The organism is Corallococcus sp. bb12-1 (assembly GCF_026626765.1).
Taxonomy (GTDB): domain Bacteria; phylum Myxococcota; class Myxococcia; order Myxococcales; family Myxococcaceae; genus Corallococcus; species Corallococcus terminator.
Map to the genome: position 1 here is coordinate 921,584 of NZ_JAPNJZ010000018.1, position 213,128 is coordinate 1,134,711.

Here is a 213,128-nt window from a genome sequence, read left to right on the forward strand (position 1 = left end):
GACGAACGAGGTCTACCCCGTGGGCGGCCAGACGCCCGTGCGCGTCGACGTGCGGCTCGTCACCGCCACCGACGCGGACCTGGAGGCGCGCATCCACGACGGCCGCTTCAAGGCCCCGCTGCTGCACCGGCTGGCGGGCTTTGAAATCGTCGTGCCGCCGCTGCGCGAGCGCCGCGAGGACATCACCCCCCTGTTCCTCCACTTCGCCCGCCAGGAGCTGGAGTCCACCGGCGAGGCCGGGCGCCTGACGTCCGCGGACGCCCGGGCCGAACCGTGGCTCCCCGCGTCCCTCGCGGTGCGGCTGGCGCGCTCCGCGTGGCCCGGCAACGTGCGGCAGCTTCGCAACGTCGCGCGGCAGCTTGTCATCGGCAGCCGGGGCCTGCCCGGGCTGCGCGTGGACGCGCGGATGGAGCAGACGCTGGACGCCGACGCGCTCCCCATCCCTGGCCAGCCCCTGAACGTGGAGCCGCCGTCCTCCGCCACCGAGAACACCCCCGCGGGGCACCGCACGCCCGCGCGCCGCAAGCCGGCGGACGTGAGCGAGCAGGAGGTGCTGGAGGCCCTGCGCGCGTGCGCGTGGGACCTGAAGGCCACCGCGGACTGGCTGGGCATTCCGCGCTCCTCCGTGTACGTGCTCATCGACAAGAGTTCCTTGCTGCGCACCGCGCGGGATTTGAGCCCGGAGGAGCTCACCCGCTGCTTCCACGAATGCGAGGGGGACCTGGACCGCATGGTGCAGAAGCTGGAGGTCTCCCGCCGCGCGCTCCAGCGCCGGGTGCGCGAGCTGGGCCTGGAGGGGACCTGAGCTGACACGTCAGCCGTGTTTCAATGTGTCATTGACGCGTCCGGGGCCCCGGGTCCTTCGCCCCGTCGATGATACCTCCGAGGGTGTACACACGAGCCCGCACGCTGGTACGGGCGCTGCATTGCCGTGAGGATCTATGGCCAACATCACAATTGATATCTCCACGACCCCCGTCACCTACCTGCCTGGACCGGAGGTGAAACATGGCGACACGGTGACCTTCACGATCGGCACCGCCTCCATCGTCAGCGCCAAGGTGACGTTCCCCCTCATCGACCCCCTCACCACGCCCAGCCCCTACAGACTGGGGGGCGCCACCATGGCGACGTCCGCGCTGACCGTCTCCGCCACGGCGCCGAAGGGAACGTACGGCTTCGAGGTCAACATCCCCGACCCCGACGAAGCGAAGGACCGGATGGTCGTGCCGCTGGAGGATGACCGGAAGAACGGCGGCATCGACGTGACGAGCGATCCCCCGGAAGTCTTCCGGAAGTAGTCCGCGGGCCCCGTCAGGGCCCACGTGCCGCGTCCGCGCGCTCCCGAAACAGAGCGCGCGGTCCGGCGCGAAGCTGTAGCGGTTCCGCTCCAACTCGGCCCCGTCGGCAGGTCACCAGAAAATCGTGACCCCATTCCGCGACCCGAAGGGCTCCGCGAGGCTGCTCCCCTTGCGGAGCGCAGCCATGAGCCGCGACGTCGCGCTGGAACGGACGCCAGGGCGGGTCCATGGGTCGAGGCGTCCGCCGGGACACTTCGCGCCAAACCTGTCCGACTGTCGGACAGGTTGGGACGCTTCGTCCGCGGAGGGGGGCTTCCAGCCCGAGCCTCTCCCTACCGGCTCTCGTGGACGAAACCGCGAGGCCGTGCGCGATTCACTCGGTCGCGCGCGCCTGCACCGGGGCGCTCGGCCCGCCGCGAAGCCGCAGCAGCTCCGCTCGCACCGCGCGTGCCCGGGCCCACCGGGGACGGGCCGCGACCACCGCGTCGGCCAGCTCCAGCCCGCGCGTCAGTCCGGCCGTTGCGTCCTGGCCTTCGCTCAGTCGCCACGCAGCCCACGCGCCGTGGAAGTCCGCCGCCGCCAGCCGGTACTCCAGCCTCGGATCCCGCTTCAGGGCTTCTTCGAACGACTGCGCCGCGCGCTGGAAGTCACCGTCCGCCGCGCCATGGCCACGCGCCGTCCAGCGGGCCCGGCCCCCCTGCCCCTCCGCCAGGTAGCGCCACGCATTGCCCAGGGACGGGTTGAGTTCACGCGCCCGGTTCAACGCCGCTTCGGCCCGCGCGAGGTCCGGCGCCGGATCTCTCCCCTGGGACAGCGCCCACGTCCCCTGGTGCACCCACGCCTTGCCCAGGTTCGCCAGGAAGTCCGCGTCGTCCGGCAGCCGTTCGAGCGCGGCCGTGTAGTGCGCCACCGAGGCGCGCAGCGCGGCCGTGGGGTCCTGGCCCTTCGCGAGCTGGCCCTCGGCGCGGAAGACCTCCCATTCGCCCAGGTTGTTGAACGCGAAGCCCTGCGTGGGCGCCAGCGTCCGCGCCTGTTCGAAGGACGCGCGCGCCTGCGCGAGCAGCGCCGCCGGGTCGCCCCCTTCCTCCGCCAGCAGCTCCCCCTGCCAGAACAGCGCGGAGCCCAGGGCGTTGTGGAGCGCGGGCTGCTTCGCGTTGAGGCCCAGGCCCTGTCGGTACAGCGCGAGGGCCCGCTCCAGGTCCACGCTCACGTCCTCGCCCTTGAGGTAGTGGAAGCGCGCGAGCTGCTCGGCCACCTCCGCGCCGTTGAAGCACGCGCTGAAGTTGTCCGGGTTGAGGGACAGGGCCCGGGTGAGCGCGTTGTTCGCCTTGCGCAGATCACCCGCCGCGTCGGGCGCGTTCGCCGCGTTGGCGCGCTTGCGCCAGGCGACCCCCAGGTTGATCCACGTGTAGGGCTCCTGCTCGCTCAGCTTCAGCGCCGCCAGGTACGCGTCGATGGCCTTCCCCTGGAAGGGCAGCGGATCCCCACCGCGCGCGGCCTCCGCGTCCGCCTGTCCCTGCCACGTCAGCCCCAGGTTGGCGTGGAAGGCGTAGTCCCGGTCCTCGGGGCGCAGGCGCTCGAAGGAGGCGGTCGCGAGCCGCAGCTGTTCGCGCGGATCCACGCCGTGCAGTTGCTGGTAACGCGCCCACAGCCGGTGCGTCAGGGCCTGCTCCAGCGGGACGCGGGCGCTCGGTGACGCCACGGCCTCCGCGGTGCGCAGCGCCGCCAGCGACTTCTCCAGCAGCGCCTCCACGCCCTCTCCGCCCTGGTTCGTGCGCTGCTCCGCGAGCCGGCGGTGGAAGCGCGCCACCAGCACCAGCGCCCGCGCATGGTCCGGCGCGGCGACGAGCGCATGCGACAGCGCATTCAGCCCGCGCTCGTAATGCGGCAGCACGTTCCCCTCGGCGTACAGCTCCATCACCATCGCGGCCAGCTCCAGCCGCCCCAGCACCGCGTGCACCCCGGGCTGGCTCTCCGCGGTGGCGACGGCGGCGGCATACGCCTCGCGGCTCAGCGCCAGGTCCGCCTGCGAGCCCGCGCGGTCGCCCCCGTTCCAGCGCTGCATGGCGCGCGCGAGCAGGATGTCACCGCGCAGGAGGGGCGCTTCGTAGAACCACGGCACCTGCATGCCGGGCGTGGCCAGCAGCGACAGGGCCTCGTCCGGACGGTCCTCATAGAAGGCGAACAGGGCCTTCACGAACTCGGGCGGCGCGGGGACATCCGGCCCTTCCGCCTGTCGCAGGTACGCGAGCGCGGGGTCGCGGTAGCGCCGGGTCAGCTCCTTGCGGCGCGCCTCCCGCTGTTCGGGCGCGCGGCGCTCCACGTCCAGCAGCAACTGGTCGCGGTAGAGGTGGCCCAGCACCTGCGCCAGCGCCCACGCCACACGGGGCTCGCGGTAGCCGTTCGCCCACGCGGCCTCCAGCTTCTCGCGGGCCCCGTCCAGGTCGTCCAGCGCGAACAGCGCGCGGCCCAGGGCGTACTCCCCGGTTCCATCCGCCCGAGCCCCCGCGCGCCGCACGTCGGCCTCCAGCGCGGCCATGCTCGCGCGCAGCGCCTGCCGGTCCTCGCGCGTGTCGTGCAGGCGCGACAGGGCGGAGTAGCGCACCGCGGACTCGATGCGCTCCACGCGTTCGGTGAAGGCGCGGGCCAGCCGCTCGCGTTCGGCCACTTCTCCGCGCACGAGCGCCGCCTGCCCCAGCGCCCCCGCGACCACCACCACCACGCCGGTGCCCAGCATCAGCGCCGCGCGGTGCTTGCGGGCCTTCTTGCGCAGCCAGTAGCGCGCACCCTGCCGGGCCCGCACCGGCTCCCCGGACAGGAAGCGCTGCAAATCGTCGATGAGCGAGCGCACGGAGTCGTAGCGGAGGGGCCGCTCCTTCTCCAGGCACTTGAGGACGATGGCCTCCAGGTCCTCCGGGATGTTCACGTCCAGGGAGCGCGGCGCGAGCGGCGCCTCCGTCTGGAGCCGCGTGAGCACCTCCGTCTCCGTCTCCCCGGTGAAGGGCGGCTGCCCGGTGAGCAGCGCGTACAGCGTGCCACCCAGGGCGTAGACGTCCGCGCGGCGGTCCAGGCGGTGACCCTCGCCCCGCGCCTGCTCGGGCGGCATGTAGTGGGGCGTGCCCAGCACCGCGTTGGCCTGATGGCCCTCCTCGCGCCAGTCGCGCGCCAGGCCGAAGTCCATCACGAAGGGGTTGAAGCCCCCGTCCTCCGTGCGCTCCACCAGGATGTTGCCGGGCTTCAGGTCGCGGTGGACCAGCCCCGCGCGGTGCGCCGCGTGCACGCCCTCCGCGGCGTGGGCCAGCACGAGCACCCGCTGCTCCAGCGTCAGCGTGTTGGAGAGGTGTCCCAGCGTCGGGCCCTCCACGTAGCGCATGGCGATGAAGGCCTGCCCCCGCACCTCGCCCACCTCGTAGACCTCGCACACGCGCTCGTGGCGCACGCGGGCCTGGGCCCGGGCCTCGGAGAGGAAGCGGCGGGCCAGCTCCGGGTCCCCGTCGCGCACGAACTTGAGGGCCACGTTGCGGCGCAGGAGCGGGTCGTAGGCCAGGAACACCTGCCCCATGCCGCCCTGCCCCAGGAAGCGCACCGGCTCATACCGGTCCCATCCGGGCACCGGGAACGCGGGCGACCCGTCCGCATCCGTCGCCGCCGGAGGCGCGGTCGACAGCGTGGGGGCCTCCTGGATGGGGGCGCCACCCCGGTCCGTGCGCTCGCGGGCCAGGTCCTTGCGCAAGAGGTCCAGGGTGTTCTCCGTCAGCCGACCCCGTTCCTTCAACAGCTCCAGGGGCCCGCGGTGCAGGCGGAGGGCGTCCTCGCGCAGGGCCGCCGCCTCCTCGGAGGACAGCAGCCCTTCGTCCAGCGCGAGGAGGACCTCTTCCTCGTACAACTCCTGATGGCGGCCTGCCCTGTGCACGGACGGAGCATACGGGGAAGGCCAGACGATGCGGGAGCGCCGCCGGAAGGGCGCGGATGGAAGGGGGGCGAGGGGGCACCCCCCGAAGGGGACATCCGGCCCCTTCCGGCGGCCTCCATGAACGCCTTGGAGGCTCCAGGGAGGCTCCAGGGAGCCTCCCCGGAAACCACGGGGACCTCAGGCGGCCGGGCGGCGCTGCCTGCGGCGCAGGCCGGGCAGTCCCATCAGGCCCAGGAGGGCGAGCCAGGAGGCGTCGGGCGCGGTGCTGCACCCGCCGCCCGCGAAGGCGCGCGTGTTCGTCACGGTCCAGGTGTGCTCCGCGGGCGAGGTGTCCGCGTTGCCCGCGTCGTCCACCGCGCGCACCCGCAGGGTGTGGTCCCCGGGCGAGACGGTGTAGCGGTCCTTGCACGGGACGAAGGCGCCACCGTCGAGGCTGCACTCGAACGTGATGCCTTCCTCGTCGGGGCCGTACTCGAAGTCCGCCGTCCGGTCGGAGGTGCTCGCGGGCGGGCCCTTCACGATGACGGTTTCGGGGGCCTGGGTGTCCACCTGGGTGTCCACGACGAAGGACACGGTGTTGGACACGGGGCTGGTGCCCCCCTTGGGCGTCTCGGCCGTGGCCGTCACCGCGTGCGGGCCGTCCGTCAGCGGGGCGGTGGGCACGCAGCTCCAGTTCCCGGTGGCATCGACGGTGGCGGTGCAGAGCACCGTTCCGCCTTCGCGCACGGTCACCTGGCTGCCGGGCTGGCCGGTGCCGGTGATGGCGGGGGTGGAGGTGCTCACGGTGGTGCCGGACGCGGGGCCGGTGATGACGGGTGCCGCGGGCACGGGCTCCTGGACCTCCTCCACGGTGCACGTGGCCGAGCAGCCGTCACCCGACGTGAGGTTGCCGTCGTCGCACGCCTCCGTCCCTTCCTTGATGCCGTTGCCGCACACATTGGCGGCCGCGCACGTCTGGGACGAGGGGTTGCAGACCGCTTCACAGACATTGGAGGCGGTGCACGTCTGGCCAATCTCCAGCAGGCAGCGCGGCGAACAGGTGTCGCCGCCCGTCAGGTTGCCGTCGTCGCACACCTCGGCACCGGCCCGGACGCCGTCACCGCACGTGGTGCCGCAGAGGCTGGGCGCACCGTTGCACGAGTAGCCAGACTCCACGGCGCACGTGGCGGAGCAGCCGTCGCCCGACGTGGCATCGCCGTCGTCGCACTGCTCGCCGGCATTGATGACGCCATTGCCGCAGGTGTTGAAGCACACGTTGCCGGGCGCGGGGCAGCTCCAGCCCGCCTCCACCTGGCAGGACGCGTTGCAGCCGTCGTTCGCGGAGAAGTTGCCGTCGTCGCACACCTCATTGCCCGCGGTGATGCCGTCACCGCACTGGGTGTTGCAGACGCTCGGCACACCCGAGCAGCTCCAGCCCGGCTCGACGCGGCAGCCGTTCGAGCAGCCGTCGCCGGACTGCGTCTCGGCGTCGTCGCACACCTCGCCCGTCTCCAGCGCACCGTTGCCGCAGGTGAAGGCGCACACGGAGGGGCCCGCCGCCGGAGCGGTGCAGGCATAACCCCGCTCCACGCTGCACTCGGTGGAGCAGCCGTCGGACGACGTCAGGTTGCCGTCATCGCACTGCTCGCCGGGGTTCACGTTGCCATTGCCGCACGTCTGGGCGCAGGGCTGGCCCGGCGTGGCGCAGGCGTAGCCCAGCTCCAGGGTGCAGGCGTTGGAGCAGCCATCGCCCAGGGCCGTGTTGCCGTCGTCGCACAGCTCGCCGGCGTTCAGGACGCCGTTGCCGCACAGCGGGGCGCAGGCGGACGGCGCACCGGAGCAGGCGTAGCCCGTCTCGATGCGGCACGACGCGGAGCAGCCATCCGAGCTGAACACGTTGCCGTCATCGCACTGCTCACCGGCGTTGATGGCGCCATCACCGCAGGACGCCACGCAGGCGCTGCCCGGGGTGGGGCAGGCGTAGCCCGCTTCGACGCGGCAGCTCGCGTTGCAGCCGTCGTTCGCGGTGGTGTTGCCGTCGTCGCACTGCTCGCCGGCATTGAGAGCGCCATTGCCGCACGTCTTGGCGCAGGAGCTGGGCGCCCCCGAGCAGCCGTAACCGGGCTCGATGCCGCAGCTCGCGTTGCAGCCGTCGTTCGCGGTGGTGTTGCCGTCGTCGCACTCCTCGCGCAGGGAGATGGCGCCGTCGCCGCAGCGGTCGTCGTACGCATCCACGAACAGGTAGCGGAAGGCGTTCGGGGGCGAGGCCGCGTTCTCGTTGCACAGCTCGATGCGGTTGACGCCCGCGTGCCAGGGCGCGCTGGTGCCGAACTCGCGGAAGATGTTCTTCTGCCACGGCTGGCCGGAGGGCTCGCTGACGGTGATGGGGGAGACCGCCACGCCGTTCACCTTCGCGCTGGCGAACTGGTTGTCATTGAAGGTGGCCAGGCGCAGCCGGAACTGGGAGATGTTCGTCGTCGAGGGGACCAGGAAGTCCTGGTAGACGCACGTCTCTCCGCCCAGGGGCGCCATGAAGCGCGCGGACTGCATCTCCAGGGGCCAGTCAGGGGCGTTGCGCACGCCGGTGGTCGCGCCCGTGGTGGTGCCCGCGTAGAACCAGTGCGGATCCGCCACGGCGCCTTCCAGGCGGCGGTTCTGGTTGTCCACGCCAGTGTTGAAGATGGCCACGCCCGCCTTCACGCAGCGGCTGGGGCTGCCCGCGCAGGCGAAGCCGGGCTCCACCTCGCACTGCCGGCTGCACCCGTCGCCCTCGAAGCGGTTGCCGTCGTCGCAGACCTCCTGCGCGAAGGACGGGAACGGCTGGTTGTTGAAGACACCGTTGCCACACAGGGACAAATCACACGTGGACGAACAGCCGTTGCCGCCGCCCACCGTGTCGCCGTCGTCGCACAGCTCACCCGTGTTGGTGACGTTGTTGCCGCACAGGCTGGCGAGCGAACAGGCATTGCCGGGCACGTTGCACAGGTAGCCGGCCTCCACGGTGCCGGTGGCGGAACAGCCATCCCCGCTCACGGTGTTGCCGTCGTCACACTGTTCGCCGGGCTGGAGCCGGCCGTCGCCCACGAGCGCCGAGGACTGCTGGCTCGTGAGGACGGACTCGGGCGTGGAGGGCCGCGAGTCACCCGACTCACAGCCGATGAGGAGGAACAGGGCACTGAGGGCCGCGGCGGTGAAGCCCGCGCGCGCGACCGTGTGTGACGCCTGTCCCCGGAAGAGGGACTCCATGACGTTCTTGAACATGAGAGGTCTGCCTTACTTCTGAAGGGGTTCCGGAGTGGAGGAGGAGGCCGGCGTCGTCTGCACGCCCTCGGCCTCTCCGACAATTTTGAACTCGACGCGGCGGTTCTTCGCGCGGCCGTCCGCCTTGGCGTTGTCCGCGATGGGCTGGTTGGGACCGAAGCCCTGCGCTTCCAACCGCCCGCGCTCCACGCCCTTGCCCACGAGGTAGTCCACCACCGCTTCGGCGCGCCGCTGGGACAGGTCCAGGTTGTACTCGGCCTTGCCCGTGTTGTCGGTGTGGCCTTCCACGCGAATCTTCGCGATCTCCGGGTGGGAGACGAGGATGGCGGCGACCTTGTCGAGCACCGCGTGGCTGCGCTTCTGGATGACGGCCTGGTTGTTCTCGAAGAAGACCGACTCCAGGATGGAGATGCGGCCCGAGTCGATGCGGGCGAGCGGCGCTTCCTTGCAGCCACCGTTGGCCTCGGTGCCGGGCTCGTCCGGGCAGTTGTCCAGCCGGTCGACGACGCCGTCACCGTCGCGGTCGGGATCCACGTCCGGGCAGCCGTCCCGGTCCTTGTAGCCGTTGACGGTCTCCGGCTCGCGCGGGCAGGCGTCCTTCGAATCGACGATGCCGTCACCGTCGGTGTCGGGGTCGTCCGGGCAGCCGTCCTCGTCCTGGAAGCCGTTCTTGTTCTCCGCCTGGGCCGGGCACTTGTCCGCCAGGTTCAGGATGCCGTCCTTGTCGTCGTCACCGTCCGGGCAGCCCTGGAGTTCAACGAGGCCGGGGGTGGTGGGGCAGCGGTCCTCGCGGTTCTTCACGCCGTCGCCATCCGCGTCCAGGTCGGGACACTCGGAGGCCACATGGGGTTGGCCCGCGATACAGACGGGACCGGCGGGCGCGGGAGGCGTGCCGAAGGAGACGCCCGCGAGCAGGCGGAAGCGCGGCGTGCCCGGCGTCTGGCCAAAGCCCGGGCCGCCCATGAAGTACACCTCGGTGCCGTCCGCGGTGGGGACGCGCAGGCCCAGGAGGACTTCCAGCGAGCTGGGCGAATCCTGCACGGGCAGCGTGCCGCGCACGAGCACTTCCTCGCGCAGGCCGAAGAGGCCCGCGGACACGTTCACGCCGCCGTTCAGCTCCACGCCCATCTCGTCGCGGACGGGGGTCGCCTGCGGGGACAGGGCATACGTCTTGGTGCGCACGAGCGCGCCCACGTCGGCGCCCACGCGGAAGGTGTTCGCCAGCCGCTTGCCCAATCCCAGACGCGGGGAGAAGGTGAAGCCCTCGTCGCGCGTCAGGGCTGCCTCGCTGCCCAGGGGCAGCGCCACGCCCAGGTGCAGGCCGAGGTCGAGGGGGCCGCCCCGGTCCTCGGAGAGGAAGCCGGCGCGGGCCTGGAGCCAGGGGGTGCCGAGCGCGAAGGTGGTCGGGCGGCTCACGCCCACCGCGCCCGTCTCCGGGCCCCACTGGGACACGATGGGCACCTGCGCGCCCACTTCGAGCCAGTTCGTGAAGGCGTAGGCGCCGCTCACGTGCGCCGTCACGCGGTTGGAGATGATGACGCTCTGCTCCTCGTCATTCTCCAGCAGAACGAGGGGCTTGTTCTCGTAGTGCGCGGTGAGCCCTACGCGGAACTGCCCGGCGGGGAGCAGGTCACCGGTGGACAGCACGAGGCTGTCGCGTGCGCCGGGGTTGAGCTGCAGGCGCTCCAGTTCGATGCCCGGAATGGTGCTGTTCTGGGCCTGGGCGCTGAAGGCGCAGAGGACGGCCAGTCCTCCGAGCCCAAGGTGATGCCTTCGTGCGAACAAAGCGTTCCTCCACATCGACTCACGGACGTAGGGACGTCCGCGACCCTTCGCGGGGCGAGGGGTGACGTGGCGGATGCACGCCCGGGGCCAGCGGTGTCAACAAGACGACGTGAGGAATCGCGCGGGGATGGAGGAGCGCGGGCGCGGGGGGGCCGGGCGCTGACGCGTCAATCGCAGGCGGCTGACGCACGGAACACGGCGGCTGACGCGTCAGGAGCGCGCCGTGTTCCGGCGGGATGCGTCACAGGTCGAAGTGACCGGCGGCTTCGGGCTGGTAGGGGACGGCGACGATGCGCAGGCGGCGGGTGCGGCCGTTGGGGAGGGGCCATTCCACGGTCTGGCCCACGGACAGACCGATGAGCGCACTGCCCACGGGGGCGAGGACGGAGATGCGGCCCGCGTCGCTGTTGGCGTCCTTGGGATAGACGAGGGTGACCTCGCGCTTGCCGCCGCCCTCTTCGTCCTCGAAGACGACGGTGCTGTTCATGGTGACGACGTTGGGGGGGATGGTGGAGGAGGAGGTGACGACGGCGCGGGCGAGCTCGGACTCCAGTTGCTCCACGAGCTCCGCGTTGCGCGCGGTGCCGTACTGTTCGACGACGCGCTCCAGGCGCTGGAGGTCGGTGTCGGTGACGATGAGGGGATGGTTGTGGACCATGGTGGTGCCTCCTGGCGGTGAGAAGGAATGACGGCCCCACGCATTCCCGGGAAAAGGGAGCGCATGGAGGAGCCGTCGGGTGAAAGGGTGGAGAGGACGCCGACCGTCGCGAGCTACACGGGACGGGGGGCGTGGGAGACAAGCCAGGCGGTGGCTCGGCCATGCGCGGGCAGCGTCCGGCGCACGGAGATCCGGCGCGGAGCGAGCTGCTGGCAGGCTGTGAGCGAAACCGTCATCTGGACAGGGACCCGGGGGCTGCGAACGCGAAGTGGAACCCTGAATGTAGCCGCGCCGGCCCTGATTGCAACCGACACCCCGCGAAGGGGGCGACCGGGCGGACAGGCGCCGTGGTGCCCGGGGGTGTGGATCAGCGCAGCGGCGACACGTCCTTGAACCTCACGCCCGTGGCGCCCAGGTGCTCCAGGGCGAGCTTGATGTCCTCGGAGATGATGAGGGACACCTCCCAATGCAGGGGCCGGAACACCTTGGGACTTCCGATCCGGAGGGCGTCCAAGCGCATGCCCCACACGGAGAAGTAGGTACCGACTTTTTCTGGGAGCCCGTTCTTGGGCTTCCAGTAGAGCACCTCTTCCGAAGCGTCGTCGTCGATGCAGTTCACTCGGCGGACGGCATTCATGATGAGGAACTCATCAGCCTGGCCTTCGATGTCGACGGGGAAGAACTGCACATCCGCCGGGGCCAGCCGCTCGAAGATGGAGGCCACCCGGGTGTGGACGACGGGAACGCTGAAGGGCGCGTGCGAGTAGTCCAGCACGGTGCCTGGGATTTTGACGGGAATGCGAACACGCTCGGGCCAGAAAGCCGGCTTGCCCATCCGGAACTGCCAGGGGTTCATGAGTTCAGTTCCCTGAGCATCCTGCGGGTGCCCCAACTCCCAGCGTCCTTCCAGGTACACGTCGTCAGAAAGGTCGAAGTACTGCTGCGACATGGATTGAACTCCGGGACTCACTCCGTACGAGTTACCAGCTTGTTGAGAAAGCTTCCCTTCTGGACGAGTTCATCCGCCAGGGTGCGAAGTGCCCGCGTCAACGATTGGTGGTGGATCAGCGCAGCGGCGACACGTCCTTGAACCTCACGCCCGTGGCGCCCAGGTGCTCCAGGGCGAGCTTGATGTCCTTGGAGATGATGAGGGCGAGGGGCCAGCCCCAGGTGCGGAAGATGTCGGCGCCTTCCGTCTTCATCGGGTCGATGCGCAGGTCGTGGACGGCCCGATAAGTGCCAACCCGGTCCGGCCTTCCATCCTCCGGAGTCCAATAGCGCACCTCGCCCGAGGCCGCGTCATCGATGCACTTCACCAGTCGGACGACGTTGACGAGGAAGTAGGGCTCTGGATAACCCTCCACCGCCACGGGAAACAACTCCACGTCGCGCGGAGTGAGTCGGTTCAGAAGTTCCGCCACCCGTTGGGAGACGATGGGAACAGCGCCCGCATCCGCGAGCGAGAAGTCGAGCGCCCTTCCCTGCGCGGACAACGGCACGCGCAATGCCCCCTCCACTCGGGCGGACACGCCCTGCATGAACAGCCACGAGCCCTGGTCCTGGCCCTGGGCGTCCACGGGCGCCCCCAGACCCCAACGTCCAGCGAGCATCACATCGTCCGTGAGCCTGAAGTACCCAGTCACAGCGCAGCCCGCTGCGTCAGGCGTACCGTGACAACGGATCCGCAAGGGCGGAGAGGTTTACCCGGCACGCGGGGATGTGGCATGGGTGAAGGGCTCCTCCACGAGGCACGGCCTTCCGAATCCTAGCGACCTCTCGACCCCTCACGACGCCGCCATGCAACGACGCCCTGAATTCGACAGCCTGCGCGGAGTGCTCCTCGTCCTGATGACGCTGACGCACCTGCCCACCCGGTTGAACGTCCTGAGCAACCAGCCGTTCGGCTTCGTCTCCGCCGCCGAGGGCTTCGTCTTCCTCTCCGCGTTCCTCGTCGGCGTGGTGCACGCGAAGAAGCTGGGCACATCCAGCCCCATCGCCATGGTGAAGAGCCTCTGGAGCCGCGCCCTCAAGGTGTACGGCTACCACGTCGCCCTGCTCTGCTTCGCGTTCACCATCATCGCCGCGCTCGGCGTCGCAGCTCGCAGGCCCGCCATCCACAACCTGCTCGGGTTCTTCCACCAGGATCCGTTCACCGCCCTGTGGAGCAGCCTCTTCCTCCTCTACTGTCCCCCGCTGCTCGACATCCTTCCGCTCTACGTCGTGCTCCTCCTGCTCACGCCCGCGGTGATGCTCGGCGCGCGCAAGGAGGGCTGGTCCCGAGTGCTGGGCTTGAGCGCCCTCATCTGGGTCTGGGCCCAGGTGGGCCTCAAGCGCGCCCTCTACGATTTGCTCGTCGCCATCCCCGTGCTGCCGTGGCCGCCCTTGAGCATCGACCTGTCGGGTGCGTTCGACCTGTTCGCATGGCAGTTCCTCTGGGTGCTCGGCGTGTGGCTGGGCGTCAGCCGCGCCACCGCGCCGGAACACCGCGAACCCGTCTCCCGGAGGCTCCTCACCGGGGCGCTCGTCATCAGCGTCGGGTTCCTGCTCGTGCGCCATCTCGACGTGGACCTGGGCGCGGCAGCGGTGCTGTTCGACAAGTGGACGCTCGCGCCGCTGCGCCTCGTGAACTTCCTCGCCGTGGCCCTGCTCGCGAGTTGGCTCGCGCCCCGCGTGTTCCGCTGGCTGCGCCCCCGCGTGCTCGAAGCGCTGGGACAGGCATCGCTGCCCGTGTTCGCCGTCCACGTCGTGCTGTGCCTGCTCAGCCTGTCGCTGCTCGACGAGAACGAAGACCCGCTGGACTACTGGGACGAGTTCGCCGTGCTCGTGGCGACCTTCTGCTCCATGTACTTCGTGGCGCTGCGCCAACGCCTCGCGGGCCGGGACATGGGCCCGCCTTCCACGTCATAGCAGCCTGGCCGGCTCAGTCGCGCACCGCCGCCAGCGCGGCCTCGGTCTCCGCCATCAGGGCCCGAACCAGCTCCGCCGCCGGCCCCTCCCGCGACAGCCCCACGCCCTGCCCCGCCCACAGCGTCATGAAGCGCGTGTCCCCGCGCTGCGCGGCCGCGGCCCTCAGGGCTCGTGTGGCCCCGTGAAGCTGGGGATAGGGCAGGTACGCCCCGGCCTCCTCCAACGCGGTGATGAGCTCATTCGGAATCGCCCGCGCTGGCCTCCCAGTGAGCGCGCGGGTGATGCGCGACGATTCATCCTTGGCCTCGCGCAACACCTCGCGGTGCGCCTGCACCGTGCCGCTCTCCTGGCAGCGCAGGAACGCCGTGCCCAGTTGCACACCCGCCGCCCCCAGCATCCGCGCCGCCGCGATGCCGCGCCCATCCATGATGCCACCGCTGGCGATGACCGGCAGCCGCACCGCGTCCACCACCTGCGGCACCAGCGCCAGCGTCCCCACCAGCCCCGCCTCGAAGGACCCTCCGAACGAGCCCCGGTGTCCACCGGCCTCGGAGCCCTGCGCGACAATCGCATCCACGCCCGCGGCCTCCAGCGCCAGCGCTTCGCGCACGTTCGTCGCCGTGCCCACGATGAGGATGCCGCGCGCCCGCATCGCCTCCAGCACCGGCGCATCCGGAACGCCGAACGTGAAGCTGAACACGGTGGGCGCCACGTCGAGCACCACCTCCACCTGCTTCAGGAAGTCCGGCAGCGGGGCCTCCGCCACCTCGGGCGCGGGCAGTCCCAACTCCGCGTGGAAGCGTGCCAGCAACCCCAGCACGGGTCCGGGGTCGCCATCCGCCACCGGAGCGCGGGGCGCGAACAGGTTGATGCCATACGGGCGAGACGTCCGGGCACGCACCGCCTTCGCCTGCTGACGAATGGCTTCTGGCGGCGCGTCCGCCGTTCCCAGGGACCCCAGCCCACCCGCCTCGGCCACCGCGACGGCCAGGTCCGGGGGCGACAGCCCTCCCGCCATGGGCGCCTGGATGAAGGGGTACCGCGTACCGAGCCGCTCCGCGAACCTGCGCCAGGCCAAGGGGTCCATCATGCGGTCACCTCGCGCGCGGACAGGATGCGCGCAGGACAGCATTAACGGTCATGGCCTCCCGGTCGCCATCCTCCCCCCGAGGACGTCGAGTAGCGCACGCCCGGGTCATCCATTATCAGCAGTCGTAGTCCGGCGCGGGTGCCCCCGCGTCCAGCACGACCGGCGCCGGGCCCCCTGTCCTGGCCAACGCCTCACCACAATCCAGCCCCGCGTCCTTCGCCAGATGCCGGTACAGCACACACGAGGCTCGCTCCACGACGAAGGCCTGCTTCGGCCAGTCCGGTCCGCGCGAGGCGAGAATCGCCACCGCGTACCGTCCACCGCCCGGCAGCGTCACCAACCCGATTTCATTGAGCACGTTGTAGCGCGCGTCATCTGAACAGCATCCCGGCGGCAGCCACCCACCCTTGTGCTGGAGCGACGCGCGAACACGCTCGGGCAGCCGCGTGCCCAGCCAGCCGCCGCAACCCTCCCGAGGCGTCAATTCCATCCACTTGAGCAGCCGCGCGGTGGGGCCCGGCTTCAACAACGCCTTCGTGTCCAACCGCGCGAGGAAGGACACCGCGTCGTCCGCGCAGAAGTAGTTGTCGTTCTGCATCACCTTCGGCGAGTTCGTCGCCCAGCGCTGTCCGCCGTAGTTCCACTTCGTCAGCGCGGTGTTCTTCATCCCCAGGCCCTGGAGATAGACATTGATGGCGTCCGGCCCGCCGACGAGGTCGATGACCTCCCCGGACGCCTCGTTGTCGGAGGTGCGGAACACCTTCTCCGCGAGCGGTGCCACCTGCTTCAGGTCCCGCTGCTTCAGCGCCGCCGCCACCCAGAACACCTTCGCGGAGCTGGCGGAGATGTGCGGCGTCGTTCCGGAGAAGCTCGCGGATTCGCCCGTGCGCAGGTCCGTCACCGCGAGCGCCAGGTCCGTCCCGGGCGACAGCCGCGCTGACTCGCGCGCCAGTGAATCCACCACGGACTGCAACGATTCCCGGGGTACGCCCGCGTCGGGCGTCGCCGCCGAAGCGGTCATCGCAAGCAAGCACATGCCCAGCAGCACCGTCCGCATCCACGACTCCTTTTTCAGTGAATCAACCGGTGCACCTGCTCCAGCAGCAGCGCCGTCACCAGTCCACAGTACGTCCCCAGCACATACCCCAGCACCGCGAGCAGCACGCCCACCGGGGCCAGCGCGGGATGGAAGGCCGCCGCCACCACGGACGCGGAGGCCGTGCCTCCCACGTTCGCCTGCGAACCCACCGCCGCGAAGAACACCGGCGCCTTGAGCCACCGCCGCGCGCCCATCGTCACCGCCGCGTGGATGGCCATCCACACCGCGCCCACCGCCACCAGCGCGGGCGCGTCCCACAGCCGGCGGAACTCCGCCTGCGCGCCAATCGTCGCCACCAGCAGATACAGGAACAGCGACCCCATGCGGCTCGCCCCCGCGCCCTCCAGCCTTCGCACCGGAGTGAACGACAGCACCACGCCCACCGTCGTCACCAGCAACACCACCCACGTGAAGCCCGTCACCACGTTGCCCAGGTCCGGCAGCACCTTCGCCAGCGCCGTGCACACCACCGTCACCCCGAACGCCACCGCCAGCATCGACAGCAAGTCCGACAGGGTCGCGGGACGCGCGGACGCGGCTTGCAGCCGGGCCGACTCCTCCCGCACCCGGTCCAACGCCGCCCGGTCCGCGCCGATGCGCGCATCCATCGCCTTCTCGCGCCCGGCGAAGGACAACAGCACCGCCGTCCACACGTTGGACACGCCCACGTCCACCACCACCAGCATGCTCAACGTGCTGTCCAGCGCGCCCACGCTCTGGCCAATGGCCACGAAGTTCGCGCTGCCTCCAATCCAGGAGCCGCTCAGCGCCGCGAGCCCCTTCCACGCCTGGTCCCCCAGCTCCGCCGGCACCAGCCACCCCAGCGCCAGGTACGCGATGGGCCCTCCCACCATGATGCCCAACGTGCCCGCCAGGAATACGCCCACCGCGTTCTTCCCCAGCCGCGCGATGGCCGGCAGGTCCACCGACAGCACCAGCAACACCAGACTTGCTGGCAGCAGGTACACACGCGTGAAGCGGTACAGCTCCGACTGCGTGGGGATGACGCCCGTGTTCGATAGCAGCGTGGGCACGAAGTACGCGAACACCAGCAGCGGCACGACGTTGAAGAACCGCTCCACCGTGGGGTGGCGCTGCAACACATACAACCCCGCCAGCACCGCGAGCAGCACCGCGAGCACCGCCATCGGGTCCTGGATGAGCGGTGGCGTCACGGGGCCGCCCGAGGCTCCACGCCCAGGCCCGGTCCATCCCCCAACTGGATGCGCCCACCCACCACCGGATGCGCCCGGTACGGGTCCTCCGCGAGCAGCAGGTTGCCGTCCAGGTCCACCCAGTCCACCAGCGGCGCCAGGTGCGCGCCCGCCGCGATGCCCAGCCCCGTCTCCACCATGCAGCCCAGCATCACCTTGAGGCCACACGCGCGCGCCGTCTCGATGATGCGCATCGCCTCACGGATGCCACCACTCTTCTGCAGCTTCACGTTGATGCCGTGGAAGCCCGCCGCCAGCGACGGCACGTCCGACGCCTTCGTCAGCGACTCATCCGCCACCAGCGGCAGCGGCGAGCGCGCCTTCAACCACTTCGCGCCCTCCACGTCCGCCGCGGGAAGCGGCTGCTCCACCAACTCCACGCCCTGCGTGGCCAGCCACTGGATGTGCTCCAGCGCCTCGTCCGGCTTCCACGCCTCGTTCGCGTCCACGCGCAGCGTCTGGTTCGTCAACGCGCGCACCGTGCCGAACACCTCCCGCATTCGCTCGGCGCTCAGCTTCACCTTGAGCACCGGGAAGTCCGCCGCCTCGCGCACCTTCACCGCCAGCACCTCCGGCACGTCGATGCCAATGGACATGGACGTCACCGGCTGACGCTTCGGATCCACGCCCAGCATCCGGTACAGCGGCACGCCCATCATCTTGCCCGCCAGATCATGCAGCGCCAGGTCCACCGCCGCCTTCGCCGCGGGGTTGTCCGGCAGCGCCGCGTCCAGCGCCTCCGACACGTCGCGGAAGCAGCGCAGATCCCTCCCCTCCAGCACCGGGGCCAGCGTCCGGAGCGCCGCCTCCACCGACTCCCAGGACTCGCCGTAGCGCACGTTGGGCGCGGCCTCGCCGTACCCCACGTGTCCTTGCGAGCGCACCTCCACGAACACGTTGCGCTTCACCGTGCTCGTCCCCCGGGAGATGGTCCAGGCGTGGCGCAGCGGCAGTTCCACGGTGTGAAAGCTCAGGGGCGACGACATGGGCAGGGCTTCCTCCAGGGCCCCTCCCTTAACATGGCACTCCCGGCAAACGCCGCATCCGTTGCCTTCCGGGAGTGAAGGCGCGAGCCTCCCGCACCATGCGTTTCCTGCTCCTGTCCTTCCTCCTTGCTGCCAGCGCGACCCATGCCGCACCGCCCCGTCCCGCGCCGAAGGATGAGCTGCGGACCCTGCTCGCGGAGCTCATCGCCGCGGACACCTCCAACCCGCCCGGCAACGAGACGGCCGCGGCCCGGGTGGCGGCGCGCTGGTTGAGCGAGGCGGGCATCGACTCGGAGCTCATCGAGCCCTCGCCCGGACGCGGAAATCTCCTGGTGCGCCTGAAGGGCACCGGGAAGGGCAAGCCCATCCTCGTGCTCGCGCACCTGGACACCGTGCCCGCCGTGCGCTCCGAGTGGGCCACCGACCCGTGGAGGCTCACCGAGAAGGACGGCCTGCTCTACGGCCGGGGCGTGCAGGACAACAAGGGCATGGCGGCGGCGAGCATCCTCGCGCTGCGCCGGTTGAAGCAGGACGGCGGCCCGCGCTCGCGCGACATCCTCCTGTACCTGGGCGCGGATGAAGAGGTGGGCTCGGGCCAGGGCCTGGACTGGATGATGGAGCACCGCCCGGAGTTCAAGGAGGCGGAGTTCGCGCTCAACGAGGGCGGCCTCACGGAGCTGTCCCCGGACCGCAAGCAGGTGCGCTTCGTCGCGCTCCAGGCCGCCGAGCGCGTCTCGCGCAACGTGACGCTCAAGGCCACCGGCCCCGGAGGCCACTCCTCCGCGCCCCCCGTGGACGCGGGGCCGCTGGTGCGCGTGGCCGCGGCGGTGGCCCGCGTGGGCGCCCTCACCTTCCCCGCCCACCTGACGCCCGCCGCGAGGCTCCACATCCAGGGCCGCGCGCCCCTTACGCCGGGGGAGCTGGGGGACGCGCTGCGCCGCATCGCCGACGCGCCGGACGCGCCGCCCGAGGACGCGGTGTCCACCGTGGCCAGGCTGGAGCCCGCGCTGGGCGCCGTGCTGCGCACCACCTGCGTGCCCACCGTCTTCCACGCGGGCACGCGCTCCAACGTCATCCCCGCCACCGCCGAGGCCACCATCAACTGCCGCCTGTTGCCAGACGCGGACGCGAAAGCCGTGCGCGAGCGCATCGTCGCCGCCGTGAATGACAAGGACCTCCAAGTCGAGATGGACGTGTCAGCGCCGGACTCGCCCATGTCACCCGTGGGTGACAACGCGATGTTCCGCGCGGTGAAGGCCGCCGCCGCGAAGGTATGGCCCCATGCCCCCGTCATCCCGCGCCAGTCCACCGGCACCACCGAGTCCGCCACGCTGCGCAAAGCCGGCATCGACGCCTACGGCATCGACCTCTTCGCCCTCACCCCGGATGACGCGCGCACCGCGCACGCCCCCAACGAGCGCGTGCCCGTGGCCTCGCTCCAGCCCGGCGCGGAGTTCGTCTACCTCACCCTCCAGCACCTGACGCGCTGAGCCGGGCCCCACGGGGTCCGCGCTGGCGGCGCCCCTTGTCAGGGTGCTCGACGCTGGGTAACTTCTCGGTTACCCGATGCTGCATGCACTCGACGCCCTTGGGAATCCGGTCCGCCGGGAGATCCTCCTTGGCTTGCGCTCACGACCCGCGACGGTCGCGGAGATCGCAAGCCGCTTCCCCGTGAGCCGCCCCGCCATCTCGCGACACCTCGCCGTGTTGCATGAATCCGGACTGGTCTCCGCATCCAGGTCCGGCACCCACACCTATTACTCCGTGCGAATCGAGGGCTTCGTGTCCGTCCGCGCGTTCCTTGACGGGTTCTGGGACACAGCCCTGGGGCGTCTCCAGCAGCTCGCGCTCACCGACGGCGAGGACGAATCGTGATCGAAAAGTCGATCCTCCTGTCCTGCACGGACGCACGCGCGTTCACGCTCTTCACCAGCAGGATTTCAGCATGGTGGCCCCCAGAGCGGCGTCACACGAACGACCCGGCCAGTGAGCTCTTCCTGCTGGCCACGGGGCGCTTCTACGAGCGCGCACGCGACGGTCGCGAGGTGGAGCTGGGACGGGTCCTCGAATGGGCCCCTCCAACGCACCTCCTCCTCGACTTCTACCCCGGGACCGACGCGGAGCACCCCACCCGCGTGGAGGTGCGCTTCATCGCCTCCTCCAGTCTGCCCCCAACCACCCTCGTGAAAGTCATTCACCGCGCGGGCCCCGACAGCGAGCACCTCTTCGGCGCTCGCGCCCCCCGCTACGCCGCCTCCTGGGACCTGGTGCTCCCCGCACTGGAACGGCATGCCCGTGAACTTGAGGATTGGTAACCCTCATGTTACCAATCCATCCATGACTGAGTTCCGCACCTCCATTGCGATTCGCAGCACCCCGGCGAGGATCTGGTCGCTGCTCACCGACGCGGGCGCGTACCCTGGCTGGAACACCACGGTCGAGAAGGTCGTGGGCACCATCGCGCTCGGGCAGAAGGTGACGGTGCATACCCGGCTCGCCCCCCAGCAGGCGTTCCCGGTGCGCGTGGCGGAGTTCATTCCCGACAAGCGCATGGTCTGGCGGGGGGGCATGCCCCTCGGTTTCCTCTTCAAGGGGGAGCGCACCTTCGACGTCTCGCCTCAGGACGACGGCACGGTGGAGTTCACCATGCGCGAGGCCTTCACCGGCCTGCTGGCGCCTCTCATCACGAAGTCCATCCCGGACCTCCAGCCCGCCTTCGACGAGTTCGCCGCGTGCCTGAAGAAGCGCGCGGAGTCCTGAGCCCCGCGAGAAACGCCCACATGCCCACCGCCAGAAAGTCGACCCCGAAGACTCCCCCCACGCCCATGGACGGGACGGCGCGGGGCGCCCTTTCGTCGGGCGCGGGCACTCGCGAGCAGCCCTGGACCCTGACGACTCCGCCGGGCACCAGCGAGTTCATCGCCTTCCGTGACGAAACGCTCCAGCCTCCCGCCCTGGTGATCCAGGTGGGCAAGACCGAACTGCGCTACCACCTGCGCTGCATCACCGACCTGCACGCGATGCTCAAGGCGCAGGGCGACTGGCTGCCGCTGGGAAGCGCGGACGAGCAGAAACCCGCCGCCGTGGGAACCGTCGAGGCCTGGGGGCGCGCGGACACCAACCCCGTCGGTGGTTGGTATGGCCTCAAGAAGGGCCTCCGCGGCCGGTTTGGAATGTACGTCCCGCCCGTCCTCGAAGCCCTGGGGCTGGCCGAGGTTGAACACCTGCCGCGAAACAACCGCATGCGCGCGAGATAAGGAGAGGCCATGTCCGACGCATCGCCCCAGGAAATCACCGCGCAGGTGCGCCAGAAGATCGTCGAACTGGCCCTGCAGGGCGGCTACTTCGACACCGTCCAGCGCGCGGGCCCGGAGCTGGACCGCCTGAAGGAATACTTCCGGATGCTGGCCGGCCAGGTGCCCCTGCCGCCCGCGATACCCGGACAGTCCCCCACCATCTTCCCCCCGCTCCCCGGCCTGGACGAGCGCCCCTGGCGCGACCCGCCCCCGCCCGTGGCCAAGGCGCTGGAAGGCTGCCTCGCGGCGGTGCAGCGCGACCTTGCCCGGCTGGAGAACGCGGATCTGCTGCACTACGACTCCGGCATCGTCGGCACCGGCCGCTGGTCGGTGCACCCCGTGTACTTCGCGGGCGAGCGCCTGGACCGCCTCCTCTGGCCGAAGCTCGCCATGGAGGAGACAGCGGCGGCGGTGCACTCCCTGGACGGCGAGTGCACCGCGTTCCCCCTGGCGGACGTGCTCTTCTCCTCGCACGCTCCCGGCACCACGTTGACGCCGCATTGCAGTTGGGACGGCTTCCGGATGCGGCTGCACCTGGGACTCAAGATTCCGGAGGGCTGCGGCATCCGCGTGGGCACCGAATCACGGCACTGGGAGCAGGGCCGCGTGCTCGCCTTCCACGACTCGTTCGAACACGAGACGTGGAACCGGGGCCAGGAGCGCCGCGTGGTGCTCATCGTGGACTGCTGGCACCCGAGCCTCACCCTGCCCGAGCGCGAGGCCCTGCTGGGACTGACGCGCAAGTTCGAGGTCCGCGCACTGCTGGCCCAGCTGCGCGTCCCCGAAGCCATGGCGGAGCCCCTGATGCTCCGCTTCGCGCAGGAAAAGCGGACGGACGCCCAGGTGCGCCGCTACTGGCGCACCTGACGCCCCCCGCCGTGCGTCACATGTCCTTGACGAGGTCGAACAGGCTGCCAGCCGTGTCGTAGCTGAAGTACGGGCCCTGCCACTTGTAGACGTGGCTGGGGTCCGGGTTCCAGAACTGCCAGCTGTTCACCGAGTACAGGTACGCCCAGAACTGCTGGCCATAGCTCTCCAGCCAGGGACCGCCACTGGCGCCACCCGTCATGGAGCAGCTGATGGTGGGGAAGCCGCCCTCGTTCCACGTCGCGCCCGAGCAGTAGTACAGCTGCGACCCGTTGTAGGGCGCGTAGGCGGGATAGCCGAACTGGTAGATGGTCTGGCCATAGCCGATGCCCCACTTGATGCCCTGGCCACCCACCGCGTCCACGATGCGCACGCCGTTGAGCGGGTTCATCACCGCCGCCGCCACGTCATAGGCGCGGTCCGCGCTGTTGATCCATCCGTTCTTCGCCCACAACTGGTACGCCGTCCACGTGCCGTACGGAGACCCCGCGTGGTACGCGGGCACGAACACCCAGTTGGTGTGCCAGCCGCGCCCCGCACCACCGCCGTGCACGCAGTGGCCCGCGGTGAAGACCACCCGCTTGCCATTGCTGTTCACCGTGCTGGCCGAACAGGAATAGTTCCCGCCCTGGTCGCCCGTGTAGAACACCCGGCCGCTCATCGAATGGATGTCGGCCGCCATCATGGGCACGCCCCCGCGCGGCTCCGCGCCATCCACGCGCCCCACCTGCTTGTCCTCCGGCACCTGCCGCAGGCTGATGGGCGCCTTGCCGGACGTCGTCGGCACATCCGCGGGCACCGCCGCCGCCATGCGCTCCGGCGTCCAGTACGCCAGCACCCTCGCGATGTCCGCCTGGGCCGCGAACGTCAGCGACCCACCGTTGTCCGTGGGGTCCGCCGAGCCGCCCGCGCCGGGCGACTCCGCCTGGGCCGTCACGCCTCCCATCAACACGGCGAACACGGCGGAGGCGAGGAGACCCCGACACTTCAACAGACGCTGCATCATGGTGTCAGCCTTTCGGATGTGACTCCGGGTGAAGGCAGGCACCCTAGAAACACCGTCTGACATCACTCCTCTTTTCCGCTTGGGATTGAAATTTCCGGGCGGTACTCCTGGATCCAGACCTTCTCAGGCCCCCAGGTGAAGAGCATCCAGCGGTAGGTGTGTCCGATGAAACCATCCGCCTGGATGGGACGCGTCACGGTGATGATGCGCGTCCCGGGCTGGCACGTGCGCAGATGCGCCACCAACCGCGCCTTCGTCTCCGGAGTGAAGGCCACCCAGTTGGTGAAGATGTGGGTGGCGTCCGTCAGCGGCTCGCGGGTCATGTCCCCCACGGTGAGGGTGATGCCCGCGGGCTCGAGCCAGGGCGCGACGCGCTTCACGTGGTCCGCGATGAGCTCCACGCCATGCGATTGGGCCTTCAGCCACCGCGCGGCGATGAGCACCCGGCCACGCCCCGCGCCCAGGTCCACCACCCGGCTGTGGGAGCCCACGCCCGCGCGCCGCAGGAAGAGCAGCGCCGTCAGGAGCGGCGTCTCTCCGTAGATGAGCTCGCGGAAGGACTGGCCGGTGGACTGGAGCGCCCGGACCATCTCGAAGGTGCGCCGCGCGCTGTAGGGGGTGAGCAGCAGGCGCTGCCACCAGAGCCCCAGGTACGGCCGCAACAGGCTGGGACGCCATAGAAGGAGCAGCAGGTCGGTGGAGCGCACGATGACCGCGATGACCAGCCCCTGGAGCTGGATCGCGATCCACTGGAAGAACGGCAGCTCGAAGTCCTCCAGCGAGTCGTCGCGTCGAGGGCCGGGCGCTGGGGGCGTGGGGTCCGTCATCCTCGTCGCTACGTGTCCAGTCCGCTCACGCGAACATTGGGCGGAAGGGCGAAGCGGGCGACCTCGGCGTCCTTCTCCTTTTCGATGGGGATGCTCTCGTCCTTGTAGCGCTGGAGGATGACCACCGCCTGGCCCTTGCGCACCATCTTCACGTCCGAACCGCCGCCGCCGTACCAGACACTGAATGCCTGCGGCGCGTCCTGGGGCACATCGCTGTTGGCGAACCGATCCTTGAGGAGGCGGACCTCCTCGCTCCCGTCCGCGTGCTTCAGCACGGCGGTCGCATTGAAGGTCGGGGCCGTCCCATCGTCCTCGTGGGGGTTGGCGGTGAAGCGGAAGAAGGCCTGCCAGACCTCCGCGCACTTCTTCTGTCGGGCGGCGTCCCCGCTGGCATACGCCCCCGACTGCCGCACGGAGGAGGTGACGCCCAGGGCCTGGAGCTTGCGGCCGTAGTCCTCCGCCTCCGCCTTCGACACGAAGCTGTTGGCGACGAAAATCTGGAGACAGGGCTTGAGGCCCGCGAAGTCCGTGGAGGACAGGCGGGCGAAGTCCGTCTCCAGGTCCGCCTGCTTGGAGATCTTCGCCTGGAGCTCATCCTGGGGGCCCAGCTTCGGCTCCGCGGCGAGGATGACGAGGTAGCGCTTCGCGAAGCGTTTCTCCGACGGAGGAGGCGGCGGCCCGGCCCACGCGGTCGCCGTGAAGATGCTCCCCGCCACCAACACCGCCGCACAGGTGCGCCTCCAACCCGTGGATGACCTCGACGCCTTCATGAACACCCCACTTCGCCCCCTGGGCGAGGCACGCACTCGATGGGACCGCACCCCCCGAATTCACCCGAGCCGGCCTGAGCCCGCAAGCCTCTCGTCAGAAAGCAGACGGGCGAGCGAGCCGAAAGGCCCCACGCGCCGCTTCCGCGTCGGAGCAGGACGCGGCGGCCTTCCACGGGGACGCAGCCGGGAACGCCGCGCGGGGCGCCTTTCGCCAATGCCCTGGAATTCATCGGGAATCGGTGCTCCCAGGGTGATGGTGCGCGGCATGCAGAAGGGTCCGGACACCGTGGAATACTCCCAGCCTCCAGGGAGCAACGGCCCTCCACGGATTGAGGAACGCCCATGTGCACTGACTTCCTGATCACCGGCACCGACTCGCGCATCTCCACGAACTTCGCGGTCAACGGCCGCAGCATGGAGTTCGGCGTCGACCTCAAATCCCAACTCATGGTCCACGCCAAGGGCGAGTCCTTCCAGTCGAAGGGCCCGGGCCTCAAGCCCGGCCTGAAGTGGACGTCGACGTATGGGTTTGTCGGCCTCACCGCCCTCACCGACGCCATCATCGTGGATGGCATGAACACGGCGGGCCTCTCCGTGGGCGCCCTCTGGCTGCCGGGCTCCCTCTATCCGTCCGTCACCCAGCCGTCGCAGGCCCTGGCGCTGGTGGACTTCGTGAACTGGGCGCTCGGCACCTGCGCGACCGTCGCGGACGTGAAGACCGCCCTGACCAGCGGGAACGTCCAGGTCTGGGAAGGCGACCTGCTCGCGAAGTTGCTGCCCCTGCACTTCCCCGTTCACGACGCCGCGGGCAACAGCGTCGTCGTGGAGTTCACCAACGGGCAGCTCAACGTCTACGAGAACCCCGTCGGCGTCTGCACCAACAACCCTCCCTTCCCCCAGCAGTTGGAGAACCTGGGCAACTACGCGAACCTGTCCCCCTGGGACGCGAAGCCCACGGAGTTGGGCCTCCAGTCGTTCTCCCCCGCTGGCCACGGCAGCGGCATGCGCGGCCTGCCGGGTGACTCGACGCCTCCCGCGCGGTTCGTGCGCGCGACCTACCTCAAGCAGTACGCGCAGCCCATCTCGACCTCCGCGGATGCCAACACCCTGGCCTTCCACCTCCTCAACACCGTGGACATCCCGCTGGGCACCAGCCGCTCCACGGACAAGCAGGGCAAGGAAGCCGTCGACTACACGCAGTGGGTCGTCGTGAAGGACCTCACCGCCTTGAGCTTCTCCGCGCGCTTCTACGGCAACCCCTGCGTGTACTCGGTCAACCTGAACACGCTCGACTTCAGCACGGCCGCCGGCAAGCCGTTCCCCGTCCCGACGACGCCCACCAGCATCGACCTCACCGCCAGCATGTCGAGCTGATCCGCGCACCGACAGGACACCCGAAGGCCCACCGCCGCGAGCAAGGCGGCGGCGGGCCCCGGCTTCATCCCAGGACCTTCTTCGCCAGCCGGGCCAGGGCCTTGTCCCCGGACACAGCGGGAAGCTCCAGGAGTCGAGCGGCGACCTGCTTTCCTGCCGCCGCGTTCTGCGCCGCCAGCTTCAGGTACACGGCCGCCCGGTCAACGAGGTCCGGGTGTTCGAGCGACGCCTCCACGCGCGCGAGCAGCTCCTTCACCAGGGCGACCGTGGGGAAGGTCTCGAAGAGGCCGCGCAGGGCCTGCCGCTCCAGCACCTCCGGGCGCGCTTCCGCCAGGTTCAGCGCGGGCTGAAGGAGCGCCAGTCCCAACGTGCGCATGGACTCCGCGACGACGCCGGGCTTCCACCCGTCCGCGAACGCCGCGAGCAGGGCCTCCGCGCCCCGCACATCCCCCAGCATGCCCAGGGCGTATACAGCGGTCTTCGCCTCGTCGTCGTTCCCGCTGCGCGCCTGCACCATGTTGACGAACCGGTCGATGACCTCCGAGTCGCCCATCCGCGCCAGCGCCTGCGCCGCGTCCCGCCGCACCTCGCGCGAGGGGTCCCCGTACAGCACCTGGCGCAGCACGGGCATCGCCACCGCGCCGTGGTCCGCCAGCGTGTTCACCGCCGCCGCGCGCGCCTCCTTCGTCGACTCGGACAGCGCCGCCTGCGCGAACGGCTGCACCTTCTCGCGGCGGACGCGCATCAACTCCGCCACCGCCGCCTCACCCGACTCCCGGGAGCGGACATCCTCCAGGGTCTCCTTCGCGAAGAGGCGCAGGCCCGCGTCGTGGCCGCCACGGGTCATCGCATCCAGCTCGCGCCTCGCCTGCGGTCCCCCCATCGCGCCCAGGGTGCGCAGGGCCGTGCGGCGCACCATGCGGCTGTGGTGTTCGGCCAGCGCGCCCTTCACGGACTCCAGCGCCGCCTCGCCTCGCGTCGCCACCACGCGCGCCACGAAGGCGCTCGCCGCCCCGTCGCTCCACGTCGGGTAGTAGTCCCGCATCAGCGCGTCCACGCCCAGGCTGGCGTAGTAGCGCGCCGCGTGCGCCGCCGCTTCGTAGCGCGTCAGCTCCCCGCGCGCGCGGCGCACCATGGCCTCACCCGGCGACAGCGCGACCTCCGGCCGCTGCACGTGGATGCTCGGGTGCGTGGGCACGGACTCCAGCGCGGAGACCTCCACCTGCACCGCGCCGGACAGCCGCACCAGCGCGATGCCCAACACCTGGTAGACCTTGATGAAGTCGTCCAGCCGCTCGCCCGGGTCCGGCCGCTGCGCCAGGGCCTCCAGCAGCGCCCCCGGCTTCTCCAGGCCCAGCTCCCGCAGCCGCGCCACCAGCGGCTCCACCGTCCGCGTCCCCACCGCCGCGAGCCCGCTGGCGAAGGCGTCCGCCAGCTCATCCCGCACCTCCGCCAGCGCGATCGCCGCGCGGGAAGCCCCCGCCGCCCGGGCCGCCTCCGCCCAACCACTGCGAGGCAGGGCGCTCGGCGTCACGGGGGGCCGCACCCGGCCCCGCCGCCGGGACAGCACGGGTGCATCCTCCGCCCGTCCCAGCGCGCGCAGCCCCAGGCCTTCCGGCGTCTCCACCAGCACCGCCGACGGGAACAGCGTGGGCAGCGCCGCTTCCAGGCCCACGTCGCCCAAGACCGCCAGCAGCTTCGAGCCCTCCAACGCCGCGGACAGCGGCTCCTCCAGCGAAGCATCCGCGGGCAGGAAGAGCGCCCGGCCTGCGGCGTCCACGAACTGCGAGCGGGACCCGCTGGCCAGCAGCGTCTCCACCCGCACCGCCACCGGCAGCAGGTCCGGCGCGAACACGTCCTTGCGGTGCTCCTGGAAGGCGGCCATCGCCGCGCTCACGTCCGGCAGCGCCACCTCCAGCAACCTCTCCAAGGGCTTGCGGTCCACCGGCGAACCGCCCGTCCATTCCTCCAGGTCCAGCCGGTGCGGCGCGAAGCCCGGGTACTGCCCGCCCGTCGCGCCCTGGAGCACGTAGCCCGCGTGGCTCTTCTTGGGCACCACCGTCTTGAGCATCGCGGGGAGGATCTGCTTCTCGCTGTAGTGCCCGCCCGACACCAGGTCCACGAAGCGACTCTCGCGGATGAGGAACCGGTCCGGCGTGACGCGCGAGGAGAACGCGTACTCCACCAGCGTCAGCCCCGTCACGGGCGCGCGGTCCTTCTTCGTCCACGTCTTGCCAATCAGCTCCTCGACGTGGCGGGACTCCAACGCGTCGCCACCCAGGTGCTTCTCCACCTTGCGCGCCGTGAGCAGCATGTCCGCCACCAGGTCCGTGAACGCCGGTGCCTCGAACGTCCCCGTGCGCGCCACCGCCGCGTCCAGCAGGCCCGCCAGCTCCACCGCGCGCGCCGACAGCCGCCGCAGGCCGTTGGCCCGGAGCGCCTCGCCCAGCGCGCGCACCTGCTCGGGCCGCTCGGCCCCCAGCGACGCCACGCCCGACAGGCCCAGCTCCCGCACCAGCGTGGACACCTGCGCCACGCCCGCCTTCATCAGCTCGCCGGTCTCCGCCTTGCCCTTCTTCACGCTCTTCTTCGTGCCGGTGCCGCCCGACGCCACCGGTGCCGACTCCGCCGTCACGAAGGCGTCCGGCGCGCGGGCCCACGCCACCAGCAGGGCCGCCGCGTGCTTGCAGAACGGACGCGAGCGCGCCGCCATGCACGAGCAGCGCCCCTTCACGTCCGAGCGCGCCTCGCCGAACACCAGCGAGACCTTGTAGGGCGTCGCCCCGGAGCCCGCCGCGTCCGCGAACAGCCGGTTCTGGTAGCGCGACAGGTTGGCCAACTGCTTGCCGTCGAACAGCGACGCACCCTTGGCCAGCTCCGCCTTGTCGCTGATGATCTCCAGCAGCGCTCCCATTCCAATCACGGGCCGCACGTCAGCCATGACGGTTCTCCTTGTTCGTGGACGCGATGAGCGGCGTCAGGTCCTGGTTGCGCATCACCCGCTCCACCACGTCCACCAGCTTCTTGGGCGTGCACCCGAAGCACGGAATCCCCAGCGCGGTGAGCTGCTCCGCCATCGCGTGGTCATACGAAGGCCGGCCGCTGTCCGACAGCGCCAGCAGGCACAGCACCCGGGCGCGCGAGTCCACCAACTGCCGCAGCCGTGCCACCAGCTCCTCGGCGTTGCCGCCCTCGTACAGGTCGGTGATGAGGATGAAGAGCGTCTTCTCCGGCCGGCGCACGTAGTGCTCCTGCGCGTAGGCCACCGCCCGGTTGATGTCCGTGCCGCCGCCCAGTTGCGCGGAGAAGAGCACCTCCACGGGGTCCGCCAGCACCGGCGTCATGTCCGCGATCTCCGTGTCGAACAGGACGAGGCTGGTCCGCAGCACGTCCAGCGACGCGAAGATGGCCGCCATCACGGAGCTGTACACCACGCTCTCCGCCATGGAGCCGGACTGGTCCACCACCAGCGTCACGTCCCACTCGTGGTGCCGGCGCTGGTTGGGCCAGAAGTAGAAGCGCTCCGGGATGAGCCGCTTCTTCTCAGCGTCCCAGCCCTTCAGGTTGGAGCGGATGGTCCGCCGCCAGTCGATGTTGCGCGCGATGGGGATGGGGCTCGTCCGGTCCCGCCGCAGCGCACCCAGCACCGCCGTGCGCAGGGGGGACTCCAGCTTCTTCTTCAGGTCCTCCACCACCTCGCGGATGATGCCGCGCGCCAGGTCCTTCGCCTGGTCGGGGATGAGGCCGCGCGCGCTGACGAGCGTCGTCACCAGTTCCACGTTCTTGTCGAGGAACGGCAGCGTCTCCGGCTCGAAGAGCAGTTGCGTGAGGCCCTTGCGCTCGATGGCGTCCTTCTGCACCAGCGCGATGACGTCGTCCTTGAAGAAGTCGCGCAGCGAGCCCAGCCACTTGGGCAGGTAGGGCTTGGAGCCGCCCCGGCCCGCGGACCGTTCGCCGTAGACGAAGGAGAGCGTGTCATCCAGCTCCTCCAGGTCCCCGTCCGCCAGGCCCAGCGCGGTCGCGCCGCCGCCCAGCCCGCCCAGCGACGGACACGACCCCGTCTTCTCCGCCTCCGGGCCCAGCGCCAGCCGCCAGCGCAAGAGCGCGTCGCGGTCCTTCGGTTCCAGGTCCTTGGGGTCCACGCTCATAGCAGGTCGTCCAGATCATCGAGCGCCTTGCCCAGCTCCGCGCTCATGTCCTTCAACGTCTCCTTGTCCTTCTCTTCCAGCACGGCCTTCACCGCGCGGCCCTTGTCCTTCAACTGCCGCGCGCCCATCACGTTCTCCATCAGGTAGCGCCGCTCCGTGGCCCCCAGCGTGCCCAGCGCACGCCGCAGCACCGGCAGCGTCTGCACGAAGCGCTCCGGCTCCACGCCGCAGAGGAAGTCGTCCAGCGCCTTCACCACCTCGCGGCTCTTCACCAGCACCAGCGCGTTCACCTGGAGGAAGCCCTCCAGGTATGCCGCCGCGTCCGCCGGCTCCACCGCCAGCGACAACCGGCGCCCCACCTCCAGCGCCACGTCGGACTCGGGCAGCTCCCGCGCCAGGTACAGGAGGCCCGTCGCGAGCCCTGACGTCGCCGGATGCACCGCGTGGCTCGCCATCAGCCCCCGCGCCTCCACGTACCAGCCCGCCTTGTCCGCGCGCGGCTGGGACAGCGCCACCTCGTGCAGCGTGCGCAGCGCCTCCAGCACCCTGGGCACCGCTTCGGCGTCGCACACGCTGGCCTCGCGCACGCGCAGCAGCGCCCGGCCGAAGGTCTTCTCACCCAGCGACGCCACGGCCTCGTCGCCCACCTCCGAGTGCGCCCGCGAGGTGCCGTAGGCCATCAGCCCCGACAGCGCCCGCGCCGCCGACGCCAGCGAGGGCAGGTCCGCGTCCGTGGCCGCGTGCGCGTCACAGGCCCGGAGCGCGGAGGCCACCGTCTGGGGACAGCCGGTGATGACGGACTCCAGCAGCACGTCCGCCGCCTCGGCCGTCGTCTTCGCCAGGTTCAACCGCTCCTGGAGCACGCGCGTCGTCACGCCCTCCAGCGAGTCGCCCAGGACGATCTTCTCCACAAGCGCCACGTCCGTGGACGGCGTCCACTGCGCCTGCCAGGACTCGCGCACCCGCGTCAGCGCCGCGTAGCCCCCGGCCTCGGTCGCCGCCTGCGAACGCGAGCCCGTGCCCGACAGCGTCGCGTAGGGAATCCCCGCCACGCGCAGCCGGTGGAGGAACACGGAGGAGCCCACCTCCACCTCGTTGTTGAGGCGCAGCGCGAAGCTCTCCGGGCTGTCCGTGCGCGGCAGCCGACGCTCGCCCACCTCATGCCAGAACTCCGCCTGCAACGAGTTCTGTCCGATGCGGCTCGCCACCTGCCCCACCTGATGGCCGATGACGCTCTTCCACAGGAAGCCGTCCACGTGCGTCGCGTCGCCCCGGCACAGCGTGGCCACCGTCGCCTCGCGCAGCTCATCCAGACCGGGCGCGCTCTTCTCCCGCAGGTCCGACAGCATCACCGCCAGCCGGTACGCCTCCAGCACGTCCGAAAGCGACGCGGTGAAGCCGCGCATCCGCAGGTGGCTGGCGAAGTCCAGCAGCACCTCCAGCGTGGCGCGCCGGAAGTCACAGTGGGCGTCGTGGGCCTTCTGGTAGAAGTGCGGCGCCCGGTTGCCAGCGCCGTAGCCCAACTGCTCCGCGAGCCGGGGGAAGCTGAACGGAATCACCGTCACCGCGCAGGGCACACCCGCCGGCAGCTTCGCCTCCAGCGCGGGATCCACGTCGTTGGCCACGAAGGCCGCGATGTGCGCCGCGCCCGCCACCACCGCCACCTTCTCCGGGGCCACGCCGCCCGCCACCACCTCCAGCACCTTGCGCGCCATGAAGGCGTCGCGCTGGCGGTGGTAGCCCTGCCGGGGACCCGCGTTGATGACGTCCGCCCAGGCCAGCAGCACCGGCCGGAACTGCTCCGGGCTCCAGTCCGGCGCCTCGAAGGCCGCCTCCCAGAACTCCTCGAACGAGCGGTAGCCCTGGGAGCGCGCGAAGGCGTCCGTCAGGGGCACCGTGTCGTCGGGAGCCGCCGCGCCCCTCTCCGTCACCTCCGCTTCCAATCCCAGCCCGGGCGCGTCGCGGTCCACCGCGAGGCTGACGCCCACCGGGATGTCGATGAACTCCACGCGCGCGCCATTCGCCCGGGCCCACTTGAGCGCCTGGTACTCCGGCGAATAGGCGGCGAAGGGCCACAGCGAGGACGAAGGCGTCCCGTCCGTGCGGTAGCCCAGGATGGCCACGGGCGGCCGGGTCTGCGCGTCGCACAGCACGTCCACCATGCCCGTGGCGTCGCAGGGCCCTTCCACGAGGACGACCTCGGGCTTCACCCGCTCCAGCCAACGCTGGAGCACGGCGGTGGTGCGCGGCGAGTGGTGACGCACCGGGAAGTGCTGCACCCGGGAGAGCAGGGCGAAGTCCATCAGCCCCTCAGGAGCTTCTTGCTCGCGGTGTACAGGTCCTTCCACGGACCCGGCCGGCCCTTGGCCACCGTCTCCATGTATTCGCGCAGCGCCTTCACGTCGTCTTCCTGCTCCTTCACCACCGCGCCCACCAGCGAGGCCGCCAGCTCCTGGGCCGTCACCGTGCCGGAGCCGAACTGCTGCGCGAGGATGGCGCTGTTGAACAGCACGCTGATGGCCTCCGCCGTGGACAGCACCGCCCCCGGGGTGCGCACCTTCGTCTTGCCGTCCTTCGTCACGCCCTTGCGCAGCTCCTGGAAGAGCGTCAGCAGCACCCGCGACAGCTCCTCCGGCGGGGGCACGCCCACCTGATAGTCCGTGCGCAGCTCCGCTTCGCGCTTGGTGACGATTTGAATCTCCTGCTCCAGGTCCTCCACCACCGGCACCGTGACGAAGTTGAAGCGGCGCTTGAGCGCGGCGCTCATCTCGTTGACACCACGGTCGCGCGTGTTCGCCGTGGCGATGAGGTTGAAGCCCCGCTGCGCGCTGGTGATCTCCCCCAGCTCCGGCACCGACACCTGCTTCTCCGACAGGATGGAGATGAGCGAGTCCTGAATCTCCGGCGACGTGCGCGTCACCTCCTCGAAGCGGGCGAACTTGCCCGTGCGCATCGCCCGCAGGATGGGCGACGGCACCAGCGCTTCCGGTGACGGCCCCTGCGCGAGCAGCAGCGCGTAGTTCCACGAATACTTGATGTGGTCCTCGCTGGTCCCCGCCGTGCCCTGCACGACGAGTCCGGACGTGCCGCTGACGGCCGCGGAGAGGTGTTCGGACAGCCAGCTCTTCGCGGTGCCCGGCTCACCCACCAGCATCAGCGCCCGGTCCGACGCCAGCGTCGCGATGCACACCTGCACGATGCCCCGGTCACCCACGTACTTGGGCGTGATGGTCACGCCTCCCACGGGCTTGGGACTTCCCAGGATGTACATCTCCACCGCGCGGGGCGACAGCGCCCAACCCGGTGGGCGGGGCTTGTCGTCATGCGCCGCGAGGGCGTCCAACTCGTTCTTGTACTTCGCTTCGGCAGGCAGGCGGATGTCCGGCATGGACTGCACGCTATCCACTCAGTCTGACATCCGGCAAACGTCCTGGCTGCCTTTATGCGTCCTCTCAAGCGCTGGGGAAACCCCTACCGGGCGGCTCGGGCGCCCGGCAGGAGTTGGCCACGGTCCTGACGACTCAGGCGGCGCCGGGTGCGTGCATCCACTGCACCAACTGGATGATGACGCCATTCGCATCCGCGACCTGGAAGTAGCGCTCGCCCCAGGGCTCCGTCTCGATGGGCGTCACCACCTTCACGCCCTCTGCCTGGATGCGCGCGTATTCCGCGTCGATGTCGTCCACCACGAAGGCGACGATGAGCCCCTCCGCCCGGCGCGTCTTCAGCGCCTCGGGCTTGAGCGACTTCAGGCCGGTGCGCAGGTAGCAGACGTTGAAGCCAACGTCCGGCCGCGCGAGCGACACGAAGCCGTCCGCGGACATCGCCTCCGTGAAGCCGAAGTGTTGCTTCAGGAAGGTGGCGGAAGCCTCCACGTCATCGACGTTCAGGGACACGGCGGAAGCAGTGACTCGCATGGTCATCCTCCAGCAGGGTTTGACGGACCTCCAAATCTACGTACGACGTACGCAGTTGCACGTCAAGGGCGCGGCGTTGGAAGAATCCGCCGCATGGCATCGCATCGCAGCAGCGCGGGAGACCCCACACGGACGCTGGAGCTGTTGTGGCGGGAGGCCGCGCCTTTGAAGGGACAGCGTGGGCCGAAGCCAGGCCTCACCGTGGACACCGTCGTCGCCACGGCGGTGGAGCTGGCGGACGCCGAAGGGCTGGACGCGGTGACGATGCGGGCGTTGGCTGGGAAGCTCGGCATCGCGCCCATGGGGCTCTACACGTATGTCCCCGGCCGGGCGGAGCTCATCGACCTGATGCTCGACGGCCTCCATGCGGGCATGGCCCGGCGCAAGCCGAAGACGCGGAACTGGCGCTCGCGCCTGGAGGCGGTGGCCCATGACAACCGCGCCCTGTTCACCGCGCACGCGTGGCTCGCGGACGTGTCCACCACGCGCCCGCCGTTGGGCCCGGGGCAGTTGGCCAAATACGAGTACGAACTCCAGGCCCTCGAAGGCACGGGCCTGGGCGACGTGGAGCAGGATGCCGCGCTGACGTTCGTGCTGGGCTTCGTCGAGTCCTGCGCCCGGGCCGCGTCGGACATGCGCGCCGCGCGCCTCGAATCCCAGATGAGCGACGCGACGTGGTGGCAGGTGAACGCGCCCCTGCTCGCGCGCATGTCGGACCCCGAGCGCTACCCCACCGCCTCCCGCGTGGGCACCGCCGCGGGCCAGGCTCATGGCGCCGCCTACAACCCCGACCACGCCTTCCGGTTCGGGCTCGAACGCGTGCTGGATGGACTGTCCGCGCTCATTGGACGGGCCCCGCCCCCGAAGCGCTCCCGGACCGTCGCCAGGAAGACGGCCCGGTAGCGTCTGGGCAAAAGACTCGGAGCGCCCGGCCCCCTCAGGATTCTGTCGCCCTGCTTGGGTTTTCCGCGCACGTGGCGTCGCACCAGCCGGGCCCTCCTCCTCGTGACGGAGTGCTGGCATCGCTGTTGCTGTAGCGCCCGGCACCTCTTTTCAGGAAGGCCGCCCATGAACACCCTCCGACTGCGCCACCTCTTCTCACGGGCCCTGCGCACTTCGCTCGCCACCCCGCTGGTGCTCGCAGGCTGCGGCTCCTCCGCGGACCTGGAGGGCTACTCGCAAATCACCTGCGACAACGGTGTCCCCGCGCTCAGCGACCTGAAGATTTCGCCCCCACCGGACTACGTCGAGCTTCGCACCCTCGGCGACGCCTCCGAACCCACGAACGCCCATACCCGCACCAGCTCCGGCCAGCCCTGCGCGACGGCCACCGACGTCCCTGCCTGCCAGACCGCCCTGGCGAACGCGACGACCACCGAGGGCTTCGCCGATACCTGCCAGGGCTTCTGCCCCGGTGTCATTACCCACACCTTCCTGGTCACCACACGCGGCGATGAGGTGAAGACGCACCCGACCCCGGAGGCCCTCAGGTCCCTGCTGGGCACTGTCGACACCGAAGAGGAGGCCGTGCTCCTCGCCTATGCCTCGGGCCACCCCCTGAACTGCTCGACGCTCGAACAGGGCGCGGTGAAGAAGAACGCGAACGGCACCTTCAATGTCATTGCCTACGAGGGCTACGCCTGCGGGAAGGACACGCAGTTGGATCAGCTCGTGCTGGAGGTGTCCGCCTCCGGGGAGCTCCGCGAGGTCGAGCGCCATGTCCTGGAGAAGGGCAGCGACAACTGCTCCATCGGCCGGCGGCCCGTGGGCCTCCAGGACGCGGCCCCCTGTGAGAGCACGGACGCGCTGGGGCACTACTTCGCGGAAGCCGCCCACCTGGAGGCCGCCTCCGTCCACGCCTTCCTGCGCCTGCGCGAGGAGCTGGCCCTGCACGGCGCCGACGCGAACCTCCAGGACGCGGCCCGTCGCAGCGCCGTGGATGAAGTGATGCACACCGACGTGACGGGCCGCATCGCCCGCCGCTTCGGCGCCACGCCCCAGCGGCCCGTCGTCACAGCACTGCCCCTGCGTCCGCTCCTCGATGTGGCCATGGACAATGCCGTGGAGGGTTGCGTGCGCGAAACCTACGGTGCGCTGGTGGCCCACTACCAGGCCCTGCACGCGCAGGACACCGAGGTGCGCGAGGCCATGGCGCGCATCGCCGAGGACGAGACGCGCCACGCGGGCCTGTCCTGGGACATCGACCAGTGGGCCCGGCCGCGCCTCTGCGACTCAGAGCGGGACGCACTGCGCGAAGCCCAGCGACAGGCGGTGGCGACGTTGCGCGCGGAAGTCGCGGTAGCGCTGGACCCGGGCCTCGTCACCGCCGCGGGCCTGCCCACGCCAGAGGTCGCCCTCGGCCTCCTCGACACGCTGGAGCAGGAACTCTGGGCCTGAGGACACATCGCGCTGCCCCATGATCCAAGGGGAAGACCTCGGGTGTTGAAGGACGGGCCTTCCCATCGCTGTCGTCCCCAAGACCTCCTTGACCGTGAGTCCGTTCATGAATGCCATTCGACTGCGCCACCTCTTCTCGCGGGCCCTGCGCGCCTCGCTCGCCACACCGCTGGTGCTCGCGGGCTGCGGATCCTCCGCGAATCTGTGGGGCTACTCGCCCGTGGAATGCGACAACAATTCGCCCGCCATCAGCGACCTGTCACTGTCCTTCGCGCCGGACTTCTTCCAGGTCCGCTCCGTCTACAGGGGCTCGCCAGCGAGTGAGTCCCAACCCGTCTCCTCTTACGGTCAGGCCTGCGCGACCGCCACCGACGCCACCGCCTGTCAGAGCGCCCTGGCGGAGCTGCGGGTCGAGCAGGGCCTTCGCTCGTACTGCGTGGACTTCTGCCCGGACTACTTCCTGGTCACGACGCTCGGCGACGAGGTGAAAACGTATTCAACGCTGGAGTCCCTCAAGGCGCTGCTGGGCCCCATCGACACCGAACAGGAGGCCGCCCTCCTGACCGCCGCCTCTGGCTATGCACTGAAGTGCTCCGACATCGTTCAGGGCGCGGTGAAGTCGAACGCGGACGGGAGTTTCAATGTCATCGGTACCCAGGGATACGCCTGTGGGGAGGACTCAGCCCTGAAGCAAATCGTGCTGAGGGTGTCCGCCTCTGGCGACATCTCAGAGGAGCAGCAACACACCCTGGAGAAGGGCAGCGGCAGTTGCGCCATCGGCCGGCGTCCCGCGGGCCTCCAGGACGCGGACGCCTGTGAAAGCACGGACGCACTGGGGCACTACTTCGCGGAGGCCGCGCACCTGGAGGCGGCTTCCGTCCACGCCTTCCTACGCCTGCGCGAGGAACTGGCCCTGCACGGCGCGGACGCGGGCCTCCAGGACGCGGCCCGTCGCAGCGCCGTGGAGGAAGTGATGCACACCGACGTGACGGGCCGCATCGCGCGCCGCTTCGGCGCCACGCCCCAACGCCCCGTCGTCACCGCCCTGCCCCTGCGCCCGCTCCTCGACGTGGCCCTGGACAATGCCGTGGAGGGTTGCGTGCGCGAAACCTACGGTGCGCTGGTCGCCCACCACCAGGCCCTGCACGCGCAGGACGCCGAAGTGCGCGAAGCCATGGTGCGCATCGCGGAGGACGAGACGCGCCACGCGGGCCTGTCCTGGGACATCGACCAGTGGGCCCGTCCGCGCCTCTCCGACTCGGAGCGGGACACGCTGCGCGAGGCCCAGCGTCAGGCGGTGGCCGTGCTGCGCGCGGAGGTCGCCGTGCCGCTCGACGCGGGGCTCGTCACCGCCGCGGGCCTGCCCACGCCCGAGGTCGCCCTCTGCCTGCTCGACACGCTGGAGCAGGAACTCTGGGCCTGACAGGCCCCGGTCAACGAAGGGGAACGGGTGGACCGTTCCGGACGATCGTGCCCTGGACCTCTCCAATCCGTAGGGCTCGCGCTTGCTTCCGGGAAGGGAAGCCCGGAAGCATGTGCGGCGCCCCCACGCCCCTCCAGGCCCCAGGCTCCATGACCGCGAAGACGCAGAAGCCCTTGAAGCCTCCGACGTCACGCAAGGCCGCCCCGCGTAAGAAGCCTCCGGCGAAATCCCTCTCGGTTCGCGGTGACGAACAGAGCCTGTCGGCGGCGGCGGACAGCGGGGACTGCGTGAAGCTGCGAGCCCTGCTGGCACGCGGCGTGGACGCGGACGCGAGGGACCCCGTCACCGGGTACTCCGCGCTGCACTACGCCGCGATGAACGGACGGCTTGAAGCCGCGAAGCTGCTGCTCGCCGCGGGCGCGGACGTGGGCGCGAGGATCCGCAACGCGAGGTCGACCCCGCTCGACATGGCGGCGGGGGAAGGCCGCGTCGCGGTGGTCAAGGTGCTCCTGGCCGCGGGCGCGCCCCTGGGCCAGCCCCACGGTCGGTTCGGTTGGACGGCGCTCCACTCCGCCGTGGCCCATGGACACGCGAAGGTCGTCGAGAAGCTGCTCGGCGCGGGCATGGCGGTGGATACGCCTGGCAAGTACGGAATCACCCCGCTCGGCACCGCCCTGCTGCACGAGGAGGCCTGGGAGGACGTCGTCCCGGTGCTCCTGGCAGCGGGCGCCCGCCTCAAGCGCATCTCCCGGACGCTGCTGCGCGAAATCGCCAACGATGCGAAGTACGCCCTGCTGCGTCCCCTCCTCCAGCCCCACGGGCTGCCCGCCCCGAAGAAGCCAAGGCCGCCACCAGCCCTCCCCCCGTTGCACGAAGCCGCCGCGACCGGGAACGTCGCGCGCGTGAAGCGGTTGCTCAAGGCCGGAGCCAGGGTGAAGGCGACGCTCCGCCGCACCGGGACGACCGCGCTCCATCTGGCGGCCCGGGGCAACCACGTGAAGGTGATGGACGTGCTCATCGCAGCGGGTGCCTCGCTGGACGGGCTCCACAAGCCCTCCGAATGGGCGCCCCTGCACGAAGCGGTGTTCCACGGACACCGGGAGGCGACGGAGCGGTTGATCCGCACCGGGATGGACGTGAACCTCCAGCATCCCAAAAGCGTCATGCCGCTCTTCCTCGCCCTCGATGAACCCGGAGTGCGCGTGCTGCCGCTCCTGCTCGAAGCTGGCGCCGACGCGGAAAAGCCCTTCCCCGCCGTCCAGCACGATTCCCAGTACGCGAAGCTGCGTCCGCTCTTCCGCAAGTACCTGCGGCCTGCGCGCAAGCGATGACGCAAGCCGACGCCGCACGTCGGGTGCACACCCGTACGCGACCGGACTTTCCTGGTTTCCACCTTGTGAGCCCCCACGCGCGTTTGCGAGAATCGCGGGTGTGAACGCCCGCGCTCGCGTCTTCTCCGCCGTCCTGTTGGCCTCGTTCGTCTGGGCCTGTGCCTCTTCGCCCTCGTCCCCGTCCCCGGACGCCCCACCGACGTCGGAAGCGGGCTCTCCCGCCCGCCTGTGGCAGCGCGGCGCGGCGACGGGCGACCTGGCGCGCTTCACCCGCGACGGCACTCGCGTCGCCGCGGACGGCGCGCTGGAGCTGGACACCACCGCGAAGCAAGGCAGCGACCCGTTCCCCGCAGGCGGCTGGCTGGATGGCGGCAGCTTCTACAACGGCGGCACCTTCCGCTTCGGCACCGCCACCTCCGAAGTCCAAACCGTCCCCGGCGGCTTCGACAGCATGGTGCCGTCCTTCGACGCGCAGACGCCTCCGGGCACGTGGGTGAAGCTCACCGTCGCCGCGCGCATCGAGGGCACCTGGACGAAGGACTACGAGCTGGGCGTCTGGGCCTTCGACGCGGACACCGTCGCGCGCCACAGCGTGGACGGACAGGGTGACGCGGACGGCAACGTGCTCACCGACACGCTCAACCTGAAGCGCCGCGCGGACGCCCTGCGCATCACCGTGTTCCTCTTCTCCGAACGTCCGGACGCAAGCCCGCGCCTGCGCTCACTGGCCGCCGCCGTCACCGACACGCGCCGCAAGCCCGAGGACGCAACGGCGGACCGCACCGCGTGGGGCACCGTGCTGGAGGTGCCCGGCTACTCGCAGATGATCTACCCCGACGGCGGCGAGGTCTGGTGCTCCCCCACGTCCACCACCATGCTGCTCGGCTACTGGAGCCGGAAGCTGGCCCGCGCGGACCTGGAGCACCCCGTGCCCACCGCCGCCGCCCACACCTACGACTGGGTCTACAAGGGCACCGGCAACTGGAGCTTCAACACCGCCTACGCCGCCGGCATGTCCCAGGGCGCGCTGCACGGACTCGTCGCCCGCTTCGACTCCTTCGCCCCCGTGGAGCGCCTCATCGCCGCCGGCATCCCCGTGAGCATCAGCATCGCGTACGAACCCGGAGAGCTCACCGGAGGCGCCTCCCGCCGCACCGACGGCCACCTCATCGTCGTGAAGGGCTTCACCGCCGACGGCGATGTCGTCGTCAATGATCCTGCTTTCTCCTCCAACGAAACCACCGGCACCACGTACCGGCGCGCCGAACTGTGGCGTGCCTGGCAGCACTCCCGGGGGGCCGCGTACGTGCTCTGGCCCGCTGGCACCGTCCTGCCTCCGCAAGGGATGGAACCGCTGCCCTAGCCCCCGTCCAGAGGCGGACAGGACGACGACGCATCGCGGCGCGCACTGTCCACTGGCCAGGGCGTCAGGCCCCCCGTCCCTTGACGTAGGGACGTTCGTGGCAGTCCCGACACGGCCTTTAACCTTCAGTCCGAAGAATTTAGGCTTGATTTCAAGGCGCGGAATGTAAATACCTGCGCGCGAGATTTTGATGTCCCTTCGCCGGGAACCCGGTGGGGGGACGCAGCCTGGAGGCACGGACATGGAGCAGAAGCCGCTGCGGGACTTCCTTGAGATTCCCTACGACGAGCTGGAGGAGCTCAACCTCCGGGTGAAGGAACAGCGCATCCAGCGCGTGTCGCCGGAGAAGATGCGCGACGAGCGCATCAAGTACCTGACCGACGAGAAGCGCATCAAGGCCATCACCGTGTGCTTCACCGACCTGGAAGGTCGGCTGCACATGCTGGACTACGACAAGAAGTTCCTGCTCAAGAGCGCGGACAACCTCACCTTCGACGGCTCCTCCATCCGCGGCTTCTCCGCGCAGGCGGAGAGCGACCTGCGCCTGAACATCGACTGGGGCGCGTTCTACTGGCTGCCCTCGGACATCTTCGGGCCCGGCAAGGTGCTGGCGTTCAGCGAAGTGCTGGAGCGCGACGGCACGCCGTACCACTCGGACATGCGCGGGCAGCTCAAGCGCGCCACCGACGCGCTGTTCCAGAAGGACGGCACCGTGTTCCACGCGGCGCCGGAAATCGAAGGCTTCCTCTTCAAGAGCCGTGACGCCGAGCGCCACTACCACGAGGAAGGCAAGTTCGAGTTCATCTCCATCGGCGGCTACTACCACGCGCTGCCGGGCGACGCGCTCCGCACCTTCATCGACAAGGCCGCCGAAGCACAGCGCGCCATGGGCTTCCAGAACGAGAAGGACCACCCGGAGGTCGCGCCCAGCCAGTTCGAGATGAACTTCTCGTACAGCGAGGCGATCATCGCCGCCGATCAGATCCAGCTCTACAAGCTGCTCTGCCGTCAGGTGGCCGCGCAGCTGGGCCTCACCGCCAGCTTCCTGCCCAAGCCCGTCACCGGCGTGAACGGCAACGGCATGCACATCAACATGTCGCTGTCGAAGAACAACAAGAACCTGTTCCATGACAAGGCGGGCCAGGACGGGCTGTCGCAGATGGGGTGGGAGTTCATCGATCGCATCCTCACCAACGCGAACGACATCTGCCTCGTCCTCAACTCCAGCGTGAACTCCTACCGCCGGTTGGATCCGCACTACGAAGCGCCCAACCAGATCAAGGCCTCCGCGAACAACCGCGGCGCCATGGTGCGCATCCCGTTTGGCAATGAGCGCAGCGCGCGCGTCGAGTGCCGTTCGGTGGCGCCGGACGCCAACCCGTACATGGTGCTCTACACGCTGATGAAGACCGGCCTGGAGGGTCCGCAGCCGCAGGAGGACGCGGAGACCAAGCGCAGCCGCACGCGCTTCCTGCCGGACAACATCTACGACGCGATCCGCTTCTTCAAGGGCAGCCAGTTCATCGCCCAGACGCTGGGTGAGGCGGTGCAGGGCAAGTACGCGGAGCTGAAGATCGGCTCCGCGGATCGCTGCCCCAAGCAGCTGGGCACCCGCGTGAAGGAAGCGGAGATCCAGTTCCATCACGAGGTGACGAACCAGTACCTCTGGAACCTCTTCTAGAGGCTCACTAGAGCTGCCGGTAGCGCGCCTGGAGGAACAGGTAGGCGGCGTAGGCCACCAGGCCCGCCGCCACCACCCCCAGGAGCACGTCGCCCGCGGGTTGGCGGGCGACGACGGCCAGGGCCTCTCCCAGGCCCTTGGCCTCTCCCGGGTTCGCATCCACGGCGGAGCGGACCAGGAAGATGCCGATGACGGAGAACACCACGCCGCGCGCGGCGATGCCGAAGCGCGACACCCGCTCCACCCAATGACGCTGCTGGGCCGCGAGGCCGGTGAGCGTGAGCTTCTCCAGGAACTTCCCCTGCCACGCCTTGTGGAACTGCTTCACCGCGAAGCCGATGATGCCCAGGCCCACGAGCGCCACCAGGACGCGGCCGAAGGGCTGCTCCATCAGCGTCGCCGTCCAGCCCTGAGTCCCCTTGCTCCGGCCCTGTGAAGCGCCCACCACGGTCTTCAGCGCGAACAGGGCCAGCGACGCGTAGATGGCGCCGCTGACGAAGTACATGGCGCGCGTGGCGATGCCCTTGGCGTCGGAGCCCTTGTCCTCGGTGTCCGCGAACGCCTGGGCGAAGCGCCAGACGACGAAGCCCAGCAGGCCCGCCACCAGCACGGACAGCAGCACGATGCCGAAGGGCCCGTGCGCCACGGTGCTCACCGCGCCATGGCTGTCCGTGGCGCGGCCGCCCTCGCCCGCCGCCAGCTTCAGCGCGAGCACCCCGATGATGGCGTAGACGGCGCCCTTCGCCGCGTAGCCCATCCGCCCCAGCTTCTTCGCCCAGGGGTGGTTCGCGGCCTCCTTCGCCCCGCGCGACAGCCGCTCCATCCCCGGCCCGCGCATCACGTCCATCGTCGCCATGCGAACGCTCCTCCCGTCCCCGAGTCGGGACCGAGGAGAGGGTGCGCATCCGAAGGCCCGTCCGGACGGAAGGCCCCTGTGCCCCGTCTGGACATCAGGCGGGACACGGGGGGCACGGCTGGCTGGTTGCTATTACGTGGGGTGCGCGGGTGGCGGGCGCCGGGGGCCGTGTCCACCGCCTCGCGGAGGTCGCTCAGCGCAGGGTCCGTACGGCCTGCACCACGCGGGGCCATTCCCTGGAACGCGGATCGATGAGCTCGAAGTGGCCCGCGCCCTTCAGCGGCACGAGGTGCACCGGGTCCTTCTGTTGGACGCCTCGGGCGTGGAAGCCCTCGCTCATCGTGAGGGGCACGGTGTCGTCTTCGGTGCCGTGCAGCAACACCTGCGGCAGCTTCAGCGGCTGGAGCGCGGCGGGGGACGCGACGGCGTAGCGCTCAGGGACCTGCTCTGGCGTGCCGCCCATGAAGGTCTTCACGATGCCGTTGCCCAGGTTCAGCTCGGCGCCCCTTGCGAGGTCCACCACGCCCGCCAGGGACACCACGCCCTTCAGCTTGAGGGGTGCGTCGCGGTAGAGCGGCTGGCGCGCGGTGAGCCGGTGGCGGGCGGCCAACCACATCGCCAGATGACCGCCGGCCGAGTGGCCCATCGCCACCACGCGCGTCAGGTCCAGGCCCAGCGAGGGCGCGGCGTCCACCAGATGATCCGCCGCGGAGGCGACGTCCTCCAGCGTGCCGGGAAAGCCTCCGCCGTCGTGGCCCACGCGCCGGTACTCCACGCTCCACGTCGCGAAGCCGCGCTTCGCCAGGTCCGCGCACAGGTGGCCCGCGTGCTCCAGGCCGTACTCCGCGCGCCAGAAACCGCCGTGGACGAAGAGCACCACCGGGTGGGGGCCCTTGCCCTTGGGCTTGCGCAGCTCGGTGAACTGCTGCGGCGCCTCACCGTAGGCGATGCGTGCGTCGGGCGGTGGCTGCGGCGTTTCGAGGACCCACATGGAACCCATGCACCCATCTTGGGAACGGGCGGCCCGCCGCCGCAAGCCGTGGCGCGTCCAGCATGTGTCCTCGCGTGGGATGCGTAGCGACAGGTCCCTCCGGTACGCTGCCGCTCCCATGGGGGCATCTTCGCGTGCATGAGAAGAACGAAGCGGAGCTGAAGCTCGCCCTGGCCGAGGGACTGCTCTCGCGTGAGGACGTGGAAGCCCTGCGCGACGAGGCCGCACGGCGCGGTGTCGCACCGCTCCAGGTCCTCGTGGAGCGCGGACGGCTCTCCGTCGATTCGCTCGTGTCGCTGCGCCGGGAGCTCGTGGCGAATGCGGCATCGGAAGAGGACGCATCGACCTCCGAGGCCATGGAGGTGGAGCCCCCCGCATCAAATGAGCCGCGCGAGGACAGGGCCGACAGCGACCGGGAACAGCCCGCCCTCTCTCCCGAGGGTGCGGGGCCCGGGCCCGACGACACCCTGCCTCCGGGCGGTGCTCCGCCCACGAGCGTGGACGGCCCCGCGTTCCCGGTGCCGTACTGGGAACGCTACCGCCCCGTGCGCTTCCTCGGGCAGGGCGGCATGGGGCGCGTGTTCCTCGCTCACGACGTGCGGCTGCACCGGGACGTGGCGCTGAAGTTCGTGCGCGACGAAGACCCGGAGCTGTCACGCCGCTTCGTCGCCGAAGCACGGGCGCAGGCCCGCGTGGACCACGAGCGCGTCTGTCGCGTGTACGAGGTTGGAGAAGTCCAGGGCCGCGCGTACATCGCCATGCAGTACGTCGCGGGCCAGCCGCTGCAGGCCCTGTCCGGCCTGCTGTCCGTGGAGCAGAAGGCGCTGGTGCTGCGCGACGCCGCGCTGGGCGTTCACGCGGCCCACCAGGCGGGGCTCATCCACCGCGACCTCAAGCCCTCCAACATCCTGGTGGAGCGCGCGGAGGACGGCGCCCTGCGCCCCTACGTCATGGACTTCGGGCTGGCGCGCGACTGGACCGGGAGCGAAGGCTTCACCGCCACAGGCACGGTGATGGGCACGCCCCAGTACATGGCCCCCGAACAGGCCCGGGGCGAAGTCACCCGCCTGGACCGGCGCGCGGACCTCTACAGCCTGGGCGCCACGCTGTACCACCTGCTCACCGGCCAGGCCCCCGTGCCCGGTGCCAATGGCCTGGAGGTGTTCAGTCGCATCGCCACGCATGAGCCTCGCCCGCCGCGCGAGCTGGCCCCCGAGGTTCCCGCCGACCTGGAAGCCATCGTCCTCAAGTGCCTGGAGAAGGACCGCGCCCGTCGCTACGACTCCGCGCGAGCGCTGGCGGACGACCTGGAGCGGTTCCTCGACGGCGCACGGGTGCTCGCGCGCACCGGCCCGGCGTACCGCGTGCGCAAGTGGGTGGCCCGACACCGGCGCGCGGTCGCGGTGGCCAGCATCGTCGGACTCGCGGCGGCGGGCGCGGCGGGCCAGGGCGTGATGGCGCGGAGGGAAGTCGCCCGGCGCGAAGCCCTGACCCGGCGCTTCACCGAAGGCGTGGAGCGCATCGAGGCCCAGGCCCGCTACTCCGGACAGGCGCCGCTGCACGACACGCGGCCGGACCGCGAGGCCATGCGCTCCCGCATGCGCGACATCGAAGCCTCCATGCGAGAAGCCGGCACCGTGGCGGACGGGCCGGGCCACTACGCGCTGGGACGCGGGTTCCTCGCGCTGGGAGACGACGCGGCGGCGCTCCAGCACCTGGAGGCGGCCTGGGCCGCGGGGAACCACGAGCCCCGCGTGGCGTACGCGCTCGCGCTGGTGCTGGGGCATCGGTATCAGCGCGAACGGCTGGAGGCGGACCGGATCCCGGACGCCTCTCAACGCGAGGCGAAGCGGAAGGAGGCCCTGGCGCGCTCGCGCGACCCGGCGCTGGCGTTCCTGAAGCAGGGCCAGGGCGCGGAGGTGCCCGCGCCCGAATACGCCGACGCGCTCCGGGCCTTCTACGAAGACCGCTTCGAAGAAGCCCTGAAGTCGCTGGACGCACTGGGCACGCGCCTGCCGTGGTTCCATGAAGCCGCGCTGCTCCGGGGTGACATCCTGCTCGCCCGCGCCGTGCGCCACGCCCTGGCGAGCGAGCGCGACGCGGCCCGGAACGACCTGGACGCCGGCCGCCACGCCTACGACACGGCGGCCGACATCGGACGCAGCGTGTCCGCCGTGCACCGCGCGCGGGCGGAGCTGGAGCAGGAAGCCCTGCTGCTGGAGCTCTCCGGCCAGGGCGACGTGCAGCCCGCGTACACGCAAGGCATGGAGGCCGTGTGGCGCGCGCGGGTGGCGGCGTCGGACGAAGCGGACACGTGGGTGCTCGAAGCGCGCCTCCACCGCCAGCTCGCCCAGGTGCGCGTCAGCAGCGGGGGCGAGGTGGAACCCCTGCTCACCCGCACCCTGGACGCGGCGAAGGAGGCGCTGAAGCTCGCGCCCGACAAGGTGGAAGCGCGCCATGCGCTGGCGATGGGCTGGTGGCAGTGGGCCCGCTACCGGCAGGGACGGGGCGAGGATCCCCGCGAGCAACTGCACGCCGCGGTGGCCGCCTTCGACACCATCCCCGAGTCCGCGCGCGACTACGACTTCCACCTGGACCTGGGCCTCGTGTTCAAGGTGTGGGCGGACTCCGAGGACGGACGCGGCGGGGATTCACTGCCCTTCCGGGGGAAGGCCATCGACGCGTTCCGGGAAGCGCGGAAGCGGGACGGCCTGCGGCTGGAGGCGTGGATCAACCTGGGCACCGCGTACGTGAACCGCGCGAACCATCCCCGGGCCCTGGAGCCGGACAAGGACCTGGAGGAAGCCCGGGCGTCGCTGGAGCATGCGAGCCAACTGGACCCCGGCCACGTCGTGACGTGGTTCTACCTGGCGGACGTCCACCGCACGCTCGCGCTGCGCGTGCGCGACCACGGCGGCGACGCGGGCCCCGGACTCGCAAGGGCGTTGGAGTGCTACCGGAAGGGCGTCGCCATCAACCCGCGACTGCCGCCGCTCCTGAACGGCGTGGGCACCGTCCTGCTCGACCAGGCGCGCGAGGCCTGGGACCGGGGCGACGCGCCGGAGCCGCTGCTGGACGAAGCGGAGCAAGCCTTCACGCAGGCCATCACCACCGCCCCCACCGTGGGCTTCGCGCACAACAACCTGGGCGAGGTCCGTGCCTGGCGCGCCACCTGGCGGTTGGCGCGAGGAGAAGACCCCACCGCGAGCGCGAAGCAAGCGCAGGCCGCGCTCCAGAAGGCGACGACCCTGCTGCCCGGACTCGCGCAGCCTTGGGCCAACCTGGGACAGGTGCACCAGACGCTGGCCGCGTTCGCGCTGAAGCGCGGTGGGAATCCAGGGCCTGACACCGCACGTGCCACGGAGGCGCTGACGAAGGCGCTGGAACTCAACCCGTCCCTGGCGCAGGCGTGGCGATGGCTGGGAGAGACCCAGGCGGTGGACGCGCGCTGGAAGGCGTCCCGGGGCTCGACGTCCGACGAAGGCTTCCAGCTTGCGGCGGACTCCTTCCAGAAGGCCCTGGAACTGGAGCCCGCGAACCTGGAGCAGCGATTGGCCTACGGCGCCTTCCTCCGGGACCGGGCCACGTGGCGGGAGGCCCCCGGACAGGACGCGCGGAAACAACTCCAGCAAGGACTGTCACTCACCGAAGCGGTGCTCACCGCGCGCCCCGGATGGAAGAACGCGAACCGATTGCGCGAGGACCTGCGCCGCGTCCTCGCGCGCCTTCCGCCGGATTAGGGCGCCATCAATACCAGGTGGTGGCGGACAGGAACGTCGAGCCATCGGAATGACGCACCCGTCCCCACTGGGTCGTCACCGGAGGGCAGAATGGCGGGCAGACACCGCTCACCGCGTAGTACCGGTACACGATGTCGGCTTCTCCATCGCCCGTCACATCCGCGACCCAGGTCGGGAGATTCCCGCCCAGGGACGAAGCCCAATACCCGCTTCCGAGGAAGGCAGTGCCGCTCGACGCCCGGACCTGCACACCATCCGTGTTCTCGACGATGACGTCGGCCTTTCCATCCCCCGTGACATCCTGGAACCAGACGCCCTTGGTCCCAGTGAAGCTGACCGAGAGCCACGTCGAAGCCGTCCCGAAGGCACTTCCCGACGAAGGACGGACGACGATGCTGCTATTGTTGTGCGCGACGGCGTCCGCGATGCCGTCCCCCGTCACATCCTCGTAGTAGATTTCCCGATCCGCGACGAAGTCGACGCTGGTCCAGGCCGCTCGGGTATTGAACCCCGTGCCGCTGGAGGTCGCGACCGAGATTCCGCTGCCACCCACGATGTTGGGGTTCAGGATGAAGTCTGCCTTTCCATCGCCCGACACGTCCTTGAAGTCGAAGCGCGTCCAGCCACTCCAGCCGACCTCCGAATACCACTCCTCCTCGGGAAGGAAGGAGGAGCCATTCGAGCGCCTGACAATGACGCGAATGGCACCGCCATCCAGGTACTCCCGAACAGCGATTGCGTCAGCGCGGCCATCCCCCGTCACATCCGCGAACCAGACACCGTAGGCCGTGGGAAAGGCCGTGGAACTCCACGTCGAAGATGTCGAGAAGGTCGAACCATTGGAAAGCGCGACACGGAGGGTGCCGGCCGACTCATACCAGATGAAATCGGCGCGCCCGTCCGCGTTCACGTCCGCCATCGCATCGCCGCCCGGACTGATGCCATCACGGGCTTCACTGGGGAAGAAGGGGGCCAGGAACAGCGCGACAGCCATTGCCTTGTTGAACAATTTCAATGCTCCCGTAGCGATTGGGGTTCCACGCCGGACCTTCACCAGACAGAGCCCGGCCCGGCACATGTCTAACTACTATCGCATCCCCAATCACTCAAGACTGGCTTTCCAAAATCTCTCAACAACTTCAAACCCTGAAGCTCTGGCCTGCCCTTTGATTTTGAACTTGACTTGTCTGGAGTCACCCTTGGAAAGAGAGCGGCACACGGTCCCCCAGGACCGGCACCGCTCCCTCTCCCGGCGCCGCTAGTTCTCGCCGCGCCCCGTGACTTCCAGGGTGCCATTGATGGTCTCGGTGATGCCCTGGGGCTCATTGCACTTCGAGCAGTCGCTCATCGGGCAGGACCACAGCTTGTGGCTCCCCTGGGGATCCTTGCCGCGCAACGTCCACGAAGCGCTCTGGCAGGCAGGCACCAGCAACGGGTTCTGCGAGCCCTCCTTGAAGAGCGACTCGCCCGCCACGCCGATACACCGGTCCTGCTGCACCTGGGACACGAAGGTCACGGTCTGCCCGGCCTGCGCCTGCACGGTCGTGGTGCTGAAGTGGACCTTGCCCTCCGCGTTGGCGGTGATGAGCACGTCCCCGGGGTTTCCCGAAGGGGGTGTCGGGCAGGGCTGCACCGGCGTGCTGTCATTCAGCGCGGCCGCCGCGGAGTCGGAGGAACGAGAGGGCGTGGCGCAGGCCAGCAGCCCGGTGAAGCACAGGGGAAGAAGGGTTCGGATTCGCATGACGTGGCTCTCCAGGAAGACTGCGTGATGGCACATCCAGGCCCTGTCGGATGGAAGGATATTCGGCGGCGAAGTGCGGAAGCGCTCACCTCCTCCACCAGCGCCGTCGCTCGACCTGCCCCCAAGGACGCCCTTGGCAGCGACGGGGCGGCTGTTCACCTTCCCCCGGCAGTGGTGCGCCTCCTGTACCGGCCGCGCGGCGGACCGGGCCTCGGGCCCCCGCCGCCCCTGGCCGCGAGGTGACGGATGGGCGACGAAAGCATCGCTCCTGGAGGCAGGGCGGACGCCACCGGGGAATCGGTGCTGGGGCGAAGACGTGGCGGGCTTCGAGGCGCGGAGGAGGGTCGATGGGGCAAGCGAGGCATGGGTCCTTGCGCGTGGCCATGGGCATGGTGCTCGTGCTGGGAGCCGCCGCGCCAGCCTGCCTGCCCCAGAGCCCGGGGCGGACCGCCGTTCCCGAGTGCACGGAGACCCCAGGCGCCGCACTCGAAGCGGACGCACCCGTCCAGGGTGAGGATCCGCGCGGCTACGTCGAAGAGGATGGGCTGCCGGTGCTCCACCTCTACGTGGCGGACTCGCTGCCAGACGACGACGGCTACCAGGCGGCGCGCGTCTTCTATCGCGGGCGCTGCCACGTCGCCCGGGCCAGACATCGAGGGGCGACGTCGAAGGCCTTCCCCAAGCGCAGCTTTACGCTCCACTTCCTCGATGGGCAGACCTTTGACGAGCCCTTGCTCGCGGGCGGCTTCTCGGGCCGGCGCAAGCTGGTGTTGATCAGCCCCTTCAATGACAATTCATACATCCGCGCCCGGCTCGGCTTCACCCTGTGGAGCCGCATGTCTTCCGAACACCTCCAGGTGAAGACCTTCAGCGCGGTCGTCTATCTGGACGGGCGCTATCACGGACTCTTCACGGTGGCGGACCACGTCGACCGTCACTCGCTCGCGGCGCAGGGGATGGACGCCAGGGGAGAGCTCTTCAAGGCCGTGGGCCCAGGCGCCAACTTCTCCCGGCAGGATGCGTTCGACAGGCCCAAGCGTTCGCTGCACCAGGACCATGAGAAAAAGGAGGGCGAGCCCGAGACGGGAGACGGGGCCTACGCCAGCATCGAGCAGTTCACCGCCTTCGTGGCGGACACCCCTCCGGAACGCTTCCGCTCGGAGCGAGGCGACTGGATGAACGTCAAGGACTACGAGGACTGGTGGATGCTGGCCCACCTGGCCGCCCTGTCCGACTCCGTGGCGAAGAACGCCTACCACTTCCGTGCGCAAGGAGCGGCGCAGCGATGGCGATACATCCCCTGGGACCTGGATGCCAGCTTCGGACAGAACTGGGACACCACGAGGCGGGCCCCGTGGCCGATGGACATCTTCCCGGAGCAGAACCTCATCTGGACCCGGATGATGGAGGATCCGGCCATCCGCCAGCCCGTCCGCGAGCGACTCTACACGCTGCTCCACACCTCGCTTCACCGGGACGTCGTCCAGGGGCTCATCGACACCTATGCCGCCGAGGTCGACCGCGCGGCCCGGAAGGATGAAGCCCACTGGGGCGAGGCCCATCGCCACTTCCCGTTATGGAACGAGCGCACGGACATCAACAGCTTCGAGGACGAGGTGAAATACATCCACGACTGGGTGGATGCCCGTTGGGATCTCCTGGAAGAAGAGCTCCGCTGACAGCAAGGGCAGATGCGCGGGACTCCTCCGATTGGATGGCATCCAGCGCGCCCTGCCCTCACCCCACCTGCGCGGAGGCGACGAAGAACCCGATGTTCACATCAGACGAGTCGACAGTGAGGCCGTGCTCGGCGGCGAGCTCCGCCCCGAAGCCGTACTGGAGCGCGTCGAGGACCTGCTGCTGGACATTCCGCACCATCTCCGGGGACGCGCCCCCGGTGCTCGGGTCGAAGTGGTAGTCGGGACCGAGCTGCTGCTGGATCCGGTCGAGCGCTTCGGGCGGTGCGCCGCGCAGCGCATCAACGAGGTCCAGGGCATCCTGTCCCTGAAGTCCGTAGAGCGCCGCCAGGCGCCAGGCGGTGTCCGTGACCTGCACCGCGAACCCGTCGTTGGTGTCGAAGAGGGCCTCGCGCTTGCGCAGCTCCTCCAGGAACTGCTCGCGGGTGAGCCCCATGTTGCCGAGCTGGGCGGCGGCGTCCGGGTCCAGCGTGAGCAGCTCGCGCGTGTCCGTGGGGATTCCCGCCTGCTCAAGCAGCTTCGCGCGGTCCGCGGCGAGCTTCTCGGCCTCCTCGCTGCCATGAATGATGCTGCTGATGAACCCGCCGATGGCGTGGACCACCCCGCCAACGATGCCCAGCACGCCGCCCGCAACCGTGCCCAGGCCGGGGATGAACTCCAGCACGTCGCCCGCCAGACTGATGCCCGTGCCGAGCAGGGAGACGATCTCCCCTGCGTCCGTGCCGTTGTCACGCAGGTTGGCGATGTCCTGGGTGAGCTGCGCGCCATCCAGCGCCAGCCCGATGGCGGGCAGGAAGCGGCCCCCCACGCGGGCGACATCCCCCGCGATGTCCGCGGTGCGGCTGAACAGGCCCAGCAGCCCGGAGGCCACCAGGACGCCGCCGCGCGCCGCGCCCAGGAAGCCCTGGAGGGCCTGGGGGTAGTCGCCATCCGCGAACGCCTGCGCGCCCGCGTAGATGCCAAAGCCCACCGCGGCCACCGCCAGCGAGCGCTGGAAGGGGTTCTTCTGGTCCCACGAGCCGATGATGGTCTGCGCCCGCGACAGGTCCCAGGACGTGCCGTCGCGGAAGCGGGACAGCGCGCCCAGCGCCAGCTTGAAGTTGTCCACCTCCCGCTTGATGCCCTTGAAGACGCTCTTCGCATCGGACAGGGGCGCGGTGAGCACGTCGAGCTCTTCGGCCGCGCGGGTGGCGCCCTCCGGGCCCATGGCTTCGTACCTGGCGAAGATGCCCGCCTGGGCCCGGGGCAGCGCCTGCGCCAGCACCTCGTTCTGCAGGCGCTCCTCCAGATTGCCATCCGTGTGCTCGTCGAGCTTCGTGGCGAGCGCGGCGTTCGTGCCCACGCGGCCCACGAAGTCCACCGCCGCTTCGGCGTGCGCGTCGGTGTTGGCCAGCAGGGTGTACGCATTGAGCAACACCTTCGCGGAGTCGGAGTCACCGGCGGCGGCGAGCGCCTCCAGCGCGGGGCCCGTCTTCTCCAGCGTGGTGGCGAGCGTGTCCGCGAGGCCGGTGGCGCGGTCGCGGATCTCCGCGCGCGAGGGGTCCGCCCAGAAGGCGTCCGTATAGGCCTGACGCTGGTCGGCGGTGAGGCCGGGCCCGAAGGCGCCCAGGTCCGCGGCGAGGCGCTGCTCCTGCACGGCCAGTTCGCCCTGCGCCGTGGTCAGGTCCTCCTGGATCTTCCCCACCGCGGCCGTGGTGGTATCGAGCACCGCGTTGCCCGCCTCCACGAGCCCCCGCTGGACCAGGTCCAACGCGAGCGCACCGCCCAGCCGCGCGCCCCGGCCCCGCTCGGCCAGGTCCTCCAGGATGTCGTCGAACTGGTTGAGGTCGTCCGAATCCCCGTGGGCCGCGAAGGCCTGGCCCAGTGACGTGGTGAGCCGGGCGACGCCCGCATCCCCCGCCAGGTCCGCCACGGCCGCGAGGCTGGTGACCCCCGTCTGGGTCTGGCGCCGGACGCCATCCCCAGAGTCGTCCTCGTTGTTCCGGGCGCGCAAGGCCAGGTCGCGAGCGAGGGTGTCCACCTCCGGGGCCAGCGCCGTCAGCAGCGCATCCACCTGGGCGGGATCGCCCAGCGCGCGGGCCTCATTCTCCAACGCGAGCGCACCGGCGCCAGTACCGCCCTCCGCGAGCGCCGTGCGCACCCGCTGCGCGGCGGCCTCGACCGGTGCCGACGTCTGCGCGGTGGGGGCCGCGGTCTGCACGGCCGAGGGCGCCAGGGTGCTGACCGGGCTGGACGTCCGCGCGGGCGCAGGGGCGGCGAGCGCCTTGAAGGCGTTGACCTGGAGGCCCTGGGGAACGCGGAAGGTGCCGCCCTGGAAGGAGGTCGGAAGGGAGGACCGCGCGCCTTCGCCCGTCAGCGTCACACGCGGGGAGGACACCGGGGCATCGAACCCCGACCGGCCGGGATTGCCGCGAGGCGGCGAAATCACGGAGGCAGGCGCGGGGCGCGCCGGGACGGGGGCGGAAGCGAGGGCCCGGGGGGCGGTGAATCGATGGAGAAGTCCGTCGCTCTTCATGTCGCGCGCCCCGGGCATTCAACGGGGGCGAAATGCCCACCGCGATGCCCGGTACGCGGTGGTGTGGGACATGGTTACATCCGGGGAAACGAATCCTGTCCCGGGTCCGGCTCAGGGCGGATCCGTTCCTGTAGAAGCCAGCCCTGCCTCCACTCCTCCCATGTCCGACGAAGCCCGTGGCTACCTGCTCCGACAGTTTGAAACAGCGTGGGCCCTCACCCGGTACCACCTCGATGGGCTGACGACCGAGGAGTGCCTGTGGCGCCCTGCCCACAAGGGCTTGCACGTGCAGCCGCTTCCGGACGGGACGTGGCGCGCCGACTGGCCCGAGCACGAAGGCTATGACCTTGGGCCCTCCAGCCTCGCGTGGCTGACGTGGCACCTCGGCTTCTGGTGGTCCATGGTGCTCGACCACTCCTTCGGCGAAGGGACCCTCACCCGCGAGAGCGTGCCGTGGCCCGGCGATGCCGACGCCGTGCGCGAGTGGATTGGCCGGCTCCAGGGCCAATGGCAGGACGTCCTCGAAAGGCTCACGGACGAAGACCTGCGCTCACCGCTGCGAACACGCTGGCCTTTCCAGGACCGTCCGTTCGGAGACGTCGTCGCCTGGGCCAATGTCGAGCTCACCAAGAGCGCCGCGGAGCTTGGCTACGCACGCTTTCTCCACGCCGTCAGCGCCCGCTGAGATTAAGGCTCCGTCAGAAGAAATCCTAAGTCCGACGCACTGTTGATGGCGAGGATGCTAATCCCAGCAGGGTCCCGAGTCAGATGAATGGGGCCCCGTGAAAGGCAAGGGCTGGAGCCAAAGGGACGGGAGGACCGCCAAGGGGGGCCGCCAAAGCAGAGCGTCGAGCCGGCGAACATGCCTTGCAGTTGCTTCTGTCTCTGATGATTCGGCGCCTTTACCCATAGCGTTCCGCTACAAGGCTGGTGCAGTACCACAAGGAGACCATACCAAAACCCAATCCCGCGTTGACTACAGCATACGCTTGGAATAAGGCCACCTGAGTCAGGCCGAACACACGAGCAAAAACTCACACAAAAAAGAATAATTAAAATTATACCACTAACTTTCCCGCCATCCCAGCACTGCCCATGAGGCATCAACAAAGGGACAAAATGCGTCTTCGCGAAATCCAAAAGCATCTTGAGGCTGCACAGGTACCCGCAGCAGTAAGAGTCGAATACTCCGACTCCGGCAATGCAGTAGGCGCAGGCGTAAAGGTCGAAAACCTCAACACATGGCGTCGCGCGATAACGCACCTAAACCAAGCAGAAGTATTTGACCCCATCCTAAAGGATGTACTCAGAAACAAACTTCTCATGGAAGGCGTCTCCGACACGGCGAGAGGCTCACCTGCACAATTGGGTCAAATGATATCCCAACTGGAACTGCTTGGGAAAACCGCTGCAGAATTGCTAAACTTTCTGACAGCGGCCATTCCCGAGCACTCACCAAACACCCTCGTAATTCAGATCCAAGAACCAGATGCCCTCCAGTCGTTGGCGGCACTCATTGACGAGCTAGCGAAGTTTTTCACGCTATTGGCTAGAGCGGAAGAAGGAGCAGATGAGTCGACCATCGGAACGCCCTCTGTCCAAGCATTTGACACAGGGTCTTTCTATCTGGAGGTCGTACTAGCAACGGCAGCCGGCGTCACAACCGTTGGGATGATTACAACTGCAGCCTTCCGCTTTCTTCAGCAATACCAGCAGTTCCAGGCGATGCAGGAAACTTTGCGTGCATATAAGGCTGTAGCTGCGGATGTGCAGTCTCTCCAAACACAGAGTGAATTTGCACGAGCAGCATTCCTTCAAGCTCAAGTGGACCGACTGAAAGCTGGTCGATTCGCAAAGGCCGAGAAGGAAGCGCAGGCGGCTTTGGGGGCATCCATCCAAGAGTGCGCCAAGCTCATGCATCAAGGAGTTCGACTGCTCCCATCTCTGTCCACTGACTCTGCAACGCAGAACATGTTTCCAAGTATTGAATCACTAAGGACTCTGAGCGCATCCACAGACCAAAAGCTGCTGACGCCAGATGCCAGCACTCCGCCAAGGCCCAAAGATAAATAGGTGCACTATCCGCGTGCCTGGGATGTCGTTGCCGTGGCGGACCGGCCGAACTGAGCGACACCCAGGGACAGGCCCTGATCTTCGGCCCGGAAATTGACCTGGCGAGTTGAGAGTAGTTCTACATCTGTAGTTTGAGCCGCGCCTCTCGGTCGCGGTAGTAGCACTGCATGGCCACGGCTTGGTGGTGGCGCCGCCAGCGACTCCACGCCAGGATGTGCGTGAGCGATGCGGCCCCCTCCTGTTCCATCAACAGGAGGACGACCGCGGCTCCATCCGAACTACAGATGTAGGACTACGCACGGTCGCCAAGACGCGCGCGCAGCCGCTCCTCTTCGGATTGGAGTTTCGAATCGTCCGGGTCCTCCCGTCGCCAGCCATCGAGCACGGCGAAGATCTTCGCCTTGTCGCCCAGCCGTTCCCAATTCAAGGCGAGCGCGCGATAGATATCGCTCCGCAGCTTTCTATGGTCAGCAACCGGAACAGCGCTTCGCAGAGCGGCATCAAGGTACCCTTGCGCGGCCTTAACGGCTTCGCTCGCCTTCTCGTGATGGAGCCCTCCGGCAAGTTCCTTAGCCAGCCGACTCTTCGCGTAACCGGAGTAGTACTGCAGCAATGGGTTATTGGGGAGGCGTTCCAACCCCTTCTCGGCGGCCTGAAAGGCGCCGCTCCACTCATCCTGCTCGAGTTCCATGCGCACCCAGTGCTTGTACATCTCCTTGTCTCTGCACTTGAGCTCGTATGCGCGCTTAAATCGTTCACCGGCATCAGTACGCCTCGGCGGGCGCCAAGTCTTATAAACAAAGCCGAGATAGGCGAGCAGGTTGACATTGTTCGGACGCGTTTCCAACCCCTTCTTGAGGAGGGCCTCAGCACCTTCTTGATCATCACCACGAACGAGGAGCACTGCCTTTCGACATAGGGCGCCGACTTCCTCCCGCCCTTGGCTGATTCGCACGTCCCCGCTGAGCGCCGCGTGTGCTCCCTGGAGCCTCCTCCAGAGATCGGTCTTTCCCATCACGCTCTGAACGAGAGCGCGTGTGTTTATACCGACGTCGTACCTGTCCTCGCCGTCTATGAATTGGGGCTTGGGGACGAGAAAGAGCTTTTGCAGTTCTCCGAGTCCTGCTGCGAGCGCCTCGTGACTCTGGCCTGTGAGTGCTTGCAACTCACCGAAACTAACCGCGCGCTGCGTCACGCACGATGCGGCGAGCAACTCCCGTGCGACAGAGGAGAGCTTCTCGAGTTCGCGCCCGAGTGCGTACCGGCGAGCTTCGTCACCCGAGCGAGTTGCCCATTCTTGGATCGCTTGCTTCGCAGGCATCACAGCTACGAGACGGATCAGATCTTCCAGATAGAGTGGCGATGATCCCGTGCTGTCAACGAACTGCTTGAGTAGAGACGCGTCAAGCCCCTTGGCATCCATACCAAGCAGTTCGTAACGGGAGCGAACGAAGGCCTCTGTGTCTTCGCGAGAGAGGCCCGCGACGTGAGTCGCGGTGTGGCCGAGACCGAGGATCGTTCGGCGAGACGTTAGGAGAACCTTTGACTTCGTCTGTGGAACAGAGAGCGTGAAAAATTCAATGGCATCCTCTCCGGAGCCCTCAAGTGAATCGATGTCGTCTACGACGACTAACGCGGGGAACGCATCAAGTAGCTTGAGCGAGAGGACGCGCTTGGTCTCAAGCGAAGATGCAGCCTCCTCCCGCCAACCGAGCAGGACGAGCAAGCGCGAAAGCGCGCTATCAAGGTCGAAGAAGTCAGGATCCTCAATTGGAACCACGTGGCCATCCTCGAACCGGCGGGCCTTCGCACTCATCCAGAGGACAAGTTGGAACGGCTGTGGTGCGGTTCGTCGAATTTCCTCTGCGAAGGAGTACGCCAGCGCCGACTTTCCGAGTCCTCCTGCCCCTACAACGGCCCATCGACGGCTCAAGGGATCGTCGAACCACCGATGCAGTTGCTGCAGCTCATCGGTTCGACCAACAAAATGGACGACGATTGCCTCGCGAGCTGGGAGGCGGTCTTCAAGAGGTTGTCGATCATCGCCAGTTTCCGCGATGCCCGTTCGCCCAGCCAACTGTGACGCGAGGTCATGGACTCGGACGGCCTCGGGCCTACCGAGCTGCGTGAGCACCCGACGCGCGCAGTCCAGCAAGACAAACGCGTCCTCAAAGGATAGATCCGCCTCGGCGGGGTGTGAAAGCGGGTCACGAAGTACCTTGATGGTCTGCATCCACCCGAGGAGCGCCTTCTTGGCCTTCTTTAGATCGTCGTCGCTTCCATCCTTCTTGGGAACGAGGTGATCGGCATTGGCGTCGAACAGATTGAAGAAGTGGTTCACGCCCAGGATATCGAGGTCATCGACGAGCGGCGTACCGAGTTCCCCCGTTCGACGGCGTTCCTCTGCTGCAGCCTTGATCGTGTCCCACTCCTTTAGGAACGGACGCTTGGCCCTTTCGACGTAGTCGGATGGAAAAGCCTGCTGAAGGTTCGCGCGAACGTGGCTAAGCACCGCGTTCCGGTAGACGCGCTGGATTCCTTCGTAGCAGAGCGTGAGGTTGGCGATCTTAGGGCTCATCTCTTCTCCACCATTGCGCAGTAGCCCCCTGCCACTGCAGTCAGACGCACAATTCTACTACGTGTGCGTCCCCTGTCTATGCCTCGCTCGGCAGCACATACACATATGAGATTCAGAAGTACTATGGCGGGGTGCGGCCCAGGGGGGATGGGTCAGCATGTGCGGCGCTTGCCTGTCCGCTGGCTGCAACCGCAGCCGCCTCGTCATTGCCGGCCTCATACTCGGACAACTCGAGGTGACTGCAGAAATCATCCAGGAGGGGGACTTGGTAGCGAGGTTAGGCAGGACGCAGTGCCCAGCGACAAATGCGCCATGAAGATTCGACGGGACGTCGGCGCAGCCCTCGTTCCGGAGCACCCGAGTCCGGTCGCGGGGAGTCCTCTACAGGGGGCCTAGAACTTCCGGCCCGTCCGCCCGTTGAATGGCCCCATGTCCTTCTACGTCCCTCGTGCCCTGCACGTGCTCCTGACCCTGGGGTTCGCCACCCCCCTCGTGTTGCTGGCGCCTCGCGTCCTCGCGGCCCGGGCCACCACCCGCTCCCTGGGCGGCGCGGACCGGTACCTGACCCATGTCACCACCGACAAGCCGCTCTACCGGCCCGGGGAGCAGGTGCTGGCACGGGGCCTGATGCTGGAGGCCCTGAGCCGCAAGCCGTACGCGGGCTCGCTCCAGGCGCAGTTGGAGGTGCGGGGGCCCCGGGGCGACGTCGTCACCACCACCACGCTGTCCACGGCGGACGCCGTCTGGGGATACGCTTGGCCCATCCCCGCCGGTCAGGCCGGCGGCGAGTACACCCTGCGCGTCACCTACCCATGGTCGGGCGCGGCCCCCGCGGAGCGGAAGTTCGACGTGCGCGCCTACCGGGCCCCCCGGCTCAAGTCGCAGATTGAGTTCCTCCGGGATGGCTACGGACCGGGCGACACCGTCACCGCCACGCTGGACGTGAAGCGCGCGGAGGGCGGCGTGCCCGAGGGCGCGAAGGTGACGGCCACCGCGCTCGTCGACGGCGCCACCGCGGCGAAGGTGCCGTGCACGGTGGATGGCAAGGGGCGCTGCACGGTGAGCTTCCCGCTGCCAGCGGCGATGGAGCGCGGCGAGGGCACGCTGGCCTTCACCATCGAGGATGGCGGCGTGGTGGAGTCCGCGGCGAAGACCATTCCCATCCTCCTCCAGACGCTGGACCTGGCCGTATACCCGGAGGGCGGCGAGCTGGTGGCGGGGCTCACGTCGCGCGTCTACTTCGAGGCGCGCACGCCCGCGCGCAAGCCGGCGGACCTGACGGGCCGGGTGGTGGAGGTGGGCTCCGGCAAGGTGGTCGCCCGCATGCGCTCGGAGCACGAGGGCCGTGGCCGCTTCGAGCTGACCCCGCAGGAGGGGGTGCGGTACGCGCTGCGCATCGACGCTCCGTCCGGCATCCAGAAGAGCTTCCCGCTGCCCGAGGTGAAGCCGAGGGGCGCCGTCATCCGCGTGCGCGAGGACGTAGTGCCCGCGGGCAAGCTGGTGCAGCTCGCGGTGGGACTGACCGGCGTGGGCCGGGCGACGGTGACGCTGAGCCAGCGCGAGGTGCGCGTCGCCTCGGTGGTGCTCGGGGACTCGAAGGGCGGGCCGGTGACGCTGGACCCGGGAGAGGCGGACGGCGTGCTCGTCGCCACGGTGTGGGACCACGACGGACGGCCTGTCGCGGAGCGGCTGGTGTTCCGCCAGCCCTCGAAGGAAGTGAAGGTCGAGCTGAAGGCGGACCGCACGCGCTACGTGCCCGGCGGCCCGGTGCAGCTCACGGCCCGGACGACGCGCGACGGCAAGCCGGTCTCCGCGCTGGTGATGCTCACCGTCACGGATGACGCGGTGCTGGAGCTCCAGGAGAAGCGCGACCAGGCCCCGCAGCTCCCGGTCATGGTGCTGCTGGAGCCCGAGGTGAAGGAGCTGGCGGATGCGCAGCTCTACCTCGACGCGAAGAATCCCAAGTCGAAGCTGGCGGTGGACCTGCTGCTGGGGACGCAGGGCTGGCGGCGCTTCGCGCTGACCGACACGCAGGGCTTCCTCGCCCGGCATGGTGACGCGGCGATGCGCGTGCTCGCGGTGCGCTGGCCGCAGGAGCCCGTCCAGAAGCCCCGGCCGGCCAGCAGCAGGGGCGGTCGGGTCGCCTCCGCCGCCGCCGCGAAGGGCGGGATCGTGCAGCCGATGATGGAGCGGGAAGTCATGGACGAGGACGATGGGGTCGCTGGCGAAGGAGCCGCCATGGGAGGTGTGATGCCCGAATTGGCCAAGGCCGCCGCCCCGGCTGCGGCGCCCCCGGCCCGGGAGCCCGCGGCGCCCGTGGTCGTGGCTCCGGCGCCCATGGCCCCGGCAGCCCTCCAGGCCGTCGCGCCCGAGGCGATGGCGGAGGAGGAAGCGCCGATGATGGACAAGGCCCGCGCCAAGCGGGACATCAACTTCGATGACAGGAGGAGGGTCCTCCGGAGACCGACGGTCTACTTCCGCGAGTTCGCGCACACGCTGCGCCCCAACCGCAAGGCGGGAGACCGGGTCGACTTCGCGGAGACGCTCTACTGGAACGCCGGCGTGCGCACGGATGCCCGCACCGGCGAGGTGAGGGTGTCCTTCGCGATGAGCGACTCGGTCACGACGTTCAAGGCGTTCGCGGGAGCGGTGGGTGGTGACGGAGCGCTCGGCTCGGCGGTGGCGGAACTGGAGTCGGTGCAACCGTTCTACGCGGAGCCCAAGCTGCCCCTGGAGGTGACGTCGGGGGACGTGGTGCGGCTGCCGGTGGCGCTGGTGAACGGGACGGAAGGGAGACTTTCGGGCGCGGGGGTGAAAGTGGAGCTGAAGGGCGACGTGAAGGTGACGGGCGGAGGCACGCAGGACCTGGCCTCACAGGCGCGGGCCCGGCAGCTCTTCTCCCTGGAGATTGGCCAGGACGCGAAGCCGGTGGACGTGAAGCTCACCGCGAGCGCGGGCGAGTACACGGACGTCGTCACCCGCACGCTGTCCATCAAGCCCCGGGGCTTCCCGGGCCGCGTGTCCTTCGGCGGGCTGCTGTCCTCCAAGGAGCCGGTGGTGCACCGGGTGGTGCTCCCCGAGAGCGTGGTGCCCGGCAGCGTGCGGACGTCCATCGCCCTGTACCCCGGCCCGCTGGCCAACATGACCGAGTCGCTGGCGCGCCTCATCCAGGAGCCCTCCGGCTGCTTCGAGCAGACCAGCTCCACCACGTACCCGATGACGATGGCACAGCAGTACTTCCAGACGCACACCGGCGTGAACCCGGAGCTGGTGGCGAGCGCGAAGGAGAAGCTCGAGCGCGGCTACCAGCGGCTGGTGGGCTATGAGACGTCGGAGAAGGGCTACGAGTGGTTCGGGCAGAACCCGGGCCACGAGGCGCTGACCGCGTTCGGCCTGCTGCACTTCACGGACATGCGTCAGGTGCGCGAGGTGGACACCGCGATGCTGGAGCGCACGCGCGAGTGGCTCCTCCAGCAGCGGGACGGACAGGGCGGCTTCAATCGCAAGCGCCGCGCGCTGCACGTGTGGGTGGAGGACGCGGACACGTCGAACGCATACATCCTCTGGACGCTGCTGGAGAGCGCGAGCAATCCGGCCTCGCAGGCGAAGCAGTTGTCACAGGAGGTCGCCACGGTGAAGGCCGCGGCGGCGAAGAGCACCAACAGCTACGTGGTGGCGCTGGCGGCCAACGTGATGGCGCTCGCGGGTGACACCGCCGAGTCCCGGTCGCTGATGGGCCGGCTCGCGTCCCTGCAGGCCAAGGACGGCGTGGTGGGCGGCGCGACGCAGTCCATCGTGGGCAGCTCCGGGGAGACGCTGAACATCGAGACCACCGCGCTGGCGACGCTGGCGTGGATGCGCGCCCCCTCCCACGTGAGCAACGTGGAGCGGGCGATGAAGTTCCTCGCGGAGTCCAGCGACGGTGGCCGCTACGGGGCGACGCAGAGCACGGTGCTCGCGCTGCGCGCCATCATCGCCTACGACAGGGCCAGAGCGTCGAAGCTCATCCCGGGCCTGGTGCGCGTCTACGTGGAGGGCCGTCCGGTGGGTGAGCCCATGCGCTTCGACGGCACCACGCAGGAGGCCCTCAAGCTGCCCGACGTGAGCGCGCTGCTCGGAGCGGGCGAGCGCCGCGTGGAGCTGCGGATGGAGGGCGGCGCGGAGCTGCCGTACTCGGTGGAGGTCACCTACAGCGCGCTGATGCCGGCCAGTTCGAAGGACACGCAGGTGACGCTGGAGGCGACGCTGGCGAAGACGGAGCTCACCGAGGGCGAGCCCACCGAAGCGCGGGTGGTGATTGCCAACCGCACGGGCCAGCGGCTGCCCACGGCGGTGGCCATCTTCGGCGTGCCGGGCGGGCTGGAGGTGCGGCACGACCAGCTCAAGGAGCTGGTGAAGCGGCAGGTGGTGGATGCGTACGAGGTGCTCGGGCGCGATGTGGTCCTGTACTGGCGCGGCATGGAGCCCAACAAGCGCATCAACGTGCCGCTGTCCCTGGTGGCCGCGGTGCCCGGCACGTACACGGGCCCGGCCAGCCGCGCGTACCTGTACTACGCGGACGAGCACAAGACGTGGACCCAGGGCGTGAAGGTCTCCATCGCCCCGAAGCCGTAGCCACGTCGGACGCAGGGGGGCCTGTCGAGGGTCGGGGCTGGGGCCTGGGGGCGGGCAAGGCCCGTGCCCCGGGCCTCCCGCTGTGATAATCCGCGCTTGCCGCAAGGCGATGACCCACACCTCCAGCCCGGACGACTTCCATGGCAGGCAGCAGCCTGATTGCGCTCCTCGACGACATCGCGACCATCCTGGATGACGTCTCCATCCTGACGAAGGTGGCGGCGAAGAAGACGGCGGGCGTGCTCGGAGACGACCTGGCGCTCAACGCCCAGCAGGTGACGGGCGTGAAGGCGGACCGCGAGCTGCCGGTGGTGTGGGCCGTGGCGAAGGGTTCGTTGGTCAACAAGGCCATCCTGGTGCCGGCGGCGCTGGCCATCAGCGCGCTGGCGCCCTGGCTGGTGACCCCGCTGCTGATGGTGGGCGGCGCCTTCCTCTGCTTCGAAGGCTTCGAGAAGATCGCGCACAAGTTCCTGCACAGCAAAGAGGAAGACGACGCGCACCGCACCGAGCTGCGCGAGGCGCTGGTGAATCCGAGCGTGGACCTGGTGGCGCTGGAGAAGGACAAGATCAAGGGCGCGGTTCGCACCGACTTCATCCTGTCCGCGGAGATCATCGCCATCACGCTGGGCACCGTGGCGACGGCGGCCTTCGCCACCCGCGTCTCGGTGCTGGTGGGCATCGCCCTCATCATGACCGTGGGCGTGTACGGGCTCGTGGCGGGCATCGTGAAGCTGGACGACGCGGGGCTCTATCTCAGCCGCCAGTCCGGAGGCTTCCAGCGCGGCCTGGGCGCGGGCATCCTGCGCGGGGCGCCGTGGCTGATGAAGTTCCTCTCCGTCGCCGGGACGGCCGCCATGTTCCTGGTGGGCGGCGGCATCCTCGTGCACGGCGTCTCCACCCTGCACCACGCGGAGGAGTCCTTCACCGCCTGGGCCAGGGGCGTGCCGGGCGTGGGCAGCATCCTGGGCGGGCTCGCCCCCATGCTGCTCAATGCCGCGGTGGGGCTGGGCACAGGCGCCGTGCTGGTGCTGCTCCTCACCCTGGGCCAGAAGGTGATGAAGGGTCGGGGCGCGAAGAAGTAACGCGTCTTCGGGCGCAAGCGCTGGGAGCAGCCTGGCTCCGCTGCTGCGGCTGACGCGTCCCGAGAACCGGTTGACGTGTCAGCCAGCCCGCTTCTCCACGCAACGGTGCACGGCTTCCCTCGAAGGCGCTTCGCATGCGCGTGGCGTGCGGCTTGCTATCAGCCTCTCCACTTGAAACAGGAGAGGTCGATGCGCTTGGGGCGTGCGGTTGTCGTCGCGGTGGGTCTGCTGGGCTGTGGGGGTGCGGAGCTGGACAGCGTCGAGGCGCTGGACAGCGTCGGACAGGAGATCGTGGGAGGCGTCGAAGCGCGTCCAAACTCCCACCCCTGGATTGTCAGCCTGCAAATGGGTGAAAGCCACTTCTGTGGTGGCTCCCTTGTCAGGATCGGCGCCAGGGAGGAGAGCAATATCGTCATCACGGCGGCCCATTGTGTCGCGGATGGCCTCCCTGACACGGTGGTCGCTGGGGCTCATGATCTGACGCGGCCCACGTCCAGCCAGGTTCGTGTCCGCGTCAAGCGCGCGGTCTCTCATCCGAACTACGACCCGGAAACGACGATGAACGATATCGCCGTCCTCCAGCTCCAGACCCCCATCAAGTTCGGCGCATCCATGGCCGGGGGTTGCGGCCAATCCCCCCAGATGCGCCCCAATCTGACGCCTCAACTCGCGTCTGGATTCGCCATCGGGCCTGTTTGCCTTCCGGCCGCGGGCGAGCAGGTTCCAGACAATACGATGGCAACGAGCGCGGGCTGGGGCCTGACCAGGGAGGGGGGCTACGACACGTCAGACATCTTGATGCAGGTGGGAGTTCCCACTGTGAACTCCAAGCAACTGGCGCAGATGTACGCTCCGCAAGGTATCAGCATCGACCCGAAGGCCATGCTCGGGGCTGGGTACGCCCAAGGGGGGAAGGATTCGTGCCAGGGTGACAGTGGAGGGCCGCTGGTCATCAAGGGGGCTCGCGGTTACACACTCCAGGGAATCACGAGCTTTGGCATTGGCTGTGCGAGGCCGGGCCTGCCGGGTGTCTACGCCCGGGTCTCCAACTACATCCCGTGGATCAACCAGCAGATCAAAACCTACGGGCAATAGGACGCTCGCGAGGTTTCGCGGCGTGTCGCCGTCACTGCTTCGGCGCGGGCTTCTGCGCCGGGGTGTTGCGCAGGTCCGCGCGCACCACGGCGTCACCGAAGCGCTCCACGTTGGTCAGCCACGCCGCTGCGTTCTTCACGTAGCGCGCGGTGCCTGCCGTGTCCCACTTGTTGTAGAGGCGCGTGAAGCCGCCATCGAAGATGGCCCGCTTGCCGCCGTTGTCATAGAAGGCCGCCACCATGTTGCCCGCCGAGCCATGAAGCAGCGGTGTGAGCTGCGGGTTCGGCTGGATGGTGGCGATGGTGATGCCCTCGTAGAGGTACTCCAGGCCGGTGGTGAGCAGGTGCCGGCGCAGCAGCCCCGGACCCGCCCCGTCCTTGCGCAGGCCGACCGTCTGGTCGCCGATGACGTTCCCCTGCATGCTCGTGCCCAGCAGCGCCTCGCCCACCACGTTGGCGTCGGCGTAGTAGGGCTCGTTGTCGCCCCAGATGTACACGCCGTGTCCCGCGTCGAAGAACTCCTTGATGACCTTCACGTGCTCGGGCGTCAGGCGCCGCGTCGAATCGGAGATGATCCACAACTGGCACGCCTTCTGGAGCCCCTTGCGCAGCTCCTGGGGGCTTGGCGCGCTATTGACCCAGCGGTACACGGAGAAGCCCTTCTCCTTCAGCGCGGCCTTCGGCAGCGAGAAGTCGAAGTCCATCGTATAGAACTGGAGCACCGCCACCGTCTGACCGTCGAAGGCGCCGTCCACCGCGAGGTCGTTCTGGTTGCCGCCCGCGTTGCCAAAGCCGTCGCGCGCCGCGGGGCGCACCTCATCGCGAACCTCCTTGGTGCCGTCATCGCGCGTCACCTCCTTCCGAACGCGCTCCATGGGAGCGTTTTCACCCGCCACCTTGTTGTACTGCGCGAGGGCAGGCGTGGAGGACAGGACGAAGGCAATGCAGCAGAGCAGCGGGCGGAGGGCACGCACGAGAGAACCTCGACGGGAGGAAAGGACGCTGCACCTTCCACGCACGGCCCCGCGAAAAGTTCTTCCGCCCGTGCGCTGCGTGGACGCAACTGAGCGACACGCCGCGCGACAACATCTCCTGCGGAAGGTATTTCTACTTTTCCAGATATCGGAGTGGGCGTGAGCATCTCGATGTGGCGGCGCCGGCTGGCGCTTGTTCTTGTTCCCTGCACCCTCGTCGCGTGTGGCGGCCCTGAGCTGTCAGACGCGGCGGCTGTCGACACCGTCCATGAGCAGCACGGTGCGCTCGCCGCGGACGTGACGGTGTCCTTCCAGCGGGGCGTGTCACCGTCGTCGAGCTACGCGGGCGTCTCCGACACGTGGCTCCAGGAGGGCCTGCCGTCCACCAACGCGGGCGCGGACGCGCTGCTGCGGATGGACCGTGACTACCCGTCGTCCAGCGGGCAGAGCGCCAACGCCCTCTTGCGCTTCGACCTGGGCACCCTCCCTCCGGGCGCGACGGTGCGCTCCGTCAAGCTGACCCTCAACGTGACGAACCGCACGAGCGGAGAGGGCTTCTTCCTCTACACCGCGGGCCGTGACTGGAACGAGGCGCAGGCCACCTGGGCGCGGGCGAACTCGGCCAACACCTGGAGCACGCCGGGCGCACGCGGCGCGACGGACCGTGGCTCCAGCGTGCTAGGGACCCTGCTGCCCGCCGCCACCGGCCCCTACACCGTGACGTTGGGCGCGGCGGGCATCGCCGCGGTCCAGGCGTGGGTGGACAATCCCGCGACCAACCGTGGCTTCGTGCTGGATGCCAACACGAACATGGACGGACTGGACCTCGCGTCCTCCGAAACCGCCACCGCTTCACAGCGGCCGCAGCTGACCGTCACCTACACGCCCGGCTTCGTCCACCCGGGGCTCCACGTCTCCAGGGCCCAGCTCGACTTCGTCCGGGCGAAGATTGGCGCCGGTGCGCAGCCATGGCTCGCCCAGTTCAACAAGGCGGCCGGTGGCGCGTACGCGAACACGGCCTGGACGCCGAAGCCCGTCCCCACCATGCAGTGTGGCAACGGCGGCAGCACGGTGGACATCGGCTGCTATGACTCCCGGCAGGACGCCCTGCACGCCTATACGCTTTCGCTGCTCTGGTATCACACGCGTGAGCAGCGCTACGCGGATGCCACCATCCGCATCCTCGACGCGTACGCCAACACGCTCCAGACCATCCTCTTCATCCAGGGTGACAACAGCACCTACAACGGCCCGCTCCAGGCGGCCTGGCTGGCGGAGCTGTTCCCTCGCGCGGCGGAGATCATCCGCTACAGCGGCGCGGGCTGGACGGAGGAGAAGGCCAACCGGTTCGGCGACATGCTGAAGCTCGCGGTGCTCCCCCGCATCACCAACGGCTGGCCGGGCGGAGGCTCCAACTGGAACAACTCCATGACGAACGGCGTGATGAACATCGCCGTCTACACGAATGACAAGGCGCTGTTCGACAAGTCGCTCGGCATGTGGCGCCAGCGCGTGCGGGAGACCTACTACCTGACGAGTGACGGCGCGCTGCCCGTGTCGGCGCCGGATCAACGCAACGCGGACGGGAGCTGGAAGAGTGGAGCGATGCTCAGCGCCTGGCGCGGCCAGACCGAGTTCGGCACGGCGCGCGTCAATGGCATCTCCATGGAGGCGTGCCGGGACTTCGGCCATGCGACGATGTCGATTGCCTCCATCTCCCAGGCGGCGGAGACGGCGCTCCTCCAGGGCGTGGACCTCTACTCCGAACAGGAGACCCGGCTCATCGCGAGCGCCGAGTTCATGGCCCGGTTCCTGGTCCCCCATGCCCCGGACAAGAACGCCCAGCTCACCATCCCCGTCGACTCCTGGCTGTGCGCGCGCCGGAGCGAGTACGTGACGAAGAACGGCCAGGCCGTGCCGAACAACACGATGGAGATGCAGATCCTCCCGACCTGGGAGATCCTCTTCAACCACTACGTGACGCGCAAGGGTCGCTCCATGCCTTCCACGGGAGCGCTCCTCCCCCGCGTGCGCGCGGGCGGCTCGTTCACGGACCTGCAGATCTCCTGGGAGACCCTCACGCACGCAGGTGTAGGCTCGGTGGGGCTGTAGCCGGAAGGCCGCGAAAGAATCTGCACTGTGCAGGCGCCCCGTCGGGAGACTTCACGGCGGGGCCCCCTGCGATTCGAGACGCACGACATGAGCGACACCTCACGTGAGCAACAGGAGGCATCCCGGGCCCGGATGGTTGAGTTCTGGCGCGAATACGATGCGATGGAGGCGCGGCTCTCGCGCCCCCTGACCGAGCGCATGCTCGACCTGGCCGGTGTCTCGCGGCGAATGCACGTCCTGGATGTCGCCTGTGGACGAGGCGAGCCCGCCGTGCCGGCGGCCCACCGCGTGGGTCCAGAGGGCCGGGTGCTCGGGATCGACCTGGTGGACGGAGTGCTCGAACTCGCCCGGCAGCGGGCGCGGCAAGAGGGCCTGGAGAACATCGCGTTCCAGGTGGGCGACGCCGAGGCGCTGCAGGTCGGAGCGCGGATGTTCGACGTGGCCACCCTGCGCTGGGGCTTGATGTACATGCGCGCGCCCGAGCGGGCCCTCGCGTCCATCCACCGCGCACTGAAGCCCGGCGGCGCGCTCGTCATCGCCTCATGGGCCGAACCGGCGCGGGTTCCCTGGGCATCGCTCGCCCGCCGGATCCTCGAGCGCTATCGCGAGGTCCCTCCCCTTCCGCGCGCCGATGAGCCCGGGGTGTTCCGCCACGCGGACCCCGCGGGTCTGGAGACAGCCCTCGCGAGGAACGGCTTCTCGGTGGAGGCGTCCGAGGAGCTGGAGGTCCCCATCGTGGAGGCCCACGATGCGAGCGACATCGTGACCTGGATCCGGCAACTGGGCGGGCCCGTGGTGGAGCTCGTGGGCGAGCTGCCGGAGCCGCAGCAGCGGGCGTGGGAGGCGGCTCTCCTTGCCGAACTGGAGAGCCGTCGCACAGGAGACAAGGTCACCCTGGGGGGCGTGACGCGGCTCACCCTGGGAACCGCGCTCGCGGCGGGCCCCTCCGAAGTGCGCTGACCTATTCCTCGCGCCTGGCTCGGGTCTTGAGCAGGAGTTCATCCATCACGGACGAGAACTTCCGGGGATCGAAGCCCTTGTCCGGGGAGAGTGCCTGCTCCGCCACGGAGAACTGCTCGACGAGCTGCCGAAGCGGGTGCTCCATGTACTGCCGATACGACTCGTAGGTCTTCTTGCGCAACGTGTCCTTGTAGGCCCGCTCGTTGTCCCTCCAGACCTCGCTCCGGTAGCGGTGATTCACGCCTTGCTCGAGCATGCCCTGCTCGAACCGTTGCTGGATTTGCCCGAGGAACGTCAGCAGGAATGCCTTTGCCTCCTGCTCCCGGTGGAAGACCCGCTCCAGGCCGAAGGAGTCCATGCCCACGAGGACGTGGTACGTGAGGCCATCCAGCGCCTGCGCCTGATTGCGCTTCGCCTTGCGCCAGTTGACGAGCTCCTCGCCGTAGAACGTGGACTCGAGGTCGTGCGTGCGGAGGAAGACATGCATCGTGTCGCGGCAGCTCGCGGCGACTTCGACATACCGGGCGGAGAGGGTGTCCCAGAGCGCGCCTTGCGGTCCCCAGTCGTCGCTGCCGAGCCAGATCTTGAACTGGGGGTTGGTCATCTTGTCCAGGATGCCGCCGTACACGGTGCTCTCCAGCGTGTCGTAGCCCTTGCCACGCACGTACTGGCTGACCTGAAGCCCTCCAGACCAGAGGGCCAGCGGCGTGCCGGAGACCGAAGGCATCATCAGGTCCCGGGCCCTGGCTCCAACCAGCGTGTCCAGGGCGACGAACTCGGGGACGGGCAGGTTCCAGGCGTTGACGGCGATGAACTCGGCCCGGCGCTGGAGCCCTCGGATGATGAGCTCCCACGAGTCCTGGATGAAGGCGGGTTGCACCCGCGCGTCGCGGCAGCGGCGCTCGTACTCCTTGAAATGAGGGTGGGTGGTGGGAAAGCGCACGATCTCGGCCCAGTTCACGTCGGCGCTCGGTGGCATGAGCGGAGAACCTAGCACCGCTGCGACAGCCAGCTCCCCTCCGCGTGCACTGCCTGACGCAGTGCCAGCACTTCGCGCACGGTCGACTTCACACGGAGGCGCGACAGATTAGGCGCCGCTGTGGGTTGGGGAACAACCGAGGGGAGTCGTGATGAAACGACGAAGCGCCTGGCTGTCATTGACGGGGCTGTGCACGCTGCTGGCCGCCTGTGGCCCGACGGAGGCATGGGAATCGGAGGGCCCGCACGACGCATCGGCGGTGAAAGCAGGGTCCACCGAGGAGCGGCCCCTGCCCGAGGCGAGGGAGCGTGGGCGGGGCTGCGGCTGTCGGTCCCCCACCTTCATCGCGGACCTCACCCCAGGCTCGGAGGGTTCGGACATCCGGGACTTCAGGGACCTAGCCGGGACGCCGCTCGTCAACACCTACAACGGGGAGCTCAACGCCCTGTGGAAGCTGGTGGAGCGCAGGGCCCCGGACTGCGCTGTGCCCGCGTGGGACGCGATCCTCCTCAAGGGTGGCCTGGGGGGCCCGCCGTTGCTCTTCGGCTCCGTCGTCATTGGCCGGACACTGTTCTTCGCCGCCGACGACGGCGTGCACGGCCTGGAGTTGTGGAAGACGGATGGCACGCCCGGGGGCACGGTGATGGTGAAGGACATCGCTCCGGGCCCCGGAAGCTCCGAGCCGCTGCGGTTCCTCGCGGTGGGTCGGACGCTCTACTTCGTCGCCGACGATGGCGTGCACGGCTTCGAGCTGTGGAAGAGCGACGGCACGCCGGGCGGCACCCGCCTCGTCGAGGACATCTTCCCGGGACCGGACAGCGGGTTCCCGAACTTCCTCGTGCAGGCGGATGCCAACACGCTGCTCTTCAACGCGGATGACGGCGTGTACGGGCGCGAGCCGTGGAAGAGCGACGGCACCCGCGCGGGCACCCGGTTGGTGGAGGACCTGGTGTTCGGGCCCCTCGGCTCCGACCCCACGCCCTTCCAACGACTGACAGGCAACAGGTTCCTCTTCATCGCGGAGGTCGACGGGCACGGCCGCGAGCTGTGCAGGACGGATGGAACCCCTGGAGGCACCGGCCTGGTCAGGGACATCAACCCAGGGGCAGGTGAGTCGTCCATCCCGACGCTGACCATCGTGGACGGGCTGGCGTACTTCAGTGCCAATGACAGCCGCCACGGCCAGGAGCTGTGGAAGAGCGACGGGACCCCGGCCGGGACGATGCTGGTGGAGGACATCCTCCCCGGTCCCGGCAGTTCGGCGCCCATGAGCCTGGTGCGGGTGGGGACCGACCAGGTCTTCTTCGCCGCGAATGACGGCGTGCACGGCCGCGAGCCCTGGCGCTCCGAGGACTCCGCGCGCCACACGCTGCTGCTGGCGGACGTGTGGCCAGGGCCCCAGTCGGGGGTCGAGCGTGGGACGGCGGCGAACGGCACGGTCTATTTCTTCGGCCAGAACCCCACGTATGGCCATGAGTTGTGGGTGACGGATGGCACCCGCACCCGGACCCGCCTGCTGAAGGACATCAATCCGGGACCCGCGAACGCCTTCTCGGGTGACCCCAACGACCCCCTGGCCGTGGGCAGCGGGCTCATCTTCGATGCCTTCGAGCCCGTCCACGGTCGCGAGCTGTGGTGGACCGACGGTTCGACTCGAGGGACGCGCATGACGGACCTCAACCCGGGGCCCCAGAACTCCTCTCCGTATCGCTTCACGCGCCTGCGAAAGTGGGTCTTCTTCTCGGCGGACGACGGCGCGCACGGCCAGGAGCCCTGGGCGCTCCCCGTGAAGTGCTTCCCGGAGACGGACGACGGCGGGCCTTGAGGGCCACGCACCCTCCCACCGGGCCCTTGTCTGCCTGCCCAGACACATGGCGCGCGCATGACGATATTGCGGTCATGCCGCGGCTTGTCATGAGCCGGGGCTTCAGCGGATTCAGAGTGAATCCGACGCGCGAGGAGGTGCACCCATGCTGAATACCGAACTTGTTGGCGAACCCCTTCCTCATCTTGAAAGCGGTCGCCTGCTGGCAGAGGCCCGGAGGGCCGTCCCGGAAGCCTTCGACACCCAGGGACGGCTGCTCTCGCCCATCGCCGGAAGGTGGGCCCGGCCGCCCGCCTGGTTCAATGCCATCTCACCCATCGACGGCAGCGTCCTCGCGGAGCTGCCGCTGCTTGGCGCTGGACAGGTCGCCGCGGGCGTCGAGCAGGCAGCGGCGGAGTTCGCGCCCTGGGCGGCCCGTCCGCTCGAGGACCGCGCCCGAGCCGTCATGGAGGCGGTGGTACAGCTCCAGGCGCACCGTGACCTGCTCGTCCGGCTCCTGGCGTGGGACATTGGCAAGACACTGCCCACGGCCGCCAACGACGTGGACCGGTGTCTCGCGGGCATCGCCTGGTACCTGGGGCAGATGGGAACGATGGTCGACGGCCGCAAGCCGCTCGGCCTCGTGTCGAACATCGCCTCCTGGAACTATCCCTTTTCCGTGCTGCTGCTCAACGTGCTCGTCCAGACGCTCGCGGGCAACTCGGTCATCGCGAAGATTCCGACCCAGGGCGGCGGTGTCTCACTCACCCTCGCCTTCGCCCTGCTGCGCCGCGCGGGCCTTCCTGTCTCGCTCGTCGGCGGGCGCGGACGGGATCTCTCCGAGGCGCTCGTCGGTCACCCTCGCATCGCGGGCGTCGCCTTCATCGGCGGTCGCGCCAACGGCGCCGAGGTCCACCGCCGCCTGCGCGAATCGGACAAGCGCTACGCGCTGGAAATGGAGGGCGTGAACGCCTACGCCATCACGCACTTCACGGACTGGGACACGCTCGAAAGACAGATTCGAGCGGGCTTCGACTTCGGCAAGCAACGCTGCACCGCCTACACGCGCTGGGTCGTCGAAAAGTCGCTCGTCCCGAAGTTCGTCAGGACCTATATCGACGCCGTCTCGACGTTGCGCGTCGGCAATCCGGTCCTGGGCGCGCCCGTGGACTTCGGGCCGCTCATCGCCCCCAGCAAGGCCGAGGAACTCCGCGCCCTCATCGAGGAAGCGCGGGAGCTGGGCACGGCGGTGCTGTATCAGGGTGAGCTCGCGGAGGACGCCTTCACCGCGCGGCAGGAGCGGGGCGCGTATCTGCCGCCCACCCTGCTCTTCGGCATCCCGCGAGACAGTGAGCTCTACCTGCGCGAGCCCTTCGGCCCCGTCGACCTCCTGGTGTCGGTGGACTCCGAGGAGGAGCTGGTGCGTGAGGCCAACGTCTCCAACGGCGCGCTCGTGGCCTCGGTGGCGACGGACGACCCCGAGCTTGCCCAGCGCATCGCCGCGCGGCTCCACGCCTTCAAGGTCGGCATCAACGCGCTGCGCTCGCGCGGCGACCGCGAGGAAGCCTTCGGCGGCAAGGGTGGTTCGTGGGCGGGCGCCTTCGTTGGCGGAACGCATCTGGTGCGTGCTTTCACCGACGGCCCCCATCCCATGGAAGGCAACTGGCCGGATTGAGTTTCAGCCCTCGGGTCCCCAGGAGACGCCCCCCCAAGGAGCGAGCCCTGGGGGCCCGAGGTGGGCTTGGAGCCAATCGAGGCGTGCGCTCCTTCATCGCCCCTGCTCCCTCCTGAGGGAGCGGCGCATCGCTCGGTGCCGCGGTGGAATCATCGTCCCCCCGCACCGTTCTTGTGTGCGATGAATAAGTCATTGCAAAGCAATCAAGCACGCCGGGCCATGCAGTGAGTGGCCCCCCCCTACGACAGGCCTTTCAGCGAAGGCTGGCGTCCAGGCAGGAGGCAATGCCTGGAGTTGGGCCGGCGGCGCGGACGGGCGCTCACAGGAAGCACCCTCCCCGCAAGGGACCGCTCGTCGCACTGCCGTGCACCCTCCTGCTGCTCACGCTCCTGACCGGGTGCCCGCTCGCGGAAAACTACGCCGATGAGAGCGGCCCGCGATACAGCGGAGACCATCGGACTCCTGATTCCGCCTCCGCGGCGGTCCCCTCCTCGCTCACCGTCGTGACGTTCAACCTCGCCTTCGCCGAGAACGTCACCGAGGCCATCACCGCCCTCACGAGACCTCCGCTCGCGGACGCGGACGTCATCGTGATGCAGGAGATGGACGCGCCCGCCGTGGAGAGGATCGCCAGCGAGCTTGGGCTGACCTACGTCTACTACCCCGCCTCCGTGCAGGTGGACGGCGGTGACTTCGGCAATGCGGTGTTGAGCCGGTGGCCCATCACCGCGGATTGGAAGCTCGGCCTTCCCCATGACGACCCGTACCGCAAGCAGCACCGCATCGCCGTCGGCGCGACGGTGGACGTCGGAGGGACCCCCGTCCAGGTGGTCTCCGTGCACAACGCGACCCCCATCGTCGGGCTCGGCGGACGGCTCGATCAGGCGGAGACGATCATCAACGCGGTCGACGGAAGGGAGCCGTTGCAGGTCATCGCTGGCGACTTCAACACCTCCGACCCGGGGAGCCTCGGCCAGACCGTGAAGCTGTTCTCGGAGCGGGGCTACCAATGGTCCTCGGAAGGCGTGGGGGACACCGTGGACTCCATGATCGGCGGCCTGCCGCTCGACTCCGTCTTCACCCGGGGGCTCACTCCCGTGGAGCGCGGCGTGGACAGGCGTCCCGCTGGGAGCGACCACCATCCGGTCTGGGTCCGCTTCGCGTGGCCGCAATGACGCCGCGGCACGCACCGCGGGCCCTGTGGGTGCTGGGGCTGCTCCTCTTCGCCCCCGGCTGTCTGAGCGGAGCGCGGAACCTGGGCGCGGCGACGACCCCCGTGGGAACGACCGAGGTCGGCGTCTCCATGAATGCGATTGCCTTCGAGCGCGGCCGGGAACGGGCGTATCTGCCCAATCCCGAGCTCACCTTCCGCAAGGGGGCCGGCGACAACTGGGATTGGGGCGGTCGCCTCACGCTCCTGGGCCTCGAACTCGGGACCCGGCATCGGCTCGTCGAGCACTCCCCCTGGACGTTCTCGGTCGCCCCGAGCGCGGGTGTCTGGTTCGTGCCCGTCACCAACAACTCCACGGAGCCCGTCAATCTTCGCCTCGGAGCACAGGCGCTGCTCGACTACCGGATCAATCCCACGTGGACCCTCACCGGGGGAGCCTCGCTGATGGGGACCTTCGCGGGACCGCTCACCGTCTTTCAAGGCAGGTTCAACGGCTCGCACCTGCTGGCCTCACCGGGCGCGTCGCTGGGCGTTGCATACCGGCTGAATCCGTCACTGGAGCTGCGAGCAGAGGGCGGCCTCGAACTCCCGCTCGACCTGAGAGAAGGCCGCCGTCAGCCCACCGGTTATCTCGGGCTGTCACTCCGGTGGGGACGCGCCAGCCGCCGATGACGAAAGCGGGCCCCGCTCCCCCGGTGCGGTCCGTCTTGTCACTGGCGCCGGTGCTGGCCCAGGTCGGCAGGCGCAACTTCGGCGAATGGAGCCAGTTGAAGGCGTTGATCCAGCAGGGCGAGGCCAAGGTGCTCGAACAGGTTCAGCGCGAAGGCGGGGTGCTGTCGCACGAAGAGGTGGTCGTGGCGCGCGACTGGTTCAAGGCCAACCCCGTGTATTTCCAGTTCAAAGACATGCCCCGTCCCGTGCAGGTTCGGGTGATGAGCTCCCTGCCGCCCTACGTGGGCGTGGATTTTGGCGATGGGGACAACGCCACGTTCGACCCGGACACGATGCTCTGCACGTTCTCGGACTGAGGTAGGGATGACAGGGTGCGCCGGCCTCGGCGTGCTTGGAGGCATGGCGTGAACAATCCCCTACTGAAACCGATGGATGCCGCGGCGCGGATGGCTCGCGCCCTTGTCTCGCTGGACGGCGTGTCCGTCGGGGATGCCTTTGGCGAGCGCTTCTTCGGCCCGCACGAACTCGTGCAGCCCTGGGTGGAGCAGCGTGCCGTGCCCCGCGCACCCTGGGCATACACCGACGACACGGAGATGGCGCTGTCCGTCGTCCAGGTGCTGGAAGACCACGACCATGTCGACCAGGACGTGCTCGCGAGCCTCTTCGCGAAGCGCTACCGCCGCGACAAGAACCGTGGCTATGGCGGCACCGCGCACGACATCCTGTGGAAGCTGGGGCTCGGGCTGCCCTGGCGTGAGGTGTCCGCGGAGGTCTTCGAAGGCCAGGGCTCCATGGGCAACGGTGCGGCCATGCGCGTCGCCCCCCTGGGTGCGTACTTCGCGGGAGACCTGACCCGGGTGGTGTCGGAGGCGCGCGCGTCGGCGGAGGTGACGCACCTGCACCCGGAGGGACAGGCGGGAGCCATCGCCGTCGCGGTCGCCGCCGCGTGGGCCTGCCAGTGGCCGGAGGCCCGCGGCTCCGCGACGGAGCTCTTCGACACGATGCTGGACTGCACGCCCGCCGGAGCCACACGTCAGGGGTTGGAGAAGGCCCGGTCCTGGCCGCTGGACACCAGCCCTTCCTCGGCGGCGCGCACGCTGGGCAGCGGCCAGAAGGTCCTCTCCGAGGACACCGTGCCCTTCGCCGTGTGGTGCGCGGCAAGGCACCTGGACTCCTTCGAGGAAGCCCTCTGGTGCACGGTGGCCGGCTTCGGGGACCGGGACACCACCTGCGCCATCGTGGGAGGAATTGTCGCCCTGAGCGCGGGGCGCGCTTCCCTGCCCGCGCCGTGGCTTGCCGCTCGGGAGCCCCTGCGCCGACGGGTGTGACGCGGCTGGCTATTCCATGATTGTAGACTAAACGAAGTTTGCTGTTTTGTGGCTGTCTGTCCGAGAGTTGCCAATGTACAGGTGCGTGCGGTCGCGGCTGGAATCCCAGGCGGACGCGGCCAAGCCTTGTCATCCCTCGAAAAGGAAGCCCCAATGCGTAAGCTTTCAATGGCGTTGTTGGTCGGTGCCACCCTCGTCGGCTGCGGAGGCGACCCGGAGGCCGAGAGCCAGGAGATCGTCTCCAACCTGATTGAAGCTGGGTTTCCGGCCAATGACATCATGGTCGCCGACGGTGCCGTGTACGTGGGCCGTGACGCTCACGTGACCCTGGAGGCGTCCCGCGAGATGCTCCAGGCCCCCGAGGGCAGCGCGGAGCAGTACCGCACGACCAACCTCGTCGGCTCGGGCGTGACGAAGATCTGCATCAACCCCACCGCCGATTTCAACAGCTATACCAACCTGAGCCAGGGGCTCGACCAGGCCATCTCCAACTACAATGAGCGGGGTCTGCGGATCACCTTCGCACGCGGCCCGGCCACCGACTGCACCGCGACCATCACCGCGCAGACCACGACCGGCACCGGCGGCCAGGCGGGCTTTCCGTCGGGCGGCCTGCCCTACGGGAACTTCTTCATCGGCACCGGCCTGCAGGCCTACAGCGTGGACGTGAACGAGCACGTCATCACCCACGAGGTGGGCCACGCGATCGGCTTCCGCCACTCGGACTACTACAATCGCAGCATCAGCTGCGGCGCTGGCGGCGACGAGGGAGATGCTGGCGTGGGCGCCATCCTCATCCCCGGGACGCCGACCACGGCGACCTTCGGCGGGTCGATCATGAACTCCTGCTTCAGCGCGAACGAGACCGGCGAGTGGACCAGCTCCGACCTCACCGCGCTGGATTTCCTCTACCCCGGCGCGGCGGTCGCCAACTGCTCGAGCTACAGCTTCACGTCCTACCGCGGGCAGAACGGGCAGCAGATCCGGTGTAATTGCGCGGCGGTGAGCAGCGGGTCCGTGTGGGGGACGGACCTCTACACCGACGACTCGAATGTCTGCGTGGCCGCGGTGCATGCCGGTGCGATTCCCACCACCGGAGGAACGGTGCTCGTCACCATCCAGCCGGGACAGGGCAGCTACACGGGCACGACCCGCAATGGCATCACCACGTCTTCCTATGGCGCCTGGGCGGGGAGCTTCTCCATCAGCGGCCAGACGCCCGCTCCGAGCAGCTGCTCGAGCTACAGCTTCACGTCCTACCGCGGGCAGAACGGAACGCAGGTCCGGTGCGGCTGCCCGGCGGTGAGCACGGGGTCTGTGTGGGGGACGGACCTCTACACCGACGACTCGAATGTCTGCGTGGCCGCGGTGCACGCCGGTGTGATTCCCGCGACGGGCGGAACGGTGCGCGTCACCATCCAGCCGGGGCAGAGCAGCTACACGGGCACGACCCGCAACGGCATCACCACGTCTTCCTACGGCGCCTGGTCGGGGAGCTTCTCCCTCAGCCTGTAGTCGTCACGCTGGCACGAGGTCCGGTCGGTGAAGGCGCCACCGGGTCCTCGTCACCCACAGGGCCCTCCGGGGGTAGCAACTCCCGGGGGGCCATGCGGCTCACCGCTCGCAGCGCAGCGCTACCGCGTGCGGGTTGTCGAGATAGTCCTGCCAGAACGCCTGACCGAACCGGGAGAGGCCTTCGGGGGAGCACTCGGGCTGCATCCAGGTCAGGTTGCGGAAGCCCGCTTCGCGCAGCGCCTGCTCGTGGGTGGCGCGGCTCCAGTAGGTGAAGTGGATGGTGAAGGGACTCTTCGTGTGCAGCTCCGCGGAGATGGCCTGCGCCTCCCGAGGGGCCTCCGGGAAGTCCAGCATCGTGATGCCATAGCGGGTGCTGTTGGGGCCCTTCGCGCTGAACCCGGGGTTGAACGCATAGGTGACGAAGTGGCCCCCCGGCTTCAGGTGGGAGTGGATGTTCCGGCACATCCGCAGCAGGTGTTCGGGCGAGTGCGCGTAGTGCAGGAGATAGACGGCCGTCACGCAATCAAAGACACCCAGCGGGGCCATGTCCGCCACATCCGCCACGTGGTACTCGATGCCCAGTGGCTGGTCCGCTTCGTATCGCCGGGCGCCGCCAATCATCTCCTCCGAGATGTCCACGCCGACCACCCGGTTCGCGCCTCGCGCCTTGAGCTGCCGCGTGTACAGCCCGTCGCCACACGCCAGGTCCAGGACGGTTCGCTGCTCCACGGAGCCGAGCGCTTTGAAGAAGGTATGGCCCTCGATGTACTCCGAGCGCACGGGCAGGACATCCCAGTCCGCGACCCTCGCTCCAATCTGGTCATACTGCGCCGACATTTCGCACGACCTTTCCAGGCGATGACAGGCAGGCCCGGGCATCGTGTCACCCCTGGTGACTGGGAACATCAGCCCGTGACGGGAGTCACCAGGGCGGCCCCGGTTGGCGGGAGCGGGGCCATCCGCATTCCAAACAAGATCAACGACTTGTGAGCGCCCTGCCGGGGCCAAGGCGCTGGCATGCCGGCTGCTATGGGAGTCCCCGTCGCTGAACGCAACACACCCTCCCTTTCCGAAAAAGAGCCCCGCCATGAGCATCTCCTCCGTTCGCAGCAGCCCCGCCGCGATGAGCCGCACGCCCGCCATGGAGTCCCCTGCCCTGCGCGCGCCCAGCCTCCCGGGCGCCGTGGATGCCTCCGCCTCCGGGACGAAGGCGAGCGCCAAGGGCTCTCCCCTGATGGACGCGCTGAAGATGGACGGCTTCGACGCCGGTGGCGCGGGCAAGGCGGAGTCGCTGGGCAAGCTGCTGGAGAGCGCCCTCTCGGTGCTGAGCGGCATCACCCAGCTGCTGCAGACCGTCGCGCAGGGCGTGCAGGGGGCGACGGGGGCCCAGGGCGCTTCGGGCGGCTCTCCCTTCTCCGACAGCTTCCAGGGCGCGGAGGAGAAGTCGCCCGTGTCGCTCGACGCCAGCTCGGCGTCGCAGGAAACGAACCCGCTGCAGGGCATGATGGCCAGCATGAGCCAGGTCCCGAGCCTGGAGTAGTTGGACACAAGCCGTTCCGGGTCACCACCGCGCGGAAGGTCCCACGGTGGTGGCTCAGCGGGCCGTGCGCGCTCCCGGAAACAGGCGGACCCCCAGGGCCGCCAGCGCGGAGGCGGTCGCCAGCAGCGTCACCGCCAGCCAGCCCCACCGGGCCAGCACGAAGCTGCCGGTCGCCGCGCCCACCGACATCCCGATGAACATGCCGACGAACAGCACCGCGTTGAGCCGGCTGCGTGCGGCGGGGTCGATGCCGAAGACAATCGTCTGATGCGCCACGAGCATGATCTGCGCACCCAGGTCGAAGCCGATCGCGCTGGCGGCAATCAGCCACAGCCGGTGGTTCGGTTCCAGCCAGGGCACCGCGAACATCGTGGCGAAGGAGAAGGCAGCCAGTGCGCCGCCCAGGCGGGTGACCACCTCCGGGCCGAAGCGATCCGCGACACGGCCCGCGATGGGCGCACCCAACGCCCCCGCCGCGCCCGCCAGACCGAAGGCACCTGCGGCCGCGCTCCCCAGGTGGAACGGCGCGCCATGCAGCATCACGGCGAGCGTGGACCAGAATGCGCTGAAGCCAACCGACACCAGCCCCTGCGACAGCGCCGCGCGGCGCAGTGCACCGTGCTTGCGCCACAGGCTGGCGAGCGACCCCATCAGGGCACCGTAAGAGAGCGTGTTGGTCGGACTGAAGCGAGGCAGGCCGCGCCAGGCCGCCACACCGACCAGGGCCACGCTGGCGGCGGCGACCATGTACATGGCGCGCCAACCGAAGTGTTCGGCGACCACCCCGCTGATGACGCGGGACAGGAGGATGCCGAGCAGCAGGCCGGTCATCACCGTCCCCACCACCTTGCCGCGCTCATGCTCGGGGGCCAGGGTCGCGGCGGCCGGCACGATGTCCTGCGCCAGGGTCGCCGTCAGGCCGACGGCGAAGCTCATCACCCACAGCAGGCTGATGCCCGGGGCGATGCCGCCCAGCAGCAGCGCCACGCTCAGCAGGGCGGCCTTGAGGAGGATGATGCGGCGCCGGTCGAAGCGGTCACCGAGGGGCGTCAGCAGCAGGATGCCCAGCGCGTAGCCCAACTGGGTGAGCGTGGGCACGAGGCCCACCGCGGTGTCGGAGGCGCCGATGCTGGCCCCCATCACGCCCAGCATCGGCTGGCTGTAATAGATGGACGCCACCGACAGTCCGGCGCCCGAGGCCAGCAGCAGGCGCAGGCCGCTCGACATGGGCTCGCCGCCGACGTGGCTGGCCGTCGCGGACCGGGACGAAGGGGCCTTGGCGGCGAGAGCCGCCACGGGCGGCGGGCTGCTCCCTTCGGCGCTTCCATGTACGGGACGAATGAAGGACATGTGAGTCTCCCTGGCGCTGCGAGTCGAAGCAACAGTGCGCCAGAGGAGAAGGAGACGGTAGTAGCGTGCTCCGCACAGCGGTTATACGTCCTACGTATCATGCCCAGACCTTCCAAGCCGGCCCGGCCGCGTGTCCCCCCGAAGCGGACTCCCCCTCCCGCCGCGCCGGCCACCGCCGACCGGCTGGAGCTGATGCAGACCTTCATCCGCATCGTCGACGCGGGGAGCCTGTCCTCCGCCGCCGCGCAACTGGGCACCACGCAGCCGACGGTGAGCCGCCGGCTCCAGGCGCTGGAGCGCTCCCTGGGGCTGCGGCTGCTCCAGCGCTCCACCCATGCGATGAAGCTCACCGAGGACGGAGCGCGCTGCTACGAACGGGCGAAGGAGTTGCTGGCCAGTTGGAACCTGCTCGAAGCCGACCTGCGGGGCGCGAGCGACGAACCGGAGGGCACGCTGCGGGTCGTGGTGCCCCATGCGTTCGGGCAGCAGTTGCTGGTGGAGCCGTTGACGGAGTACCTGCATCGCCACGCGCGGGTCTCCGTCGAATGGCTGTTGCACGACCGGGCAGTGGACTTCGTCGCGGACGGTATCGACTGCGCGATCCACATGGGCGAAGTGCATGACCCCAGCGTGGTGGCGATCCGCGTGGCCGAGGTCCCGCGCATCGTCGTGGCCGCGCCGTCGGTGCTGGAGGGCGTCCCCATGCCGACCCATCCCGACGAGCTCGCACGGCTGCCCTGGCTGTCCCTGCGCACGTTCTACCGCAACGAAATCTCACTGACCCACGTGGAGACCGGCGAGGTGCGGCCCATCGTCTTCCATCCGCGCGTGAGCACGGACAGCCTCTACGCCGTCCGCAGCGCCGCGGTGAAGGGCCTGGGCGTCTGCGTGGCCTCGGCCTGGGTGCTCCAGGAGGACCTCGCGCGGGGCCGACTCCTGCACCTGGTGCCGGAGTGGCGGGCCGCACCCCTGCCCATGTATCTGCTCTATCCGCAGGCGCGGTTCCATCCCGCGAGGCTGCGCAGGTTCGTGGAGTTGATGCGGGAGACGATCCCCGCGGCCCTGTCGGTGGCGACGCATGGAGGCTGAGCCGCCGCTCACGCGGGGGCTGGAGCGTCGGCAGGGCCCGCGGTGGACGTGTCATGGAGGTCCCAGGGCAGGGAACCCATCGTGGTGCTCGCGGGCGGCAGCCAGGCCGCGAAGCCTTCGCAGCCACCGCGAGACGTTCCAGCCCCCGCACTGACAGGCGGCCCGTTCGCCGCACGCCGGTGCCCGTTCACCGCAGGCCCGGACCCAGCGGCTGAACACGCCCCCTGCGCGGTGCCCGCGCGGGCAGGGTGTGTCCCACAACCCCTTTGCCCGGAAGGCACCTGATGCCGCGCAGGTCACTCGTGTCGTCGCTTCTGTTCCTCGGTCTCACGTGCACCCCCATCACCGCGCTGGCCTCGCGGCCCGAGGGCATCCGAGCGCGGGCAGCGGACACCCTGCCCAAGGACCGCCATCAGCAGGTGGACGCCCTCTTCGCGCCCTGGAGCAGCAAGAGCACGCCTGGCTGCGCGGTGGGGATCTCACGCGACGGCGCGCTGGACTACGCGCACGGCTACGGCATGTCGAACCTGGAGTACGACGTCCCCATCACGCCGCAATCTGTCTTCCTCATCGCCTCCATCTCCAAGCAATTCACCGCATTCGCCATCGGACTGCTGGTGCAGGAGGGCAAGCTGTCGCTGGACGACGACCTCCGCAAGCACCTGCCGGAACTGCCCGACCTGGGCAAGACCCTCACCCTCGCGCACCTGATCCACCACACCAACGGCCTGCGCGAACAGGGCCAGTTGCTGAATCTGGCGGGCTGGCGCGGCGACGACCTGTACACCGAAGCAGACATCCTCTGGGCGTTGAGCCGGCAGCGCGGTTCGAACTTCGAGCCGGGCTCGGAGGTCGTGTATGGCAATGCCGCGTACACGTTGTTGGGGGTGATCGTGCGGCGCGTCTCCGGCAAGTCGCTGCGGGCCTTCGCCGACGAGCGCATCTTCCAACCGCTCGGCATGACCGACACCCGCTTCCGCGACGACCACACCGAAATCGTGCCTCGGCGCGCATCGGCCTACAGCCCCCGCGAGGGTGGTGGCTGGCGGATCAGCGTCCCCCATGCCGACTACTACGGCTCCACCGGCCTGTTCACCACGATCGGTGACCTGCTGAAGTGGGAGCAGAACCTGCTCGACGCGCGCATCGGCGGGCAGGCGCTGATGGCGTGGATGCAGACCTCCGGAAGATTGAACGACGGCACCGCCACGGGTTATGGCGGGGGCCTGCGGTTGGCGGGCTATCGCGGCCTGCGCATGGTGAGCCACGACGGCATGGACGGCGGCTACCGCACGGAGGCCCTCCTCTTTCCGGACCAGCGGCTGGCCATCGTCGCGTTGTGCAACGGCGCCACCCTCATGCCCTCGGAGCTCACGCGGAAGGTGGCCGAGGTGTATCTGGGCGACCGCATGAAGAACGTGATGCCGCCCGCCGTGAAGCTTTCAGAGGCGGAGCTGACGGCGCGGGTCGGCAACTACTGGAGTCCCTTGACAGATGAAGTGGTTCGGCTGGAGGTCAAGGACGGAGCGCTGCGTCAGGTCGGCATGCCCACGGCCTTCGTGCCCATGGGCCAGGGTGCGTTCCGGCCCGGCGAGTCGATGCACGTGTGGCGCTTCTCAGCGCCGAGCGCCGGGGCCCCGCACGGGCTGAGCATCCAGGACTCCTGGCCGACGACGAGGGACTTCATCCGGGTGACCGCGCCCCTCCCCGCGAGTCCGGCGTTGGCATCCTTCGAGGGGCGCTACCACAGCGACGAGGTCGACATGACGTACACGGTGCGCGTCGCGGACGGCAAGCTGGTGATGCGTTGGCCACGCCGGGACGAGGTCGTCCTGGAAGCTGTCGGCGGGGACCGCTTCGTGGGCTCGCTCGGCACGGTCACGTTCACGCGGGCGGCCTCCGGTGGAGTCGACGGGTTGATGTTCAGCAGTCGTCGCCTGCGCCGCCTGCGCGCGGAGAGGCTCGGGGCAAGCCATCGCGGAAACATCGGAAGTTCACCTACGGACGCGAGCAACCTGCCCCCCCAGGCCTCCCGAAAATGAGGTAGGGGGTCCTATGATCTGTATTCGCGCTACTGCTCTCTGCTGCATCGTCGTGCTCGGCTTCGTCGCTGCTTGCGACGGCGACTCCCCTCCCCCCATCGAGAAGCCCGACGCGTCCGTCCCCTTGAAGTGCGACGAGGCTGGCTTCGCGCTGTGCGGCGACACCTGCGTGAACACCACGAACGACCCGGCTCACTGCGGGGGGTGTGGCAACGCCTGCGCGACCAGCGAGGCCTGTCAGGATGCCGTCTGCGTCGCGATCTGTCGGATCGGCGACCAGCAGGTCTCTGACGGGGCGGTGAACGCGGCGAATGCGTGCGAACAGTGCGTGCCGGCGATGTCCTCGACCACGTGGACGCAACGCGCGGACGGGACATCGTGCAACGACGGGCAGTTCTGCTCGGCCGGCGCGTGCAGCCCGAAGTGCTTCATCGGGGGCACGCTCCACGACGTGGGCGCGCCGAACCCGGCGAACCCCTGCGAGGTGTGCGTGCCGACGACGTCGACGACGACGTGGACGCAACGCGCGGACGGGGCATCGTGCAGCGACGGACAGGTCTGCTCGGCCAACGTGTGCAGCCCGAAGTGTTTCATCGAGGGCACGTTCCACGACGCGGGCACGCCGAACCCGGCGAACGCCTGCGAGACGTGCGCGCCGGCGACCTCGACGACGACCTGGACGGCGCGCGCGAGCGTTCCGCTGCTGGTCGGCGGCACCGACATCGCGGAGCAAGGCTGGACGACGGTCTCGCAGACGCCGAACACGCTCACGTATGGCGCGGACCACGTTCGCCTCGCGACGTCAACGAACCCCGGTGGGCGGACGAGCGGGCAGTTGCTCATCACGCGGGCGAACGCGTTCGACGCAACAAAGCCGTTCAAGCTCCAGGTGACGATGCAGGTCGAAGCGGTGAACAACCACAACTCGCTCGACAGCGGCGCGGCCATCCTGGGGAGCTTCACGCCGCCGTTCGGCAACAGCACGGATCGTTCGCAGATGATCTACCTCGACAACGCGGCGCTCGGCTGGGCGGACGACACGCAGTCCGCGGCGTTCTCGACGATCGACGGCGCGTACCATGTCTACGAGCTCGCGGTGGATGCAGCGAAGGTGGCGACGGTGAGCATCGACGGCGTCGCGAAGCTCACGCGAAACAACTTCACGGCGACTGGCACCATCGCCATCGGAGACCAGACCAACGACCCGAACGTCGACGGAACGGTGCGCATCAAGTCCGTCGAACGGCTCTGCCCCTGAGCCTCCCGCCGGACGCTCACCCGGGGCGTCCGGCGGTATCTCCTCCCCCAGAACGGCCACGACAAGGCGCTGGAGGTGGGGCGAATCGTCCTGGCGACACCGGATGCATGTCAGGCCCGCCCGCCACTCTTCGTGTATTATAAACACGAAGACTCCTGGGTTTGTCCCGGGAGCAGCCAGCCGGGAGAGGGACATGTCGCTGAAGGGGGTCGCGCAGGAGACGGTGGGAATCGCGGAGCGGGGCGAGTACGTGGCTCCGTCCGGGCAGCACGTCTTGTTTCGGGAGTCAGTGGAGCGCGCCCTGCGCGGGACGGTGCTCTACCGGCCCGGTGACTTCACGCGGCTGTCCCTGCCCGAGCCTCACGCGAGGGGCGCCGCGCTTCGCATCGAAGTCACCTCCGAGAAGACGGGCGCCGCGTCGCGCCGTTGGGTGGAGGAGGAAGGTGTGACGGGCGTCGTCGCGCTCAACTTCGCGTCCGCGAAGAATCCGGGCGGCGGCTTCCTGGGTGGAGCGAAGGCGCAGGAGGAGGACCTGGCGCGCTGCTCGGCGCTCTACCCGTGCCTGCTCACGCAGCGCGAGTACTACGACCGCAACCGGGCGGAGTCGTCGCCGCTGTACACGGACCACCTCATCTATTCGCCGGAGGTGCCCTTCTTCCGCGACGAGGGGCTCACCCTGCTGGAGAGGCCCTTCTCCGTGTCCCTCATCACCGCGCCCGCGCCCAATGCCGGCTCGGCCGAACAGAATGCGCCGCACCTGCTGCCCCGCATGCGCGAGGTGTTGCAAGCGCGGGCCCTCAAGGTGCTCCAGGTGGCGGCGCACCACGGACACCGCGCGCTGGTGCTGGGCGCGTGGGGCTGCGGCGCCTTCCGCAACAACCCGCATGACGCGGCGGACGCTTTCGCCAGCGCCCTTGACGCGTTCCCCGGCGTCTTCGAGCGGGTGGTGTTCGCGGTGTGGGAGCGGGGCGGGGACGGGCCCAACCTGCGGGCCTTCCGCGAGCGGTTCACCTGACGCGATGCGGATGACGCTCAACACCTGTCACGGCCCCGCAGTGCTTGCGGCCCCCGTCTCGGTCGGTACGCCGCGTCACGGCCCGCCCATCACGAACGCCTGTCCTCGTACCAGGCATTCATTCCATCGACGGCCCGGTCCACATCGGCAATCGTGTTGTAGATGTGAGGGCACAGGCGGAACGTCTTGTCGTCCCCGGAGCCCGCGATGCGGTAGCGCGGGTCCTCGTAGAGCCAGTCGTACAGCGTCTTCTTCCGGTGCTCCTTCGGCGCCTCGACGCGCACCACGCCCCAACTGCGCGCGGGGTCGCTCGGCGTGACGAGCCTCCACTGGCTCCCCGTCTGCTGGAGTCGTGACATGAGGTGCTGGGCGAGCTGGGCGATGCGTGCGTAGGGCTTGCGCGGCTGCAGGGCCGCCCACATCTTCTGGGTCAGGTCGAGCGCGATGATGTTCACGTCGTCGCGCTGGCCGATGAGCTCGAACCTCAGCGCGTTCTCCGGCAGCTCCCGGTACGGCACGATGGCGATGCGGTAGTCGTACCCGTAGATGCTTGGCATGAAGTTCCGGGCCTTCTCCTTGCGCATGAAGAGGATGCCCGTCTCCTTGGGCCCCAGGAACCACTTGTGGGCGCTGGAGACGAGGCTGTGGCAGTACGCGTTCGCCAGGTTGAGCGGGCGCGCGCCCCACGCCATCGTGCCATCGATGTGGACGTGGCAGTTCGGCCGGTTCGTCTTCACGTGGTCCCAGATGGCGCGCATCACCGACTCGGGCATGCGGAAGCCATTGCTGTTGGCCGTCTCCGTGTACGTCACGAAGCGCGTGCGCTCGGTGATTCGTTTGATGAAGGCCGCCGCGATGTCCGCCTCTGGGGCGTTCGTCGGGAAGGACACCTCCTCCACCTTGAAGGGCGTCGGGCCGCCGGGCCACTCGGCTCGCATCTTCCAGGCTTCGCGGTTGGTGGGGTGGTTCTCCGCCCACATCACCACGGTGTCATTCCCGTCCGCGCTCCAGCCCCGGAAGCCGCAGTGGATGGCGTTGTTCGCCTCCGTGGCGTTGCGCACGATGGCGAGGTCGGTCGGGTCGCTCAGGCCCAGGCCGAAGGCCAGGCTCTTGCGCGTCCGCTCCAACTGGAGCACCCGCTCGCCCTGCGCGGTGCGCATCTGCTGCGAGACGTTGAGGCTGTATTCGAGGCGCAGCTCGTTGAGCGACTCGATGAGCGCCGTGGGCTCCGGGCAGAGGTTGGCGGCGTTCATCGGCGTGACGCGCTCGGAGGGCGCGACCGTAGCGAAGCCGAACTCCTGCTGGAACGCCGTCCAAAACGCCTCGTCGGTCTTCTTTGATGGGGCACGGACCGCCTCGAAGAAGCGGTTCAGCTTGTCCGTCAGCGCGCGTCCTCGCTCCTTGGAAAGGAGTCCCACGTCGGACAGCGACGTGAGGAGGGGGCGGCTGTCGACGGACTCGGCTGCGTTGGCGGCCACGTCGAAGTCGGGGGCTTTGAACATGGGGCGCTCCGGAAGGGGTGGGTGAGCCACCGTGCACCTGGTTCCGACTCCGGGACATCACCCCGTAGGGCACCGCGCCAGTCGGGGGCCGGACATTTGCCGGTCCCCTCCCGAGTCTTCGTCCTCACACCCGAGTCTTGTGTAGTCGGTGAAGAGGAGCGAGCAGGAACGCGGGAAGCTTCTCGCTTCTCGGTGAAGCCGTCCGAGAAGGGCCCCCTCAGCAGCCCCGCCGAATCCGGTGAGGGACGCTGACGGGTAGCCCATGAGCCGCACTCCGGGCCGGCGCAGAAGCCATTCATCTCCAGCAGAGCCCACCACGCTGCAGACGGTGGACGTGAACATCATCACTTCACCATCACGGTTCCCGCCGGCGCCACGTCGCTGACGGTGGAGATCGCGGGTGGCACGGGTGACGCGGACCTGTACGTGCGCCGCGGCTCGCAGCCCACGACCAGCGCCTACGACCGCCGTCCGTACCTGGGTGGCAACGCGGAGTCCTGCTCCTTCAGCGCCTCGGCGGCCGGCACCTGGTACGTGTCCGTGCGCGGCGACTCGACGTTCTCCGGCCTGAGCGTGAAGGCCACGGTGCCGCAGTCGTCGGCTGAAGCCAGCCTGATGCTCGCGAAGCCCGCTTCCTCCGTCATGGAGGGAGGGGGCTTTCGCGCTCCAGCCCCCGGGTGGGTCGGGAGTGCTACACCCGTCCTTCATGGCCCGGACCACCCCCAGAGCCTCGCGCTGTCCCTACTGCAACGCGCCATTCGCGCCCCGGCCCGGGCAGACGCACTACACCTGCGGCTACTGCGGCGAGGAGTTCGACCTGGGGGGCCCGGGGCAGCCGCCGGCCCCGCCGCGCCCGCCCACCCCGGCGAAGTCCGCCCAGCCGCAAGTCGTCATGGCCGCCGCCCTGGGCGTCATGGTCATGATGGGCCTGCTGACGGCCCTGCTCATGGCGGGACCCGACCCCGAACCCGAGCCGGCCCCCTACGTTCCCCCGCCGCCGCGGGTGGTGACGCCCCAGCCTCCGCCCCCGCCCGTCCCCCCACCCGCGCCCCCGCCGGAGCGCGTGCAGTGGATGGAGCGCGACGCGCCGGTGTTCGTGGATGTGAATGGGGACGGCACGGACGACATCGTCGGGCACGTGCGCCGCTTCGGTGGCGCCAACAACGCGGACCTCATCGCCGCGTTCGACGGCAAGACGTTCCAGAAGCTCTGGGAGAGCCTGCCCTCGAAGGGACCGGACGCATCAAGCCGCACGAAGGTCATCGCCCAGAACGGCATGCTGGTGTCGAGCGAGCAACGCGCGGTGAACCTGCTGGAGCTGGCGACGGGGAAGCGGCTGGGGCAGGTGCCGCTGTCGGACTCGCCGCGCCGGCTGTGCATCCCGCCGGGGGAAGCGCACTCGGTCTGGGTGGAGGTCATCGACCACAAGCACCTGCTCTTCGACACGCGCACGGCCACCGCGAAGCCCGCGCCCCGGGCCCCGCCCGGCTGCGCCACCCCGCCGCTGAGCCCCGAGACGTGCGACATGAGCCGCCCTCCGGAGCACCCCACGCGCTGCGTGCGCTCCAGCTATCCGCCCTCCGACATCCGCGGCTTCTCCACGCGCTACCTCTTCCGTTCGCAGGGCTACACCCTGTCCATGGGCACGCGGTGGCCGGGCACCCAGGTGCCCCTGGTGGCGGTGTACGAGCCCGGCAACAGGAAGCCCCTGTGGCACGGCGTCGTCGCCGACAAGGACCCGCTGCTGCTGCGCGACACCCCGCCCAGGGTGGGGGAAATCACCCGCGACGCCGTCTACATCCTCTATGAGATGGACAAGGGCGGCGCGCGGCTCGTCCGGCGCGACCTGCGCACCGGCGCCATCGCCTGGGACGTGCCGCTGCCCCACGAAACGGTGGGCATGGGGCCTTCGGCCCTCTGGGTCCATGGAGGCCGGGTGTACCTGCCGAACTGGATGTGGCTGGACGTGTTCGACGCGGCGACGGGAAAGCTGGAGGGCACGATTGGCACGCGCTGAGGCTCCGTAGACGGCGAGCAGGTGAAGACGTCTCCCGCGTGCAGCCCCACCGACACCAGGAGCACGAACAGGAGCTGGGCGCGGCGGGACATGGCCCTCGACTTCCTACAAAACAAAACAACCGGTCAATCGCTGTATTCCACCCTCGGGGTGGGTTGGGGGAGCGCCTCAAACATGCCCATGGGCACGGAGGATTTCATGAAGCGGAGCAACACGCTGCTGGGTCTTGGACTGGGATTGGCACTGCTGGGCAGCGCTCCGGCGGTCGCGGGGGCCAACCTCTTGGAGTTGCCCCGTCAAGTTCGGACAGGTTGGCGGCTCGACTACGCACTTCTGTCACACCCGTTCTGAGAAACGCTTCTTCCACTCCGCTGGCAACGTGGGCGGGCCTTTCAACTCAAGACGCTGCCGCAAGTCGTGCTTGAAGCGCCGGAGTGCTGCGCCCAGGTCGTCCCAGGCAAACTCCGCGTTCTGCCACTCGGGATGCGGGGCGCCACCACCTATGCCAGCGACGATGGAGAGGTGGATGGACGCGTCCGTGCGCTCGAAGAGGAAGGCGGGGTCGCCCTGCTCGCACGAGTCGAGGGTGTAGGGCTGTCTGTCGGAAAGTGACGCCACGGCCCCGGTGAGTTCGTCCCACCACTGCCCGAGGCACACATCGTCCGGCCCCCAGAAGCCCATGCAAGGCACGCGTCGCTCGCCGATGGTCCACGCCAATTCACCATGAACGTGAGGCTCATCTTCGCAAAGCGCTGCCAGGGGCCGACGCTCGTTGCCCTCGCCGGGCACGTGGGCGCTGCGGAGTTCAAGCTGCATCGATGGGGAGCCTGACGACATCAGCCGACCTCCGCTGGACAGGCGCCTGCGGCCACCGCCCCGCGAAACTCGCGTGGCGAGCGCATTCCGAGCCCCTTGTGAGGGTACACCGAATTGTAGTCTTCGAGCCAGGCTGGCAGCCGCGTCAGGACGTGGGCGGCAGAATGCAGCTCGTTCACGTACACGTCGTCGCGCTTGAAGGTCTTCACGAGGGCCTCCGCCATGCCGTTGCTTTGCGGCGAGTACGCGGGCGTGGTGCACATCAACAGCCCCAGGGAGCGGCCGAACTCGCGCGTGTCGTGCGCGGTGTAGACGGAGTCATTGTCCGAGAGCCACTCCACCGGGTGCGGCACCCGTATGGTGCCCGAGGATGAACAAAAGGTGCTGAAGTCGGAGGAGGTGGACGCGCAGTCACGTCCCCCGGCTCAGCGATACCAGCGGAGCCGGGCCAGGGCGTCGCCCCCGTGCTCGTAGTACTCCATCACCACGGTGTGCTCGCCAGCGCTCATCCAACGGGTCTCGAAGAAGCTCGTGGTCGGCTGGTCCCTCCACCCGTCGATGATGCGCTCGCCGTCCACGAACAAGCGAACGCCGTCGTCCGCCTCGGCCAGGAAGGAGTAGAGGCCCGACTCGAAGTTGAACCGTCCCGTCCAGCGCACGGAGAAGTCGTCGGGCCCTACCTCTGGCACGGGGCTGCCCGTGGCCCAGAAGTTCTCGAGCGGCGCTCCTTCGCAGCGCACCCGCGCCGGGGCACCCTCCAGGTCCCGGTTGCCAAAGTACTCCGCCCGGTACTGTCCGAGCGGACATGCCAGCGCGACAGGCTCGAAGAAGGCCGTGTAGCTGGCGTCGTTCGGACCGGCCTGGATGACGTGCTCCGCGGCCCCGCTGTCCGACCACTCGCGGAACCCAAGGACGCCTTGCGGTGACGGAGCGGCCACGGTGTGCGAGGAGCCGACGATGACCGAGCGGACCCGGGGCGCCGGTCCGCTCGTGCCATCGAACACCAGCTCCAGCCCCGGCGGTGACGTCTGGAGCGTCACCTGCACCCTCTGCGGGTCCAAGGTGATCATCCAACTGCTCGTCACCCCCGTCGAGTTCGTCGCGGTCAGCTTGAGGTCGAAGCGCACCTCGTCACCATGGTCCGGGACGGTGAAGGATCCGGTCGCACCCGTGCTCGTGGAGTACGGATGCGTGTGGCAGGTTCCCGCGGTGCAGTGGCGCAGGGTGACGATCCACCGCAGCCGGTCGCCAGGAATGGGCCCCTCGTTGGCGTCGACCGCCGAGCCCGAGTAGGTCACCACGTCGCCCACCTTGAAGCGGTACGTACTCGGGGGCGAGTGGATGGTCACGACCGGCACCGCGTTGCCCACGGTGACGCTCACAGCGGAGGAATGGCTGCCGCCGCGCCCATCGCTGACGGTCAGCCGGGCCACGTAGAAGCCGGTCGCGGCGTACGTGTGCTCCGGGCCGGGCAGCGTCGACACGGGGGAGCCGTCCCCGAAGTCCCAGCGGTACTGGAGCACGTCGCCGTCCGCGTCGCTGGAGCCCGCGCTGGAGAAACGCACCAGCAGGGGAGGTCCACCCCTGCGTGGCGTCGCCGAGGCCACGGCCACGGGCGGCGTGTTGCCCATCATGTAGCGGATGCGGCGCAGCTCGCCCGCGACGATGTCCACGAAGAAGAGGTTGGAGTCCGGCCCGATGCCGAGCTCGACCAGCCGACCCACCCCGGTCGCGAACAGCGTCACGCTGCCGGGCACGAGCTGATCCTCCGCATCCACCCGAAGGGAGCGGATCCACTGCTGGCTGTAGTCGCCGAAGAAGTAGACGCCCTGCCACGTCTCCGGGAACGCGGTGCCCGTGTAGAAGGCGCCGCCGGTGACCGTCTGGCCGACGCCGCGGTCCCAGAAGTGCAGCGGAGCCCTCACCGCGCCGGGCCCTCGGGCGTAGAGCGCCTGGCAGACGGGCTTGGGTTCGTAGCCGGGCTGGCGGAAGGGGCCCTCGTAGCAGGGCCAGCCCAGGTTCGCCCCCGGCGGCGCGACGTTGATCTCCTCGTAGGTGTTCCAGCCGACGTCGCCCAGGTAGGGTGTGGCAGTGCCTGGACGCAGGCTGAAGCGATAGGGATTGCGCAGACCCAGCGCCCACACCTTGGAGCGGTTGGCCCTGGCATCCCCGTTCCAGAACGGGTTCGAGGCCACGCCCTCGCCGGAGCGGGTGATGCGCAGCACCTTGCCCGCGAGGGAGTCCAGGCTCTGCGCCCGCAGCGCGTCGTCGTCGACCGCGTCGAAGCGGGCCCCGTCTCCCGACGTCACGAAGAGGGTGTCGTCCAGCGCGAAGCGCAGATTGCCCACGGAGTGCGATGTGCCGTCCGAGGGAATGCAATCCGCGCCCGTGGGAAGAGCATTGCAGGAGCTGCCCACGGCGGTGCCGAGCAGCACGACCTCGCTCGCGGGCGAAGCCGTGTCCCCCAGGGCGCTGTAGCGCGCCAGCCGCGACGTCTTCGGCCCGGAGTCATCCGTGTCATCGTCGTCGTAGGTGTAGAGCAGGTAGATGAAGCCGTTGGTAGCGAAGGCCGGATCCACCGCGAGCCCCATCAACCCGCGATCATGGTGCGAGTTCACCCGGCCACGGATGTCGATGAAGGGCACGCCCTGGAGGACGCCGTTCTTGAAGAGCCGGACCACCCCGTCCTTCTCCGCGATGAGGATGCGCCCATCGGGAAGGCTCGCGAACGTCGTCGGATACTGCAGGCCCGCCACGACGAGCTCGGAGGAGAAGCCTCCAGGAAGGGTGAGGGGCGCCGGGGACTGTGCCCTGGCGGGCGGCCACCCACCCAGACACAGGGCGAGAAGGACGGTGAGGCAAGGCGGACAGCGTTGAAGTGACGGCATGAAAGCATCCCTCGCGTGCGGGAGGTTCGAGAGACTGGCACGTTGTCTGCCTTCAGCCATTCGCCCCCCGGACCCGGGTTGCTGTCAGCCAATGCGCGCCGGGCTCCCTCCATGGGCGGAGGGCGTCAGCCCCACGCCCGAGCGATGAGAGGCGCATGTCGTCCAGAGGGGGCGGGTTCGCGGCCATGAGGGAGCCTGGGCCTGGGGAAGGATTCGGCCGGCCTACAGCGCGACCTGGAACAGGAGGATCAGCCGCGAGAAGGAGTCCGTACCCTCCCGCAACGCCGGATAGTGGTCCCAACTGAGCGCGGCCCCCAGCGGACCGAAATGCAGATCCGCGAGGAGTCGCAGGCCAGGCCTGGCTTCGGGGAGCACCTGCACCGGTATGCCCAGGCCGAGCCCGAAGCTTGGGATGATGGCGACCTGGGGCGTCGCGTACTGCGTGAGGGGCGTGAGGACGACCTGCTCGCGAAAGTCCGTCTCCACCGAGAGCGAATGGAGGAAGGACTCGGGCGTGGCGAACTGGTAGCCGAGACGGGCCATGAAGCGGGATTCGTCTCCGAGGCGCGCGCCCAGTCCCAGTTGCACACCGCCCGAAGTCCACCACGGCTTGCGCTTCGTCAGCGTGACGTTGAGCCACTCGGGCGCGCTCGCCGCCGTGAGGCGCCGCTCCGCCACCACATGCTCGCCCTCGTGCCGAAGGCGCCATCCCGTGGCCACCGGCAACGTGCGCGCGGATGCGTCCGGGCTGCTGCCCACCTCCCACGCGGAAGGGACACGCACCGTGATGTGGAGCGTGGGGTTGCCTGCCCAGGTCCGGATGGGCCCCAGCAGATAGTCGATGTCCCAGTGCGAGGCCTGCTCCGGCCCGGGAGACAGCAGTGCGTGACGCGACTGGATCGCGGGCCACACGTACCCCGATGGCAGGAAGCGCCGCTCGAGTTGCATCAAGCCCCGCACCCGTAGCTCCCCCTCCCTCCCGGGTGGAAGCGTGAGGGTGAAGCCGAAGCGCTCCGCCGGGGAATGCGCGAGCCTCCCGGAGTCCGACGTGGGACCCATCGAGGCCGCCTGTGCTTCTGTCACCGGCAGAGGCTCCTCGTCGAACTGCACGCTGACCTCGCGTGTGCGGAGTCCCAGGAAGGCGGCATCGACGACCTCCGCCTCGGGGGTCCCGTTGCGCAGCCGGTAGCGCGCCTCGAAGTGGCAGACCGCCTCTTGCTCCGCCTCCGCGCAATCGAAGTCCAGCTTCTCGCTGAGCACCTCCGAGCGCGTGCGCGCGGTCCCCGATGACAGGGTGAAGGTCGCTGGCGTACGCGTGGACGCGGCAACGTTGGCGGCGGCGGGCAATGCAGCGAGGAGACAAACGATGGACGCAAGGCGGACCGCCATGTCCGCCATTGTCGCTCAAATCCAAGGTCCCGCGGATGTTGACAGGGACGCAACGGGGCGCGCGGTGCGCTGGCGCGGCTGCCCTCTCTGCCACGAACGGAGGACGGCCGCTGCACTGTGCCGTCACATGCGCCCGGCGGCAGAACGAACCGATGAGAGATCAAGACATTGGCCGGCAACAGCGCGACCTGCTTGGGGTCTTGCTCACGCCTTGCTGCGGGTTCGAATGCCCCTGGCCCGTCTGTCGGTACATCGTTTCGAGCTCGTCCTGAAAGGCCTCGTCGAACAACTCGTGCCGATGCTCGCGCAGGAAGACGAAGAGCTTCCTGCTCTTCCCCGCGATCTTCAGCAGGCGTTGCTCCCGGGCGCTCTGCTCCACAGCCGGCTTCCAGCGTTCCATGAGCCACCTCCGTGAGGTGGCGACCTGATCACGCAGCGACAACCCGCGTCGATCGCTCGCGCAAGTATTCGACTTTCCTCGGGCGGAAACCTGATCGGCGCTCTAGCGCGCCCGTGGGGCACTTGTCTCCCAGCCGGCCATCCGCCGGATGCGTTGAATGTCTTTTAGATTTTCCTTCCGCACGGGGTGGGCTTTGCGCAGAAAGAGCAGGTGCCTCTCTGCTTCATCCAGCTTCCGCCGCGCCCTATCGGACTGGCCAGGAAACTGCTTGACGGTCAATGCGAATAAGCACGCTACATGCGCTCGCCTTCCTGGATTGTCGTAGCCCAGCTTTTCAGTGCGACGTAACGCGCGGCTGAACTCAGCCCAGGTGCACTCGCGCCCGTAAGCGCCCAGCAGAATGTCTTCGGCCGTCCTTCGCATGATGACAAGCTGCTCTTTCGGCGTTTTGGCCTCGCGCAGCCATGCTCGCTGGCGTTCTAGAAATGTGCGCTCGAACTCCGCGAAGGTCGCCTTTGACAAAGAGAGGTGAAGCCTACCGCTCTCCAGTGCGCCAATGGGCTCGTTTTCTGCCTTCTGCGGCTGGCGGTTTCTCATCCTCCTGGACACCTTTTCCCGTTGGCGGAGCTTGGCCAAAAACCTCTGCGCGTGCAGTATTCGTAACAGGCTTTACATTGCGTCTCATTGTGGACGCGGCCGGGCTTTGTTCCGCCCCCTTTGTCTACGCACTTGTCGTAGTGCGGCTCGCATATTTCTGAGCGCCAGCGTTCTCTCTCTGCTGGTGTTGGCAACTCTTCTGCGCTTGCGGGGTCCGTAGCCCCCGGCGGCGGGAGGAGGATGGGAGGTTGAGGCGATCTTACAGGCGTCTCAGCTCCGCAACTTTCAGGGCTGTACGGATGTCTCTTGAGGCAACAGGAAATTGTAGAGTCGCTTTGGTTGCACTCAGCTTGCGCCAAGGCAAACGTCGTCCGGCCCGTTCTATGAGAGTTGGCGGAAGTACAACCGAAAGAAACCACCAGTGCTGCGGCCGCTAGGAGCAAGGTGAAGTGCGCTCGGGCTGGTCTAGCTGCGATTGGATCCCGCATAACTGCCTCACCATCCAGACATGGCGCATGCCGATATTTTCCGATTACGCGGAGAATCATCGAATGAAGGAAGCTCTAGTTGCATCCCCATGATGCAAGCGCGGGCAAACGGATCGGGCTGTAATAATTTCAGGAACTTGGCGGGGCCTGGACCTTATTCGGACATCACCAAAGGTGCAGAGAATCCCGAAGCACCACTGGCCTAGTTCGGGGCCAGCGAGTCCAGGCCGGAGTAGGTTCATCGCGGACGTCGCCGTACCAAGTGTAACGGGCCGGGGTAATGGATCGCAGTCGGGTCTGGTGAGTGTCAACGTAGTTGTCGCGTGAAACATGTCACGCAGTTGCGGTCATCGTCGGCACTACTGGGGCGAGGTTCGGGGCAGGGTTGAGCCGCACGGGGCCAGAGGGAATCCAGGGGGAGTGTCGGCGTTCAGAGGGGGCCGGTTTCCCCTCTATACGGGTTCGAATCCCCCCTCCTCCCTGCGGAGCGACCTGCCGCTCTGAGCCGAATCCGCTCCTGACGAAAAGGTGCGGACCCATTGCGGGAACCCGGCGAGGGGTACGACCTGGGGCATGGGCCTGATGCTCGGGGTTCAACATCCGCCCAGGTGGCTCCACAAAGTTCGCTTGAGCCAGACCCGGAATCCCGGGAAGGAGGCGGCATGCCAAGGAGCGTCTCAATGCATGTCCATCATCTGCCCGTCGGTGTTCGCCGCACGGGACTGGCCGTACTCTTCGCCACCGTCGTTGCCTGTGGAGGGAAGGCGGAGACCGACCCCGAACCCCAGACGCAGTCCGCCGAGGTGACCGCGGGCACCCGGCTCATCGGCACGCAGTCCGGCCGCTGCCTCGACGTGGCCCAGAACAGCCAGACGCCGGGGCAGGTGCTCCACATCTACGACTGCCACGGGCAGGCGAACCAGCGGTTCCTGTTCACGCCCGAGGGCGAGCTGCGCGTGTTCGACGGCGCCTGGTGCGTCCAGCCCGCGACCGCCAGCGCCGGAGCCAGCGCGGTCATCGGCGCCTGCACCGGGGCCGCGAACCAGCGGTGGGTCCGCAATGCCAGCGGCGCGGTGGTCCACACGGCGTCCTCGCTGTGCCTCGACGTGTCCGGTCAGGCCACCGCCAACAGCTCGCCGGTGAATGTCTGGAATTGCAACGGCCAGACGAACCAGCAGTGGTCGTTCCCGGCCGACACCCAGGCCCCCACCGTGCCCACGGGGCTCACCCTGTCCAACGTGACGTGCAACTCGGCCACGCTCACGTGGTCGCCGTCCACGGACAACCAGGGCGTCGCCTTCTATGACGTCTACCACGACGGCCAGCTCATGAAGTCCGTCTCCGGCGCCACGGTGTCCACCGGCCTGACCGTGGTCCCCGGCGCGACCTGGGGCCTGTACGTGAATGCGCGGGACGCGGCGGGCAATGTCTCTCAGGGCAGCGCCACGCTCTCCATCACCCCGCCGCCGTGCCAGGTGGACACCCAGCCCCCCAGCATCCCGACCGGCGTCACCGCCACCGCCCTGGGCACCAGCGTGACCTTGAGCTGGACCGCGTCCACCGACAACCTGGGCGTGAGCGCCTACGCCGTGTTCCGGGGGGGCGTGCAGATCGCGACGGTGCCCGGCTCGCCGCCCGGGACGTCCTTCGTCGACAGCGGCCTGTCCGCGAACACGACGTATTCCTATGCCGTGCTCGCCCGCGACGCCCAGGGCAATGCGTCCGCCCAGAGCGCGGCCGCGACGGTCACCACCGGCCAGGCCTGCACGAACGCCGTCTGCTCCGTCACCCAGGTCGCCACCGACACGGACATCCCGTGGGGCCTGGTGAACCTGCCGGACGGCACGGTGCTCTACGGCCGCAGGGACGCGCAGAACATCGTGCGCCTGGACCCGGCGACGGGCGTGAAGACGTCGGTGGGGACCGTCCCCAACGTGCAGAGCACCGACGGCGAGGGCGGGCTGATGGGGCTGGCCCTCTCCCCCACCTTCTCCACCGACCGCTGGCTGTACGTGATGCACACCTCCCCCACCGACAACCGCATCGTGCGCCTGCGGTATGAGAACGGGGCGCTCAACACCGCGTCGCTCCAGGTGCTGCTCCAGGGCATCGGCCGCAACAAGTTCCACAACGGCGGGCGCCTTCGCTTTGGTCCGGACGGGAAGCTCTACGCGTCGACCGGGGATGCCCAGAACGGCGCCTACGCGCAGGACATCAACAACCTGGCCGGCAAGGTGTTGCGCCTCAATGCCGACGGCACCATCCCGTCCGACAACCCCTTCGGCAACTACGTGTGGAGCTACGGCCACCGCAACCCGCAGGGGCTGGCCTTCGACTCCCAGGGCCAGCTCTGGGAGCAGGAGTTCGGCAACTCCGTGATGGACGAGACCAACCTCATCCAGAAGGGCGGCAACTACGGCTGGCCGAACTGTGAGGGTACGGTGTCCCAGGGCGGTTCGGGCTGCGCGACGGCCGGGTACATCGCGCCGAAGCAGACCTACTCCACGGCGGAAGGCTCCTGCTCCGGCATCGCGGTGGTCCGCGACGTCCTCTACGTGGCCTGCGCCCGAGGCTCCCGCCTCTACCGCGAGGTCATCAGCGGCTCCAACCTGACCAACGTGCAGCAGTTCTTCGTCGGCACCTACGGCCGGCTGCGCACCGTCGAGCCGACCCCTGACGGCAATCTGTGGATGACCACCACCAACCAGGGCGACAAGGACAGCGTCCCCAACAACAGCAACGAGAAGATCTTCCGCGTCGTGTTGGGGCAGTAGGCAGCGCTCCAGCCCCCCGGAGCCCTGGAGGCGCCGGGGGGCATGGGCGCAAGTTTGACTGGTGAACGGATGGAGGGGCTCCGACAGGGGATTGAATCCAGTTCCAGAGCCCCCGCGTAAGGCCCCACGAACGCCGATTCGGTACAGCCACCCGGGAGCCCATGTCACTCATCAGGAATCAGAGCAGAATCTTCGCCGCGCTCGCCACCGCCCTCATGCTCACGGCCTGCGGAGACGACGACGACAACAACCCCACGCCCCCGCCTGACGCGGGCACCGGCGTGGATGCCGGCACCGACGCGGGCACCGGCACCGACGCGGGCACCGACGGCGGGTCGACCCCGGTCATGGTGGGTGAAGTCATCGCCCTGACCGCTTCGAACAAGCTCGTGTCCTTTGATCGCGCGACGCCGGGCACCCTGGTGGGCTCCGTCGACGTGACGGGCCTGAACTCGGGCGAGTCGCTGCTGGGCATCGACTACCGTCCCGCGGACTCGCAGCTCTATGGCCTCACGAGCGCGGGGCGCATCGTCACGCTGGCGCCGGACACCGGCGTCGCCACCCTGAAGTCCACCCTGGCCGCCATGGCGGGAGATGACAACCCGTTCACCGCGCTGTCGGGCACCGACTTCGCCGTGGACTTCAATCCGGTGGCGGACCGCCTGCGAGTGGTGGGCGACGACGGGCAGAACCTGCGCATCAACGTCGACACCGGCGCCACCACCACCGACGGCAACATCAACGGCGGCAACAGCGGCGCGAAGGTGACGGGCGCGGGCTACACCAACTCCTTCCCGGAGACGGCCAACACCCGCCTCTTCGTGCTGGATGCGGCGACGGACACCGTCTACCTCCAGGACCCGCCGAACAACGGCACGCTCTCCGCTCCGGTGCCACTGGGCGTGGATGCCTCCGGGGTGAATGGCTATGACATCGACGCGCGCACCAACGTGGGCTACGCCGCGCTGACGGTGGGCGGCACGCAGCGCCTGTACCGCATCACCCCGGAGAACGCCGCGGGGGCGGCCACGGAGCTGGCGGTCATTGGAACGACGGAGGCCCTCAAGGGCCTGGCCCTGAAGCAGGCGTCCGGGGCCGCGGTCTACGGCCTCACCACGGACAGCCGGCTCGTGCGGGCCGCGGTCTCCGCGCCCAACACGCTGACGGCGACGGTGGCCCTGACGGGCGTGCCAGGAGGGGAGACGCTGCTCGGCATCGACGTGCGTCCGGCGGACCGGAAGATGTATGCCCTTTCCTCCGCCGGGAAGCTCTACACGGTGGATCCGCAGACGGGCGCGGTCACCGCGAAGTCCACGCTGAGCGCGGACCCCGCCGACCTCACGGCGCCCTTCACCGCATTGTCGGGGACCTGGTTCGTCATCGACTTCAACCCGGTGGCGGACCGCCTGCGCGTGGTGAGCGACACCGGGCAGAACCTGCGCATCAACGTGGACACCGGCGCCACCACCACGGACGGCGACATCAACCGCTCACCGGCCGCGGTCGTCTTCGGCGCGGCGTACACGAACAGCGTGATGGGCACCACCGCGACGGCGCTGTTCGACCTGGAGCGCAACAGCAACGTGCTGGCCAAGCAGGACCCGCCCAACAACGGCACGCTGGTCAACGTGGGCGCGCTGGGCGTGACGTTCGTCGGCGCGGCGGGCTTCGACATCGCCGGCGGTGACAATGGCCTGCCGCTGGTGGCGGGACGCACGGCGAGCAGCGGACCCCATGTCCTGTACCAGGTCAGTTTGCTGACCGGCGCGGCCACGTTCTTCCCGAGGACCGCGACCACGGCGGAGCTGGCCTCCATCGGTGGCGCCTCCGGCCCCGAGCTGCGCGACATCGCCGTCGTGTACTGAGGCAGGACGTTCCCGGTCGGGTCCGAAGGTGTGGACCCGATCGGGTGCATGTGAAGAAGAGCAGGAGAACACATCCAGCCGTGGCGTGCCGCAAGGGCAGTGCAGCCCTTTCAGGCACACGCCTGCCCAGGCGTCCCTCCCTCCCCGCGGTGTCTCCCAAGGCATTGAGCGCGTGCCTAACGTCCTTGAAAGGCAATGCCGCACGGGAGCCCCCCCCTGGCCCGTGGCGTGGGTTGCCGAGGAGCGACCATGACGGAGACGATGGAACTGGCCCCACGGGAGCGCGCGGAAGGCGCGGCGCTCCTCCAACGCACCTGGCAACTGGTGGGGGCGCTGAGACACGAGCTCTCCCCCAGGGACCTGCGCACGGGGCGCTGGTTCACCCAGCTGCTGTCCACCTACCTGCGACACTACGACGCGCACGCGCTTCACCAGGCCGCCGCCGCGAAGGGGACGGGAGCCGACGCCACCGAGGCCATCATCCGGCGGGCCTGCGGGGCCTCCTTCCTCTCCGGCGCGGGGAGCGGCTCGGTGACCTCCGGACTCACCGCGATCGCGGCGGAAGCGGGCGTCCCCGGGCTGGTGGTGGCCATCCCGGCCGCGGGCCTCGTCGTCACGACAGAGATGCTCGCGCACGCCCTCATCAACCTGCGGATGGCGTGCGACCTGGCCAGCGCCTTCGGCGTGCGCTTCGACCCGGAGGACCCCTCCGACCTCTCGCGCCTCTATGCCATCATCCATGGCCAGGGGGAGCAGGACGAGGACGATGACTCGCTCGGCCTGGGGCGCGTGGAGCACCTCGTGCATGCGAAGGGGACCGACCTGGGCGAGGACATCGGGGCGAAGCTGCTGGGGGAGAGCGTGACGCGCAACCTCGTGCCCTTCCTGAACGTGGTGACGTCCTCCATGGCCAACTGGCGGCGCACCCGGCATCTGGGCGCTTCCGTGCTGCGCTACGTGCGACTGCGCCGCGCGCTGGAGGACTCCGATGCCGCCATCCGCCGCGTGGCCCCGGAAAGTGTGAGCCTGCTGCTGGAGAGCCTGTGGTTCCTCTTCGTCTCCGACGGCGGCCTCCGCGAGGAGGAGTCCGCCGTGCTCACCCACCAGCTCGCCCGGCTCTCCCCGGCACGGCGCCGGGAGACCGTGGGCCGCTTCGTGGAGGATGCCTCCGCGTGGCTCAAGCGTCTGCGCTCGGCGCCGGCCAGGTCGCGCGAGGTCCTCATGTGGTCACTCAACCAGCTCTCCGCCGCGGACCTCAGCGCGTCCACACCCGAGCGAGACCTGCTGCACAAGGCCGCGGAGGCCCTGCACACCCCCATGGACGGCCATCACCTGGACACGCTGGTGCGCCGCTACCGCTCGGAGGGCGTGGCACACGCGTTCGCCGCCCCGGCGCGGGCCGCCAAGCCGCGCGCACGCAAGCACGCCGGACGCAAGGGCGCGCAGGCCCCCCGGACAGCGAGGGCGCAGGAGACGCCGGCGCGCCTCCACTGAGGCCGCCCCCCCCTCCAGGTCCTGCCTTCAGGCCCTGGAGGTCCAGCGGGGTGTTCACAGGTGGAACCGCCGGCGCGCGGGTGTCACCCCATCAGCGTCCCCCGGCGCGCCGGGTCGCCTTGTCCGGGCGGGCTGCCATCCCCACGTATGGGAGGGCAGGTCGGGGGTGCGCATGGTGGTGTTCCTCATGGACGGGCAATTCGCGCCCGCGAGGGTGGTGCGCCACTCGACCGCGGCGCGGCGGTTGCGCCTGGAGGTCCCCGGCCTGCAATGGGACCGCTTCCTGAGCAAGCGGCTGGAGCGCACCTTCGCCACCTGGCCCGGCATCGAGGAGGCGAGCGCGGAGCCGCGCACCGGCCGCCTGCTGGTGCGCTACGCGCCAGAGGCCCCGCTGCTGGCCCGGCTGCGCCAGCAGCCCGATGAGCCCGTCGCCTGGCCCGCCCCGCACCAGGCCCGCCCGGTGCCAGGCACACGGAGCGCTCCCCGGGAGCCCTGGCACGCGATGACGGTGGAGGCGGTGCTGGCCCGGCTGGACGGCACGGACCAGGGACTCTCCTCGGAGGAGGCGGCACGGCGGCTCAAGCGCTTCGGCCTCAACTTCGTGGTGGCCGAGGAGCCGCGCTCGCGTCTGGCCATGCTGGGCGCGCAGCTGGCCACCGTGCCCACGCTGCTGCTGCTGGGCTCGGCGGGGGCCTCGGCGCTGACCGGAGACGGGCTGGAGGCGACCGCCATCCTCGCGGTGGTGGGGCTCAACGCGGGCATCGGCTACCGCATCGAGCACCGCAACCAGGAGCTGCTCTCCTCGTGGCAGAAGCTGGAGGCGGGCGCGGCGCAGGTGCTGCGCGGTGGCGTCCTCCTCACGGTGCCGGTGGCGGAACTCGTGCCCGGGGACGTGGTGCTGCTGCGCGCGGGGGACGTGCTGCCCGCGGACGTGCGGGTGCTGGACGCGCACCGGCTCTCCGCGGACGAGTCGCCCCTCACCGGCGAGAGCGAGCCGCAGGCCAAGCAGGCCGCGCCGGTGGAGGCGCGGGCGCCGCTGGCGGAGCGGGCGTGCCTGTTGTTCGCCGGCACCTCGGTGGCCTCGGGACATGGGCGCGCCCTGGTGGTGGCCACCGGGGCGGACACGGAGCTGGCGCGCGTGCGGGAGCTGGTGGCCCAGGAGGCCGCGCCGCCCACGCCGCTGACGCGCAAGATGGACAAGCTCAACCGGCGCGTGGCTGTGGCCTCCGTGGGCGCGGCGTCGCTGTCCGCCCTGGCGGGGCTCGCGCATGGTCGCTCCGGGGCCCAGGTGCTGCGCGGCGCGGTGGCCCTGGGCGTGGCGGCGCTGCCAGAGGGCCTGCCCCTGGTATCGACCGCTGCGCTGGTGCGCGCCATGCAGCGGCTGTACGCGCGCGGCATGGTGGTGCGGCGCGTCTCCGCCGCCGAAGCGCTCGGAGGCGTCACCGTCATCTGCACGGACAAGACGGGCACCCTCACCCGCAACGAGATGCGGCTGGACGTGCTGGACCTGGGGGACGGGCCCCTGGAGCTGTCCTCGCTGCGCGCCCGGCCCCAGGCCGTGTTGGAGGACCCTCCCACGCTGGCGCTGGCGTTGGGGTTGCTCAACAGCGACGTGGACGTCCACCGCAGCGGCAAGGAGATGGTGGTGTCCGGCAGCTCCACGGAGAAGGCGCTGGTGGCCGCCGCGCACGCCGCGGGGCTGGACGGGGCCGCGCTGCGTCGTGACTTCCCTCGCCGCCACCTGCGCGAGCGCTCCGAGGGCATCCACTACGTGGTGAGCGTCCACCGTGCGCCCGGCGGCGAGGAGCTGGCCTTCGTCAAGGGGGCCCCCGAGCAGGTGCTGGCCCTGTGCGAGCGGGACTCGAAAGGGCCGCTGGACGCGCGAGCCCGGGAGCGACTGGCGCGACGCAACGACGCGCTGGCGGCGGACGGGCTGCGGGTGCTGGGGCTGGCATGGCGGCAGCTCCCCGGGGACGGAGGGCCCGCGCCCACGGACGGCTACACATTCATCGGTTTCGTGGGGTTGAGAGACCCGCTTCGCGAGGGCGCGGCGGAGTCGGTGCGGCAGGCTCGCGGCGCGGGCATCCGCACGGTGGTGCTGACGGGAGATCAGCTCCCTACGGCCGAGGCCATCGCACGGCGGGTGGGGCTGGAGGGCGACACGCTCACCCCGCTGGCCCTGGCGGAGATGCTCGATTTGCCGGGCGACGCGCTCTCGCGGAGGCTCGACCGCGTCGCGGTGCTGGCGCGCGTGACGCCGGAGAACAAGCGGGAGCTGGTGAAGGCGCTGCGAGCGCGGGGAGAGATCGTCGCCATGGCGGGCGACGGCATCAACGACGCCCCGGCGCTCCAGGCAGCGGACGTAGGCGTCGCGGTGGGGGTGGGCGCCAGCGACATGGCGCGCGCGGTGGCCGACGTGGTGATGGCCAGCGAGGATTTGCGCAGCATCATGTCCGCGGTGGGCGAGGGCCGCATCGTCCAGGACAACCTGCGCCGCGCGCTGCGCTTCCTCTTCGCCACCAACCTCTCGGAGACGGCGCTGGTGCTGAGCGCGGGCCTCCTCGGGCTTTCGGAGCCGCTCACGCCGCTGCAACTGCTGTGGATCAACCTCCTCACGGACACGCTGCCGGGAGTCGCCCTGGCGATGGAGCCGGGAGACCCGGCCATCCTCGACCGGCCTCCCGCGCCGCCAGGGATGCCGCTGCTGACGCGCCCGGCGGCGCGGCGGGTGATGCGGGACGGAGCGCTGATGGCGTGCGTCGGGGGGCTGGGGATGGCGCTGGGCGGGCCGCCGCTGGCCTTCGGGACGCTCACCGCGGTGCAGCTCGGCTACTCCGTCGTGTGCCGGGCGCCGAGGCAGGCGCGGCGCCACATCCCCTCGGACGGCGAGTGGCGCCTCCCCGTCTTCCTCGGAGGGGCCGCGGCCGTGCACATGGCGGCGCTCACCCTCCCCCCGCTGCGGCGGGTGCTGGGCCTTCCGGCGCCCACGCTGCTGACGTTCGGCGGGCTGGCCGTGGGCCTCGTCCTTCCGACCCTGATGAACGCGGCGCCCGCGTGGGGCGGGCGGGGGGTGCGCCGGGTGAGGCACCGCGAGGCAGGGTCCATGACTGACGCAACTTCCCTTCTGGAGGCAACCCCGTGAAGTTCGACCTTCCATCCTTTCTCCTGGGCTACGGCGCGGGCGCGAGCACGATGCTGCTGGGCAAGCACCTGCGTCCCCTCCTCGTGGAGGTGGCCACCGCGGGCTACCGCTTCGTCGACAAGGTGGCCGCGCGCGCCGCCATGAAGCAGGAGGACCTCGAGGACCTGATGGCCGAGGCGAAGGCCCGGGCCCGCCGGGAAGAGCGCACGCGGCCGGCAGGCCAGGCCCAGGCCTAGGGAGTGAACATGCCAAGGGTCATCCAGGTCATCCATCTCTCTCCGGGGCGCACGCGCCTGCGGCTGCCGTGGTTGAGGGACGACGCGAAGCGGGCCACGTCGCTGGCGGACGCGCTCCTGCGGGTGGAGGGCATCCACGAGGTGCGGGTGCGGCCCTATACCGGCAGCGTGCTGTGCATCCACGACCCCCAGGAGCTGGGCGTCGAGGGCCTGCTGGAGGAGGTACGCCGGAGCACCGGCGTGGACCGGGTGTCGCGCCCCGGGGAGGAGCCGCTCGAGGAGGAGGAGGTGCTGCTGCGGGCCCTCTCGGAGGGCAGCGGCGTGGCGCGCGCGGCCAGCCAGTTCTTCAAGGGCATCAACGTGGACCTGCTGCGGGCCACCCAGGGACACGTGGACCTGGGCTCGCTGGCGGCGATGAGCTTCGCGGTGGCGGGCGTGGTGGATGTCGCCGTGAAGGGCAGGCTGTCCAGCCCGCCGTGGTTCAACCTGGGCTGGTGGGCCTTCCGCACCTTCGCCACCATGGAGGGCGTGGCCATCCAGAGCACCGAGTCCCCGGTGCGCAACGACGGCAGCGCCCCCGAGGCCCCGCCCAGCCCGGACGCCGCCGAGGTCGCCGAACACGAAGCATGAGCGGAAGCAAGGCGCCCCCCATGTGGAAGAGGCACCCTCCCCTGGGGACCGAGCCGAGACACCCCGAAGGACGGCTGCCCCAATGAGACGGCGCTGCTGAATCTTGGGGAGCTGCACCACCGGTTCCGAAGGGTCGAAGCCGCCGGGCGACAGCGCAGTCGGATGGCAGATCCGCCATCCGATTCGCTTCCTCCACCCAGGCAGGGCCCACCATGGCCGGAGCCAGACATGCTGCCCCAGGACGAACTGGATTCGAAGTACGAACAGGCGAAGAGCCCCACCGCGCGCAAGACCCAGCGCAGCGCGGCGACGGTTCGCGGCAAGGTGAGCGCGAGAAGGAAATCCCTCTCGAACCCGCGAACCCGTCGTCACTCGACCGCGGGAAATCGTTGCTCGGAAAATCCCGGCGAAGCGAATCGCAAGCCTGAATTCGCGAGGATGGCGCATCTTCAGCGCCTCCCTGGCAATCAAGGGAGACCCACGTGAAGGGCACGCCCTCGACGTCCAGGCGGAAGTAGCGTCAGTCGGGCGTATGTGTCTCGTGCAGCTCGCGCGCATGCCGGGCTCCCGCGCCAGCGCTTCGTGACGGCGGCGCCCACCAACCCCGCCCCCCCCGGCAGGCGCGGCACAGCGCGGCCATGCGCCTCGATGCGGTCCCCACACCGCGCGATTCAGCAGCGTGGCGCAGGCGGGGCGTGTGGGACGGCCAGCAGGCATGCATTTTCGTCGCGGAGCCTTGTTCCGTTCCAGCGGCTCACACTCTTTCCGGAGCCGCCCCCTTCAAATCAGAAAAGGCCAGCGGAGGTGGAATGGCAGTCTGGAGTTCGCGAGGAGGGCGCATCTTCAGCACTTCCCTCGCAATCACTGTCCTGAAGGCTCCAGGTCGACAACGTCTATCCAAAGAGAGCCAATCGCCGTCATTTAAATCCAAATAAGCACTCACGAAATCCGGGCGACACAGAGGCCTCGCAAAATCCGAACTCAATATAAAAATACACAGGCACTGGTAGAGCGCACACCGGGCGCAGTAGCGACTCGCCAGCGATCAGACGAAATTGTCTTTGTCTGATCTTTCCCACAGCCGCCCAATCCAAGGAGACTCCCATGTCCACAACAACGAATGGCATCATGGCCATTCTCAGTCCAGCCGCAGACAAGATGAGCCTGGTAGTTGCCGTTGGCCTAAAAGGTGCCGCGGAGATCCTCAATCAAATCGCCTGGCAGCCGCTGTGGCACGCTTTCGCGGTCAACGCGGCGATGAACATCGCACCGAGCGGAACAATCTGTAACGGCACGGTCTACGTGGTCTACCCCAGCATCCTCAATGATACATCCAATGCATTCTGCTACACCTGCACGGGTACGACCTGGAGCAGCTCCGGCCAACTCGACGGGGTCTTGACGAACTGCGGCATGGGCGCTGTCACGTACAACAATGTGCCGTATGCATTCTATCAGGGCACGACCCTGAACATGAAGAACAGTGGACAGCTGTTCGTCAAGCAGCTGCCGTCCGGCTCCTACTGGAACGTGCTGGGCGATCAAGTGATCATGTCCAACATTCCCACGGCAGTCGAGTTCAACGGCGAAGTCTACGTCTTCTACCAGGGGCCGGGGAACGACGAGCAGATCTGGTTCACCCACTCCTCCAATATCAGCAGCGGCAACTGGGCGGCTTCCACCCAGGTCCCGGATGTTGGGCTGCCCGCGTCGGCTTCGCCGGGCGCGATGATTTTCAACAACCAAGCCTACATCTTCTACCAGAGCTCCAACGACAACACGATGTACTACAGGGGGATGAACACCGCGGGCACCTGGGGAACCGAGGTTCATATCCCCAACGTGAGCATGTCCGGAATCCCGAGCCCCCTGGTCTACGACGGCGTCCTCTACGTGTTCTATCAGGGCTCGGACGGCGGATCATCGTGGTACCTCAACTCCAACGATGCGGTGAACTGGAGTGAACCGGTCCAACTCGGCATAACCGGGGGATCGGCTTCGCCGTCCTTGGTCGTCTACGACTCCCAGCTGTGTTGTCTCACGCAGGGCCCCGGGAACGACAGCCAGCTGTGGAGTTGCCTCATCACCCCTGGCCAGACCAACAGCTTCATGGCCCAGATCAACAATGAAATCATGTCCTGGTCGCCTGGCGCCGCGGTGTACAATGGTCAAGTCTTCGTTTTTCTCCAGGGAGAAGGCGAGAGCGGCGCCATGTACTGCTGCATCGGCGATTCGAATGGATGGCAGCCCTCCATCCAGATCGTAGGGGAGACGGGGATGACGGGGTCTCCCGCGCCGGTCGTGTACAACGACGTTTTGTATGTCTTCTCTCAAGGTGGGGCCTACACGGGCAATTTGCGCTACAACACCTACAGCCCGAGCAGCGGCTGGAGTGCGCAGCAGGGGGTCGTGCCGAATGCAGGCATGTCGGGATGGCCCGGGCCGGTGGTGTGGAACAACCAGCTGTACGTCTTCTATGAGGGCATGGGAAACGCCAACGGCGTCTGGTACAGCGTGATGAGCAGCAATGGAAGCTGGAGTGGTTCCACGCAGATGAACACCAGCACCGTCACGTACTCCAACCAGACCGGAAGCAATCACGCCGGCACCAACGCCCCATGCGGTGTCGTGTTCAACGACATCCTGTATGTCGGATACCTGGCCAACGGTGGAGAACTCTACATCAACGAGTTCAGCACCGACAGCTCGGTCTGCCACCCGAACAACATCCTGGGAACGACGACGGCATCGTGCGCGTTCAGCATGGCCGTGTTGGATGGGGTGCTCTATCTGGTCTACCAGAATGGTACGACTGGAAAGCTCTGGTACACGACCAACAGTGGCAATCCTTGCGACGGCGGACAGTGGAGTCCACCCATCCAGTTGGGCGCCGCGCCATCGAGCGCCCCGGCCGCCTTCACCGGATGGGTCGAGAACACAATCAGTTGCAGGCAGATGTTCTGAGCGCGTGTCCCGAAACAGTTTGATACGTCCCTGAGAGCACCTTTCGGTAGGGCGTGGGACAGCCTCAGGGAGCCCGCGGAGATGGGGCGGACGGGTTCTGCCTGGGCGGGAGAAGGGCTCCTGCCCGAACTCAAGGGGTGGTCCAGTCCCCGAGGGGACTTCCGCCAGGAGCGTGCACCGCCAAATCTTGAAGAGCTGCGCCGCCGACGTCGAGCCTCGAAGTCGGCGAGTCATCCGCGAGGAGCGCCAACTCAGGTCCCCTCGCGTCAAACCCACACAGAGTTGCAATCCAGGAGAAATACCATGGCGAAGATTTCGAAGGAGGACCTCATGAACCAGGTCAAGGCGTTGTCCGCGGCTGACTTGAGTGAGTTTTCGCAGAACCTCAAGGCGCATCTCAAGTCGAAGGTCCCAGTTCCCGCCGCGGCTCCCGCGCCTGCGGCAGGAGCGAGCCCTGCCGGCCAGGACGCGGCGTCCTCGGAACCGACTGAATAGTGTCTGGTCTTGGCGGAAGCCTTGAGCGGGAGGACGAGAAGTCCTCCCGGGAGCCCGGTGCCGGGTGGCGCGGCGGCACCGGGCCCGCATGGATGAACTCGCCTGTCGCCCCCCAGTTCTTCAGGGAGGCGGAGCGGCATCGTTTCTGATGGGAGTCGTGGCCCATGCGCGCCAGGCGGTCTCGGCTGGCGCAGGGTTCCCGGTGCGGTCTGTGTGCACCGGGCAGGCCAGGGCACGAGCCATCCGCGCCGAGGCGTCCATCGGTGTGCGTGGGGTATCGCTCAGGCCTTCGCCACCAATCCCAGTTCCTTCAACCGGCGTCCCAGCGCGCGCTTCGACACCTCCAGCGTGCGCACCATCGCATCCAGGTCGCCGCCGCACACCTCGAAGCAGCGGGTGATTTCGTCCGCGCCCAGGTCGCCCGCGGTGCGCAGGTTCGGGCTCTTGTCGATGAGGTCATAGACAGACGGTCGGGGGATGCCAAGCGCATCCGCCGCTGCCTTCAGGTCCCACGCATGGTCCCGCAGCGCGGCCAGCAGCTCCGCTTCCGTCACCTGTGAGGGCTTACGCCGGGGCACGGCCGGCTCGCGGGCTTCCGGTGCCCTCACGGCCGCGACGACAGGCATGACCGCGTCCGGAGCCCCCAACGCCTCATCCAACTGTGAGTCCCATTGCAGCCGCGCCTGTCCCCGGCTGCCAATGACCAACTGCCGCGTCAGGTTGCGAAGCTGCCGGATGTTGCCCGGCCACGCCGCCCGCACCAGCCGCGACGCCAGCGACGCGGGCAACCACGGCTCCGCGTGCGGGTCCTCCGTGTCCAGCCTCGCCGCGTCGCCCAGGGCCGCCAGCTCCTCGCGCGCGAAGTGGAAGAACAACCGTCCCATGTCCTCGCGCCGCTCGCGCAGGGGCGGCACGCGCAGGTCGTAGCCCGCCAGCCGGTGCAGCAGCGGCGCCTTGAAGCGCCCGTCGCGAATCTGTTCCTCCAGGTGCGCGTCCGTCGCGGCGATGAGGCGCACGTCCACCGTCACCGGGCTGCTCGCGCCCACCGGGTACAGCTCGCCCGTCTCCAGCACGCGCAGGAGCATCACCTGCACCTCGGGCGGGGCCTCGCCCACCTCGTCCAGGAACAGGGTGCCGCCGTGCGCGGCGCGGAAGAAGCCCTCGCGGTCGCGCGTCGCCCCCGAGTACGCCCCCTTGTGCGCACCGAACAGCTCCGCCGCCGCCAGCTCCTTCGGAATCGCCCCCAGGTTGACGCTGAGGAAGCGCCCGGCCCGGCGCGGCCCGCGTTGGTGGATGGCCTGCGCCACCAATTCCTTGCCCGTGCCCGTCTCGCCCCGGATGAGCACCGACACGTCCAGGTCCGCCACGCGCTCGATGTGCCGGCGCAGCTTCCGCAGGCCCGTGCTCTCCCCCACCATGCCCAGCGTGTCCGCCGCGCCCTCCCCGTCCAGCTCCACCGTGTGCAGCAGCACCACCACGCGGCCCGCCAGCTCCAGCGCCACCCCGTCCGCCAGCGCTCGCGGCCCGAAGTCGTGCTCCCCTCGAAGCGGAGTGCCTTCCAGCGCCACATGCGTGCCGTCCTCCGGCACCACCAGCCGCACGCCCCCATCCGGGGCGGGCTTCCACTCCACGGGCTTGCGGCTGATGAACGGATCCGACAGCGGCAGCCCCAGCGAACCTCCGGGGGCCACGAAGTCCGGCGCATTGCGCGACAGCGCCACCGTGCGCCCCGCAGCCACTGCGTCCAGCAGCAGCCGGGCGCCCACCCGTCGGGGCATCGGATGGGACACCACCGTCAGCGCGGGGACGACACGGGGTGCGCGCCCCGCGCCACCTCGCTCCTGCATCGCGGCCGTGGAGACATCAGCGAGGGTGTCATGCGGCATGACCCCGTAGCCTAGCGCACCCACTCGCGGCCTCGACTCCCGAGCCGTCAGCGCTGGGCCGTCTTCGGCGACAGGCTCACCGTCACCGTGTAGGTCGCCGTGCCCCCGTTGAACGACACCGTGGAGCCGATGTTGTAGTTGGCGCTCTGCGCTTTGACGCCCGGGCCGGACGCGTGCGACCAGCGGTTGTCCCACCACAGCTGGAACTGATCCGTGGCCGGGCTCGCGCCGCACGTGTACGTCACGGCGCCCTCGTCCCCCATGAGCCCCCAGTTGGGCAGCGCCGAGAAGAGGTTCTGCGTCCCGCTCGCCGTCGTCACGTTGGGCAACGTGGCCGGGCTGATGGAGCCGTGGTCGATGGTCGGGGTGCCCGGCAGCCAGTTGGCACCACTGGAGTTGTTGACGACGAACAGCACATTGGCGACGCCCATGGGGTTGCTCCTGTTGGAAGGTGACCCCCAGCCCTAGAGCAACCGCGATGCCAGGAGCCGCTCCCTCGGGAAGCCCACCGCGCCGCCCCCGCACGGCCCCCTTCGACACGTCGAAACCGCGTCGACCGACCCGTCGAACCGACTGCCGCACCGCGTTTTCGAACAATCCCCGAAAAGTTCTCGAACCCTGGGAACCTCACGGGTTGAGAAAGCTCCGGGCTCACGGGTAGCGTGGCAAGACATGCCAGGGACTGAACGCCTCGTCTTCCAGCAGAGCTTCGAAGGGTTGATTCGCGCCCTGGGTGACCAGTTGGACGAGCCGTGCGCCAAGCAACTGCGCAAGGCGGGCATCGACCCTCGTGGGAAGCTGTCGGTGGCCTACCCACTGGAGGTGTGGGTGGAGTCGCTGAAGCTGGCCGCGTCGGTGCTGGCGCCAGCGGTCCCGCTGGAGGACGGCGCGGAGGTGGTGGGCCGGCGCTTCCTGGAGGGCTACGGGGCCACGCTCATCGGCAGCGCGCTGCTCGCGGGCGTGCGACTGCTGGGCCCGCACCGGATGCTGGAGCGGATGACGCGCAACCTGCGCACGGGCACCAACTACCTGGAGGCGCGGCTGGAGCAGACGGGCCCCACGCGCTACGTGCTCACCTGCCGGCCGGTGGTGGTGGCGGGCTTCTACCGGGGCCTGTTCGCTGCGGGCCTTGAGATGAGCGGAGCCAAGAGCCCGTCCGTCGTGCTGATGCGCAGCGCGGGGGACGCGGCCGTGTACGACCTCTCCTGGCAGGGCGACAAGACCGCCGCCACGAAGCGCCCCGAGCCCCGGAGCTGAGCGGGGCCTATATTCGTCCCATGCTTCGCATCCCGACACCCGCCGTGGCGGTGCTCGCGCTGGCCCTTTCGTCCGGGGCCCTGGCCGCGAGCGGCAGCCCCCAGTTGCAGACCTACTTCCAGGGCACGGTGGACAGCCCCACCTACCAGCAGCAGACCTTCCAGCGCGTCGCGAAGCACTGGAAGCAGCCGGGACCCAAGGGGACCCCGGCGCTGGGGAAGAAGACCATCGTCCAGGCCATCCTCGACAAGGACGGCAAGCTGCTCTCCACCGCCGTCCTCACCGAATCCGGCTCCAAGGCGTGGGACGCCGCCGCGCTCGCCGCGGTGAAGAAGGCGGCGCCCTTCCCCCCGCTGCCGAAGACGGCCACGGCCGCCACGCTGGAGGCGCACTTCCACTTCGCGTGGGTCAGCCCACCTGGATGACGACCTTGCCGAAGTGCGCGCCGCTCTTGAGGTGTTCGAAGGCGGCGCGGGCTTCCGTGAAGGGGAACACCCGGTCCACCACCGGGTGCACGTCGTGCAGCGCGAACGCGCGCGTGAGGGCCTCGAAGGACTGACGGTGGCCCACGAAGACGCCCTGCACGCGCAGGTTCTGCATCAGGATGGGGACGAGCGACACCGCGCCCGCGCCACCTGAGAGCACGCCGATGAGGGACACGGTGCCGCCCACGCGCACCGCCTTGAGCGAACGCTCGAAGGTGCCCGCGCCGCCCACCTCCACCACGTGGTCCACGCCCACGCCGCCCGTGAGCGTGCGCGCCGCCTTCTCCCAGTCCGGAGTGGTCGTGTAGTTGATGCCTTCGTGCGCGCCCAGCTTCAGCGCCCGCTCCAGCTTGTCGTCGCGGCTGGAGGTGATGATGACGTGCGCGCCGTGCATCAGGGCGATCTGCAGCGCGAAGAGGGACACGCCCCCGGTGCCCTGGAGCAGCACGGTGTCGCCGGCCTGGAGGTGTCCCTGCGTGACGAGCGCGCTCCACGCCGTCACCGCCGCGCACGGCAGCGTGGCGGCCTCCACGTCCGTCAGGTACCTGGGCGTGAGCACCACGCCGTCCTCGTGCAGGAGCATCGTGTCCGAAAGCGCCCCGTCCAGCGGCCCGCCCAGCGTGGTCGCCGCGGCGCCCTTCGTGGGCCCTCCCGACTGCCAGGCTTGCGCGAACAGGGTCATCACCCGGTCGCCGGGCTTCACGCGGGTGACACCGGGACCGACCGCGTCCACCACGCCCGCGCCGTCGGAGTTGGGCACCAGCGGCAACTTCTGGCGCGGGTTGTAGCGGCCCTCCACCATCATCAGGTCGCGCGAGTTGAGGCTCGTCGCCTTCACCCGCACGCGCACCTGGAAGGGACCGGGCGTGGGGTCTGGCCGCTCCGCGCGCACCAGATTGTCCAGGCCGAAGGCACCGCGAATCTCGTAGACGTTCATGGAAGAGGATTCCTAATCCAGCCCTGGGAGCGGCGCTCGCGAAGGTTCGACTCGCTGCGGGAGCAGCGTTGAAAATGCTAGTTATCCGCCATGACACCGCTCCAGACACTGCTTGAACAGTCCTCGCTCCACGACGTGTGTGGGACGGCCGCGAAGCGGGCGCGACTCAAGGCCACGCTTTCGCCCACCCCCACCACGAAACAGGTGGACGGAGACCTGAAGCTCTCCGAGGGCCAGGACCTGCTCCTCGAAGAGGGCCGCGTCCACGTGAAGGGCCACCTCATCCTCGATGAGCAGTCCCGCCTGCTCGTCGCGGGCGACCTGGTGGTGGAGGGCAACATCATCAACGAAGGCTTCGACTACGCCCTGCTCTTCGTCGGCGGAGCGCTCACGGCCAGCAACCTGCTCTTCCACGGCGAGTTGGTGTCATTGGGGAGCATCTCCGTGAAGGGCGTGGCGTGGACCTACTACAACGACCACTCCACCTATGCGGACCTCCTGACGGCCCGGGTGGTGGTGGCCGATGACCGGGCGGAGGCCGTGGACGTGGTTCGCGCGGACACGCACCTCAACGGACACTCCAGTCAAATCACGGAGGCGTTGGGGAAGGTGCTGGATGCGCAGGCCTGGGATGCGCAGAAGGCAGGGGCCTACCGCGAACTCGCGAAGCGCCTGGGTCAAGGCAAGGAGCTGTTGCGCGAAGGTTGATGCTTTCCGTGAGCAAGCATTGGCCGGCCGCACCTGGGAAGTCCTTCTGCACGGAATGCGAACCCGGCATCTTCCGCCGGGTATTCCAACAAGGAGGGCTTTCACATGACACGCTTCTTCCGACGTCCTTCGCTTCTCGCGGCCGCGCTCGCCCTGGGGCTCCAGGCCTGTGGCGGCACCGAACTTCCGGCCGACGAGGTGCTCCCCGCTCCGTCCGAAGCCGTGGCCGGCACGCAGCAGCTCATCCACGACGCGGTGCCGGGCGACATCCTCACCGCGCTGCAGGCCATCCCAGGCCTCACGGTGGTGCGCGAGGCGCCGCCTCCGGCCCCGGGCGTGCGGCACTTCGTGCTGAGCTATGACCAGCCCGCGGACCACTGGCACCCGGAAGGCACCCGGTTCCAGCAGCGGCTGACCCTGCGCTTCGTCAGCGCGGAGGCGCCCATGGTGCTGGGCAGCAGCGGCTACGCCATCGGCACGCAGTCCTACCGACTGGAGCCCACGGCGCTGCTCCAGGCCAACCAGTTGATGGTGGAGCACCGTTTCTTCGAACCCTCCCGGCCCAACCCCGCGAACTGGAAGCTGCTCACCATCGAGCAGGCCGCGGCGGACCACCACCGCATCGTCCAGGCGTTCAAGCCGCTCTTCGCCGGCAAGTGGATCAGCACCGGCGCCAGCAAGGGCGGCATGACGTCCGTGTACCACCGGGCCTTCTACCCGAACGACGTGGACGCCACGGTGGCCTACGTCGCGCCGAACAGCTACGGGACGCAGGACCCGCGCTATGTGGCGTTCTTGAGCAAGCGGGGCACGCCCGAATGCCGTGAGCGGATCCGCGGCTTCCAGCGCGAGGTGCTGGAGCGGCGCGCGGAGACAGAGGCCGTCTTCGACGCGCGCACGCAGTGGCTGTCCTACGAGCTGCTCGGCCATGACAAGGCCCTGGAGTTCACCGTCCTCGAGTTCGCCTTCGCGTTCTGGCAGTACGGCAACGCCTCGCGGTGCGGCGACATCCCCGCGCCGGGCGCCACCGCCGAAGAGCTGGTGGACTTCCTGGACGCCATCGTCGGGCTCTCCTACATGAGCGACTCCGACCTGGACTACTACGCGCCCTATGACTTCCAGGCGGCCACGCAGTTGGGCAGCTACGCGTCCGAGGAGCGCCACCTGCGCGGCGTCCAGCGCTACCCCGGCGGTTACGACCCGAGGGCGCTCGTGCCCTTCGACATGAAGCCCTACAAGTTCAACCCCTTCGCGATGCCGCTCATCGAAGGCTGGGTGAAGGCGTTCGGGCAGCGCATCCTCTTCGTGTACGGAGAGAACGACCCCTGGTCCACGGGCGCGTTCGACGTGCGCTCGCGCAATGACTCGTACCGGTTCTACGTGCCGGGCGGCAACCACGGCTCCAGCATCCGCACCCTGCCCGAAGCGGACCGGGCCGTGGCCCTGGAGCGGCTGGGCGCGTGGGCGGGCGTCCCCGCCACCATCCCCTTGGTGGGCCTGAAGAACAGCGCGGGCGAGGAGGACATCCGCACGGGCTTCGTGGACCGCCGCCGCGCGCCGCCGCGCGACTGACGTCAGGGCCGTTCGGCCGTCACCTCGCGGGCCACGTCCACGAAGGCGCGGAACGCGGGGGACACCTGCGCGCGGCTGGGGAAGTAGAGGAAGAGTCCGTCCACCGTCGCCGCGTAGGGCTCCAGGACACACCGCAGGGTGCCGCGCTTCAGGCTCGGCATCACCGTGGGCTCAAAGGCATACATCAGCGCGAGCCCCGCCTCCGCCAGGGTCATCAGCGTCGCCTCGCTGGTGCAGAGCAGGGGTCCCCGGACCGGGATGCGCCAGGTCTTCTTGCCGCGCTCCAGCTCCCACGCGTAGCGCACCCCGGAGGAGGGCATGATGATGTTCAGACAGTCGTGTTCCAGCAGGTCCTCCGGGCGCTGGGGGGTGCCTTTGCGCTTGAGGTACGCGGGCGAGCCCACGATCACGAAGCGGTAGCGCTTCGACAGCCGCACCTGCACCATGTCTCGCTCCAGGGCCTCCACCGGGCGGATGCCGGCGTCCAGCCCCTCCGCCACGATGTCCACGAAGCGGTCCTCCACGCGCAGCTCCACCTCCACGCGCGGGTGACGCGCGGCGAAGCGCAGCAGGATGGGCGTGACGACGGTGGACAGGGCAATGGTGGGCACGGACAGGCGCACCCGTCCCGTCACCTCGCCCGCGCTGGCGGTGGCCGTCCGCAGCGCCTCCAGGGCGTTCTCCACGGAGGGCCCCGCGCGCTCCAGCAGGCGCTGCCCCGCGTCCGTCAGCGACACGCTGCGCGTCGTCCGGGTGAGCAGCGGCACGCCCAGCCGCGCCTCCAACTGACGCACCGACTGGCTGAGCGCGGACGGGGAGATGCCCAGCTCGTTGGCGGCCGCGGCGAAGCTGCGCCGACGGCCCACCACCAGGAAGGCGTTCAAGGCATTGAGGGGTGTGAAGGCCATTCGGAAGCTTTCCTACATTCCATGTCTCGATTCCATCCGTTTCGAGAAGCGTGGGCGTCCCCCATCATTCCTGGCGTCACGCAGTCCCCAGGAGCCCATGCCCATGATTCCCGTTCGTGGTTACGCAGCGCAGGACGCCCGCTCTCCCCTGGCCCCCTTCCAGTTCGAGCGCCGCGATCCCGGTCCGCGCGACGTGCAGCTCGACATCCTCTACTGCGGCGTCTGCCATGGCGACCTGACCATGGCCCGCGACGAGCTCGGCTTCTCCCGCTTCCCGCTGGTGCCGGGGCACGAAATCGTGGGCCGCGTGGTCCGGGTGGGCAACGAGGTGAAGAAGTTCAAGACGGGGGACCTGGCGGGGGTCGGCTGCCTGGTGGACTCCTGCCGCACCTGCGACAGCTGCCAGGAAGGGCTGGAGCAGTACTGCACCACCGGCAACGTCCAGACGTACAACGCCCTGGAGAAGGACGGGAAGACGCCCACGTTGGGCGGCTACTCGGAAGCCATCGTGGTGGACGAGGACTTCGCCCTGAGGATTCCCGCGAACCTGGACCCGGCGGCCGTCGCGCCGCTCCTGTGCGCGGGCATCACGACGTACTCGCCCCTGCGCCGTCAGCGGGTCGGTCCCGGCAAACGGGTGGGCGTGGTGGGGCTGGGCGGGCTGGGCCACATGGGCGTGAAGCTCGCGCGGGCGATGGGCGCGCACGTCGTCGTGTTCAGCCAGTCCGACAGGAAGCGGGCGGACGCGCTCCGGCTGGGGGCGCACGAACTGGTGGTGTCCTCGAACCCGGAGGCGCTGGCCGCGCAGGCAGGCCGGTTCGACCTCATCCTCGACACCGTCTCCGCGGTCCATGACATCAATGCCTACCTGGGACTGTTGAGGCGCGACGGGCACCTGTCCATCGTGGGCGTGCCGGAACGGCCGCTGGAGGTCTCCGTCCTCCCGCTCCTCATCAAGCGCCTGGGCTTCTCCGGCTCCTCCATCGGGGGGCTGCCGGAGACGCAGGAGATGCTCGACTTCTGCGGCAAGCACGGCATCGTCTCCGACATCGAGCTGATCCCCATCCAGGGCATCAACGACGCCTTCGAGCGGCTTCAGAAGGGCGACGTGAAATACCGCTTCGTCATCGACCTGAAGCGCCTGGCGTAGCCAGCGGGGCCCCCGGTGCGCGAAGCTCGGCCCCCTCACGGGGGACCCCATGGCGGAAGTCATCAACTTCTACAGCGTGACGGATGACTACGGGTGGTGCTCGAACTTCGCGCCCTACCCCATCAAGGCCCGGGGCAAGACCTGGCCCACCTCCGAGCACTACTTCCAGGCCCAGAAGTTCGCGGACGCCAAGGACCAGGAGGAGATCCGCCGCGCCAACTCCCCGATGCTCGCGGCGCGCATGGGGAGGGACCGCAAGCGCAAGCTGCGGCGCGACTGGGAGTCGGTGAAGGTGGCCGTGATGCGCGAGGCCCTCCAGGCGAAGTTCGCCCAGCACGAGGACCTCGCCCGTCTGCTTCAGGCCACCGGCGATGCCAAGCTGGTGGAGCACACCGAGAACGACGACTACTGGGGCGACGGCGGGGACGGCAGCGGCGGCAACATGCTGGGCCGCCTGCTCATGGAGCTTCGCGAGTCGTCACGGAAGGCGTAGCGCGCATCGCGAGCATCGGGCGGAACGCCGCCCGGTACGTCCAGGCCAGGAAGATTTCGATGGCCAGCAGCACCACGGCGAGCCCCGCGCCTTCCGGCGCCAGGAACGCGTGGAACGCGAAGATGTTGACGAGGACGGGGGCGATGAGCGCCAGCGCCAGCGGCACGAAGCGGTTGGCCAGCAGCAGCACCGCCACCAGCACCTCCGTGCCCTTCACCAGATGGAACAGGTAGCCGGTGTCCATCATCGCCTTGCTGAAGGCCAGAGCCCCTTCCGGGGGAAGCTTCGCCGGCGGCGGAACGAAGTTGAGGAAGCCATTCAGGCCCGCGAAGAGGAAGAGGGCCCCCATCAACACGCGGGCCACCGTGGGCAGGAAGCGGGTGAGCGACTTCTTCGGGTGTGCTTCCACTGCGTCGGTCCTGGAAGGCGTGGCGGTTCCCATGGCGTGCTCCTGACAGCGTGCTGCGGGTTCGGGGGGTTTGGAAGCTCGGTCGAGGCCCTGCCTCTACCTCCACGTCGTTTGAAGCGCCTCCAAATCGACACACCCCTTCTTTTTTCTCGGCCGGGGGGCATTCCGCCCCTACCTCACGCCTGGGGGGACACCTGCGGCCGGGTCTGCCCGCGCAGCTTCACCACCTGATACGTGGCGCCGCTGAGGAACGACACCAGCAGGATCGCCAGCGCCGACTGCACCAGCGGGTGCTGGGGGCTGTCCGCGAGCGGCTGGCCTGCGGGCAGGCGGGTCAGCGTTTCATTGATGCCCGGCACCAGCAGCACCATGAAGCTGGCCGAGTAGGTCAGCATCCGCAGGTAGGTCGTGGCGCGTCCATCCGCCGGTCGGGGAGCCAGCGCCCCCACCGCCATCAGCAGCAGCGCGAGCAGCCCCAGCCCATGGCCCGGGTTGAAGCCGCCCGTGCTGGAGAGCCCGAAGGACGTCACCACCGACGTCACCATGCTGACGACGTAGGCCTTGCCCACGCGGTTCGTGGGGTCGATCCGACCGTCGCGCACGAAGCCCCAGACGCCGAAGACGAGGGGGGGAAGGCTGACCACGGTGTGGAGGATGCCAAGCAGGGACATGGGGTTCGCCATGGGAAGACTCCGGACAGCAATGGGATTGAAAATCAGGCCAGCAGGTATTCGCGAATCATCACGCGGGCGCGGTGCAGGCGGCTCTTCACCGCGGGCACATCCAGCTCCAGGCGCTCGGCGATCTCGCGGATGGACAGCTCTTCGAAGTCACGCAGCAACACGACCTGCGCATAATGCGGAGGCAGCGACTCCATCGCCGCCGCCAGGTCCATCCGCAGCGAGTCCGGCGTGTGCGCGGCCATCCACTGGTCGACGAGCGCCTCTTCGTACGGGTCCTGCTTGAAGGCGACGCGGCCCAGCCGGCGGCACTCGCGCTGCACCACCTTGAACATCCAGCCGGAGAACGACGCCAGCTTCCGCACCGCGCCCAGGTGGCGCGCCATCACGAGCAGCGCTTCCTGGACCGCGTCGTCCACGTCGCTGATGAGGCAGCGCTGCTGCGCGTACCGCCGGAGGTTCGGGCGGTAGACCTGGAGCAGTTGGACCATCGCATCGCGGTCCCCGGCGTGGGCCGCGAGCAGCATCGCGTTGGGGGGCGTGGGCGAATCCATGGCGCTTCTTCGGACCTCGTGCGGCGGGGAAAATCCCCCTACGCACGATAAGAGGCAGCCACCGGGCGAATGGATTCGCGGCCCTGTTTATTTTTTCCGCCCCCGGGCGCCGAAGCGCCCAACCCATGGGAACTCCAGGGCTTTCCCCCAGGCTTCACCTCCAGAGGTTGGTGCGCGCCAGCTCCAGCACTTCATTGGTGCGGCCATTGAGCAGGGCCTTCACCCCGAACAGGGTGAAGCCGGCGGCCATGGAGACGGTGATTTTCGGCGGTATCACCAGCTCCGCCTTGCTGACCACGGCGTCCACCAGCACGGGCCCCGGCGTCGCGAGCGCCTGCTGCACGGCCGCGTCCACGTCGCCCGGGTCCTCCACGCGCAGGCCCTTGATGCCCACGGCCTCCGCCAGCGCGGCGAAGTTGGGATTGCGCAGGGACGTGCCCACGTCGAGCATGCCACCCACCTGCTGCTCCATCGCCACGAAGCCCAGGGAGCTGTTGTTGAACACCACGACCTTGATGGGCAGCTCCAACTGCACGAGGCTGATGAAGTCCCCCATCAACATCGTGAAGCCGCCGTCTCCGGAGAAGGAGATGACCTGCCGGTCCGGGAAGGCCTTCTGCGCGCCAATCGCCTGCGCCAGCGCGCTGGCCATGGAGCCGTGGTTGAACGAGCCCACCAGCCGCCGCTGGCCCTTCATCGTCGCGTAGCGCGCGGCCCACACCGTGGGCAGGCCCACATCACAGGTGAAGATGGCGCTGTCGGACGCCTGGAGGTCGAACGCGCGGGCCACCTGCGGCGGATGGATGGGTTTGCGGCCCACCGTGCCCCGGCCCAGCCCGTCCAGCTCCTCCCGCGTCTTGCGGTAGTGCGCCAGGGCGCGCTCCAGGTGCTTCGTGTCCTTCTTCGCCTCGATGCGGGGCAGGAGCGCCTGGACCGTGGCGGCCACGCTGCCCACCACGCCCAGGTCCACCCGCGTGCGCTTGCCGATGTTCTCCGCGCGCAGGTCCACCTGGATGATGTGCGTGTCCGCGGTGTCTGGATAGAACTGCCGGTAGGGGAAGTCCGTGCCCAGCATCAGGAGCACGTCGCAGTCGATCATCGCCCAGTACCCGGACGCGTAGCCGATGAGGCCCGTGAGCCCCACGAAGTGCGGGTTGTCCTTCTCCACGAACTCCTTGCCCCGGAGCGCGGAGACGACGGGCGCCTGGAGCTTGCGCGCCAGCTCCACCACCTGCGGCCCCGCGCCCTCACAGCCCGCGCCACACAGCAGCGTCACGCGGGCCCCGCTGTTGAGCAGCGCGGCCATCCGCTGCACCTGTTCGGCGGAGGGCGTCACCTGGGACGGGGACATCAACAGGGACTCGGGCGTGGGAGCCCGTGCGTCCTCCGCCTTTTGAAGCGCGACATCGCCAGGGAGCACCACCACGGACACGCCCCGCTTGCCCACCGCGTTGCGGATGGCGATCTCCGACGTGCGTTGCATCTGGTTGGCCGCTGAGACGAGCTCGCAGTAGTGGCTGCACTCGCGGAAGAGCGACTCCGGATGCGTCTCCTGGAAGTAGCCGGTGCCCAGCTCCGATGACGGAATCTGCGCCGCGATGGCCAGCACCGGCGCACGGCTGCGGTGACAGTCATAGAGGCCGTTGATGAGGTGCAGGTTGCCGGGGCCGCAGCTCCCGGCGCACACCGCGAGCTGCCCGGTCAGGTGCGCCTCCGCGCCCGCCGCGAAGGCCGCGGCCTCCTCGTTGCGCATGGGGACCCATTCGATGTCACCGCGCCTGCGCAGGGCTTCGGAGAGGGCATTGAGGCTGTCGCCTACCACCCCGTAGATGCGCTTCACCCCTGCGAGCGCCAGGACTTCCGCGAACTGGTCCGCCACCGTCTTCTTCATGGTCCACACCTCGCCAGGGGCTGGTCAACGCATGGCGAAGATGTGCACCGTTCTCATACCCCGCGACCGGGCAGGCGGGCGTTGCCGAGGCAAGGCTGGCTGCTCGCCCGACCGGACCGCGTGTCCGCGTGGCTCAGGGGAAGCCGCTGAGCACGATCTTCCCCACGGTGCGGCCGGTCTCCACGGCGGCATGCGCGCGCCGCAGGTTGGCGGCGATGATGGGGCCGAAGTCCTGCGCCATCGTGGTCTTGACCGTGCCCGCGTCCACCAGGTCCGCCACGGCGTCGAGCAGCCGTTGCTGGGAGAGCGGATCCGCGTTGAAGAGCGAGCGGGTGAACATGAGCTCCCAGTGGAGCGCCAGGCTCTTGCGCTTCATCGCGGACACGTCCAGCGGCGACTGGGGGTCGTCGATGATGCCCAGCTGTCCGAAGGGCGTCATCGCCTCCACGAGCTGCGGGAAGTGTTGCTCCGTCGCCGTCAGCGCCAGGACGTAGCGGACGCCTTCCGGCACCAGCGCCAGGACCTGCTTCGCCAGGGGCTGCCGGTGGTCCACCACGTGGTGCGCGCCCTGGGCGGTGCACCACGCCACGGTCTCCGGACGCGACGCGGTGGCGATGACGGTGAGGTTCGTGAGCTGGCGCGCAAGCTGGGTGGCCAGTGAGCCGACGCCGCCCGCGCCGCCCACGATGAGCACCGCGTCCTTCGGTCCGCCCTTCTCACGGGAGACGCCCAGCCGCTCGAACAGCAGCTCCCAGGCAGTGATGGCGGTGAGGGGCAGCGCGGCGGCCTGGGCGAACGACAAGCTCCTGGGCTTGCGGCCGACGATGCGCGCATCGACGACGTGCAGCTCGGAGTTGGTGCCCGGCCGGGCGATGGAGCCCGCGTAGTAGACCTCGTCCCCGGGGCGGAAGCGCTTCACGTCGGAGCCCACGGCCTCGACGACGCCAGCGGCATCCCAGCCGAGCACGCGGGGTTCGGTCTCCACCTTCTCCTTCGGAGCGCGCACCTTGGTGTCCACGGGGTTGACGGACACCGCGTGCACGCGCACGAGCAGGTCACCGGGGCCGGGCGTGGGCGCAGGCAGCTCCACGTCGACGAGGGCTTCGGGATGATCGCTGGGGAGGTACTTGTAGAGGGCAACGGCTCGCATGGGAGTCTCCTTGCGTGCCAACATCGTCCTGAAGGTGGATGTGGACAAGTACGCACTATTTCGGCCGGTAAGGGTCCGCTCAGAAATTACTTGGCCGAAATGGGCTTGAGGACGTAATTCCAGTCTCCATGGAAGTCTGAGCGGATGAGGCGGAGTTGGTGCATTGTCGCCTGAGAGACGCTGACTCCCGTGCGGTAGCGCCGCCGGTCCAGCCGTGCATTCACCTTCAGGCCCTTGGCGGTAGTCGTGGTGCCGATGAGGTTCACCACCGTCTCGTAGTCCTCCAGCGGACGGCCTCTCCAGTTCATGCTGATGTGGCTGAAGAGGCGATGCTCCACCTTGTTCCACTTGCTCGTGCCGGGAGGGAAATGACAGACGCTGATGGACAATCCCGTCGTGTCCGCCAGTCGCTGCAACTCTGCCTTCCACACCCGGCTTCGCGCGCTGTTGCTGCCGCCCGAGTCCGCCGTCACCAGCAACTGCTGCGCCTCGGGATAGCGCTCCTGGCCCATTTTGCGCCACCAGGTGGCGATGCTATTGACGGCGAAGACGGGCGTGTCGTGGTCCACTCCCACCGACACCCAGGCGCTGTTGTCCCCGACGTCGTACACGCCATAGGGAATCGCCTTGCCCACTGCCGTGTCCGGGAAGTCATGCGTCAGGCTCAGCACTGGCGCCCCTGCCGGCTGCCATTCGCGACCTCCATTCTTGAACTCCCCCACCAGCTCCTTCTTCTTGGTGTCCACCGAAACGACCGGCTGCCCCCGCTGCTGGAACTCCCCCACCTGGGCGTTGATGTGCTCGAACTGGGCGTTGCGGTCGGAATGCGACTCTCCCTCCAGCGACTTGGCCCCGGCCTGCAAGCTGTAGCCCTGGCGTTTGAGCAGCTCCCCCACCTTCTGCGGGCTCACTTCATAACCCTGTTTCTTCAACTCCGCGGCCAACACCCTCGTGCTCTTGCACGTCCAGCGCAGCGGCGACTCCGGGTCTCCCCGCGTCACCGGGTCCACCAGCGACTCCAAGGCTTCCGTCAGCCCCGGCTGAGCCACTTCCACCGGGGGGCGGCCCGCACCCTTGCGCCGCACCCGCACCAGCTCTCCTGGAGGACTCTTTCCGCTCGCCTCGTCGCGCCCCGCGCGCACCGTCATGCGCGCCAAGCCCGTCGCCCGTGCGACCGCAGTGACGCCGCCGCGCCCCAGCGCGAGTGCCTCGGCCCCTGCCCAGCGGCGCGTCACCCGCTCATCCATGACGTCTCGGAGTGCCTGGTAGCGCTCCGCCACGGCCTTTTCCGCGTCCATCTCCGGCCAACACGCTCGGTCGCCTGTCTATTCCACTATTCGACTAACTAATTTCTGATCGCGCCCTAAGCACGAAAAGGGAACCATGGCCCGGCACAAGACCTACGAATGCTCCGCGGGATGTCCCGTCTCCGCGACGCTGGACCTGATTGGCGGCAAGTGGAAGGGGCTCATCCTCTACCACCTGCTCGAAGGCACGCTGCGCTTCGGAGAGCTGCGCAAGTGCATCCCGGACGTGACGCAGCGGATGCTGACGCAGCACCTGCGTGAACTGGAGACGAGCGGGCTCGTTCACCGGAAGGTGTACGCGGAAGTCCCGCCGCGCGTGGAGTACAGCCTCACCGCGCAGGGACAAACGCTGCGCGAGGTCATCCTCGCCCTGAAGCACTGGGGCGAGGCGTATCTGGGGCAGAAGGGCCGCAAGCGTGTGCTGGCGGTCGCGGCGCGGTGAAGGTCGCGGGTGCGCTCCAACGCCTCGCTAGCCCTGGAGCTCTCCGTCTGGAGTGAGGGTCCATCCCTTGTCCAGAAGCACCAAGGTCGAAACCTCCGCGCCATCCTCCGTGCATTCAATCGACAGGAAATCCCCTTCCTCCAAAGGCAGACCTGCCAGTTCGAACGCACGCCGCTCGACGGCTTCGTCATGACGCGGACCCACGGGGCCCCCTTCCCGGCAGGATTGGGGAGCGACCGCATGCACCCGATACAACCAGCGCATCTGGTAGCTCACCCCCCACATCCGCATGAAGACGAGCAACGCGAACACCATCGAAAAAACGGCGATGAAGCGTGCCAGTCCACGCACCATCTGGAAGCGCATGCCCAGGACGGACAGGGCCATCAAGACAGCGGCAATGATTACCAGGGAGTGGTCGATCCTCCACAGGTGCCCGTATGCACTTGGGAAGGGCAGAAGCAGCGCGAGTCCTGCCAGAACAAGCAGCAGCGACACGACTGGCACGCCGCGCCATCCCAACAGCCCTCTCAACCCAGTGCCTTCCATTGAGCCCCGTAGCATCCACCGCCCCCTCCAGGACTTCAACTGCGGAGTCCCTCGGGAATCATGGCCTCATGCTACGGCAGAACCCCTGCATCTGACTTGAGCGTCCCATAGAGGTCGAACCCGTCCGTGAAGGACGTCTCCGCGCCGTCCCTCTCGCATGAGAGGTAGAGGAAATACCGATCCTCGGGCGACGAACCCGCCAGTTCAAGCCCACGACGCAGGGCGTCCTCGTCGCTCGCACCGTCAACGGCTGCCTCCTGGCAGGCCCTGGGGGCGACCGCATGCAACCGATTGAAAGAGCGCGTCTCGTAATTTTGCCCCCACATTCGCAGGAGGAAGAACGACGCGAACACCAACGAGACACTGGCTATAAAACGTGCCAGGCCACGCACCACCCGGAAGCGCATGCCCAGGGCCGCCAGAGCCGCCAGGCCCACGGCAATCCCCGCCAGGTAGTAGTAGATGGTTCCCATCCCCGTGAAGAGGCTTGGGAAGGGCAGGAGAAACGCGAATCCTACCAGCACGAAGAGCAGCGACACGACCGGTACGCCTTGCCATCCCAGCCATCGCATCAACACAGCCTTCACCGAGCCCCCTTGGCGTCAATCCTTCCGCCAGGACTCTAACGGCAGGAGCCCCTCGGAGCCATGGGCCATCCATGTCAGGGGTGCCAGCGCTCGAAGCGCGCGGGTCCCGGCGATGAAGGAAGCGCCCTACCCCGCCGCGCGCACCATCTGGAGCACCAGCACGAAGTGGAAGCCCGCGCCCACGATGGTCAGCGCGTGGAAGACCTCGTGGTAGCCGAAGACGCCGGGGATGGGGTTGGGGCGCTTGAAGGCATACGCCAGCGCGCCCGTCGTGTACGCGATGCCTCCGGCGATGATGAGCCCACCGCCACCGGCGCCCAGCGCGCGGAAGACCTCACCGAAGTACGGCATCATGATCCACCCCACCGAGACCGCCAGCGCCGCCGTGATGAACTTCGGCGCGCCCACCCAGAAGAGCGATTGCAGGATGCCGACGAGGGCCCCGACGTAGATGTAGAGCATCAGCCGGTTGCCCAGCTCCTCCGGCAGTCCCAACATCGCGACGGGCGTGTACGTGCCCGCGATGAGCAGGAAGATGGCCGCGTGGTCCATCCGCCGCATCCACGCACGGCCCCTGGGGGCCCAGTTCACGCGGTGGTAGGTCGCGCTGATGGCGAACAGACCCACCAGGCTCAACGAATACAGCGCCGAGGCCAGCGCGGTGCGCGGCGTGGGCGCCAGCGCCACCAGCACCACCCCCGCCCCCACCGCGAACGCCGCCGCCCACTGGTGCAGCACGCCCCGCAGCTTCGGCTTCTCCAACGCCAGGACCGCCGTGGTCATGAGCACACCCCGCGGGCCGCGATATCCTGGAAGACGAAGCACTTCATGACGGTAACGACTCCTCGTCTTGCCTACAGAATGGTAGGTTTCGGGCGGGTAAGTTACGTGTGGGTAGGTTCGAGGTCAACTTGAAGAAGAAGCAACGGCTGACAGGCGCGGAGCGCCGGGTCCAGTTGATGGAGGTCGGGCGGTCGGTCTTCGCCTCGAAGGGCTACGAGGCGACTTCGATTGAAGAGGTCGCCCAGCAGGCGGGCGTGTCCAAGCCCATCGTCTACGAGCACTTCGGCGCGAAGGAGGGGCTGTACGCGGCCATCGTGGACCGGGAGATGGAGGACCTGGTGGCGCGCGTGTCGCAGCGCATTGCGCAGGGCACGCCCCGGGAGCGCTTCGAGGAGGCCGTGCTGGCGTTCATGGGCTACGTGAAGGAGGAGCCCGCCGGCTTCGCGGTGCTGACGCGCGACTCACCCACGGCGGTGGCTCGGCGCGGGCTGACGCGCGTCATCGACGATTTGGCGCAGCGCGTGGGGGACGTCTTCCGCAGCGAGTTCGAACGCGCGGGCTATTCCTCCAAGGTCGCGCCCATCTACGCCAACGCGCTCGTGGGCATGGTGACCCAGGTGGGGCACTGGTGGGCCGCGGAGGGCAAGGCGTTCTCCACGGAGAACGTGGCCCGGCATGTCGCGGCGCTCGGGTGGATGGGATTGCGGCACCTGCCGAAGGACCCCAGCGCGCCCGGCGTGAAGCGCGAGCCGAAGCGGCGGGGTTGAGGGTGGCAGTCTCTCCAAGCGCGCAGATGATGTGGATGCGGGAGGCGAGCCCGACTACCCCTTGGGTCCCCGCGTCTTCATGGCGGCCTGAATACCTTCCAGCGCGGTGGGATCCTCGATGGTGGTGAGGTCGCCCGGCTCGCGCGCCTCGGCCACGGCCTGGATGCTGCGGCGCAGCAGCTTGCCGGAGCGCGTCTTGGGAAGGTTGGCCACCAGGTGCACCTGGGCAGGACGGGCCACGGCGCCCAGCGTGCGGCCCACGGTGTCCATCACCTCGCGCTCCAGGGCGGCGCGGTCCTCATCGCGCTGGAGACGGGTGGGGTCCTTGGGCACGGCGAAGGCCATCACCACCTGGCCCTTGAGTTCGTCCTTCACGCCCACCACCGCCACCTCCGCGATGGCCGGATGGCCGCTGATGGCCTCCTCGATTTCACGCGTGCCCAGGCGGTGGCCGGCCACGTTGATGACGTCATCGGTGCGGCCGAGGATGAAGTAGTCGCCGTCCTCGTCGCGAGTGGCCCAGTCGAACGTGTTGTAGGCAGGTGTTTCAAAGCTGGAGAAGTAGGTGGAGACGAAGCGCTCGTCGTCACCCCACACCGTGGACAGACACCCCGGCGGCAGCGGCGGTTCAATCACCAGCACGCCCTTCTGGTTCGGGGCCGTCACCTCCGCGCCGCTGATGCCATCCAGCAGCTTCACGCGGTAGCCATAGATGGCCGCGCCGGGGGAGCCCAGCTTTCGCGGACGCGCCTGCACTCCGGGAACAGGTCCGAGGATGGGCCAGCCCGTCTCCGTCTGCCAGTAGTTGTCCAGCACCCGCGTTGCGGGCAGCGCATCCGAAATCCACGCATGCGTGGGCGCATCCAACGGCTCGCCGGCGAGGAACAGGTAGCGCAGGCGGGAGGTGTCGTGGCGCTTCAGGAAGGACGCGTCCTGCTTCTTGAGGACGCGGATGGCGGTGGGCGACGTGAACATCACGCTGACCTTGTGCTCCTCCACCAGCCGCCACCAGATGCTGGCATCCGGCCGGGTGGGCAGGCCTTCGTAGAGCACCGTCGTCATGCCATTCAGCAGCGGGCCGTAGACGATGTACGAGTGGCCCACCACCCAGCCGATGTCGCTGGCCGTGAACATCACCTCGCCGGGCTGGCCCGTGTAGATGTGGCGCATGGATGCCGCCAGGGCCACCGCGTAGCCCCCCGTGTCGCGCTGCACGCCCTTGGGTTTCCCGGTGGTGCCGGACGTGTAGAGGATGTAGCTGGGTTCGGAGGACTCCAGCCACTCCACGGGCACCAGGGCGCCCTCGTGCTTCTGTCCCAGCGTGGCGAAGTCCACGTCGCGTCCTGGCGTGAGCGAGGTGCCGGGAACGAGCCCCCGGTTGAACACCAGCACGCGCGCGGGAGGGTGCTGGGCGAGCATCAGGGCCTCATCCACCAGCGGCTTGTAGGGCACGACCCTGCCGGAGCGCATGCCCGCGTCCGCCGTCACCAGCAGCACGGGCCGCGCGTCGTCGATGCGCATCGCGAGGCTGTGCGCCGCGAAGCCGCCGAACACCACGGAGTGGATGGCACCCAGTCGCGTGCAGGCCAGCAGCGTGAAGAGCGCTTCAGGCACCATGGGCATGTAGACGATGACGCGGTCGCCGCGTCCCACACCCAGCTCGCGCAGCATGGCCGCTACGCGGTTCACCTCCGCGTGGAGCTGCGCGTAGGTGTACTGGCGCCGCTGGTCGGTTTCGGTGGACTCGAAGACGAGCGCGGGCTGATTCGCGCGGGTGGCCAGGTGCCGGTCCACTGCGTTGTGACACAGGTTGGTGCGGCCCCCGACGAACCAGCGCGCGAAGGGAGGGCGCGAGGCATCGAGCACCTGGTCGAACGGGCGCTCCCAGTCGATGAGGCGGGCCTGCTCGGCCCAGAACGCATCCGGCTGGTCGAGGGAGTGCCGGTAGAAGTCCTCGTAGCTGCCCATGCGTTCACTCCGTCGTGGGTGGGTGTCCATCACGATAGGGGTGGGCCTGCTGGAGAGGAAACCCTTCGGGCCCGCGCGCGGGTGTGGATGTCCTTCAGGCAGCACGCTGAGCGCGTGGGAATAAACTCCCGAGCCTGAATCACCCGGCGTGGGTCAGCTCACACCAGCGCGCCAGGGTCAGCTCGGTGTAGGGACCGCGCTCCAGGCCATAGGCGCCGAGCGAGAAACCATCGTTCCACTCAATCAGGGCCGTCTGCCCCGAGTCGAGGACGCCGAAGTCCACCGCGTACCCCGCGGTGCCCTCACCCGCGGACGCCAACGCCTGGACGGCGCTCGCTACCACCGCCTCGTCCACCCGCAGGGATGCATCACCGGCGTAGTGACGGAGGCCCACGACGGCGCCCTTCACCACGAACACGCGGTACTCGCTCAGCCACTGGACCACCTCCGAGCAGAGGATGGGCGTGCTCGCGGACGCACGCTCCAGCCAGAGGAGATCCTCCGCGCTGGAGAAGACATGGCCGGTGAACCGCTTGCGACGGCCATGGGGCTTCGCGAACACCGGAGGCCCCGAGCCATGGAGCACGTCGGCGGTCAGTTGCCGGACCGTGCTGGACCAGACGCGCCGGTGGAGCAGGCCCGTCAGACTCGGTGGATAGTCCCGGGTTTCGGGGGGTTCGATGCCCAGTTGCTTCAAGGCCCCCAGGACGGTGGGGACATCGCCCGCCACCAGGAGGCCGCGGGCAAGCGGGAGTTGGCTGCGCGCGAGCCGTTTCGCGGAAAATGATTCAACCGGCACGCCCCTCGCCCGAAGCTCGTCGAACAGGGCCTGCATCTCGGGTTCCATGCGCCCGAAGCCCTGCTCCTGGATGAATGCGCCTCGCACCATGGGCATGAGCCTACTCGCTGCGAATGAGGCCGCGTGCAGCGACCTGGCTGGTCGTTCACCCGCGCCTCGCGAGCGCAACGGGCCTCGCGGCCTCGGCGTGGAGGCCGCGGGCCCGCCCCGTGCCCGCGACCCCCGCCTGAGCGGGAGCCCCGGGACACGGAGAAGGCGGTGCGGACGTCAGCAGCCGGCCGGCTTCTGGGTGAGGGCGTAGACGAAGAGCGCGAAGTTGGCCACGAGCTGGAGGATCACGATGGCCACGTAGGCGCCTCCCGTGGCCCACAGCGCGGCGACCTGCAACAGGAGCATGGCGCAGTTGGCGGCGATGGTGAACCAGCTGCCCGTCAACACGGCGCCGAAGATCTTGCCCAGGGTCCCCGCCGTGTAGAACGCCTTGATGATCCGGATGATGCTGTCGGCGTCCTGGACGGAGCTCTCCGCCACGCTCTTCACCGTGTTGAGAAGGGCGGTGCTCTCCGTGACGGCCTTCTGGATGGGGGAGATGAGCCGCGCACCGGCGAAGCCCACCCCGAACGCCGCCAGCAGCATGGAGAAGCCGGTCGCGGCCACGGTGACGATCCACCCGATGCACTCGGTGTTGACGCTCAGCTCCATCCGGCCGGCTTCCACCTTGCCCTGCGCGGTGTGGTGGTAATAGACGAAGTGGTTGCCCTCCACCTGGCCGGTGAAGGCGCCCACGGGCGTGCCCCCGGGTCCGCCCACCCGCGCCAGCCCCTGGTACAGGTTGTCGCGGGAGAGCGAGCGCATCCGCTCACGCGTCGACTCGGGCAGGGTGGCCAGCAGGGGCTCCAGGGAGGCGAGGACGGCCTGCGCCTGGTCCTGCGTCAGCAGCTTCTGCGCGGGGAAGGCCACCGGCTCCGCGAAGCTCATCTGGGCGGAGGGCAACGGCGGGTCGGCCTTCGCCAGTTGCTGCGCCGCGACGTCCGAGCCCGGAGGCGGCGTGGAGTCCGAGGGCGGCGTGACGACGAGGCTGGGGGTGGCCGTGTTGTGGAACAGCGGCGGGTTGCCGGTCACCTGGTTGCCCAGGACAGTGCCGTTCCACGCGTAGTACGCCACGCAGCCGTCGACGTCGCTGGGGTCCTGCGACATGTACTGCTGCACCTCGCTGGCGGAGAGCGCCCGGGACCAGAGCCCCGCCGCCTGGAGGTGACCCTGGAAGTCGTAGGCGGCCCCGCCCGCGATGCGGGAGCTGGGCTGGGCGCCGAAAAGCCAGACGGGCTGCGCCAGCGTCGGCTGGACGACCCCGGGGATCTCCAGGGTGAGTTCGCCGTCCAGATAGAGGATGAGCGTGCTGCCGTCATAGGTGGCCGCCAGGTGGTGCCACGCGCCGGGGGGCAACCGCGTGCTCTTCCCCCAGCCACGCTTGCCGTCGGAGACGTACCCGGAGGTCTGGAGGTTGTACCCAGTCTCGTCCCACTGCAGGCCGAGCGTGAAGCCCTCGTTGCTGACGCTGTCCAGACACGCGAACAGGGTGTGCGAGTCCGCCTGGTAGGGAGAGGGCGCTTCGAGGTGGAACCACGCCTGCACGCTGAAGGGGCCGCCGTCCGCCGACATCGTGAGGCCGTCACGGGGCGAGGGCTGCGCCGCCGCGTTCACCAGCCGCAGCGAAGGGGCCAGCATCACCACCTGCGCGCCGTTCAGGAGGCTGGCCTGGCCCAGGTTGTGTCCGGAGACGTCCGCGCCGGAGCCGTCGCTGAAGCTGTAGCAGGCGGCGAGCGTCGGGTCCGGCTGCGGCACGTCCCACACCGGCTTGAGCTGGTCTCCAGACTTCGCGGCGGACCAGAAGGCGACGTTGAAGAACTGCGCGTCGCAGCTCATGCCCAGCACGAACGGCGCCGTGCTGCGGGTGATGTTGGACTGGCTCCCTTCGATGAGGACCGTGCCGTCCACGTACACCGTGTAGTTGCCGGCGCTGGTGCCAGTCGACTCGAAGTTGATCAGGACGTACTGCCACTCGTCGGGCCGCAGTTCGAGCTCCGAGAGCTGACGCGACGACATGCCCGGGAGGCTGAACGTCAACTGCAGGCCGTGCAGCCCCAGGTACCAGCTCGATCCGGACCCCAGCAGCTTGCCGTCGTAGGTTGGGGCGCGCGGGCGCAGCCAGAGACCGATGGCGTAGGACGTGTTACCGCTCAGGTCGAGCGGGCACTGCCCGCCGAACTGGACGTACTGGCCGTAGCGAACGTCGGCCGTGCCGTACTGATACATGGGTCGCATGGTGTGGGCTCCAGGTTGAGAGGAAGGCCCGCGCCCGGCGGAGGTGACGGGCGTCAGGGCCGCCTCCACGCAAGAGCAAGGGGCGCGCCATCGCGTGCGCGCTCGTGCTCCCTCGGAGCCGCGCGGCGAGAGCGCGCCGCGTGCGTCCTGGCGTCACGCGGCCGAGTCAGGCCGGGACGCAAACCGCGGACGGGCTGCTCCTTGACGTCTCGGGGAGCCTGGAGCGCGGCTGTCCTTTCCTCTCGCGAACAGGCGATCATGGGCCATGCGAACAGGAGCCCTGGTGTTGAGCGTGGTGCTGCTGACCACGGGATGTGCCTCTCCATCGCCGGGGCCCGGACGGAGGATGCGGCTGAACCATGCGCGGCACGTGGTTTCGGGTCCTCCGGTGGAGGTACCGGAGCCACGGTCACGGGGTCAGCATCCAGGAGAGGACCTGGGTGGGCAGGACGCGACGCCGACCCGTCAGGCGGTCCTCGATGCCATCGCCGACGTGAAGGGCTCCACGGAGAGCATCGCCCGCGCGTTGTCGAAGCTGGATTCGCGCGGCGACTGGGACGTGTTCACCCGCTACACCGACTACGGCTCCAGTCAGTTGCCCTGGCTTCGCGGCGCACAGGGAAGCGTCGCGCTGCTGGCGAACACCTCCGAAGCGGTCGCGGATGCGGACATGGCGGTGGGCCTGCTGCGGATGACGGGTCCACGGCTCCAGGCCGCCATGTCCGGTGCCATGCTGCTCGCGGCGTGGCTCGACTTCCTCCGGCTGGCGGAGGCGGTACGAGAGCAGTGTCCGTTCTATGGGACCGAGCGCCTGTTCGTGGACATGGACCGCGTGCAGAAGTTGATCGAGCCCTCCATGACGGCGCTCGCTTCGCTGGAGCCCGAGCAGGTGGAGGCCACCGCCCGTGCGCTTCCCGTGCTGATGGCGCAGCTCACCCGCGAGTTCCAGTCCATCCAGGAGGGCGCACGGGTGGCATCGGAGCGCGCGGGCAAGGTCATCGCGGTGGCGCAGTTCATGGAGATGCTCACCCTGGTCTCCACCCTGAGGATGTCACTCCCCAAGCGTCCCCCTGCGGCGCCCGCCATGCTTGGCGTGGGACTCGCGATGGGCTCCGGCGGCGTGATGACGGGCACGCGCGTGGTCGTCTCCGCTGAATGGGTGGAGAGGATGCGCAGGCTGGTGCAGGCGGGCGTCATCTCCGTGCCCGCCGTCAGCTCCGCCATCCGCGTCCACGCCGGTCAGGTGATGATGTCGCAGTCGAACCGGGACCTGCCCCAGGGTGTACGCGACGCTCTGGGCGACAGCCCCGAGGTTCGCGGCATGCACGAGACCGGCAGGGCCGGAGCCGGCATGTCCGATGCGCCGAAGCACCATGTCCTGCCGCGGGAACACCGGGAGTGGTTCGAGAAGCGCGGCTTCAAGGGCGCAATGGATATCGATCAGTTCTGCGTCAGGATGGAGGAGGCGCACCACGAGGCGATTCACGGTGGAGGCAACTGGCGCCTGGGGCGGACGTGGGCTGGCGAGTGGAACAGGATGATCATGGGTCGACTTCGAGACGCAGAATCCGCAGTCGGCAGGATGTTGACGCGAAACGAGATCTTGAACATCGTCGCGGCGCATATGCAGGCGGCCGACATTCCGATGAACTTCATTCGGGGAGGACGACGATGACCGGCGGCCGTTCCTGGCAGGGCAACTGGAAGGTTCGCCTGCATGAACGGGTCCGCGAGCGGGGGTTCGCTTCGCTCACCGCTTTTGCCAAGGCCCGTCCCACCGCATCACTGGTGGCGCTGGCCGAAGAGCTGGGCAGGGATGACATCGCAGGGGTCCAGGTGTTGAGCGGACTGCTCGCCGAAGCGGAACAGCGAAAGCAGGTCACGCGCTTCGAGCGCGATGTACTCGTGCGCATGTTGGCCCAGGACCTCCCCCACGGATGGCCCTCCGTACTGGACGACGCGAACCGCTTCGCGGTCGCCAAGGCACTCAGTGGCTGGATTGCCTACACCCCTGAAGACCATCAAGCACGCGCAAGACGGATCATGATGGAACTTCTCTCCCATCCGCCTCCACCTGGATGGCGCCCGCTGAGCCCCGACGACGAACTTCTGCGGACGCTCCTTCCCGACGAGGAGGCATGACCGTATCGACGGGACCGCGAGTTGCTGCGAGGGGCACACCCACGCAGAAACCGGAGTTGGACGCTTGATGGCGCGACTCCACCTCCTGGCAGATGGCCATGACTGACGGACGCTCCTGGGAAGGCAACTGGAAGGTTCGCCTATATGAGAGGGTCCGTGAGCGCGGCTACTCGTCGCTCACGGCCTTCGCCGAGGCCCGCCCTACGGTCTCGCTGGTGGACCTGGCCGAGGAGTTGGGCAAGGACGACATCGCAGGAGTGCAGGTGTTCACCGGGCTGCTTGCCGAGGCGGAGCGGCGCAAGCAGGTCACTCGATTCGTGCGCGATGTCTTCGTGCGTGAGTTCACGGAAAACCTTCCTGATGGTTGGCCCGCCGTGATGGACGACGCCAACCGTTTCGAGATCGCCAAGACCATGGGCATCTGGACCGCGGACACCCCAGATACCCACAAGGCCCGCGTCAAGCAGGCCCGGGTCGTGCTCCGCGCCACACCACCTCCACCTGGATGGCGCCCGCTGAGCCCCGACGACGAGCTACTGCTCACGCTCCTCCCCGACGAAGAAGCCTGAGGCTTCTGGCGTTCTGCGAAGCGCGACGAATGCAGGGGGCTCACACCACCCGTGACGCCCGCCCAGCGGTGAACACTCCGTGCCCGTCCGCCCTCCGGCCGGGATGATTTTCCAGCGCAGGACGCTTCCCGTCCGACCCCGGCGCCACCACCTTCGCGCCGAGGAGTCACACACCCCATGGATGCGGACGGCAAATCGGAGTTGGGAGCCGCGAAGGTTCCCCTCGTGTCCACCCAGAAGCAGCAGCGCGTTCGTCGCCCCCCGAAGAAGCTCAAACCCTCACGGCTGCACGAGGTGGACTTCCGGAGCGTGGACGAACGCATGGACTCCGGCCGGGCCCTGCGCAAGCGCTGCCCGCGCAGCAGCCACGCCGCGTGGAAGCCGTTCCGGGGACGTGACCCGCTGGCGCAGTTGAAGGAATCCGACGCCACCCGGCTGCCCTGGCTGGTGCCCGTGCGGCACGAGCGCATGTCCGAATCCCCCTTCGCCTTCCTGCGCGGCACACCCTTCGCCATGGCGCGCGACCTGGCGCACACGCCCCACAGCGGCCTGCACAGCCAGATTTGCGGCGACGCGCACCTGAGCAACTTCGGCCTGTTCGGCACGCCCGAGCGCAACCTCATCTTCGACCTCAACGACTTCGACGAGACCCTCCCCGGCCCCTTCGAATGGGACGTGAAGCGTCTGGCCGCCAGCTTCGTCGTCGCGGCGAAACAGAACGGCCTGGGCGGCCGCTGCGGCAGGAAGGCCGCGCGCAAGGCGGTGGAGTCCTACCGCCTCATGATGCGCGAGCTGACGACGCGGAGCCTGCTGGACGTGTGGTCGTTGCACGTGGACGCGAAGGAGCTGCGGCGCGCTGAATCCGAGGACACCGCGAAGCTCGCCGCGGAAGCCGTGGAGAAGGCGAAGCGCCGCACCAGTGCGCACGCGGTGGAGAAGCTCACCGTGGAGCGCAACGGCCAGCGCCACCTGGCCTACCAGCCTCCCCTGCTCTTCCCCCTGTCGGCGGTGAAGATGGATGTTTCCTCCGCGGAGCTGGAGCGGCGCATCAAGGAGCTCACGGTGGGCTACCTCGCGTCGCTGGACGGCGCGGTGCGCGACCTGTGTCTGCGCTACCAGCGCAAGGAGTGGGGCTTCAAGGTCGTGGGCGTGGGCAGCGTGGGATTGCAGGCCTACGTCGTGCTCTGCGAAGGCAACGGGGGGAAGGATCCACTGGTGTTGCAGTTGAAGGAGGCGAAAGCCTCCGTGCTGGAGCCCTACCTGGGCCCCAGTGAGTTCGGCAGCGCGGGGGAGCGCGTGGTGGTGGGCCAGCGACGCATGCAGGCCTTCTCCGACCTCTTCCTGGGATGGACGGAAGTGGAGGGCATGGGCGCCTTCTATGTGCGCCAGTTGCGCGACATGAAGGGCGCGCTGGACGCGGAGAAGATGGATGCCCCGGTGTTCCTGGACTACGCGGAGGCGTGCGGCTCGACGCTCGCGCGAGCCCATGCGCGCACCGGGGATGCCGCCCTCATCGCGGGCTACCTGGGCAGCAGCGAGCACTTCGATGAAGCCGTCGCGGAGTTCGCCTGCACCTATTCGGATCAGGTGGACGAGGACTATGGGCGCTTCATCGACGCCCAGGCGAAGGCCATCGAAGCGCTGGCGGGCTGAGTGCCACCAAGGAGGAACCGCAGGCCGCCGGGCAGCATAAGACCAGTAACGGGTCCAAGGCACCCCATGGTTGACGAGCCGCCAGTCATCCCCGTCCAATACCGCCCATGGCCAAGTTTCTCGACACCACAGGCGTCTCCTACCATCTGCAACAACTAATCAACAAGGCGAAGGAGAAGCTCATCCTCGTCAGCCCCTACCTGAAAATCAACGAGCGCGTGAAACAATCGTTGATGGAACGAGATGCATTCAAACTAGATATTCGCATTATTTACGGAAAGAGCGAACTCCAACCAAGTGAAACGGAATGGATCCAGAGCGTAAAGTCGATCCGCCTTAGCTTCTGCAAGAACCTTCACGCCAAGTGCTACCTGAATGAGTCCGAGGCCATCATCACCTCGATGAATCTCTATGAATTCTCTCAGGTCAACAACGCGGAGATGGGTATCTACATCAGCAAAGCCGAGGACTCCGTTGTCTATCAGGACCTCAGCGAAGAGGTGCAACGACTGCTGCGGATGAGTGACGAAGTCCAGATCTCCATTGAGCGCACCAAGCCAGAGGTCCCACCACAAATCCCCGTTCCCATTCCGCCAAGTCCGACTCCGGCCCCGCAGCGGAAAAAGACTGAGCCGGCAATTGCGCCCCAGCCTGCTGGACATTGCATCCGCTGCCAGGATGAGATCCCCCTTCGTCCAACACACCCCTACTGTCGGGAGTGCCATGACGATTGGGATGGCGAAAAATCAGAGCCTGAAATGTACTGCCATGTTTGCGGCACCGACCACAACGCCACATTCCTCAAACCATCTTGCTATCCTTGCTTCAAGGCGAATCGCAATAAACTCGAATGGGCAGTCAGTTGACTCACAGTCCTTGGGCGCTCAGTATCAATCCATGATGAGTGCCCAAGACGCCGGGCGCACGGAATCCCAGGCCGAGACGGCGCTGGCCAGTCCACGGCTTCTGCGCTACCGGCAGTGACGCCCGGTGACTGCCTTCAGCCCGAAAGGCGCGTCCAGTCGTCCTCGTGCATGAACAGCCTCACGCACAGGCGCTCGCACACGTCCGCGTGCGCCTGGGCCGCGGGGCCGCCCACCCAGACGGGCAGCTCCTTCGGCAATGCCTCACGCAAGCGCCGGAGCACATCCTCGAACACCGTGGCGCCCCGGTTCATCACCGCCGACAGGCCCACCACGTCCGGACGGGCCCTCGCCACCGTCTCTCCCAGGCCCTCCGCCGGCACGCGCTGCCCCAGGAGCGTCACCCGCACGCCCGCGTACCGCAGCCGCAGCGCCGCTCCCAGGAGGCCCAGTTCGTGCTCCTCCTCCGGGAAACATGCCAGCACCGCGTGCTTGCGACCTCCCTCGGGCGCGCCGTGCAGCAGGCTCACCAGCCGCTCGCGCACCACCTGCGTCACCAGGTGCTCCTGCGCCACCGACAGCGTCCCCGCGTGCCAGCGATCGCCCACCTCGCGCTGCACCGGCACGAGCACGTCCTCGAACGCGCGCAGGGGCGGCAGGGCCGACAACACCTGGTCCAGGATGCGGGAGACGCGCGGCTGGTCATACGCCTCCGCCGCGGCCATCACCGCCGCGCGCCACGACGTGGGCTGCGCTCCCCCGTCACCACTGGCCCGTTCCTTCCGGACCGGCGGCTCCGGCACGGTGACCAGCTCCGCCATCAACTGGGGCAGCAGCTTCGCCGCCTCGCTGATGGCCACGCCTTCGTCCGTCAGCGCCTTGAGCCGCTTGAGCAGCGCGACGTCGCGGTCGGTGTAGACGCGGTAGCCCGCTGGCGTGCGCTCCGGGACGAGCACTCCGTAGCGGCGCTCCCAGGCCCGGATGAGTTCCACGCGGACCCCTGACAGCTCCGCGGCGATGTGGATGCGATAGGTGCGCTCAGCCATGGTGCTTCCGTCACGGTCGGTTCTGGGCGTTCCTCACCTGCTGCCAGATGGCGATCAGCTCCTCCGCGGACTCCGCGTACTGAGCGCCCAGGGTGAAGAGGGTCTTCAAGTGCTCTCGCGCCCCCGGACCGCCTACCACCATCGGCACCGAAGCGCAGGCCTGCAATGACTCCGACAGCACCGTGAGGAACGCCTGCGCCTCCCGACGCCGCACGAACGACAACGCCACCACGTCCGGCCGCACCTGCACGCAGGCCCCGTGCAACGCCTCCGCGGGCGTGTCCGCCCCCAGCAACGTCACCCGCCAGCCCCGCGCCTTCAGGTGCACCCCCAGCGCGAGCAGCCCTCCCTCATGGTGGTCCCCCGCCGGGCAGGCCAGGAGTCCCCGGGGCCCATCGCTCGCGCTCACCATGCCCGCGAGCAACAGGCGCAGCCGCTGCCGCACCAGCGCGGAGGCCAGGTGTTCGCGCGCCACATCCAGGCGCGACGCCATCTCCCGGAGCGCGGGGATCAAGAACGTGTCGCAGAAGGCCGTGGCGTCCAGTTGCTCCCCGGCCTCCTCCAGCACCGCGTCCGCGGCGTCCGCGTCCAACACCATCACCGCCGCCCAGAAGCGCTCCATCAGCCGCGAATCCTGCCGGGCAGGCTGCGCGGGAGAAGCGCGCACCTGGGCGATGGCCTCGCTCACCGACAGGCCACCCTCCATCAACTTCGCCACCCGGCGCACGGCCTCCACTTCGTCGCGTGAATAGACGCGGTAGTTGTTCTCGCTGCGCTCCGGACGCGGAAAGCCATAGCGGCGCTCCCAGGCGCGCAGCGTGGCCTCACGGATGCCGGTGAGCCGGGCGATGGTGCGGATGCGCAGGCTCATCGGCCCAGGCCCCTCGCGGTGTCCCAGCGCTCCGCCACGCCGCGCGCGCCCGTCAGCTTGCGCGTGAAGCCCTCCAGGTCCGTCGCCTGCGACACCGCGCGCACCACCGACTCCAGCCCGCTCTGGAAGCGCGACAGCGGGCCGGCTTCATGGGGCGTGCCGACCTCCAGCAACACGTCCGGCCGCTCGTGCTCGAAGAAGGCGTAGCGGATGGCGATGGGCACGCACTCCGCCTTCGCCGCCTTCGCGAGCAGCTCCACGCCCCGCTCCAGCTTCAGCGGGAAGGCGCCGAAGGGCCGGTGCTCCCCTTCCGGAAAGACACACACGGCGGCGCTCGGCCGGCGCAGCAACTCCTTCGCGTACCGGAGCGAGGACAAGGACGACATCGCGTCCTGCTTGCGGATGCTGAACGCGCCCATCTTCGTGTGGAAGGGATAGCGGCGAAGGTTCTCCTCGTCCATCAGGCAATAGCCATCCCAGCCCGCCACTAGGCAGAGCTGGTGCAGCACGAAGCCATCCCACCAGTTGCAATGGTTCAGGTAGATGAGCCGGCCCACGCCGTCCGCGGGCAGCTCGCCGCGCACCCACAGCCCCCGGAACGTCGAGCGGACCTTCCACCCGATGTACCGGTCCACCGCCCACCCGAAGGGCCCACCCTTGGCCGCGTGGATCAAGACGTCCGCGCCTCATCGAGGCGCAACAGCGCAGTGAACAGCGCGAGCCCCAGCGACACCAGCACGCTGGTGATGAGGAAGAAGAGCACCTCCTCCAGCGGCACCACGCCCACGTACACGCCCACGTGGCGCCCCGCCCCGAAGTTCCAGATGCCGGTGGAGATGGCCAGGTGGTCCGCGATGGACAGGTACACGCCCACCACGAGCGCTGGCGGCAGCACCGCGCGCAGCACCTCGCCGGCGCGCGACTTGTAGTGATTCACCAGCAGCGCCAACTGGATGCCAATCACGGGCAGCGTCCACCCCAGCAGGTGGATGAGATACGCCCAGCGCGTCTCCATCATGGCGATACCTCGCGCGGGCCCAGGGGACGCTCGACGTGGACGGGACGGTGCTTCTCGGACGGCCGCGCCTCCGGCTTCTTCGCCAGCACGCGCTCCAGCCGGGCCCGGGCCCACAGGCCCACGAGCAGCGTCTGGAGGCCGAAGAAGAGGTACTCCTCCAGCGGCAGGTAGCCCAGCTTCACGCCCCAGATGCGCTCCGGGTCGAAGCCCCACAGGCCCCACTTCACCGCCATGTTGTCCCACGGAGACGTGGCCGCGTAGACGACCACGAGCAGCACGCCCATGGGCGCCAGGCCCTTCCACGACAGCGTGCGGCGGTAGCGCACGACGAGGAACAGGATGGGCAGCACCACGAACAACCCCAGGAAGCGCGCGTAGGTCATCCCGGGCCTCCACTCCACTGCGACGCCACCCGCACCATGCGCCCTCCCGCGTGAAGCGCGTACGTGTGTCCGCGCCACGTCACCGTTCCCTGCCGCTTCAGCGAAGCCCCGAAGGCCGTCAGCAACAGCACCTCCCCCAGCAGCCAGTCGGTCAGCGCATGGCCTCGCGCCTCCTCGCCGGGCACATGGCTCAGCGCGGAGAGCCGCAGCGACAGGAGCGTGCGCACGGCGACCAGGGCCCCTACCGCCAGCCACACCGCAGGCTCGCCCAGGGCCGCGGCCAGCAGCAGCAGGGGGAGCGTGGGCGTGAAGAGCAGCGGCACCGTGGGGTACAGGCCCGGCCGGTGGCTCGCGAGCACCTGCATCCAGCGCGTGAAGCGCTCCAACGGCACGCGCCAGGAGGTTTCGGACGCCATGGGCACCCACGCGGGCGCGGGGCTCAGCGCCACGTCCAGCCCCCGCGCGTGCAGGCGCTTCGCCAGCTCCAGGTCCTCGCCGATGTGGTCCGACAAGCCACGCAGCTCCTCCACCGCCCTCGCGGACAACCCGAGCGCCTTGCCACACACGGCCTGCGCGCCCGCGCTCATCGCATGCAGCGCGCGAAAGCTGTGATGCGTGTAGCGCAGCAGCCCCGCCATCGCACGCCCTGCCGCATCCATCGCGCCCACGGGCGTGGGGGCGGCGGTGCTCAGCGCGGCGCCCGCCACCAGCGAAGACGCCAGGCCCTCCACCAGCGCCCCCGTCACCGCCACGTCCGCGTCCACCGCGAGCACCACCCGCCCGCGCGTGTCCAACGTGTCCAGCGCGTAGAGCAGGTGCCCCACCTTGCGGTTGGGGGAGAGCGGGTCGCTCGGCAGCCACCGGACGCCTTCGGCCAGCCGGGGGCGGTAGGGCGACAGCACCACCTGCTCCAGCACGCCCGCGTAGTCGATGGGGCGCGCCAGGTTCTCCAGCTCCTGCGGCGTGGGCGCATCCACCGGGCGCAGCAGCAGCACGGACGGGAGGGCCTGCGTGGCCGGGGTGGGCGCACGTCGCAGGAGCCGCGCGAGCGCCACCGCGCTGAAGCCTCCGGCCATCCCCGCCCACCCGAGCGCGATGAAAGCGAGTGCGTTCATACCGCCCGCTCCACGCGCGTTCGGAAGTGCGCCATCCAGCGGATGAAGGGCGAATGGAAGCGGCGGAAGTCCGCCACCTCGCCCATCGTGTCCAGCGCGCCCCGGCGCGACTCCAGCCGCGCGTAGAAGGGCGATGACTCCAGGAGGCGCGGCGCGCCCACCACCTCGTTGCCCGCGTGCAGATGCGAGGGGACACGCAGTCCCCAGCCGGTGATGTTCGTGGGCCGGGCCTCGGGGTGCGGGCCGCGCTCGCACACCACACCGGACGGTCCCGCCATCAGGCGCAGCGGCGCCACGCCATCCGGCAGGTGGTAGTCCACCACCGTGTGAGTCTTATGATGCGTGCGCGCCCAGTGCCACCCGGACAGCCGGTCGCCCAGCAACTCCTGGCCGTGGTTGGTGTCGTGGTAGCCCATGCCTTCGGCCGCCACGTCCATCGTGGACACCTCCAGCCGGGCCTCCGAACGCGGCGCCAGCGCCTGCCAGTAGTGCGGCAGCCCTGGCATCAGCTGCATCTCCAGGCCCCGGGGCGTCAGCGGCCGGAGCGTCAGGCTGGCGCGCACCGGGCGGCCCCACGGCGCCGTCCCGTCGTCCACGTCCATGCGCACCGTGCCGTCCCGCGCATGGGTGAGCGTGGAGCGACCGATGCGCAGCCTTCCGGGCCCTTCCACCTGCGCGCGCGGGTACTCGCTGAGCACCCACAACCTGCGCACACCCCGGTGGTAGAGCGCGAAGTTCACCGCGCTGTGCTCCTGCGGAAGGCCCCCGCGCCGCGCCGCCACCGAGTAGCGCGGCGAGAAGAGCGAGCCCAGCATGAAGATGCACACCGCGCTGTAGTCCCCCGCGGTGACGTCCGCGTAGAACCAGCGGTAGGCCCCCGCCGCATCGGGCAGCGCGGGCAGCGCGGGCACTTCCGGCATCAAGGGATGCGCGAGCATGGAGGTCATGCGCTCCCCCGAAGGTGGGCGGAGGCCATCTCCGCCGCGAACCGGCCCGACAGCATCACCAGCGGCACCCCGCCGCCCGGGTGCGTGCCGCCGCCCGCGAAGAACAGGCCCGGCGTGCCGCCCCGGATGCGCGGCCGACGGAACGGACCGAAGCGGCCGTGCGGCAGGAAGCCGTAGATGGAGCCCCCGGGCGCACCCTGCGCCGCCAGGTCCACCGGCGTGCGCTGTCCCACCACGCGCGTCTTCCCCTTCAGGGCTGGGTAGTGCAAGAAGAGCTTGTCGAACATCTGCGTGCGCACGCGCTCCGCCATCGCTTCCCAGTCGCGCTCCGCCTGTTCGGCCTGCGAGGCGCCCACCGGCATGGCCGGCGCGTTCACCATCACGAACAAGCCCGTGCGGCCCAGCGGCGCCATGCTGGGGTCGGTGGCGGACGGGTTGCAGAAGTACACCGTGGGGTCCGTCGCGAGCCGACCCGCGAAGAGCTCCTCGAACTCGCGCTGGTAGTCCCCGCCGAAGAGCACCGTGTGGTGCGGCAGGGCCGGCCGTCCCTCCACCTCCAGCAGCAGCACGAAGCCGGACAGCGACAGGGGCTCGGAGTCGCGGCGCAGCGACGCCAGCGGATCCGCGTTCACCACCACGCTGTCGAACAGCTCCTGGCCTGGGCCCACGCGGTAGCCCTCGGGCGTCCGCTCGAAGCGGGCGCGCGTGTCCAGGTGCACCGTGGCGCCCTGCCGCCGCACGGCATCCCCCAGGGCCGCCACCAGCGCGCCGATGCCGCCCTTCACGTGGTGCACGCCGTACGCGTGTTCGATGTGCGGGATGAGCGCGAACGCCGCGCTGGACGCATAGGGAGAGCCGCCCGCGTAGGTGGCGAAGCGGCCCACGTACTGTCGCAGGTGCTGCGTCTGGAAGTGCTTCGTCGCCAGCGTGTGCAGCGTGTCCAACTGCATCCCCGCCAGCATCGCGCCGATGCCCCGACGGGCCACTCGCGCCATGAAGCCGGGCATACCTTCGAAGGGGGCCTCCAGGTAGGGCTCGCCCGCCGCGCGCCAGATGGCCGCGGCCTCCGCGTAGAACGAGTGCACGCCCTTGCGCTCACCGGGGCGCAGCTCGGCGGCGCTGTCCGCCATCCGCTCCAGGTCCTTGTACGCGGTGAAGCCGCACCCGTCCGTGAAGCGGTAGGTGCACTGCGGCTCCAGCTCCGTGAACGGGGGCAGCAGGTCCAGCGCGTCCAGCTTCTCGAAGGTGCCTCGCACCAGCGCCGGCAACGTCAGCAGCGTGGGCCCGGTGTCCAGCGTCAGCCCCTGCACCGTGACGGCCTGCGCCTTGCCGCCCAGGGACGGGCTGCCCTCGAACAGCGTCACCGCGTGGCCCTCCTTCGCCAGGAGGCCCGCCGCGGTCAGCCCGCCAATGCCGCCGCCAATCACCGCCACGCGCGAGGTCTTCATGCCGGACCTCCCGTGCCCGTGGACAGCAGCGGCGCTGACGGCGCCAGGAGCGGCATGGCCGTGTCGGCCTCCCGCAGCACCGCGCGGGGGCGCACGAACGCGGCCGTCGCCAGCGCCAGCTTGCGGCCCTTCGTGGTGTGGGCCCGCGCGCTGAACACGTCGTAGTCCCGCGCTTCGATGTCGCGCAGGATGTCGCCGTAGATGCCGCCCATCAGCCGCACCATGCGCTGGCTGCCGAAGCCGGTGAGGTACTTCACGCCGCCCGCCGCTCGCGCGTAGTACGCCCGCGAGCGCTGGATTTGAAAGCGCATGAAGTCGCGCCACCGCGCATCCACCTGGCCCCGGCGCAGGTCGTCCTCGGTGAGCCCGAAGGCGCGCAGCTCCTCGGCGGGCAGGTACACCCGGTCGCGCTCCAGGTCCTCGCGCACGTCGCGCAGGATGTTGGTGAGCTGCATGGCCCGGCCCAGGTCCGCGGCGGGCTCCACCGCGCGTTCGTCCTCGCAGCCCAGCACCGGCGTCAACATCAACCCGACCACACCTGCAACCCGGTAGCAGTACAGCTCCAGCTCGTCCCAGGTCTCATAGCGGCGCTTCGTCAGGTCCATCTCCATGCCGGAGATGAGGTCCTGGAAGGGCTGCTCGGGGATTCTGTAGAGGTGGATGGTGTGGCGCAGCGCCGCGAACTCGCTGGGTTCCCACGGCGACGGCGCGTCAGCGGCGGGCTGCCGCGAGGCCGGGGGCCCCAGCCCCTTCGAGGCCAGCTCCGGCAGGGGCAGGTACACCTCCGCCACGCGTTCGCGCGCCCGGGCCAGTCGCGTGGGCAGGTCCAGGGGCGAGCCCTCCAGCGCGCTCTCGCCCGCGTCCACCAGGTCATCCAGGCGCCGGCAGAAGGCATACAGCGCGAAGGCCGCCTTCTTGCGCTGTCCGAAGAGCAGGTACGAGGCGAAGAAGAAGCTCTTCGCGTGGTGGCGCGTGACGACGCGCGCGCGCCGGTAGCCCTGCGCGATGAGCGCCGGGGATTCGATGGCGCTCATGCCGCCACCTCCACGGAGGTCGGTGTTTCCGTGCGCGGCGACAGCGTCACGCCCTGCTTCCGGGCCCAGGTGACGAGCCGCTCGGTGACGAGCCGCGCGGAGATGAGCACCGTGGGCAGGCCCGTGCCCGGCTGGGTGGAGGCGCCCACGAAGAAGAGGTTCTTCACCTTCGGATCCACGTTGGCCGGACGGAAGGGACCCACCTGGAAGAAGTTCTGCGCCAGTCCGAACGCGCTGCCGCGCGCCAGGTTGTACGTGCCCGCCCAGTCGTCCGGGGTGAACACGCGCTCCACCTCGATGTCCGCCTCCAGGTTGGGGAAGCCCAGCTCGCCCAGGCGCTGGAACACCTTCGCGCGCACCTTCGGGCCTTCCGTCTTCCAGTCCAGGTTCGCGTGCTGGTGCGGCACCGGCACGAGCACGTAGAGCGAATCCTTGCCCTCCGGCGCCAGCGACGGATCCGTGTGCGAGGGCACGTTGACGTAGAAGCTGGGGTCCTCCGGCACGCGGAAGCGTTTGAAGATGTCCTCGAAGGAGCCCGCGTAGTCGCGGCCGAACATCACGTTGTGGTGCAGCAGCTCCGGAACCTTCTTCTTCATGCCCAGGTAGAGCATGTAGCCGCTGGAGGTGAAGCGCAGCTTCTTATCGCGCTTGAACGGCGCGTCCTTCGGGTCGAGCAGCTTCTCGTACGCGTACGGCAGGTCCGCGTTGCACAGCACCGCGTCCGCGGGCACCACCTCCCCACCGACGAGCCGCACGCCCGTGGTGCGGCCCCCTTCCGTGAGGATGCGCTCCACCGGCGCCCCGTAGTGCAGGCGCACGCCCTCCTCGCGCGCCAGCCGCTCCAGCGCGAGCGGAATGGCATACAGGCCGCCCTTGGGGAACCAGATGCCCACGCCCAGCTCGGTGAAGGGCAGCAGGCCGTACACGGCCGGTGATTCGAAGGGGGACACGCCCAGGTACATGGTCTGGAACGTCATCGCCGCGCGCAGGCGGTCGTCCTCGAAGAAGCGGCTGACGTCCGCGTACATGCGGCGGTGCGCGCGGGCCTTGAAGATCTTCGCCAGCACGCTGGGGGCGAAGTAGTCGGAGATGCCGTCGAAGTTGCGGCCGACGAAGTGGTCCAGGCTGATGCGGTACTGGGTGCGGCCCTGCGCCAGGAAGGACAGGTAGCGCTGGAAGCTGCCGGGCTCCACGCGCTCCAGCTCGCGGCCCATGGTGCACAGCTCGGAGGTGAAGGTGACGTCGGACCCGTCCCGGAAGTGCACCCGGTAGTTGGGGTCACAGCGCATCAGCGTCAGGTAGTCCTCGATGCGACGGCCGAGCGCGCGGAAGGTCTCCTCGAACACCTCCGGCATCAGCACGATGGTGGGCCCGATGTCCCACGTGAACCCGTCCACCTGGAGCTGGTTGCACCGCCCACCCGGGCCGCGCGTCTTCTCGAAGAGCTGCACGTCGAAGCCCTGCCGCGCGAGCCTCGCCGCGGCGGCCAGTCCGCCCACCCCCGCGCCCACCACCACCACCCGCTTGCCTTGTGCGCTCATGGACGTGTCCTCAGGAAGCGCGGCGCGCGAGACGGGCGATGAGGGCGTCCAGCAGGTCCCTCATGCCATGGGAGTTGGGCAGTGCCTGCAGGCCCCGACGCGCCGAACGCGACGCCCGCTCCACCGCGCGCTCACACGCGACACGGCCTCCGAACGACTCCACCAGCGCACGCGCCCGGGCCAGCGCCTCCGCGTCCTTCTGCTCCACCGGCAGCGCCCACAACCGCTCCAGCTCCTCGCGGCCCGAGGGCGTGGCGCGCACGTAGGCCGCCATCAACGGGAAGGTGCGCTTGCCCTGCGTGAAGTCCCCGTCGCACGCCTTGCCCGCCACCGACGCGTCGCCGAACAGGCCGATGAGGTCATCGCGAAGCTGGTAGGCGAGCCCCACCGAACGGCCCACCTGCTCCAGACCCTTCTTGAGCGTTTCATCCGCGCCGCCCAGCATCGCGCCACACACCAGCGGGGCGCTGAAGCCGTAGCGCGCCGTCTTGAGGTGGGCCACGCGCAGCGTCTGGAAGAGCGTCACCTCCGACAGCGGCATGCGCGACAGGTCCAGGTCCAGGTACTGCCCCGCGGCCGTGTGCCGGCACACGCCCAGGTAGTACTGCACCACGCGCGCGACGCCCGGCAGCCCCGACTCCAGCATCGCCTCCAGCGAGCGCGCGAAGAGGTGGTCCCCCACGACGATGGCCAGGTCCTCGCCCGGCCGTCCCGGAGCCAGCATCCGGTGCAGTGCCGGCCCGCCCCGCCGCAGCTCCGCCTGGTCCGCCACGTCGTCGTGGATGAGCAGGAACGTGTGCAGCAGCTCCAGCCCGGCCGCGAAGCCCCACAGGCCCGGCGGCACCGCCGTGCTTCCCCGCGCCAGCCCATGCCCCGCGAGCACCAACGCAGGCCGCAGCCGCTTCGCGGGCCGCAGCGCGTAGTCGCGCGATTGATCCACGGCGCGCGACCAGCGTGGGTCCAGCGAGGCCTCGTCCGGCAGCTCGAACAGCAGCCCGAGCGCCGTCTCCACCCGTGCCTGCACGAGCTGCAGCCAGGCCTGCTCCGGAGGCGCCCCGTCCGAGGGAGCCTGCTGCACGTTGGGAAGCGGGATGGCCATACAGCGGATCTCCGAAGTCGGGAGCACAGCAGCAGCCTTTCCAGCTAGAGGTAGCGTTTGCGTCCAGTGATTGTCAAGGCTATGTCTAAGGTTTGTCAGAACCTTGTACACGAGAGGCTCCCAATGAAAGCGTGGATCACAAGTGCGTTGACGGTGACCCTGGCGGCGGGGAGCGCGAGCAGCGCGCCTCCGACTCCGGAGCCGGTGGATGCGACCCTGAGCACCTCCAAAGGCGAGCGCGTGCGCCTCTCACGGTGGCGTGGAAAGCCCGTCGTCCTGTTCTACGAGGACAAGGACTCCACGACCCTCAACGCGCCCTTGAAGGAGGAGTTGTTCGCTCGCGGGCGCGAGCGGGGTCTCCTTCAAAGCGCCTGGGTGGTCGCGGTCGCCAATTTGGAAAAGTACGACTTCTTCCCCGCGAGGGAGATTGCCCTGTCGTACGTGCGCGACGAGGAGAAGAAGGCCGGCGTCCCCATCCTGGTCGACCTGGAGGGCACCCTGGGACAGGCCCCCTGGAAGCTGCCCACCAAGACGTCCAATGTGATGCTGTTGGACGCGCAAGGGGCGTTGGTCTTCCGACACTCGGGCCGGATGAAGCCGGAGGACCGGGCGCGCTTCTTCGTCGCGTTGAGCGAACTGGTGGGCCAGGACCTCACGACGGAAGCGGTGACGGAGGCCCAGCCGTGAAGGTGGCGTGCACGGGCGCCAGCGGCTTCCTGGGCCCAGGGCTTGTCCAGGGTTTGTTGGACGCGGGCCACACCGTGCATGTGCTCAGCCGCAACGTTGAACACGCGCTGTCCAGGCTGCCCTCCGGGGTGACGGGCTCCTTCTTCGACGGGAGCACGCCGCTGTCACCGGACGCGCTGGCCGGCGCGGAGGGCGTGGTGCACCTGGCCGGGGAGCCGGTGGACCAGCGGTGGACCCACGAGGCCAAGCAGCGCATCCACGCAAGCCGGGTGGAGGGGACTCGCGTGCTGGAGGAGGCGATGAAGCAGGCAGGCTCGGTGCGGCACTTCGTCTGCGCCTCGGCGGTGGGCTTCTACGGCGGCGCGCGCGAAGGGCAGACGCTGACGGAAGAGGACGCGCCCGGCGACGACTTCCTCGCCCACGTGTGCCAGGGCTGGGAGGCGGAGGCGCTGCGAGCGGCGGAGGCCGGCGTGCGCACGGTGCGGCTGCGCATCGGCGTGGTGCTGCACCCGGCGGGCGGCGTGCTGCACCGGATGCTGCCGGTGTTCCGCATGGGCGCGGGCGGACGGGTGGGCCACGGGCACCAGTACGTGAGCTGGGTGCACCGCGAGGACCTGCTCGCGCTGATGCGCTTCGCGCTGGAGCACCCGACGTTGGAAGGCGCGGTGAACGCCACGTCACCGGAGCCCGTCACCAACGCGACGTTCGCGCACACGCTGGGCGCGGTGCTGGGGCGGCCGGCGGTGTTGCAGGTGCCGGGCTTCGTCCTCAAGGCCCGCTTCGGGGAGATGGCGCGCGTGGCGCTGGAGGGCCAGCGGGTGATGCCCCGGCGCGCGCTGGAGGCAGGGTTCCAGTTCCGCCACCCCGACCTGGGCGGGGCGCTGCGCGACCTGCTGCCCCACGAAGGGGCCTGAAGACCTCCGGGGCTCCCGCATGCCGACGTGATGTCCGCGGGTGGACGCGGATCCGCCACGCGACGATGCGCGGCCGACGTGGAGCCCCCTCGCACCAGCGCGGTGCGTACAGTGCACGTCACGCATGGACACGCAGACGCTGGAAGCACGCGCGCGCCGCGAAGGCACGCCGCTCATCGATGGGGACACCGCCACCTTCGTGTGGAAGGGCGCAAGCCGCGTCTTCCTCCAGGGGGACTTCCAGGACTGGCAGGGGACGCCCCTGCCGCTGGAGCGCGTGGGCAAGGGCCTGTGGGCGCGGTCGCTGGCGCTGCCGGAGGATGCCTACGTCGAGTACGCGCTCCAGGACGCGAAGGGCCGCCGCGTGCGCGACGCGCTCAACAAGCGCCGCTCCGACAATGGCTTCGGCGGCTTCAACCACTGCTTCTGGATGCCGAAGGGACAGCCCACGACGTTGAACCGGCGCGCGCGCGGCGTGCCCCGGGGCCGCGTGACGCGCCATCAGGTGGACACGCACGAGTGGGCCGTGGGGAAGAAGCGCGCGGTGGCCCTCTACGCGCCGCCGGTGCCGGGGCCCGTGCCGCTGATGGTGGTGCTGGACGGAGACGACTACCTGGAGCGCGTCCAGTTGCCCACGCTGGTGGACAACCTCGTCGCCCAGGGCCGCATGCGTCCGGTGGCGATGGCCTTCGTGTCCAACGGCAAGGAAGCGCGCACCGCCGAGTATGCCTGCAGCGAGGCCACCGTCGCCTTCCTGGAGCGCCGCGTGCTGCCCCTGGCGCGCGAGAAGCTGTCCCTGGTGGACGAGCAGCGCACGCCGGGCGTGCACGCGGTGCTGGGCTCTTCCCTGGGAGGACTGATGGCGCTCTATACGGCCCAGCGCCTGCCGCGCACCTTCGGCCGCGTGCTGTCCCAGTCCGGCGCCTTCTCCATTGAGGGCACCGACATGGTGGTCTTCGACCTGGCGCGGCGACAGGCCCAGCCGCCGCTCCACGTCTGGATGGACTGCGGCCACTTCGAGGGCCTGCTGGACGGCAACCAGCGCCTCCTGCCCGTCCTTCAGGCGGCCGGCCACCGCGTCACGTCCCGGACCTACAATGGCGGACACAATTATCCGGCCTGGCAATGCGATCTGCCGGCCGGTCTGGAAGAATTGTTCTCGACGCCTGGATGACGCGACGCGGCGGTCCACCGGGGTTCCGTCCAGAGCGGAAGGTCAGTGAGAACAAGGGGTTGGCTTTTTTGGAAAGCGCTCAAAACGAAATGATCCGGGATTGATCCACGGCTTTGACGCGGCGAGCGGGCAGCCGGACAGGACGTGTGGACTCCGGGGCTACGCAACATGGGGGGAGGCTGGTGCGATAACAGATGTAGGTGCGCATCCTGACGCGAGCACCGCGTCGGCCCCCCCCGCCCTGGAGTTCCGTCATGTCCCGCGTCGATGGTGGCAACCGCCCGTCCCCCCCCACGAAGCGCTCGGAGTTCGAGCGGGGCGACGCCACGCGCGAGAAGCCGGCCACCACCGCCCAGGCCAAAACGCCCGCCAACGCCACGGTGCGCTCGTTCCAGGGCCGCAGCGACTTCGAACCCGCGCGCCCCTCGCCTTCCCGCCCCACGCCCGCGCAGACGCCGGCCGTGAAGCCCCCACCCTCTCCGGCGGACGCGGAGTCCATCGCCCAGGCCGACATGGAGCTGGGCTTGCTGGAGGAGTTCCCGGACGCCGACGCGCAGAGCGGCATCGCGTCCGCCATGCTGCACGCGCACTCGGATGCGCCGGTGTCGCAGAACCGCATCGTGGAGCGGCTGAAGCAGGACGGCCGCCTGGAGTCGCTCTTCGGTGAGGTGTTCCGCGAGGACAACCCCTTCGTGGAGCAGCCGCACAAGGCCGCCATCGTGCGCGCGCTCGACACGGCGCTCACGCGCGGCACGGTGACGTCCGACGACCTGCGCGCCTTCTCCCGTGGCACCTATGCCCAGGAGTGGCAGCAGATTGGCGTGGCGCTGGGCGACGCCCGGAAATAGCCGGCTTCCCCGCTTCGCCCCCACCGCTTCACGCTTCTTCACGCGCGCGCCGGTTGCGTCGTGACGCGTGCGCGCGAGGATGGGGGCCGCCATGGAAAGCCCGTTGCGCTTCATCTTGTTCTTCTTCGTCGTCGGCGTCGCGGCGGTCTACGTCCACATCTATCTGTACCGGCGCCTGTTCCGGGACACGTCCGACAGCCGCGCGTGGCGGCTCACCGGCAAGGTGCTGCTGACGGCGCTGTGCCTGCCGCTGCTGCTGTCGTGGGTGGTGACACGCGTGCTGCCCTCCGCGTTCGCCATCGCCATCATGTCGTGGACCTGGATGGGCGTGGCCGTGTACCTGCTGCTCTCCCTGGCGGCGCTGGGCGGGGTGCGCTGGCTCGTCGCCCGGACGCGGGGCCACCGGGGCATCATCCCTCCGGCCCCGGTCGCGGCCTCGGGTCCGGCCAGCCCGGAGACAGCGCGGACGCCGTCCCTGGCGGAGCTGTCCATCACCGTCCCGCCTCCCGCCGTGGACGAGGACCGGCGCAGGTTCCTCGCCCGGGCCACCGCGGGCGGCGCGGTGCTCGCGGCCGGCGGCCTGACGGGCTACGGCATGTGGAGCGCCTTCCACCCGCCCGTGGTGAATGAAGTCACCGTGCGGCTGCCCGGCCTGCCCAAGGCCCTGGACGGCTTCAGCATCGTCCACGTGAGCGACATCCACGTGGGCCCCATCATCCAGCGCCGCTTCATGGACGAGCTGGTGTCGCGCTGCAACGCGCTCAAGCCGGATCTCGTCGCCATCACCGGAGACCTGGTGGACGGCACGGTGAGCGACCTGGGGCACTCCGTCGCCGCGCTCCAGAACCTGAAGGCGAGAGCGGGCACGCACTTCATCACCGGCAACCACGAGTACTACTGGAACGCGGGCACCTGGGCGGACGCGCTCAGCGGCCTGGGCATCACGGTGCTGAGAAACCGCCACGTGACCATCGGGGATGCGGGCGGCGCGTTCGACCTGGTGGGCGTGGATGACTGGTCCATGCGCAACGGGCCCCAGGGCTACAACCTGGACGCCGCTCTGGCCGGCCGGGACCCGGGCCGGGCCGCTGTGCTGCTCGCGCACCAGCCCTCCAACTGGGACGTGGCGGCGAAGGCCGGCATGGGCCTGCAACTGTCTGGACACACCCACGGCGGGCAGTTCTTCCCCTTCACCGTCGCCGTCTCCGCCATCTGGAAGCACGACGCCGGCCTCTTCCAGGAAGGCGATCGCCACCTCTACGTCAGCCGCGGCACCGGTTTCTGGGGTCCCCCGCTGCGCGTCGCCGCGCCGTCTGAAATCGTTAAGGTGACGCTTCTGGCGTGAGGTGTAGATTTACCCGGAAATGAGCAAGGAACCAGCGAAGCGCGAAATCAAGCAGGAGCGGGCGGCGCGGACGCGGGTGGAAATCCTGGAGGCCGCCATCACGTTGTTCGCTCGGCGGGGCTACCTGTCGACGACGATGTCGGACCTGGCGAAGGCCATCCGGATGACCCCGGGCGCGCTGTACTGGCACTTCCCCACCAAGGAAGACCTGCTGCTGGGGGCCATCGAGGAGCTGCACTCGCGCTACCAGGCGGAGTTCCTGCCGCTGCTCACCGAGCGCCGGCCGCTGTCCGGCCGGGAGCAGCTGGTGTTCGTCGTCTCGCGCACCTCGCAGTTCCTGCGCTACCACCGCGAGTACGGCATCTTCTTCGGGATGCTGTCCGCCGAGTCCGCGGAGTCCAATGACCGCGTGGCGGAGCTGCTGCGGGAGAAGATCGCCGTCTACGTGCAGGTGCTGGCGGGGATGATCCGCTACGGCCAGAAGCGGCAGGAGTTCCGCGCGGAGGTGGACCCGCTGCACATGGCCCACACCATGATGGGCGGCTACCTGGGCATCCTGCTGCACCACAACCTGTTCCGCACCACCGTGAACTACGACCCGCTGATGGCGTCGTTGGATCAAATCCTCTCCGGCGGCCTGCACGTGCGCGGCCCGCTGGGCTAACCCCCGGCAAGAAGAAGACGCCCGTCCCCGGATGAGCTGGGGAGCGGGCGTCAGGTCATTTCGGTGGATTCAGCGGTGAAGGCTCCCGCTTCCCCCAGGTTCGAGGGAAGCGGAAGATGCCTGCCGCGCTACAGCGCTTCCGTCCCGTTCTGCGTGCCCTGCGGCTGGCGCGCCGCGCGGATCACGAAGTCCGCGGCATTGCCGTCCGTGTCGTAGCCGTTGCCCAGGGCCGCGTCCTCGCCTCCCACCGCCATCGTCGCGGCGGTGGAGGTGGCCTTGGCCTTGCGCTCGTAGGTACCAGCGGCGGCCGGGGGACCCACGATGGGGGTTCCACCTTCCGCCGAGTCCGCGTCCGCGCCATAGCCCACCGTGTCCACCGCGAGCGCTTCCGTCTTCTCCAGCCCGATGCCGGGCATGCCCAGGCGGATGTGGCCGGAGCCCGCCGCCATCTGGATGGTGACGCCGAACGAGGCATCGGACGCCGCAGTGCCGGCGCTCGAGTAGGTGTTGCCCGTCAGCAGGTAGTAGCCATGCGCGGCGATCTTCGCGCCCGCGGGGAGCGTGAAGACCGTGGCGGCCCCGTAGGTCTTGCCGGCCGCGCTCTTGTACTGGAGCTTCCAGCCAGCCAGGTCCACCTCCGCGTTCGTCGGGTTGTAGAGCTCCACGAACTCGTCGTTCGCACCGCTCGGACCCGCCGGGGCGAACTCACTGATGACGACGTGACCGGCACCGGTGACGACGACCACCGTGATGGCCGCCGACTTCGTCACGCCCGCGTAGGACGCGGTGAGCTGGGTGCTGCCCGCCGTGGCCCCGGCCGTGAACGTCACCGTGGCGGTCGTCTGGCCCTCCGGCACCGTCACCGTCGCGGCGGGCGACAGCTCACCCACGCCAGAAGGCGCGAGCGCCACGTCCACCGTCGTACCGCCCGCCGGAGCCTTGCGATCCAGCGTCACGGTGAACACCTGCGTCTTGCCCGAGTTCACCGTCACCACGTCCGGCGTGATGCTGGAGAGCTTCGCGGGCGGAGGCAGCACGGTCAGCGCGCCCGTGCGCGTGATGCCGTTGAGCGAGGCGGACACGGAGCCCGTGCCCTCCCCTTCCGCCGCCGCGGTGAACGTCACCGTCGCCGTCGTCTCACCGGGGTTCACCGTCACCGACGTGCTGGACAGCGCGCCGAAGGGCGTGCCCGTGGGCGACGTCAGCGTCAGCAGCACCTGCACGGCCTCCGTGGGGGCGGACTCCAGCGTCACCGTGTACACCTGCTGCGCGCCCGCGTTCACCGTGGCGGTGGACGGGGAGAGCGACACCAGCCGGGGCACGTCGGTGATGACGTTCACGGTGGCGTTCAGGGTGTCGGTGCCATGGGTGACCGTCACCGTGCCGGCGCCGGTGCTGGCCTCGTCCACGGTGAAGTCGAAGGTGGTGCTCAGCACGTCGGTGGCCACCGTCGTGTTGGAGAAGGTGCCGAAGCCCACGGGCGACACCGCGAGGTCCAGCGTCGTGCCGGCCGGCACGGGCCGGTCGAACGTCACCGTGAAGCGCGCCGTTCCGCCCGGCGCCACCCCTGGAGTCTGCGGCGTGAGGTTCGCGAGGGACGCGGCCTCATCCGTGCCCAGCACGCGCAGCGTGGCCGTCTGCGTGGACGTGCCCAGCGTCGCGGTGAGGCTCACCGCCGCCGAGGGCGCCAGCGCCTGGAGCGCCACCGTGGCGCTCGTCTGGCCCACGGGGATGACGACCTGCCCGCCCACCGCGTTCAGCGCCGCCGCGTCGCTCGACGAGAGGGCCACGGTGACGTCCACCGGGTAGGTGGACGCCATCGTCACGGTGAGCGCCTGCGGGATGGCCTGGGAGCCGCCCACGCGCACGAAGCCACCGGACGTGAAGGCCGTCAGCGCCGGCAGGGGCGGCAGGGGAATCTGCATGTCACCCGCGCTCCGAGGCAGCAGCTTGTGGTTGCTGAAGGTGTACGTCAGCACGCCGCGCACCACGCGGTATTCAGTGCCCACGACCTGCACCGGGTAGCTGAAGGCCTGGTCGTCCACCATCAGGCCCGTGGCCGCCGGGTCCCCGGACTTGTTCTCGTCGATGATGAACTCGCGCTGGGCGTTCTCCAGCCGGGTGTTGAACACGTTCTGGACCTCCACCAGCGCGCCCTCCAGGGCCTTGGCCTGGGGACCCCCGGTGCGGATGGCCTCCGTGCGCACCACCACCGGCGCGGGCAACGCGTTGGAAGCGCTGTGCTTCGTCACCGTGACGTTGATGAGCTCCAGCAGGCCGAAGTACTCCGTCAGCGTGCCTTCCAGCTTCACGTTGTCGCCCACCGCCACGTTGGCCTTCTCCCCATAGACGTAGAGGCCGGAGTTCTCCGCCCCCTTGCCCGACGGGTAGTTCGCCACCTGCACCCAGTAGCCACGCGTCGCGGTCGCATTCGCATCCACGGCGGTCACCACCACGCCGTCCACCGCCACCTTGACGCCCACGAGCGACGTCTTGCCGGAGGAGGGCGTCGTCTTCACGTCGTAGACGGTGACGGCGCACGCGGAGCCGTTCGGGTTCGGCACCGGGCACGGGTCGCACTCGTCGCCCACGCCGTCGCCGTCCGTGTCCTTCTGGTCCGGGTTCGCCACGAGCGGGCAGTTGTCGCCGGGGGCGAGGATGCCGTCGTAGTCGAAGTCCGACGGGTCGGTGGCCGAGCACACGCCGGCCTCCGTGGGGCAGCCGTCGCACACATCGCCCTTGCCGTCGCCGTCGGTGTCCTTCTGGTCCGCGTTGGCCACGAACGGGCAGTTGTCGCGCCACGTGGGCACGCCGTCGTGGTCGTCGTCATCGCCGCGCGAGGCCACGCACGCGGTGGTGCCCGCCTCCAGGGGGCACGGGTCGCACGCGTCGCCCACGCCGTCGCCGTCCGTATCCACCTGCCGCCCGTCGTCCATGGGACGCACGGGGTTGAAGATGGCCGGGCAGTTGTCGGTGGCGTTGGGGATGCCGTCCGCGTCCGTGTCGTCCGCGCCCGCCACGCCCGTGTAGACGGTGGAGCCGTTGACCGCGGCGACGGGGAAGGCGGTGCCCACCGCGCTGCGCGACGGCTCGCACGTCGGCTCGTTGGCGGGCGTCTCGCACGCGAACAGCGGGTAGAGGCCCGCGGTGTCCGGCGAGCCCTGGAACGCCGTCAGGTTCTTGCCAATCTCCGACTGCACGCACGCGGCCTTGGCCGTGCCGCACACCGCCAGCGCGTCACAGGTGTCCGCGCCCTTGAGGCCGTCCACCAGGGCCTGGTCGCCGTAGAGCGGCTTGCCCCCGCGCATCGTCAGCACCACGTCCGCGGGCTCCGCCGCGATGACCGCGCGGTGCGGGGACGCGGCGTAGCTGCCCTGCCGGTAGATGGCCAGGTCCGCCACCTTGCCCGGCGCGATGCGGCCCACCTTCTCGTAGACGTCCACCGCGTCCGCCGCGTTGGCCGTCACCATGCGCCACAGCTCCTCGTCCGTGAAGGTCTTGGCGAAGCGGGTGGTGTTGAGGTGATCCGCGCAGCGCAGCTCGCGCAGGATGTTCATGGAGCCGGAGCGGATCCAGTCCGTGCCCAGCGACACGGACACGCCCAGCGTCTTGAACGCCGTCACCATGGCCGTGTCGCCGTACAGCGAGATGTTGGAGCGCGGCGACCAGACGAGCCCGGTGCCGTGCGCCGCCATCTGGGAGATCTCCCGGGCGGTGAGCCCGATGCCGTGGATGATGGCCGAGCGCGGGAACAGCACGTTGGCGGACCCCGAGGACAGGCACCGGAACTCATTCTGCGCCGTGGCCGCGATGCCCTCCGCGATGTGCGGCAGGTACGCCGACGTGCGCGAGGCCACGTCCGACGCGGACGGGAAGGAGCCGTAGGCGCAGCTGCCCACCAGCGTGGTGCCGCTGCTGTCACCCAGCGGGAAGGTGTCCGAGTCCGCGGCGCCCTCTCCCAGCCCCTCCTGCTGCGCGAGCGTGTTGACGTCCAGGTTGCGCAGGAAGCCCTTCTGACCGCCCGCGCCCGCGACGGAGGTGGTGCCCGCCATCACCTGGCGCAGCTCCGACCAGAGGATGGCGTCCGCCTTCGCGCTGCCCGTGTTGTTGAGCCGGGTGTGCTTGTTGCTGCCCGTGCGCCACTCGTGCCGGTGCTCGTAGCGCTCCACGCTGGTGCTCGGCTGGGGCGCGCCCGGATAGGTGATGTGGTCATGCGGGTTGACGAGGCCCGGGGAGATGACACCCGTGGGGCACATCACCTGCGTCGCGTCCGCGGCGCCGGCCGTCTGGGAGCAGTCGCAGGCGGAGCACGTGATGGAGCCCTGGGCATCCACCAGCACCTGTCCGCCCAGGAACGTCTCACCGTCCGTGAGCACCACACCGGTGAACAGCGTGCCCGCCGTGCCCGCCTTCGTCACCGCGCACGTGGCGCCGTCCGGAAGCGCCGCGGGAGGCGCGGCCCAACACCGCGTCGTCTTGGTGGGCGTGGCGGTACAGTCCGCCTCGCACCCGTCGCCGCTCACGTCGTTGCCGTCGTCACATACCTCCGTGGCGTCCTTGGTGCCGTCGCCACACTTCGACGTGGGCAGCGTGCAGTTGGCTTCGCACGCGTCGCCTCCCACCGTATTGCCGTCGTCGCACTGCTCACTGCCCTCCTTCTTGCCGTCGCCGCACACCACGGGAACTTCGGGATCATCGGATCCACAGGCACTGCCCAAGAGGAGGACCGCGCCCAGGGCGGCCAGCAATAAGCGGGGGGAGCTGCGCATGAAGCCTCCTGCCGGAAAGGCAGTGCCGAGAAAGGTCGGAGCGACGAAGAGCACCCCGGACCTCGCACGTGGCAGAGGACCCGGGGTGCAACATTTCAGCGATACCTGACCCGTGAAGTCCACTCCGAGGGACTCAAAGCGTCAGTCATGTGCCTGGAGGTGTGGTAGGAGCACACCCAACGTGTGGGGGAGCGTGCTCATGACGCGGACGCACAAGGTCTAGAGTAGGGGACGTATGATCACCCGGAATCCGTCGAGTACCGTTTCCCGCTTCCTCGAAGGGCACCTGCGGCGCGATGCGCAGGCGCGTGAGCTGTCGGTCGCGCGCTTCATGAGCATCCTGTCCGGCATCTGCGTGGTGGTGGCCGCGGCGCTGGGCCCGTCCATGGGCTGGGACCTGACGTTGGCGCTGATGGGCCTGTCGGTGGTGCTGGCCGGCTACTACGCGCTGATGTGGGCGGTGCTGCGCAAGGGCACGTTCCACCCGGCCATCCCGTGGCTCAACGTGGCCATCGAGGTGAGCATCCCCGCGGTGGTGCTGACGTTCGACCTGCGCTACCAGGGCCCCGTCTACGCGCTCACCGCGCCCACGCTGGTCATCTGGGGCTCGCTGGTGACGTTGGCGGGCCTGCGCAGCAACCCGCGCCTGGGACTGGCCGCGGGCGCGCTGGTGGCGGCCGAGTACCTGACGCTCTACTTCGGCTTCGTGCGGCCGCTGTTGCCGGAGAATCCGCTCATCACGCTGGCGCCGCTGTTCATCTGCGTGCGCGCGTTCTTCTTCGTGGCCACCGGGGCGCTGACGGCGGTGCTCGCTCGGCACTTCCTGGAGCGCACCCGGAGCGCGCTCGCGTCGCTGCGCGAGCAGGAGGTGATGGGCAAGTACGTGCTGCATGAGCGGCTGGGCGCGGGCGGCATGGCGGAGGTGTACCGGGCCACGTACTCGCCCGAGGGCGGCTTCGAGAAGCAGGTGGCCCTGAAGCGCATCCTGCCGTCGTTCGCGGACGACGCGGCCTTCGTGACGATGTTCCGCCGCGAGGCGGAGCTGTGCTCGTCGCTCAACCACCCCAACATCGTCCAGGTGTTCGACCTGGGCCGCCACGGCGGCACCTACTTCCTGGCGATGGAGTACGTGGACGGGCTGCCGCTCAGCGGCGTGCTCAAGCCGCAGGTCCGCAAGCCCCTGCCGCTGTCGGCCGCGACGTTCCTGGCCGCGGAGCTGGCGTCCGCGCTGGACTACGTGCACCGCAAGACGAGCCCGGACGGCGAGCCCCTGCAGTTGGTGCACCGCGACGTCAACCCGCCCAACGTCCTCATCTCGCGCATTGGCGAGGTGAAGCTGTCGGACTTCGGCATCGCGCGCGACGCGGCCCGCGCGAACCTCACGGTGGCCGGCAGCGTGCGCGGCAAGCTGGGCTACATGGCGCCAGAGCAGGCCATGGGCCGGGACTTCGACGGACGGGCGGACCTGTTCGCACTGGGGCTGACGCTGCACGAGGCCCTCACCGGACGGCGCGCGCTGAGCGGGCATTCGGAGGAGCTGCTGCTGCGCGCGGCGGTGGATCAAGAGGTCGTCCCGCCCTCGCAGCTCAACCCCGCGGTGCCAGTGGCGCTGGATGCCATCGTCATGTCGCTCCTGCAGAAGGACCCGCAGCGGCGCACGCCCAACGGCGCGGCGCTGCGCCAGCAACTCCTGGCGCTGGAGGGCCCCGCGGCCCCCTTCCCCCATGGACAGGCGGAGCTGGGACGGGTGGCGCGCGAAGCGAAGGCGCTCGCGACGGCGCTGACGCAGGAGGATCCCGAGTCCTTCGCCGCCGAGAAGGCGCCGGCCGTGCGCTCGGCCTGAGGCCTGGGCACCCTGGACGCGAAAGTCCGGGCGGCGCGCGGAGGCGCTGCACGGGGCCTGGGAGCGCGCTAGAACCCGGGCGCGTCCCCGCTCCCGGAGTGCGTCGCCTTGGACATCGCCGTCATCACCTACGCAGGAATGCCGCAGCTGTACCCGCTGGACGCGCCGCTGGTGCCCGCCCTGCGCGAGCTGGGGCTGGATGCCCGGCCGGTCATCTGGGACGACCCTTCCGTGGACTGGAGCCGGGTGCGCGCGGCGGTGGTGCGCAACGCGTGGGACAGCCACCTGCGCCGCGATGAGTTCCTCGCATGGGCGGAGCGGGTGGACGCCGTCACCCGCCTGTTCAACCCGTTGGACGTGCTGCGCTGGAACACGCACAAGGGCTACCTGAAGGACATGGAGGCCCAGGGGCTGCCCCTGACGCCCACCGTCTGGGTGGCGCCCGGCGGCACGCTGGACGTGGAGCAGGTGGCGCGCGAACGGGACTGGAACGCGGTGGTGCTCAAGCCCGCGGTGGCGGCCGGCGGGCTCAAGGTCTTCATCTTCCGGCAGGAAGCGCTTCATGAAGCGAGCGCGAAGGTGGCGGAGCTTTCGAAGGAGGGCGACGTGATGGTGCAGCCCTACCTCACCGCCTTCGAGACCGAGGGCGAGCGCTCCTACATCTTCTTCAACGGCGTCTTCAGCCACGCGGTGCGCCGCCCTCCCACGCTGGCGTCAGCGCCCCGGGGCTTCGCGGAGCCGCACGCGTTCACCCCGGACAACCCGGCGGAGCTGAAGGTGGCGGAGGCGGTGCTGGAGGCGTCCGGTGGCTCGCGGCTGTTGTACGCGCGCGTGGACGTGGCCACGGACAACGCGGGACGCACCCGCCTGCAGGAGGTGGAGGTGACGGAGCCGTGCCTGTTCCTCACCCTGGATGCGGCGGCGCCGGAGCGGATGGCCCGGGCCGTCATTGCCCGGCTGTAGCGCCCGGACCGGGGCCCGCCAACCATTCGACCACTCGTGGACACCTGCGAACGCGCGGTGGCGGTGGAGGGCCCTGATGAGGTTATCTCTGGGGCATGCGCGCCCTGTTGCTTTCGTTGCTCATCCGCCAGCACATGGCCCTCAAGGAGAAGTTCAACGCCAAGTACCCGCACCCCTGGTTGGTGTGGGAAGCGGGCGCGTGGAACGTCCCCGAAGAGCAGAACGTGTCGGCGACGCGGTTGCCCATGATGGACCTGCGCGACTGCCTGCCCGCGGGCGACGCGCTGTGCTTCGAGCTGATGGGCGTGGCGGAGCGCGGCCCCCTCAAGCTGGGGCGCGCCGAGCACAACACCTTCGTCGTCAATGACGCCACGGTGTCGCGCGAGCAGCTGGCCCTGCACCCCACCACCGAGGGGCGCTGGACGGTGGAGCGGCTGGCGCACTCCAAGCCCGCGACGGTGAATGGTGAAGCGCTGGAGCCCGAGCAGCCCCGGATGCTGCATCCCGGAGATGAGCTGAAGGTGGGCGACGTGCGCCTCACCTTCCACGACGCCGCGACGTTCAACGCGCGCATCGGCCGCATCGCCGCGCAGGTGCTCGCACAGGCCTCCGCTTCGCCGCCGCCGCGCTGAAGCGAAGTCCGGGTGCCGCTTGAGCGGAGTCCCCGGCATGCCGGGGGCCCGAACCCGGCGACGGGCCCTACCGCCCCACGGTGCCGAGCGTCGTGTCCCGGGGGTTGGGGGCCGTGGCGAGCCACACCGCGCCGCCCGCGAGCACCGCCGCCGCGCCCACGCCGGCCCAGACGTACCAGCGGCGCGACCAGGGCTTGGAGTCCTGCGCCGTCACCGCGCCTTCCGGCACCTGCATCGCCAGGGCCTCGGAGGCCCCATTCTTCTCCTGCGCGGCGGACGGATTCGCGGCGAGCTTCGCCTGGCTGGCGCGGGCCTCCGCCAACGCGGCCTGTTCGCGCGCGCGCTGAAGCTCGCGGTCCCGCGTGAAGCGTTCGCGCTCGCGGCGCTGCTCCTCCTGGACACGGACCTTGTTGTCCATCTCCGCGATGAGCTCACGCACCACGTCCGCGTTCGCGGGCTCCTCCGACGACAGCGCCAGGTAGCGCCGGTAGAAGAAGGCCGCGCGCGACGGGTTGTTCAACTGCCGCTGGCACTGCGCGATGTTGAAGAGGAACGCGGGCAGCGGCTTGAGGCGGTACGCCTCGCTGAAGGCCTTGAGCCCCCGGTCGAACTCTCCCAGGTCGTACGCCAGATTGCCCTCGGAGAACTTCTCGCGCGCCTGCGCCTCCGAAGAAGAGGCCGTGGGTGCCTCCGCCGCCACCACCTGCAACGGCGCTCCCAACGACAGCGCCAGCACGAGGCTCAGCGCCTTGCGGTCAATGCGGCGCGAATGGATCAATGACCGCATCCCTGCTTCCTCCCTTGCGACCCGTCCCGCGAGCCGGCGCACGGCGCGGTCCCGGACTCGACTTCACGAGCGGCACGGTCAGCTCCGCGGCGGCGGCATCCTGCTTCAGCTCCACCGCGCGCTCCAGCGGCACGTAGCCCGCAAGCTCCACCCGCAGCTGCGACGGCATCGACCGGCGCTCCAGCGCCTTCGTCAGCGGCGTGACGCCCAGCTCCTCCCCGGTGTCCACGCGGACGACCTTCGCGCCGGGAGGGGACGACTGCACCATCAGCGTCACCGCGTCGGTCGCCCCCGCGCCGGGACGGCCCACGGCGGCCGGGGCCCCCGCGACCTGAACGACTTCGGCTTCGGGCGTGCGCACCGGATGCAGGCTCTTCCAGGTCGTGATGCCGGACACCAACGCCAGCGCGGCCAGCGCCGCCGACACCTGGAGTCGCCGGTCGCGCAGCGCGGACGGCATCCGCATGCGCACGGTGGGCCGCTCCAGCTCTTCGACCAGAGCCGGCGGAGACAGATTCGCGGGCTCCACCGTCAGGGCCGGCAGCAGCAGCAGCGCGGTGGTGACCTCCGCCAGCTGCTGCGGACGGGCTTCCGGCTCCTTCGCCAGGCAGCGCATCACCAGCGCCGCGAGCGCGGGCGGCATCGGCTCACCCGACGGCAGGTGCGCGGGCAGCGGCGGCGGCGGCTGGGTGATGATCTGCACCACCAGTTGCCCGAAGGCCGACGCCTGGAAGGGCGGATGGCCCGAGAGCATCTCGTAGAGGATGTTGCCCACCGCGTAGATGTCCGCTCGGGCGTCCACCGGCAGGCCCGCGGCCTGCTCCGGCGCCATGTACGCGGGCGTCCCGATGATGGTGCCATCCAGCGTGCCGGTGAGGCTCACGCCGGTCTGCGTCGTCATCAGCTTGGCGACGCCGAAGTCCAGCACCTTCACGAAGTCCGCCTGCCCCGAGCGATGACTGATGAAGAGGTTGTCCGGCTTGATGTCCCGGTGCACCACGCCCACCTGGTGGGCCGCGCCCAGCGCCGCGCACACCTGCACGCCCATGCGCTGCACCCGCGCCAGCGTCAGCCCCTCTTCCTTCAGGAGCGCGCCCAGGTTCTGGCCGCGCAACAGCTCCATCACGCAGTAGACGTGCCCGTGCGGCGACTCATCCACGAAGTCGAAGATCTCCACGATGTGCTCGTGGTTGATCTGGTTGACGGTGCGCGCCTCCTGGAAGAAGCGCTGCACGAACGAGCTGTCCCGCGCGTGCTCCGGCCGCAGCACCTTGAGCGCCACCTGCCGGCCCAGCCGCACGTGCCGCGCCTGGAACACCCGCCCCATGGAGCCTTCACCCAGGAGCCGTTCGAGCTGGTAGTTGCCCAGCACCGTCCCCTCCTGGACCTCTTCGCCAGGCCGAGCCACCACCGGAGCCGGCATCCCGCCACTGTCGCTCACGGCTTCACCGTGGCCGGACAGGACTGTGTGGGCGAAGAGATCGTCGGTGACCATGGGGGGATCAGGTTTCCATGGTCGGGCAACCCTGCAACCCAGGGGCGAGCATCTATCGCTCCAACGACGGAAAAACTTTCGCCACGTGACGATTGGACCACCCCACCCCGCATGGAGCCGTCCCATGTGCGGCGAGCACGCACCTTCCGTCCACGGACATTGAAATACTTCTCCATACAGCGCACTCCCGTCCTGTTCCCCCGGCATCGATGGTCGCCGCTTGGATGCGGTTGGTCAACGTGGGCGGAAGGGCCGCTAGCACGGTGGCGGGAAGACTGTTCCCGGCATGAAGGGTGCGCTGGACGGGTCGCCTGGACTCCGCTCGGAGGTCGGAGTGCTCGCTGGGGGAAGCTTGCCGGGGACGAAGGGGGTCCGCACTCCTCAAGACACGACCCAAGGAGGCGTGAAGATGGCGGACAAGAGGCTCTGGATCCTGGTGGCCAACGCGAGTCGTGCCCGGCTCTTCGCCACGGACGCGAAGGCGGAGAAGTGGGACCTCATCGAGCAGTTCCAACATGACGAGAGCCGGACCAAGCCCGTCGACCTGTTCAACCAGGCTGACAATCCCAACGCGGGCACGTTGCACGGCCCGGCGTCGGAGAACGATCCCAACGGACGGAGGGACCTGGAGCACGACCGCTTCGCACGGGAGCTGTCCGCGCGCCTGGACAAGGGGGTGGACTCAAGGGCCTTCGACGAGCTGGTCATCGCCGCGCCGCCCACGTTCCTGGGCAAGATGCGGGGCCTGTTGAGCACGCGCGTGAAGCAGCGGGTGCGGCTGGACCTGGCCTCGGACTTCTCCAGCCTGCCGGAGCGGGAGCTGCACGACCGGGTGCCCCTGTTGTAGGCGGGCAGCCGGCCAAGGGGTATGTGGCCCGGGTTCTGGTATAGGACCTGGGTTACCTCTCTTCGCGCCCGACGTGCCATGCCTCCTCTCTTCTTGCGATCCCTGACGCTGCGTGGGCGGCTGCTGCTGTACATGACCCTGGTGTCCTGCGTGCCCTTGCTGGCCCTCACCGGGATGCAGGACTCGCTGATGCGCCGGCAGACGGAGGCGCAGATCGACTCGTCGCTGCGCATGGAGGCCGAAGGGTTCAAGGACCTGCTCGAGTCCACCCTCGCGGAGCGCGAGTCCAGCGCGCGAAGCTGGGCGGAAGACCCGGTGCTGCGCGCCGCGCTGCGCACGAAGGATGCTTCCGCCAGCGACGTGATGCTGTCGCTGCTCCAGCGGCGCTACCTCACGCTCAACGGCATCGTGCTCTTCAGCAATGAAGGCATGGCCATCTCCGCCAGCACGCCCGCGCTGCGCGATGCGTATACCGGCACCCACGCCCAGGTGCTCGCGTCCGCGTGGTTCCGCGAGGCCCAGGCCGGTCGCACCACGGCGGAGGGCGTGAACGAGGAGGACCCCATCTTCAGCGTGCACGTGCTGCCGCTGGCGGTGTTGGTGACGGACGAAGGTGGAAAACCCCTGGGCGTGCTGCTGGCCGCGTTCGACTGGGGCCAGGTGGGGGAGCTGGTGAAGCCCGCGCTCGCCCGGGCCCAGCAGCGCGGCCATCCCAGCTTCTCCATGGAGGTGCGGAGCGCGAACGGCATCACGCTGTTCGACTCGCGCCAGGGCGAGCACGACGACACGGGCCGGGTGGCGGTGACGGCGGTGGACGGCACGCTCGTGCGCGACGTGGGCGACGGGTGGCAGGTGATGGCGCAGGTGGATCCCGCGGAGGCGTACGCGCCGCTCAACCAGATGCGCCGGCTGGTGCTGGGCCTGGCGGCCCTCTTCGTGGCGGCGGTGGGCGTGGGCTCCTGGGTCCTGGCCCGCGGCATCACCCGGCCGCTGCGCGCGCTCAGCGAGATGGTCCGCCGCGTCGTGAAGGAAGGCGACCTCACGCAGGTGATGGAGGGCCAGGCGGGCAAGGACGAGGTGGGCGAGCTGACGGAGGCGTTCGTGCAGATGATGAAGAACCTGCACGAGACGGCCACCAGCCTCCAGCAGGGCACGCGCGTGCTCAGCGAGACGGTGGCGGAGCTCAACTTCGCCTCCGAGGTGCAGGAGCGCAACGTGGCCCGTCAGGCGGCCGCGCTCCAGGAGACGCAGGTCACCGCGCAGGAAATCAAGCAGACGTCGCTCCTGGCCGCGGAGAAGGCGGAGACGGTGCTGGGCGTGGCGGCGCGAGCCGAAGAGGTGGGCCGCGCGGGCGAGGGCGCCATCCGCGACAGCCTGGACGGCTTCCAGGGCCTGCACGAACAGTCCGGGGAGATGGCCATGCGCATCGTGCAGCTCAACGAGCGCACGCAGCAGATTGGCGGCATCACCCAGACGGTGAAGGACCTGGCGGACCAGTCCAACATGCTCGCGCTCAACGCGGCCATTGAAGCAGTGCGCTCCGGCGAACACGGCAAGGGCTTCAGCGTGGTGGCGCGCGAAATCCGCAACCTCGCGGACCAGTCCATCCAGGCCACGGAGAAGGTGCGCGACATCCTGGGGGACCTGGGCCACGCCATCATCTCCACCGCGAAGATGACCGAGCAGAGCCACGCGAGCGTCGCGGAGGGCCTGGATCAGGTGCGCACCAGCGGCGAGCACCTCAAGGAGCTGGCCACCATCGTCCAGGACAACGCCGCGGCGGCGCGGCAGATCGCTGGCGCGGTGAGCCAGCAGAACGCGGGCATCGCGCAGATCTTCAGCGCGGTGACGGACCTGTCCTCCATGATGACCGAGACCCAGGCGAGCCTGAAGTCCACCACCGGGGCCGCGCGGCGGCTGCAGGAAGTGGCCGGGCGGATGGAAGGCGTCGCCCGGGCGTACCGCATCTAAGCCGCCCCCTCCGGAGGAATCCAAAGTGGCCGCTGTCCCCGCCGTGAAGGCCGTGCTGCTGGACCTGGGCAACGTGCTGGTGTTCCACGACAACGCCCTGCTCTTCGCGCGGCTCGCGGCGCGGGCGGGCCTGGAGCCCACCGAAGCAGCGCGGCGGCTCACCGGCGCGGGCTGGACGGCGGCGAACCGGGGCCTGCTGGACGCGGAGGGCATCCGCCAGGACGTGTGCGGCGCGCTGGGCGTGCAGTTGCCCATGGAGGAGTTCGCGCCCCTGTGGAGCAGTCACTTCACGGTGCACCACGCGGTGCTGCCGCGCGTGGAGGGGCTCATCGGCCGGGTGAAGCTGGTGCTGCTGTCCAACACCAATGCGCTGCACGTCGCGTACTTGAAGCCGCTGCTGCCGCTGCTGAAGCGCTTCGACGCCTTGGTGCTGAGCTGCGAGGTGGGCGCGGTGAAGCCGGAGCCGGCCATCTACCGGCTGGCGTTGGACAAGGCAGGCTGCGCGCCGGACGAGGCCGCCTTCTTCGACGACCTGCCCGAGTTCGTCGACGCGGCCCGGGCCCTGGGCATCCGCGGGCACGTCTTCACGGACGCGCCCGCGTTCGACGCACAATTGAAGGCCCTGGGACTCTAAAGCCGCTACCGGTAGCGGGCCAGCTGCGGCTCGCCCTGGGCGGCCTCGGACCATTTGATCATCGCGGGCAGGCCGAGCACGGCGTCGCGCCAGGTGGTGAGCTCCGGGCGGAACGGCACGCCGTAGGTGACGAAGCGGGTGATGACCGGCGCGTAGAACGCGTCCGCGATGCTGAAGTCACCGAAGAGGAACGGGCCTGCCTTGCCGTGGCGTTCGCGGCAGCCGGACAGGAGGGCCTGGATGCGGGCGATGTCCGCGTGCACGCCCGGCGCGTCCAGCCCCGGCACCGTCTTGCGCGCGGTGAGGTCCATGGGCAGGTGGGTGCGCAGGGCCTGGAAGCCGGAGTGCATCTCCGTCGTCACCGAGCGCGCCATGGCCCGCACGGGGCTGGCTTCGGGCCACAGCTTCGCGGCGGGGAAGCTCTCCGCCAGGTACTCGCAGATGGACAGCGAATCCCACACCACGGTGTCGCCGTGCTTGAGCACCGGCACGCGCCCGCTGGGCGAGTGCATCGCGATGAGCGCCGCGGTCTCCGGCGTGTCCAGCGGAACGAGCACCTCGCGGAACGGCTGGCCGGTGTGGGCCAGGGCCAGGTAGGGGCGCAGCGACCACGAAGAGAAGTTCTTGGAACCAACAACCAGGGTGAGTTCGGACATGGCGCGGCACCATACCGCCGCGCGCCTGTCCGTCAGCCTCAACCGCCCGCGGGCACGCGCCGACGGCCCAGCAGTGAACGCACGCGCGCCATGAGGGCGCCTTCGCTCCGGGGCTCCTCTGGCGTGTCGATGCGGAACACGGCCACCGGCAGCTTGATGTTCTTCAATTCATTGCGGCCCAGCCGCACGGGGGGCGCCCTCAAGCGGCCCTCCACCTGCGCCGCCACCGTCTCGCTGACGTACACGGTGCCCGGACGCGCCAGGGATTCGATGCGGGCCGCCAGGTTGACGCCTTCGCCGAACACGTCGCCGTCGCGGTGCACCACCATGCCCAGGTGCGCGCCCGCGCGGATGGCCATGCGCCGCTCGCCCGGCACGCAGCGGTTGCGTGCATCCACGGCGGAGCGCCACTCCAGCGCGAACGACACCGCGGACAGTCCCGCGCCGAACTCCAGCAGGAAACCGCCCTCCTCCATCCGCTTCACCTCGCGCCCTCCGTGGCGCGGCAGCAGGTCCCGCACGAGCTGTCCATGCTCGTCGTGCAGGGCCTGCTGAAGACACTCATCCCGCCAGCGTTGACCAGCAGGGGCCTCCATGTCCGTGAACATGATGGCCGACAACTTCCGGGGCTCCGGGGCCTCCACCACCATCGTGCATCCTCCCTCCCCCCGGCGCAGACACCGCGATGCTACTGCACGACGGGCCCGGGCTCCCAACCTGGCCGGGAACCCACCCGGACGGACACGTTCCGGGGAACGCAACCGTGCGAAGTCAGAGGCGGACCCCACGTCCGCACCCCCAACCTAGTGACTTCCTGACGCGGCGCACCAAGCACCCGGGAGGTCTGGAGGCTCCGGTGTCCGACATCCGACGCGTCGCGGTGGGAGACGTCCGCTGCGTGTCAGGAGGCCCGCGTGAAGACGTGTCCCACGCGGCATTGGAGGGTCCGCGGGCCCTGCGCTACGCCGGTGAGAAGGTCCGACAGAGGGCGCGCGCCCTGAGGCCTTCCACGAATCGGAAGGGGGCTCGCGGAAGCCGCGCGAGCGTGCACCGCACGGCCCGACAGGAGGCCCGCCGGGAGATGGCCGCGTGGCTGCGGGACGGAGACCTGGAGGCGACGGGCGCGGAACCCACCACTCGGAACAACCGACGAGCGCGCTCCAACTCGGTCGAGCACCGTCTTCGCAAGACCGCCCGGCACGGCCCTCCCAGGCGGGCCTGGTGGAGCTCCGTGGGAGCCCACCCGTGGCATGCGCCCTGGCGAGGGGTGGCCAGGGCAGGGAGCAATGCGGCGTACCGGCGCAGGCGGCTGGAGGGATCGACGCTGTTTGAGACGGCGAGGGACAATATGCTGGTGGGAATCTATGACCCGGCTCCGTGCACTCTCCGTCCTCACGCTTCTATTGGCGTGCGCGACGACTCCGGCCTCACGGTTTTCTTTGGCATCGCCGGTGAGTGAAGCAGGACCAGCCTCTCAGTGGCGGAGCACGGCCTCCCAGAATCTCTCCCGGAGCGAGGCTGCGACTCCAGAGAGGAATTTGGCATCAGACTCGGCTTCCGCGACTCCAAGCGATGAGTATGAGCCGACTATCAAAGATCCCTGGAAGTCATTTGCCTGCACGCAGGCATGTCAGGCCGGTGGTGAAGCCATGGAGTCGTTCTGCAGGGCGCTTCATGACAGGTCCGTAAGGCAGAGTGCGATCAGGCGAGCATGCTGGGCGACCAGCAGGGCCTCCAAAGAAGCGTGCATCGTGTTTTGCAATGCGTATTTCGGCCCTCCTGCCAAATCCAACCGCTGAGGTGACATGTGCCTGAAGACGATTGGCGCCCGAAGTTGACCGGGATCGAAGCTCCTATCGCGGATGACTACTGGAGATATACGACGCCCAGGGGCAAACGGCGCACTTCAAGACTCACGGTAGGGCAGCCTGTCCATCTCCCACAGGAGCGCTGCTGGTATACGCCGGTCATGATCGAGGGGCATTTGACCAAGGTGACGCCTATCTTCGGTCAGGGACCCGTGGACGCACTCATGAACGCAATGATTTTCATCAAGCAATTCAACGACGAGATGCGTGAGGTTGTGTCCGGAGCAAAGCCACGCAAGCATGTGAAAAAAAAGACGACACAGACGACACGTGGGAAGGCGCCCTCGGGCAGAGGACCTCAAAACCCCTCACGATCGCCTTCTCGTGCGAACCGGCAAAGACCCTAGGGACCGAGCCAGTTCTTGCCGAGGGTTTGCGGAGGCGGCCCATGACAGTTCCCAGCAACAGCGGAGCGCACGCCTCCCAGGGCGGAAGCCAGGCCTCGGCGATCCGCGCTGAACGCAGGATCGCCAAGGCTCGATGCCACCTTACTGGACGGCGCGCAGACCCGACTGCTCTTCGGTTGCGTCGCTCAGGTTCGTCAGGAGCCGCTCACCCTCGGTCTCGTCGATGGGAACGAAGCGGCCGAGATCAGAGCGGTAGGCGTGAACCTGTGCCGCCCCGATGTCGAACCACCAGCCGTGCAGCCGCAGCGTCCCCGCCGCGAGCCGGTCGCGCACGATGGGGTAGGTCTTCAAGTGCTCGAGCTGCTCGAGGACGTTCAGCTGGGAGAGGCGATCCGCCTCGGGCAGCCCCACGCCCACCTGGGTGTTCTCCTTCAACGCCTTGAGCGAGGGCGTTCCGTGCGCGAGCCACTTCTCGAGGTTCGGTGCGCCGTTCACAACGCCTCCGGCCAGGATCGCCTTCATCGCGCCGCAGCTCGAGTGTCCGCAGACCACGACGTCCTCGATGGGCAGGAAGCCCAGGGAGAACTCGATCGCCGCCGCCTCCGAGCGGTCCGCCGTGGGCTGTCCGTTGAGCGCGGCGGTCGGAACGAGGTTGCCCACGTTGCGCACGGTGAAGAGGTCACCGGGGTCCGTGGAGACGAGCAGATTGGGCACCACGCGGCTGTCCGAGCAGCTGATGAAGAGGCAGTCAGGGGTTTGCCCCTTCGCGAGCCTCGCGAAGGTCGCCCGGTACGAGGGCAGGGTATGACGCTGGAAATCGAGCAGACCTCTAATGAGCTTCTTCACTGAGCACCTCCGGGAGCGAGAGACGAAACGTGATGAACAGAGGATGAAGGGGCTGGAGCAGCAGCGGGGGCCGCACGCGCGTCACGCCGCTTCCAGACGTCCTCGAGCGGCTCCATGGTCACGGTGCCGCCCGTCTTGCGATGCGTGTCAGCCCAGCTCTCGAGCGCCTCGAAGCCGGAGTGGTCGAGCGTGTTCACCGCCACGTCCACCTCCACCTTGGAGCCCGAGGGAATCTTCGCGAGCGCCGCCGACAGCTTCGGCACCCCGACGAACGTCAGCGCTCCGCTGATGCAGACCTGGTGAACGCCATTGGCGACGTGGCTCTCCACGCGCACCTGGCCGAGCTGCCACAGGAGCCGGAGGATGGCCGCGCCGAGCCCGAGACCGATGCCCGCGAGCAGGTTGATGCCCACGACACCCGCCACGGTGATGAGGTAGACCGGCAGCTCGCCCCGGTGCCGGAGCTCCCGGATGTGGGCGAGGTTCACGAGCTTCAGGCCCACGTGCACGAGCAGGCCGGCGAGCACCGTCAGAGGCACGTAGGCCGCCAGACTCCCCAGCAGGGTGATGAAGGCGAGCATCCACACCGCGTGAAGCACCGCCGACCAGCGCGTCTTCGCGCCGGCATTGATGTTCGCCGCACTGCGCACGATGACGCCGGTGATGGGCAGACCGCCGACCAGACCGGAGAGGGTGTTCGCCACGCCCTGCGCGAGCAGCTCGCGATCAAGGTTCGCCCGCGCGCCCGTGTGGAGCTTGTCGGTCGCCACCGCGCTCAAGAGCGATTCGGCGCTCGCCACGAGGGCCAGGGACAGCACGGCCACGAAGAAGGCGCTCCACGCGGCCCCTTCTGGAAGGGAAGGCAGATTGATGGCCGACAGCGCATCCGCCGCCAGCTGCACCCGTGCCACGTTCGCATTCAACACCGCAGCGACCGCGGACCCGCCCACGACCGCCACCAGCGGCCCCGGAACCTTCTTCAGCCGCCCGTTCGGCAGGAACTGCCACGCGATGAGAATTCCAAGCGTGAGCAGACCCAGTAGCGTGGCCGGTCCATGAAGGTCGGCAATCTGCCCGGGCAGTTCCCGCAGGTTGTTCCAGGCATTGCTCTGCGGAGAGCCGCCGAGAACGATATGGATCTGCCCCAGCACGATGAGAATGCCGATGCCCGCGAGCATTCCGTGAATCACGGCCGGCGAGATGGCCAGCGCCGAACGCGCCACCTTCAGCACGCCGAGCGCCACCTGCACGAGACCCGCCACGGCGATCGCCGCGCACGTCACGGCGAAGCCCAGCTCCTGGATGAAGCCAAAGACCATCACCGCGAGGCCCGCCGCGGGGCCACTCACGAGAAGCGGCACGCCGCCCATGAGGCCCACCACCAGGCCTCCCACGACGCCGGCGATGAGTCCCGCCATGATGGGCGCTCCGGAGGCGAGCGCGATGCCCATACAGAGGGGCAGGGCCACCAGGAACACCACCAGCGAAGCTGGCAGATCCGAGGCGAGAATCTCCTTCAACGAGGGTCTCGCCTCTGCCGCTTTTCCACCCGAAGTCATTGCTTGCGCTCCCCTGTCATCTGCCGAGCCGCACAAGGGCTCAACGTGACGCGGGAGGCTACGCAAGCGTTGTGCCAGCCAGGATCAGGCCCTTCCCGCCTGGGGCGTGGCTCGTCAGAACCGGGGGGATGAAAGAAACTTGAAGCCCGCGACCCAACCGATGAAAGACTTTTTAAGTCCTTCACTCCGAGGGTGGGTTCTCCTCCAGGCGGCGCAGAAAGGTCGGATAGGACAGGCCCAGTGCGCGGGCCGCCTCCATGCGCCTTCCTCCAAGCTGCTCGAGCACGTGCCGGACATAGAGTCGCTCCACGTCATCGAGCGGCCGAGGTGGGCCTGACACGGAGAACGCGTTGGGGTCGACAGTGGCCGGCGCGCCGCCCCCCTTGGCGAGGGACTGCAGCTCGAGCGCGGGCCCGCCCTCGAGCACGAGCGCTCGCTCGAGCACGTTGCGCAGCTCCCGGACATTGCCGGGGAAGGGATAGCTCAGCAGGCGCTCCTCCGCGGCGGGAGAGAAAGGGACCGGGCGTCGACCGAGCTCCGAGCAGAGCTCCAGCACGAGCGCCCGTGCGAGTGGCAGCACATCCTCGCGACGCTCGCGCAAGGGGGGCACGTCCACCCGGAACACGCTGAGCCGGAAGAGGAGGTCCTCACGAAAGCGCCCGGCGGCGACCTCCGCTTCGAGGTCCTTGTTGGTGGCCGCCACGATCCGGGCGGTGCTCGTGAGCTCGCTCGTGCCACCGAGTCGTCGGAAGGCCCCCTTATCGAGAAACGTGAGCAGCTTTGCCTGGAGCGCGAGCGGCAGCTCACCCACCTCGTCAAGGAAGAGGAGCCCATCGCTCGCGAGCTCCACGAGCCCGCGCCTTGCCGTCTTCGCATCCGTGAAAGCGCCGCGCTCGTGTCCGAAGAGCTCGCTCTCCATCATCGTGTCCGGGAGCGCGGCGCAGTTGATCTGCACGAAGGCCCCCTGCTTCTGGCGCAGGGCGTGGAGATGGCGGGCGAGCACCGCCTTGCCGGTCCCGGTCTCCCCGAGCAGCAGGACGGGACTTCGCGGAGTGGTGGCGATCCGCTCCAGCATCACGAGGGTTCGCTGCATCGCCGGCGAGCGAGGCTCCGCCATCCGATGCCGTCCTTCGAGGACGCTCTCGGCCTGGCGCAGCCGTTCCTGGAGCTGGAGGTCGCCTGCCGCGCGGCGTGCGCGCATCACCAGGTCGTCAATCTCGACCGGTTTGCTCAGGTAGTCACGAGCACCCGCCCGGATGGCTTCGACAGCGCTCTCGATATCGCCGTGCGCGGTCACCATCAGCACGACGGTGGTCGGAAGCTGAGCACGCAGCTCGGGCAGGAAGACGAGCCCATCTCCGTCCGGCAGCCTTCGATCCAGCACGACGAGGTCAGGCGCCTCGGCGGCGAGCGCGACGCGGGTCTCATGCAGCGAGCGAGCAACCCGGACGCGAAAACCTTCCTGGCTCAGCATGGAGGCCGCGAGCGAGGAGAAGGTCCGGTCGTCATCGACGAGCAGCAGGGAGGTGCTCATGAAGCCATCTTCTCAAGCGGAAGACGAACCGTGAAGCGGCTGCCTCCGGACACACGGGTGTAGGAAACGCTTCCTCCATCATGCGCACGGATGGCCGTGCGCACCATTGGAAGCCCGAGCCCGATCCCCTTCGACCGACCCACCGCGAATGGCTCCCAGAGCCGCGGCTCGAAGGCCGGGGGCACTCCTCCGGCGTTGTCCTCCACGACGAGCACCACCTCTCCGCCTTCGCGAAGGAGCCGGACCCCGACGCGAGGCGTGGGCTGTTGGCCTATATCATGGGCCACGGCGCCAGCTTCGACGGCGTTGCGCATGAGATTGTCGACCGCGGAGACCAGCAGCGTCGGGTCCCCCTTCACGAAGAGCCCCTCCTGCAGCGTGGTCTCGATGGCGACATCCGCGGCTTCCGGCAGGAGCCTCACGGCCTGAAGCGCGTCCTGGACGAGCAGGTGCATCTCGCAGCTGCGCCGCTGCATGGACTGGGGGGAGGCGAAGCTCAGCAATGAGCGGGCGAGGTGGCCGAGCCGGTCCGCCTGGGAACGCAGCGCCTGGACGGGCAAGGTCGTCTCCCCTCCCTTCGCGCGAATCATGCTGAGCGCGGCCTGCATGCTGTTGAGCGCGTTCTTCACCTCGTGGGCGATGAGCGAGGAGGCCGTGCCGAGCGCCGCCATCGTCTCCTGGCGCCGCAATTGTTCTTCGGCTGCCACCAGCGAACGGTAGGAGCGACGCAGGAGCACCGTGAAGAGGAGGAGCACTCCGCCGAACAGCGCGGTGTGAAAGCCGAGCTGGCCGAGGTAGCGGCGCTTGAGCATCTCGCGGTCCCGCGCCTCGTCCTCGAGCACGGCGAGCAGCATGTCGGTTCCGGGAACGAGCGCCGCCGAGCCGAGGAGCCGCGTGCTTCCGAGCGTCACGGCCCCGGGAGCGTCCAACAACGGGCGAAGGCGTGTGGCGAGCTCCGGCTGGCGCAGGGGGGGCGGGGGCGTTGCCGGGAGGAGGAGCCGACCGCGCTCGCCGAGCAGGGCCACCATGGATTCGTTCCCCCCGTGAGGGGTCGTCGGTAGCAGCTCGTTCGCCGTCGCGAGCTCGCCCACGAGGAGGCCCACGACGCGCTCGGCGCGCACGATGGGGACCGCGACCGCGACGAGCCCCCCGCCTTCCTCGTCCAGCAGCCCGACCGAAGCGACCCGCGCTTCCACCGTCCGCCGGAACCACATGCGCGAGGCGAGCGGTGTGCGCCCGAGCGGCATGGCCACAGGGTCGCTCCAGATGCGCTTGCCGTCCGCTGACACCAGCGCGACTCCCGCCGAGAAGAGAGACGTGTGGCTGAAGGCGTTCTCGAGGAGCGCCACCTCGGGTCCTGCTGCTCCATCCTCGGGTCTGAGCGACGGGTGATCCGCGAGCCGTTGCAGCTCCGAGCGCAGCAGTCCGAGATGCGCGCCAAGTGCCTGGGCCTGGAGGCCCGCGCGGTCCGACAGGTGGGCGAGGATCTCGCCCTCCGCCGTCTTCACGTCCTCCTGGTAGGCCACGAAGGGGATTACGAAGGCGGCGCCCCAGAGGAGCATCAGACCGACCACGGCGGACCGGCCCGCTTTTCTCTGCGTGCGAAGAAGCTCGCCCGGTGGGGGCACGAGAGAGGTCAGGGAGGGATGGGCCGGGGGCGACGACATGCGCCCATCATCAACACATTTCGACCCGCACGGCAGTCGCTCGTGGCGTAGAGGGACCTGCCGCCGTCCCCCTACGCCTCCCAGCGCCTCCGCTTCAACGTGCCGGGGCCGCCGGCGCGACCGGACGCTTCAGCTCGTTGACGACGCGCGTGGCGCCGTACACGTGCTCCAGCGCGGCGAGGATGCCGTCGCCGTGCACCGCGACCGCGCGATTGGACTCGGGCACGTAGGCGTAGCGGCCGCCCAGCGACGGCAGGTTGCCGTCGAAGATGAGGCCCACCACCTCGCCCTCGCGGTTCACCACCGGCGAGCCGGAGTTGCCGCCGATGATGTCGTTGGTCGTCGCCATGTCGAGCGGCGTCTGCTCGGGCACCTTCCCCTTCGCCTTCATCCACGGATCCGGCAGCTTGAAGGGCTCCTTGCCGGTGTCGCGTCCGTACGCTCCGCCGAACGTGGTCAGCGCGGGCACCGCGGTGCCGTTGTCGTCCCAGCCCTTCACCTGTCCGTAGTTGAGCCGCAGCGTGAACGTGGCATCCGGCGCGCCCGACGTGCCGTTCACCGCGAGGTACGCCTTCGCGAGCCGCTCGCCGTTGCGCTTGAGCACCGCCTCCACCGTGTCCTCGTACTGCTTGCGCGACGCGCGCGTCCGCGCGTCCACCTTGCGCGCCAGGACAATCATCGGATCCTTGGAGGCATCCACCGCCGCCTTGCCGCCCTCCAGCAGCGCCTTGCGCACCTTCACGTCGCCCAGCTTCGTGCCGCGCACCAGCGAGCGCGCCAGGTCCGCCGGGGCTTCCTTGCCCAGCACCTCGCGCACGAACGCGTCATCCGCGCCCAGCGTCTCGCGCAGCTTGTTGAAGCCGAACGTCATCTGCAGCGTCTCCAGCTCCGGCGGGATGGGCGCGTCGCGCAGGAGCTGCTGGCGCAGGCCGGGGAGCTGACCGTCGGTGTACTCGCGCAGGCGCTCCGCGTTGGCCTTGGGCAGCTCCTCCGCCGCGCGCACCAGCGCCTGCGCGTGGGCGAACAGCTCCGAACGGAACGCGTCCCCCGCGCCCTTCATCCGGTAGTCGTTCATCATCCGGCGCCACGCCTCCAGCGCCTTTGACGTCTCGTCCCACATGCCCTGGGTGAGGGCCTTCGCCTGGGGGTTCGCGTCGATGCGCTTCTTGAGCTCCGCCTCTTCCTGACGCTTGCGCGCAAGCAGCGCGGGGTCCGCCAGCGCCTCCTGCCGGCCGCGCAGGGCCTTGAGGCCGTTCTCCACGCCGCGCAGGCGCGAGCGCGCCATCCGGTAGCGATCCGCCGAGCCGCTGGTGAACTCACGCAGCATCCCGCGCATCTCCGCCAGCGTCAGCAGCGTCTGGGGCAGGGCCACATCGCGCTGGAACTCCAGCTCCGCCACGGTGCTCTTGCGCTCGGTGCCGCCGGGGTGGCCGGAGACGAAGACGAGGTCCCCCTCCTTCGCGCCCTCCTTCGCCCACGGCAGGAAGTCCGGGCTCTTCGCGGGCGCGTCGTCCTGCCACACGCGCACGAAGGCCACGTCGTAGCCGAAGCGCGGGAAGTTGAAGTTGTCCGCGTCCCCGCCGAAGGCGGCCATGGAGAACTCCGGCGCGAAGACGAGCCGCACGTCCTGGAAGCGGCGGTACTTGTAGAGCTGGTACTTGCCGCCGTTGTAGAGCGTCACCACGTCGCACCGCACGTCGGTGCCGGTGGCGCACGCGCCCTCCACCGCCGCGGTCTCCTTCTTGAGCGCGGTGTTGAAGGCCGCGCCGGTGAGGCCCTTCGTCGCCGTGTTCATCCGCTCGGTGACGTCCGTCATCTCCACCAGTTGGTTGGCCTCCACCTTGGGACAGCGCCGCTCCTCCTTCGCGGACTTCGCCTGGAAGCCCTTCGCGAGCAGGTCGTCCTTCGCGGTCGTCAGGTCCTCGATGCAGCCGCGCACACAGTGGTGGTTCGTCATCACCAGGCCGTCCGGCGACACGAAGCTCGCGGAGCAGCCGCCCGCCAGCCGCACCGAACCCAGGCGCACCTTGTCCAGCCAGGCCTGCGTGGGTTCGAAGCCGTAGGCCTTCTTCACCTGGGCGGCGGGAAAGGCGTCATAGGTCCACATGCCCTCCTCCGCGGAGGCAGGGAGGGACAACAGCAGGCCGAGCGCGAGGAGTCCGCGATGCATGGTCAGGCTTCCTTGGAGAGCGAGAAAAGGGCGCCCGGTTCTGTCAATGCGGACGGGCGCGCGTCAACCCGGCAGGCGACCGTGTATTCCAAGCCGGTGTGGGGGTCGGCGGGGTATGCTCGGGCCCAATGGCCGCGAAGCACCACGTCTACCTCGTCCCCGGGTTTTTCGGGTTCACCAACCTGGGCGAGCTCCTCTACTTCGGCCATGCGTACGAGTTCCTGAAGAAGGACCTGGCGCGCCGGGGAGTGGACGCGGAGGTGGTGACCATCGTCTCGCACCCCACCGCCTCCATCCGTCAGCGCACCGCGGATCTGCTCAAGGCCGTGCACGAGACGGCCTCCGGCGACGACGGCCCCATCCATCTGGTGGGCCACTCGACCGGCGGACTGGACGCTCGCCTGTTCGTCAGCCCGGGCGCCCAGGTGTCGGAAGCCCTGGAGCTGGAGCCCTTCGCGCGCCGGGTGCGCACGGTGGTGACCCTCTCCGCGCCGCACGCTGGCACGCCGCTGGCCACGTTCTTCCTGGGGCTCTTCGGCCAGCAGCTCCTGAAGCTGTTGTCGCTGTTCACCATGTACGTGTTGAGGTTCGGCCGGCTGCCCTTGAGCGTGGTGTTCCGCTTCGGGCACCTGATGGCGCGCGCGGATGATCAGCTGGGGTGGAAGGCGACGCTGTTGGATCAGCTCTTCGACCAGCTCCTGGGCGACTTCTCCAGCGAGCGGCGCGACGCGGTGACGAAGTTCCTCTGGGACGTGGGCCGTGACACGTCGCTGATCCCGCAGCTCACGCCCGAAGGCATCGACCTGTTCAACGGCGGCACCCACGACAGGCCCGGCGTGCGCTACGGCTCCGTGGTGACGCAGGCCCGGCCCCCGTCCCTGCGCACGCGGCTGGCCGCGGGCCTGGACCCGTACGCGCAGCTCACGCACACCATCTACGCGTTCGTGTACGGCCAGACGCAGCGCATGCCGCTCACGCAACTGCCCCTGCACACGCCCGCGCAGACGGCGGCGCTGGTGCAGGCCTACGGCGCGATGCCCGGCCCCACCGCGTGCGACGGCATCGTGCCCACGCGCTCGCAGGTGTACGGGCGCGTGCTGACGGCGGTGCGCGCGGACCACCTGGATGCCATTGGCCACTTCGACCAGCCGGCGCACCAGCCCCCGCACGTGGACTGGCTCATCTCCGGTTCAGGCTTCCGCAGGCCCCAGTTCGAGGCCATGTGGAAGACCATTGGCGACTTCCTGATGGAGGAAGAGCCCCAGCGCTAGCCGCGCTTGAACACCGCCAGGAAGCGCGCCTCCGCGACGCGCTGTCCGTCGGTGCCCAGAAGCTGCACGGGGATCCACGCCTCCGCCTTGTCGCCCGTGGATTGAAGCGAGGACGCGAGGCCCGCGAGCAGCTCCTCGGAGGGTTCGCACACCGCGCTCACCGCGCTCTTCGCCTTGGCGTGGAAGGACACCTCCATGCGGTTGACGAGCATCTTGTACTGGCTGGGCGGGAAGCGGCGGAAGAGCATCACGCCCATCGTCAGCTCCATCACCGTCACCTGGGCGCCCAGGTACACGCTGCCCACGTGGTTCTTCGTCTTGCGGTTGAGGGGCACGGTCGCCTTCACGCGCGCGTCCGTCACCTCCTCCACGCGGTAGCCCATGGCCGCCGCCAGCGGGACGATGTTCTTCACCGCCAACGTCGTCAGCGCGTTCGCCGCGCCCGGCGACACCTGCCGCACCTTCTCCACCATCTCCAACGCGAACATCCGGACCTCCGTCCTTCCCAACTGACACACCGGCACGCGCACCCTGGCCACGCGCGGCTTCCGTCATAGAGTGCCCGGCCCTATGGACACCAGCGTGGACGTGGTCGTCATCGGCGCGGGCGTCGCGGGGCTCACCTCGGCCCGGGACATCGCTCGCACGGGCGCCACCGTGGCCGTGCTCGAAGCGCGCGACCGCGTGGGCGGGCGCACCCTCACCCGCGACGTGGGCGGCGGCGTCGTGGACCTGGGCGGCCAGTGGGTGGGCCCCCGCCAGCGCCATGTCCTGCGGCTCGCGGACAGCCTGGGCCTCAAGCGTTTTGCCCAGCACCACCAGGGCACCAAGGTGCTGGAGGTGCGCGGCGAGCTGCGCACCTACAAGGGCAAGGTCCCGTCCCTGCCCCTCCTGTCGCTGCTCGATTTGCAACGCACGGTGTGGAAGCTGGATGGCCTGGCGAAGAAGGTCCCCCGGGAGATGCCCGCCGCCGCGCCCCGCGCCGCGGAGTGGGACGCCCTCACCGTGGAAGACTGGAAGCAGCGCCACGTGCCCACGTGGGGCGCGCGCGCCGCGCTGGACATCGCCACCCGAGCGGTGTTCGCCGCCGAGCCGTCGGAGCTGTCGTTCCTGCACTTCCTCTCCTACGTGCACTCCAACGGCGGCCTCATGCCGCTCACCGAAATCGAAGGCGGCGCCCAGGCCGAGCGCTTCGTGGACGGCGCGCAATCCCTCTCACTCCGACTGGCCGAGGCGCTGCCCCCGGACCGCGTCCTCCTCTCCGCCCCCGTGCGCGCGGTCCTCCAGGACGCGCACGGCGTCACCGCCACCACCGAGGACGGCCGCACCGTTCGCGCTCGCTACGCGGTGGTGGCCACGCCGCCCGCGCTCGCCGAACGCATCGACTTCGGCGCGGACCTGCCCGCCGGCCGCCGCCGCGTGCACGCGGACCTGCCCATGGGCAGCGTCATCAAGGTCGTGGCCACCTACGCCCGTCCCTTCTGGCGCGAAGCGGGCCTGTCCGGCGAGGCCGTCAGCGACGTGGGCCCGGTGCGGCTGTGCTTCGACGACTGTGGCCCCGGGGGCCATCACCCTGCCCTGGTGGGCTTCTTCCTGGGCGATACCGCACGCGCGTGGACTGGCCGCCCCGCGGGCGACATCCACCGGGCCGCGCTGGAGGGCTTCGCGCGCTTCTTCGGGCCCCAGGCCCTGACGCCCGTCGCCGTGGCGGAGCTGGACTGGAAGGCGGAGGCGTTCAGCACCGGCTGCTACGTGGGCCTGCCCCGCCCCGGCACGCTCACCGCCATTGGAAACGCCCTGCGCGCGCCGTTCGGTCGGGTGCACTGGGCCGGCACCGAGACGGCCATCGAGGGCTGTGGCTACATCGACGGCGCGGTGGAGTCCGGCGAGCGCGCCGCCACCGAGATCGCCGCCCGCCTGACCGCCCCCGACGCGGCTTGAGCCGCGCGGACCGTCCGGCCGCCTGCCCTACGAGCCGGCCGGACAACCAGGCGCCGTGTGCCGTGCCGTGGCACGAGGCCATGGCCATCCCCACCCTACCGGAAGCGCCGCGGCGCCCTGCCGCGCGCAACCACCTTACGAGGGATGCGGACCATGTACTCCACCAGCCACGTGAACCTTCCCCAGAACGCGCGCGAAGAGCTCATCGACATGCTCAACACGCTGCTCGCCAACGCCGTCGACCTGCATTGGCAGGTCAAGCAGGCGCACTGGAACATCCGCGGCACGCACTTCTACAGCCGGCACCTGCTCTTCGATGAAGTGGCCAAGCACGCCCGCAAGCACGCGGACTCCTACGCCGAACGTGCGGGCGCGCTGGGCGGCTACGCCCAGGGCACCATCCGCCTGGCCAGCAACAACAGCCAGTTGCCCGAATATGACCTCCAGGCCGTGGACGGCGAAGCCCACATCCGCGCGCTGGTGGAGCGCGTGGGTCGCTACGCCTCCAGCCTCCGCGACGGCATCACCAAGTCGGATGAGGTGAATGACCCGGTCACCGCGGACATCCTCACCCAGACCCTGGGCGAGACCGAGGAGGACCTCTGGTTCCTGGAGAGCCACCTCAACGGCGACGCCCGCGTGGGCACCACCGTTCCGCCCCGGGGCGGCGGCAACCGCCGAGGCGGCCGCACCGCCGAGGACATCAGCCAGGCCACCACCTGAGTTTTCCGTAACCCGGCTGACTCCCGCGCGGTTCCCCTGCGCGGGGAAGTCCGGGTCCGTATAGAACGCGTCCTCTGGATTCCAGGAGGGCGCAGCGCATGGCGGCTCAGGCTCAGAACGACCGGTTGGATGGCAAGGTGTGCCTCATCACGGGGGCCACCGGCGGCATCGGCCAGGAGACAGCGAAGGCCCTGGCGCGGCTGGGGGCCACGGTGGTGCTGTCCGGCAGGGACGAGGCCCGCACCGCGGCCACCGTCGCCGCCGTGCGTGAAGCCGCGCCCCAGGCGCGCGTGGAATCGCTGCTCGCGGACCTGTCGTCGCTCGCGTCCGTGCGCGCCCTGGCCCAGGCCTTCCGCGAGCGGCACCCACGCCTGGACATCCTCGTCAACAACGCGGGCCTCATCATCGACCGTCGTGAGGTGACGGTGGATGGTTACGAGGCCACGTTCGCGACGAACCACCTGTCGCACTTCCTCCTCACGCACCTCTTGCGCGACCTGCTGGTGGCCAGTGGCCCCGCGCGCATCATCAACGTGTCATCGGGCGGGCACGCCCTCGCGAGCGCGAAATTCCTGGATGATCCGCAGACGGCGAACCAGCGCTACCGCCCCATCCGGGTCTACGGCAACGCCAAGCTCAGCAACATCCTGTTCACCAAGGGACTGGCGAAGCGCCTCGCGGGCACGCAGGTGACGGCGAACGCGCTGCACCCGGGTGCGGTGCGCACGGGCTTCGGGCACAACAGCCAGGGCATCTTCCGCTATCTGGTGAAGCTGGGCGCGCCCTTCATGATCTCCCCCGAGAAGGGCGCGAGGACGTCGGTGTACCTGGCGGCCTCCCCCGAGGTCGCGGGCGTCAGCGGGGAGTATTTCAACAAATGCCGCAAGGTGAAGCCGTCGTCCGCCGCCCGGGACGAGGCGCTCGCGGAGCGGCTCTGGCAGGTGAGCGAAGAGCTCACGGGAGTGAAGGCATGATCGACCTGTACACGTTCAAGACCCCCAACGGCCGCAAGATCTCCATCGCGTTGGAGGAGCTGGGCATCCCCTACAAGACCCACGTGGTGGACATCTCCAAGGGCGACCAGTTCAAGCCCGAGTTCCTGGCCATCAATCCCAACAACAAGATTCCGGCCATCGTGGACCACGCGGCGCCGGGCGGCACGCCGCTCTCCCTCTTCGAGTCCGGCGCCATCCTGCTGTACCTGGCGGAGAAGACGGGCACGCTGATGCCCACGGATCCGCGCGGCAAGGCGGAAGTGACGCAGTGGCTGATGTTCCAGATGGGCGGCGTGGGGCCCATGCTCGGCCAGCTCAACCACTTCGAGGTCTACGCCCCCACGAAGGTTCCCTACGCCATCGACCGCTTCCGCGCGGAGTCCAAGCGCATCCTGGGGGTCTTGGACAAACACCTGGGCTCGCGCGACTACCTGGCCGCCCACTACTCCATCGCGGACATCGCTACGTACCCGTGGCTGAAGGCGGTGCACGGAAACCCCAAGTTCGCTGAATTCTTCCAGGACACGCCCAACATCCTCCAGTGGCTGCACCGCGTGGGCAGCCGTCCCGCCGTGCAGCGGGGCATGCAGATCCCCTGACGGGGGTTGCCCCAAGGCCATGGCCCCGCTCGGACAGCTCGTCTTCGACAACACCTACGCCCGCCTGCCGCCCGGGTTCGCCGCCCGGGTGGCCCCCGCGCCCTTCCCGGACGCGCACGTGGTGAGCGTGAACCCGGCCGCGCTGCGCCTGCTGGGGTTGGACGCGGACGCGGCGACGCGCCCGGAGTTCGCGCGGGTGTTCGGCGGGGGCCAGTTGCTGCCCGGCATGGAGCCCCTGGCCATGGTGTACGCGGGGCACCAGTTCGGGGTGTACGTGCCCCGCCTGGGAGACGGCCGCGCGCTGCTCCTGGGCGAGGTGCGTGCCCCGGACGGAGCGAAGTGGGACCTGCACCTGAAGGGCGGTGGTCCCACGCCCTTCTCGCGCGGCGGTGACGGACGCGCGGTGCTGCGCTCCACCGTGCGCGAGTACCTGGCCGGAGAGGCCCTGCACGCCCTGGGCATCCCCACCACCCGGGCGCTGTGCATGCTGGGCAGTCGCACGCCGGTGTACCGCGAGGACGTGGAGACCGGGGCGATGCTGGTGCGGATGGCGCCCTCGCACGTGCGCTTCGGCACCTTCGAGTTCTTCCACCACACCGAACAACCCGCGCACGTGGCCACGCTCGCGGAGCACGTCATCGCCGGCCACTTCCCACACTTGCTGGGACAGGAGCGGCGCCACGCGCGCTTCTTCGAGGAGGTGGTGGAGCGCACCGCGAAACTCATCGCCGGGTGGCAGGCGGTGGGCTTCGAGCACGGCGTGATGAACACCGACAACATGTCCATCCTGGGGCTCACGCTGGACTACGGGCCCTATGGCTTCCTGGACGACTTCGACCCCGGCTTCGTCAGCAACCACTCCGACCACCAGGGCCGCTATGCGTTCGACCAGCAGCCGCGCGTCGCGCTGTGGAACCTGGCCTGCCTGGGGGAAGCGCTGCTGACGCTCATCACCGAGGACGAGGCCCGCGCCGCCCTGGGCGCCTTCCAGCCCGCGTTCGCCGCGCACTTCCTCGCGCGCATGCGCGAGAAGCTGGGCCTGTCCGAAACCCGCGACGAGGACCGCACGCTCGTCGAGGACCTGTTCGGCCTGATGGCGGGTTCGCACGTGGACTACACGCGCTTCTTCCGCGCGCTGAACCGGTTCGATTCAAAGCCTGACGCGCGCAACGACGCGCTCCGCGACCACTTCCTGCCACCGGAGGGCTTCGACGCGTGGGCCGCGCGCTACCGGGCACGGCTGGACGCCGAGGGCAGCGTGGACACCGCGCGCCACGCGCGCCTGGACCGCGTCAATCCGAAGTACGTCCTGCGCAACTGGGTGGCGCAGCAGGCCATCGCCCGGGCCCAGGAAGGGGACTTCGCGGAGGTGGACCGGGTGCTCGCGCTCGTGTCCGCGCCGTTCGACGAACACCCGGATTCGGAGGCCTACGCGGCCGCTCCGCCGACATGGGGCCGACACCTCGTGGTGAGCTGTAGTTCCTGACGCGCGCTGTCACCGTCCGCCCAGCAGGCAGGCGGGCACCTCCTCGCGGGAGTCCGTGGAACGGGGTGCCTAGCTTGGAGGGCATGATCGAACCTCCTGCTCCGCCCCGCATCGTGTTCCGCGCCCTCGGTCCAGGGCTCGTCGGCGCCACCGCGCTGACGCTGGTGCACGAGAGTGCCCGACGCGTCCTGAAGCATCCGCCGCGCATGGACGTGCTGGGCATGCGCTCCCTCAAGAAAGGCATCCGCTTCTTCGGCGGCGAGCCCGCGAGGGACCGCCAGCTGCATCGCCAGACGCTGGCGGCGGACCTGGTGTCCAACGGGCTCTTCTTCTCGCTCGTCGCCCTGGGGCGCCCCAAGCGTCCCTACCTTCGCGGCGCGGTGCTGGGGCTGCTCGCCGGCCTGGGCGCGGTGGCGCTGCCTCCCTGGCTGGGTCTGGGCAAGGCACCGTCCCAGGCCAGGCCCTCCACGTCGCTGCTCACCGTCGCCTGGTACACGCTGGGCGGACTGGCCGCCGCGCGCGCGACGCGGCGGCTGATGGCCCGGAGCGAACCCCCGCTGCCCCTGGGAAGACCTGTCGGGTAGAGCCGCGCGCGCCGTCCAAGGTCGGCGAGTGAAATCCTTTCCGGTGGAGCACTTGCCGTGGGCGGACAGGCGACACCAGCCTTGAAGGTTCATGGCCACCGACTTCACCCGCCTGCCCTTGCGCGGCTTCCAGGATGCGTTGAACGTCGTCGTCGAGTCGCCCCGCGGTTCGACGGTGAAGCTCAAATACGACACGAAACTCCAGGCCTTCACCCTGTCGCGGCCGCTGACGCGCGGGTTCCGCTACCCGTTCGACTGGGGCTTCATCCCCAGCACGAAGGGCCCGGACGGCGACCCGCTGGACGCGCTGGTGTACTGGGACGTGCCCACGTGGCCCGGCGTCGTGCTGCCGTGCCGGCCGCTGGGCGTGCTCCTGGTGGACCAGAAGAAGAAGGACAGCCAGACGGGCGCGCGCGAGCGCAATGATCGCGTGCTCGTCGTCCCCGTGAACGCCCCCCGCGCGGAGGGGATGAATTCCTACCAGGACCTGTCCCGGCGCGAGCTGGAGGAGCTGGAGCACTTCTTCCTCGCGGTGGTGCACTTCGCGGACAAGGACGCGCACGTCCTCGGCTGGGAAGGCCCCGAGGCCGCCGAGCGCATGGTCATCCAATATGCCCAGAAGGAGGACTGACCGCCATGCCTCCTCCCACTCCCATCCGGGGCCTCGGCCCCGACACCGCGCTGGGCGACGCCGCCCGCCGCATCCTCGCCGGCCGACTCGCGGACGCGCGCCACCCCGAAGCCCAGCTTGACGAGGAGCTGGACGAGGACGGCGTGCACGACATGCGCGTGGCCACCCGCCGCCTGCGCGCCGCGCTCCAGGTGTTCCACGCCACCGGCAAGCTCACCCAGTTGGAGGCGGACGTGAAGCGCCTCCAGGACGCCCTGGGCGACGTGCGCGACCTGCACGTCCAGGACGCGTGGCTGGACACCGCCGCGAAGGGGAAGAAGGACGCCGCGAAGGCGCTGGTCGGCCTGCGTGAGTCCCACCTGTCCGGCCTCAAGGCGAAGGAGAAGGCGCTGCGCGCGGAGCTGGAGCGCTGGTCGGGGCGCACCGTGCCGCGCCTGCTCAAGAAGCTGGACTCGCTGGAGGACGACCACCGCTTCTCCGGCAAGCGCGTGCGAGGACACCTGCGCCAGCGCCTGCGCCGCGTGGAGAAGCGCCTGGAGCGCTATGCCGACGCGCCCGACGCCGCCTCCGCGCACGCCCTGCGCAAGGAGTTGAAGAAGCTGCGCTACGAATTGGAGATCTACCAGCCGGCCTTCCGCCGCACCGTGGGCGCGCTGCTGGAGGTGTTGGTGCCCCTGCAGGATGGGCTGGGCGAACTGCACGACGCGGACGTGCGTCTGGAGTTGTTCGAACGCGCCGCCGCCGAAGCCCCACCCGGACAGCGCAAGGCCGCGCGCAAGCTGCTGCCCCAGGCCCGGGAGGAGCGCGCGGAGCGGTCCGCCGAAATCGCCCGCGAGGTGCAGCGCTGGCACGCGGAGGCCATTCCCAAACGGCTGCGCAAGGCTTTGACCTGACAGGAAAATCGGACAAAGCGACTTCCTGTTTGAATCCAGACGACCTCCCCGCGTCTCCAGCGGGTCCGCCGGGTCCGCATGGCCCGGCGGGCCTCGACCTGCCCTCGCGGGTCCGCTGAAGCCAGAGGAGTCTGCCCTTGCATCCCCCTTCCTCCCGGCGTCTGGCCCTCGTGGCCGGAGCCGCCCTGTCCGTCATGCCCACGGTGGCCGTCGCCACCGAGTCCCCCTCCCTCCAAGGCCCCAAGGCGGTCCGCCTTCCGCCCCAGCTCACCTCTGTCACCCAGTCCGTGGAAGCGCTGTACGCGGGAGACCCCGCGCAACTGGGAGTCCAGGCGGTGGATCCGCAGGGCAGTCCGCTCACATTCTCCTGGAGTGCGAGCGCGGGCACGTTGGGAGCGCCCGTGAACGGCGCGAACTCGAGCAGCCGGAGCTGGACCGCGCCCGCGTGTCTTGCGGACGGCAGCGCGCCCGTCGTCGCGACGGTCAGCAATGGCCTGGGCCTGTCCACTTCAGCGGCCTTCGAGTTCAGCGTGGTCCAGGACCTGTACCTCGATCGCCAGCCGGCGTTCGCGGCTTCGGGCTTCACGGAGATCCAGGGGGTGACGCTCACCTCGCAGCAGACGCTGCGCGCGAACCCGGCGTGGATGCCGGAGTCCCCGGAGTATCTCGTGCTGCCGTCGGATCAGCGGCTGACGGTGTCGTTCGTGTACGAGAGCGCGGGTGGGAGCCATGCGCTCGGGTATCTCTACGTCGATGACCTCGTGGCGACCGGCTTCGTGGACTCCCAGGGCAACCTGAGGGACTCCAACGCCAACGGCATCGCGGACCTGCACGAGGACCTCTACAACCTGGCGCCTCCCACCGGCCCCCAGGCCCGTGCGTACATCGGCGTCAACCGCCGCTGTACCCGGACCTTCACCTCGGGAGGCTTCACCTACAGCCAGCCCGAACTGGCGAGCAACAGCTCCTGCGCCACGGCCTTCTCGGCGAACCAGTCCCTGGAGGATGCCCGGCCCGGTTCCCACCCGAACGTGAACATCGATGTCGTGGGTAGCCTCCCGCCCGCGACGCCCGGCACCGGCCATTCGGACAACGGACTCTTCGCGCGCATCCCCAACCTGCTGGAACCCACGCACGCCCTGAATGGGAACCGGGGCCTGGGCCACCTCCCGTTCCTGCTCTCCGACGACGACAGCGACCTGAGCACGTATCAACAGCTCGGCGCGGTGGGTGATGGCTCCACCGCCAGCGACGGCATTCCCGACTACGACGTCTCCGCCTACGACGCCCACGGCCTTCCGCGGTCCGTCAATCCAAACCCGGGCATCAGCTCCTATGACCGGACGGTGGACCTGGGAGTCGTCCAGGGCGGCCGGGAGCTGGTCTTCTTCCTGGTCGTCGCCTCCGCGCCGTCCCATGTCCCGGACGAAGGCACGGTCTTCCCGTGTCTGCGCAAGGACCCCAATGGCCAGTGCACGCTGCATCTGAAGTCACCCATCTCCGTCTTCTTCTCCAAGGCGAAGTGGAACCTGGACCAGGACCCCGTGGGCCAGGCGCCGGCGGCGGCCCGGAACCTCGGCTGTTCCTACAGTGAGCTGTGCAATCCGGCGGCCCCCTCCACGGGCGCCTGCACCGTGGTCGGCACCACGCAGTCCCTGTGCGGGTGGTTGGATAGCGATGCCCGGGTCCGGCTCAACACGCCCAACTACGGGAACATCAACCTCCCGAGGACGGCCACCGTCGCGCCCCAATCCCTCAGCATCAACATGAACATGCCCCACGTCATGGTGGGCGCGACGGACAACTGGCCCGGCGAGGTGCTGATGGCCTTCGAGGACCTCAATGGCGGAGGGGACCGGGACTTCAACGACGTCGTCTTCCTCCTCCGGTCCGACCCGTACGGCGCCGTGCGCTCGCGCGTGTTGAGTCCCGCGGACGCGGGGTGCGCCATCTCCCACGTGTACTTCGAAAAGCAGGACACGCGGGATGCCGCCACCTGCGATGCCACGTCCTCCATCGCCTATGCGGTGTCCACCGACTGCGGCAGTCCCACGCCCACCTGGCACCCGGTGACGTTCCAAGGCCCGCAGCAGTACCGCATCCTGGATGTCTCCAGCACGCCCGGCCACCAGCTCTGCTGGAAGGCCACGCTGGCTGGCGGGCGCAGCAGCACCTGCCAGCCCACCATTTCCAACGTGGACATCGGGTACGAGTCCGTGCCCGTCACGCCCTGACGTGTCGCCTGACGCGGACGCCGCGAAGCATCCTGGACACGGGCCTGCTCCGCGGCGTCCACGGCGGCCTGGATGATGGCCCCGCCGGACGCCGCCGCGGCGCCCGAAACCGCCGGGTGTGTGCCCTCCGCCGGCTTCGGCTCACAGACGCAGCCGGCGGAGTTCATGAGGAGGAGCAGCCAGGCACGCTGCATTGAGGACACTCGCCCCGCCGGGCCCCTGGTGGAGGCGCCGAGGCGTCCCTACCTCCCTGATGGATGTGATCTCCCCTGCGCACAGGTCGGAGGGCAGGCAACCCTCCCCGGGGGGCATCCGGAAGAACCTTCGGATCAGGGCGCTGTAAAAACTGCCGGTTTCCGCCCTAAGCATCGGAGCGTCTTCGCGCAACCCACCAGAATCATTGAGGTTGGCCGCTACCTGGCATTGGCACCTGCATTGCTAAAGGTTCTCCCGTCGCAGCAAACGAGCGGAACACATCCCGCCCTCTTCCCCGAGAGACCCCCATGCAGGCTTCCAACTCCTTCTCTTCTGCTGACTCGCTCTCCACGTACCTCTCGGAGATCAACCACTACCCGCTGCTGAGCCCGCAGGAGGAGCAGGCGCTCTCCCGCAGCTTCCGCGCTGGCGACCTGTCCGCGGGCCACCACCTGGTGACGAGCAACCTGCGCTTCGTGGTGAAGGTGGCGTACGAGTACCGCTCCTACGGCCTGAAGATGTCGGACCTCATCCAGGAGGCGAACATCGGCCTGATGAAGGCCGTGCAGAAGTTCGACCCGGAGAAGGGCATCCGCCTCATCTCCTACGCGGTGTGGTGGATCCGCGCGTACATCCAGAACTACGTGCTGCGCAACTGGAGCCTGGTGAAGCTGGGCACGACGCAGGCGCAGCGCCGGCTGTTCTTCAGCCTGGCCCGCACCCGCCGCGAGTTGGAGAAGCAGGGCGCCGGCGACGGCCACATCGTCAACGCGGAGGAGATCGCCCGCAAGCTGAACGTGAAGCCCACGGAAGTGCGTGAGATGGAGCAGCGCATGGGCGGCCGGGACCTGTCCCTGGACGCGCCGGTGGGTGAGGACGGGGACGCCACGCACCTGGACTTCGTGGAGTCCGAGGCGGCCTCCCACGCGGATGAAGTCGCGGACCGGCAGCAGGCGGGCCTCACCCGCAACCTGGTGCAGCGCGCCCTGACGCGCCTGGATCCCCGCGAGCGCTTCATCATCGAGCAGCGCGTGATGAGCGATTCGGAGATGACGCTGAGCGAGCTGGGCGAGCACTTCGGGTTCTCCCGCGAGCGCGCCCGTCAGCTGGAGATCCGCGCCAAGGACAAGCTGAAGGCGGAGCTGGCGAACCTGATGGCCGAGGCCGGCCTGGACCAGGCGGAACTCGCCGCGTAACGCGCGAGGCGTAGCACCTGCGACAGCGATTCGGCCCCGGACCCTCGCGTGGGAAGCGCGAAGGAACGGGGCCGAGTCATGTCCGGGCTACTGGGGCGCGACGCCCGGCGAGGACTCACCGCTCTCCGGCGCGGCGGGCGCCGCTGGCTGCGTGCGGGACGTGGCGTCGATGCGCAGCGCCCGCGGCTCACCGCTGTTCGCATCCGTGCGGTACGAGGCCCGCACCTGCGCGCCTTCCTGGATGTCCGCGGCGCTCGCGGTCCGGCCGTCCACCCGCACCTGCGTGGTGGGCCCCACCTGGAGCCGCAGTTGGGGCTCTCCGCCCTGGCTGAGCAGCACCTCGCGGGAGCTCGCGCTCAGCACCTCGCCGGAGATCTGCTGGTCCTGCGCGGAGGGCTGCGCGTTGGCCACCGGGGCCGCCACGGGCGCGTTCTGGCCCACGACCTCACGTGACGGCGTCAGCCCCTGCTGGAGCCGGCGTTGGGCGTCCAGGGCGCTCGCCTGGGCCTGCTGGGCCTCGGACTGGGCCTGCTGGGTGCGCGCCTGCGCCTGCTGCTGGCTGGCCTGGGCCTCCTGCGATTCCTTCTGGGCGGTGGCCTGGGCCTCCTGGAGCTCCTGCTGCTTGCGCTGGAGGTCCTCCTGGGCCCGAGCGGCCTCGCGCTGTTGCCGGGAGGCCTCCTTCTGCGCGTCCCGAGCACTGTCGAAGGCCTCCTCCGAGCGGGCCTGGGCCTGCTCGACCTCCTGCCCTGGGGCGGCCCGGGTGCCTTCCTGTCGGGTGCGATCGCCGTCCTGGCAGGCGGTGCCCACCACCAGTGCCGCGACTCCCGCCGTGAGCCATGTCGTGCGCGATTTCATGGGGTTCTCCTGTCGAAGGGATGACAGGGCAAAGATGGCGAGGGCGCGCGAGGAACCAAGCCATGGGGCCGCGAGCGCCCGATGCCCTGCCCGCTCCACGGCAGGCACTCACTTTGGGGCTACCGCGACCGGAAGAATGGCGATAAGGGGCGCCCCCCCATGCGCGCCTGCGGACTCGACTTCGGAACCAGCAACACCGCCCTGGCCCTGCCGGATGGCACCGTGTTGCCCCTGCAGCCCCACACGCCGGAGCCGCGTCTGTTCCGCTCTGTGTTGTTCTTCGCGGAGGACGAGAAGGAGATCTTCGCGGGCGCGGACGCCATCCAGCGCTACCTGGAGGACAACAACGGGCGGTTCATCCAGTCCGTGAAGTCCTTCCTGCACAGCTCGTCCTTCCGGGCGACGCAGGTGAAGGGGCGCACGTTCACCATCGAGGATTTGGTGGCCATCCTGCTGCGCCGCGTGCGCGAGTCGGCCGGGGCGCACCTGGGCGAGCTGCCGGACGCGGTGGTGATGGGACGGCCCGCGGTGTTCACGCCGGATCCGGACGCGGACGCACTGGCGGAGAAGCGGCTGCGCAAGGCGGCGGAGCTGGCGGGCTTCACGCACGTGCAGTTCCTCATCGAGCCCATCGCGGCGGCGCTCGCGTACGAGGCGCGGCTGACGCGCGACGAGTTGGTGTTGGTGGCGGACTTCGGCGCCGGCACCACGGACCTGACGCTGATGAAGCTGGGACCGTCGCGCCGGGGGAACCTGGACCGCAGGCCGGACGTGGTCGGGTCCACGGGTGTGCGCATCGGTGGTGACCGGTTCGACGCGGAGATCATGCGGCACAAGCTGTTGCCGCGCTTCGGGGCGGGGTCCACGTACAAGGTGAAGGGCTTCAGCGAGAAGCGGATGCCCATTCCGCAGCACGTGATGGCGAAGCTCTTGAACTGGCATGAGATGTCGTTCATCCGGGAGAAGTCCACGCAGGAGCTGCTGGAGGTGATGCTCGACACGAGCGACCGGCCGGCGGAGATCGAAGCGCTCTACGACCTGGTGATGGACAACCTGGGCTACCGGCTGTTCCGGTCGATTGAAGCGGCGAAGGTGCGGCTGTCGAGCGAGGACGTGGCGACCATCGACTTCGACGAGGCGCGCATCCGCCTGCACGAACCGATTACCCGCGCCGAGTTCGACACGGCGAGCGCCGCGTTGCTGGCTGAACTCTCGCAGTGCACCGAAGGGCTGTTGGCGAAGCACCCGGAGGCCAGGGACATTGACGCCGTGTTCCTCACGGGCGGTTCGTCACAGATTCCCGCGGTGCGGGAGCTGTACGTGAAGCGCTTCGGTGAGGAGCGCGTGCGCACCGCGGATGCATTCACCTCCGTGGCGGAGGGTCTGGGACGCGCGTCCTCGTGGCTCGCGGGGTGAAGCATGGGTGGGCTCACAGCAGGACGCTGGCTCGCGGCGGGCGCCGCGCTCTCACTGTCGTTGTCGTGTGTCGGGCCTGCGGGCAGGACCTTCGTCACGGGGCAAATCCAGCCCCGGCAGATCCGCTTCGTGACCATCGTCGAAGCGCAGCCCGAGGAAGCAGGAGGCTGGCGGGCAGCCTGCATCCACATCCGGATTTCGCGCGAGAACACCGGCGAAGCCATCTTGTGCAAGTTCGGGCTAGAAACGCCTCTTCACACCAAGGACGGCCCTGTCTCCACCTCCCTGGCGCAGCGCATCGCGGCGGACCGAATCAACGAAGCCTCGCATTCCCTCTTCAGGACAGCCTCGCTGGAATCGCCGCTCGGGATGCTTTGCGAGTCACTGAAGGCAACGCTTCGTACGACCGTGCCAGCATCGATTGGTGGTTCCAAGGTACCGACTTTGTGTCACGCCAAGTCATCCCCGGTGCAGTTTGGTGCCATCAATCTTTGACACGGGAGTTCGTGCAACATGCCGCCCAGCACTGAACAATTGCTGGCCATCGCCAGACATTATTGGCCAGCGCCAGGGCCGAAAGACCCGGACGAAACCAGCCCGGAGTACGCACGTCTCTTCAAGCGCTGGGACGAAGCAGCACAAGACATCCCACTGTGGCATGGGTTCCTTGACCACCTGAGAACACTGCTTCCAGCGTTCAGCCTGGGCGATGGCACCGGACCGTCCCGGGTCAGCTTCCGCTGCATCGCCTATCCCGCGAAGGGTATTCCCATGCCGCCCATTCCCTGGGCCATCGTGGGCTGCATGAGCATCCTGGCGCCCGTCTTCACCGTGTACGGCATCTCGTTCGAATACCAGGGACGCAAGCAGAGCAAGGCCCAGTTGCACCTGGACCCGCTGCCTGAAGCCATGACCGAGACGGCACGCCTCATCGCCCGGGAACTGGAAGCCCGTTACAACGTCAGCGAGCTTCCGCGAGACGTAGCGGCCACCCCGGTGCCAGTCATCGTGGATTGGACGCGTCCTCCCCAGACCACCCTGTTCGACGCGCTCTTCGACAGCGAGCCCACCACCGTCCCGTAACGGGAGGATCCCCCTACAAGGTTCCGCCGTCCAATGGGCCAGAAGGAATGGGCGGATGAGGTGCATCTCCTGCATCCGGAACGCCTGCATCAGCAGGCTCCGAACTCAGTGGAAGTTCTGGCTCGGCTCCCACGCTACGACGAAGGATCCGACCGTCGAGGCTGACGGCGTAGCGGGCGTCGGTGTCCACCCCGACATACTGCGCACCGCAGGCCTCAGGATCTTCGTGGATCAGGATGAAGAAGACGTCGCCCTGTCGGATGACACGGGAGCGATACGCTTCCGGCCGTCCCCTGCAAGGGCGCTCTTCATTGGAGCCCGGCGGAATGAAGTCATCCATCGCCACCCGGACGGCCTGGAGCAGCCTGCCACCCAATTCATAGGGCCTGCTCTCGGTTCCAACCTGAAGTGCGGACTGCGCATGGAAGGAAGGGAACACGATGCTCCGGTCCCCTTCCCACGAAGCAGGCAATGCCCCCAGGGAATGCACACAACTGGCGAGGAGCAGCGCCATCACAGCAGCGCATACACCTGCCGAAACGCCGAACCTCAGGGCCCCACGTCCACCGTGCGAGTCGCCCAGTCCACGCCGCCCCGGCCGTCGCGCGCCACCACCCAGAAGGTGATGCGCTCCGGCGTCATGGACGTCTGGTAGGTCGTCGTCGGGTCTCCGGGCTTGCCGTCCACCGGCTCCAACGAACGGAACGAATTCACCTCGCCCTCCCCCGTCGCGAACCAGCTGTAGAAGACCTGCTCCGTCTTCGTCCCGTCCGCCGTGGAGTAGGCCTCCTCGCTGCCCTCCGCCAACACCGGCCTGAACGTCACCTCCGAGTCCAGCGGCAGCGGCCCCACCAGCGGCTCTTCCGCCCACAGCACGTCCTGCAACACCGGGTTCTGGTTCGGCGTCTGCGTGGAGCGCAACGTGATGCGCCGCACCCCGCGCTCCACGCCCTCCGGCGTCCCGCTGCCGTCCGTCGCCTCGTACCCCACGAACAGCGGCAGCCCTGTCTCCAGCACCGCGCGCACCGTCGGATCGTTGAAGTCGAACCCGCCGCCACTCCCGCCCCCCGTGCTGCCCGTCGCCGCCTGGAACGCCGCGATGAGCAGCGCCTGCACCGCCGGGTCGCTCAACGACAACACCCCGTCCTGCAACGCGACGCCGTTGGCGCCCGGACAGCCCGTGTCCCCATAGGGATTCACGTCCGGCCGGCACAGCGCGTACGTCACCGTCACCGGACGGCCATCCGGCGTCACCGCCAGCGCGTTGAACGTCACCGGCGGCGGCAACGTGGACGCGTTCGGATCCAACGCCAGCTCCGCGGGCTCCGCCTTGATGGCCAGCACGCGCACGCGGCGAATTTCACTCTGCAATTCGAAGTCGGGACCGCACGCGCTCAACACCAGCAGGGCGGCACACAGCAGGACGGGAGTGCGCATGGCGTCAGAAGCTCCCCTTGGCGCCGAGGATGGGCAGGATGGGCAGGCCCTTGAAGAACTCGCGCTGAGAGTAATTGTAGTTGTAGGCCACGCCTTCGACGGACTGGTTGTTGTAGGCGTTCGTCAGGTCCAGGTAGACGTCCAGGTTCCACGTGTCGAAGATGATGTTCTTGTCCACGCGGATGTCCAACTGGTTGAACGATGGCAGTCGCTGCGAATTGACCGCGCCGTAGTACGGGATGAACACGTCCGTCGTGTCGTCACGCCGCGCCCCCTCCACCGGCGTCGTCGGGTTGCCGGAGGCCAGGCGGAAGCGCGCGCCCACCTCCCAGCCCTTCGGCAGCTTGTAGCTGGCGATGGCCGTCAGCACATGCGTCTGGTCGTTGTCGAACAGGCGCCAGCGAGCATCCGGTGCGTCCCGGCGCTCGCTGCGGCTGAGCGTGTACGAAATCCAGCCGAACAGCCGGTCCGTCAGCGCCCGGCGAATCAGCAATTCAAAACCGTAGATGCGCCCCACGCCGCCGTTCTTCAGCACCTCCGGCACCGATTCGCCGTCGCGGATGATGCGCGCGTTGGAGCGCACGATGAGGTCGTCCAGGTCGTTGTAGAAGACCTCGCTGCCCACGAACCATTCGGGCCGCGCCTGCCACTCCGCGCCCACGCTGTACTGCAGCGACCGCTTCGCCCCCAGGTCCGGATTGCCGAACCCCGGCGACGGCTCATCCTGCACCGGCGGGCTGTGGTAGACGCCCGCGCCGCCCTTCAACGTCAGCGTCTCCGTGAGCGCGTAGCGCACCGCCAGTCGCGGGTTCACCGTGCGCTTCACCTCCTGCTGATCCGTGAAGATGTAGCTCTCCGTGCGGATGCCCGGCACCACCAGCAGCTCCTTCACCGGCCGCCACCGCACCTCCGCCCACGCGGACGGGTAGTACTGGGTGAAGTTGCCGTCGATGTTGATGAGGTCCTCCGTCACCAACGGGGTCGGCGGCTCGCCCTCACGCGGAGGCTGCTGGATGCTCGCGCGCACCTTCGCCAGGTTCGTCACCACATCCAGACCGCCCGCCACCGTCACCGCGTCGTTGAACGCGTACTCAATCGTGGGCCGCAGGAACAAATCCGTGGACGCGATGCGCAGGCCGCGCTCGCCAATGGAGAAGTCCAACAGCGTGTTGCCAATGAGCGCATGCGTGTCCAACGTCAGCTTGCCCTCGCGGTACTGGTGCCGCAGGCGCAACTGGTTGAAGCCCGTCGTCACATCCAGGCCGCCGTTGACGGACGGGTCCCCATCCGCCGGCTGGTCCAACAGTAGCGCCAGCCGGTCGCGCGACGTGAGCCCCTGCAACGTGAAGGTGTGACGCTTGTTCGGCTTCCACACCAGCTTCGCCTGCGCGTCGTAGTAGCGCGGCGCCACCTGGAGGCTGTCGTCGTCGAACGGCACCGCCTTGAGCACCACGTCGATGTACGAACGCCGGCCGCCAATCGCGAAGCTCAGCGTGTCCGTGATGGGGCCTTCCACCACCGCGTTGGACTCAATCAGGCTGATGCCCACCGTGGCGTGCAGCCGGTCCGTGCGAGGCTCGCGGCTGCGCACGTTGATGACGCCGCCCGTGATGTCGCCGTAGTACGCGGAGAAGTTGCCGGGCAGGTAGTCCACCGCCTCCAGCAGCTCCGAGTTGTACACGGAGGTGAGCCCACCAAAGTGATACAGGATGGGGATGCGCAGGCCGTCCAGGAAGACGCCGGACTCCTGGGGGCTGGTGCCACGGATGACCAGCGCGCCGCCGTTGAACGCGGGCCGCGCCACGCCCGGCAGGTTCTGCACCACCTTGAGCGTGTCACCCTGCGTGCCCGGGATGCGCTGCACCTCCGCCACCTGGATGGTGGTGCGCGTCACCTCCTTGCGCTCACGGTCGCTGCGAACCACCGTCTCGTACGAGCTGAAGATGCGCCGCTGCACGTAGTAGGTGGCCTGCGTCTCCTGCCCTTCCGCGATGGTCTCCTGCGTGCGGAAGCGGTCGTAGCTGCCCAGCACCACCACCACCGGGTGCGTGCCCACCGGGACGCCTCGGAAGGAGAAGCGGCCCTCGCTGTCCGTCACGGTGGCGCGGTCCAGCTCCGTCAGCACCACCTCCGCGCCCACGAGCGGCTTGCGCGTGCCGCGCTCCAGCGCCTTGCCGCTGAAGTTCACCGGGCCCTGCGGCTCCGCGATGCCGCCGTCGGTGGTGGCCTCGGGAGGCGGCTCCGGCGCGCGGAAGACGAACTGGTAGGCGTATTGGATGCGCACCGGAGAAGGGACGTTGTCCACCTCCGCGGGCTCGAACTGGAACTGCTTCACCGCGGCGGTGGCCGCTTCGTCGAAGCCGTTGCCAGCGGGCTGGGTGATTTCGACATTCGTGACGGTGCCCGTCTCCGAGATGTCGATGAACATCACCACCGTGCCCTCCAACTGCTGGGCGGCGGCCTCCGGCGGATAGGTCGCTTCGACCTGACGCAGGAGCGCGGGCGGCTTCGTCAGCACGCCGGTGGGAACGCCAGCATCGCCGGCGGGAACACCTGCGTCCGGGGCCTGTGCTGCAGCCCCGGTCGCAAGCAATAGACAGACGACGCAAGCGAGCGTTTTCATGAAGGGTGCGCGGGTCTCCCGCGCACCGTCCTAGCGCCCTCCGAGGCTGGGGGCGAGCACGATTTCGATGCGCCGGTTCTGGCTCTTATGCTCCGGCGTGTCGTTGGCCACGATGGGCTGGTACTGCCCGTAACCCGCCGCCGACAGCGACGTCGGGTCCACACCCGAGTCTTGCAGCGAGTGCACCACCGCCATCGCGCGCGCCAGGCTCAGCTCCCAGTTGGAGGCGAACTGACCGCCGCCGGTGGGCACGTCGTCCGTGTGGCCTTCCACGCGGATGATACGGCCCCGCACCGTCTTGAGCGCGTCGGCGATCTTCACGAGCGCCTCCTGCCCTTCCTTGCCCACGCGCGCGGAGCCGGACGCGAAGAGGATCTTGTCCTTCAACTGCACCGTCATCCGGCCCTTCATCTCCGACAGTTCAATCTTGCCGTCGGAGATCTCCTGCTTGAGGCTCTGGGCCAGGTTCTCGTACTCGGAGCTCTTCTTCTCCAGCTCCTCCTTCGCCTGCGCGAGCTTCTTGGAGTTGCGCGCCAGCTCGTCGTTGAGCGCGGCCAGCTGCGCGTTCTTCTCCTCCAGGGCGCGGCGCTCGGCCGCGGCGCCGGTGAGGCGGTTCTCGGAGGCGTTGAGGCGCGTCTCCAGCGCGGCCTTCTCCTGGTTCAGGGCGGCCTGCTGCTCCTCCAACTCCTTGATCTTCGCCTCGGCGGCCGTGCGCGCCGCCTTCTCGTCCGTGAGGTTCTTCGTCAGCCCTTCGGCTTCCAGGGCCTTCTCGTTGAACTTGCCCTGCGAGACGCAACCCGTGGAGAGGGCAACCAGGGCAGCCAGAACCAGACGTGTCCGCATATGTGCGATTTCTCCTGACAAGATGTTGGTGGGTCCGAGACTACCGCTCTCGGGCCCAGAACCTAGGAGAAACGCGCATCTACTTTGGGAACCAACTTCCCGGCCTGGTGGCCTACGGGGGGAAGATGGGGTGGGTGTTCAGCCAGGAGCTGAAGAGGGCATCCGCGAAGGGCTTGCCGGGGATGTGGACGCCGCCGGACGCGCCGCCGGAGACGTGGAGTCCGGAGCCGGGCAGGTAGGTGAGGACGAGGTCATCACCTTTGCGCACATCGTGGAGCGACGAGAGGAGCTTCTCCAGGGACTGGTTGAGGGCGTCCTCGCGCATGGCGGGGTTCTGGCGCAGGCCTTCGCGGAAGCTGCCCACGAGCTGGTCCTTGGTGATGGTGCGCAGGAACCGGAAGTGCAGTCGTTTCAGGCTGTTGGAGGCCACGGCCTGCTTGAAGCAGGTGGGCTCCTCCTCCATGTAGAGGCTCCACACGTAGATGTTGAAGAAGAGCTTCTTCTTCAGCTCCATGTGGGTGAGCGCGAGTGTGCGCCCTTCCACCTGGAGGGAATCCGGCATGTTGACCCCGCCCGCCTGTCCCGCCTGGGCGACACCGCCCACCAGCAGGAGCATCCCCAGCGCGAACCCTCGCGCCCCCATCTTCAACGCCGTCCCCTTCATCGCCTTCCCCTTCACCCTCTACCGAGCCGGTGATCGCAACGGTGTGCACTCCCCATGAAACCGCTAGCCGCGCCGATCATTGGTTTGTGCACCATTGGACGGCAAGCGGGACTTACTGGCAAGGACGTTGGGGGCGCAAGTGACTCCCTGGTTGGGAGGTCAACGGGGGCGTGGCGCGGGGCGTCCTACATCCGGTCGCCCCGCCTCGATGTGTCCACCTCCGTGGCTCGGGCCCGGCTATTGCCGGTCGCTGAGCCGCTGCTGCAACAGCCAGTCGTAGAGGGCCAGGTCCGCATAGGCGGTGTCCCACGTCGCTCCGTTGTGTCCACCGTTGGGATAGACGGTGACCGCACGCATCGCGCTCGCGCCCGCGCCGCACTTCGTGTCCAGCCAGACCTTGATGCTGGTGGAGCGCGATGGCGCGTCGAGCGCGCCATGGAAGGCCCAGATGGGCAGCGGCTTCAGATCGCAGACGTCCGGGCTGTTGGTGGGCGTGGAGGTCAGCGCGATAGGGACGATGGCCGCCAGCTTGTCCGTGTGGAGCATGCCCAGATCGACGCTGGTGTTGGCCCCACCGCTCAGGCCCGTGAAGTAGATGCGGTCCGCGTCCACCCGGTAGTTCTTCTTCGCGTCCTCCAGCATCGCCATCAACGTGGGGATGTTGAACCAACCATTGCCGCTGTTGGTGACTGGCATGCGCTGGTTGGGTGAAATCACGATGGCCTGCATCGCCGCGCGGAAGCTGGCCGAATTGAACTGCTTCGCCAATCCCTCAGGATTGGCCAGCACCGCGGTGTGGTCCACGGTGAGCGTCGAGCCGCCAATGCCGTGGAGCGCGATGATGAGCGGCCACTGCGTGGTGCGGTCGTCGTTGTAGTCCTGGGGGAGGAACACCGCGGCGTCATAGCGGGGGCCGCGCGCCACGGTCTGCTGTCCGGCGGCGCAGGTGGTGGGGCCCGTGGGCAGGACGGCGTTCGGCGTCCCCATCAGCTTGAGCTCCCGCAGCCGGCAGTACGGCGCGTCCTTGCACACCACCCGGACCTTCGTGGTGATGACCGGGCTGGTGAACGTCAGCGTCTTCAGCGAGCTGTTGAGCGGATTGCCCTCCACCGCCGTGCCGGGGATGGTCTTCCAGCAGCCCCCGTCCCACGCTTGCAGTTCGAAGGCCGTCATCGCGTATGACGCGGTCGTGCTGGTGTTCAGGTGCAGCTCCGCGCCCTGCACTTCGTGTGGCCCCTGGAGGTCCACGTCGAAGTAGTTGTGCGTCAGGAAGCTGTAGGCCGACTCCCAGCGGGTGGTGAGCGAACCATCCACCGCGAACGCCGGCACGTAGGTCGTGCTGCTGCTGCCGGCGGAGACGGGCTTGTTGAGCGCGATGTTGGTCACCACGGCCGGGGCCGTCACCGTCACACTCACGGTGTCGGAGCCCGTGGCCGGCTTGTTGAGGGTGACGTTGCTCGGCGCGGCGTCGATGCCCGCGCGCTGCTCCGTGAACTCAGCGCCTTCTGGCCCGCCACAGCCGACGAGCGCGACCGTCGCCAGTGCGCCCAGGAGCGAATGAAGCCGTTGCATGGTGCCTCCCTGAAGAGAACGAAGGCACCATCATGCATTACCTGTTTTACAATCTAAACACGGTGAAGCGGATTCAAGGCCCGGCCCATGCCGCGCTGAAGCCACACACCTGACAGTCTCCCCTGCCCCCAGCGGGATGGTCCACCGAAGCGACATGCCGGACGCTCCCGCCCCATCTCAAGGCAGGAACGGGGGACACATGGCTGAGAACGGTCGAGGGGATGTGCACACGGTGCCGAACTCCGGTGGCGACGGCTGGGTGAACAAGCAGAACGGCGTGAGCCTGGGCCAACACCGGACGAAGAAGGAAGCCGTGCAGCAAGGCGCGGAGGTCGCGCGGCGCGACAAGGTCGAACACTTCATCCACAACGAGAACGGTCAGATTTCGGAGCGCAACAGCTACGGCCACGATCCCCGTTCGAGCCCGGGCTGAGCAACCCGCCTTCCGTGGGCCACAGGAGCGCCTGGCCATTCCTGGTCGCCGCGTCATTCGCTACGAGGTGAAGGTGGAGAACCTCCTCGGTTTCCTTCACCTCGACTGCGTTTCAGCCCGTACAGTGCCTGTGTTGTCTGGAGCTATGGATTCGTCGGCGCAAGCCCGGGGCACTCCCCATTGATTTCCTCAATCCAATACGAGCTTCTCCTACCCGTACGCTCTGGGAAGCTGTTGCAGAAGCACCGATCCTCGCCGACCACCGTGGTGTATGTGGCATCGCTGTAATATGTGGTGATGGAATCAGTGAGACAGATGAGTCGGTCCTCGCGCGATGCAAGTTCGGGCTGAGTTCCCATGTCGGCCCCGTCCCCTCCACACCCAAACTGAACTCCGATAACGGCAAGACCGACAATCAACAACGAGCGCATTGTTCCTCCTGACGAATGGGGGTGCTCTCCGCGGTTGCTGCGTGGGGATGATTCCACAGAGCCTCTTGCAAGTGAATGTAGGAGGGATTTTCATGGTGTGTGCAATTCTTCAACACCTCAGGCTTTGAGCGCGGCAGGGGGCGTAGACTCCACCCATGACCGCTTCCGCCCCGCCCCAGGTCCACTTCCGCACCTGCAACCTCTGCGAAGCGATGTGCGGGGTGCGCATTGAAGTGGCCGACGGCCGCATCACGTCCATCAAGGGTGACGACGCGGACCCGTTCAGTCGGGGCCACATCTGTCCCAAGGCCGTGGCGCTGCGCGACCTGCACGAAGACCCGGACCGCCTGCGCCATCCCATGAAGCGCACTGCGTCCGGCTGGGAACGCGTGTCCTGGGAGGACGCGTTCAGCGACATCACCCGGCGCCTCCATGCCCTCCAGCAGGAGCACGGCCCCCACACCGTGGGCGCCTACCTGGGCAACCCCAACGTCCACAACCTGGGCGCGATGATGTTCGGCCCCGGCCTGCTTCGCGCGCTGCGCTCGCGCAACCGGTTCTCCGCCACCTCCGTCGACCAGCTCCCCCACCAGCTCGTGGCCCACTTCATGTTCGGCCACCAGCTGCTCGTCCCCATCCCAGACATCGACCGCACCCGGTACATGCTCATGCTGGGCGCCAATCCGCTGGCGTCCAATGGCAGCCTGATGACCACGCCCGATGTCCGCGCCCGCCTCCGCGCCATCCAGGAGCGCGGGGGCAAGGTCGTCGTCATCGACCCGCGCCGCACGGAGACCGCTGGCATCGCCGACCAGCACGTCTTCGTCCGCCCTGGCACCGATGCGCTCGCCCTGTTCTCCCTGCTGAACGTCGTGCTGGAAGGCGAGGCCCACCGCATGGGGCGACTCGCCGGGTTCGTGGACGGCCTGGACACCGTCGTGCCGCTCGTGCGCGACTTCCCTCCGGAGAGAACGGCCCCACACACCGGCATCGCTCCGGACGTGCTGCGCGGCATCGCCCGGGACTTCCTCGCGGCGGAGGGCGCTGTCTGCTACGGCCGCGTCGGTGTGTCCACGCAGCCCTTTGGCTCGCTCTGCCAATGGCTCATCAACGTCCTCAACATCGTCACCGGCAACCTGGACCGCGAAGGCGGCGCGCTCTTCACGCAGCCCGCGTTCGACCTCATCGGTGGGCCTCGCGCGCTGGGCGTCAGCCCTGGCAGCCACGGCCGCTGGAAGAGCCGCGTGCGCGGACTGCCGGAGTCCTCCGGGGAGCTGCCCGTGGCCGTTCTCGCGGAGGAGATCCTCACCCCCGGCGACGGTCGCATCCGCGCCCTCTTCACCGTGGCCGGCAACCCCGTGCTGTCCACGCCCAATGGCACCCGACTGGACACCGCGCTGTCACAGTTGGACCTCATGGTGAGCGTGGATCCGTACCTCAACGAGACCACCCGGCACGCCCACTACATCCTGCCTCCCGCGTCCCTGCTGGAGCGCGGGCACTACGACCTCGTCTTCCACGTGCTCGCGGTGCGAAACACGGCCAAGTACTCACCGCCCGTGTTCGCTCCGGCCCCCGACTCCCGCCAGGACTGGGAGATCCTCCTGGAGCTCCAGCACCGCCTGGAGACGCTGCGCCACGGCCGCACCGCACGCGCCACCCTCCAATACCAGGCACTCAAGCGCCTGGGGCCGGAGCGCCTGCTCGACCTGGGTCTGCGCATGGGGCCGTATGGATCGCGCTTCCATCCGCTCAAGAAGGACGGCCTGTCGCTCGCGAAGCTTCGCGCCTCGCCCCATGGCATCGACCTGGGCCCCTTGAAGCCTTCCCTCCCCGGCCGCCTCCGCCATCGCTCCAAACGCATCCAACTGGCTCCGGAGCTGCTCGTCGCGGATGTGGCCCGGCTCCGTGCGGCCTTTCCCGACGATGCGGCGCCTCGCGCGGACGAATTGCTGCTCATTGGCCGGCGACACCTTCGCGACAACAACTCCTGGATGCACAACGTGCCGGGACTCGTGAAGGGCCGCCCCCGCTGCACCCTGATGGTGCACCCGGACGATGCTTCACGTCTGGGTCTCACCGACGGAGTGGAGGCCACCATCCGCTCACGCGTGGGTGAAGTCACCGTCCCCGTCGCCATCACCGCCGACGTCATGCCCGGCGTCGTCAGCCTGCCGCACGGCTACGGTCATCAACGCTCGGGCATCCGCATGCAGGTGGCGGGCGCGCACGCGGGCGTCAGCATCAACGACCTCACGGATGAACAGGCCCTGGACGCCGTCAGCGGCAACGCCGCCTTCAGTGGTACGCCGGTGCGGGTACGACCGGCGCGACCCCCTGCGCCGCCGTCGCCTTCCGGGTCCGCCACACCAATGGCGTGAGGGCCCCCACCAGCACGAACACCGCCTGCACCGCGTGCGCGAGCACCGCGATGGACATCGCCTTCGCCGCGGAGGTCCCCATCGCGCCCGCGGCCATTGAGAACACGCTGTCCGTCACGCCCACCTGCCCCGGCACCAGCGAGCCCATCGCCAGCGCCACCAGGTAGAGCCCCTGGGTGAAGAGCGCCTGCAACACCGTCGCGTCGATGCCCACCGCGTGCGCCAGCACCGCGTACTGCATCACCTGCAACACGCGGCTGCCCAGGAACGCCAGCATCGGCCGCCACGGACACAGCCCTCCGGCGCACAGCGACGCCTGGAACGACTCCGCGTGCTCGCCCCACTTCCCGCACCGGCGCCGCATCCACGCACCCAGCCGCTTCGCGCGCAGGCCCGCGCGCACGCCCAGGGACGCCAGCAGCAGCACGAAGCCGTGCACCAGCATCGCCACCGTGAACGCGGACCAGCCCGTCATCAGGTAGGACGCCACCGCGCACGGAAAGGAGATGAGCCCTCCGGCCCCCAGCGACGCGGACTGGGACGTGGCCGCCGCCGCCGCCGCCGCCGCCGCCCCCGCGTATGGCGTGAGCAGCGTCGCCTTCGTCGCCTCCGCCGCCGCGCGGCCCGCGGGCGCCATGCTCGACACCGCCGTGCCAATCAGTTGCGCTCGCACCAACACCGACAATGGCACCTGGCCCGCGCGGGCTCCGTAGGACAGGCGCGTCGCCGTCGCGTCACAACCCTGCCGTCCCAGTTCGATGAGCACCACCCAGGGGAGCAGCGGCAGCGCGGTCAGGAGCGTCGTCTTCAGCTCGTTGGCGCCCGCCTTGTTCACCATCGCCGTCAGCATGCCCAGGCCGCCGAGCGCGAAGACGGGCTTGAGCACCGTCACCAGCCTGCGCTTCCAGACGCCCGGTTCGGCTGCCCGCCCTCCGGGGACCGCCGCCAACGGCCCGGCCAGGGCCACTTCGTGGTGCACGCTGTTCACACTCGCCCCCCTCGCCCATCCCCACGCGCCCCACCAAGGGGTCCATTCGTGAAACTGTGCAGCCCTCGCCGCCGTGGCGAGGGCCGACTGTCGACGGTCGCCAGCCTCCCCCAGCCCACGTTCGGGGGTGGACAGACCCGCGCCCCCGCGGGGCCGGAATGAAGCGCGGATGGATTCATGCAACGGCCGGCGCACACCGCGAGTGGGCCTGTTTTGCACGCTCGGCAGCAGGGCCGAAGGCGGTTAGGGTGGCGCCGCCTTCAGTCAGGCCTCACGCGGGAGCATGCAATGAAAGCAGTGCGCTTCTCGGCCTTCGGTCCGCCCACGGACGTCGCCCAGGTGGTGGAGGAATCCCCCGCGCCGCTCCAACCCGGCGAGGCGCGTCTGGCCGTCCTGGCCACGCCCATCAACCCCTCTGACCTGCTCACCCTCTCCGGTGAATACGGCGTGCTGCCCAAGCTGCCCGCCACCCCGGGCAACGAAGGCGTGGGCCGCGTGGTGGAGGTGGCGGGCTCCGACGCCGTGGCGGTGGGGGACCTGGTGTTCCTGCCGCTGGGCGCGGGCACCTGGCGCACCCACCTCACCGCGCCCGCCGCGCAGCTGTTGCCCGTGCCGCCGGGGTTGGACCTGCTCCAGGCGAGCATGCTGATGGTCAACCCGCCCACCGCGTACCTGATGCTGCGCCAGTTCGTGACGCTCCAGCCCGGGGAGTGGGTGGTGCAGAACGCCGCCAACTCCGCCGTGGGCCGCTACCTCATCACCCTGGCGCAGGTGATGGGATTGAAGACCATCAACGTGGTGCGCCGCCAGGACCTGGCCGACGAGCTCAAGGCCCAGGGCGCGGACGTGGTGCTGCTGGACACGGATGAGCTGCCCACGCAGGTGCGCGACGCGACGGGCGGCGCGAAGGTGCGGCTGGGCATCGACGCGGTGGGTGGGGATTCAGCCCGGCGGCTGGGCGACTGTCTTTCCACCGGCGGCGTGCTGGTGAACTACGGCGCGATGAGTGGCAAGGGCCCCAAGCTGTCCGCGGCGGCCACCATCTTCAAGGACGTCACCCTGCGCGGCTTCTGGCTGGTGCGCTGGATGCGCAACGCCCCGCGCGAGGAGCAGAACGCCACCTTCGCGCGGCTCGCGGAGCTGATGTCCGTGGGCACGTTGCAGGCACCCGTGGATGGCACCTTCCCGCTGGAGCGCATCCACGACGCGGTGAAGCGCGCCCAGGAGCCGGGCCGCAACGGGAAGATCATCCTCACCCCCAACCCCGCGACCTGAAGTCTCGCAGGGCCGCCCCCACGGCATTGAAGGAGCAACGACCATGAAGCGAGTCGAAGGCAAGGTGGTACTGGTGACCGGCGGTGCGGGAGGCCTGGGCGCCGCGTCCGCGCGGATGCTCGCGCGCGAGGGCGCGAAGGTGGTGGTGACCGACCGGCGCGAGGACGAAGCGCGCGCGGTGGCCCAGGAGCTGGGCGACGCGGGCCTGTTCGTCGCGCTGGACGTCACCCAGGAGTCCCAGTGGGAGAACGCCATGGCGCGCACGCTGGAGAAGTTCGGCCGGCTGGACGTGCTGGTGAACAACGCGGGCATGGGCATCGTGAAGGACATCGAGACCATGTCGCTGGACGAGTGGCGGCTGGTGCACGCGGTCAACCTGGACGGCGTCTTCCTGGGCTGCAAGCACGGCATCGCCGCGATGCGGAAAAGCAACGCGAAGGGCTCCATCATCAACATCTCCTCCATCGCCGGCATCGTGGGCGTGGGGCAGTTCCCCGCGTACAGCTCCAGCAAGGGCGGCGTGCGCCTCTTGTCCAAGTCCGTGGCGCTGCACTGCGCGGCCAAGGGCTACGGCATCCGGTGCAACTCCGTGCACCCGGGCTACGTGGAGACCGCCATGGTGGAGGCGCTGGCCCAGGCCGGAGGACAAGCGGAGAAGACACGCGCGCGCATGCTCAAGGGCATCCCCCTGGGCACCTTCGGCGAGCCCGACGACGTGGCGAACGCGGTGCTCTACCTCGCGTCGGACGAGTCCAAGCTGATGACCGGCGCCGAGGTCATCCTCGACGGCGGCGCCACCGCGCAGTAACGCGGGGCACGGGGTTCCGCGGGCGCCCGGCTCAGGCCCAGGGCGCCTGCAGCAGTTCGGAGAAGCGGATGGCCAGCTCCGGCCGGCCCACCATCATCTGGCCCCACGCGTTCGCCTGCGTGGCCCAGGCGGTGGGCGTCAGTCCCACGACCTCGAAGAGCTTCATCACGTCCGCGCCCCCCTGCAGCGCCTTGAGCATCCGCGCGTAGTGCAGGAGCGTGGGCAGCGCCGAGCCCGGGAAGAGCACCTCCCGGTCCAGGGGACGCGCGGGCACCTGGGGCTGGAGGTCCGTCATGAGGCGCCGGGCGTCCGACAGGGCCCGGGCCTGCTGCTGTCCGTGCTCGATGAGCCGGGCGGCCTCCAGCGCTTCGGCGGCGACGCGGGCCTCCTCGGCCCGGCGCTGCTGGTCGCGGCGGCGGGACTCCGCCACCTGCCGTTCGATTTCACGCTCACGCTCGCGCTCCTCGTGCTCGCGGCGGCGATCCCTGCGCTCGCGCATCATCCGCAGCGCGTTGAGCGTGTCGTCCAGGAAGTCGCGGTGGATGTTGGACTCCTCCGGCGGCGACGGCGTGGTGCGCACGCGCTGCTCGAAGGCGGGCAGGCGCGACTCGAAGTACGCCAACTCCGCCTCCATCACCTGGATGTAGCGGGGGTCGTCGGACTCCACCGCGCGCAGCAGCGCCCAGGCCCCCTTGGACACGGAGAGGGACGCGGTGCGCGGGCGCGTGCTCACGATTTCTTCCGCCGCCGCCCAGAGGGCTCGCAACCTGGCGGGCAGGACGTCCAGCGGTGCACCGTCCATCAGTTGCTCCGCATGGGGATAGAGGCCCACGGGGTCCAGACGCCACCACATCTGGAAGCGCACGAGGGCGTCGGGCTCCGCCTCGCGCTGTTTCTCCCACAGGCGGTCGCGCCAGCTCGCGAAGGCGGCGAGCAGCAGGCCCCGTTCGGAGGGATGGGATTGGAAGCGCTGCCAGACGGCGTCCACCAGGACCTCGCGTCCGGAGTACGCGCTCCACTGCCGCGCCACACTGGACATGGGCGCCACCAGCAGGTGCTGGCCGGGGCCCTCCCAGACCGCCATCAACAGCCGGGCCGCGTGTTCGACTCCGGAGGCGGGGAGGCGCGCCTGCTCGCGCCGCGAGGGGAACATCACCAGGGCTTCCAGCAGGGCTTCACCGCTGTGCGGGTCGCGGGCCCAGTCGTTCAGCCGCCGCTGTTCGTCCACCCCCGCGTGGTGGAGGAAGTGCACGAAGAGGAAGTCCTTGAAGCAGGCGATGCGGTCCTTCTCCACGCCCCGGTCAATCGCATGCACCGTCTCCTCCAGGAAGCTCCACATCGCCTCCGTCTCCTCCTCCTCGGGAGGTTCGGCGTTGTCGCCCGGGGTGGCGGCCCAGCCGAAGAAGCGCAGCGCGGTCTCCGCGGGCAGGTCGCGCAGCACCGAGCGCGCCCAGCGGGCCCAGCGCCGCTGGTCCTCCAGTCCCCAGGCGTGGAAGGACTGCCGCTTCGCGAAGCCCAGCAGCTCGTCCGCGAGCGAGCCGACGGTGCGCACGGACACGGTGAGCAGCGCCTCCAGGGCCCCTTCAGGCGGAGGGAAGGGCAGGTCTCTGAGCACGTCCTGCACGAAGCGCTCATCGCCTTCGCGCTTCAGCCGGGGGAAGAGCAGCGGTGAGCCCCACGCGCTCAGCATGCGCCGGACGAAGGTGACGGTGTCCGCGTCGGGCGAGTCCAGCGCCTGCGCCACCTCCACCTCGTCCCGCAGGCTCAGCGCGCATTCGAAGCGCACGTCCAGGTCGCTGCCGTACAGACCCTGGTGCAGCGCGGTCGACACGGCGGCGGGGGGCGCTTCCCGGGACACGCGCGTCCAGGCGACCGCGGCGCGCGCGCCGATGTCGGGCACGTCCAGCACGCCCAGGGCCAGCATGCGGATCCGCTCGCGCTCCTCGGGGGTCAGCCGCACGGGAAAGGCATTGCGCCAGCGCGTCAGGGCCAGCATCGCCTCCACCGCCACGCGTCCGTCCTGGAGCAGCAGGTAGCGCACCGTGGAGCGCGCATCCTCGGAGGACGTGCCTTCGTGCACCCACGCGAGCGACGCCATGTTGCTCAGGTCCATGTCCGGCGCCTTGCGGGACAGGTACGCCAGCGAATCCGGCAGGGGGCTGAAGGGCGCGATGCGTTCGGCGAGGAGGGCCTCGTCCGTGGGCAACTGGGCCGCCCAGGAGTCCTCCATGTCGCGCGCGAAGCCACGTTGCAGCAACCGGGACTCGATGCGCCGCGCGTCCTCGATGAGCCGCAGCGCCACGCCCCACTGCCGCGCGTAGCGGGCCGCCAGGACCTCCACCTGCGAGGGCTCCAGCGCGGCGGTGCGGGATGCCAGGGCGAAGCGGTCCACCCCGGACTTCAACAGCTCCCGCGCGGCCCCGTAGCGCTCCGGGGGGACGGGGCCACAGAAGCAGTGCGGACAGGCGACGTCGGTCGGGATGAAGCGGGTGCATCCGGGGCAGCGCACCTCGGCGCCCCGGCGCACGCCGCTGTCGAGCAGGGCGGACATCCCCCGTGTCTACTCCGGCTCAGGGCCTGCGTGCACCCCGAGGGCCTTGCCAACACTCGCGGCGGCGGCCGGAGCCTGGGGGCGGGCGGCCCTCCGCTCAGGACAGCGCGTAGACGCGGACGTCATCGATTTCAAACACCGCTGGCATCCTGGCGCCGGAAGTGACTTCAGGGTTCGGCCACCGCGGACTCAGCGGCCATGGGTGAGGCAGCAGCGGCTTCCCGCTCCGCCTTCTCCGTCCACAGCGCCCGGAAGCGCTCTTCGAGCCGCGCGCCCAGCTCCTCCGAGTCCAGGTACAGGCTCGTCTCGTCGTAGCGGGTGAACGAGCTCAACGTCCAGTTGTGGCTGCTCATCACCAGGTGCCTGTCATCCAACAGGTCCTCGATGGCTTCCAGCCGTTCGTATCGGGGGGCATGGGCATGGGGGACTTCCTCGCTACATGCTGCCCGCTTCATCGAGCAGCAGTTGGAGCATCCGTTCGAAATCCAGCCGGGCCTGGTCCTCGGGGCTGGTGAGTGCTTTCAATTCCCCAGGGGTCCACGCCAGCGTGGAAGCACGGGAGAAGCGGCGGGTAACCGGGTCCTCCACCTTCTCCCAGTCATACAGTTGCTCCAACAAGAGACGGCCCGAAGGAGGCTTCCCTGCCCGGCCCCGCGGGGCACCCAAGCCCGCACCGGCCTGCGAGCGTGCCGAGCGTCCGCTGCCGTGC

Annotated in this window: 174 protein-coding genes and 3 pseudogenes (1 of these 177 cut by a window edge); 91 read left to right on the forward strand and 86 right to left on the reverse strand. The window is 69.2% G+C overall.

The window, feature by feature from the left end; translation table 11 throughout:
• Together OV208_RS24400 and OV208_RS24405 are read left to right on the forward strand one after the other, a co-directional pair.
• Positions 1-805 carry the end of a sigma 54-interacting transcriptional regulator gene (locus tag OV208_RS24400; RefSeq protein WP_267576280.1) on the forward strand. 851 nt of this gene lie to the left of the window's left edge, so 805 of the gene's 1,656 nt are visible here — the last part of the coding sequence; its start codon lies off the left edge, out of view; it ends in the stop codon at positions 803-805.
• A gap of 136 nt (positions 806-941) precedes the next feature.
• Positions 942-1,301 carry a hypothetical protein gene (locus OV208_RS24405; RefSeq protein ID WP_267576281.1) on the forward strand — a complete coding sequence of 120 codons (360 nt, stop codon included), beginning with the start codon at positions 942-944 and terminating at the stop codon, positions 1,299-1,301.
• Positions 1,302-1,674: 373 nt separating this feature from the next.
• Here OV208_RS24405 and OV208_RS24410 read toward each other — a convergent pair whose 3' ends face one another.
• The 6 genes from OV208_RS24410 to OV208_RS24440 all read right to left on the reverse strand — a co-directional run bounded on the left by OV208_RS24410 (position 1,675) and on the right by OV208_RS24440 (position 12,507).
• Entirely contained in the window at positions 1,675-5,214 is a 3,540-nt protein-coding gene (locus OV208_RS24410; protein WP_267576282.1) for a serine/threonine-protein kinase, read from the reverse strand.
• A gap of 177 nt (positions 5,215-5,391) precedes the next feature.
• Positions 5,392-8,454 (reverse strand): DUF4215 domain-containing protein, encoded by a 3,063-nt coding sequence (locus tag OV208_RS24415; RefSeq protein ID WP_267576283.1) that lies wholly within the window; start codon positions 8,452-8,454, stop codon positions 5,392-5,394.
• A 12-nt stretch (positions 8,455-8,466) separates the two neighbouring features.
• Complete coding sequence (locus tag OV208_RS41255; RefSeq protein ID WP_324291406.1) at positions 8,467-10,239, reverse strand: OmpA family protein; 1,773 nt, start codon at positions 10,237-10,239, stop codon at positions 8,467-8,469.
• Between the two features lie 241 nt (positions 10,240-10,480).
• Positions 10,481-10,897 (reverse strand): nucleoside diphosphate kinase regulator, encoded by a 417-nt coding sequence (rnk, locus tag OV208_RS24430; protein WP_267576284.1) that lies wholly within the window; start codon positions 10,895-10,897, stop codon positions 10,481-10,483.
• Positions 10,898-11,264: 367 nt separating this feature from the next.
• The gene (locus OV208_RS24435) at positions 11,265-11,846 is read right to left on the reverse strand and encodes an imm11 family protein (RefSeq protein WP_267576285.1); all 582 of its coding nucleotides are present in this window, start codon (positions 11,844-11,846) and stop codon (positions 11,265-11,267) included.
• A gap of 115 nt (positions 11,847-11,961) precedes the next feature.
• The gene (locus OV208_RS24440) at positions 11,962-12,507 is read right to left on the reverse strand and encodes an imm11 family protein (RefSeq protein WP_267576286.1); all 546 of its coding nucleotides are present in this window, start codon (positions 12,505-12,507) and stop codon (positions 11,962-11,964) included.
• A gap of 187 nt (positions 12,508-12,694) precedes the next feature.
• Here OV208_RS24440 and OV208_RS24445 point away from each other — a divergent pair, with 187 nt between their 5' ends.
• Entirely contained in the window at positions 12,695-13,804 is a 1,110-nt protein-coding gene (locus OV208_RS24445) for an OpgC family protein (protein WP_267576287.1), read from the forward strand.
• Between the two features lie 13 nt (positions 13,805-13,817).
• Here the strand turns inward: OV208_RS24445 and OV208_RS24450 are convergent, their stop codons facing one another.
• The 4 genes from OV208_RS24450 to OV208_RS24465 all read right to left on the reverse strand — a co-directional run bounded on the left by OV208_RS24450 (position 13,818) and on the right by OV208_RS24465 (position 18,193).
• A complete protein-coding gene (locus tag OV208_RS24450) occupies positions 13,818-14,894 on the reverse strand; it encodes an NAD(P)H-dependent flavin oxidoreductase (RefSeq protein WP_267576288.1) in 1,077 nt (358 codons plus the stop codon).
• Between the two features lie 115 nt (positions 14,895-15,009).
• On the reverse strand, positions 15,010-15,951 hold the full coding sequence (locus tag OV208_RS24455) for a serine hydrolase (RefSeq protein WP_267576289.1): 942 nt from the start codon (positions 15,949-15,951) through the stop codon (positions 15,010-15,012).
• 14 nt (positions 15,952-15,965) lie between these two features.
• The gene (locus tag OV208_RS24460) at positions 15,966-17,168 is read right to left on the reverse strand and encodes a DUF819 domain-containing protein (RefSeq protein WP_267576290.1); all 1,203 of its coding nucleotides are present in this window, start codon (positions 17,166-17,168) and stop codon (positions 15,966-15,968) included.
• On the reverse strand, positions 17,165-18,193 hold the full coding sequence (locus tag OV208_RS24465) for a dipeptide epimerase (RefSeq protein WP_267576291.1): 1,029 nt from the start codon (positions 18,191-18,193) through the stop codon (positions 17,165-17,167). The genes OV208_RS24460 and OV208_RS24465 overlap by 4 nt, the downstream gene beginning before the upstream one ends.
• A 98-nt stretch (positions 18,194-18,291) precedes the next feature.
• On the opposite strand from OV208_RS24465, the gene OV208_RS24470 reads away from it, so the two are divergent.
• From OV208_RS24470 to OV208_RS24495, 6 genes are all read left to right on the forward strand, one after another.
• On the forward strand, positions 18,292-19,683 hold the full coding sequence (locus tag OV208_RS24470; protein WP_267576292.1) for a M20/M25/M40 family metallo-hydrolase: 1,392 nt from the start codon (positions 18,292-18,294) through the stop codon (positions 19,681-19,683).
• 76 nt (positions 19,684-19,759) lie between these two features.
• Positions 19,760-20,068 (forward strand): ArsR/SmtB family transcription factor, encoded by a 309-nt coding sequence (locus OV208_RS24475; RefSeq protein ID WP_267576293.1) that lies wholly within the window; start codon positions 19,760-19,762, stop codon positions 20,066-20,068.
• Positions 20,065-20,508, forward strand: coding sequence for a hypothetical protein (locus OV208_RS24480; protein ID WP_267576294.1), 444 nt, complete (start codon positions 20,065-20,067; stop codon positions 20,506-20,508). The genes OV208_RS24475 and OV208_RS24480 overlap by 4 nt, the downstream gene beginning before the upstream one ends.
• Before the next feature lie 22 nt (positions 20,509-20,530).
• Complete coding sequence (locus OV208_RS24485; protein WP_267576295.1) at positions 20,531-20,953, forward strand: SRPBCC domain-containing protein; 423 nt, start codon at positions 20,531-20,533, stop codon at positions 20,951-20,953.
• A gap of 20 nt (positions 20,954-20,973) precedes the next feature.
• Positions 20,974-21,450, forward strand: a complete 477-nt coding sequence (locus OV208_RS24490) for a DUF6855 family protein (RefSeq protein WP_267576296.1) — start codon at positions 20,974-20,976, stop codon at positions 21,448-21,450.
• 9 nt (positions 21,451-21,459) lie between these two features.
• A complete protein-coding gene (locus OV208_RS24495; RefSeq protein ID WP_267576297.1) occupies positions 21,460-22,356 on the forward strand; it encodes an aspartyl/asparaginyl beta-hydroxylase domain-containing protein in 897 nt (298 codons plus the stop codon).
• 16 nt (positions 22,357-22,372) lie between these two features.
• Here the strand turns inward: OV208_RS24495 and OV208_RS24500 are convergent, their stop codons facing one another.
• From OV208_RS24500 to OV208_RS24510, 3 genes are all read right to left on the reverse strand, one after another.
• The gene (locus tag OV208_RS24500; protein WP_267576298.1) at positions 22,373-23,362 is read right to left on the reverse strand and encodes a trypsin-like serine peptidase; all 990 of its coding nucleotides are present in this window, start codon (positions 23,360-23,362) and stop codon (positions 22,373-22,375) included.
• Positions 23,363-23,424: 62 nt separating this feature from the next.
• Complete coding sequence (locus OV208_RS24505; RefSeq protein ID WP_267576299.1) at positions 23,425-24,189, reverse strand: class I SAM-dependent methyltransferase; 765 nt, start codon at positions 24,187-24,189, stop codon at positions 23,425-23,427.
• An 8-nt stretch (positions 24,190-24,197) separates the two neighbouring features.
• A complete protein-coding gene (locus OV208_RS24510; RefSeq protein WP_267576300.1) occupies positions 24,198-24,959 on the reverse strand; it encodes a hypothetical protein in 762 nt (253 codons plus the stop codon).
• A 342-nt stretch (positions 24,960-25,301) separates the two neighbouring features.
• Here OV208_RS24510 and OV208_RS24515 point away from each other — a divergent pair, with 342 nt between their 5' ends.
• The gene (locus OV208_RS24515) at positions 25,302-26,333 is read left to right on the forward strand and encodes a linear amide C-N hydrolase (protein WP_267576301.1); all 1,032 of its coding nucleotides are present in this window, start codon (positions 25,302-25,304) and stop codon (positions 26,331-26,333) included.
• A gap of 64 nt (positions 26,334-26,397) precedes the next feature.
• On the opposite strand, the gene OV208_RS24520 is transcribed toward OV208_RS24515, so the two are convergent.
• The 5 genes from OV208_RS24520 to OV208_RS24540 form a co-directional block, all read right to left on the reverse strand.
• Entirely contained in the window at positions 26,398-29,274 is a 2,877-nt protein-coding gene (locus tag OV208_RS24520) for a HEAT repeat domain-containing protein (protein ID WP_267576302.1), read from the reverse strand.
• The gene (locus OV208_RS24525) at positions 29,267-30,481 is read right to left on the reverse strand and encodes a VWA domain-containing protein (protein ID WP_267576303.1); all 1,215 of its coding nucleotides are present in this window, start codon (positions 30,479-30,481) and stop codon (positions 29,267-29,269) included. Before OV208_RS24525 ends, OV208_RS24520 begins: the two co-directional genes overlap by 8 nt.
• Positions 30,478-32,784: a DUF5682 family protein gene (locus tag OV208_RS24530; protein ID WP_267576304.1), complete on the reverse strand. Its 2,307-nt coding sequence runs from the start codon at positions 32,782-32,784 to the stop codon at positions 30,478-30,480. Before OV208_RS24530 ends, OV208_RS24525 begins: the two co-directional genes overlap by 4 nt.
• Positions 32,784-33,869 carry an ATP-binding protein gene (locus OV208_RS24535; RefSeq protein ID WP_267576305.1) on the reverse strand — a complete coding sequence of 362 codons (1,086 nt, stop codon included), beginning with the start codon at positions 33,867-33,869 and terminating at the stop codon, positions 32,784-32,786. The genes OV208_RS24530 and OV208_RS24535 overlap by 1 nt, the downstream gene beginning before the upstream one ends.
• A 133-nt stretch (positions 33,870-34,002) precedes the next feature.
• Complete coding sequence (locus OV208_RS24540) at positions 34,003-34,398, reverse strand: VOC family protein (RefSeq protein WP_267576306.1); 396 nt, start codon at positions 34,396-34,398, stop codon at positions 34,003-34,005.
• Positions 34,399-34,491: 93 nt separating this feature from the next.
• Between OV208_RS24540 and OV208_RS24545 the strand changes: the two genes are divergently transcribed.
• The 6 genes from OV208_RS24545 (at position 34,492) to OV208_RS24570 (ending at position 42,593) form a co-directional block, all read left to right on the forward strand.
• Entirely contained in the window at positions 34,492-35,301 is an 810-nt protein-coding gene (locus OV208_RS24545; RefSeq protein ID WP_267576307.1) for a TetR/AcrR family transcriptional regulator C-terminal domain-containing protein, read from the forward strand.
• Positions 35,302-35,466: 165 nt separating this feature from the next.
• Positions 35,467-36,795 carry a ferritin-like domain-containing protein gene (locus OV208_RS24550; protein WP_267576308.1) on the forward strand — a complete coding sequence of 443 codons (1,329 nt, stop codon included), beginning with the start codon at positions 35,467-35,469 and terminating at the stop codon, positions 36,793-36,795.
• A gap of 106 nt (positions 36,796-36,901) precedes the next feature.
• Positions 36,902-38,218, forward strand: a complete 1,317-nt coding sequence (locus OV208_RS24555) for a ferritin-like domain-containing protein (protein WP_267576309.1) — start codon at positions 36,902-36,904, stop codon at positions 38,216-38,218.
• Positions 38,219-38,328: 110 nt separating this feature from the next.
• Positions 38,329-39,549, forward strand: coding sequence for an ankyrin repeat domain-containing protein (locus OV208_RS24560; protein WP_267576310.1), 1,221 nt, complete (start codon positions 38,329-38,331; stop codon positions 39,547-39,549).
• A 100-nt stretch (positions 39,550-39,649) separates the two neighbouring features.
• The gene (locus OV208_RS24565) at positions 39,650-40,912 is read left to right on the forward strand and encodes a C39 family peptidase (protein WP_267576311.1); all 1,263 of its coding nucleotides are present in this window, start codon (positions 39,650-39,652) and stop codon (positions 40,910-40,912) included.
• A 241-nt stretch (positions 40,913-41,153) separates the two neighbouring features.
• Positions 41,154-42,593: a glutamine synthetase family protein gene (locus OV208_RS24570; protein WP_267576312.1), complete on the forward strand. Its 1,440-nt coding sequence runs from the start codon at positions 41,154-41,156 to the stop codon at positions 42,591-42,593.
• A gap of 7 nt (positions 42,594-42,600) precedes the next feature.
• On the opposite strand, the gene OV208_RS24575 is transcribed toward OV208_RS24570, so the two are convergent.
• Complete coding sequence (locus tag OV208_RS24575) at positions 42,601-43,449, reverse strand: DUF1206 domain-containing protein (protein WP_267576313.1); 849 nt, start codon at positions 43,447-43,449, stop codon at positions 42,601-42,603.
• Positions 43,450-43,642: 193 nt separating this feature from the next.
• Positions 43,643-44,449 carry an alpha/beta hydrolase family protein gene (locus tag OV208_RS24580; protein ID WP_267576314.1) on the reverse strand — a complete coding sequence of 269 codons (807 nt, stop codon included), beginning with the start codon at positions 44,447-44,449 and terminating at the stop codon, positions 43,643-43,645.
• 125 nt (positions 44,450-44,574) lie between these two features.
• Here OV208_RS24580 and OV208_RS24585 point away from each other — a divergent pair, with 125 nt between their 5' ends.
• Complete coding sequence (locus OV208_RS24585; protein WP_267576315.1) at positions 44,575-48,180, forward strand: protein kinase domain-containing protein; 3,606 nt, start codon at positions 44,575-44,577, stop codon at positions 48,178-48,180.
• 7 nt (positions 48,181-48,187) lie between these two features.
• Here OV208_RS24585 and OV208_RS24590 read toward each other — a convergent pair whose 3' ends face one another.
• Both OV208_RS24590 and OV208_RS24595 read right to left on the reverse strand, forming a co-directional pair.
• Positions 48,188-49,189 (reverse strand): FG-GAP repeat domain-containing protein, encoded by a 1,002-nt coding sequence (locus OV208_RS24590; protein ID WP_267576316.1) that lies wholly within the window; start codon positions 49,187-49,189, stop codon positions 48,188-48,190.
• A 249-nt stretch (positions 49,190-49,438) separates the two neighbouring features.
• Positions 49,439-49,921, reverse strand: a complete 483-nt coding sequence (locus OV208_RS24595) for a hypothetical protein (protein WP_267576317.1) — start codon at positions 49,919-49,921, stop codon at positions 49,439-49,441.
• Positions 49,922-50,268: 347 nt separating this feature from the next.
• Here OV208_RS24595 and OV208_RS24600 point away from each other — a divergent pair, with 347 nt between their 5' ends.
• Positions 50,269-51,600, forward strand: a complete 1,332-nt coding sequence (locus OV208_RS24600) for a CotH kinase family protein (protein ID WP_267576318.1) — start codon at positions 50,269-50,271, stop codon at positions 51,598-51,600.
• 58 nt (positions 51,601-51,658) lie between these two features.
• Here OV208_RS24600 and OV208_RS24605 read toward each other — a convergent pair whose 3' ends face one another.
• Entirely contained in the window at positions 51,659-53,995 is a 2,337-nt protein-coding gene (locus tag OV208_RS24605; RefSeq protein WP_267576319.1) for a hypothetical protein, read from the reverse strand.
• 298 nt (positions 53,996-54,293) lie between these two features.
• On the opposite strand from OV208_RS24605, the gene OV208_RS24610 reads away from it, so the two are divergent.
• Both OV208_RS24610 and OV208_RS24615 read left to right on the forward strand, forming a co-directional pair.
• The gene (locus tag OV208_RS24610) at positions 54,294-54,818 is read left to right on the forward strand and encodes a DinB family protein (protein WP_267576320.1); all 525 of its coding nucleotides are present in this window, start codon (positions 54,294-54,296) and stop codon (positions 54,816-54,818) included.
• A gap of 434 nt (positions 54,819-55,252) precedes the next feature.
• Entirely contained in the window at positions 55,253-56,206 is a 954-nt protein-coding gene (locus tag OV208_RS24615) for a hypothetical protein (RefSeq protein WP_267576321.1), read from the forward strand.
• A 292-nt stretch (positions 56,207-56,498) separates the two neighbouring features.
• Here OV208_RS24615 and OV208_RS24620 read toward each other — a convergent pair whose 3' ends face one another.
• A complete protein-coding gene (locus tag OV208_RS24620; protein ID WP_267576322.1) occupies positions 56,499-58,784 on the reverse strand; it encodes a hypothetical protein in 2,286 nt (761 codons plus the stop codon).
• Between the two features lie 429 nt (positions 58,785-59,213).
• Here OV208_RS24620 and OV208_RS24625 point away from each other — a divergent pair, with 429 nt between their 5' ends.
• From OV208_RS24625 to OV208_RS24635, 3 genes are all read left to right on the forward strand, one after another.
• Positions 59,214-63,398, forward strand: a complete 4,185-nt coding sequence (locus OV208_RS24625) for an MG2 domain-containing protein (RefSeq protein ID WP_267576323.1) — start codon at positions 59,214-59,216, stop codon at positions 63,396-63,398.
• 140 nt (positions 63,399-63,538) lie between these two features.
• Positions 63,539-64,480, forward strand: a complete 942-nt coding sequence (locus OV208_RS24630) for a DUF808 domain-containing protein (protein WP_267576324.1) — start codon at positions 63,539-63,541, stop codon at positions 64,478-64,480.
• A gap of 189 nt (positions 64,481-64,669) precedes the next feature.
• Positions 64,670-65,575: a serine protease gene (locus OV208_RS24635; RefSeq protein WP_267576325.1), complete on the forward strand. Its 906-nt coding sequence runs from the start codon at positions 64,670-64,672 to the stop codon at positions 65,573-65,575.
• A gap of 31 nt (positions 65,576-65,606) precedes the next feature.
• On the opposite strand, the gene OV208_RS24640 is transcribed toward OV208_RS24635, so the two are convergent.
• Positions 65,607-66,548 carry a hypothetical protein gene (locus OV208_RS24640; RefSeq protein ID WP_267576326.1) on the reverse strand — a complete coding sequence of 314 codons (942 nt, stop codon included), beginning with the start codon at positions 66,546-66,548 and terminating at the stop codon, positions 65,607-65,609.
• Between the two features lie 159 nt (positions 66,549-66,707).
• On the opposite strand from OV208_RS24640, the gene OV208_RS24645 reads away from it, so the two are divergent.
• Together OV208_RS24645 and OV208_RS24650 are read left to right on the forward strand one after the other, a co-directional pair.
• Positions 66,708-68,660, forward strand: a complete 1,953-nt coding sequence (locus OV208_RS24645) for a DNRLRE domain-containing protein (RefSeq protein ID WP_267576327.1) — start codon at positions 66,708-66,710, stop codon at positions 68,658-68,660.
• 87 nt (positions 68,661-68,747) lie between these two features.
• Entirely contained in the window at positions 68,748-69,620 is an 873-nt protein-coding gene (locus OV208_RS24650; protein WP_267576328.1) for a class I SAM-dependent methyltransferase, read from the forward strand.
• A gap of 1 nt (position 69,621) precedes the next feature.
• On the opposite strand, the gene OV208_RS24655 is transcribed toward OV208_RS24650, so the two are convergent.
• On the reverse strand, positions 69,622-70,599 hold the full coding sequence (locus OV208_RS24655) for a hypothetical protein (RefSeq protein ID WP_267576329.1): 978 nt from the start codon (positions 70,597-70,599) through the stop codon (positions 69,622-69,624).
• Positions 70,600-70,750: 151 nt separating this feature from the next.
• On the opposite strand from OV208_RS24655, the gene OV208_RS24660 reads away from it, so the two are divergent.
• The 7 genes from OV208_RS24660 (at position 70,751) to OV208_RS41260 (ending at position 78,764) form a co-directional block, all read left to right on the forward strand.
• Entirely contained in the window at positions 70,751-72,424 is a 1,674-nt protein-coding gene (locus OV208_RS24660; RefSeq protein WP_267576330.1) for an ELWxxDGT repeat protein, read from the forward strand.
• Between the two features lie 145 nt (positions 72,425-72,569).
• Complete coding sequence (locus OV208_RS24665) at positions 72,570-74,078, forward strand: aldehyde dehydrogenase family protein (RefSeq protein ID WP_267576331.1); 1,509 nt, start codon at positions 72,570-72,572, stop codon at positions 74,076-74,078.
• Positions 74,079-74,581: 503 nt separating this feature from the next.
• On the forward strand, positions 74,582-75,253 hold the full coding sequence (locus OV208_RS24670; protein WP_267576332.1) for an endonuclease/exonuclease/phosphatase family protein: 672 nt from the start codon (positions 74,582-74,584) through the stop codon (positions 75,251-75,253).
• Positions 75,250-75,921 carry a hypothetical protein gene (locus OV208_RS24675; protein WP_267576333.1) on the forward strand — a complete coding sequence of 224 codons (672 nt, stop codon included), beginning with the start codon at positions 75,250-75,252 and terminating at the stop codon, positions 75,919-75,921. The genes OV208_RS24670 and OV208_RS24675 overlap by 4 nt, the downstream gene beginning before the upstream one ends.
• On the forward strand, positions 75,918-76,277 hold the full coding sequence (locus OV208_RS24680; RefSeq protein ID WP_267576334.1) for a hypothetical protein: 360 nt from the start codon (positions 75,918-75,920) through the stop codon (positions 76,275-76,277). The genes OV208_RS24675 and OV208_RS24680 overlap by 4 nt, the downstream gene beginning before the upstream one ends.
• Before the next feature lie 48 nt (positions 76,278-76,325).
• Positions 76,326-77,249, forward strand: coding sequence for an ADP-ribosylglycohydrolase family protein (locus tag OV208_RS24685; protein ID WP_267576335.1), 924 nt, complete (start codon positions 76,326-76,328; stop codon positions 77,247-77,249).
• A gap of 153 nt (positions 77,250-77,402) precedes the next feature.
• Entirely contained in the window at positions 77,403-78,764 is a 1,362-nt protein-coding gene (locus OV208_RS41260; protein ID WP_324291407.1) for a M57 family metalloprotease, read from the forward strand.
• 99 nt (positions 78,765-78,863) lie between these two features.
• Here OV208_RS41260 and OV208_RS24700 read toward each other — a convergent pair whose 3' ends face one another.
• Positions 78,864-79,601 carry a class I SAM-dependent methyltransferase gene (locus OV208_RS24700; RefSeq protein ID WP_267576336.1) on the reverse strand — a complete coding sequence of 246 codons (738 nt, stop codon included), beginning with the start codon at positions 79,599-79,601 and terminating at the stop codon, positions 78,864-78,866.
• A 250-nt stretch (positions 79,602-79,851) separates the two neighbouring features.
• Here OV208_RS24700 and OV208_RS24705 point away from each other — a divergent pair, with 250 nt between their 5' ends.
• Complete coding sequence (locus OV208_RS24705) at positions 79,852-80,304, forward strand: hypothetical protein (protein WP_267576337.1); 453 nt, start codon at positions 79,852-79,854, stop codon at positions 80,302-80,304.
• Between the two features lie 54 nt (positions 80,305-80,358).
• Here the strand turns inward: OV208_RS24705 and OV208_RS24710 are convergent, their stop codons facing one another.
• Positions 80,359-81,654: an MFS transporter gene (locus tag OV208_RS24710; RefSeq protein WP_267576338.1), complete on the reverse strand. Its 1,296-nt coding sequence runs from the start codon at positions 81,652-81,654 to the stop codon at positions 80,359-80,361.
• Between the two features lie 99 nt (positions 81,655-81,753).
• Between OV208_RS24710 and OV208_RS24715 the strand changes: the two genes are divergently transcribed.
• Entirely contained in the window at positions 81,754-82,743 is a 990-nt protein-coding gene (locus tag OV208_RS24715; RefSeq protein ID WP_267576339.1) for a LysR family transcriptional regulator, read from the forward strand.
• A 284-nt stretch (positions 82,744-83,027) separates the two neighbouring features.
• The gene (locus OV208_RS24720) at positions 83,028-84,785 is read left to right on the forward strand and encodes a serine hydrolase domain-containing protein (RefSeq protein ID WP_267576340.1); all 1,758 of its coding nucleotides are present in this window, start codon (positions 83,028-83,030) and stop codon (positions 84,783-84,785) included.
• A gap of 237 nt (positions 84,786-85,022) precedes the next feature.
• On the opposite strand, the gene OV208_RS24725 is transcribed toward OV208_RS24720, so the two are convergent.
• Positions 85,023-85,556 (reverse strand): hypothetical protein, encoded by a 534-nt coding sequence (locus OV208_RS24725; RefSeq protein WP_267576341.1) that lies wholly within the window; start codon positions 85,554-85,556, stop codon positions 85,023-85,025.
• A 64-nt stretch (positions 85,557-85,620) separates the two neighbouring features.
• Here OV208_RS24725 and OV208_RS24730 point away from each other — a divergent pair, with 64 nt between their 5' ends.
• Both OV208_RS24730 and OV208_RS24735 read left to right on the forward strand, forming a co-directional pair.
• Entirely contained in the window at positions 85,621-86,043 is a 423-nt protein-coding gene (locus OV208_RS24730; protein WP_267576342.1) for a hypothetical protein, read from the forward strand.
• 193 nt (positions 86,044-86,236) lie between these two features.
• A complete protein-coding gene (locus OV208_RS24735) occupies positions 86,237-87,058 on the forward strand; it encodes a TIGR02452 family protein (protein ID WP_267576343.1) in 822 nt (273 codons plus the stop codon).
• Positions 87,059-87,147: 89 nt separating this feature from the next.
• Here the strand turns inward: OV208_RS24735 and OV208_RS24740 are convergent, their stop codons facing one another.
• On the reverse strand, positions 87,148-88,560 hold the full coding sequence (locus OV208_RS24740; protein ID WP_267576344.1) for an aminotransferase class V-fold PLP-dependent enzyme: 1,413 nt from the start codon (positions 88,558-88,560) through the stop codon (positions 87,148-87,150).
• 387 nt (positions 88,561-88,947) lie between these two features.
• On the opposite strand from OV208_RS24740, the pseudogene OV208_RS24745 reads away from it, so the two are divergent.
• Positions 88,948-89,049 (forward strand): annotated as a pseudogene (locus tag OV208_RS24745) (PPC domain-containing protein); the annotation flags it as partial.
• Here the strand turns inward: OV208_RS24745 and OV208_RS24750 are convergent.
• Entirely contained in the window at positions 89,019-89,204 is a 186-nt protein-coding gene (locus OV208_RS24750; RefSeq protein ID WP_267576345.1) for a hypothetical protein, read from the reverse strand. The pseudogene OV208_RS24745 and the gene OV208_RS24750 sit on opposite strands and share 31 nt — an antisense overlap.
• Before the next feature lie 62 nt (positions 89,205-89,266).
• On the opposite strand from OV208_RS24750, the gene OV208_RS24755 reads away from it, so the two are divergent.
• A complete protein-coding gene (locus tag OV208_RS24755; protein ID WP_267576346.1) occupies positions 89,267-90,577 on the forward strand; it encodes a hypothetical protein in 1,311 nt (436 codons plus the stop codon).
• Positions 90,578-90,913: 336 nt separating this feature from the next.
• Here the strand turns inward: OV208_RS24755 and OV208_RS24760 are convergent, their stop codons facing one another.
• The 6 genes and pseudogenes from OV208_RS24760 to OV208_RS24785 all read right to left on the reverse strand — a co-directional run bounded on the left by OV208_RS24760 (position 90,914) and on the right by OV208_RS24785 (position 96,667).
• Entirely contained in the window at positions 90,914-91,393 is a 480-nt protein-coding gene (locus OV208_RS24760) for a hypothetical protein (protein ID WP_267576347.1), read from the reverse strand.
• A 20-nt stretch (positions 91,394-91,413) separates the two neighbouring features.
• A pseudogene (locus tag OV208_RS24765) lies at positions 91,414-91,737 on the reverse strand (integrase core domain-containing protein); the annotation flags it as partial.
• Between the two features lie 81 nt (positions 91,738-91,818).
• Positions 91,819-94,149: a PQQ-dependent sugar dehydrogenase gene (locus OV208_RS24770; RefSeq protein ID WP_267576348.1), complete on the reverse strand. Its 2,331-nt coding sequence runs from the start codon at positions 94,147-94,149 to the stop codon at positions 91,819-91,821.
• A gap of 354 nt (positions 94,150-94,503) precedes the next feature.
• On the reverse strand, positions 94,504-95,670 hold the full coding sequence (locus OV208_RS24775) for a hypothetical protein (protein WP_267576349.1): 1,167 nt from the start codon (positions 95,668-95,670) through the stop codon (positions 94,504-94,506).
• A gap of 229 nt (positions 95,671-95,899) precedes the next feature.
• Positions 95,900-96,070 (reverse strand): annotated as a pseudogene (locus tag OV208_RS24780) (IS5/IS1182 family transposase); the annotation flags it as partial.
• Between the two features lie 102 nt (positions 96,071-96,172).
• Entirely contained in the window at positions 96,173-96,667 is a 495-nt protein-coding gene (locus OV208_RS24785) for a hypothetical protein (protein WP_267576350.1), read from the reverse strand.
• A 1,168-nt stretch (positions 96,668-97,835) separates the two neighbouring features.
• Here OV208_RS24785 and OV208_RS24790 point away from each other — a divergent pair.
• The 9 genes from OV208_RS24790 to OV208_RS24830 all read left to right on the forward strand — a co-directional run bounded on the left by OV208_RS24790 (position 97,836) and on the right by OV208_RS24830 (position 110,755).
• A complete protein-coding gene (locus tag OV208_RS24790; protein ID WP_267576351.1) occupies positions 97,836-99,929 on the forward strand; it encodes a PQQ-dependent sugar dehydrogenase in 2,094 nt (697 codons plus the stop codon).
• Positions 99,930-100,090: 161 nt separating this feature from the next.
• The gene (locus OV208_RS24795; RefSeq protein WP_267576352.1) at positions 100,091-101,794 is read left to right on the forward strand and encodes a DUF4394 domain-containing protein; all 1,704 of its coding nucleotides are present in this window, start codon (positions 100,091-100,093) and stop codon (positions 101,792-101,794) included.
• 249 nt (positions 101,795-102,043) lie between these two features.
• Entirely contained in the window at positions 102,044-103,288 is a 1,245-nt protein-coding gene (locus OV208_RS24800) for a hypothetical protein (protein ID WP_267576353.1), read from the forward strand.
• A 172-nt stretch (positions 103,289-103,460) separates the two neighbouring features.
• On the forward strand, positions 103,461-106,430 hold the full coding sequence (locus OV208_RS24805) for a cation-translocating P-type ATPase (RefSeq protein ID WP_267576354.1): 2,970 nt from the start codon (positions 103,461-103,463) through the stop codon (positions 106,428-106,430).
• Entirely contained in the window at positions 106,427-106,666 is a 240-nt protein-coding gene (locus tag OV208_RS24810) for a hypothetical protein (RefSeq protein WP_267576355.1), read from the forward strand. The genes OV208_RS24805 and OV208_RS24810 overlap by 4 nt, the downstream gene beginning before the upstream one ends.
• A gap of 9 nt (positions 106,667-106,675) precedes the next feature.
• Positions 106,676-107,296, forward strand: coding sequence for an HMA2 domain-containing protein (locus tag OV208_RS24815; protein WP_267576356.1), 621 nt, complete (start codon positions 106,676-106,678; stop codon positions 107,294-107,296).
• Between the two features lie 228 nt (positions 107,297-107,524).
• Positions 107,525-107,782: a hypothetical protein gene (locus OV208_RS24820; protein ID WP_267576357.1), complete on the forward strand. Its 258-nt coding sequence runs from the start codon at positions 107,525-107,527 to the stop codon at positions 107,780-107,782.
• A 618-nt stretch (positions 107,783-108,400) separates the two neighbouring features.
• Entirely contained in the window at positions 108,401-110,260 is a 1,860-nt protein-coding gene (locus OV208_RS24825; protein ID WP_267576358.1) for a hypothetical protein, read from the forward strand.
• A gap of 303 nt (positions 110,261-110,563) precedes the next feature.
• A complete protein-coding gene (locus tag OV208_RS24830; RefSeq protein ID WP_267576359.1) occupies positions 110,564-110,755 on the forward strand; it encodes a hypothetical protein in 192 nt (63 codons plus the stop codon).
• A gap of 281 nt (positions 110,756-111,036) precedes the next feature.
• On the opposite strand, the gene OV208_RS24835 is transcribed toward OV208_RS24830, so the two are convergent.
• Positions 111,037-112,641 (reverse strand): sigma 54-interacting transcriptional regulator, encoded by a 1,605-nt coding sequence (locus OV208_RS24835; RefSeq protein ID WP_267576360.1) that lies wholly within the window; start codon positions 112,639-112,641, stop codon positions 111,037-111,039.
• Between the two features lie 47 nt (positions 112,642-112,688).
• Complete coding sequence (locus tag OV208_RS24840; protein ID WP_120544499.1) at positions 112,689-113,072, reverse strand: hypothetical protein; 384 nt, start codon at positions 113,070-113,072, stop codon at positions 112,689-112,691.
• A gap of 241 nt (positions 113,073-113,313) precedes the next feature.
• Between OV208_RS24840 and OV208_RS24845 the strand changes: the two genes are divergently transcribed.
• Positions 113,314-113,898 carry a DUF2378 family protein gene (locus tag OV208_RS24845; protein WP_267576361.1) on the forward strand — a complete coding sequence of 195 codons (585 nt, stop codon included), beginning with the start codon at positions 113,314-113,316 and terminating at the stop codon, positions 113,896-113,898.
• 20 nt (positions 113,899-113,918) lie between these two features.
• Complete coding sequence (locus OV208_RS24850) at positions 113,919-114,323, forward strand: TonB family protein (protein WP_267576362.1); 405 nt, start codon at positions 113,919-113,921, stop codon at positions 114,321-114,323.
• Here OV208_RS24850 and OV208_RS24855 read toward each other — a convergent pair.
• Positions 114,307-115,320 carry a zinc-dependent alcohol dehydrogenase family protein gene (locus OV208_RS24855; protein WP_267576363.1) on the reverse strand — a complete coding sequence of 338 codons (1,014 nt, stop codon included), beginning with the start codon at positions 115,318-115,320 and terminating at the stop codon, positions 114,307-114,309. The genes OV208_RS24850 and OV208_RS24855 overlap by 17 nt on opposite strands.
• A 90-nt stretch (positions 115,321-115,410) precedes the next feature.
• Between OV208_RS24855 and OV208_RS24860 the strand changes: the two genes are divergently transcribed.
• A complete protein-coding gene (locus OV208_RS24860; protein WP_267576364.1) occupies positions 115,411-116,028 on the forward strand; it encodes a hypothetical protein in 618 nt (205 codons plus the stop codon).
• 105 nt (positions 116,029-116,133) lie between these two features.
• Positions 116,134-117,600, forward strand: coding sequence for a S28 family serine protease (locus tag OV208_RS24865; protein ID WP_267576365.1), 1,467 nt, complete (start codon positions 116,134-116,136; stop codon positions 117,598-117,600).
• 2 nt (positions 117,601-117,602) lie between these two features.
• On the opposite strand, the gene OV208_RS24870 is transcribed toward OV208_RS24865, so the two are convergent.
• Positions 117,603-118,508: a LysR family transcriptional regulator gene (locus OV208_RS24870; protein ID WP_267576366.1), complete on the reverse strand. Its 906-nt coding sequence runs from the start codon at positions 118,506-118,508 to the stop codon at positions 117,603-117,605.
• Between the two features lie 103 nt (positions 118,509-118,611).
• Here OV208_RS24870 and OV208_RS24875 point away from each other — a divergent pair, with 103 nt between their 5' ends.
• Positions 118,612-119,658, forward strand: coding sequence for an NAD(P)-dependent alcohol dehydrogenase (locus tag OV208_RS24875; RefSeq protein WP_267576367.1), 1,047 nt, complete (start codon positions 118,612-118,614; stop codon positions 119,656-119,658).
• 49 nt (positions 119,659-119,707) lie between these two features.
• Positions 119,708-120,151 (forward strand): NADAR family protein, encoded by a 444-nt coding sequence (locus OV208_RS24880; protein ID WP_267576368.1) that lies wholly within the window; start codon positions 119,708-119,710, stop codon positions 120,149-120,151.
• On the opposite strand, the gene OV208_RS24885 is transcribed toward OV208_RS24880, so the two are convergent.
• The 6 genes from OV208_RS24885 to OV208_RS24910 form a co-directional block, all read right to left on the reverse strand.
• The gene (locus OV208_RS24885) at positions 120,117-120,593 is read right to left on the reverse strand and encodes a DoxX family protein (protein ID WP_267576369.1); all 477 of its coding nucleotides are present in this window, start codon (positions 120,591-120,593) and stop codon (positions 120,117-120,119) included. The two genes, OV208_RS24880 and OV208_RS24885, sit on opposite strands and share 35 nt — an antisense overlap.
• A gap of 143 nt (positions 120,594-120,736) precedes the next feature.
• Positions 120,737-121,243: a hypothetical protein gene (locus tag OV208_RS24890; RefSeq protein WP_267576370.1), complete on the reverse strand. Its 507-nt coding sequence runs from the start codon at positions 121,241-121,243 to the stop codon at positions 120,737-120,739.
• Positions 121,244-121,275: 32 nt separating this feature from the next.
• Entirely contained in the window at positions 121,276-121,794 is a 519-nt protein-coding gene (locus OV208_RS24895) for an RNA polymerase sigma factor (protein ID WP_267576371.1), read from the reverse strand.
• A gap of 154 nt (positions 121,795-121,948) precedes the next feature.
• The gene (gene poxB / locus OV208_RS24900) at positions 121,949-123,685 is read right to left on the reverse strand and encodes a ubiquinone-dependent pyruvate dehydrogenase (protein ID WP_267576372.1); all 1,737 of its coding nucleotides are present in this window, start codon (positions 123,683-123,685) and stop codon (positions 121,949-121,951) included.
• 133 nt (positions 123,686-123,818) lie between these two features.
• Positions 123,819-124,835 carry a zinc-binding alcohol dehydrogenase family protein gene (locus OV208_RS24905; RefSeq protein WP_267576373.1) on the reverse strand — a complete coding sequence of 339 codons (1,017 nt, stop codon included), beginning with the start codon at positions 124,833-124,835 and terminating at the stop codon, positions 123,819-123,821.
• Between the two features lie 86 nt (positions 124,836-124,921).
• Positions 124,922-126,133 carry an ISAzo13 family transposase gene (locus OV208_RS24910; RefSeq protein WP_267574262.1) on the reverse strand — a complete coding sequence of 404 codons (1,212 nt, stop codon included), beginning with the start codon at positions 126,131-126,133 and terminating at the stop codon, positions 124,922-124,924.
• Positions 126,134-126,218: 85 nt separating this feature from the next.
• Between OV208_RS24910 and OV208_RS24915 the strand changes: the two genes are divergently transcribed.
• Positions 126,219-126,584, forward strand: a complete 366-nt coding sequence (locus OV208_RS24915) for a winged helix-turn-helix transcriptional regulator (protein ID WP_267576374.1) — start codon at positions 126,219-126,221, stop codon at positions 126,582-126,584.
• A gap of 27 nt (positions 126,585-126,611) precedes the next feature.
• Here OV208_RS24915 and OV208_RS24920 read toward each other — a convergent pair whose 3' ends face one another.
• From OV208_RS24920 to trhA, 3 genes are all read right to left on the reverse strand, one after another.
• A complete protein-coding gene (locus OV208_RS24920; RefSeq protein WP_267576375.1) occupies positions 126,612-127,082 on the reverse strand; it encodes a hypothetical protein in 471 nt (156 codons plus the stop codon).
• A gap of 122 nt (positions 127,083-127,204) precedes the next feature.
• Complete coding sequence (locus OV208_RS24925) at positions 127,205-127,672, reverse strand: hypothetical protein (RefSeq protein ID WP_267576376.1); 468 nt, start codon at positions 127,670-127,672, stop codon at positions 127,205-127,207.
• Positions 127,673-127,846: 174 nt separating this feature from the next.
• A complete protein-coding gene (trhA, locus tag OV208_RS24930) occupies positions 127,847-128,503 on the reverse strand; it encodes a PAQR family membrane homeostasis protein TrhA (RefSeq protein ID WP_267576377.1) in 657 nt (218 codons plus the stop codon).
• A 128-nt stretch (positions 128,504-128,631) separates the two neighbouring features.
• Between trhA and OV208_RS24935 the strand changes: the two genes are divergently transcribed.
• The gene (locus tag OV208_RS24935) at positions 128,632-129,270 is read left to right on the forward strand and encodes a TetR/AcrR family transcriptional regulator (RefSeq protein ID WP_244238113.1); all 639 of its coding nucleotides are present in this window, start codon (positions 128,632-128,634) and stop codon (positions 129,268-129,270) included.
• Between the two features lie 54 nt (positions 129,271-129,324).
• Here the strand turns inward: OV208_RS24935 and OV208_RS24940 are convergent, their stop codons facing one another.
• The 3 genes from OV208_RS24940 to OV208_RS24950 all read right to left on the reverse strand — a co-directional run bounded on the left by OV208_RS24940 (position 129,325) and on the right by OV208_RS24950 (position 134,362).
• Positions 129,325-131,238 carry a propionate--CoA ligase gene (locus OV208_RS24940; RefSeq protein WP_267576378.1) on the reverse strand — a complete coding sequence of 638 codons (1,914 nt, stop codon included), beginning with the start codon at positions 131,236-131,238 and terminating at the stop codon, positions 129,325-129,327.
• Positions 131,239-131,377: 139 nt separating this feature from the next.
• On the reverse strand, positions 131,378-132,127 hold the full coding sequence (locus OV208_RS24945; RefSeq protein ID WP_267576379.1) for an ATP-grasp domain-containing protein: 750 nt from the start codon (positions 132,125-132,127) through the stop codon (positions 131,378-131,380).
• A 177-nt stretch (positions 132,128-132,304) separates the two neighbouring features.
• Positions 132,305-134,362: a LamG domain-containing protein gene (locus OV208_RS24950; RefSeq protein WP_267576380.1), complete on the reverse strand. Its 2,058-nt coding sequence runs from the start codon at positions 134,360-134,362 to the stop codon at positions 132,305-132,307.
• A gap of 265 nt (positions 134,363-134,627) precedes the next feature.
• On the opposite strand from OV208_RS24950, the gene OV208_RS24955 reads away from it, so the two are divergent.
• The 5 genes from OV208_RS24955 to OV208_RS24975 all read left to right on the forward strand — a co-directional run bounded on the left by OV208_RS24955 (position 134,628) and on the right by OV208_RS24975 (position 139,592).
• Positions 134,628-136,037: a DUF2380 domain-containing protein gene (locus OV208_RS24955; protein WP_267576381.1), complete on the forward strand. Its 1,410-nt coding sequence runs from the start codon at positions 134,628-134,630 to the stop codon at positions 136,035-136,037.
• Positions 136,034-136,504 (forward strand): NUDIX hydrolase, encoded by a 471-nt coding sequence (locus tag OV208_RS24960; RefSeq protein WP_267576382.1) that lies wholly within the window; start codon positions 136,034-136,036, stop codon positions 136,502-136,504. Before OV208_RS24955 ends, OV208_RS24960 begins: the two co-directional genes overlap by 4 nt.
• A 98-nt stretch (positions 136,505-136,602) precedes the next feature.
• On the forward strand, positions 136,603-137,073 hold the full coding sequence (locus tag OV208_RS24965) for an NUDIX hydrolase (RefSeq protein ID WP_267576383.1): 471 nt from the start codon (positions 136,603-136,605) through the stop codon (positions 137,071-137,073).
• A gap of 177 nt (positions 137,074-137,250) precedes the next feature.
• The gene (locus OV208_RS24970) at positions 137,251-138,726 is read left to right on the forward strand and encodes a DUF2252 domain-containing protein (RefSeq protein ID WP_267576384.1); all 1,476 of its coding nucleotides are present in this window, start codon (positions 137,251-137,253) and stop codon (positions 138,724-138,726) included.
• A 107-nt stretch (positions 138,727-138,833) separates the two neighbouring features.
• A complete protein-coding gene (locus OV208_RS24975; RefSeq protein ID WP_267576385.1) occupies positions 138,834-139,592 on the forward strand; it encodes a phospholipase D family protein in 759 nt (252 codons plus the stop codon).
• A 134-nt stretch (positions 139,593-139,726) separates the two neighbouring features.
• Here the strand turns inward: OV208_RS24975 and OV208_RS24980 are convergent, their stop codons facing one another.
• From OV208_RS24980 to OV208_RS25030, 11 genes are read right to left on the reverse strand one after another with little or no spacing between them, the layout of a single operon-like run.
• Positions 139,727-140,635 carry a MerR family transcriptional regulator gene (locus tag OV208_RS24980; protein ID WP_267576386.1) on the reverse strand — a complete coding sequence of 303 codons (909 nt, stop codon included), beginning with the start codon at positions 140,633-140,635 and terminating at the stop codon, positions 139,727-139,729.
• Positions 140,636-140,645: 10 nt separating this feature from the next.
• Complete coding sequence (locus tag OV208_RS24985; protein ID WP_267576387.1) at positions 140,646-141,506, reverse strand: MerR family transcriptional regulator; 861 nt, start codon at positions 141,504-141,506, stop codon at positions 140,646-140,648.
• Entirely contained in the window at positions 141,503-142,180 is a 678-nt protein-coding gene (locus OV208_RS24990; protein WP_267576388.1) for a lysophospholipid acyltransferase family protein, read from the reverse strand. The genes OV208_RS24985 and OV208_RS24990 overlap by 4 nt, the downstream gene beginning before the upstream one ends.
• Positions 142,177-142,524: a lycopene cyclase domain-containing protein gene (locus OV208_RS24995; RefSeq protein WP_267576389.1), complete on the reverse strand. Its 348-nt coding sequence runs from the start codon at positions 142,522-142,524 to the stop codon at positions 142,177-142,179. The genes OV208_RS24990 and OV208_RS24995 overlap by 4 nt, the downstream gene beginning before the upstream one ends.
• The gene (locus OV208_RS25000) at positions 142,521-142,907 is read right to left on the reverse strand and encodes a lycopene cyclase domain-containing protein (RefSeq protein WP_267576390.1); all 387 of its coding nucleotides are present in this window, start codon (positions 142,905-142,907) and stop codon (positions 142,521-142,523) included. Before OV208_RS25000 ends, OV208_RS24995 begins: the two co-directional genes overlap by 4 nt.
• Entirely contained in the window at positions 142,904-144,022 is a 1,119-nt protein-coding gene (locus OV208_RS25005; RefSeq protein ID WP_267576391.1) for a glycosyltransferase, read from the reverse strand. The genes OV208_RS25000 and OV208_RS25005 overlap by 4 nt, the downstream gene beginning before the upstream one ends.
• Positions 144,019-144,969, reverse strand: coding sequence for a carotenoid 1,2-hydratase (locus tag OV208_RS25010; RefSeq protein ID WP_267576392.1), 951 nt, complete (start codon positions 144,967-144,969; stop codon positions 144,019-144,021). The genes OV208_RS25005 and OV208_RS25010 overlap by 4 nt, the downstream gene beginning before the upstream one ends.
• Positions 144,966-146,417: a phytoene desaturase family protein gene (locus OV208_RS25015; RefSeq protein WP_267576393.1), complete on the reverse strand. Its 1,452-nt coding sequence runs from the start codon at positions 146,415-146,417 to the stop codon at positions 144,966-144,968. The genes OV208_RS25010 and OV208_RS25015 overlap by 4 nt, the downstream gene beginning before the upstream one ends.
• Positions 146,414-147,451 (reverse strand): phytoene/squalene synthase family protein, encoded by a 1,038-nt coding sequence (locus OV208_RS25020; protein WP_267576394.1) that lies wholly within the window; start codon positions 147,449-147,451, stop codon positions 146,414-146,416. The genes OV208_RS25015 and OV208_RS25020 overlap by 4 nt, the downstream gene beginning before the upstream one ends.
• A complete protein-coding gene (locus tag OV208_RS25025) occupies positions 147,448-148,992 on the reverse strand; it encodes a phytoene desaturase family protein (protein WP_267576395.1) in 1,545 nt (514 codons plus the stop codon). Before OV208_RS25025 ends, OV208_RS25020 begins: the two co-directional genes overlap by 4 nt.
• Before the next feature lie 10 nt (positions 148,993-149,002).
• Entirely contained in the window at positions 149,003-150,091 is a 1,089-nt protein-coding gene (locus OV208_RS25030) for a polyprenyl synthetase family protein (RefSeq protein ID WP_267576396.1), read from the reverse strand.
• Positions 150,092-150,244: 153 nt separating this feature from the next.
• Between OV208_RS25030 and OV208_RS25035 the strand changes: the two genes are divergently transcribed.
• The 6 genes from OV208_RS25035 to OV208_RS25060 all read left to right on the forward strand — a co-directional run bounded on the left by OV208_RS25035 (position 150,245) and on the right by OV208_RS25060 (position 155,723).
• Positions 150,245-150,778 (forward strand): peroxiredoxin family protein, encoded by a 534-nt coding sequence (locus OV208_RS25035; protein WP_267576461.1) that lies wholly within the window; start codon positions 150,245-150,247, stop codon positions 150,776-150,778.
• Positions 150,775-151,692, forward strand: a complete 918-nt coding sequence (locus tag OV208_RS25040) for a TIGR01777 family oxidoreductase (protein WP_267576397.1) — start codon at positions 150,775-150,777, stop codon at positions 151,690-151,692. Before OV208_RS25035 ends, OV208_RS25040 begins: the two co-directional genes overlap by 4 nt.
• Positions 151,693-151,816: 124 nt before the next feature.
• Positions 151,817-152,866: an alpha/beta hydrolase-fold protein gene (locus tag OV208_RS25045; protein WP_267576398.1), complete on the forward strand. Its 1,050-nt coding sequence runs from the start codon at positions 151,817-151,819 to the stop codon at positions 152,864-152,866.
• Positions 152,867-153,120: 254 nt separating this feature from the next.
• Positions 153,121-153,714, forward strand: a complete 594-nt coding sequence (locus OV208_RS25050; RefSeq protein ID WP_267576399.1) for a hypothetical protein — start codon at positions 153,121-153,123, stop codon at positions 153,712-153,714.
• A 91-nt stretch (positions 153,715-153,805) separates the two neighbouring features.
• Positions 153,806-155,059: a metallophosphoesterase gene (locus OV208_RS25055; RefSeq protein WP_267576400.1), complete on the forward strand. Its 1,254-nt coding sequence runs from the start codon at positions 153,806-153,808 to the stop codon at positions 155,057-155,059.
• A gap of 19 nt (positions 155,060-155,078) precedes the next feature.
• A complete protein-coding gene (locus OV208_RS25060; RefSeq protein ID WP_267576401.1) occupies positions 155,079-155,723 on the forward strand; it encodes a TetR/AcrR family transcriptional regulator in 645 nt (214 codons plus the stop codon).
• Between the two features lie 128 nt (positions 155,724-155,851).
• On the opposite strand, the gene OV208_RS25065 is transcribed toward OV208_RS25060, so the two are convergent.
• Positions 155,852-160,492: a lamin tail domain-containing protein gene (locus OV208_RS25065; protein ID WP_267576402.1), complete on the reverse strand. Its 4,641-nt coding sequence runs from the start codon at positions 160,490-160,492 to the stop codon at positions 155,852-155,854.
• 235 nt (positions 160,493-160,727) lie between these two features.
• Here OV208_RS25065 and OV208_RS25070 point away from each other — a divergent pair, with 235 nt between their 5' ends.
• The 3 genes from OV208_RS25070 to OV208_RS25080 all read left to right on the forward strand — a co-directional run bounded on the left by OV208_RS25070 (position 160,728) and on the right by OV208_RS25080 (position 163,930).
• On the forward strand, positions 160,728-162,335 hold the full coding sequence (locus OV208_RS25070) for a serine/threonine-protein kinase (protein WP_267576403.1): 1,608 nt from the start codon (positions 160,728-160,730) through the stop codon (positions 162,333-162,335).
• Between the two features lie 108 nt (positions 162,336-162,443).
• On the forward strand, positions 162,444-163,298 hold the full coding sequence (locus OV208_RS25075) for an ATP-grasp domain-containing protein (protein WP_267576404.1): 855 nt from the start codon (positions 162,444-162,446) through the stop codon (positions 163,296-163,298).
• 95 nt (positions 163,299-163,393) lie between these two features.
• A complete protein-coding gene (locus tag OV208_RS25080; RefSeq protein ID WP_120540138.1) occupies positions 163,394-163,930 on the forward strand; it encodes an FHA domain-containing protein in 537 nt (178 codons plus the stop codon).
• 67 nt (positions 163,931-163,997) lie between these two features.
• On the opposite strand, the gene OV208_RS25085 is transcribed toward OV208_RS25080, so the two are convergent.
• Positions 163,998-164,717: a tetratricopeptide repeat protein gene (locus OV208_RS25085; RefSeq protein ID WP_267576405.1), complete on the reverse strand. Its 720-nt coding sequence runs from the start codon at positions 164,715-164,717 to the stop codon at positions 163,998-164,000.
• On the reverse strand, positions 164,686-166,212 hold the full coding sequence (locus OV208_RS25090; protein WP_267576406.1) for a serine/threonine-protein kinase: 1,527 nt from the start codon (positions 166,210-166,212) through the stop codon (positions 164,686-164,688). Before OV208_RS25090 ends, OV208_RS25085 begins: the two co-directional genes overlap by 32 nt.
• 409 nt (positions 166,213-166,621) lie before the next feature.
• Here OV208_RS25090 and OV208_RS25095 point away from each other — a divergent pair, with 409 nt between their 5' ends.
• From OV208_RS25095 to OV208_RS25105, 3 genes are all read left to right on the forward strand, one after another.
• Positions 166,622-167,059, forward strand: a complete 438-nt coding sequence (locus OV208_RS25095; RefSeq protein ID WP_120540141.1) for a host attachment protein — start codon at positions 166,622-166,624, stop codon at positions 167,057-167,059.
• Positions 167,060-167,137: 78 nt separating this feature from the next.
• Entirely contained in the window at positions 167,138-169,030 is a 1,893-nt protein-coding gene (locus OV208_RS25100; protein ID WP_267576407.1) for a methyl-accepting chemotaxis protein, read from the forward strand.
• Between the two features lie 25 nt (positions 169,031-169,055).
• Positions 169,056-169,664, forward strand: a complete 609-nt coding sequence (locus OV208_RS25105) for an HAD family hydrolase (protein WP_267576408.1) — start codon at positions 169,056-169,058, stop codon at positions 169,662-169,664.
• A 5-nt stretch (positions 169,665-169,669) separates the two neighbouring features.
• Here OV208_RS25105 and OV208_RS25110 read toward each other — a convergent pair whose 3' ends face one another.
• The 7 genes from OV208_RS25110 to OV208_RS25140 form a co-directional block, all read right to left on the reverse strand.
• A complete protein-coding gene (locus OV208_RS25110) occupies positions 169,670-170,320 on the reverse strand; it encodes a glutathione S-transferase family protein (protein ID WP_267576409.1) in 651 nt (216 codons plus the stop codon).
• Between the two features lie 38 nt (positions 170,321-170,358).
• On the reverse strand, positions 170,359-170,970 hold the full coding sequence (locus OV208_RS25115; RefSeq protein ID WP_267576410.1) for an adenylate/guanylate cyclase domain-containing protein: 612 nt from the start codon (positions 170,968-170,970) through the stop codon (positions 170,359-170,361).
• Positions 170,971-172,676: 1,706 nt separating this feature from the next.
• Positions 172,677-173,381, reverse strand: coding sequence for a carbonic anhydrase (locus OV208_RS25120; RefSeq protein WP_267576411.1), 705 nt, complete (start codon positions 173,379-173,381; stop codon positions 172,677-172,679).
• Entirely contained in the window at positions 173,378-174,940 is a 1,563-nt protein-coding gene (locus OV208_RS25125) for a SulP family inorganic anion transporter (RefSeq protein ID WP_267576412.1), read from the reverse strand. The genes OV208_RS25120 and OV208_RS25125 overlap by 4 nt, the downstream gene beginning before the upstream one ends.
• Before the next feature lie 181 nt (positions 174,941-175,121).
• On the reverse strand, positions 175,122-176,474 hold the full coding sequence (locus tag OV208_RS25130) for a sigma-54-dependent transcriptional regulator (protein WP_267576413.1): 1,353 nt from the start codon (positions 176,472-176,474) through the stop codon (positions 175,122-175,124).
• A complete protein-coding gene (locus OV208_RS25135) occupies positions 176,471-178,036 on the reverse strand; it encodes a sensor histidine kinase (protein ID WP_324291408.1) in 1,566 nt (521 codons plus the stop codon). The genes OV208_RS25130 and OV208_RS25135 overlap by 4 nt, the downstream gene beginning before the upstream one ends.
• 199 nt (positions 178,037-178,235) lie before the next feature.
• Positions 178,236-180,311, reverse strand: a complete 2,076-nt coding sequence (locus tag OV208_RS25140; RefSeq protein ID WP_267576415.1) for a S46 family peptidase — start codon at positions 180,309-180,311, stop codon at positions 178,236-178,238.
• 128 nt (positions 180,312-180,439) lie between these two features.
• Between OV208_RS25140 and OV208_RS25145 the strand changes: the two genes are divergently transcribed.
• Positions 180,440-181,582 (forward strand): esterase/lipase family protein, encoded by a 1,143-nt coding sequence (locus OV208_RS25145; RefSeq protein ID WP_267576416.1) that lies wholly within the window; start codon positions 180,440-180,442, stop codon positions 181,580-181,582.
• Here OV208_RS25145 and OV208_RS25150 read toward each other — a convergent pair.
• A complete protein-coding gene (locus OV208_RS25150; protein ID WP_244238059.1) occupies positions 181,579-182,121 on the reverse strand; it encodes a DUF4442 domain-containing protein in 543 nt (180 codons plus the stop codon). The two genes, OV208_RS25145 and OV208_RS25150, sit on opposite strands and share 4 nt — an antisense overlap.
• A gap of 31 nt (positions 182,122-182,152) precedes the next feature.
• Between OV208_RS25150 and OV208_RS25155 the strand changes: the two genes are divergently transcribed.
• From OV208_RS25155 to OV208_RS25200, 10 genes are all read left to right on the forward strand, one after another.
• A complete protein-coding gene (locus OV208_RS25155; protein WP_267576417.1) occupies positions 182,153-183,523 on the forward strand; it encodes a flavin monoamine oxidase family protein in 1,371 nt (456 codons plus the stop codon).
• A gap of 153 nt (positions 183,524-183,676) precedes the next feature.
• Positions 183,677-184,246 carry a DNA starvation/stationary phase protection protein Dps gene (dps, locus tag OV208_RS25160; protein ID WP_267576418.1) on the forward strand — a complete coding sequence of 190 codons (570 nt, stop codon included), beginning with the start codon at positions 183,677-183,679 and terminating at the stop codon, positions 184,244-184,246.
• Positions 184,247-184,344: 98 nt separating this feature from the next.
• Positions 184,345-185,220, forward strand: coding sequence for an SDR family oxidoreductase (locus OV208_RS25165; protein ID WP_267576419.1), 876 nt, complete (start codon positions 184,345-184,347; stop codon positions 185,218-185,220).
• Positions 185,217-185,840 carry a glutathione S-transferase N-terminal domain-containing protein gene (locus OV208_RS25170; RefSeq protein ID WP_267576420.1) on the forward strand — a complete coding sequence of 208 codons (624 nt, stop codon included), beginning with the start codon at positions 185,217-185,219 and terminating at the stop codon, positions 185,838-185,840. Before OV208_RS25165 ends, OV208_RS25170 begins: the two co-directional genes overlap by 4 nt.
• A gap of 19 nt (positions 185,841-185,859) precedes the next feature.
• Positions 185,860-187,326: a protein adenylyltransferase SelO gene (locus tag OV208_RS25175; protein ID WP_267576421.1), complete on the forward strand. Its 1,467-nt coding sequence runs from the start codon at positions 185,860-185,862 to the stop codon at positions 187,324-187,326.
• A gap of 83 nt (positions 187,327-187,409) precedes the next feature.
• Complete coding sequence (locus tag OV208_RS25180) at positions 187,410-187,910, forward strand: hypothetical protein (RefSeq protein ID WP_267576422.1); 501 nt, start codon at positions 187,410-187,412, stop codon at positions 187,908-187,910.
• Positions 187,911-188,001: 91 nt separating this feature from the next.
• Positions 188,002-188,541, forward strand: coding sequence for an inorganic diphosphatase (locus OV208_RS25185; protein ID WP_267576423.1), 540 nt, complete (start codon positions 188,002-188,004; stop codon positions 188,539-188,541).
• A gap of 5 nt (positions 188,542-188,546) precedes the next feature.
• Complete coding sequence (locus OV208_RS25190; RefSeq protein ID WP_267576424.1) at positions 188,547-189,434, forward strand: CHAD domain-containing protein; 888 nt, start codon at positions 188,547-188,549, stop codon at positions 189,432-189,434.
• Between the two features lie 137 nt (positions 189,435-189,571).
• Positions 189,572-191,668 (forward strand): DUF4114 domain-containing protein, encoded by a 2,097-nt coding sequence (locus OV208_RS25195; protein WP_267576425.1) that lies wholly within the window; start codon positions 189,572-189,574, stop codon positions 191,666-191,668.
• A 503-nt stretch (positions 191,669-192,171) separates the two neighbouring features.
• Positions 192,172-193,059: an RNA polymerase factor sigma-32 gene (locus OV208_RS25200; RefSeq protein WP_267576426.1), complete on the forward strand. Its 888-nt coding sequence runs from the start codon at positions 192,172-192,174 to the stop codon at positions 193,057-193,059.
• Between the two features lie 87 nt (positions 193,060-193,146).
• Here OV208_RS25200 and OV208_RS25205 read toward each other — a convergent pair whose 3' ends face one another.
• Entirely contained in the window at positions 193,147-193,914 is a 768-nt protein-coding gene (locus OV208_RS25205; RefSeq protein WP_267576427.1) for a hypothetical protein, read from the reverse strand.
• 159 nt (positions 193,915-194,073) lie between these two features.
• Between OV208_RS25205 and OV208_RS25210 the strand changes: the two genes are divergently transcribed.
• The 3 genes from OV208_RS25210 (at position 194,074) to OV208_RS25220 (ending at position 196,413) form a co-directional block, all read left to right on the forward strand.
• The gene (locus tag OV208_RS25210; protein ID WP_267576428.1) at positions 194,074-195,330 is read left to right on the forward strand and encodes an Hsp70 family protein; all 1,257 of its coding nucleotides are present in this window, start codon (positions 194,074-194,076) and stop codon (positions 195,328-195,330) included.
• 3 nt (positions 195,331-195,333) lie between these two features.
• Positions 195,334-195,825: a hypothetical protein gene (locus tag OV208_RS25215; protein ID WP_267576429.1), complete on the forward strand. Its 492-nt coding sequence runs from the start codon at positions 195,334-195,336 to the stop codon at positions 195,823-195,825.
• Positions 195,826-196,101: 276 nt separating this feature from the next.
• On the forward strand, positions 196,102-196,413 hold the full coding sequence (locus OV208_RS25220; RefSeq protein WP_267576430.1) for a hypothetical protein: 312 nt from the start codon (positions 196,102-196,104) through the stop codon (positions 196,411-196,413).
• A gap of 13 nt (positions 196,414-196,426) precedes the next feature.
• Here the strand turns inward: OV208_RS25220 and OV208_RS25225 are convergent, their stop codons facing one another.
• The 6 genes from OV208_RS25225 to OV208_RS25250 form a co-directional block, all read right to left on the reverse strand.
• Positions 196,427-196,927 (reverse strand): hypothetical protein, encoded by a 501-nt coding sequence (locus OV208_RS25225; RefSeq protein ID WP_267576431.1) that lies wholly within the window; start codon positions 196,925-196,927, stop codon positions 196,427-196,429.
• 35 nt (positions 196,928-196,962) lie between these two features.
• On the reverse strand, positions 196,963-197,850 hold the full coding sequence (locus OV208_RS25230) for a hypothetical protein (protein WP_267576432.1): 888 nt from the start codon (positions 197,848-197,850) through the stop codon (positions 196,963-196,965).
• A gap of 4 nt (positions 197,851-197,854) precedes the next feature.
• Positions 197,855-200,473 carry a TonB-dependent receptor domain-containing protein gene (locus OV208_RS25235; protein WP_267576433.1) on the reverse strand — a complete coding sequence of 873 codons (2,619 nt, stop codon included), beginning with the start codon at positions 200,471-200,473 and terminating at the stop codon, positions 197,855-197,857.
• A 30-nt stretch (positions 200,474-200,503) separates the two neighbouring features.
• On the reverse strand, positions 200,504-201,316 hold the full coding sequence (locus tag OV208_RS25240; RefSeq protein ID WP_267576434.1) for an OmpA/MotB family protein: 813 nt from the start codon (positions 201,314-201,316) through the stop codon (positions 200,504-200,506).
• Between the two features lie 112 nt (positions 201,317-201,428).
• Complete coding sequence (locus OV208_RS25245) at positions 201,429-201,980, reverse strand: chalcone isomerase family protein (RefSeq protein ID WP_267576435.1); 552 nt, start codon at positions 201,978-201,980, stop codon at positions 201,429-201,431.
• Positions 201,981-202,217: 237 nt separating this feature from the next.
• Positions 202,218-203,552: a discoidin domain-containing protein gene (locus tag OV208_RS25250; protein WP_267576436.1), complete on the reverse strand. Its 1,335-nt coding sequence runs from the start codon at positions 203,550-203,552 to the stop codon at positions 202,218-202,220.
• A gap of 199 nt (positions 203,553-203,751) precedes the next feature.
• Here OV208_RS25250 and OV208_RS25255 point away from each other — a divergent pair, with 199 nt between their 5' ends.
• Together OV208_RS25255 and OV208_RS25260 are read left to right on the forward strand one after the other, a co-directional pair.
• Complete coding sequence (locus tag OV208_RS25255; RefSeq protein ID WP_267576437.1) at positions 203,752-203,985, forward strand: DUF2188 domain-containing protein; 234 nt, start codon at positions 203,752-203,754, stop codon at positions 203,983-203,985.
• Positions 203,986-204,571: 586 nt separating this feature from the next.
• Positions 204,572-206,797, forward strand: a complete 2,226-nt coding sequence (locus OV208_RS25260; protein ID WP_267576438.1) for a molybdopterin-dependent oxidoreductase — start codon at positions 204,572-204,574, stop codon at positions 206,795-206,797.
• Here the strand turns inward: OV208_RS25260 and OV208_RS25265 are convergent.
• Positions 206,715-207,785, reverse strand: coding sequence for a lysylphosphatidylglycerol synthase domain-containing protein (locus OV208_RS25265; protein ID WP_267576439.1), 1,071 nt, complete (start codon positions 207,783-207,785; stop codon positions 206,715-206,717). The two genes, OV208_RS25260 and OV208_RS25265, sit on opposite strands and share 83 nt — an antisense overlap.
• A 288-nt stretch (positions 207,786-208,073) precedes the next feature.
• On the opposite strand from OV208_RS25265, the gene OV208_RS25270 reads away from it, so the two are divergent.
• Both OV208_RS25270 and OV208_RS25275 read left to right on the forward strand, forming a co-directional pair.
• Positions 208,074-209,060, forward strand: coding sequence for a zinc-dependent alcohol dehydrogenase family protein (locus OV208_RS25270; RefSeq protein ID WP_267576440.1), 987 nt, complete (start codon positions 208,074-208,076; stop codon positions 209,058-209,060).
• A gap of 43 nt (positions 209,061-209,103) precedes the next feature.
• Positions 209,104-209,868 carry a glucose 1-dehydrogenase gene (locus tag OV208_RS25275; protein WP_267576441.1) on the forward strand — a complete coding sequence of 255 codons (765 nt, stop codon included), beginning with the start codon at positions 209,104-209,106 and terminating at the stop codon, positions 209,866-209,868.
• Positions 209,869-209,899: 31 nt separating this feature from the next.
• On the opposite strand, the gene OV208_RS25280 is transcribed toward OV208_RS25275, so the two are convergent.
• From OV208_RS25280 to OV208_RS25290, 3 genes are all read right to left on the reverse strand, one after another.
• Complete coding sequence (locus OV208_RS25280) at positions 209,900-212,419, reverse strand: hypothetical protein (RefSeq protein ID WP_267576442.1); 2,520 nt, start codon at positions 212,417-212,419, stop codon at positions 209,900-209,902.
• A gap of 167 nt (positions 212,420-212,586) precedes the next feature.
• Entirely contained in the window at positions 212,587-212,874 is a 288-nt protein-coding gene (locus OV208_RS25285) for a hypothetical protein (RefSeq protein ID WP_267576443.1), read from the reverse strand.
• Positions 212,855-213,128 (reverse strand): hypothetical protein (locus OV208_RS25290; protein WP_267576444.1); only part of this gene is annotated, 274 nt, incomplete at its 5' end. The genes OV208_RS25290 and OV208_RS25285, both read right to left, overlap by 20 nt.

Excerpts from the sequence above, each read along its gene's own strand:
- OV208_RS24405 (WP_267576281.1), top strand. The coding sequence starts at position 942 with ATGGCCAACATCACAATTGATATCTCCACGACCCCCGTCACCTACCTG.
- OV208_RS24415 (WP_267576283.1), bottom strand. The coding sequence starts at position 8,454 with ATGTTCAAGAACGTCATGGAGTCCCTCTTCCGGGGACAGGCGTCACAC.
- rnk (WP_267576284.1), bottom strand. The coding sequence starts at position 10,897 with ATGGTCCACAACCATCCCCTCATCGTCACCGACACCGACCTCCAGCGC.
- OV208_RS24435 (WP_267576285.1), bottom strand. The coding sequence starts at position 11,846 with ATGTCGCAGCAGTACTTCGACCTTTCTGACGACGTGTACCTGGAAGGA.
- OV208_RS24440 (WP_267576286.1), bottom strand. The coding sequence starts at position 12,507 with ATGCTCGCTGGACGTTGGGGTCTGGGGGCGCCCGTGGACGCCCAGGGC.
- OV208_RS24445 (WP_267576287.1), top strand. The coding sequence starts at position 12,695 with ATGCAACGACGCCCTGAATTCGACAGCCTGCGCGGAGTGCTCCTCGTC.
- OV208_RS24450 (WP_267576288.1), bottom strand. The coding sequence starts at position 14,894 with ATGATGGACCCCTTGGCCTGGCGCAGGTTCGCGGAGCGGCTCGGTACG.
- OV208_RS24455 (WP_267576289.1), bottom strand. The coding sequence starts at position 15,951 with ATGCGGACGGTGCTGCTGGGCATGTGCTTGCTTGCGATGACCGCTTCG.
- OV208_RS24465 (WP_267576291.1), bottom strand. The coding sequence starts at position 18,193 with ATGTCGTCGCCCCTGAGCTTTCACACCGTGGAACTGCCGCTGCGCCAC.
- OV208_RS24470 (WP_267576292.1), top strand. The coding sequence starts at position 18,292 with ATGCGTTTCCTGCTCCTGTCCTTCCTCCTTGCTGCCAGCGCGACCCAT.
- OV208_RS24475 (WP_267576293.1), top strand. The coding sequence starts at position 19,760 with ATGCTGCATGCACTCGACGCCCTTGGGAATCCGGTCCGCCGGGAGATC.
- OV208_RS24485 (WP_267576295.1), top strand. The coding sequence starts at position 20,531 with ATGACTGAGTTCCGCACCTCCATTGCGATTCGCAGCACCCCGGCGAGG.
- OV208_RS24490 (WP_267576296.1), top strand. The coding sequence starts at position 20,974 with ATGCCCACCGCCAGAAAGTCGACCCCGAAGACTCCCCCCACGCCCATG.
- OV208_RS24495 (WP_267576297.1), top strand. The coding sequence starts at position 21,460 with ATGTCCGACGCATCGCCCCAGGAAATCACCGCGCAGGTGCGCCAGAAG.
- OV208_RS24500 (WP_267576298.1), bottom strand. The coding sequence starts at position 23,362 with ATGATGCAGCGTCTGTTGAAGTGTCGGGGTCTCCTCGCCTCCGCCGTG.
- OV208_RS24505 (WP_267576299.1), bottom strand. The coding sequence starts at position 24,189 with ATGACGGACCCCACGCCCCCAGCGCCCGGCCCTCGACGCGACGACTCG.
- OV208_RS24510 (WP_267576300.1), bottom strand. The coding sequence starts at position 24,959 with ATGAAGGCGTCGAGGTCATCCACGGGTTGGAGGCGCACCTGTGCGGCG.
- OV208_RS24515 (WP_267576301.1), top strand. The coding sequence starts at position 25,302 with ATGTGCACTGACTTCCTGATCACCGGCACCGACTCGCGCATCTCCACG.
- OV208_RS24520 (WP_267576302.1), bottom strand. The coding sequence starts at position 29,274 with ATGGCTGACGTGCGGCCCGTGATTGGAATGGGAGCGCTGCTGGAGATC.
- OV208_RS24525 (WP_267576303.1), bottom strand. The coding sequence starts at position 30,481 with ATGAGCGTGGACCCCAAGGACCTGGAACCGAAGGACCGCGACGCGCTC.
- OV208_RS24530 (WP_267576304.1), bottom strand. The coding sequence starts at position 32,784 with ATGGACTTCGCCCTGCTCTCCCGGGTGCAGCACTTCCCGGTGCGTCAC.
- OV208_RS24535 (WP_267576305.1), bottom strand. The coding sequence starts at position 33,869 with ATGCCGGACATCCGCCTGCCTGCCGAAGCGAAGTACAAGAACGAGTTG.
- OV208_RS24540 (WP_267576306.1), bottom strand. The coding sequence starts at position 34,398 with ATGCGAGTCACTGCTTCCGCCGTGTCCCTGAACGTCGATGACGTGGAG.
- OV208_RS24545 (WP_267576307.1), top strand. The coding sequence starts at position 34,492 with ATGGCATCGCATCGCAGCAGCGCGGGAGACCCCACACGGACGCTGGAG.
- OV208_RS24550 (WP_267576308.1), top strand. The coding sequence starts at position 35,467 with ATGAACACCCTCCGACTGCGCCACCTCTTCTCACGGGCCCTGCGCACT.
- OV208_RS24555 (WP_267576309.1), top strand. The coding sequence starts at position 36,902 with ATGAATGCCATTCGACTGCGCCACCTCTTCTCGCGGGCCCTGCGCGCC.
- OV208_RS24560 (WP_267576310.1), top strand. The coding sequence starts at position 38,329 with ATGTGCGGCGCCCCCACGCCCCTCCAGGCCCCAGGCTCCATGACCGCG.
- OV208_RS24570 (WP_267576312.1), top strand. The coding sequence starts at position 41,154 with ATGGAGCAGAAGCCGCTGCGGGACTTCCTTGAGATTCCCTACGACGAG.
- OV208_RS24575 (WP_267576313.1), bottom strand. The coding sequence starts at position 43,449 with ATGGCGACGATGGACGTGATGCGCGGGCCGGGGATGGAGCGGCTGTCG.
- OV208_RS24580 (WP_267576314.1), bottom strand. The coding sequence starts at position 44,449 with ATGGGTTCCATGTGGGTCCTCGAAACGCCGCAGCCACCGCCCGACGCA.
- OV208_RS24595 (WP_267576317.1), bottom strand. The coding sequence starts at position 49,921 with ATGCGAATCCGAACCCTTCTTCCCCTGTGCTTCACCGGGCTGCTGGCC.
- OV208_RS24600 (WP_267576318.1), top strand. The coding sequence starts at position 50,269 with ATGGGGCAAGCGAGGCATGGGTCCTTGCGCGTGGCCATGGGCATGGTG.
- OV208_RS24610 (WP_267576320.1), top strand. The coding sequence starts at position 54,294 with ATGTCCGACGAAGCCCGTGGCTACCTGCTCCGACAGTTTGAAACAGCG.
- OV208_RS24615 (WP_267576321.1), top strand. The coding sequence starts at position 55,253 with ATGCGTCTTCGCGAAATCCAAAAGCATCTTGAGGCTGCACAGGTACCC.
- OV208_RS24620 (WP_267576322.1), bottom strand. The coding sequence starts at position 58,784 with ATGAGCCCTAAGATCGCCAACCTCACGCTCTGCTACGAAGGAATCCAG.
- OV208_RS24625 (WP_267576323.1), top strand. The coding sequence starts at position 59,214 with ATGTCCTTCTACGTCCCTCGTGCCCTGCACGTGCTCCTGACCCTGGGG.
- OV208_RS24630 (WP_267576324.1), top strand. The coding sequence starts at position 63,539 with ATGGCAGGCAGCAGCCTGATTGCGCTCCTCGACGACATCGCGACCATC.
- OV208_RS24635 (WP_267576325.1), top strand. The coding sequence starts at position 64,670 with ATGCGCTTGGGGCGTGCGGTTGTCGTCGCGGTGGGTCTGCTGGGCTGT.
- OV208_RS24650 (WP_267576328.1), top strand. The coding sequence starts at position 68,748 with ATGAGCGACACCTCACGTGAGCAACAGGAGGCATCCCGGGCCCGGATG.
- OV208_RS24655 (WP_267576329.1), bottom strand. The coding sequence starts at position 70,599 with ATGCCACCGAGCGCCGACGTGAACTGGGCCGAGATCGTGCGCTTTCCC.
- OV208_RS24660 (WP_267576330.1), top strand. The coding sequence starts at position 70,751 with ATGAAACGACGAAGCGCCTGGCTGTCATTGACGGGGCTGTGCACGCTG.
- OV208_RS24665 (WP_267576331.1), top strand. The coding sequence starts at position 72,570 with ATGCTGAATACCGAACTTGTTGGCGAACCCCTTCCTCATCTTGAAAGC.
- OV208_RS24675 (WP_267576333.1), top strand. The coding sequence starts at position 75,250 with ATGACGCCGCGGCACGCACCGCGGGCCCTGTGGGTGCTGGGGCTGCTC.
- OV208_RS24680 (WP_267576334.1), top strand. The coding sequence starts at position 75,918 with ATGACGAAAGCGGGCCCCGCTCCCCCGGTGCGGTCCGTCTTGTCACTG.
- OV208_RS41260 (WP_324291407.1), top strand. The coding sequence starts at position 77,403 with ATGCGTAAGCTTTCAATGGCGTTGTTGGTCGGTGCCACCCTCGTCGGC.
- OV208_RS24700 (WP_267576336.1), bottom strand. The coding sequence starts at position 79,601 with ATGTCGGCGCAGTATGACCAGATTGGAGCGAGGGTCGCGGACTGGGAT.
- OV208_RS24705 (WP_267576337.1), top strand. The coding sequence starts at position 79,852 with ATGAGCATCTCCTCCGTTCGCAGCAGCCCCGCCGCGATGAGCCGCACG.
- OV208_RS24710 (WP_267576338.1), bottom strand. The coding sequence starts at position 81,654 with ATGTCCTTCATTCGTCCCGTACATGGAAGCGCCGAAGGGAGCAGCCCG.
- OV208_RS24715 (WP_267576339.1), top strand. The coding sequence starts at position 81,754 with ATGCCCAGACCTTCCAAGCCGGCCCGGCCGCGTGTCCCCCCGAAGCGG.
- OV208_RS24720 (WP_267576340.1), top strand. The coding sequence starts at position 83,028 with ATGCCGCGCAGGTCACTCGTGTCGTCGCTTCTGTTCCTCGGTCTCACG.
- OV208_RS24735 (WP_267576343.1), top strand. The coding sequence starts at position 86,237 with ATGTCGCTGAAGGGGGTCGCGCAGGAGACGGTGGGAATCGCGGAGCGG.
- OV208_RS24740 (WP_267576344.1), bottom strand. The coding sequence starts at position 88,560 with ATGTTCAAAGCCCCCGACTTCGACGTGGCCGCCAACGCAGCCGAGTCC.
- OV208_RS24750 (WP_267576345.1), bottom strand. The coding sequence starts at position 89,204 with ATGACGGAGGAAGCGGGCTTCGCGAGCATCAGGCTGGCTTCAGCCGAC.
- OV208_RS24755 (WP_267576346.1), top strand. The coding sequence starts at position 89,267 with ATGGCCCGGACCACCCCCAGAGCCTCGCGCTGTCCCTACTGCAACGCG.
- OV208_RS24760 (WP_267576347.1), bottom strand. The coding sequence starts at position 91,393 with ATGCAGCTTGAACTCCGCAGCGCCCACGTGCCCGGCGAGGGCAACGAG.
- OV208_RS24775 (WP_267576349.1), bottom strand. The coding sequence starts at position 95,670 with ATGGCGGTCCGCCTTGCGTCCATCGTTTGTCTCCTCGCTGCATTGCCC.
- OV208_RS24785 (WP_267576350.1), bottom strand. The coding sequence starts at position 96,667 with ATGAGAAACCGCCAGCCGCAGAAGGCAGAAAACGAGCCCATTGGCGCA.
- OV208_RS24790 (WP_267576351.1), top strand. The coding sequence starts at position 97,836 with ATGCATGTCCATCATCTGCCCGTCGGTGTTCGCCGCACGGGACTGGCC.
- OV208_RS24795 (WP_267576352.1), top strand. The coding sequence starts at position 100,091 with ATGTCACTCATCAGGAATCAGAGCAGAATCTTCGCCGCGCTCGCCACC.
- OV208_RS24800 (WP_267576353.1), top strand. The coding sequence starts at position 102,044 with ATGACGGAGACGATGGAACTGGCCCCACGGGAGCGCGCGGAAGGCGCG.
- OV208_RS24805 (WP_267576354.1), top strand. The coding sequence starts at position 103,461 with ATGGTGGTGTTCCTCATGGACGGGCAATTCGCGCCCGCGAGGGTGGTG.
- OV208_RS24815 (WP_267576356.1), top strand. The coding sequence starts at position 106,676 with ATGCCAAGGGTCATCCAGGTCATCCATCTCTCTCCGGGGCGCACGCGC.
- OV208_RS24820 (WP_267576357.1), top strand. The coding sequence starts at position 107,525 with ATGCTGCCCCAGGACGAACTGGATTCGAAGTACGAACAGGCGAAGAGC.
- OV208_RS24825 (WP_267576358.1), top strand. The coding sequence starts at position 108,401 with ATGTCCACAACAACGAATGGCATCATGGCCATTCTCAGTCCAGCCGCA.
- OV208_RS24830 (WP_267576359.1), top strand. The coding sequence starts at position 110,564 with ATGGCGAAGATTTCGAAGGAGGACCTCATGAACCAGGTCAAGGCGTTG.
- OV208_RS24835 (WP_267576360.1), bottom strand. The coding sequence starts at position 112,641 with ATGCCGCATGACACCCTCGCTGATGTCTCCACGGCCGCGATGCAGGAG.
- OV208_RS24840 (WP_120544499.1), bottom strand. The coding sequence starts at position 113,072 with ATGGGCGTCGCCAATGTGCTGTTCGTCGTCAACAACTCCAGTGGTGCC.
- OV208_RS24845 (WP_267576361.1), top strand. The coding sequence starts at position 113,314 with ATGCCAGGGACTGAACGCCTCGTCTTCCAGCAGAGCTTCGAAGGGTTG.
- OV208_RS24850 (WP_267576362.1), top strand. The coding sequence starts at position 113,919 with ATGCTTCGCATCCCGACACCCGCCGTGGCGGTGCTCGCGCTGGCCCTT.
- OV208_RS24855 (WP_267576363.1), bottom strand. The coding sequence starts at position 115,320 with ATGAACGTCTACGAGATTCGCGGTGCCTTCGGCCTGGACAATCTGGTG.
- OV208_RS24860 (WP_267576364.1), top strand. The coding sequence starts at position 115,411 with ATGACACCGCTCCAGACACTGCTTGAACAGTCCTCGCTCCACGACGTG.
- OV208_RS24865 (WP_267576365.1), top strand. The coding sequence starts at position 116,134 with ATGACACGCTTCTTCCGACGTCCTTCGCTTCTCGCGGCCGCGCTCGCC.
- OV208_RS24870 (WP_267576366.1), bottom strand. The coding sequence starts at position 118,508 with ATGGCCTTCACACCCCTCAATGCCTTGAACGCCTTCCTGGTGGTGGGC.
- OV208_RS24875 (WP_267576367.1), top strand. The coding sequence starts at position 118,612 with ATGATTCCCGTTCGTGGTTACGCAGCGCAGGACGCCCGCTCTCCCCTG.
- OV208_RS24880 (WP_267576368.1), top strand. The coding sequence starts at position 119,708 with ATGGCGGAAGTCATCAACTTCTACAGCGTGACGGATGACTACGGGTGG.
- OV208_RS24885 (WP_267576369.1), bottom strand. The coding sequence starts at position 120,593 with ATGGGAACCGCCACGCCTTCCAGGACCGACGCAGTGGAAGCACACCCG.
- OV208_RS24890 (WP_267576370.1), bottom strand. The coding sequence starts at position 121,243 with ATGGCGAACCCCATGTCCCTGCTTGGCATCCTCCACACCGTGGTCAGC.
- OV208_RS24895 (WP_267576371.1), bottom strand. The coding sequence starts at position 121,794 with ATGGATTCGCCCACGCCCCCCAACGCGATGCTGCTCGCGGCCCACGCC.
- poxB (WP_267576372.1), bottom strand. The coding sequence starts at position 123,685 with ATGAAGAAGACGGTGGCGGACCAGTTCGCGGAAGTCCTGGCGCTCGCA.
- OV208_RS24905 (WP_267576373.1), bottom strand. The coding sequence starts at position 124,835 with ATGCGAGCCGTTGCCCTCTACAAGTACCTCCCCAGCGATCATCCCGAA.
- OV208_RS24910 (WP_267574262.1), bottom strand. The coding sequence starts at position 126,133 with ATGGACGCGGAAAAGGCCGTGGCGGAGCGCTACCAGGCACTCCGAGAC.
- OV208_RS24915 (WP_267576374.1), top strand. The coding sequence starts at position 126,219 with ATGGCCCGGCACAAGACCTACGAATGCTCCGCGGGATGTCCCGTCTCC.
- trhA (WP_267576377.1), bottom strand. The coding sequence starts at position 128,503 with ATGACCACGGCGGTCCTGGCGTTGGAGAAGCCGAAGCTGCGGGGCGTG.
- OV208_RS24940 (WP_267576378.1), bottom strand. The coding sequence starts at position 131,238 with ATGGGCAGCTACGAGGACTTCTACCGGCACTCCCTCGACCAGCCGGAT.
- OV208_RS24945 (WP_267576379.1), bottom strand. The coding sequence starts at position 132,127 with ATGGTGCGAGGCGCATTCATCCAGGAGCAGGGCTTCGGGCGCATGGAA.
- OV208_RS24950 (WP_267576380.1), bottom strand. The coding sequence starts at position 134,362 with ATGCGACCCATGTATCAGTACGGCACGGCCGACGTTCGCTACGGCCAG.
- OV208_RS24955 (WP_267576381.1), top strand. The coding sequence starts at position 134,628 with ATGCGAACAGGAGCCCTGGTGTTGAGCGTGGTGCTGCTGACCACGGGA.
- OV208_RS24960 (WP_267576382.1), top strand. The coding sequence starts at position 136,034 with ATGACCGGCGGCCGTTCCTGGCAGGGCAACTGGAAGGTTCGCCTGCAT.
- OV208_RS24965 (WP_267576383.1), top strand. The coding sequence starts at position 136,603 with ATGACTGACGGACGCTCCTGGGAAGGCAACTGGAAGGTTCGCCTATAT.
- OV208_RS24970 (WP_267576384.1), top strand. The coding sequence starts at position 137,251 with ATGGATGCGGACGGCAAATCGGAGTTGGGAGCCGCGAAGGTTCCCCTC.
- OV208_RS24975 (WP_267576385.1), top strand. The coding sequence starts at position 138,834 with ATGGCCAAGTTTCTCGACACCACAGGCGTCTCCTACCATCTGCAACAA.
- OV208_RS24980 (WP_267576386.1), bottom strand. The coding sequence starts at position 140,635 with ATGGCTGAGCGCACCTATCGCATCCACATCGCCGCGGAGCTGTCAGGG.
- OV208_RS24985 (WP_267576387.1), bottom strand. The coding sequence starts at position 141,506 with ATGAGCCTGCGCATCCGCACCATCGCCCGGCTCACCGGCATCCGTGAG.
- OV208_RS24995 (WP_267576389.1), bottom strand. The coding sequence starts at position 142,524 with ATGATGGAGACGCGCTGGGCGTATCTCATCCACCTGCTGGGGTGGACG.
- OV208_RS25000 (WP_267576390.1), bottom strand. The coding sequence starts at position 142,907 with ATGACCTACGCGCGCTTCCTGGGGTTGTTCGTGGTGCTGCCCATCCTG.
- OV208_RS25005 (WP_267576391.1), bottom strand. The coding sequence starts at position 144,022 with ATGAACGCACTCGCTTTCATCGCGCTCGGGTGGGCGGGGATGGCCGGA.
- OV208_RS25010 (WP_267576392.1), bottom strand. The coding sequence starts at position 144,969 with ATGACCTCCATGCTCGCGCATCCCTTGATGCCGGAAGTGCCCGCGCTG.
- OV208_RS25015 (WP_267576393.1), bottom strand. The coding sequence starts at position 146,417 with ATGAAGACCTCGCGCGTGGCGGTGATTGGCGGCGGCATTGGCGGGCTG.
- OV208_RS25020 (WP_267576394.1), bottom strand. The coding sequence starts at position 147,451 with ATGAGCGCCATCGAATCCCCGGCGCTCATCGCGCAGGGCTACCGGCGC.
- OV208_RS25025 (WP_267576395.1), bottom strand. The coding sequence starts at position 148,992 with ATGAGCGCACAAGGCAAGCGGGTGGTGGTGGTGGGCGCGGGGGTGGGC.
- OV208_RS25030 (WP_267576396.1), bottom strand. The coding sequence starts at position 150,091 with ATGGCCATCCCGCTTCCCAACGTGCAGCAGGCTCCCTCGGACGGGGCG.
- OV208_RS25045 (WP_267576398.1), top strand. The coding sequence starts at position 151,817 with ATGGACACGCAGACGCTGGAAGCACGCGCGCGCCGCGAAGGCACGCCG.
- OV208_RS25050 (WP_267576399.1), top strand. The coding sequence starts at position 153,121 with ATGTCCCGCGTCGATGGTGGCAACCGCCCGTCCCCCCCCACGAAGCGC.
- OV208_RS25055 (WP_267576400.1), top strand. The coding sequence starts at position 153,806 with ATGGAAAGCCCGTTGCGCTTCATCTTGTTCTTCTTCGTCGTCGGCGTC.
- OV208_RS25060 (WP_267576401.1), top strand. The coding sequence starts at position 155,079 with ATGAGCAAGGAACCAGCGAAGCGCGAAATCAAGCAGGAGCGGGCGGCG.
- OV208_RS25065 (WP_267576402.1), bottom strand. The coding sequence starts at position 160,492 with ATGCGCAGCTCCCCCCGCTTATTGCTGGCCGCCCTGGGCGCGGTCCTC.
- OV208_RS25070 (WP_267576403.1), top strand. The coding sequence starts at position 160,728 with ATGATCACCCGGAATCCGTCGAGTACCGTTTCCCGCTTCCTCGAAGGG.
- OV208_RS25080 (WP_120540138.1), top strand. The coding sequence starts at position 163,394 with ATGCGCGCCCTGTTGCTTTCGTTGCTCATCCGCCAGCACATGGCCCTC.
- OV208_RS25085 (WP_267576405.1), bottom strand. The coding sequence starts at position 164,717 with ATGCGGTCATTGATCCATTCGCGCCGCATTGACCGCAAGGCGCTGAGC.
- OV208_RS25090 (WP_267576406.1), bottom strand. The coding sequence starts at position 166,212 with ATGGTCACCGACGATCTCTTCGCCCACACAGTCCTGTCCGGCCACGGT.
- OV208_RS25095 (WP_120540141.1), top strand. The coding sequence starts at position 166,622 with ATGGCGGACAAGAGGCTCTGGATCCTGGTGGCCAACGCGAGTCGTGCC.
- OV208_RS25100 (WP_267576407.1), top strand. The coding sequence starts at position 167,138 with ATGCCTCCTCTCTTCTTGCGATCCCTGACGCTGCGTGGGCGGCTGCTG.
- OV208_RS25110 (WP_267576409.1), bottom strand. The coding sequence starts at position 170,320 with ATGTCCGAACTCACCCTGGTTGTTGGTTCCAAGAACTTCTCTTCGTGG.
- OV208_RS25115 (WP_267576410.1), bottom strand. The coding sequence starts at position 170,970 with ATGGTGGTGGAGGCCCCGGAGCCCCGGAAGTTGTCGGCCATCATGTTC.
- OV208_RS25125 (WP_267576412.1), bottom strand. The coding sequence starts at position 174,940 with ATGACTTCGGGTGGAAAAGCGGCAGAGGCGAGACCCTCGTTGAAGGAG.
- OV208_RS25130 (WP_267576413.1), bottom strand. The coding sequence starts at position 176,474 with ATGAGCACCTCCCTGCTGCTCGTCGATGACGACCGGACCTTCTCCTCG.
- OV208_RS25135 (WP_324291408.1), bottom strand. The coding sequence starts at position 178,036 with ATGCTCCTCTGGGGCGCCGCCTTCGTAATCCCCTTCGTGGCCTACCAG.
- OV208_RS25140 (WP_267576415.1), bottom strand. The coding sequence starts at position 180,311 with ATGCATCGCGGACTCCTCGCGCTCGGCCTGCTGTTGTCCCTCCCTGCC.
- OV208_RS25145 (WP_267576416.1), top strand. The coding sequence starts at position 180,440 with ATGGCCGCGAAGCACCACGTCTACCTCGTCCCCGGGTTTTTCGGGTTC.
- OV208_RS25155 (WP_267576417.1), top strand. The coding sequence starts at position 182,153 with ATGGACACCAGCGTGGACGTGGTCGTCATCGGCGCGGGCGTCGCGGGG.
- dps (WP_267576418.1), top strand. The coding sequence starts at position 183,677 with ATGTACTCCACCAGCCACGTGAACCTTCCCCAGAACGCGCGCGAAGAG.
- OV208_RS25165 (WP_267576419.1), top strand. The coding sequence starts at position 184,345 with ATGGCGGCTCAGGCTCAGAACGACCGGTTGGATGGCAAGGTGTGCCTC.
- OV208_RS25170 (WP_267576420.1), top strand. The coding sequence starts at position 185,217 with ATGATCGACCTGTACACGTTCAAGACCCCCAACGGCCGCAAGATCTCC.
- OV208_RS25175 (WP_267576421.1), top strand. The coding sequence starts at position 185,860 with ATGGCCCCGCTCGGACAGCTCGTCTTCGACAACACCTACGCCCGCCTG.
- OV208_RS25180 (WP_267576422.1), top strand. The coding sequence starts at position 187,410 with ATGATCGAACCTCCTGCTCCGCCCCGCATCGTGTTCCGCGCCCTCGGT.
- OV208_RS25185 (WP_267576423.1), top strand. The coding sequence starts at position 188,002 with ATGGCCACCGACTTCACCCGCCTGCCCTTGCGCGGCTTCCAGGATGCG.
- OV208_RS25190 (WP_267576424.1), top strand. The coding sequence starts at position 188,547 with ATGCCTCCTCCCACTCCCATCCGGGGCCTCGGCCCCGACACCGCGCTG.
- OV208_RS25200 (WP_267576426.1), top strand. The coding sequence starts at position 192,172 with ATGCAGGCTTCCAACTCCTTCTCTTCTGCTGACTCGCTCTCCACGTAC.
- OV208_RS25205 (WP_267576427.1), bottom strand. The coding sequence starts at position 193,914 with ATGAAATCGCGCACGACATGGCTCACGGCGGGAGTCGCGGCACTGGTG.
- OV208_RS25210 (WP_267576428.1), top strand. The coding sequence starts at position 194,074 with ATGCGCGCCTGCGGACTCGACTTCGGAACCAGCAACACCGCCCTGGCC.
- OV208_RS25215 (WP_267576429.1), top strand. The coding sequence starts at position 195,334 with ATGGGTGGGCTCACAGCAGGACGCTGGCTCGCGGCGGGCGCCGCGCTC.
- OV208_RS25220 (WP_267576430.1), top strand. The coding sequence starts at position 196,102 with ATGCCGCCCATTCCCTGGGCCATCGTGGGCTGCATGAGCATCCTGGCG.
- OV208_RS25225 (WP_267576431.1), bottom strand. The coding sequence starts at position 196,927 with ATGGCGCTGCTCCTCGCCAGTTGTGTGCATTCCCTGGGGGCATTGCCT.
- OV208_RS25230 (WP_267576432.1), bottom strand. The coding sequence starts at position 197,850 with ATGCGCACTCCCGTCCTGCTGTGTGCCGCCCTGCTGGTGTTGAGCGCG.
- OV208_RS25235 (WP_267576433.1), bottom strand. The coding sequence starts at position 200,473 with ATGAAAACGCTCGCTTGCGTCGTCTGTCTATTGCTTGCGACCGGGGCT.
- OV208_RS25240 (WP_267576434.1), bottom strand. The coding sequence starts at position 201,316 with ATGCGGACACGTCTGGTTCTGGCTGCCCTGGTTGCCCTCTCCACGGGT.
- OV208_RS25245 (WP_267576435.1), bottom strand. The coding sequence starts at position 201,980 with ATGAAGGGGACGGCGTTGAAGATGGGGGCGCGAGGGTTCGCGCTGGGG.
- OV208_RS25250 (WP_267576436.1), bottom strand. The coding sequence starts at position 203,552 with ATGCAACGGCTTCATTCGCTCCTGGGCGCACTGGCGACGGTCGCGCTC.
- OV208_RS25255 (WP_267576437.1), top strand. The coding sequence starts at position 203,752 with ATGGCTGAGAACGGTCGAGGGGATGTGCACACGGTGCCGAACTCCGGT.
- OV208_RS25260 (WP_267576438.1), top strand. The coding sequence starts at position 204,572 with ATGACCGCTTCCGCCCCGCCCCAGGTCCACTTCCGCACCTGCAACCTC.
- OV208_RS25270 (WP_267576440.1), top strand. The coding sequence starts at position 208,074 with ATGAAAGCAGTGCGCTTCTCGGCCTTCGGTCCGCCCACGGACGTCGCC.
- OV208_RS25275 (WP_267576441.1), top strand. The coding sequence starts at position 209,104 with ATGAAGCGAGTCGAAGGCAAGGTGGTACTGGTGACCGGCGGTGCGGGA.
- OV208_RS25280 (WP_267576442.1), bottom strand. The coding sequence starts at position 212,419 with ATGTCCGCCCTGCTCGACAGCGGCGTGCGCCGGGGCGCCGAGGTGCGC.
- OV208_RS25285 (WP_267576443.1), bottom strand. The coding sequence starts at position 212,874 with ATGAAGCGGGCAGCATGTAGCGAGGAAGTCCCCCATGCCCATGCCCCC.